The organism is Marinobacter sp. KMM 10035 (assembly GCF_046537445.1).
In the GTDB taxonomy this organism is placed as follows: domain Bacteria; phylum Pseudomonadota; class Gammaproteobacteria; order Pseudomonadales; family Oleiphilaceae; genus Marinobacter; species Marinobacter sediminicola.
On record NZ_JBBVMG010000004.1, the window covers coordinates 1 to 174,956 of the forward strand.

At 53.4% G+C, this 174,956-nt stretch carries 161 protein-coding genes, 5 tRNA genes and 1 riboswitch; of the genes, 34 read left to right on the plus strand and 132 right to left on the minus strand.

Features of this window, described 5'->3' with window-relative positions:
- Positions 1 to 152 precede the first annotated feature (152 nt).
- From pssA to AADB16_RS16985, 4 genes are all read right to left on the minus strand, one after another.
- Positions 153 to 1,004 (minus strand): CDP-diacylglycerol--serine O-phosphatidyltransferase, encoded by an 852-nt coding sequence (gene pssA, locus AADB16_RS16970; protein ID WP_410804996.1) that lies wholly within the window; start codon positions 1,002 to 1,004, stop codon positions 153 to 155.
- A gap of 89 nt (positions 1,005 to 1,093) precedes the next feature.
- Entirely contained in the window at positions 1,094 to 2,110 is a 1,017-nt protein-coding gene (gene ilvC / locus AADB16_RS16975) for a ketol-acid reductoisomerase (RefSeq protein WP_200204793.1), read from the minus strand.
- Between the two features lie 65 nt (positions 2,111 to 2,175).
- A complete protein-coding gene (gene ilvN / locus AADB16_RS16980) occupies positions 2,176 to 2,667 on the minus strand; it encodes an acetolactate synthase small subunit (RefSeq protein WP_410804998.1) in 492 nt (163 codons plus the stop codon).
- A gap of 2 nt (positions 2,668 to 2,669) precedes the next feature.
- Complete coding sequence (locus AADB16_RS16985; RefSeq protein ID WP_410805000.1) at positions 2,670 to 4,388, minus strand: acetolactate synthase 3 large subunit; 1,719 nt, start codon at positions 4,386 to 4,388, stop codon at positions 2,670 to 2,672.
- A gap of 462 nt (positions 4,389 to 4,850) precedes the next feature.
- Here AADB16_RS16985 and AADB16_RS16990 point away from each other — a divergent pair, with 462 nt between their 5' ends.
- Positions 4,851 to 5,315, plus strand: a complete 465-nt coding sequence (locus AADB16_RS16990) for a DUF4124 domain-containing protein (RefSeq protein WP_309045729.1) — start codon at positions 4,851 to 4,853, stop codon at positions 5,313 to 5,315.
- Positions 5,316 to 5,395: 80 nt separating this feature from the next.
- Here the strand turns inward: AADB16_RS16990 and clpB are convergent, their stop codons facing one another.
- The 3 genes from clpB to rluD form a co-directional block, all read right to left on the minus strand.
- On the minus strand, positions 5,396 to 7,972 hold the full coding sequence (gene clpB / locus AADB16_RS16995; protein WP_410805002.1) for an ATP-dependent chaperone ClpB: 2,577 nt from the start codon (positions 7,970 to 7,972) through the stop codon (positions 5,396 to 5,398).
- Between the two features lie 134 nt (positions 7,973 to 8,106).
- A complete protein-coding gene (gene pgeF / locus AADB16_RS17000; RefSeq protein WP_410805004.1) occupies positions 8,107 to 8,874 on the minus strand; it encodes a peptidoglycan editing factor PgeF in 768 nt (255 codons plus the stop codon).
- Positions 8,864 to 9,841: a 23S rRNA pseudouridine(1911/1915/1917) synthase RluD gene (gene rluD, locus AADB16_RS17005; protein WP_410805006.1), complete on the minus strand. Its 978-nt coding sequence runs from the start codon at positions 9,839 to 9,841 to the stop codon at positions 8,864 to 8,866. Before rluD ends, pgeF begins: the two co-directional genes overlap by 11 nt.
- 155 nt (positions 9,842 to 9,996) lie before the next feature.
- Between rluD and AADB16_RS17010 the strand changes: the two genes are divergently transcribed.
- Positions 9,997 to 10,830 (plus strand): outer membrane protein assembly factor BamD, encoded by an 834-nt coding sequence (locus AADB16_RS17010; protein WP_298453517.1) that lies wholly within the window; start codon positions 9,997 to 9,999, stop codon positions 10,828 to 10,830.
- 12 nt (positions 10,831 to 10,842) lie between these two features.
- Here the strand turns inward: AADB16_RS17010 and AADB16_RS17015 are convergent, their stop codons facing one another.
- Positions 10,843 to 12,507 (minus strand): NAD+ synthase, encoded by a 1,665-nt coding sequence (locus AADB16_RS17015; protein WP_410805008.1) that lies wholly within the window; start codon positions 12,505 to 12,507, stop codon positions 10,843 to 10,845.
- A 93-nt stretch (positions 12,508 to 12,600) separates the two neighbouring features.
- On the opposite strand from AADB16_RS17015, the gene AADB16_RS17020 reads away from it, so the two are divergent.
- The 3 genes from AADB16_RS17020 to AADB16_RS17030 all read left to right on the plus strand — a co-directional run bounded on the left by AADB16_RS17020 (position 12,601) and on the right by AADB16_RS17030 (position 16,285).
- Entirely contained in the window at positions 12,601 to 14,241 is a 1,641-nt protein-coding gene (locus tag AADB16_RS17020; protein ID WP_410805010.1) for a sensor histidine kinase, read from the plus strand.
- A 20-nt stretch (positions 14,242 to 14,261) separates the two neighbouring features.
- Positions 14,262 to 15,644: a sigma-54-dependent transcriptional regulator gene (locus AADB16_RS17025; protein WP_410805012.1), complete on the plus strand. Its 1,383-nt coding sequence runs from the start codon at positions 14,262 to 14,264 to the stop codon at positions 15,642 to 15,644.
- A gap of 83 nt (positions 15,645 to 15,727) precedes the next feature.
- On the plus strand, positions 15,728 to 16,285 hold the full coding sequence (locus AADB16_RS17030; protein ID WP_410805014.1) for a GspH/FimT family pseudopilin: 558 nt from the start codon (positions 15,728 to 15,730) through the stop codon (positions 16,283 to 16,285).
- Between the two features lies 1 nt (position 16,286).
- Here AADB16_RS17030 and AADB16_RS17035 read toward each other — a convergent pair whose 3' ends face one another.
- The 13 genes from AADB16_RS17035 to murJ form a co-directional block, all read right to left on the minus strand.
- Positions 16,287 to 16,709, minus strand: a complete 423-nt coding sequence (locus tag AADB16_RS17035; protein WP_410805016.1) for a type IV pilin protein — start codon at positions 16,707 to 16,709, stop codon at positions 16,287 to 16,289.
- A 2-nt stretch (positions 16,710 to 16,711) separates the two neighbouring features.
- Positions 16,712 to 17,056: a hypothetical protein gene (locus AADB16_RS17040; RefSeq protein ID WP_410805018.1), complete on the minus strand. Its 345-nt coding sequence runs from the start codon at positions 17,054 to 17,056 to the stop codon at positions 16,712 to 16,714.
- 44 nt (positions 17,057 to 17,100) lie between these two features.
- Positions 17,101 to 20,508, minus strand: coding sequence for a pilus assembly protein (locus AADB16_RS17045; protein WP_410805020.1), 3,408 nt, complete (start codon positions 20,506 to 20,508; stop codon positions 17,101 to 17,103).
- Positions 20,505 to 21,074, minus strand: a complete 570-nt coding sequence (locus AADB16_RS17050; protein WP_410805022.1) for a PilX N-terminal domain-containing pilus assembly protein — start codon at positions 21,072 to 21,074, stop codon at positions 20,505 to 20,507. Before AADB16_RS17050 ends, AADB16_RS17045 begins: the two co-directional genes overlap by 4 nt.
- Before the next feature lie 15 nt (positions 21,075 to 21,089).
- On the minus strand, positions 21,090 to 22,163 hold the full coding sequence (locus AADB16_RS17055) for a PilW family protein (protein WP_410805024.1): 1,074 nt from the start codon (positions 22,161 to 22,163) through the stop codon (positions 21,090 to 21,092).
- Complete coding sequence (gene pilV / locus AADB16_RS17060) at positions 22,164 to 22,568, minus strand: type IV pilus modification protein PilV (RefSeq protein WP_410805026.1); 405 nt, start codon at positions 22,566 to 22,568, stop codon at positions 22,164 to 22,166.
- Positions 22,569 to 22,581: 13 nt separating this feature from the next.
- Positions 22,582 to 23,040, minus strand: a complete 459-nt coding sequence (locus tag AADB16_RS17065; protein ID WP_410805028.1) for a GspH/FimT family pseudopilin — start codon at positions 23,038 to 23,040, stop codon at positions 22,582 to 22,584.
- Positions 23,041 to 23,223: 183 nt separating this feature from the next.
- Entirely contained in the window at positions 23,224 to 24,177 is a 954-nt protein-coding gene (ispH, locus tag AADB16_RS17070) for a 4-hydroxy-3-methylbut-2-enyl diphosphate reductase (RefSeq protein WP_410805030.1), read from the minus strand.
- Between the two features lie 2 nt (positions 24,178 to 24,179).
- Positions 24,180 to 24,632: an FKBP-type peptidyl-prolyl cis-trans isomerase gene (gene fkpB / locus AADB16_RS17075; protein ID WP_410805032.1), complete on the minus strand. Its 453-nt coding sequence runs from the start codon at positions 24,630 to 24,632 to the stop codon at positions 24,180 to 24,182.
- A gap of 5 nt (positions 24,633 to 24,637) precedes the next feature.
- Entirely contained in the window at positions 24,638 to 25,162 is a 525-nt protein-coding gene (gene lspA, locus AADB16_RS17080) for a signal peptidase II (protein WP_309045746.1), read from the minus strand.
- Positions 25,162 to 27,981 carry an isoleucine--tRNA ligase gene (gene ileS / locus AADB16_RS17085; RefSeq protein WP_410805035.1) on the minus strand — a complete coding sequence of 940 codons (2,820 nt, stop codon included), beginning with the start codon at positions 27,979 to 27,981 and terminating at the stop codon, positions 25,162 to 25,164. The genes lspA and ileS overlap by 1 nt, the downstream gene beginning before the upstream one ends.
- Complete coding sequence (gene ribF / locus AADB16_RS17090) at positions 27,968 to 28,957, minus strand: bifunctional riboflavin kinase/FAD synthetase (protein WP_410805037.1); 990 nt, start codon at positions 28,955 to 28,957, stop codon at positions 27,968 to 27,970. Before ribF ends, ileS begins: the two co-directional genes overlap by 14 nt.
- A gap of 83 nt (positions 28,958 to 29,040) precedes the next feature.
- The gene (gene murJ, locus AADB16_RS17095; protein ID WP_309045785.1) at positions 29,041 to 30,621 is read right to left on the minus strand and encodes a murein biosynthesis integral membrane protein MurJ; all 1,581 of its coding nucleotides are present in this window, start codon (positions 30,619 to 30,621) and stop codon (positions 29,041 to 29,043) included.
- Positions 30,622 to 30,931: 310 nt separating this feature from the next.
- Between murJ and rpsT the strand changes: the two genes are divergently transcribed.
- Positions 30,932 to 31,201 carry a 30S ribosomal protein S20 gene (rpsT, locus tag AADB16_RS17100; RefSeq protein ID WP_298453565.1) on the plus strand — a complete coding sequence of 90 codons (270 nt, stop codon included), beginning with the start codon at positions 30,932 to 30,934 and terminating at the stop codon, positions 31,199 to 31,201.
- A gap of 82 nt (positions 31,202 to 31,283) precedes the next feature.
- Here the strand turns inward: rpsT and proB are convergent, their stop codons facing one another.
- The 4 genes from proB to rplU all read right to left on the minus strand — a co-directional run bounded on the left by proB (position 31,284) and on the right by rplU (position 34,425).
- Complete coding sequence (gene proB / locus AADB16_RS17105; protein ID WP_309045749.1) at positions 31,284 to 32,408, minus strand: glutamate 5-kinase; 1,125 nt, start codon at positions 32,406 to 32,408, stop codon at positions 31,284 to 31,286.
- Positions 32,409 to 32,466: 58 nt separating this feature from the next.
- A complete protein-coding gene (cgtA, locus tag AADB16_RS17110; protein WP_410805040.1) occupies positions 32,467 to 33,669 on the minus strand; it encodes an Obg family GTPase CgtA in 1,203 nt (400 codons plus the stop codon).
- A gap of 145 nt (positions 33,670 to 33,814) precedes the next feature.
- On the minus strand, positions 33,815 to 34,078 hold the full coding sequence (gene rpmA, locus AADB16_RS17115) for a 50S ribosomal protein L27 (RefSeq protein WP_216007976.1): 264 nt from the start codon (positions 34,076 to 34,078) through the stop codon (positions 33,815 to 33,817).
- A 35-nt stretch (positions 34,079 to 34,113) separates the two neighbouring features.
- Positions 34,114 to 34,425, minus strand: coding sequence for a 50S ribosomal protein L21 (gene rplU / locus AADB16_RS17120; RefSeq protein WP_071265462.1), 312 nt, complete (start codon positions 34,423 to 34,425; stop codon positions 34,114 to 34,116).
- 250 nt (positions 34,426 to 34,675) lie between these two features.
- On the opposite strand from rplU, the gene ispB reads away from it, so the two are divergent.
- A complete protein-coding gene (gene ispB / locus AADB16_RS17125) occupies positions 34,676 to 35,644 on the plus strand; it encodes an octaprenyl diphosphate synthase (protein ID WP_410805042.1) in 969 nt (322 codons plus the stop codon).
- A 9-nt stretch (positions 35,645 to 35,653) separates the two neighbouring features.
- Here the strand turns inward: ispB and AADB16_RS17130 are convergent, their stop codons facing one another.
- Complete coding sequence (locus AADB16_RS17130; RefSeq protein ID WP_410805044.1) at positions 35,654 to 36,637, minus strand: glutathione S-transferase family protein; 984 nt, start codon at positions 36,635 to 36,637, stop codon at positions 35,654 to 35,656.
- A gap of 165 nt (positions 36,638 to 36,802) precedes the next feature.
- Here AADB16_RS17130 and AADB16_RS17135 point away from each other — a divergent pair, with 165 nt between their 5' ends.
- On the plus strand, positions 36,803 to 37,714 hold the full coding sequence (locus AADB16_RS17135; RefSeq protein ID WP_410805046.1) for a LysR substrate-binding domain-containing protein: 912 nt from the start codon (positions 36,803 to 36,805) through the stop codon (positions 37,712 to 37,714).
- Between the two features lie 126 nt (positions 37,715 to 37,840).
- Positions 37,841 to 39,370 (plus strand): WS/DGAT/MGAT family O-acyltransferase, encoded by a 1,530-nt coding sequence (locus AADB16_RS17140; RefSeq protein ID WP_410805048.1) that lies wholly within the window; start codon positions 37,841 to 37,843, stop codon positions 39,368 to 39,370.
- A gap of 23 nt (positions 39,371 to 39,393) precedes the next feature.
- Here the strand turns inward: AADB16_RS17140 and AADB16_RS17145 are convergent, their stop codons facing one another.
- Positions 39,394 to 40,086: a DUF2057 family protein gene (locus tag AADB16_RS17145; RefSeq protein ID WP_410805050.1), complete on the minus strand. Its 693-nt coding sequence runs from the start codon at positions 40,084 to 40,086 to the stop codon at positions 39,394 to 39,396.
- Positions 40,087 to 40,335: 249 nt separating this feature from the next.
- Here AADB16_RS17145 and AADB16_RS17150 point away from each other — a divergent pair, with 249 nt between their 5' ends.
- Complete coding sequence (locus AADB16_RS17150) at positions 40,336 to 40,539, plus strand: DUF6316 family protein (protein ID WP_298453591.1); 204 nt, start codon at positions 40,336 to 40,338, stop codon at positions 40,537 to 40,539.
- 54 nt (positions 40,540 to 40,593) lie between these two features.
- Here the strand turns inward: AADB16_RS17150 and AADB16_RS17155 are convergent, their stop codons facing one another.
- The 8 genes from AADB16_RS17155 to glyA form a co-directional block, all read right to left on the minus strand.
- Complete coding sequence (locus AADB16_RS17155) at positions 40,594 to 41,121, minus strand: phosphatidylglycerophosphatase A (protein ID WP_309045755.1); 528 nt, start codon at positions 41,119 to 41,121, stop codon at positions 40,594 to 40,596.
- Entirely contained in the window at positions 41,118 to 42,074 is a 957-nt protein-coding gene (thiL, locus tag AADB16_RS17160; RefSeq protein WP_410805053.1) for a thiamine-phosphate kinase, read from the minus strand. The genes AADB16_RS17155 and thiL overlap by 4 nt, the downstream gene beginning before the upstream one ends.
- Positions 42,075 to 42,077: 3 nt before the next feature.
- Positions 42,078 to 42,554 (minus strand): transcription antitermination factor NusB, encoded by a 477-nt coding sequence (gene nusB, locus AADB16_RS17165; RefSeq protein WP_298453598.1) that lies wholly within the window; start codon positions 42,552 to 42,554, stop codon positions 42,078 to 42,080.
- Positions 42,554 to 43,030: a 6,7-dimethyl-8-ribityllumazine synthase gene (ribE, locus tag AADB16_RS17170; protein ID WP_309045758.1), complete on the minus strand. Its 477-nt coding sequence runs from the start codon at positions 43,028 to 43,030 to the stop codon at positions 42,554 to 42,556. Before ribE ends, nusB begins: the two co-directional genes overlap by 1 nt.
- 46 nt (positions 43,031 to 43,076) lie before the next feature.
- The gene (ribBA, locus tag AADB16_RS17175) at positions 43,077 to 44,192 is read right to left on the minus strand and encodes a bifunctional 3,4-dihydroxy-2-butanone-4-phosphate synthase/GTP cyclohydrolase II (protein WP_309045759.1); all 1,116 of its coding nucleotides are present in this window, start codon (positions 44,190 to 44,192) and stop codon (positions 43,077 to 43,079) included.
- A gap of 76 nt (positions 44,193 to 44,268) precedes the next feature.
- Entirely contained in the window at positions 44,269 to 45,384 is a 1,116-nt protein-coding gene (ribD, locus tag AADB16_RS17180) for a bifunctional diaminohydroxyphosphoribosylaminopyrimidine deaminase/5-amino-6-(5-phosphoribosylamino)uracil reductase RibD (protein ID WP_309045760.1), read from the minus strand.
- On the minus strand, positions 45,381 to 45,899 hold the full coding sequence (nrdR, locus tag AADB16_RS17185) for a transcriptional regulator NrdR (RefSeq protein ID WP_410805056.1): 519 nt from the start codon (positions 45,897 to 45,899) through the stop codon (positions 45,381 to 45,383). Before nrdR ends, ribD begins: the two co-directional genes overlap by 4 nt.
- A 71-nt stretch (positions 45,900 to 45,970) precedes the next feature.
- Positions 45,971 to 47,224 carry a serine hydroxymethyltransferase gene (glyA, locus tag AADB16_RS17190; RefSeq protein ID WP_309045762.1) on the minus strand — a complete coding sequence of 418 codons (1,254 nt, stop codon included), beginning with the start codon at positions 47,222 to 47,224 and terminating at the stop codon, positions 45,971 to 45,973.
- A 304-nt stretch (positions 47,225 to 47,528) separates the two neighbouring features.
- Here glyA and ettA point away from each other — a divergent pair, with 304 nt between their 5' ends.
- Both ettA and radA read left to right on the plus strand, forming a co-directional pair.
- The gene (ettA, locus tag AADB16_RS17195) at positions 47,529 to 49,190 is read left to right on the plus strand and encodes an energy-dependent translational throttle protein EttA (protein ID WP_410805059.1); all 1,662 of its coding nucleotides are present in this window, start codon (positions 47,529 to 47,531) and stop codon (positions 49,188 to 49,190) included.
- Positions 49,190 to 50,566, plus strand: coding sequence for a DNA repair protein RadA (gene radA / locus AADB16_RS17200; protein ID WP_410805061.1), 1,377 nt, complete (start codon positions 49,190 to 49,192; stop codon positions 50,564 to 50,566). Before ettA ends, radA begins: the two co-directional genes overlap by 1 nt.
- Before the next feature lie 105 nt (positions 50,567 to 50,671).
- Here the strand turns inward: radA and AADB16_RS17205 are convergent, their stop codons facing one another.
- The 13 genes from AADB16_RS17205 to AADB16_RS17265 form a co-directional block, all read right to left on the minus strand.
- Positions 50,672 to 51,040, minus strand: coding sequence for a PilZ domain-containing protein (locus AADB16_RS17205; RefSeq protein WP_410805063.1), 369 nt, complete (start codon positions 51,038 to 51,040; stop codon positions 50,672 to 50,674).
- A 111-nt stretch (positions 51,041 to 51,151) separates the two neighbouring features.
- Positions 51,152 to 52,432, minus strand: coding sequence for an MFS transporter (locus tag AADB16_RS17210; RefSeq protein WP_410805065.1), 1,281 nt, complete (start codon positions 52,430 to 52,432; stop codon positions 51,152 to 51,154).
- Positions 52,433 to 52,446: 14 nt separating this feature from the next.
- Positions 52,447 to 53,511 (minus strand): uroporphyrinogen decarboxylase, encoded by a 1,065-nt coding sequence (gene hemE, locus AADB16_RS17215; protein ID WP_410805067.1) that lies wholly within the window; start codon positions 53,509 to 53,511, stop codon positions 52,447 to 52,449.
- 128 nt (positions 53,512 to 53,639) lie between these two features.
- Positions 53,640 to 55,058, minus strand: a complete 1,419-nt coding sequence (locus tag AADB16_RS17220; RefSeq protein WP_309045768.1) for an FAD-dependent oxidoreductase — start codon at positions 55,056 to 55,058, stop codon at positions 53,640 to 53,642.
- 90 nt (positions 55,059 to 55,148) lie between these two features.
- Positions 55,149 to 59,597: a glutamate synthase large subunit gene (gene gltB, locus AADB16_RS17225; protein ID WP_410805070.1), complete on the minus strand. Its 4,449-nt coding sequence runs from the start codon at positions 59,595 to 59,597 to the stop codon at positions 55,149 to 55,151.
- Positions 59,598 to 59,807: 210 nt separating this feature from the next.
- Entirely contained in the window at positions 59,808 to 61,196 is a 1,389-nt protein-coding gene (locus AADB16_RS17230; protein WP_410805072.1) for an AAA family ATPase, read from the minus strand.
- A 35-nt stretch (positions 61,197 to 61,231) separates the two neighbouring features.
- On the minus strand, positions 61,232 to 62,329 hold the full coding sequence (gene aroB, locus AADB16_RS17235) for a 3-dehydroquinate synthase (protein ID WP_410805074.1): 1,098 nt from the start codon (positions 62,327 to 62,329) through the stop codon (positions 61,232 to 61,234).
- A complete protein-coding gene (gene aroK / locus AADB16_RS17240; RefSeq protein WP_309045772.1) occupies positions 62,322 to 62,888 on the minus strand; it encodes a shikimate kinase AroK in 567 nt (188 codons plus the stop codon). The genes aroB and aroK overlap by 8 nt, the downstream gene beginning before the upstream one ends.
- 137 nt (positions 62,889 to 63,025) lie before the next feature.
- Positions 63,026 to 65,080, minus strand: coding sequence for a type IV pilus secretin PilQ (pilQ, locus tag AADB16_RS17245; protein ID WP_410805188.1), 2,055 nt, complete (start codon positions 65,078 to 65,080; stop codon positions 63,026 to 63,028).
- Positions 65,081 to 65,145: 65 nt separating this feature from the next.
- Positions 65,146 to 65,694, minus strand: a complete 549-nt coding sequence (locus tag AADB16_RS17250; RefSeq protein ID WP_298453209.1) for a pilus assembly protein PilP — start codon at positions 65,692 to 65,694, stop codon at positions 65,146 to 65,148.
- A 2-nt stretch (positions 65,695 to 65,696) separates the two neighbouring features.
- Positions 65,697 to 66,308, minus strand: a complete 612-nt coding sequence (locus AADB16_RS17255) for a type 4a pilus biogenesis protein PilO (RefSeq protein ID WP_410805077.1) — start codon at positions 66,306 to 66,308, stop codon at positions 65,697 to 65,699.
- Entirely contained in the window at positions 66,308 to 66,871 is a 564-nt protein-coding gene (locus AADB16_RS17260) for a PilN domain-containing protein (RefSeq protein ID WP_410805079.1), read from the minus strand. The genes AADB16_RS17255 and AADB16_RS17260 overlap by 1 nt, the downstream gene beginning before the upstream one ends.
- The gene (locus AADB16_RS17265) at positions 66,871 to 67,935 is read right to left on the minus strand and encodes a pilus assembly protein PilM (protein WP_309045774.1); all 1,065 of its coding nucleotides are present in this window, start codon (positions 67,933 to 67,935) and stop codon (positions 66,871 to 66,873) included. Before AADB16_RS17265 ends, AADB16_RS17260 begins: the two co-directional genes overlap by 1 nt.
- A 195-nt stretch (positions 67,936 to 68,130) precedes the next feature.
- Here AADB16_RS17265 and AADB16_RS17270 point away from each other — a divergent pair, with 195 nt between their 5' ends.
- On the plus strand, positions 68,131 to 70,647 hold the full coding sequence (locus AADB16_RS17270) for a penicillin-binding protein 1A (RefSeq protein WP_410805081.1): 2,517 nt from the start codon (positions 68,131 to 68,133) through the stop codon (positions 70,645 to 70,647).
- 84 nt (positions 70,648 to 70,731) lie between these two features.
- Here AADB16_RS17270 and AADB16_RS17275 read toward each other — a convergent pair whose 3' ends face one another.
- Both AADB16_RS17275 and rpmE read right to left on the minus strand, forming a co-directional pair.
- A complete protein-coding gene (locus AADB16_RS17275; protein ID WP_298453225.1) occupies positions 70,732 to 71,997 on the minus strand; it encodes a malic enzyme-like NAD(P)-binding protein in 1,266 nt (421 codons plus the stop codon).
- A 229-nt stretch (positions 71,998 to 72,226) separates the two neighbouring features.
- Positions 72,227 to 72,451 carry a 50S ribosomal protein L31 gene (gene rpmE, locus AADB16_RS17280; RefSeq protein ID WP_298453228.1) on the minus strand — a complete coding sequence of 75 codons (225 nt, stop codon included), beginning with the start codon at positions 72,449 to 72,451 and terminating at the stop codon, positions 72,227 to 72,229.
- A 215-nt stretch (positions 72,452 to 72,666) separates the two neighbouring features.
- Between rpmE and AADB16_RS17285 the strand changes: the two genes are divergently transcribed.
- The 5 genes from AADB16_RS17285 to hslU all read left to right on the plus strand — a co-directional run bounded on the left by AADB16_RS17285 (position 72,667) and on the right by hslU (position 79,395).
- On the plus strand, positions 72,667 to 74,841 hold the full coding sequence (locus AADB16_RS17285; protein ID WP_410805084.1) for a primosomal protein N': 2,175 nt from the start codon (positions 72,667 to 72,669) through the stop codon (positions 74,839 to 74,841).
- A 113-nt stretch (positions 74,842 to 74,954) separates the two neighbouring features.
- The gene (gene argS / locus AADB16_RS17290; protein ID WP_410805086.1) at positions 74,955 to 76,640 is read left to right on the plus strand and encodes an arginine--tRNA ligase; all 1,686 of its coding nucleotides are present in this window, start codon (positions 74,955 to 74,957) and stop codon (positions 76,638 to 76,640) included.
- A gap of 150 nt (positions 76,641 to 76,790) precedes the next feature.
- Positions 76,791 to 77,282, plus strand: a complete 492-nt coding sequence (locus tag AADB16_RS17295) for an SPOR domain-containing protein (RefSeq protein WP_227715399.1) — start codon at positions 76,791 to 76,793, stop codon at positions 77,280 to 77,282.
- A 209-nt stretch (positions 77,283 to 77,491) separates the two neighbouring features.
- A complete protein-coding gene (hslV, locus tag AADB16_RS17300) occupies positions 77,492 to 78,061 on the plus strand; it encodes an ATP-dependent protease subunit HslV (protein ID WP_309045778.1) in 570 nt (189 codons plus the stop codon).
- A 2-nt stretch (positions 78,062 to 78,063) separates the two neighbouring features.
- The gene (gene hslU / locus AADB16_RS17305; protein WP_309045779.1) at positions 78,064 to 79,395 is read left to right on the plus strand and encodes an HslU--HslV peptidase ATPase subunit; all 1,332 of its coding nucleotides are present in this window, start codon (positions 78,064 to 78,066) and stop codon (positions 79,393 to 79,395) included.
- A 50-nt stretch (positions 79,396 to 79,445) separates the two neighbouring features.
- Here the strand turns inward: hslU and AADB16_RS17310 are convergent, their stop codons facing one another.
- From AADB16_RS17310 to AADB16_RS17320, 3 genes are all read right to left on the minus strand, one after another.
- The gene (locus AADB16_RS17310) at positions 79,446 to 80,690 is read right to left on the minus strand and encodes a patatin-like phospholipase family protein (protein WP_410805089.1); all 1,245 of its coding nucleotides are present in this window, start codon (positions 80,688 to 80,690) and stop codon (positions 79,446 to 79,448) included.
- 119 nt (positions 80,691 to 80,809) lie between these two features.
- A complete protein-coding gene (gene ptsP / locus AADB16_RS17315; protein WP_309045781.1) occupies positions 80,810 to 83,116 on the minus strand; it encodes a phosphoenolpyruvate--protein phosphotransferase in 2,307 nt (768 codons plus the stop codon).
- Between the two features lie 15 nt (positions 83,117 to 83,131).
- A complete protein-coding gene (locus AADB16_RS17320) occupies positions 83,132 to 83,662 on the minus strand; it encodes an RNA pyrophosphohydrolase (protein WP_298453252.1) in 531 nt (176 codons plus the stop codon).
- A 172-nt stretch (positions 83,663 to 83,834) separates the two neighbouring features.
- On the opposite strand from AADB16_RS17320, the gene AADB16_RS17325 reads away from it, so the two are divergent.
- A complete protein-coding gene (locus AADB16_RS17325) occupies positions 83,835 to 84,491 on the plus strand; it encodes an HAD family hydrolase (RefSeq protein ID WP_410805092.1) in 657 nt (218 codons plus the stop codon).
- Between the two features lie 64 nt (positions 84,492 to 84,555).
- Here the strand turns inward: AADB16_RS17325 and AADB16_RS17330 are convergent, their stop codons facing one another.
- The 3 genes from AADB16_RS17330 to AADB16_RS17340 all read right to left on the minus strand — a co-directional run bounded on the left by AADB16_RS17330 (position 84,556) and on the right by AADB16_RS17340 (position 87,306).
- Positions 84,556 to 85,752 carry a class I SAM-dependent rRNA methyltransferase gene (locus AADB16_RS17330; protein ID WP_309045784.1) on the minus strand — a complete coding sequence of 399 codons (1,197 nt, stop codon included), beginning with the start codon at positions 85,750 to 85,752 and terminating at the stop codon, positions 84,556 to 84,558.
- A 226-nt stretch (positions 85,753 to 85,978) separates the two neighbouring features.
- The gene (gene gcvH, locus AADB16_RS17335) at positions 85,979 to 86,371 is read right to left on the minus strand and encodes a glycine cleavage system protein GcvH (protein WP_298453262.1); all 393 of its coding nucleotides are present in this window, start codon (positions 86,369 to 86,371) and stop codon (positions 85,979 to 85,981) included.
- Between the two features lie 44 nt (positions 86,372 to 86,415).
- Positions 86,416 to 87,306 (minus strand): LysR family transcriptional regulator, encoded by an 891-nt coding sequence (locus tag AADB16_RS17340; RefSeq protein WP_309045787.1) that lies wholly within the window; start codon positions 87,304 to 87,306, stop codon positions 86,416 to 86,418.
- A 122-nt stretch (positions 87,307 to 87,428) separates the two neighbouring features.
- On the opposite strand from AADB16_RS17340, the gene metE reads away from it, so the two are divergent.
- Positions 87,429 to 89,750, plus strand: a complete 2,322-nt coding sequence (gene metE, locus AADB16_RS17345) for a 5-methyltetrahydropteroyltriglutamate--homocysteine S-methyltransferase (protein WP_410805095.1) — start codon at positions 87,429 to 87,431, stop codon at positions 89,748 to 89,750.
- Here metE and cpdA read toward each other — a convergent pair.
- The 4 genes from cpdA to thiC all read right to left on the minus strand — a co-directional run bounded on the left by cpdA (position 89,744) and on the right by thiC (position 94,075).
- The gene (cpdA, locus tag AADB16_RS17350) at positions 89,744 to 90,550 is read right to left on the minus strand and encodes a 3',5'-cyclic-AMP phosphodiesterase (RefSeq protein WP_309045789.1); all 807 of its coding nucleotides are present in this window, start codon (positions 90,548 to 90,550) and stop codon (positions 89,744 to 89,746) included. The two genes, metE and cpdA, sit on opposite strands and share 7 nt — an antisense overlap.
- A gap of 232 nt (positions 90,551 to 90,782) precedes the next feature.
- Positions 90,783 to 91,268: a DUF1249 domain-containing protein gene (locus AADB16_RS17355; protein ID WP_309045790.1), complete on the minus strand. Its 486-nt coding sequence runs from the start codon at positions 91,266 to 91,268 to the stop codon at positions 90,783 to 90,785.
- 2 nt (positions 91,269 to 91,270) lie between these two features.
- Positions 91,271 to 91,885, minus strand: a complete 615-nt coding sequence (locus AADB16_RS17360; RefSeq protein WP_309045791.1) for an NUDIX domain-containing protein — start codon at positions 91,883 to 91,885, stop codon at positions 91,271 to 91,273.
- A 312-nt stretch (positions 91,886 to 92,197) separates the two neighbouring features.
- Positions 92,198 to 94,075, minus strand: coding sequence for a phosphomethylpyrimidine synthase ThiC (gene thiC / locus AADB16_RS17365; protein WP_410805098.1), 1,878 nt, complete (start codon positions 94,073 to 94,075; stop codon positions 92,198 to 92,200).
- Positions 94,076 to 94,163: 88 nt separating this feature from the next.
- Positions 94,164 to 94,280: riboswitch (TPP riboswitch) on the minus strand.
- Between the two features lie 206 nt (positions 94,281 to 94,486).
- Between thiC and AADB16_RS17370 the strand changes: the two genes are divergently transcribed.
- The gene (locus AADB16_RS17370; protein ID WP_309045793.1) at positions 94,487 to 95,848 is read left to right on the plus strand and encodes a TolC family outer membrane protein; all 1,362 of its coding nucleotides are present in this window, start codon (positions 94,487 to 94,489) and stop codon (positions 95,846 to 95,848) included.
- Positions 95,849 to 95,933: 85 nt separating this feature from the next.
- On the opposite strand, the gene waaA is transcribed toward AADB16_RS17370, so the two are convergent.
- Positions 95,934 to 97,187 (minus strand): lipid IV(A) 3-deoxy-D-manno-octulosonic acid transferase, encoded by a 1,254-nt coding sequence (gene waaA, locus AADB16_RS17375; RefSeq protein WP_410805101.1) that lies wholly within the window; start codon positions 97,185 to 97,187, stop codon positions 95,934 to 95,936.
- Positions 97,188 to 97,310: 123 nt separating this feature from the next.
- Here waaA and lpxL point away from each other — a divergent pair, with 123 nt between their 5' ends.
- From lpxL to AADB16_RS17390, 3 genes are read left to right on the plus strand one after another with little or no spacing between them, the layout of a single operon-like run.
- Positions 97,311 to 98,258, plus strand: coding sequence for an LpxL/LpxP family Kdo(2)-lipid IV(A) lauroyl/palmitoleoyl acyltransferase (gene lpxL / locus AADB16_RS17380; RefSeq protein ID WP_410805103.1), 948 nt, complete (start codon positions 97,311 to 97,313; stop codon positions 98,256 to 98,258).
- A complete protein-coding gene (locus AADB16_RS17385) occupies positions 98,245 to 99,222 on the plus strand; it encodes a mitochondrial fission ELM1 family protein (protein WP_410805105.1) in 978 nt (325 codons plus the stop codon). The genes lpxL and AADB16_RS17385 overlap by 14 nt, the downstream gene beginning before the upstream one ends.
- Positions 99,219 to 100,340, plus strand: coding sequence for a glycosyltransferase family 4 protein (locus AADB16_RS17390; RefSeq protein ID WP_410805107.1), 1,122 nt, complete (start codon positions 99,219 to 99,221; stop codon positions 100,338 to 100,340). The genes AADB16_RS17385 and AADB16_RS17390 overlap by 4 nt, the downstream gene beginning before the upstream one ends.
- Position 100,341: 1 nt before the next feature.
- Here the strand turns inward: AADB16_RS17390 and AADB16_RS17395 are convergent, their stop codons facing one another.
- Both AADB16_RS17395 and AADB16_RS17400 read right to left on the minus strand, forming a co-directional pair.
- The gene (locus AADB16_RS17395; RefSeq protein WP_410805190.1) at positions 100,342 to 101,385 is read right to left on the minus strand and encodes an ELM1/GtrOC1 family putative glycosyltransferase; all 1,044 of its coding nucleotides are present in this window, start codon (positions 101,383 to 101,385) and stop codon (positions 100,342 to 100,344) included.
- A 2-nt stretch (positions 101,386 to 101,387) separates the two neighbouring features.
- Positions 101,388 to 102,410, minus strand: coding sequence for a glycosyltransferase (locus AADB16_RS17400; protein ID WP_410805109.1), 1,023 nt, complete (start codon positions 102,408 to 102,410; stop codon positions 101,388 to 101,390).
- Positions 102,411 to 102,521: 111 nt separating this feature from the next.
- On the opposite strand from AADB16_RS17400, the gene AADB16_RS17405 reads away from it, so the two are divergent.
- Together AADB16_RS17405 and AADB16_RS17410 are read left to right on the plus strand one after the other, a co-directional pair.
- Positions 102,522 to 103,376, plus strand: a complete 855-nt coding sequence (locus tag AADB16_RS17405) for a glycosyltransferase family 2 protein (protein WP_410805111.1) — start codon at positions 102,522 to 102,524, stop codon at positions 103,374 to 103,376.
- Complete coding sequence (locus tag AADB16_RS17410; protein WP_410805113.1) at positions 103,373 to 104,701, plus strand: O-antigen ligase family protein; 1,329 nt, start codon at positions 103,373 to 103,375, stop codon at positions 104,699 to 104,701. Before AADB16_RS17405 ends, AADB16_RS17410 begins: the two co-directional genes overlap by 4 nt.
- Here the strand turns inward: AADB16_RS17410 and AADB16_RS17415 are convergent.
- The 6 genes from AADB16_RS17415 to AADB16_RS17440 all read right to left on the minus strand — a co-directional run bounded on the left by AADB16_RS17415 (position 104,690) and on the right by AADB16_RS17440 (position 109,891).
- Positions 104,690 to 105,403, minus strand: coding sequence for a glycosyltransferase family 32 protein (locus AADB16_RS17415; RefSeq protein WP_410805115.1), 714 nt, complete (start codon positions 105,401 to 105,403; stop codon positions 104,690 to 104,692). The genes AADB16_RS17410 and AADB16_RS17415 overlap by 12 nt on opposite strands.
- A gap of 5 nt (positions 105,404 to 105,408) precedes the next feature.
- Positions 105,409 to 106,149 carry a glycosyltransferase family 25 protein gene (locus AADB16_RS17420; RefSeq protein WP_410805117.1) on the minus strand — a complete coding sequence of 247 codons (741 nt, stop codon included), beginning with the start codon at positions 106,147 to 106,149 and terminating at the stop codon, positions 105,409 to 105,411.
- Positions 106,150 to 106,215: 66 nt separating this feature from the next.
- The gene (locus AADB16_RS17425) at positions 106,216 to 107,139 is read right to left on the minus strand and encodes a hypothetical protein (RefSeq protein ID WP_410805119.1); all 924 of its coding nucleotides are present in this window, start codon (positions 107,137 to 107,139) and stop codon (positions 106,216 to 106,218) included.
- Positions 107,140 to 107,212: 73 nt separating this feature from the next.
- A complete protein-coding gene (locus AADB16_RS17430) occupies positions 107,213 to 108,034 on the minus strand; it encodes a glycosyltransferase family 25 protein (protein WP_410805121.1) in 822 nt (273 codons plus the stop codon).
- On the minus strand, positions 108,027 to 109,004 hold the full coding sequence (locus AADB16_RS17435; RefSeq protein WP_410805123.1) for a DUF6492 family protein: 978 nt from the start codon (positions 109,002 to 109,004) through the stop codon (positions 108,027 to 108,029). The genes AADB16_RS17430 and AADB16_RS17435 overlap by 8 nt, the downstream gene beginning before the upstream one ends.
- Positions 109,001 to 109,891, minus strand: a complete 891-nt coding sequence (locus AADB16_RS17440; protein WP_410805125.1) for a glycosyltransferase family 2 protein — start codon at positions 109,889 to 109,891, stop codon at positions 109,001 to 109,003. The genes AADB16_RS17435 and AADB16_RS17440 overlap by 4 nt, the downstream gene beginning before the upstream one ends.
- 206 nt (positions 109,892 to 110,097) lie before the next feature.
- On the opposite strand from AADB16_RS17440, the gene AADB16_RS17445 reads away from it, so the two are divergent.
- Positions 110,098 to 110,976 (plus strand): lysophospholipid acyltransferase family protein, encoded by an 879-nt coding sequence (locus AADB16_RS17445; protein WP_410805127.1) that lies wholly within the window; start codon positions 110,098 to 110,100, stop codon positions 110,974 to 110,976.
- Here the strand turns inward: AADB16_RS17445 and AADB16_RS17450 are convergent, their stop codons facing one another.
- From AADB16_RS17450 to glnE, 3 genes are all read right to left on the minus strand, one after another.
- Positions 110,977 to 111,642, minus strand: a complete 666-nt coding sequence (locus tag AADB16_RS17450) for a 3-deoxy-D-manno-octulosonic acid kinase (protein ID WP_309045808.1) — start codon at positions 111,640 to 111,642, stop codon at positions 110,977 to 110,979. It abuts the gene before it with no gap.
- A gap of 55 nt (positions 111,643 to 111,697) precedes the next feature.
- Complete coding sequence (locus AADB16_RS17455) at positions 111,698 to 112,621, minus strand: branched-chain amino acid transaminase (protein WP_309045809.1); 924 nt, start codon at positions 112,619 to 112,621, stop codon at positions 111,698 to 111,700.
- A gap of 80 nt (positions 112,622 to 112,701) precedes the next feature.
- Positions 112,702 to 115,614 carry a bifunctional [glutamate--ammonia ligase]-adenylyl-L-tyrosine phosphorylase/[glutamate--ammonia-ligase] adenylyltransferase gene (glnE, locus tag AADB16_RS17460; RefSeq protein WP_410805130.1) on the minus strand — a complete coding sequence of 971 codons (2,913 nt, stop codon included), beginning with the start codon at positions 115,612 to 115,614 and terminating at the stop codon, positions 112,702 to 112,704.
- A 78-nt stretch (positions 115,615 to 115,692) separates the two neighbouring features.
- Between glnE and AADB16_RS17465 the strand changes: the two genes are divergently transcribed.
- Both AADB16_RS17465 and mgtE read left to right on the plus strand, forming a co-directional pair.
- Positions 115,693 to 116,862 (plus strand): potassium channel family protein, encoded by a 1,170-nt coding sequence (locus AADB16_RS17465; protein ID WP_410805132.1) that lies wholly within the window; start codon positions 115,693 to 115,695, stop codon positions 116,860 to 116,862.
- Between the two features lie 22 nt (positions 116,863 to 116,884).
- Entirely contained in the window at positions 116,885 to 118,228 is a 1,344-nt protein-coding gene (mgtE, locus tag AADB16_RS17470) for a magnesium transporter (RefSeq protein WP_410805134.1), read from the plus strand.
- Here mgtE and AADB16_RS17475 read toward each other — a convergent pair.
- The 5 genes from AADB16_RS17475 to typA form a co-directional block, all read right to left on the minus strand.
- Complete coding sequence (locus AADB16_RS17475) at positions 118,217 to 119,104, minus strand: CYTH domain-containing protein (protein WP_410805136.1); 888 nt, start codon at positions 119,102 to 119,104, stop codon at positions 118,217 to 118,219. The genes mgtE and AADB16_RS17475 overlap by 12 nt on opposite strands.
- A 98-nt stretch (positions 119,105 to 119,202) precedes the next feature.
- A complete protein-coding gene (locus tag AADB16_RS17480; RefSeq protein ID WP_410805138.1) occupies positions 119,203 to 120,201 on the minus strand; it encodes a porin in 999 nt (332 codons plus the stop codon).
- Between the two features lie 383 nt (positions 120,202 to 120,584).
- A complete protein-coding gene (gene dtd, locus AADB16_RS17485; RefSeq protein ID WP_410805140.1) occupies positions 120,585 to 121,031 on the minus strand; it encodes a D-aminoacyl-tRNA deacylase in 447 nt (148 codons plus the stop codon).
- 94 nt (positions 121,032 to 121,125) lie between these two features.
- Entirely contained in the window at positions 121,126 to 122,088 is a 963-nt protein-coding gene (gene pip / locus AADB16_RS17490; protein WP_410805142.1) for a prolyl aminopeptidase, read from the minus strand.
- A gap of 138 nt (positions 122,089 to 122,226) precedes the next feature.
- A complete protein-coding gene (gene typA / locus AADB16_RS17495; RefSeq protein WP_309045817.1) occupies positions 122,227 to 124,038 on the minus strand; it encodes a translational GTPase TypA in 1,812 nt (603 codons plus the stop codon).
- 605 nt (positions 124,039 to 124,643) lie between these two features.
- On the opposite strand from typA, the gene glnA reads away from it, so the two are divergent.
- The 4 genes from glnA to glnG all read left to right on the plus strand — a co-directional run bounded on the left by glnA (position 124,644) and on the right by glnG (position 129,589).
- The gene (gene glnA / locus AADB16_RS17500) at positions 124,644 to 126,047 is read left to right on the plus strand and encodes a glutamate--ammonia ligase (protein WP_410805145.1); all 1,404 of its coding nucleotides are present in this window, start codon (positions 124,644 to 124,646) and stop codon (positions 126,045 to 126,047) included.
- Between the two features lie 217 nt (positions 126,048 to 126,264).
- Positions 126,265 to 126,789 (plus strand): DUF4124 domain-containing protein, encoded by a 525-nt coding sequence (locus AADB16_RS17505; protein ID WP_410805147.1) that lies wholly within the window; start codon positions 126,265 to 126,267, stop codon positions 126,787 to 126,789.
- 281 nt (positions 126,790 to 127,070) lie between these two features.
- Complete coding sequence (gene glnL / locus AADB16_RS17510) at positions 127,071 to 128,168, plus strand: nitrogen regulation protein NR(II) (RefSeq protein ID WP_410805149.1); 1,098 nt, start codon at positions 127,071 to 127,073, stop codon at positions 128,166 to 128,168.
- The gene (gene glnG / locus AADB16_RS17515) at positions 128,165 to 129,589 is read left to right on the plus strand and encodes a nitrogen regulation protein NR(I) (RefSeq protein WP_410805151.1); all 1,425 of its coding nucleotides are present in this window, start codon (positions 128,165 to 128,167) and stop codon (positions 129,587 to 129,589) included. The genes glnL and glnG overlap by 4 nt, the downstream gene beginning before the upstream one ends.
- 66 nt (positions 129,590 to 129,655) lie before the next feature.
- On the opposite strand, the gene ssb is transcribed toward glnG, so the two are convergent.
- Together ssb and AADB16_RS17525 are read right to left on the minus strand one after the other, a co-directional pair.
- Positions 129,656 to 130,207, minus strand: coding sequence for a single-stranded DNA-binding protein (gene ssb / locus AADB16_RS17520; RefSeq protein WP_410805153.1), 552 nt, complete (start codon positions 130,205 to 130,207; stop codon positions 129,656 to 129,658).
- A 57-nt stretch (positions 130,208 to 130,264) separates the two neighbouring features.
- Positions 130,265 to 131,635 carry an MFS transporter gene (locus AADB16_RS17525; protein ID WP_309045823.1) on the minus strand — a complete coding sequence of 457 codons (1,371 nt, stop codon included), beginning with the start codon at positions 131,633 to 131,635 and terminating at the stop codon, positions 130,265 to 130,267.
- Between the two features lie 176 nt (positions 131,636 to 131,811).
- Between AADB16_RS17525 and uvrA the strand changes: the two genes are divergently transcribed.
- The gene (gene uvrA, locus AADB16_RS17530) at positions 131,812 to 134,655 is read left to right on the plus strand and encodes an excinuclease ABC subunit UvrA (protein ID WP_410805155.1); all 2,844 of its coding nucleotides are present in this window, start codon (positions 131,812 to 131,814) and stop codon (positions 134,653 to 134,655) included.
- A 211-nt stretch (positions 134,656 to 134,866) separates the two neighbouring features.
- Here uvrA and rplQ read toward each other — a convergent pair whose 3' ends face one another.
- The 53 genes from rplQ to AADB16_RS17795 form a co-directional block, all read right to left on the minus strand.
- Positions 134,867 to 135,265: a 50S ribosomal protein L17 gene (rplQ, locus tag AADB16_RS17535; protein ID WP_200204912.1), complete on the minus strand. Its 399-nt coding sequence runs from the start codon at positions 135,263 to 135,265 to the stop codon at positions 134,867 to 134,869.
- A gap of 33 nt (positions 135,266 to 135,298) precedes the next feature.
- A complete protein-coding gene (locus AADB16_RS17540) occupies positions 135,299 to 136,303 on the minus strand; it encodes a DNA-directed RNA polymerase subunit alpha (protein WP_200204913.1) in 1,005 nt (334 codons plus the stop codon).
- Positions 136,304 to 136,338: 35 nt separating this feature from the next.
- On the minus strand, positions 136,339 to 136,959 hold the full coding sequence (rpsD, locus tag AADB16_RS17545; protein ID WP_298453361.1) for a 30S ribosomal protein S4: 621 nt from the start codon (positions 136,957 to 136,959) through the stop codon (positions 136,339 to 136,341).
- 18 nt (positions 136,960 to 136,977) lie between these two features.
- Positions 136,978 to 137,367 (minus strand): 30S ribosomal protein S11, encoded by a 390-nt coding sequence (gene rpsK, locus AADB16_RS17550; RefSeq protein ID WP_044387623.1) that lies wholly within the window; start codon positions 137,365 to 137,367, stop codon positions 136,978 to 136,980.
- A 13-nt stretch (positions 137,368 to 137,380) separates the two neighbouring features.
- On the minus strand, positions 137,381 to 137,737 hold the full coding sequence (gene rpsM, locus AADB16_RS17555; RefSeq protein ID WP_200204915.1) for a 30S ribosomal protein S13: 357 nt from the start codon (positions 137,735 to 137,737) through the stop codon (positions 137,381 to 137,383).
- A gap of 142 nt (positions 137,738 to 137,879) precedes the next feature.
- Complete coding sequence (gene rpmJ, locus AADB16_RS17560; protein WP_008174902.1) at positions 137,880 to 137,993, minus strand: 50S ribosomal protein L36; 114 nt, start codon at positions 137,991 to 137,993, stop codon at positions 137,880 to 137,882.
- A gap of 31 nt (positions 137,994 to 138,024) precedes the next feature.
- Complete coding sequence (gene secY / locus AADB16_RS17565) at positions 138,025 to 139,347, minus strand: preprotein translocase subunit SecY (RefSeq protein ID WP_100641179.1); 1,323 nt, start codon at positions 139,345 to 139,347, stop codon at positions 138,025 to 138,027.
- A 17-nt stretch (positions 139,348 to 139,364) separates the two neighbouring features.
- The gene (gene rplO, locus AADB16_RS17570; RefSeq protein WP_410805160.1) at positions 139,365 to 139,799 is read right to left on the minus strand and encodes a 50S ribosomal protein L15; all 435 of its coding nucleotides are present in this window, start codon (positions 139,797 to 139,799) and stop codon (positions 139,365 to 139,367) included.
- Between the two features lies 1 nt (position 139,800).
- On the minus strand, positions 139,801 to 139,989 hold the full coding sequence (gene rpmD, locus AADB16_RS17575; protein ID WP_298453377.1) for a 50S ribosomal protein L30: 189 nt from the start codon (positions 139,987 to 139,989) through the stop codon (positions 139,801 to 139,803).
- Positions 139,990 to 139,993: 4 nt separating this feature from the next.
- Positions 139,994 to 140,494 (minus strand): 30S ribosomal protein S5, encoded by a 501-nt coding sequence (gene rpsE / locus AADB16_RS17580; RefSeq protein ID WP_144780214.1) that lies wholly within the window; start codon positions 140,492 to 140,494, stop codon positions 139,994 to 139,996.
- A gap of 12 nt (positions 140,495 to 140,506) precedes the next feature.
- The gene (gene rplR / locus AADB16_RS17585; protein WP_410805163.1) at positions 140,507 to 140,854 is read right to left on the minus strand and encodes a 50S ribosomal protein L18; all 348 of its coding nucleotides are present in this window, start codon (positions 140,852 to 140,854) and stop codon (positions 140,507 to 140,509) included.
- Positions 140,855 to 140,863: 9 nt separating this feature from the next.
- Entirely contained in the window at positions 140,864 to 141,397 is a 534-nt protein-coding gene (gene rplF / locus AADB16_RS17590) for a 50S ribosomal protein L6 (protein WP_200204919.1), read from the minus strand.
- A 9-nt stretch (positions 141,398 to 141,406) separates the two neighbouring features.
- Positions 141,407 to 141,799 carry a 30S ribosomal protein S8 gene (rpsH, locus tag AADB16_RS17595; protein WP_200204920.1) on the minus strand — a complete coding sequence of 131 codons (393 nt, stop codon included), beginning with the start codon at positions 141,797 to 141,799 and terminating at the stop codon, positions 141,407 to 141,409.
- Between the two features lie 89 nt (positions 141,800 to 141,888).
- Positions 141,889 to 142,194, minus strand: a complete 306-nt coding sequence (rpsN, locus tag AADB16_RS17600) for a 30S ribosomal protein S14 (RefSeq protein WP_041341451.1) — start codon at positions 142,192 to 142,194, stop codon at positions 141,889 to 141,891.
- A 13-nt stretch (positions 142,195 to 142,207) separates the two neighbouring features.
- Positions 142,208 to 142,738 carry a 50S ribosomal protein L5 gene (gene rplE, locus AADB16_RS17605; protein ID WP_410805192.1) on the minus strand — a complete coding sequence of 177 codons (531 nt, stop codon included), beginning with the start codon at positions 142,736 to 142,738 and terminating at the stop codon, positions 142,208 to 142,210.
- Positions 142,739 to 142,762: 24 nt separating this feature from the next.
- Positions 142,763 to 143,083 carry a 50S ribosomal protein L24 gene (gene rplX / locus AADB16_RS17610; RefSeq protein ID WP_298453387.1) on the minus strand — a complete coding sequence of 107 codons (321 nt, stop codon included), beginning with the start codon at positions 143,081 to 143,083 and terminating at the stop codon, positions 142,763 to 142,765.
- A gap of 17 nt (positions 143,084 to 143,100) precedes the next feature.
- Positions 143,101 to 143,469: a 50S ribosomal protein L14 gene (rplN, locus tag AADB16_RS17615; RefSeq protein ID WP_200204921.1), complete on the minus strand. Its 369-nt coding sequence runs from the start codon at positions 143,467 to 143,469 to the stop codon at positions 143,101 to 143,103.
- 18 nt (positions 143,470 to 143,487) lie between these two features.
- On the minus strand, positions 143,488 to 143,754 hold the full coding sequence (rpsQ, locus tag AADB16_RS17620; RefSeq protein WP_071267344.1) for a 30S ribosomal protein S17: 267 nt from the start codon (positions 143,752 to 143,754) through the stop codon (positions 143,488 to 143,490).
- A gap of 1 nt (position 143,755) precedes the next feature.
- Complete coding sequence (gene rpmC / locus AADB16_RS17625; protein ID WP_298453395.1) at positions 143,756 to 143,947, minus strand: 50S ribosomal protein L29; 192 nt, start codon at positions 143,945 to 143,947, stop codon at positions 143,756 to 143,758.
- Positions 143,947 to 144,360, minus strand: coding sequence for a 50S ribosomal protein L16 (gene rplP, locus AADB16_RS17630; RefSeq protein WP_100641166.1), 414 nt, complete (start codon positions 144,358 to 144,360; stop codon positions 143,947 to 143,949). The genes rpmC and rplP overlap by 1 nt, the downstream gene beginning before the upstream one ends.
- Positions 144,361 to 144,372: 12 nt before the next feature.
- The gene (rpsC, locus tag AADB16_RS17635) at positions 144,373 to 145,056 is read right to left on the minus strand and encodes a 30S ribosomal protein S3 (protein WP_200204922.1); all 684 of its coding nucleotides are present in this window, start codon (positions 145,054 to 145,056) and stop codon (positions 144,373 to 144,375) included.
- Between the two features lie 11 nt (positions 145,057 to 145,067).
- Entirely contained in the window at positions 145,068 to 145,400 is a 333-nt protein-coding gene (rplV, locus tag AADB16_RS17640) for a 50S ribosomal protein L22 (protein ID WP_100641162.1), read from the minus strand.
- A gap of 17 nt (positions 145,401 to 145,417) precedes the next feature.
- Complete coding sequence (rpsS, locus tag AADB16_RS17645; RefSeq protein WP_298453407.1) at positions 145,418 to 145,693, minus strand: 30S ribosomal protein S19; 276 nt, start codon at positions 145,691 to 145,693, stop codon at positions 145,418 to 145,420.
- Between the two features lie 23 nt (positions 145,694 to 145,716).
- On the minus strand, positions 145,717 to 146,544 hold the full coding sequence (gene rplB / locus AADB16_RS17650) for a 50S ribosomal protein L2 (RefSeq protein ID WP_200366507.1): 828 nt from the start codon (positions 146,542 to 146,544) through the stop codon (positions 145,717 to 145,719).
- Between the two features lie 17 nt (positions 146,545 to 146,561).
- A complete protein-coding gene (rplW, locus tag AADB16_RS17655) occupies positions 146,562 to 146,855 on the minus strand; it encodes a 50S ribosomal protein L23 (protein WP_200204925.1) in 294 nt (97 codons plus the stop codon).
- Positions 146,852 to 147,457 (minus strand): 50S ribosomal protein L4, encoded by a 606-nt coding sequence (rplD, locus tag AADB16_RS17660; RefSeq protein WP_298453418.1) that lies wholly within the window; start codon positions 147,455 to 147,457, stop codon positions 146,852 to 146,854. Before rplD ends, rplW begins: the two co-directional genes overlap by 4 nt.
- Positions 147,458 to 147,468: 11 nt before the next feature.
- A complete protein-coding gene (gene rplC / locus AADB16_RS17665) occupies positions 147,469 to 148,107 on the minus strand; it encodes a 50S ribosomal protein L3 (protein WP_410805170.1) in 639 nt (212 codons plus the stop codon).
- A 75-nt stretch (positions 148,108 to 148,182) separates the two neighbouring features.
- Positions 148,183 to 148,494: a 30S ribosomal protein S10 gene (gene rpsJ, locus AADB16_RS17670; RefSeq protein WP_041341420.1), complete on the minus strand. Its 312-nt coding sequence runs from the start codon at positions 148,492 to 148,494 to the stop codon at positions 148,183 to 148,185.
- Positions 148,495 to 148,686: 192 nt separating this feature from the next.
- Positions 148,687 to 149,883, minus strand: a complete 1,197-nt coding sequence (gene tuf / locus AADB16_RS17675) for an elongation factor Tu (RefSeq protein WP_298453426.1) — start codon at positions 149,881 to 149,883, stop codon at positions 148,687 to 148,689.
- A gap of 35 nt (positions 149,884 to 149,918) precedes the next feature.
- Positions 149,919 to 152,021 (minus strand): elongation factor G, encoded by a 2,103-nt coding sequence (gene fusA, locus AADB16_RS17680; RefSeq protein WP_309046018.1) that lies wholly within the window; start codon positions 152,019 to 152,021, stop codon positions 149,919 to 149,921.
- A gap of 18 nt (positions 152,022 to 152,039) precedes the next feature.
- Complete coding sequence (gene rpsG, locus AADB16_RS17685) at positions 152,040 to 152,510, minus strand: 30S ribosomal protein S7 (protein ID WP_200205292.1); 471 nt, start codon at positions 152,508 to 152,510, stop codon at positions 152,040 to 152,042.
- A 115-nt stretch (positions 152,511 to 152,625) separates the two neighbouring features.
- Positions 152,626 to 153,000 carry a 30S ribosomal protein S12 gene (gene rpsL / locus AADB16_RS17690; RefSeq protein ID WP_012139854.1) on the minus strand — a complete coding sequence of 125 codons (375 nt, stop codon included), beginning with the start codon at positions 152,998 to 153,000 and terminating at the stop codon, positions 152,626 to 152,628.
- A 162-nt stretch (positions 153,001 to 153,162) separates the two neighbouring features.
- Positions 153,163 to 157,377: a DNA-directed RNA polymerase subunit beta' gene (gene rpoC / locus AADB16_RS17695; RefSeq protein ID WP_298453435.1), complete on the minus strand. Its 4,215-nt coding sequence runs from the start codon at positions 157,375 to 157,377 to the stop codon at positions 153,163 to 153,165.
- A 76-nt stretch (positions 157,378 to 157,453) separates the two neighbouring features.
- Entirely contained in the window at positions 157,454 to 161,530 is a 4,077-nt protein-coding gene (gene rpoB / locus AADB16_RS17700; RefSeq protein ID WP_298453437.1) for a DNA-directed RNA polymerase subunit beta, read from the minus strand.
- A gap of 241 nt (positions 161,531 to 161,771) precedes the next feature.
- Positions 161,772 to 162,149 (minus strand): 50S ribosomal protein L7/L12, encoded by a 378-nt coding sequence (gene rplL, locus AADB16_RS17705; protein ID WP_298453441.1) that lies wholly within the window; start codon positions 162,147 to 162,149, stop codon positions 161,772 to 161,774.
- Positions 162,150 to 162,188: 39 nt separating this feature from the next.
- Positions 162,189 to 162,719, minus strand: coding sequence for a 50S ribosomal protein L10 (gene rplJ / locus AADB16_RS17710; protein WP_200205301.1), 531 nt, complete (start codon positions 162,717 to 162,719; stop codon positions 162,189 to 162,191).
- A 235-nt stretch (positions 162,720 to 162,954) separates the two neighbouring features.
- On the minus strand, positions 162,955 to 163,653 hold the full coding sequence (rplA, locus tag AADB16_RS17715) for a 50S ribosomal protein L1 (RefSeq protein ID WP_309046020.1): 699 nt from the start codon (positions 163,651 to 163,653) through the stop codon (positions 162,955 to 162,957).
- 1 nt (position 163,654) lies between these two features.
- A complete protein-coding gene (gene rplK, locus AADB16_RS17720; protein WP_298453449.1) occupies positions 163,655 to 164,086 on the minus strand; it encodes a 50S ribosomal protein L11 in 432 nt (143 codons plus the stop codon).
- Between the two features lie 102 nt (positions 164,087 to 164,188).
- Positions 164,189 to 164,722: a transcription termination/antitermination protein NusG gene (gene nusG, locus AADB16_RS17725; protein WP_298453452.1), complete on the minus strand. Its 534-nt coding sequence runs from the start codon at positions 164,720 to 164,722 to the stop codon at positions 164,189 to 164,191.
- Between the two features lie 12 nt (positions 164,723 to 164,734).
- The gene (gene secE / locus AADB16_RS17730; RefSeq protein WP_309046021.1) at positions 164,735 to 165,103 is read right to left on the minus strand and encodes a preprotein translocase subunit SecE; all 369 of its coding nucleotides are present in this window, start codon (positions 165,101 to 165,103) and stop codon (positions 164,735 to 164,737) included.
- Positions 165,104 to 165,137: 34 nt separating this feature from the next.
- Positions 165,138 to 165,213: transfer RNA gene (locus AADB16_RS17735), tRNA-Trp, on the minus strand.
- 70 nt (positions 165,214 to 165,283) lie between these two features.
- Positions 165,284 to 166,480, minus strand: a complete 1,197-nt coding sequence (gene tuf / locus AADB16_RS17740) for an elongation factor Tu (protein ID WP_298453426.1) — start codon at positions 166,478 to 166,480, stop codon at positions 165,284 to 165,286.
- Positions 166,481 to 166,531: 51 nt separating this feature from the next.
- Positions 166,532 to 166,607, minus strand: a tRNA-Thr gene (locus AADB16_RS17745).
- A 14-nt stretch (positions 166,608 to 166,621) separates the two neighbouring features.
- Positions 166,622 to 166,696 (minus strand) — tRNA-Gly (locus tag AADB16_RS17750).
- 11 nt (positions 166,697 to 166,707) lie between these two features.
- Positions 166,708 to 166,791, minus strand: a tRNA-Tyr gene (locus AADB16_RS17755).
- 39 nt (positions 166,792 to 166,830) lie between these two features.
- Positions 166,831 to 166,906: transfer RNA gene (locus AADB16_RS17760), tRNA-Thr, on the minus strand.
- A 31-nt stretch (positions 166,907 to 166,937) separates the two neighbouring features.
- The gene (locus tag AADB16_RS17765) at positions 166,938 to 167,600 is read right to left on the minus strand and encodes a hypothetical protein (RefSeq protein WP_410805176.1); all 663 of its coding nucleotides are present in this window, start codon (positions 167,598 to 167,600) and stop codon (positions 166,938 to 166,940) included.
- Entirely contained in the window at positions 167,597 to 168,331 is a 735-nt protein-coding gene (locus tag AADB16_RS17770) for a type III pantothenate kinase (RefSeq protein WP_410805178.1), read from the minus strand. Before AADB16_RS17770 ends, AADB16_RS17765 begins: the two co-directional genes overlap by 4 nt.
- Positions 168,328 to 169,299, minus strand: coding sequence for a biotin--[acetyl-CoA-carboxylase] ligase (locus AADB16_RS17775; protein ID WP_410805180.1), 972 nt, complete (start codon positions 169,297 to 169,299; stop codon positions 168,328 to 168,330). Before AADB16_RS17775 ends, AADB16_RS17770 begins: the two co-directional genes overlap by 4 nt.
- 107 nt (positions 169,300 to 169,406) lie before the next feature.
- The gene (locus AADB16_RS17780; protein ID WP_410805182.1) at positions 169,407 to 171,806 is read right to left on the minus strand and encodes a DUF6160 family protein; all 2,400 of its coding nucleotides are present in this window, start codon (positions 171,804 to 171,806) and stop codon (positions 169,407 to 169,409) included.
- 16 nt (positions 171,807 to 171,822) lie between these two features.
- Entirely contained in the window at positions 171,823 to 172,299 is a 477-nt protein-coding gene (locus AADB16_RS17785; RefSeq protein WP_410805194.1) for a hypothetical protein, read from the minus strand.
- 83 nt (positions 172,300 to 172,382) lie between these two features.
- Positions 172,383 to 173,453, minus strand: coding sequence for a hypothetical protein (locus AADB16_RS17790; protein WP_410805184.1), 1,071 nt, complete (start codon positions 173,451 to 173,453; stop codon positions 172,383 to 172,385).
- A gap of 9 nt (positions 173,454 to 173,462) precedes the next feature.
- A complete protein-coding gene (locus AADB16_RS17795; RefSeq protein WP_410805186.1) occupies positions 173,463 to 174,653 on the minus strand; it encodes a DUF6160 family protein in 1,191 nt (396 codons plus the stop codon).
- Between the last annotated feature and the right edge of the window lie 303 nt (positions 174,654 to 174,956).

Sequence of the window (174,956 nt, forward strand, 5' to 3'; positions counted from 1 at the left end):
CCTCGAAGGAGATGCGCATTCTACAGACACACGCAGATCTGTCAACGGCCATTTTCATTTAATTTCAGAGAACCTCGGTTTCCACCTATAAACAGGCCAAAAAAGGTGGAAACCGATCAAAAATCACACAAACCCTGGGACACCTCAGAGCTTCACTTGCCAACCTTAGCCGATCTACGCGACTTTCCCCGAAACAAAGCACGAACGGGCCCAGACAATGCATAGACCAGAAACCCGCTAAACAATACAGTAGCCGGATCCAGTGCGATCACCACAAGAATCAGAACCACAAGAAGTATGGCAGCAAAAGGCACACGACCACGAAGATCGAGATCCTTGAAGCTGTGATACAGCACATTACTGACCATCAGCACGCCTGAGCCACCCACAACAACTATGGTCAAGAAGGTGAGCCATGCCGCAGGCTCGAATGCATGGAAGCACCAAACGAGACCAGCAACACACGCAGCAGCCGCAGGACTGGGCAACCCAACAAAATACTTTTTGTCCACGGAACCAATCTGAGTATTAAACCGTGCAAGGCGTAAAGCTGTTCCGGCCACATAGATAAAGGTAATAGCCCAGCCAATTTTATCCAGCCCATTCAAAGACCAGAAAAAAGCAACAAACCCGGGAGCAACACCAAAAGCAACCATATCAGCGAGACTGTCATACTCCTCACCAAATTTGCTTTGCGTATTGGTCATCCGGGCTACACGACCATCAAGACCATCGAGAATCATGGAGATGAATATCGCAATGGCCGCATTATCGAAAACACCACCTGCAGCAGACACAATGGCGTAAAAGCCAGAGAACAATGAAGCTGTCGTGAGCGCATTAGGAAGCAGGTATATCCCCTTCTTTCGCACCGGCGCCCCCTCAACCAACTCTTCTTCCACTACCTCGCCAGGCTCGATGTCGCACTCGCCCGCTGAACGGGTAGAAATCTCCGGCTCGGCGGCCGAAGAGCCCACTTCTGTATCTTTTCTTTCGTCAGTCATTCCCACTACTCCGGAAAGCATTTGGGTGAAGTATATACGAAAAACGCGGCCACCCGGGCCGCGCTTTATTAATCTAAGCAGAACTTCGCTTAGTTTTTGTCTTTATCTACGATCTTGTTGGCAGAGATCCATGGCATCATTCCGCGCAGCTTCTCACCCGTCACTTCAATCTGGTGCTCGGCATTCTGACGACGACGCGCTGTCATTGAAGGATAGTTGAGAGCGCCTTCAGAGATGAACATCTTCGCGTACTCACCACTCTGGATACGCTTCAGCGCGTTGCGCATGGCTTCACGGGACTGCTCGTTGATAATCTCCGGGCCAGTCACATACTCACCATACTCTGCGTTGTTAGAGATGGAGTAGTTCATGTTGGCGATACCGCCTTCGTACATCAGATCTACAATCAGCTTCAGCTCGTGCAGACACTCAAAGTACGCCATTTCCGGTGCATAACCTGCTTCAGTCAGGGTCTCGAAACCTGCCTTAACCAGCTCAACTGCACCACCACAAAGCACAGCCTGCTCACCGAACAGGTCAGTTTCAGTCTCGTCCTTGAAAGTAGTTTCGATGATACCGGTACGACCGCCACCGATGCCACTCGCATAAGAAAGAGCAACGTTCTTGGCATTGCCAGATGCGTCCTGGAAGATAGCAATCAGATCAGGAATACCGCCGCCGTTAGCAAATTCGGTGCGAACAGTGTGACCTGGCGCCTTAGGGGCAACCATGATTACGTCCAGATCTTTGCGTGGAACGATCTGGTTGTAGTGAACAGCGAAGCCGTGAGCAAATGCCAGAGTAGCGCCCTGCTTCAGGTTCGGCTCGATTTCGGCTGCGTACAACTGGGACTGGAACTCATCTGGAGTCAGAATCATTACAACGTCAGCAGCAGCAACTGCAGACGGTACGTCACTGGTCTTCAGGCCATAGGCTTCTGCCTTGGCAATGGATGAGGATCCCGGACGCAGACCAACAGTTACATCAACACCGGACTCTTTCAGGTTGCACGCATGAGCGTGACCCTGTGAGCCAAAACCGATGATGGCAACTTTCTTGCCCTGGATGATGGAAAGATCACAATCCTTATCGTAATAAACCTGCATGACTAACCTCTATGATTTGTGATGGCCTTTCAGAAGACCAAATCGTTCGTGATATACAAAACAGCTTAAAGACTCAAAACCTTTTCGCCTCTGGCGATCCCGGAAACCCCCGAACGCACCACCTCAAGCACACCCGACGCTCCAATTGCCTGGACGAAACCGTCCAATTTGTCGCTGGCGCCCGCAAGCTGAACGGTGTAGACGGAGCTGGTGACATCAACTATCTGTCCCCGGAAAATATCCACCGTGCGCTTTATTTCGGCACGCTGAGAGCCGGTCGCCTTCAGTTTGATCAGCATCAGCTCCCGCTCGATGTGGGGGCCCTCAGTCAAGTCCACCAATTTAACCACCTCAACCAGCTTATTGAGCTGCTTGGTGATCTGCTCGATAACACGATCCGGGCCTGTCGTTGTCACTGTCAGGCGAGACAGGGTCTCATCCTCGGTGGGCGCCACTGTCAAAGTCTCGATATTGTAGTTCCGCTGCGAAAACAGCCCAACGACTCGGGACAGCGCCCCCGGTTCGTTCTCAAGCAACACAGAAATGATTCGACGCATGATCACACTCTCTCCGTCTTGCTGAGCCACATATCTTTCATGCAGCCGCGAGCCACTTGCATCGGATATACATGCTCAAAGCGGTCAACCTGGATATCCACAAAAACCAGCCTGTCCTTCATGGCCAAAGCTTCTTTTAACTTCGGCTCCAGATCTTCTTTCTTATCAATCCGGATGCCCACATGGCCATAAGCCTCTGCCAACTTAATAAAATCTGGTAGCGACTCCATGTACGAATGGGAGTGACGGGACTCGTAATTCATGTCCTGCCACTGCCTCACCATGCCCAACGACTGATTATTCAAGTTGATGATCTTTACCGGCAGCTTGTACTGATTACAAGTCGACAGCTCCTGGATATTCATCTGGATACTGCCCTCTCCGGTAATACAGAGGACCTCTTCATCCGGATGCGTGAGCTTTATGCCCATTGCGGCTGGCAAGCCGAAGCCCATGGTGCCGAGGCCACCTGAGTTAATCCAACGGTTAGGCTTGTCAAATTTGTAGTACTGAGCCGCAAACATCTGGTGCTGCCCCACATCGGAGGTTACAAATGCATCCCCATTAGTGAGACGATGAAGCATTTCGACCACTTCTTGCGGCTTGATTACATCCGGACTGGTCTCATAGCGCATACCATGAAACGCGCGCCATTCATCGATCTGCCTCCACCAGGCTGCGAGAGCCTCTGCATCGGGCTTTTCCTTACTTTCTTTGACAAGAGCAAGCATTTCCTTGAGAACCGCATCCACCGGACCAACAATTGGCACGTCGGCGTCTATAGTTTTGGAAATGGACGCAGGGTCAATATCAATATGAATAATGCGCGCACCGGGGCAGAACTTTTCCGTTGCGTTGGTTACGCGGTCATCGAAACGCGCACCGACCGCCAGAATAAGGTCTGAGTGGTGCATCGCCATATTGGCTTCGTAGGTTCCGTGCATACCTAACCAGCCAAGATGCAGCTTATCACTGGCCGGATAACAACCAATTCCCATCAGAGTGTTGGTAATCGGATACCCCAATTTGCGCACCAACTCTGTCAGCTGCCCAGAGGCCTTACCCAGAATAACACCACCACCGGCATATATTATCGGCCGGCGCGCCGCCAACATCATATCAACCGCTTTCTTGATCTGGCCTGCATGGCCTCGTATGGCCGGGTTGTAGGAGCGCAGCTTAACCTTTTTCGGATAGGCATATTCGAAGCGCTCATTGGGGGCTGTCATATCTTTCGGGATATCCACAACAACCGGGCCGGGTCGACCGGTCGAGGCAATGTAATACGCTTTGCGGATAATCTCCGGGATCTCGGATGGATGACGCACACTGAGGTTGTGCTTAACGACCGGCCGGGAAACGCCCATCATATCGGTTTCCTGGAAGGCATCTTCGCCAATCAAGGTGGACGCAACCTGCCCACACAGAACCACCATAGGGATGGAGTCCATGAATGCAGTTGCAATACCGGTAATGGTGTTGGTAGCTCCAGGACCTGAAGTCACAAGCACAGTCCCTGGCAGACCCGTTGCACGCGCATAGCCATCAGCCATGTGAACTGCGGCCTGCTCATGTCTCACCAGTATATGTTTGACTTCGTCCTGCCTGAACAGTGCATCATAAATATGAAGGGCTGCACCACCCGGATAGCCATAGATGTACTCGATTCCCTGATCCTGCAAAGAGCGGATCAGCATATCGGCACCAGACAATAACTCCACGATTTTCTACCCTCTTCTTACGAGTGAATAAGCCGGGCACACGCCCGATTGCCTGGATTCACGGTTACCCTGCTTCTTTTGAAAGCGGAACCGGCTGCTCCACACCTTGTTAAGAGGTTGTCTCCTGGCCAGCCGCCCTCCTGAGGGTTGCGGAGAACGGCCAATCAACGGGTTGCACGTAAGCAACAACCATTCCGCGACAGGTGCGCGGCACGCTCAGTGTGGTAAATAACGGGGGATACTTGCACGGGATTGCCTGCCGTTAGCCCCAGTCTTCAGGCAATCTGTAATTCTGACAGCGCTAAACTCCCTGTCAATAGCCACAGTTGCATTCTGTACCCATTGTGTTGGATGCTCTGCTTTAAATATTCAGAACTCAGGTGCGGAGTTTTGAACCAGGCGGAAGAAAATTCCTCCCACAGGTGGCATGATAGGCGCACGTAAAACACAACGAGTAGAGCCATGAACAGAAAAACCCTGATGCTGACATTATTAATCGCCGTAGCACCCAGCATGGCAATGAGTGCCTCTGTGTATAAATGGACGGACGACAATGGCGTTACCCATTATGGTGATCGTCAGCCGGTAGGAGCCAACTCTGAGACTGTCAATGTTCGTTCTGGCACTTCCTCTGGATCCGACAGCGGCCGGAGCAGCCCGCAGCAACGCCTGGACGAACTGCAAGAGCAACAACAGAAGAAGACCGACCGGGAAAATGAGACCGCGGTTGAAGCGGCTCGCCGCAAACAGCGCGAGGCAAATTGCGAAACTGCCCGCGCAAATCTCAAAGTCATTGAAAGTAACGCGCGCATTCGGGTCGAAGAAGATGGCGAGCAGCGCTACCTCGCACCTGAAGAAATCGCTGAACAAAAAGTGAAGTTCGAAGAAGTTGTCGCCGAGAGCTGCGGCCCTGAGACTCAACAATAAGCCTCAAGTACGAAAGCAATCCCAAGAAAGCAAAAAGTGGGCAAAGCCCAAGCCACGCCCACTTTTTCTCCAGCCTTTGATCAAGCCTTTTCGAACACCAACACACTGCCATCCGCCGTGGCACGAATGGTGTCACCAGAAACAAAATCTCCCCGCAAAAGTCTTTGTGCCAACGGGTTTTCGATCATCCTCTGAACCGCTCTTTTTAGTGGCCGCGCTCCGTATACCGGGTCGTATCCGACCTCACCCAGAAGATTCATCGCAACGTCGTCCAACTCCAACTTCACGCCCTGCTCCTGCAGGCGCCTGTTGAGAATCTCAACCTGGATTTTGGCAATTCCGTGAATCTGTTCTCCAGCAAGAGGATGGAATACAACCACTTCATCCACACGATTTATAAACTCAGGCCGGAAGTGAGTGCCCACTTCATCCATAACTGCAGCCTTCATGGCGTCGTAATTCTCAGCTCCCGCTTTTTGCTGAATAATGTCCGAGCCCAGATTAGACGTCATCACAATAACCGTATTGCTGAAATCCACCGTTCTACCTTGGCCGTCAGTAAGTCGGCCATCATCGAGCACTTGGAGCAGTATGTTGAATACATCCGGATGCGCCTTCTCAACCTCATCCAATAGAAGTACGGAATACGGGCGGCGACGAACGGCTTCGGTAAGGTAGCCGCCCTCCTCATAACCCACATATCCCGGGGGCGCGCCAATCAGCCGGGCAACGGAATGCTTCTCCATAAACTCCGACATATCGATCCGCACCATAGCGTCGTCAGTATCGAACAGGAATGAAGCGAGCGCCTTACAGAGCTCGGTTTTGCCAACCCCAGTCGGCCCAAGGAACAGGAAGGAGCCATTAGGCCGCTGCGGATCTGCCAAGCCAGCCCGAGAGCGGCGCACTGCATTCGATACCGCCTCTACAGCTTCACTTTGACCAATCACCCGCTTGTGCAGGGCCTCTTCCATTCGCATCAACTTATCGCGCTCACCTTCCAGCATTCTGGAGACCGGAATACCTGTCCACTTGGAGACCACTTCCGCAACCTCCTCGTCGGTAACACGGTTCCGCAGTAGTTTCATCTCCATCATTTCTGCTTGGCTTGCCATATCCAGCTGACGCTCCAGCTCAGGAATGCGTCCATACTGAAGCTCAGACATCCTGCCAAGATCACCGGCTCGTCGAGCGGTTTCCAAATCAATACGGGCCTGTTCGAGCTGACTCTTTATTTTCTGGGAGCCATGCAATGCAGCCTTTTCCGTGTTCCAGATTTCTTCAAGATCCGCGTACTCACGCTCCACTCCTCCAATAACACTGGAAAGCTCTTCTAGGCGCTTTTTTGACGCCGCATCGGTCTCGTTTTTTAGCGCCTCGCGCTCGATTTTGAGCTGGATAAGCCTGCGCTCCAAGCGATCCAGGGGTTCTGGTTTCGAATCCATTTCCATACGAATCTGGCTAGCCGCCTCATCAATCAGATCGATGGCTTTGTCCGGCAGCTGACGATCAGTGATGTAGCGCTGAGACAGTTTGGCGGCTGCAATAATCGCCCCATCCGTCACTTCGACGCCATGGTGCACCTCGTAGCGCTCTTTCAGTCCGCGGAGGATGGCGATGGTGTCTTCTTCATTCGGCTCTTTCACCAGCACTTTTTGAAAGCGGCGCTCAAGGGCCGCGTCTTTTTCAATGTTCTCACGGTATTCATTCAGCGTAGTGGCTCCCACGCAATGCAGTTCCCCCCGCGCCAACGCCGGCTTAAGCATGTTGCCCGCGTCCATGGAGCCTTCGGCTTTACCTGCACCCACCACCGTGTGGATTTCATCAATGAACAGAATGATCTGACCTTCCTGCTTGGCGAGTTCATTGAGCACCGCTTTCAAACGCTCCTCAAACTCACCCCGGAACTTGGCGCCAGCTATGAGCGATCCCATATCCAGAGAGAGCACTCGCTTGTTTTTCAAACCCTCGGGTACTTCGCCGTTTACGATCCGTTGCGCCAAGCCTTCGGCAATGGCGGTTTTACCAACACCCGGCTCTCCGATAAGTACCGGGTTGTTTTTACGGCGGCGCTGCAGTACCTGGATAGTGCGACGTATTTCGTCGTCACGACCAATTACCGGGTCAAGTTTGCCGGCTTCGGCCCGCTCGGTCAGATCAATCGTATATTTGGAGAGCGCCTGACGGCTTTCCTCTGCACCTGCATCATCCACAGTTTCACCACCTCGAACGGCATTAATAGCTTTTTCCAGCGCGGTCTTATCTACACCCTGCTCACGCAAAACACGACCAAGCGTGCCACGATCTTCCAGCGCGGCCAAAAGCATCAATTCACTGGAGATAAACTGGTCTTTCCGCTGCTGCGCCAATTTATCGGCAATATTGAACAGGCGCCCCATATCGTTAGACATAGCGACATCGCCTGCACTGCCGCTCACTTCAGGCAGGTTCTCTATTTCCTGTGCGACAACCATACGCACACGACCAGGTTCAGCGCCCGCCTGCTTCAGAAGCGGCTTTATGGAACTGCCTTGCTGATCCAGCATGGCCTGCATCAGATGCAAAGGTTCAATAAAGTTATGATCTTTGCCAACAGCTAGTGACTGCGCGTCAGCCAGTGCGGCCTGTAAAAGACTGGTGAGTTTGTCGATTCTCATGAATTCGTTTCCCCGACTTGTTCAGCGAATGCGATCAGTAATTGCACATTCGGTTAGCATTGAAAACTAATGTAGGGACTATCAGGGGAAGTTCAAGGCCATTACAAACCAAATCGTCAGAAAATTGACGGGGCTCAGGTTTTCCAAATAGCGGTGGCCATACGGCCGGTCTTGCCATCGCGGCGATAGGAATAAAAACGCTGTTTATCGGTAGCCGTGCAAAAGCCACCGCCATATAGCTTTGTGACACCCATATTTTGTAGGCGCTGCCGGGCAAGCAAATATATATCGGCCATGTAATGGCCCTTTCGAGCACCCACGGAACTGAACGCAATCTCGGCTTCTAGGTCATGAGCCATAAACGCTGCTTTCACTTCCGGGCCTATTTCAAATGCCTCTGGGCCTATCGCTGGCCCCAGCCAAGCCATCAAGGTATTGCTGGGCGCGCCCATTTCAGACACCAGTTTTTCCAGAACACCACTACACAAACTACGCCAGCCTGCATGGGCAGCTGCAATTGTGATTCCATTCTGGTCACAGAGAATGACGGGCAAACAATCCGCCGTCAGAATTGTGCAAGCGCTTCTGGCAGCATCGGTATAACTTGCATCTGCGCCTGGAGCAAGAACACCCTCTTCTAATGGCAGCCGGACAACGTCAGTACCATGGACCTGGTTCAGCCACCCGAAAGCGCCCGTTGGAAGACCACAACCCTGGGCCAATTGCAGGCGATTCTCCAACACATGGGTGGGCTCGTCGCCCACATGGTCACCAAGGTTCATGCTATCCCAAGGCGGCATGCTAACGCCGCCCACACGGGTAGTGCACACCGCATGGATATTCGAGGGCGCTGGCCAATCCGGGCGAATCAGCGGCAGCGCCGAACGCTCATCAGAACTCATCGCTCTCCAGATCCTTAACATGCTTGCGCAACGCTGCTAACAAGTTTACGAAATCTTCTGGCAAGGGCACTTCCCAGCTCAGGATCTCTCCAGTTTCGGGATGCTCCAGCGTGAGCTGTCGCGCATGCAGTGCCTGCCGATGAAATGCGGAGAGCACTTGGCGCAGTTCTTCGGTTGTGCCCTTTGGCAGTCGCAAACGGCCGCCATAGAGAGGGTCACCCACCAGCGGGTGCTTCACATGAGCCATGTGCACTCGAATCTGATGTGTGCGACCGCTTTCAAGCTTGCAGCGCACATGAGTATGGGCCGCAAAACGCTCAATCAGACGATAATGGGTTACCGCTGCCTTACCGCTTTTGACGACCCCCATTTTCTTTCGCTCATGTGGGTGACGACCAATGGGCGCATCCACTGTGGCGCCACCGGTGAGGGTACCAACAACTACCGCCTCGTACTCCCGCCCCATGCTGCGGGTTTGCAGCTGATCAACCAGCGATGTATGGGCGATCAGGCTGCGGGCAACAACCATAACTCCTGATGTGTCTTTATCAAGACGATGGACGATGCCGGCTCTGGGAAGATTTTCCACCTCCGGGGCATAGTTCAGAAGCGCATTTACCAAGGTGCCATCGGCGTGCCCAGCTGCAGGGTGCACCACCAGACCAGCAGGCTTGTTAATCACAAGCAAGTGCTCGTCTTCATAGACAATATCCAGGCTGATGGCTTCCGCCTGCCAGGTAACCTGGGCTTCAGGCTCGGCGTCCAGCTCTATCCGGTCGCTGAGCATCACTTTGTCTTTCGGCCTGCGAACTTCTCCATTTACTGTTAACGCACCGCTGCGAATCCACGATTGCAGGCGCGAGCGTGAGTGTTCAGGCATGAGTTCTGCCACTGCCTGGTCCAGGCGCCGATCACTCAGCGCGGACGGCACAGCAAAACTGGCAACAATTCGATTTTCAGATGACATTCAGCCCCCAGGGCCTGTGAGTGTTATGTTTTGATCAGTATATTGGAAATAGTCGGGGCGCGCGCTCTACATGTATTCACATGAGGCTGCACATAAGGCGAGATCCCCGCTACAATGGCGCCCTTGAATTTATCGACATTATACGGGATTCCGGCATGAGATCAGGTGTTCGTTTACTGCTACTTTCTACACTGGTTGTTTTAATCAGTGCCTGCGCCTCCAAGGGGCCAGAGGAAGTGCTTCCGGAAAAAACCTATTACGACAATGCCCGCCAAGCAATGAACTCTGGCAACTTCAACGAAGCCGAGCAAAATCTTGACTCCCTGGAGACCTACTACCCTTTCGGCCGATACGCCGAACAGGCCCAGCTTGACCTTATATATGCCCGCTACCAAAACCTTGATCTTGAAGGTTCCCGCGCCGCAGCAGATCGCTTCCTGCGCCTGAACCCTCAAAGTGACCACGCAGATTATGCTCTGTACATGCGCGGGCTCGCTTCTTATAACCTGGATATCGGCCTGGCCGCACGTTATTTCTCGATTGATGTTGCAGCTCGGGATGCTGGGGAGCAACTACAGTCCTTCCGTGATTTCAGTGAGCTGTTAAACCGTTACCCGGAAAGCGAATACGCGGCAGACGCAAGGCAACGCATGATCGCCGTTCGCAACCGCATGGCGGAGCTGGAGCTGCACGCAGCACGCTATTACATCAAGCGGGAAGCTTATGTGGCAGCTAACAACAGGGCACGCTACATCGTAGAGAACTACCCTACATCACCTGCAGTTGAAGATGCTTTGATAGTCCTGGCAGAAACCTTTGACTTCCTTAAGTTCAAAAAAGGCTCTCAAGATGCTGTAGCACTGCTTCGCCAGAACTTCCCGGAAAGCGACGCCTTCAACAGCGATGGCGAGTTTGAAGCCAACCTGCTGAAGCGAGAAAACCGCTCACTCTCCAGTGTGGTTACCTTCGGAATCCTGGGCGACGAATAACAATCCACTCTTTCAATTGCCGCTTTTCCACCCACTGGTGATGGGATAGCGGCGATCCTTGCCAAACCCGCGCTCAGTAATACGAATCCCAATAGGTGCCTGCCGGCGCTTGTATTCGTTAAGATCCACCAAGCGGATAACACGGGTAACATCCGCCGGATCAAAACCTTCTGCAACAATCGCATCTGCGCTGAAATCCCTCTCGACATACAGATTCAGAATCTGATCCAGCACATCGTACCCCGGAAGATTGTCTTCATCCTTCTGATCTGGAGCCAGCTCCGCAGAGGGTGGTCTCGTTATCACGCGTTCAGGAATCACCTGAGAAACAGAATTCCGATACCAGGCAAGACGAAAAACCAGCGTCTTGGGAACATCCTTGAGCACATCAAAGCCGCCAGCCATATCGCCGTAAAGGGTCGAGTAGCCTACCGCCAACTCGCTCTTGTTGCCGGTAGTAAGCACTAGCGACCCAAACTTGTTGGAAAGCGACATAAGCATAACGCCGCGAATACGCGCTTGCAGGTTTTGCTCGGTGGTGTCGATTGCTGTGCCCTCAAATGGCTCTGCCAGCGCCGCCATAAAAGATTCATACATCGGCTCTATTGAGTAAACATCGTACTGAACGCCCATGGCCAAAGCCTGAGCTTCTGCATCCTCCAGACTGATATCCGAGGTGTACCGGAACGGCATCATGACAGCGCGCACACGCTCCGGCCCCAGTGCATCCACCGCCACCGCCAGAGCTACAGCAGAATCTATACCACCGGAGAGACCAAGAACCACCGACTTGAACCCGTTCTTGTTGACGTAATCGCGAACGCCTGTCACCAATGCGCTGTATACATTCTCTTCCAGCGCCGGTTCTGCTGGAAGGGGCTGGGAGGCAGGCTGGCAGTGCCGCCCATATAGAAAATCTACCGGAAACAGGCCCTCGGTGAATTGAGGAGCTTCTACCGCGAGAGATCCAGAATGGTCGTAAACCATAGAGCCACCATCAAATACCAGCTCATCCTGAGCTCCCACCAGATTGGTGTAAACGATGCTCACCTGATTCTCCCGGGACTTGCGCTCAAGTAACGCCTTTCTGCGGGCCTGCTTGTCGATATCATAGGGGGATGCATTCAGGTTAATGATCAACCGCGCACCTGCAGCTGCAGCATCTTCAACAGGGCCATCTGCCCAAATGTCTTCACAAACCGTCAGGCCAACCGGTACGCCACAGATATTGACCACCACAGCCCCCACGCCCTCGGAAAAATAGCGCTTTTCATCAAACACCTGATAATTCGGTGGGAATCGCTTGAAATAACGCCCGGTTATTTCACCTCCTTCGATCACCACCGCCGCATTGAAGAGCAAACCACCACTTCGTATCGGTGCTCCGAAAACAATTGCCGCGCCAAGCTCCGCCGCTTGCAAGCGCTCCAGCGCCTCACCCACGCGCAACTCCATGCTAGGCCGCAGCAAGAGGTCTTCCGGTGGATACCCGGTAATACTGAGCTCAGGAAACACAACAATGTCGGCGTGTTCATCAGCGCGCGCGCGCTTAGTTGCATCGATAATCCGGCCGGTGTTACCGGGAATGTCCCCCACAAGAAAATCCAATTGCGCCATCACAACCCTCAGGCTGCGGGTTGATGCAGGGGAATACGGCGTGCTCCCGGAAACAGACATACTTTGGCTCCTGTAACTCATTGCCACGAAAAGGCTATTATACCCTCCCATAGACCCTGATTTCTTCCGCTCAACAACGGATTTCTGAAAACCATGGCGACAGACACGGTATCGGCAGTCAAAACCGGCAAACGCCCCGCCGGCATGCAGCAGACTAGACTGTTTCGCATCTACAACCATTACCGGCTTGTGATCAGCCTTATGCTGGCGGCTCTGCTATTCGTTGAACCGGTAAACCTTGATACCCAATTTCGATATCTCGAGTACTACCAGTTTGGTGTGGCGGGTTACTTTGCTTTAAACAGCTTTGTTGCGATGGTTATGCTCGCAGGGTTTCAGCCAACTCAACGGCACATTACCCTCTCCATACTCTTGGACATTCTGGTAATTCACGGGCTACTATTTGCCAGCACGGGCATAGCCAGTGGCTTGGCCAACCTTGTGATCATCTCAGTAGCAGCGGGCAATATTCTTACCCCCAGCCGAATGGGCACCTTCTACGCAGCCCTTGCCGCAATTTGCTCACTGGGCATTTCGGGCTGGGCGATTCTGACTGCTAATGGCAACGGCGATGACATCGTACGCGCTGGCTCCTTCGGCATTCTGTACTTTGCAGCCGCATTCATTCTACAAAATATATCGCGAAGAATGATGCGAAGCGAAGCGCTCGCCACCAGCCGGGCCAAGAGCATTGTTGAGCTGGAACAAATCAACCAGCAGATTATCCAGCGCATGCGCACCGGCATTCTTGTGCTCGACCGATATGGGCAGATAAGGCTGGCGAATGCTGCCGCCGAGGAGTTGCTCTTCGGGATTCCGACGGATCTCGCCCAACAGCCCGCGCGCTCCCGCACACTGCCCCAGGCCCTGAAATCCGGGCTAGACACTTGGCTGAAGCACCCCGAAATGCGGACAAAGCCGTTCCAACCCGCGCCTACCTCGCCACTTTTACAGGTTAGCTTCACCCAGCTTGACCCGGAACCTGGTGAACAGATTCTTGTATTTATTGAAGATATGAGCAAGGTGACCCAGCAGGCTCAGCAAATGAAACTGGCCTCTCTGGGACGCCTCACTGCCGGTATCGCCCACGAAATTCGCAACCCCCTCGGGGCCATAAGCCACGCAGCCCAACTAATGGAAGAGTCGCCTCATCTTGATGCCAGCGACCTGCAAATGCTGGACATCATTCGGCGGCACTCGCGCCGGGTAAATGGCATTATAGAAAACGTGCTCAGCCTTTCCCGTCGCAGACCTGCAAATGCAGATCTGGTTGATGTCGCAATCTGGCTGGCAGAATACAGAGCTGACTTCCTGCAAACTCAAAAAGAAACCGACCCTCCTGCTGATGTAATATTGAGCGTCGAGCCGCACATCCCCGACGCACGATTTGATAAAAGCCAGATTGAGCAGGTACTGGTAAACTTGTGTGACAACGGCCTGCGATACAGCCAGCAGCATTCAGGCGAACGGAAAATCGAACTGCGGGCGGGTGCCACAACAGATGGGGAGCGTACCTACTTGGATGTGAGGGACTTTGGCCCTGGCATTGCGCCGGAATTCCGCCATTCGGTTTTCGAACCGTTTTACACAACGGACAAAGGTGGCACTGGCCTCGGGCTTTATCTGGCCAGAGAACTGTGTGAGGCTAACCAGGCCCACTTGTCCTTGATCGAAGACGAGCAGCCAGGCTGCTGTTTTCGCATCACCTTTGCCCACCCTGGACGAATGATCTGACAAGGAACGAGCACGACAAGATGACCACTTATACCGCGCTGATTGTTGATGACGAACCGGATATCCGGGATCTTCTTGAGATTACCCTTACCCGCATGGGTATAGAAACACTGACTGCTCCCGATATTACCAGCGCACTCAAATTGCTGGAAACCCACAGTCCCCAGCTTTGCCTGACCGACATGAACCTGCCGGATGGCAACGGTATAGAACTGGTGCAATGGATCCAGAAGCATCGGCCAAGCACGCCTGTGGCGGTTATCACCGCGTATGGCAGCATGGACACTGCCATCGAGTCGCTGAAAGCGGGCGCATTCGATTTCGTTTCCAAGCCGGTGGAGCTGTCCAGACTTAGAGAGTTAGTTAACAGCGCGCTTAAACTGACCAAAACCGAATCAAGTGTTGACGACACCACGGATGAGCCAGGGCTTTTGCTTGGCAATTCCACGCAGATAAAGAAACTGCGCAACCAGACCCGCAAACTTGCCAGAAGCCAGGCCCCAGTGTTTATCAATGGCGAATCCGGCAGTGGTAAAGAACTGGTAGCTCGAATGATTCACCTGCAAGGCCCACGCTGTGACGGCCCCTTTATTGCCGTTAACTGTGGCGCCATTCCCTCCGAGCTGATGGAAAGTGAATTCTTTGGGCATAAAAAAGGCAGTTTTACAGGAGCCGTTGACAACAAGGATGGGCTCTTCCGCTCTGCAAACGGCGGCACTCTTTTTTTGGACGAAGTTGCTGACTTGCCGCTGGCCATGCAGGTAAAACTGCTGAGAGCCATTCAGGAAAAGGCTGTGCGGCCGGTAGGTGATACCAAAGAACTGCCCGTCGACATACGCTTGCTTAGCGCGACTCATCAAAACCTGGCGGAGCTGGTTCAGGAGGGAACCTTTCGACAGGATTTGTTTTACCGGATTAACGTGATTGAGCTGGGCGTACCTCCCCTACGGGATCGCAAAGATGATATTGAAATACTTGCAAACCACATTCTTGAGCGCATTGCGCGGGAATATGAATGTGATGCAGCAACCCTTACCCCAGACGCCATAAATCGGCTGAAGGAACATAATTTCCCAGGCAACGTGCGGGAACTGGAAAATATACTGGAGCGCGCTTTTACCTTGTGCGATGCAGATCGGATCAGTGCTTCTGACCTGCATCTGGGTGGTAACCGTGCCACAGGCGCACCTTCAAATGCTGCCGGTGACGCCACCTCCCAGGCTAACCCTTCGTTAATCCCGGATGGGAATATCGATTTGGAAGGGTATCTGGAGTCTATCGAGCGCCAGGCTATTGAGAAAGCACTGGAGGCGACTCGCTGGAATAAGACGGCGGCTGCAAAGAAGCTAGGAATCAGTTTTAGGGCGTTGAGGTATAGATTGAAAAAGTTGGGGATGGAGTGAGTTTCACGATATTATAAACGACTCAATACGGCGACTCGCAGGATGCGAGCGCTATTAAACCGTTTAAACATGGACGTTGAAAAATGCTTACACGTAAATCTCGTGGATTTTCTCTTTTGGAATTAATGATTGTGGTGGTTATCGCTGCAATTCTTATAAATATAGTAATCCCCTCGTTAACAACTCTTATTAACAGTCAGGAGCGAAAAGGTGCATTAAATGACCTCATGGGCGTGTTTGCTTTTGCCCGTCAACATGCGGTGATGAATGGAGCGATTATCACTGTTTGCCCCCTTGATGCGGCCAATTCCTGTGGCAGAGACTGGAACAGTGATATTCATGCCTTTCTGGACCCCGACAACACCAGAGCACTTAGCGCAAACGAAAATCTCCTACGCACCATCTCGCCTAGTGGCGGGGGGCGCCTAGTGGCCCGCTCGCTTAACCGAAGTTTCTTTCAATTTAGACCAACCGGGTTTATCCACAGCGATTTGGGCAATATTACCTGGTGCCCCGAATCCGGAGAGAACAAGCTGGCAGGTCAAATTATTATCAGCAGGGGTGGTCGCGTAAGAATTGCCAAGGATACCGATAGCGATGGTATCCCTGAGGATTCACGAGGACGCCCGATACGTTGCTAATCTACCAACAGCCTGGAGCAGCAGCCGTTTTGGCTCCGGTCTGAGTTAACCCCATTGTGCCGCAACGGTCATTAGTCTGATCTCCCGTCGGAACTGCCTGCAGCGTGTAGGTATTCTGTGCTACGCCTGCGCCAGAAAAGCTCAGGTTATAAAATGCAGTTCCGTTCCGGGGAGACCGTGTAAACGGCAAAATCGGTGCCGCGCCCCCCTCAAGATAAGAGAAGTCAGCTGCATACTGTCTTTCCATCCACTGCGCCAACTCCATTAGATCGGCCTGGCTCGTAGCCCTTCGAGCCTGCCGGACGTTTTCAACGTATGATGGATAAGCAATAGCAGCGATGATGCCTATGATCGCAACAACAATCATCAGTTCGATCAACGTAAAACCTGCCTCGCGACGAGAGCGCACTGCATTTAGGTACATGTTCAAAGCGTATCCACTCCCTTCAGCACCAAACGCCCATTCATATCTTTGCGCTCAGCCACAACATTCCGCAAGCGCTGCCCTTCTCGCAAAACAGCGGTTGCTCCATCCGCCGATATTTTTTGTCCATTAATGGTAATTGAGCTTTCCAGGAAGTACTCCAGATCATCAATCACCACTCTCCTCTGCTCAGGGTAAACCGCATCAAGCACAGGGCGCGGTTGCAATCCTTCGCCATCAGAGTCGTTATATGATTGAGCTACTTTCCCCGCTCCTTCCTGCGCCATGGAGGTTAGACTCCAAGCACTCAGTGAAATAGCCACTATGGCCAAAAGCATTGTTCTCATACTGCTACCCTCTGTTCCTTGGACGACGACGCTTTCAATCAGCCCTATTCATTAATCAGCTCATTCCAGCCGCGACGGCCAGCATTAACTACGGCTCCGCTAAGAGGAGGAATTTCTACAACATCTACCGGATCCTTACTGTTACTACCCGGCGTAAAGCGGAAGTTACCCAAAATCGTGGACTGATTTGGCAGTCCGCTGCTTTGATAACCTGCAACCTTAGCTCCAAACTTGAGGAAGGCACGCTTTTCAGGCGTCAATCCATCAAGACCAAGCGCCATCAGCCACCCACTGCCTCCACCCAAACAAGGGTTTCGATCTGGAATCATGGTATTCAAGTACAAAAACTCTCCTCGAACCTGAGGGCTAACGACAGCCCTTTCCCCACTGGCAGGCAAATCAACATACCATCCTTTGGCTGTTGTGAAATCCATCTTTCCGCCGGTCGAATATCGCACCTTAGCTGTAGTAGAACCAGACACGGTCAATGTGCCCTCTGCGATGCTACGGGATTCCAGTGTGCCACGTGTTAACCCGGAGGTTCCTCTATCCCATACGCCATACACGGCCTGGGTTTTATTCGACGTAACGTCATTCGACTCCAGATACTGACCAGTTCCAAAATAAACCATCAAGTTAGGTATATTACCTGCCCTAGACGTGGTCTTGTTCGCCGACACAGCTGGCGCCGCGGTAATCGCTTGACTCGCCTGCGCGGTAAACAAGGGCTGGGCTGCTGCGCCCGCCTTATACGATGAAGCCCATGAGCCAGAACTGTTCAGATTAGCAACCCACAGATTACCATCCAAATCGCCTGCATAAACACGGTCTACAAGGTAGTCTCCCGTTGTATCCAAAGCGGTCAGTGGTGACAAGCCTCCAGGGCTACTAGTTGCAGACTCAAACTCAACATAACGAACGTCAGAAGAGTTCCAGGTCCCATCCATTCCACCTTCAATATCAAGCATGAAGAACCCGGTACTGGCGGTAGCTGAGTTGTATCCGTTAGACACAAAAGCCGTCCAGCGGGTATCTGTGCCCCACTTAGTCAAACCAATCACCGGAGCCTGGGTCACGTACCCCATCCGTGCATCGTTGGTACCTGCAAACTCCCAGAGAATTATCTTCTCAGCATTTGCTTCGGTGAAGCCCGCAGGATCTGTTACATCCAGAGCAAAAATGCCCTTTGCCCCAGCTCGACCGCCGCCAACGATGATACTTCTCCAGTCCTCGCCCGAGGTTAAGGATCCGTCGACCTTCTTACCCTTGGTGAAGATATCCTGTTGCCGTATTTCCAAGTCCACATAATAGCGGTGCTGGTACGCTGGATCAGTCAGGAAGTGCAAGCCCGCGTTACTATCTGTTGCGTTGTATACAAACCCAGGAACGTATGCAAGCACCTCGTCCCCACCACTTACTGTTCCATTAAAACCATGAAGCATGCCATCGTTCGAACCGGTATATACAACTGGCGTACGGGACTTTTTACTGGCCGCAAAATCCGAGAAGCGTTTTGTCGTCGTCCCAAAGGGCGCTGCGTCTGGCCATATTGCTCGTGGCTCGCCAACAAATTCTGGTGAGGAGTTAACAATTGAACCCAAGCGACTGCCACGCTTGCGCCAGCCCGTAGTCCCATCGAGAGAAACATCTCCGCGAATGTAATCAAGGCGCTGCTCCGCCACTGCGTCCCCTACACCTCCAAACCTTAGATCATCCTTCTGGGCAGTAGACAGATTATTCCCCCAGCGGAAGCCCTTGGCTCCATTACCGTAAGTGATAATTACACGGTCATCGTTGGACAGGTCACGGTTATCCAGGATGGTTCGTGCCGACCAGCCATTACCGTTTTTTACCGCATCATTGATATCTGGCACGATTGGCGTGCCGGTACCGCCCAGCTTTGCCGCTTTTAGATCGCCCGTCCAGCCATTGGGATCAAACTGGGAGGCAAAGATCAATGCACCTTGCTGGAAAGAAGAAACGTCGAATTCAACAGCGGTTGACGATCCCGCTTCAGCAATAATGGCGTTTACGGTTCCCGAGAGTTCCTTTGCAAATTTTTCAGGATCGGCGGCGCTAAAAAAGCCTCCTCGGCCATTCACCGCAGCGTGGAGCATGTCATTAACTTTATCTTCTTCATTTGAACCGCCCCACCAATCAACATACGTACCGTCCTCAATGGCCTTAAATGCAGCGACTGGATCAACAGAACCCTCTACTCCCAAGCCTACCGTGTAGGTGACCATGTGCTGCCAGAATGCGGGGTTCTTGTTGGAAGTCGGAACGTAGTTGTTAATATCCGTCCTCAGATCGCGCTTCCAGAAATACATGGCCACGTCGGCAAGTGTACCCTCCCCTTTTCCTTCCCCATCCTTAAACGGATCAGCAGCTTTGTACTTAAAGGAATCACCTCTACTATTAGTGATTTCAGAGCCATCTTTATCATCTGCTTCGTAAGCGCTGGAACGCGGATCGCTACCGTTGTAATACCCATCTGACATCAAAATTGTATAGGCAAGACGGCATTCTCTAACTGGGTTGGTATTGCTTACAGTCTTCCCGGGGTCATCAGACCAGGCACGCTCACTGCGCTCGTAATACCTTCCCGCACCTTCCAAAGCACGCCTGAGCGGCGTCCCACCACTTGCGGGGGCAACATACAACCAGTCAAGAAACTCCTCTCTTCTCGTCGAGCTATACTCCCTTACTCCCTCTTCGACAGCACGGATGTATGTAGCATCATCAATTTTGTTCTCGTCTCCACCATCATAGTTGATGCGCCCCCAGCCAAGACGGAAGTTTGTAGGAAGGTTGAAGAATGCAGTGCTGATACCTGCTCTCGAAGCTTTTACACGGGTATTATAGTAAGAGTACCAGTTTGCAAAGTTCTGTTTTTCAGCAGCCGATAGGCCATTCACAGAGACATGGCTATAGCAATTACTATCGTAAGGGGTTGTATCACAGGATGTCGAACTGTTAAAAGTCCAATAAAACCCACCACCCTCGACGTAGTAGCTTCTGATGCGGAATCTATTGCTCAGATTATATTTAGTGCTGCTTGAGCTATAACCGTTTTCAGGTGCTGACGTATATGAAGAGTCAGGGAAAGCGCCTGTTCCATCTGCCTTAAGCGGTGGCTCATAGGTAACGCTTGGGTTGTACCACATTTTGTTCACATGGGACGAATAGTAGAACGGGTAAGATGCATCCTTCCCGTCCTGGTAGCTATTATTCCCTTTACTCGAGTTTATATTGTTATATCCACTGATTGCATCCGGCATATACTCCCAAGCCATAGATCCAGAGTCATCCAGAATAAACATTAGGTTGGGCCCTACAGCACTCCCAATAAACAGGGGCTCCTGCGCCAAGTCAGGCCGAGCTGAGTAGCCCGCGGTTGGGAGAACTAGTAAAGCTGCGGATATGATAACTTTGAAGTTAAGTGTGCTCATGGATTTGCTCCTGGCAACCCACCGGGCTGAAATACATAGAAACCCTCGAGTAAGCGCATGCTGGAGCCTGATGGCCCCGCTGTTCTTACAAGGATACGTGCATAATCAAATTCTGCAGGGCCGGCGCTGCCGTACTGGCTGAAATCTCGTGGCAACTGCCCTTGGGAATCCACAACAACTTTGCCTTTATATTCAAACATGAACTGCGGATCCACACCGTTCACGGCTGTTCCTTTGATTGCATTCAAGGGAACCCCTGAGCCATCCACCCCCCAGGTAGCAGCAACGAAGGGTGATGGAACAGTTGTACTCGCGAGAGTTCCGTCATAATAACCTGTTGTTGAACCAAAGCCGGATAAATCAGAAAGCCCATCCAAAGTAGCTTCAGCTTCGCGCATCGCAGTCTCTGCTATTTCCAAAGCAAACATCCCGTCTCTCTGAGCTGTCGACATTCGCTCCTGCATCGTACTGCCCTGCATCCCCGAAACTGCGAGAAGCGTCAGCGCCAGCAAAATAACCAAGGACACCAATAGCGCTGCGCCCTTTTGCTTAATCATCGTTTGCATTTGTATGCCACCCCGCTAAAACGGATTTCTGAGCGCATTGGTAAATGTATAGACTCTATACATTCGCTGGTCAGCAGCTGTGGTGAGTAGGCCCGGAGTGGCAATGCAGTCCTGCCAACCTGGAAAACAATATATTTGAGCGCTCTCCATTATGTCGTCGTTTGGCGACGCAACAAGAAGGCTCACCTCGACTGCAATTACATTATCCCAGTTGGTCCCTGCCGTAGCCGCACCCCAGTTTTGCACACCCGTCGCTGCCGTGCCTTCACCAAACCGGATCTGCATATCTTCAACACCCGCCACCAACTCAACGTTTGTTCCGTCCGCTTGCGTCATGAATAAAGAACGTCCACCTCCAGCAGCATTTCCAATAAAATAGATTTCGCTATAGGGCTGGAAAACCTCAGTGCCCCGCTGATAGTCTGCGCTCAGGCAGGAACCTGCTGTCGAGCAGGCTGGGGGAGCATTCCCACTGAAATCATTTCCGGGATTGCCACCGGCTCCGGCTGTCACGTCAGCGGTTATCTGAATGTTGCCACCAGGATTTGTCAGGCTTGATATCTGAAAAATATCGCCAAGCTCACAGTTCGATATAAAAGCCAGGTCGTTGGCTGTGAGATCACCTGCGTCTGTCAGTCTGATGTCACCGGCCGTCGTTACATCAGCGCTCAGTTGCACGATTGCCCCTGGGCGCCTTACCCCTGTGACACTAAAAAAATCTGTGTTAGCAATTGCATTGCCAGGCCGCTCTGCTCCGACTGCCGATACACCCAAGCTCGCAAAGCCATGCCGTGTTGCATCGTATAAGCCGTCAGAAGCATCGAGGTTGTTAGTAACGCCATTTAATGGAAAGCAGCCAAAGAAACCAGCGTTGCGTATCGCACGGGAAAGAATGTCGGTCGCAATCCGCCCGGATTCCAGTACTCGCGCCGAGGATTCGTTTTGGCGGAATGATTCACTATTAGAGTTAAAAACCTGAAAAAGTCCCACTAGCAAGAGCACTCCAATTAATAGTGCGATCATCAACTCGACTAGTGACAATCCTTTCTGCTTGCTGGAACTAACCTGAACACGATCGAAACGTTTCATTTACAGCCTCGCATCCAAAGTTAGCGTTTGGGAAGCTGAGCCATTGCTGGCTGCAGCTGGATCTCTTTCCGCCCAGGTTATTTGCACTTGAGCAACCGTTGAATTTCCATTCATAGTCACCGTGAGGTTCGCGCCTGCCCCCAAACTCGACTGCATTTGCGTTTTTAACGTGGCCAGCTGCCCAGCCGAGAGCACCACACCACCGTTGGCTCGCAATCTTTCGGCAACTGTTTGGGCATGCATGGTCGCTTCAGAACGCATAGCTGCATTCACGGTTTGCTGCATAGACACCAATTGAACACCCGCTACTCCCAGCAGGCCAATTGCGAGCACCAAGACAGCAACCATAACCTCTATCAGAGTAAACCCTCTCTGAGACTCTCCATACAAAAGGGGCTTAATCATTGTGTTAACCTCATCATGGACATGTGATTCGAGCCGATCGGATCTGGCCGCCCGCCGTTAAGGTAACTTCCGTACCTGCCTCTCCAGATGCCCTGCATATCTGAAACCTGGGCACACCTCCCAGCAACAACCCGGTGGCAGAGAATCTGGGGTTCCCAGAATCAAGCAACGTGATTGCAAACGTACCTGATGCCCCTTCAAAGTCATTGATTACAGCCCCAGCATCATTGGTGACTCTGTAGCGCGCAGTAAACGTCGGATTTGGCTCTAGCGTCATTGGAGTCCCCGATCGCACAGCCTCGGCCCGCGCCATATTCAGAGCTCCCACTAAGTCATTGTTAGTTGTCGTAAGCTGATTACTCTCTATCAGCCGCGAAAAGCTCGGTATTGCTATCGCGGCCGTAATTGACAACACTGCCACGAGCACAAGAAGCTCTATCAGCGTGAAACCGTTTCTGAACTTGCCAGACATAGAATCATCATCCTGTTCATTTATTCAAAGGATAGCTAGCCAGCCACAATCATGCTATTACGGCAGGACAGACGGACATTCGGAAGGGATAAACGGTCGTGGGACACCCGAAACCAGACTTGGGTCACAAAACCGGCTCGTATTGCAGAGTGTTCTTTCCAGGGAGCCTACCTGTTAACTTCCTCAGGAAATATTGACGACATCAATCCGCAACTCCTTAGGCATAGAGAAAACAATATTCTCCTCCCGCCCCGCAATCTCCTCAGGCACATCTCCACCAAGATCCCGCAAGCGGGCAATCACATCGTTTACCAACACTTCCGGGGCGGAAGCGCCAGCAGTTACGCCAATGGACTTCTTACCTTCAAGCCATTGCGGATCAATCTGGGAGGCTTCGTCGATTAAATAAGCGGGGGTGCCCATTCGTTCCGCCAGCTCACGCAGGCGGTTGGAGTTGGAACTGTTGGGAGAGCCAACCACCAACATCAAGTCGCAGTCGCCGGCCAATTGCTTTACCGCGTCTTGGCGGTTCTGGGTGGCGTAGCAGATGTCGTCTTTGCGCGGGCCTTCGATTAGCGGGAACCTTTCACGCAAGGCGTCGATCACGCGGGCCGTGTCGTCCATCGAAAGCGTGGTTTGGGTGACGTAGGATACGTGCGCCGGATCTTTTACCTCCAACGTCGATACGTCTTCTTCGTTCTCTACCAAGTAGATATCACCGCCGGTACCGTGATCGTACTGGCCCATGGTGCCTTCCACTTCCGGGTGGCCGTGGTGGCCGATAAGTACGCACTCGCGTCCGTCGCGGCTGTAGCGCATAACTTCCATGTGCACCTTGGTGACCAGTGGACAGGTGGCATCGAATACTTTGAGTCCACGGCGGGCGGCTTCGTTTTGCACCGCTTGAGATACGCCGTGGGCGCTGAAGATAACGAGCTTGTCGTCTGGCACTTCGTGCAGTTCGTCTACAAAAATGGCGCCGCGATTACGCAGGTTGTCGACCACAAACTTGTTATGAACTACCTCGTGGCGCACGTAAATGGGCGCACCGAATACATCCAACGCGCGATTTACGATTTCGATGGCGCGATCTACGCCTGCACAAAAGCCACGGGGGTTTGCCAATCTTATCTGCATAGTCAGTGCGTCTTTCCTGCCGGTTCTACGTCAATTACTTCTACATCGAAGGTCAGTGTACGCCCTGACAGCGGGTGATTGAAATCCACCTCCACTTCGTCGCCTTCCACACGGCTGACAACACCAGGCAGTTCTTGCTGACGTGCATCGGCAAAGGAGATCATCACGCCCGACTCCAGCACCATATCTGCGCTGAACTCATGTCGCTTGAAGGTTTGAACGTTGTTCGGATTGCGCTGACCAAATGCCTTTTCTGGTGGCACCTGGTAGCTGGCCTTGTCACCGGCCTTCATGCCGAGCAAATAGGCTTCAAAGTTTTCAGGCAGATTTTCGTCGCCGATTTCCAGCGTTGCCGCGTCTTTATCAAAGGTTGAGTCAATCACCTCGCCGCTCTCGAACTTGAGGGCGAAATGCAGGGTTACTCGTGTTCCCTTGTCTATGGGCAAATCTTTCATGGGCTTTATTCACTCCCGTTCGCAGCTTCGCCAGACTCAGCAGGTTTGCGAAACATATCAAGAATCATCATGGCAGCACCTAGTGTAATGGCGATGTCGGCCAGATTAAATGCGGGAAAGTGCCAGTCCTGCCAGTAAAAATGCAGGAAATCGACAACGTAACCGTGCACAACCCGGTCATATACATTACCAAGAGCACCCCCAAGAATCAGCACTATAGCAACGGCCATCCAGGTTTCATGGCGCTGCAGGTTTCTCAACCAACCTACCAACACCACACTGACAACCAGCGCCAGAGTCACAAAGAACCAGCGCTGCCAGCCAGCGGCACCTGCGAGAAAGCTGAACGCCGCTCCGGTGTTGTGCAGCAACGTCAGGTTGAACATGGGAACAACCGGTACCGGGTTGCCATAAGTCAGCATGGCCGTGGCCATGGCCTTGGTGCCGAGATCTAGAGCGATCACCAACACCGCAAGCCAGAGCCACTTGAGCTTTGTTCCGGTCACCTGCTCGCTCATTGCGGCATCCATCAAACAAACGAGCGGGTTTCGCCCGTTCCTTCCACGTTAGTGATGCAGCGACCACACAAGTCTTTGTGCTCAGCATGGCTGCCCACATCTTCACGGTGGTGCCAGCAGCGCTCACACTTGGCATGGGAAGCCGGGGTTACCTTTACACGCAGGCCTTCGTAGCTGGTCATTTCAGATCCCTCCGCTTCCGACACCGGTCTTACGGTGGCTTCAGAGGTAATCAGCACAAAGCGCAGTTCTTCGCCCAGGAACTCCAAATCAGCCGCCAGATCACCCTCACAATACAGCGCGACTTCAGCGCTCAGAGAGCCTTTGATTTCGCTCCGAGCCCGGGCTTCTTCCATGCACTTGTTTACGGCTTCCTTGATACCGAATATCCGGCGCCAATAATCACGGCCCAACTCGGCATTTTCAGGTAATGCTGTGAGGCCTTCATACCAGGTTTCGTAGAACACGGTATCGCCGCGTTCACCTGGCAGATGCTGCCAGATTTCATCGGCGGTGAAGCTGAGAATCGGCGCAATCCAGCGCACCAGCGCTTCAGCAACGTGATACAGCGCCGTCTGGCAGGAGCGCCGGGCCAAGCTGTCTGCCTGAGTGGTGTACTGGCGATCTTTAATGATATCCAGATAAAACCCACCCAATGTGGCTTCACAGAAGCTGTACACCTTCTGGTAGATCCGCAGGAAGGCGTAGTTCTGGTAGTCCTCATGCAGTTCGTTCTGCAGTTGCAGGGCCCGATCCACCATCCAGCGATCCAGAGCAATCATATCTTCCGGCGCAACCATGTGCTGTTTGGGATCAAAGCCGGTGAGGTTGCTCAGCAGGAAGCGTGACGTGTTGCGAATACGGCGATATCCATCTGCAGTCTGACGCAGGATATCCTTGGAAACCGTCATTTCGCCGCTGTAGTCGGTTGCTGAAACCCACAAGCGCAGGATGTCGGCACCCAACTCGTTCATGACTTCCTGAGGTGCGATCACGTTGCCCATTGACTTGGACATCTTCAGGCCTTTGCCATCCACCGTGAAACCGTGGGTCAGCACCTGCTTATAGGGCGCAACACCATTCATGGCGATGGAGGTCTTCAATGATGACTGGAACCATCCGCGGTGCTGATCGGAACCTTCCAGATACATATCGGCCGGGAACTGGCCCAGCTCGGGGCGCACGCGCAGAACGGAATCATGAGTCACACCTGAATCGAACCACACATCCAGCGTGTCCGTCACTTTCTCGTAGTTATCCGCCTCATCACCCAGCAGATCGCGGGCATCGATCTCATACCAGGCATCAATGCCGTCGGTTTCGATAGCCTGAGCTACTTTTTCGATCAGGTTTTGGGTGTCCGGGTGCAACTCCTGTGTTTCCTTATGGATAAACAGGGTGATCGGAACGCCCCAGGTGCGTTGACGCGAGATACACCAGTCAGGAGATTGCTGGAACATTCCCTCAATACGGTTTTGCCCCCAGGCCGGCACCCAGCGCACGCCCTTGATGGCTTCCAGTGCATCTGCGCGGAGGTTTTCTTTCTCCATACTGATAAACCACTGGGGTGTAGCACGGTAGATCAGTGGTGTTTTGGTGCGCCAGCAGTGGGGGAAGCTGTGACGGAACTTTTCCTTCCGCACCAACTTGCCTTCACGCGCAAGCGCGTCGCAGACGGGCTCGTCGGCCTTATAAACGTGGATCCCTGCAAACTCGCCGGTAGCACTGGTGTAGGTGCCGTCGGCCTGAACCATGCTCAGTGTGCCGATGCCATAGGTTTTGCCAACCACGAAGTCTTCCATGCCGTGATCAGGTGCCGTATGAACGGCCCCGGTACCGGCCTCGATCGAGACGTGGTCACCCAGAATCGCAGGCACTTGCTTATCGTAGATCGGGTGATGCAGAGCCAAGTGCTCAAGGTTCGTACCGAGGCAGTGGCCCAACACTTCGTATTTTTCGATTTCCCAGCGTGCCATGATGCCTTCGACCATGGCGGAAGCCAGAATCATCCGCTCGGGGCCGTTGCCTGCGTCAACCTGCACCAGTGCATAGTCCAGATCTGCATTGAGAGACACTGCCTGGTTAGCCGGGATGGTCCAGGGTGTGGTGGTCCAGATCACCACGGACACATCACCTTGGCCTTTGTCCGTTCCAAACAGCGACAGAGCTTTGGCCTGGTCGATGGCGGTAAAGCGCACATCAATCTGGGTTGAGGTTTTGTCCTGGTACTCCACTTCCGCCTCTGCGAGCGCGGACTGACCCACCACACTCCAGTAAACCGGCTTGAAGCCTCGAACCACATGCCCCTTGGCGACGATTTTGCCCAGCGCACGCACAATGCCCGCTTCTACTTTCGGATCCATAGTGAGGTAGGGCTTATCCCACTCACCCATGATGCCGAGGCGGATAAAGTCGGCTTTCTGGCCGGCAATCTGCTTGGTGGCGTAATCACGGCAAGCTTGGCGGAAGGTTTTGTAATCCACCTTAACGCCGGCCTTCCCGATTTCCTGCTCAACCTTGTGCTCAATCGGTAGCCCGTGGCAATCCCAGCCCGGCACGTAGGGCGCATCAAAGCCCATGAAGCCGCGGGATTTGACGATCATATCTTTCAGAATTTTATTGACCGCGTGACCAATGTGAATGCTGCCGTTGGCGTAGGGAGGGCCATCGTGAAGGATGAACTTCTCACGCCCGTCGCGCTGTTTGCGCAGGTTGGCGTATACGTTCAGATCCTGCCAACGCTTGAGCATTTCAGGCTCGCGATTGGCCAGGTTACCGCGCATGGGAAACGCAGTTTCCGGCAGATTCAGAGTGTGCTTATAGTCGCTCATGGTTTGTGTGCGTACTCTTCAGGTCAGTTGGTTTGGCCAGCCACGCTCTGGCAGCGTCGAAATCTCTGGCAATCTGCGCTTTGAGCGCATCTATCGAATCAAATTTTTCTTCATCCCGCAGTCCATGGCGGAAAACAACATCAATTCGCTGGCCGTAAAGTGTGCCAGTAAAGTCAAACAGGTGCACTTCCAGTGCCGGTTGCTTGCCATCCACTGTTGGACGCAGGCCGATGTTGGCAACGCCGTCCTGCTTCGCTCCGTTTCCAAGCGTAACGCCAACCACATACACACCGCGCAACGCAGGCATCTGGTGGAGCAGGATATTTGCCGTGGGCGAGCCAATTTGCCGGCCCAACTGCCGGCCATAAACCACCCTACCCCGAATGTGGTAAGGGCAGCCTAGCAAAGCCTCGGCTTTTTCCAGCTGGTTCGCCAGTAGCAGGTTACGGATTCGGGTGCTGCTTATGCGTTCGCCGGCAACGGTTACAGTACGGGTGTTCTCCACTGAAAATCCGGCAGTTTTACCCACCTTCTCCAGAAGTGCGAAATCCCCCGCCCTGTCACAACCAAAGCGGAAGTCATCGCCGACAACAAGGTGGCGTACCGCGAGGCCAGCAATAAGCACGTCGTCGATAAAGCCCATGCCGGAATAGCTGCGAAAGGTTCCATCAAACTTCAGGCAAAGCACGATATCTATGCCAGCTGCACGCAAGGCTTCAAATTTTTGCCGAAACCCCATTAACCGGGGGGGCGCCTTCATTCCCTGGAAGAACTCTCTAGGCTGCGGCTCAAATACCATCACGACCGAAGGCAGGCTCAAATCTTTCGCCTTGTTTTTCACCTGATCGATAATGGTTTGATGGCCCAGATGAACGCCATCAAAGTTGCCAATGGTGGCAACACAGCCTTGTGCCAGCGGAGAATCCGCTTGCCTTGAAAGCATTTTCAGGTTGGTCAGGCCCCGGATCAGACGCATGCAATGCGAACCTTCATTTGCCAAGTGGCTTTCCGCGCTCAATCAATGCACAAAGCGCTGGTGAGAAAACGCGCGATTATACCTTACCTCTGGCGAAAATGTCTTACCCGCACTCCGGTTAGCGCCAGAACAGCAAAGTAGACACTGGCGCTCGCAACAACTATTACACCCATATAGAGAGAACGCTCGATACCATCTGCCGACAGCCAGCGCATAACGGGGTAGTTCAGCAAGAGGATAACGGCGACCATGGCAGCATTTGCCAAGGATATCTGCAGGAAATATTTGCCCCAACCTGGCTGGCTTTTCCACGCACCTTGGCGCTTGAGGCCCCGCCAAAGCAAAATCGCATTGAGCCAGGCAGAAAGCGAGGTAGCAAGCGCCAAACCAGCATGGGCCAAAGGCACAATAAGGGCCAGATTGAAGACCATATTGGCAACCATGGCAATAATGCCAATCTTCACCGGCGTGCGAGTGTCCAGGCGCGCAAAAAAGCCCGGCGCAAGCACCTTAATTACCATAAAAGCCAGCAGTCCTGCGGAATAAGCTCTCAAGCTCTGGGCCGACATGGCGACATCTCTGTCGGTCACTTCACCGTAGTGGAATAACGTTGCAATAAGCGGCTCTGCCAGCAGCGCCAGCGCCAGCGCAGCAGGCACCCCGATAATCAGCACCGCGCGAACGGCCCAGTCTAAAGTGGCCGAAAACTGATCAGTTGACGCAGCAGCGTGCTTGCGGGACAAACTCGGTAAAATAACCGTTGCGATGGCAATACCAAACACACCCAAAGGCAACTCGGAAAGCCGATCTGAATAATACAGCCAGGACACACTCCCGGTTTGCAGAAAAGACGCCAGCACCGTGTCGAGCAGCAGGTTGATCTGGCTGACCGATACGCCAAACAGCGCCGGCACCATCAGCTTGAGAATGCGGCTGACACCTTCATGCTTGTAATCAACCCGCGGACGGGGCAGAAGCCCGAGGCGCATCAGAAATGGCAGCTGGAAAAACAGCTGCAAGGCGCCCGCAATGAACACCCCCCAAGCCAGAGCCATCACTGGTTCGCTCATCAAGGGAGTAAGATAAACAGCGGCACCAATCATCGCCAGATTAAGCAGCACTGGCGTAAATGCAGGCACCGCAAAGCGGTCGTAACTGTTGAGAATGCCACCAGCAAACGCAGTCAGTGAAATCAGCAACAAATAAGGGAAGGTAATGCGCAGCATGTCGCTGGTCAGCGCGAACTTTATGTCGTCGTCCAGAAACCCCGGGGCAAACACTGCAGTAAGCAGCGGAGCACCCAGCATGGCCGCCAGAGTAATGCCTAAAAGCACCAACCCCAATGATCCAGCAACCGCATCGACTAAACGCTTTACATCTGAGGAGCTCTTATTTTCACGGTAGGATGAGAGTACTGGCACAAACGCCTGAGAAAACGCGCCCTCAGCGAAAAGCCTGCGCAGAAAGTTAGGTATCTTGAAGGCTACAAAAAACGCATCTGCCCCGGCGCCAGCTCCAAAATAGCGTGCAATCACCATGTCCCGCACCAGCCCCAACACCCTTGAGAGCATGGTCATAATGCCCACCAGGCCAGACGAGCGCAGCAGCCCGGGGACTTTAACTGGAGGCTTGCTTTCAGGCGGGATTGAGGGTTGCGACGACATGCGGGTTCGTATCCGGGCTGTGCACTGTTTTCGGCCGGGTGTCTCGGGAATTACCTGCTTCCCTGCCACACCCGTATCCGGCGAGCCGCGAGTTTAACACAGGCCTTTAATACCGGGAGACTATCTGTCACCCCAGCGGGGTTTGGTATTGACATTTCCGGGATTGAGCGGCATAGTTCCGCGTCATTTATTTCGACGCGCTGGTTATGGGCGCGCCCGCGATTTCAGGGGCCCTCTGGTTGGCATTTTGCCCAGAGTTTCCCGTACGAATCATTCAGTAACGAATTTAAGTACTTTCAGGAGTTTTACGGTGGCAAATTCCCCGCAAGCCAAAAAGCGCGCACGTCAGAACGAGAAGAACCGCAAGCACAACGCTAGCCTACGTTCCATGACCCGCACTTACATGAAAAAAGTTCACGCCAAGATCGAAGCTGGCAACTATGAAGAAGCTCAGGCCGCTTTCCAGGCAGCCCAGCCAATCATGGACAGCATGATCAACAAGGGCATCTTTACAAAGAACAAAGTTGCTCGCCAAAAGAGCCGCATGGTCTCCAAGATCAAGGCCCTGAAGAGCGCCTGATAGCGTCCAACGCTTGAAAGCTCTTATTGCGAATCAAAAAAACCGGCCCATGAGCCGGTTTTTTTGATTCGAATTTTCCACTTCAGATAATGATCATGTTATCCCGGTGAATCATCTCCTCCTCTGAGATATACCCCAGAATATCGGAGATACTATTACTGGAACGGCCCGCAATTGCCACAGCCTCATCCGCGTCGTAATTTACCAAACCACGCGCAACCTCTGCACCATCTTCCGCGACACAGGACACCATTTCGCCACGCCGGAACCGCCCAACAACACCTTTTACCCCAACCGGTAGCAGGCTACGACCTCCCTGCCGAAGCACTCTTACCGCCCCATCATCCAGCGTAAGCTTTCCACGGGTTTGAAGGTGACTTGCCAGCCACTGCTTGCGCGCCGCGATACGACCCTGCTCCGGGAGCAACAAGGTACCGCATACATCACCTTGTCGAAGGCGGGTAAGCACGGACTCAATGCGACCGCCAACGATCACCGTGAAAGCCCCTGACCGCGCCGCCAAACGTGCAGCGCGCAACTTGGTCAACATACCCCCGCGGCCAAGCTCGCCAGCACCGCCGCCTGCCATGGCATCCAGGGTGCGATCACCCGCAAACCGCTCGGTTACCATAATGGCATCAGGATTCTTGCGCGGATCTTTATCGAACAACCCCAACTGATCGGTAAGAATGATCAGGCCATCAGCCTCAACCACGTTAGTGACCAGCGCACCCAAAGTGTCGTTATCGCCAAACCGGATTTCGTCGGTAACCACCGTATCGTTTTCGTTTACGATAGGCACAACACCAAAATCCAGCAAAGCTCTGAGCGTGCTGCGGCCATTCAAATAACGCTTACGATCGGAGAGGTCATCGTGGGTCAACAGTATCTGGGCAGTATGAATACCATGGCGCTTGAATTGCGCCTCCCAAGTTTGCACCAATCCCATCTGGCCCACAGCGGCAGCGGCCTGTAATTCATGCAGTTGTTCCGGGCGTTTTTTCCACCCCAGCCGACTCATTCCTTCCGCCACCGACCCGGAAGAAACCACCACTAATTCGACACCCTCGCGAACCAAGGCCGCCATCTGATCGACCCAAAGACCCAACGCCTCTACATCCAACCCCCTACCATCATTGGTCAGGAGGGCACTTCCAATTTTAACCACCAGGCGGCGGGCCTGCTGCAGCTGGGCGCGTTGCGTCATGATACGGGCTTGTCTCTCTCGGTCGAACGGGATAATTCAGACATAAAAAGGCCGAAATCTAATCCCTCACATACACCACTTCAACGTCGTAATCATCATCATCGTCGTCAAAGTCATCATCATCGCCAGCGGCCTCTCGAGCAGCCCGGCGAGCACGTCGCTCTTCCTCTACGCCAGCCCGTGCCTCTTCGTCCATCCTCCGACGCCTTGCCGCTTCCTGCTCAGCAACCTCAGGATTCTCCGCCTCTTCCTCGGCGCGTTCTTCAATCCAACGCATAACTGCCTGAGTCAGCGGCTTGGTGCCCTCACCACTTAACGCTGAAATACGGAACACCGGCCCCTGCCAGCCAAGCTCATCAACGATCGCCTGACAGTGAGCTTCCCGATCTTCTTCCGGCACCATATCGACCTTGTTCAACACCAGCCAGCGATCCCGGCTCGCCAGGGTTTCACTGAACTTCTCAAGTTCGTGGGCAATCACGTTTACCGCATGTGCCGGCGATGAACCGTCGTAAGGCGCCACATCCACCAGGTGCAACAACAAGCGAGTGCGCACCAGGTGTCTCAAAAACCGCACGCCGAGGCCCGCGCCTTCAGCAGCACCCTCAATCAAACCGGGGATATCGGCAATAACAAAACTCTGGTGCGCCTGCACGCTCACCACGCCCAGATTCGGCACCAGGGTGGTAAACGGATAATCTGCCACCTTGGGCGTTGCAGCAGATACCGACCGTATAAACGTCGACTTACCCGCATTGGGCAATCCGAGAAGCCCCACATCGGCCAGAACTTTCAGCTCCAGCCGCAGGTTCCTGAGCTCGCCTTCAGAACCTTTTGAGGTTTGACGGGGCGCACGGTTTATAGATGATTTGAACCGAGTGTTGCCGAGCCCATGAAAGCCACCCTGAGCCACCTTCAGGCGCTGACCTATGCGAGTCAGGTCGCCAAGCACCTCGTGGGTATCGACATCAACCACTGTGGTGCCAACAGGCACTGGCAGTATGAGATCCTCACCCTTGGTTCCGGTGCAATTTCGCCCCGAACCCTGCTCACCACCTGGAGCTTTGTGCTTGCGCTGAAACTGGTAATCAACCAACGTATTGAGCGAATCACTCGCCTCGAGATACACGGAGCCACCATCCCCGCCATCACCCCCGTCAGGGCCACCCTTTGGAACGTACTTTTCACGCCGGAAACTAAGGCAGCCGTTTCCGCCGTTACCAGCTTCAACGATGATTGTGGCTTCGTCTACGAATTTCATGAATCTACCCTTTGCGCGTAGCGCATAAACTAAAAAGCCCCGCAGCCTCAAGGAAGCTTTGCGGGGCTCCGGATGGCTCTGATTCTAACTATAACAGTAGAATATCAGAGCTATCCAAGGTTCGTCAGAACCGGATCGCCGCTGCTTAGGCAGCAGCTGGAACGATGCTTACGAACTTGCGGTTCTGTGGACCTTTCACTTCGAACACAACCTGACCGTCTGCTTTCGCAAACAGAGTGTGATCTTTGCCCAGGCCAACATTGGTGCCTGCGTGGAAACGGGTTCCGCGCTGACGCACGATAATGCTGCCCGCAGATACTGCTTCGCCGCCGTAGCGCTTGACACCAAGTCGTTTCGACTCGGAATCGCGACCGTTACGGGTACTACCTGCTGCTTTTTTGTGAGCCATGACAAGCCTCCTGATTAAGGGGTGTTTTCCGGGAATTAACCCTGAATACCCGTGATCTTGACTTCAGTAAACCACTGACGGTGGCCCTGACGCTTCATTGAGTGCTTACGACGACGGAATTTGATGATGTTAATCTTGTCGTGACGGCCGTGGCTAACCACTTCTGCAGTCACTTTGGCACCATCAACTACCGGCGCGCCAACTTTGAAGTTGTCGCCATCAGCGATCAGCAGAACGCGGTCAAACTCAATGTTGCCGCCTGTTTCCACTTCAAGCTTTTCCAGCTTCAGCGTTTCGCCTTCTTTAACACGGTGCTGTTTACCACCGCTAACAATAACTGCGTACATTAACTTTACTCCGCGATTGACCCATCCCTGCTCTTATCCACCTGGTTCTAAGGGAAGCGCTTCGGCAACCCTATAGCAGGGAGCGCAGGTTGGGATGAGTTGGGCGCGTGATTGTACGAAAAGGCGGCCAGCAATACAAGCCAAGTTGACACTAACCGCTGCAATACCTAGCATTGCCGCAACCTGCCTGTATTAACAGTACACTAGACAGCTATCTAACCACGACATCAGCAAGGGATCCACAAGCCGCATGACAGCCCAGCGCATTTACGACACCGTGGCAGACGACTTCAGCCGCGTTAATGACCTGATCATCCAGCGGCTTTCCTCCGATGTTCCCCTGGTGGAAAAAATAGCCCAACACATTATTGAAAGCGGCGGTAAGCGGCTGAGACCCTTACTGGTTTTACTTTCCAGCCGAGCTGCCGGTTATAGTAAAGACGAACACTTGAAGCTGGCTGTGGTGATTGAATTCCTGCACACCGCCACTCTGCTTCACGACGATGTGGTGGATACATCGGATATGCGCCGGGGCCGCAGCACGGCAAATGCCAACTGGGGGAATGCCCCAAGCGTATTAGTAGGCGATTTCCTCTACGCCCGCGCATTCGAGATGATGGTTGAGCTGACGAGCCTTCCCATTATGGAGATTCTGTCTCACGCCACTGCGGTGATCGCCCAAGGCGAAGTGATGCAGCTGATGAACGTGAAGAACCCGGATCTCACCGAAGATCAGTACATGACTGTGATTCACAACAAAACCGCCATGCTGTTCGAAGCGGCGTCACACTCCGGAGCCATACTCGCCAATGCAAGCGATGCTCAGGAACAGGCGCTGAAAAACTACGGCAAACACTTGGGGCTGGCTTTCCAATTGGTGGACGATGTTCTGGATTACCGCGGTGACGCCGAAACCATGGGCAAAAACGTGGGCGATGATCTGGCGGAAGGCAAGACTACCCTGCCGCTGATTCATGCCATGACGAATAGTAGCGAGGCGGACCGCCAACTCATACGCCAGGCTATCCGCAAAGGAGGACTGGGTAATTTGCCAAAGGTTCTCGAACTGGTAGAAGCATCTGGTGCACTGGAGTACACCATGGAGCGAGCCAGGGCCGAAGCCTCCAAAGCTTCTGACACCCTGAACGCACTCCCTGACTCGCCCCATAAAGAAGCTCTGGAACTGCTGACCCAAGTCGCCGTGGCGCGAGTCAGCTAAAATCCTGCTTTATAGACCATCACGCCCGTGGGGAGCGGAGAAGTCCAGCTGCGGTCCCACCGGCACAACCTGTGTTGGGTTGATAGTGCGCTGGCTAACATAGTAGTGCTGCTTGATCTGGTGAATATCCACAGTATCGGCCACACCCGGCACCTGATACAGCTCCCTCAGATAACCTGAAAGTGCCGGGAAATCGCTGATACGCTGGCGATTGCATTTGAAGTGGCTGTAATAAACCGCATCAAACCGAACCAGCGTTGTGAACAACCGCCAATCCGCTTCAGTGATGGTGCTCCCCGTCAGATACCGCTGCTTCGACAGCTTGGCTTCCAGCCAGTCCAACGACTCGAACAACTCGGCATAGGCCTTTTCATACTCATCTTGAGCCGTGGCAAACCCTGCCTTGTAAACACCGTTGTTAACCGTGTTGTAAACCCGCTCATTCACTGCATCAATATCTGCCTGCAACGCTTCCGGGTAAAAATCCAGATTGGTGTTTACACTCTCAAGGCCATCAAACGCCGAGTTGAACATGCGAATAATCTCCGCCGACTCGTTGCTGGCGATGGTGTTCTGGTGCTTGTCCCACAATGTAGGGACCGTCACTCGCCCGGTGTAATCAGGCGCAGCTTTGGTATACACCTGATGCATAAAACTGAAATTATGCAGATCATCTTTATGGGCGCTGTCATCCGGCCGGAATTCCCAACCATTCTCAACCATATCCGGATGCACTACCGACACGGAGATATGCTTCTCGAGACCTTTCAACTTCCGGAAAATCAACGTGCGATGGGCCCAGGGGCACGCCAGAGACACATACAAATGATAGCGCCCGGACTCCGCCTTGAAACCTCCTTCACCCGCAGGCCCGGCGGAACCATCCGTGGTTACCCAGTTGCGAAACCGCGCCGCTTCACGCTCGAATTTGCCACCGGTTTTGCTGGTGTCGTACCACTTGTCCTGCCATTTTCCGTTAACAAGAAGACCCATAACGAATACCTCTCAAAAGTTCTGAATTAACGTGCCAACCTCAATGAGGGCCAGCACCAGATACTGGCCCGACAGACGCGAACGCCATATGTAAAGAAGGATAGCGGCCATACTGCTACACTCTCAAGCAACCAATTCTGGCCAACAACTTCAGATAATTCGAACATGCACACAGCCATCACCATAGACGCTCTGCGAGTCCTCGACGCCATCAACCGCAAAGGCAGCTTCGCCGGCGCTGCCGGCGAGCTTTTCCGGGTGCCATCGGCGATCAGCTACACCGTGCAAAAACTCGAGGAAGACCTGAACGTAGCCTTATTCGACAGAAGTGGTCACCGCGCCGTGCTCACGCCCGCAGGTATTTACCTACTCGAAGAAGGTCGCATTTTGCTTGATGCCGCCGAGAATCTTGCCCATTCAACCCGGCAGGTTGCGCAAGGCTGGGAAACCAGGCTGCGGATTGGCTTTAACTCTCTGCTGCCTGCGGAATGTCTGTTTCCGGCCATCAAAGACTTCAGCGCCTTGGGCGTGCCGGTCGATGTCCAGATTGTCGAAGAAGTGTTTGCCGGCACCTGGGATGCACTCCAAAGCCGCAGGGTGGACCTTATTGTGGGAGCTGACGACATCAGCAAACCCGCCGGAAACTTTACGTGCCATAACCTTGGCGTAATGGATTTCATTTTTGTCGTTTCACCTGACCATCCTCTGGCGAGCTCAGAAGAACCCCTGAGCGAAGAAGACATCTTCCGCTTTCCAGCTGCCGTTGCCGCCGACTCGTCCCGATCCTTACCTGCTGGGCACGCAGGCATTTTCCACCGCCAACGCACTTTGACCGGCACCACCATGGCTCACAAAATTGCGTTACAAAAGGCGGGCCTTGGCGTGGGCTGGCTACCTCGCTCACGGGTAAAAGATCTTGTTGCTGCCGGCCAACTCATTGAAAAGCAGGTGAGCGAACCAAGACAGCCCGTGTCACTCCAGGCAGCCAGACACGCCGATGACAAAGGTAAGGCCCTGATGTGGTTTTGGAATAGACTGCTCGACGACCCGGCAATAGCACGCTGGCTAAAAGTTTAAGCGCCCCCGACAAGGCGCGGAGCATAATGACTCCGCAACAGAGCTCTTGCAGGCAAATGAGTCAACGGCACCAACAGTCTGTTCATTTATACTGGGGCAAATGTTATTAACGAACGGAGCTCATTGATGCGGCAGCTATCGGAACTGGACGCCTCCTTCCTGTATCTGGAATCAGATAATGCACCGATGCACATCGGCAGTATTTACCTATTTGATGCCAGCGAGCGGGAAACACCTCTGGCGTTCAGTACCTTTATTGCCTATTTGCGAAGCCGCCTTCACGTTGTCCCTGTATTCCGCCAACTGCTGAAAGAAATTCCTCTACGCATGGGCCGGCCCTACTGGATTGATGATCCTGATTTCAGCATTGAGCGGCATCTGGCGTATGTCAGCCTCGGCGAAAACAGCAGGGAATCACACCTGATGACCCTTGCATCCAAAATTCTGGAAGATCCGCTGAAGCGTGACCGCCCACTCTGGCATATTACCTTCGTGGACGGCTTCCGGCTGGGCGATGAGAATGAGGGCAAGGCAGGCTTCGCCCTCATTGTAAAACTGCACCATGCGGCTATCGATGCGTTCAGCGGCGCTGAAATCATGGGCAAGCTGCTGGAATACACGCCTGAGCCGCAACCCATCCGCGCGCCACGCCCCTGGCAACCGCGCCCGAAACCGTCAGAGGAGCGCGTCGTTCTACAGGCGGGGGTAAACATGCTGCGAACACCCTGGCGCGTGACCTCTCTGGCCGTTGGCGCGGCAGAGGCAACGGTGCGCGGGCTGGTTCAAAAGCAACTGCGGAAAATACCACTGCCATTCCCGATATTTTCAGCTCCGCACAGCCCATTCAACCGCCATATTACAGCCAATCGTCAATTAATCTCTGCAAAAGTCGATTTGTCGCGACTGAAAGCAATCAAAGCATCTCTGGTGGATGTAACGCTCAACGATGTGGTGCTGGGGCTATGTGCAGAAACACTGCGGCGATATTTGAATGATCAGGGTGCGAGCACTATCGAATCGTTAATTGCCATGACGCCCATCTCCGTGCGCTCACGCACGTTGAACAAAGCCACCGGCAGCCAGATGTCTGCCATGCTTCTGGACCTGGCAACCAATGAACGTAACCCGGCCCAGCGTATTCGTCGAATTCACTGGAACGCTGTCGCCTCCGAGCCATACCGTGAGGCCATAGCCGCAGATCGGCTAACTGAATTGCTGCCCTCAACGATGCTTGCGCTATCAGCACGGCTGTATTCGGAGCTGCAGATTGCGCAACGCTACCAACCGGTATTCAACCTACCCATTACCAACGTGCCCGGCCCACAGGTCCCTCTTTACTTACAGGGCGCCAGGCTGGTGCAACAGTACAATGCCGCCCCGCTGTTCGACAGTCTGGGCCTGGGCATTGTGGCTGTAAGCTATCAGGGCAGCCTCACCCTTAACTTCACCATCTGCCCGGATGTCGTCGCTCATGGAGATTCACTCCAACGCTATGTCTGCGACAGCCTTGTCGCCATCGAAGATGCTGCCATCGAGCTCCCGCCCGAGGAAATGCACACCCCGCTTGAAGAAACCCGGAGCCAGAGCCTGGCAGACGATGCCATGAACCTGCTTGAAGCCGCACTACAGAAACTGACGGCGCGCTTCAAGCGATAACGAGCCTTATGAACGCAGTGCGTTTACTCGAATGCCCAGCGCAGAAACGCCTTTTTGTCTTCGTCGCTCGCGGTTTCCCAGACGGATTTGAGACGACTCAGCGCATCCACGCCATCATTAGTTGCGGTGGCACTATCAGCGGATAAAGGTGTCCGCTCTGACCCTGCAGTGTCGGCCGGCAACCAATTTGTAGAGTGCGCAAGGGCCAGACCATCACCTCCCACAACAGCTGCGGAAAATTCAGGAATCTCTTCCTCGGCCAGTTTGCGGGATTCAGGCTTGGAGAACAGGAATCGGTAGGTAGCCTTGGGATTCGCGTCAAAGCGCACGACTTGCGGCTTACTCTCAATCACATGAACCTTTGACTCACCGTTTTCCACAACCCCGGATTTGGCCCAAATGGTTTTGTAGGTGAACACTACCTCGTTTTCACCCGGTAGAAGCGCATAATCCAACGCCAGGTCATCCATCAAATAGTTCTTCATTTTGCGGCCGTTAACCTGGCTCACATGAATAGCACCCGGTGCTTTCAATACTGCCGCGTTTTCGGCACCTGCCGGGTCACCCTCCCACGTCTCGAGCTTGGTTATTGCCGTTGAGCAGCCTGCCAGAGTTGTCAGCAACACCGCCGCAAGCGCCAACCGGCACGCCTGCCACCAACGGCTTAAATGGCTCATCTCCAGCCTTGCAACACGTAAAATGTACACCCTACTCATGTTATCTCCTTAAGGGTAAGGGGAAGCCCGGTGCGAGAATGCAGCCAGCTATTGCGCATTTTGAACACCGAAACCACTGAGGGCAACCGAATGAGCAAAAATGCGCTAAAGTCCGACCCGCCGTGGCAACATCTGTTTAATTGTTAATAATTGTTGAATTTGCCGGAAATTGGTTTAATTTTAAACAGGACCTTATCAATCACACTGCGCCCGACATACAAAATCAGAAGTCAGGCACCGGAGCCGGCCATGAACACCCAGGTCAGATCAGGAGAAGACAGACACATTCCCTTTCGTAGCAGTCGGTATTTTTGCGTCGGGAACAAATGGTATTTCACGACCAGAGAGGGCTTTGACAGCGGCCCCTTCGCATCAAGGGAGCGCGCTGAAATCGGGTTAAAGCGCTTCCTTCATGTCGTGAGGTTGCTCCCGGAAGAGATGCAGGTGCACTAAGGCCAGTCACACGCCGGCGCACCCATGCATACCGCAATTGCGTTTTCGGGAGACTTAAAGGATGAACGGCATCAGCCAAGTGTCAATCGCGAGTAGGCAAAGCAGTGCCATGGCGGCTGCGACGACGTCATCTACCATGATCCCCAGCCCGCCTGGCAATCGCTCATCCAGCCAGCTGATAGGCCATGGCTTCAGCACATCGAACAGCCTGAATACCAGAAACGCCAACAATACGCCGTAAATATTCTCTGGAAACAAGCCAAGGGCAATCCACATCCCCACAAACTCGTCCCACACGATACCGCCGTGGTCGTGCACTTTTAAATCGGCCGCGGTTTTTCCGCATAGCCAAATGCCCACCACGAAGGCCAATGCAACAACCAGCCAGTAAGCAGCAGGCGGCAACCAGGCAAAGCAGTACCACAGTGGAATAGCAGCCAGGCTCCCCCAAGTTCCCGGGGCCCGTGGCGCTGCGCCGCTACCAAAGCCGAAGGCTAACAGGTGCACGGGGTTTTTCAGAAATCCCGGCGGCAAAATGGCCTGTGGCAAATCCGGCTCTGGCCACTGATCTTCCTGGGTCATTTTTTTCTCCTGAAATGGTCAAAACCTGTCACCTCTGAGCCCGACACTACAGCAGTACCATCGAGGCGCAAACCAGAAGCAGGCTCAATCACACCGATAACGGTGAGTTGTTGCTTTAACGATTTGGGCACACTTGCCCAACTTGCTTCCGGAATGGTTGCGCACAGCTCGTAATCATCGCCAGAGTTCAGCGCATAACCCGTGGCTGAATCACCTTTCAAGCGAGCGAGTGCCTGCGATACCGGCACTTGGGTTTGGTCAATATTCGCGCCGACATTAGACGCTTCAAGAATATGATTAAGATCTGCCAGCAATCCGTCGGATACATCAATCGCCGCCGTCGCGAGGCCCCTCAAAGCCATGCCCAATTTCAGCCTCGGCTGCGGATAGTGATAGCGCTCCAATACCGACTGCTCGTCTTCTGAGGGACTGCGGGCATCAAGATAATCCAAGGCCGCCCCTGCATCACCCAAGGTGCCAGACACCACAATCAGATCGCCAGCACATGCTCCGGAGCGTCTGATGGCTCGCCCCTGCCCCACCAATCCATGCACCTGCAGGCTTAATGTAAGAGGGCCGCGAGTTGTATCGCCTCCGGCAAGCACCAGGCCAAAGGATTCCGCCGCACGACCCAGCCCACGGGCGAAATCCCGCAACCAGGCCTCTTCGGCTTCAGGGAGCGTCATCGCAAGGGTAAAACAGACAGGCTCGGCACCCATGGCCGCCAGATCACTCGCAGCCACTGCAAGAGCTCTCCAGCCAAGGTAGTCTGGGCGATACCCAGCGGGAAAGTGCACACCCTCAACCAGGGTGTCGATAGAAAAAACCAGATCAGAACCGGGGGGAATGCTTTGAATTGCACAGTCGTCGCCCGGTCCCAGCACAACAGAGCGGGAACCGTGCAGACGCGCCAACGGCATGAAATACTGCCGGATCAGCTCAAATTCACCCATCGGTTAGCGTGAGCGAGTCTCGGCAAGACGTAAACGACGGCCTAACTTATCGAGCACACTGTTAACAAACTTGTGCCCTTCTGTACCCCCGAATCGCTTTGCCAATTCGATGCCCTCATTGATAACAACTTTATACGGCACATCAACCCGGTGGCGCAGTTCGTATGCACCTACGCGCACGATGGCAAGCTCCACAGGATCCACCTCAAGTAGCGGGCGATCAAGAAAGGGCTCAATCAGCTTGTCCAACTCGGCCTGTTCACGGTGAACGCCTCGCAGAACATCACGGAAATACAAGGAATCAACCTTGGTCATGTCGTTGTCGACCATGAACTCAGCTTCGATATCCGAAATCGGACTCTTGGTAAAGTGGCGCTGGTAAAGCCCCTGCATTGCCAGAATCCGGGCACGGCGGCGATCGCCAGCTTTTGGCTGGCCTGCCGGCGCCGGTCCGGGTGTTGTACCTTCAGTGTCACTCATTACTCACCCAGCTTGTTAAACAGGCTAACCATTTCCAACGCTGTAATTGCAGCCTCGGCGCCTTTGTTGCCGGCCTTGGTGCCGGAGCGCTCAATGGCCTGCTCGATTGAATCAACGGTCAGTACACCAAAGGTTACTGGTACGTCGGTTTCCAGGCTTACTGCACCGATACCACTGGACGCTTCGCCAGCAACATACTCAAAGTGCGGGGTGCCGCCACGAATAACGGCGCCCAAGGCAATAATGGCGCTATAGCCACCGGTTTCTGCAACACGCTTTACAGCCAGGGGCATTTCGTAGGCTCCGGGCACGCGCACAACGGTTATATCGCTGTCGGGAATACCGTGGCGGCGCAAGGTGTCGATAGCACCCTCTACCAGGCTTTCCACAACGAAACTGTTAAAACGGCCAACCACCAGCGCATAGCGCCCGGTGCACTGGGTAAAATCACCTTCAATTACTTTGATATCCGCCATCGGTGGCTCCTTCACAGGCTCCAGCAAAGTGCTGCAGCCAGGTTAATCAGTCTGGGGTGTAGGGTATGTACTCAACCACTTCCAGATCAAATCCGGATATGGCCGAGTATTTTACGGGCGGGCTAAGCAAACGCATCTTGCTTACGCCAAGATCCCGCAGAATCTGGGAGCCGGTGCCCACGGTAAAATACACACCGGAGCTGCCTTTGCCAGAGGGGCCGTGCCCATGGTCAAAAAATTCCTGAATACGGTCTTCCAGGTTGTAGCTGTCCTCCGCACTATTGAGCAGAACCACAACACCGCTGCCTTCAGCGGCCACTTTTTCAAGCGCATGATGCAGCGGCCAGCTTCGGGAATCCTTGCGGCGAGCGCCCAGCAAGTCCCGCAAGGTATCGGTAATATGAACGCGCACGTGCACAGGCTCATCCGCCGGAATCTCACCGTAAACCATAGCCAAATGCGTAGAGCCCTGAATAATATCGCGGTAAGTGCGCAGTTTGAACACACCGTATTCCGTATCGAGCTGATTCTCTTCAACACACTCAACGGTGCGTTCGTGGGTGGTGCGGTAGTGAATCAGGTCGGCGATGGTGCCAATCTTCAGATTGTGCTCATCAGCAAATAGCTCCAGGTCCTCCCTGCGTGCCATGGAGCCATCATCATTCATGATTTCACAAATAACACCCGCCGGCTCACTTCCCGCAAGGGCGGCCAGATCACAGGAGGCTTCGGTATGGCCGGCACGGCTAAGCACGCCGCCCGGATCAGACATCAGCGGGAAAATATGCCCCGGCTGAACCAGATCCGACGCTTTTGCATTGCGAGCAACAGCAGCCTGCACCGTGCGTGCGCGATCCGCCGCTGAAATACCCGTGGTTACACCGGTAGCCGCTTCAATAGACAAGGTAAACTTGGTGCCGAAGCCCGACGCGTTCTGCTGAACCATCAACGGCAAGCCCAACTGTTCACAACGGTCCCGTGTCATAGGCATGCAGATGAGACCGCGACCAAAGCGGGCCATGAAGTTAATGTCTTCGGCGGTACAGTGTTCTGCCGCCATCACCAGATCGCCTTCGTTTTCCCGGTCTTCATCGTCCATCAGGATAACCATTTTGCCCTGACGGATGTCTTCTATGATTTCTTCAACGCTGTTCAGTGCCATACTATTTTGCACCCTTGCAATGCACCCGGTACCGCTTGTCAGAAGCAGCTCTAGTGCGCACTGTGAATTTAATCGCTTAACGGCGAACCAGGATCAAACGCTGGTCGTCTCCAATTTGTCGCCGATCTTGTACGGTCCATTCAATCTTGTCAGCCATCGTCTCCAGCGGAAGATGCGCCGTAGGCCGACCGTTGCTTCCTAAAAAAACTGGCGCCTGATATAGCCAGAGTTCATCTACCAATTGTTCATTGATAAATGTGCCTGCCAAGGTTGGTCCAGCTTCAACCAACAATTCATTAATGCCCATCTCCCCCAGCGAATCCAACAGCTCGGAGACATCAATGCCATTATCCTTCCATGAGACGCCCTTCAGGCGAATTCCCAGCGCCGCAAGATCCTGTGCTGGCGCAGTTGCCAGCGTGGACGATGCACAAAACACCTGAACCTTACCACCCCGCAAAATGGTCGCAGACGGCGGTGTTCTAGCATCCCTGTCTGCAATTACACGCAAGGGTTGCCGCGATGGCTCGGTGGCAGCGCCAATGTCCCCTAGCTCGTTGCGGCGAACCGTTAAAGACGGGTTGTCCGCAAGCACGGTACCAACACCGGTAAGTATCGCGTCGCTCTCGGCACGGAGCCGCTGAACATCACGACGGGATTCGCTGCCGGTGATCCACTGGCTCTCTCCGGATGCCATGGCCGTACGGCCATCGAGACTGGACGCCATTTTAAGCCGAACCCAGGGGCGGCCGGTATTCATGCGCTTCATGAAACCACGGTTCAGGCGCTCAGCTTCCTCAGCAAGCAACCCTACATGAACCCGGATGCCGGCTTCCCGGAGCATGTCGAGTCCCCTTCCGGAGACTGACGGATTCGGGTCTTGGGTGGCGGCAAAAACACGCGATATACCCGCATCAATTAGCGCTCGGGCACAGGGCGGTGTGCGACCAAAATGACTACAAGGCTCCAGCGTGACATAAGCCGTAGCACCACGGGCAGCCGTGCCTGCCTGGCTAAGCGCTCTGGTTTCTGCATGGGCTTCTCCGGCCCGCTCATGCCAGCTCTCGCCCAGAATCTTGTCGCCACGAGCTATTACACATCCAACCCGAGGGTTGGGGTGTGTGGAGTAGCGACCCCGCCACGCAAGTTGCACCGCTCGAGCCATCATGGACAGATCCCGAAGCTCAGTCATTTCTTTGAGTCCGGGGACTGTGTGTCCGCCAACACTTTTGCAACATCAACCGCCGTTTCGCCGTTAGTTGCCGAAAGCCGCTCAATTTCTTCTTTAAATTCGTTGATGTCCTGGAAGCTGCGATAGACAGAGGCAAACCTTACATAGGCCACCTTGTCGAGCTGGCGCAACTCTGTCATCACTTCCTCACCCAACTGCATCGACTTCACTTCACGCTCACCGGTCGCCCTCAGGCGATAACGGATGCGATTCAGCGCAGCATCAATTTGCTCGATGCTGACCGGGCGCTTTTCCAATGCTTTCATTATTCCGGAGCGGAGCTTCTCTTCATCGAAAGGCTGCCGAATGCCGTCCTGCTTAACCACCCGCGGCATGACCAACTCGGCGGATTCAAACGTGGTAAAGCGCTCATGGCAGGATAGACACTCTCTGCGGCGACGCACCTGATCACCCTCGGTCACAAGACGCGAGTCAATAACTTTGGTATCTGCTTCACCACAGAAAGGACAATGCATAACGGTACTCCGGAGAGGGAGCCGGGAGGTGCGATGAGTACGCACCCTGCCCGGCAGGTCTTACCAGACGCTTAGCTGTATACCGGGAAGCGCGCACACAGGGCTTCTACCTGTCCGCGAACACGGTTGCTGACGTCTTCGTCTTCCAGGTTATCAAGGATATCGCAAATCCATCCCGCCAGCTCACGGCATTCCGCCACACCAAAACCACGGGTAGTGATCGCAGGCGTACCCATGCGCAGGCCGGAGGTCACAAATGGCGACCGTGGATCGTTGGGAACGGCGTTCTTGTTCACGGTGATGTGTGCACGGCCCAGAGCCGCATCGGCATCTTTACCGGTGATGTCCTGTTTGATCAGGCTCACCAGAAACAAGTGGTTCATGGTGCCTCCCGAAACCACATCGTAGCCCCGATCAACAAACACGTTAGCCATAGCCGACGCATTCTTTACAACTTGCTTCTGATAGGTTTTGAACTCGTCGCTCATGGCTTCTTTGAAGCAAATTGCCTTGGCGGCAATCACGTGCATCAGCGGGCCACCCTGTCCGCCCGGGAACACAGCCGAGTTCAGCTTCTTGTGCAGAGCTTCATCGTCGCAAGCCAGAATCAGGCCGCCACGGGGGCCACGAAGGGTTTTGTGTGTTGTGGTGGTTACAACGTGGGCGTGGGGCATGGGGTCGGGATATACGCCCGCCGCAACCAGGCCGGCCACGTGAGCCATATCCACAAACAGGTATGCACCAACCTTGTCGGCAATGGCGCGGAAACGCGCAAAATCCAGTTCCTGGGAATAGGCGGAGAAGCCGGCAATGATCATTTTCGGCTTGTGCTCAACGGCCATCGCTTCCAGCTCGTCGTAATCGATCAAGCCAGTGTCTGTATCGATACCGTACTGCACCGCATTGTAGATCTTGCCGGAAAAGTTGACGCTGGCGCCGTGGGTAAGGTGGCCACCATGAGCAAGGCTCATACCCAGAACCGTATCACCCGGGTTAACCAAAGCCATGAAGACGGCGGAGTTGGCCTGGGAACCGGAGTGTGGCTGCACGTTGGCATAAGCGGCGCCGAACAGTTCTTTGGCACGATCAATCGCCAACTGCTCTGCAATATCAACAAACTCGCAACCACCGTAGTAGCGCTTGCCGGGATAACCCTCGGCATACTTGTTGGTCAGGTCACTACCCTGGGCTTCCATTACCCTTGGGCTAGTGTAGTTCTCTGATGCAATCAGCTCAATATGAGCCTCCTGACGCTTGCTTTCCGCCTGCATGGCGTTCCAGAGTTCGTCGTCGAAACCGGCGATCTTCATATCACGATTAAACATCGGTGCGCTGCCCCTGTGTGCTTGACTGGCCCGGAGGGTCTTGGGAATGCCTCCGGAATCCCTTAAAATTCGGGCCGCTATTCTAGCCCATTACCGGGTTGGAAATCATCCTTTATGCTGTGCGCAGATACCGTCATGCGGATATCGGCGGTTTTCCTGAAATTGCTATAGCCCCCTTGTTTCGATACCTTACAAACCCAACTATTTATTCCTGTTTGCAAGGTTCTACGAGGCTGTAGCGAAAAACAGCGAAAAGCGCCTCCGAAACCTGCCTCATCCTGTTTGAAAAGAGGGTAATGCCTTTATGGCTCAGTACGTATACAGCATGAACCGCGTGGGCAAGGTGGTTCCACCCAAACGCGAAATCCTCAAGGATATTTCCCTGAGCTTCTTCCCGGGAGCCAAAATTGGCGTACTCGGCCTGAACGGTTCTGGTAAATCCACCCTTCTACGCATCATGGCGGGTGTGGACCAGGATTACATCGGTGAAGCCCGCCCCCAGCCCGGCATCAAAGTGGGCTACCTGCCCCAGGAGCCGGAACTGGACGATACCAAAACCGTCAAAGAGATTGTCGACGAGGCAGTTTCTGAAGTTCATGACGCTCTGGCCGAACTGGACAAGGTTTATGCAGCCTATGCTGAGCCGGATGCAGATTTTGACGCACTGGCCAAAAAGCAGGGCCAACTGGAAGCACTGATTCAGGCCACCGACGGCCATGACATCGAACGCAAAATGGAAGTTGCGGCAGACGCCCTGCGTCTACCCGCCTGGGACCAGCCGGTAAAGAACCTTTCGGGTGGTGAGCGCCGCCGTGTAGCCCTATGCCGCCTGCTCCTCTCCGGCCCGGACATGCTGCTGCTCGACGAGCCCACCAACCACCTGGACGCAGAGTCCGTAGCCTGGCTGGAGCGCTTCCTGCACGACTATGAAGGCACTGTGGTTGCCATCACACACGACCGCTACTTCCTCGACAACGTCGCCGGCTGGATTCTGGAACTCGATCGGGGCCAGGGCATTCCGTTTGAAGGCAACTACAGTCAGTGGCTGGAGAACAAGCAACAGCGTTTGAGCACCGAAGCCAAACAAGAAGCCTCGCACCAGAAAGCCATGAAGCAGGAATTGGAGTGGGTGCGCAGCAATGCCAAAGGCCGCCAATCCAAGAGCAAGGCCCGTCTTGCCCGCTTTGAAGAGATGAGCTCCCAGGAGTTCCAGAAGCGCAACGAGACCAACGAGATCTATATCCCGCCCGGACCCCGCTTGGGTGACAAGGTCATCGAAGTGGAAGGCATCAGCAAAGCGTTTGGCGACCGCCTGCTTTATGAAGATGTGTCCTTCACTGTGCCACCTGGCGCTATCGTCGGGATCATCGGTGGCAACGGTGCGGGTAAATCCACACTGTTCCGCATGATCGCCGGTCAGGACGAGCCTACTTCGGGCACCATTACGGTGGGCGAGACGGTCAACCTGGCCTATGTGGACCAGAGCCGTGACTTGGACGGTTCCAAAACCGTGTGGGAACTGCTCAGTGATGGCCAGGACATCATCAAAGTCGGCAACTATGAAACCCCTTCACGTGCTTACGCCGGCCGCTTTAACTTCAAGGGCTCGGATCAGCAAAAGCGTGTAGGCGACTTGTCGGGTGGTGAACGTAACCGCCTGCACCTGGCCAAGCTGCTGAAAGAAGGCGGCAACGTGTTGCTGCTGGACGAACCGACCAACGACCTGGACGTAGAAACCCTGCGCGCGCTGGAAGAGGCTCTCCTGAACTTCCCGGGTGCTGCCATGGTTATCTCGCACGACCGCTGGTTCCTTGACCGCGTAGCCACGCACATTCTGGCGTTTGAGGATGACGGTGAGGTGGTGTACTTCGAGGGTAACTTCGCGGAATACGACGAAGACCACAAAAAGCGCAAAGGGGACTCCGCCATGGTGCCCCAGCGCATGAAGTACAAGAAGCTGGCCTGATGGCAAAAGCCAAAACCGCTTACGTCTGCACCGAGTGCGGTGCAGACTATTCCAAATGGCAGGGCCAGTGTACGGCCTGCCAAACCTGGAACACCGTCAGCGAAGTGCGCGGCATCAGTAGCAATACCAAAGGCGCCCGCGGTGTGCGCTTTGAAGGTTTCGCCGGCAGCTTGTCGACAGTCCAAAGCCTGAACGACGTAAGCCTCTCCGAGCAGGAGCGTATCAGCACCGGCATGCAGGAGTTCGACCGGGTTTTAGGCGGCGGGCTGGTGGAAGGCTCTGCCGTATTGATGGGCGGCCACCCGGGCGCAGGCAAGAGTACCCTGTTGCTTCAAGCTGTTTGCCATTTGGCTGCCAGTGTTCCTGCGATTTATGTCACTGGCGAGGAATCCCTGCAGCAGGTTGCCATGCGGGCAAGACGCCTCGGTTTGCCTACCAGTGACCTGAAAATGCTCTCCGAGACCAGTGTCGAACGGATCATCCAGGTAGCAGAGGCGGAAAAGCCACGAATTTTGGTTATAGACAGTATTCAGGTTATGCATGTGGCGGACACTGAATCCGCACCCGGCTCGGTTTCACAAGTGCGTGAGAGCGCAGCGTATCTGACCCGCTTTGCCAAACAAACAGGCACAATTTTGTTCCTCGTTGGCCATGTCACCAAGGACGGCAGCCTTGCTGGGCCCAAGGTGCTGGAGCACATGATTGACTGCTCCATTTTACTGGAAGGCTCAAGCGACAGCCGTTACCGCACGCTACGAGGCATCAAGAACCGCTTTGGCGCGGTGAACGAGCTGGGGGTCTTTGCGATGCTGGAGCAGGGTCTGAAGGAAGTTAAAAACCCAAGCGCAATTTTCCTGAACCGTGGTGAAGATGCAGCCCCCGGCAGTGTGGTTATGGTGGTTTGGGAAGGCACTCGGCCGATGCTGGTGGAGATTCAGGCGCTGGTGGACATGGCTCAGGGTGGATACCCGAGGCGTGTGGCGGTGGGTCTGGACCAGAATCGTTTGGCCATGCTTTTGGCGGTGCTGCACCGGCATGGCGGTTTGCATGTGTCGGATCAGGATGTGTTTGTAAACGTGGTGGGCGGCGTGAAGGTTAACGAGACCAGTGCGGATTTGGCATTGCTGGCTGCTGTTGTCTCTTCGTTTCGGGATCGGGCTTTGCCTCAGGATCTGGTGATTTTTGGGGAAGTCGGGTTGTCGGGGGAGATTCGGCCGGTGCCCAGTGGTCAGGAGCGGATTAATGAGGCCGCAAAGCATGGGTTTACCCGGGCTTTGGTGCCGAAGGCCAATGCGCCCCGCAAGGCTATTGCGGGTATGAAGGTGATTCCGGTGACCAAGCTTAGTGAGGCTATTACGGCATTAGAGGAACTTTGACCTTGACGCTCGGAGTTTACGGCAGGGTTAGACTTTTTTGGACGGTAAAGCCTAACCCCGCCTGCAGACGCAGATGCAAAACCTCCCACTTAGCCACTAATCAATCTAGTCGATTAAGTGAGCCAGTTCCCTCTCAAGAAGAACCTGATCTCCCAGATTTAATTCAACAAGACGCCTCAGATGAGTCGCGCTTTCCAAATCGATGTACTGACATTTGAAGCCTAGCCTATGGGATTCGATGTGTTTGAGCTCCACCGCCATAACAATTCCCACCTTCTCCCCATCAAGATGAATAACCACCTCGCAAGGTTGGTTCAATGGCACATCCCAGCTTTGCGGGCGTTTGACCAACACGCCTTTCAGTGAGATATCCAACACCTCGGTTGTCCACAGGCTTTCGAGGGCGTGAAGTTCGCACGGGGCATCGAAGCTTATGCGATGGAACTTCCGTTTTTCGGGCGCTTTGGCGGGCAAGGGACTGCTCCTTTTTATTATCGGGACATCTGATACGACTATAGCCGGTACGGGGTCACGCATCCATACAGGCTTTAGCCGCAGCAATCCGGGTCCAAGCGTGAGGGTGAATTAACAACCCTCCTCGTTCTCCTCTTGGCATCGTGGGTCTAGGTCTGTTGCCATGGGAGCGGCATCGGGAAGAGGAACAAATTTTTCCTTTTGCTCCGTGGGTGCGGCCGGCCTTTTGTAGACGCGCATCAGCACATACATGGCATATATCAGGGCCACTGCTGATTCAAACACGAAGAAGCTGAAGGGGCCGGAGGCTGCCATAAGTCCCGCTGCGAACAATGGCCCGAGGGTGGCGCCTATGGAGTGGATCATCAGCAGGCGTCCGGATGCAGCAACGTAGTATCTGCGCTCGAGGCGGTCAAAACTTTCTGCTACGCAGAGCGGATAGATGCTGCTCATTACGCCGCCAAAGAATAAAGCCAATATCAGTAGTGTGGCAAAGGGTACGCCTGAGGCGAGCAGGCTCAGCAATACTGCCCAGGAAGCGCCAACCAAAATAAGCGCAATCGACATAACTAGTCGCCGGTCAAGCCTGTCTGCCAGTGCACCTATGGGTAACTGGAACACCAGCCCTCCCAGGACGACCACGCTCATGAACATGGCGGATTCAGCCACGCTCAGGCCGATTCTACGGGCGAAGACTACGCCCAAGGCGTAAAAAGAGCCGATCATTATCCCCGACACCGCCGCCCCGATCATGCCAACGGGCGAGGCTGCGTAGAGTTTCTTCAGGTTGAGTGCGCGGCTTTCGCTGAGATTTGGCTCACCCAAACTCGTCATGGCAACGGGTATTAGCGACAAAACGATGAGAGCTGCCGCCAGCATGAAGAGGTCGGGAGCCTCAGGATCTGCGAGGTTTACCATTGTTTGGCCGGCAGCGATGGCCAGGTAATAGGCGAGCATGTAAAAACCGAGAACTCGCCCTCGGGTTTCGTTGCTGCTCTTGGTATTCAGCCAGCTCTCGATGGTGGCCGTTAAGCCGGCAATACAGAAACCGTTAATTATACGGAGAACTACCCATGCCGTTGGATGGGTAAAGGCTGTGTAAGCCAAGGTGACTGCGGCTGTTAATGCCGCAAAGGCTGCAAATGCGCGGATATGGCCGATGCGGAGGATTACCCGCTTTCCGCGCACCCCCCCAAGCCCGAGGCCAAAGTAGTAGGCCGCCATGATCGCCCCGATCAACGCTATCGGATAGCCCGCCGCTTCCATGCGGAGCGGCAGAACAACGCCAAGCAAGCTGTTGCCGGCAATCAGAGCGGCCGTACCACCCAACAGGGGACGTACCGAGACAAGAATCTCGCTTACGCTTCGAACCATTATCCGGTAGTCACCCATTGGCTCAGCTCTTTTTAGCTGTGGTATTCCGGGCTCAATTCAACAACGGCTTCAATGAAGGCTTTGGCATTCTCGGGTTTCACTTCGGGAGTGATACCGTGCCCGAGGTTGAAGATATGGCCTGGGCCAGAGCCATAACGGCGCAGGATGTCACCCACCTCTTCGCGGATTCGTGCCGGTGAGGCGTACAGCATAGTGGGATCCATGTTGCCCTGCAGAGCCACACGATCGCCAATACGAGCACGGGCATCGCCGATATCCGTGGTCCAATCCAGCCCAACAGCATCGGCGCCTGTATCTGCAATAGACTCCAGCCACTGGCCACCATTCTTGGTGAACAGAATCACCGGAACGCGGCGCCCATCGTTCTCACGGATAAGGTTATCTACAATTTTCTGCATGTAATTCAGCGAGAACTCTTTGTAAGCCCAAGTGCTCAAGAGCCCACCCCAAGTGTCAAATATCTGAACAGCCTGGGCGCCTGCCTTAATCTGGCCATTGAGGTAATCAATTACGATATCGGCAAGCATGTCCAGCAGGCGGTGCATAACCTCAGGCTCGCTGTACATCAGCTTTTTAGCTTCGCGGAAATCCTTCGAGGAGCCGCCTTCAACCATGTAGGTTGCCAGTGTCCAAGGACTTCCGGAGAAGCCAATCAAGGGAACACGGCCATTGAGCGCGCCACGGATAGTGGACACTGCGTTCATCACATAATCGAGGTCGGTTTCTGCCTTAATCGCCGGCAGGGCATCCAGGTCTGCTTTCGAGCGAATGGGGTGTTTGAACTTGGGGCCTTCACCCGTTTCAAAATACAACCCCAGGCCGAGCGCATCCGGAATAGTGAGAATATCTGAAAACAGAATCGCGGCATCCAGCGGAAAACGCTCAAGTGGCTGGAGGGTTACTTCGCAGGCCAGAGGCGTGTTCTTGCACAAGCTGAGGAAATCGCCAGCTTTCTCCCGGGTAGCGCGATACTCGGGTAGATAGCGTCCCGCCTGGCGCATCATCCATACCGGGGTACGATCAACAGGCTGGCGCATCAGGGCGCGTAGAAAGCGGTCATTCTTCAACTCGGTCATAGGGATCCCAACGTTGTCTCTTTCAGATGGTCTTTGTAGAACGAAAGCAATGATACCCCGTTTGTCATAATAAAAAAGGCCGGCTTACCCTTAGTCAGCCGGCCTGTCGAGTCATGATACAGCCTTAATCAAATATCGAGATAATCCATGATACCTTCGGCTGCCTGGCGACCTTCCCAGATTGCCGTTACCACCAGATCCGAACCCCGAACCATGTCACCACCGGCAAATATTTTTGGGTTGCTGGTCTGGAAGCCGTACTCTGCCTTTTCCGGGGCGGTTACTCGGCCAGAGTCGTCGGTATTGATTGCGTGCTTGCCAAACCAGTCCGCCGGGCTCGGCCGGAAGCCGAAGGCGACCAATACCGCATCTGCCGGTATCACTTCTTCGCTGCCGGGAACCACTTCCGGGCGACGACGGCCATTTTCGTCCGGCTCGCCGAGCTGCGTCGACACTACTTTTACGCCCTCAACCTGGCCCTCACCAACAATCGCAATGGGCTGGCGATTAAACAGGAATTTCACACCCTCTTCCTTGGCGTTGGACACTTCACGTCGCGAGCCCGGCATGTTGGCCTGATCGCGACGATAGGCACAGCTCACGCTTTCTGCCTGTTGACGAATGGAGGTCCGGTTACAATCCATTGCGGTATCACCGCCACCCAGAACCACCACTCGTTTGCCTTTCATATCAATGAACTCTGAAGCGTCTTTTTCAAACCCGAGGCGACGATTCACGTTGGACACGAGGAAGGGCAAGGCATCATAAACGCCCGGTAAGTCTTCGCCCGGGAATCCGCCCTTCATGTAGTTGTAGGTACCCATCCCCATGAACACGGCATCGTATTCATCAAGGATGTCCTGCATCTGAATATCCTTACCCACTTCAGTGGACAATCGGAACTCAACACCCATCTCCTCAAACACCTGGCGCCGGCGAGCCATAACGGACTTTTCCAGCTTGAATTCGGGGATGCCAAATGTGAGCAGGCCGCCGATTTCCGGATAGATATCAAACACCACCGGTTTAACACCATGGCGAACCAGCACATCGGCACAGCCAAGGCCTGCCGGGCCAGCGCCAATTACGGCCACTTTTTTATCCGTCCATTTGACAGCAGACATGTCCGGCTTCCAGCCCAAAGCAAAGGCCGTATCGGTGATGTATTTCTCAACCGAACCAATAGTCACAGCGCCGAAGCCATCATTCAACGTGCAAGCGCCTTCGCACAGGCGGTCCTGGGGGCAAACCCGGCCACAGACTTCTGGCAGCGAATTGGTTTGATGACATAACTCAACCGCCTTCATGATGTTGCCTTCCGCAACCAGCTTCAGCCAATTGGGAATGTAGTTGTGAACCGGGCACTTCCATTCACAATAGGGATTGCCACACTCCAGACACCGGTGAGACTGAGTCGCCGCACTATCTGCAGTGAACGGGTGGTAGATTTCACCAAATTCCTTTTTGCGTTTCTTCGCAGGAACCTTTTTCGGATCTGCCCGACCTACTTCCACAAACTGAAAATCGTTGTTTAGTCTTTCTTTCATATTGGCGTTCTCATCAACTCAATTTCGACAAGGGCTACCCCTATTGGCAACCCGGAACCCTCGCAAGTATCCATTCTCTATGCGAAGCGCTTATTCAGGCCGCGCACGGGTGCTTGCCAGCAGGCTGCGCAAACTTGCAGCCTTGGGTTTCACCAGCCAGAAGCGGCCGATGTAGTCGTCGAAATCTTCAAGAATATGCTCGGCCCAAACACTGCCGGTTTCCGATATGTGCTCACGAATCACGCTGCGCAGATGGTTGCGGTAGGCTTCCATTTCTTCACGGGAGATGCGCTGGATTTCCACCAATTCGTGGTTGTATTTGTCTACAAACGTATTGTCCATATCCAGCACATAGGCGAACCCGCCCGTCATACCGGCACCAAAGTTGGGGCCTGTAGAACCCAGCACAGTGACCAGCCCGCCGGTCATATATTCACAGCAATGATCACCCGCGCCTTCAACAACTGCTTGGGCGCCGGAGTTGCGCACAGCAAACCGCTCACCGGCGGTGCCAGCCGCAAACAGCTTGCCGCCGGTGGCTCCGTAGAGACAGGTGTTACCGATGATCGCGGTATTCTGGGACTCGAAAACACTGCCGCGGGGTGGTTTGACGACCAGCTTGCCGCCCGTCATGCCTTTACCGACATAATCGTTGGCATCGCCCTCAAGAATCAGATTAAGCCCGCCAACGTTCCAGACACCAAAGCTCTGGCCCGCAGTACCCACAAGACCCAAGGTTATTGGCGAGTCTGCCATTCCCTGGTTGCCGTGCTTTGCCGCAATCTCACCGGAAAGTCGCGCACCAATCGAACGGTCGCAGTTGGTTACGCGGAAATTCCAGGCTCCACCAGTTTTGCCTTCAATGGCCGGGGCAATGGCTTTGAGCATTTGTTCCGCCAGCAAGCCCTGGTCGAATGGCACATTGCGCTCGATCTGACAGGTTTGTGGCTTGTCCGCAGGAATGTGATCATTGGACAGCAACCTCGTGAGGTCTAGCTGTTTCTGGCGCTCGGTATCGCCTGGCAAGCGAACGAGAAGATCCGTTCGACCTACAAGCTCTTCCAGCGTACGCACGCCCAGCTTGGCCATCCACTCACGGGTTTCTTCCGCGACAAAGCGGAAGAAATTCATAGCCATTTCCACAGTGCCTTTGAAGTGTTCTTCCCGGAGGTGTTCGTTCTGGGTGGCAACACCGGTAGCACAATTATTCAGGTGGCAAATGCGCAAATATTTGCAGCCCAAAGCCACCATGGGGGTGGTGCCAAAGCCAAAACTCTCTGCGCCAAGAATCGCGGCCTTCACCACATCCAGGCCGGTTTTTATACCGCCGTCTGTTTGCAGCCTAATCTTTCCACGCAAATCATTGGCGCGAAGCGCTTGCTGGGTTTCGGTCAATCCGAGTTCCCAGGGCGAGCCCGCGTAACGTATGGACGCCAAGGGACTTGCCGCCGTACCACCGTCGTATCCGGAGACGGTGATCAGGTCGGCATACGCCTTTGCAACGCCAGCCGCAATCGTGCCAACACCTGGCTCTGAGACGAGTTTTACAGAGACCAGAGCTTGTGGATTAACCTGTTTGAGGTCAAAGATCAGCTGCGCCAGATCTTCAATGGAGTAGATATCGTGATGCGGCGGTGGCGATATCAAGGTAACGCCGGGCACAGAGTAGCGCAGACGGGCGATCAACTGGTTGACCTTGCCACCAGGTAGCTGTCCACCCTCGCCTGGCTTGGCTCCCTGAGCAACCTTGATCTGCATAACATCGGCGCTGCGCAGATACTCTGCGGTTACACCAAAGCGGCCGGAGGCCACCTGCTTGATCTTGGAGCGCTTTATGGTGCCGTGGCGAACCGGGTCTTCACCGCCCTCACCGGAATTGGAACGGCCGCCAAGCGTGTTCATAGCCACGGCTAACGCTTCATGAGCTTCTGGCGACAAGGCACCAAGGGACATGGCAGCCGAGTCGAACCGGGGAAAGATTTGCTCCACTGGCTCAACAGCTGAAAGCTCGATGGTTTCTATACCCTCACGAAACCCGAACAAATCCCTGATCGTCGCGACCGGGCGCTCATTGACCAGCGCCGCGTATTCTTTGTAATGCCCGTAGCTGCCGGTGGTCACTGCTTCCTGCAGTTTGGTGACTACGTCCGGGTTGAAGGCATGGTACTCCTGACCATGGATGTATTTCACCAAACCACCCGGGGTAATGGGCTTGCGCGGCTTCCAAGCTGTCGCGGCCAACTGCTCCTGGTCGTGCTGCAAATCGAAAAAGCTTGCACCCTGAATGCGGCACGGAACCCCTTTGAAGCACAGATCAGCAACGTCATCAGCCAGACCAATAGCCTCAAAAAGCTGGGCGCCCCGATAAGAGGCAATAGTGGAGATGCCCATTTTGGACAAGATCTTCAGCAGACCCTTGTTGATTCCTTTGCGATAGTTGTTCTTCGCCTCGATAGGATCCATTAACAACTCGCCGGTGCGGATCAAATCATTCAGAACCTGATATGCGAGGTAGGGATAGACCGCGGTGGCTCCAAAGCCCAACAGCACAGCAAAATGATGGGGATCCCGAGCCCAGCCTGTTTCCACGATGATATTGGAATCACAGCGCAGGCTTTTTCCGGACAGGTGGTGGTGAACTGCGCCTGTCGCCATCAATGAATTCACCGGCAGCTCGCCCTGCCTCAAATCCTTGTCTGAAAGAATAAGTAGTACGCTGCCACTGCGAACAGCTTGCTCAGCCTCATCACAAATGCGGCAAATTGCCTGCTCGAGCCCCTGCTCCGGCAGGTAGCTCAGGGAAATCCGCGCCACGGCGAACCCCGGGCGCTCATTATTGGCGATGCGAAGAAACTTGGCTGGCGAAAGAACCGGTGTCGTCAGGATAATTCTGTCTGCGTGCTCTGCTGTTTCCTCAAAGACATTACGCTCGGCACCCAGACAGGTTTCCAGCGACATCACAATGGCTTCGCGAAGTGGATCAATCGGCGGGTTGGTTACCTGAGCAAACTTCTGGCGAAAAAAGTCCGCAACGTGCCGAACCTTACTGGACAATACTGCCATAGGCGTGTCGTCCCCCATGGAGCCAACAGCTTCCTGGCCATTTTCCGCGAGCGGGCGCAGGATCTGATCGCGCTCCTCATAGGACACCATGAACATTTTCTGGTGTACCAGAAGGTCATCCGCATCCATCAGCCGGAATTCCGGCATTTCCTGACTCAGAGTTGCTTCCACTCGCAGCGCATTTTCGCGCAACCAGAGCCTGTAGGGCTGAGCCGTTTTGAGACGTTGATCGATATCCCGGGTGTGCAACACTTCACCGGTTTCCGTATCAATCGCCAACATTTGTCCCGGGCCTACCCGGCCTTTGGCAACCACATCCTCCGGCTGGTAACCATAGGTACCAATCTCTGATGCCAGGGTAATGAAATCATCCTTGGTAACCACCCAGCGCGCAGGACGCAAACCATTCCTGTCCAGCATGCACACAGCGTAACGGCCATCCGACATAACCAGTCCGGCAGGACCATCCCATGGCTCCATGTGCATCGAGTTGTATTCGTAAAACGCCCGCAACTCTGAATCCATGGTATCGACATTCTGCCAAGCCGGTGGAATCATCATGCGCGCAGCCCGGAACAGGTCCACGCCGCCCGCCAGCAGAATCTCAAGCATATTGTCCATGCTTGACGAATCAGAACCGGCAAGGTTCACAAGAGGCTGCAGTGTTTTCAGATCCGGCAGGTTTGGCGAACTGAACTTGGCAGCTCGGGCTATAGCCCAATTCCGGTTGCCGTCGATGGTGTTAATTTCGCCATTGTGTGCCAGAAAACGAAACGGCTGAGCCAAGGGCCAAAGCGGCATGGTATTGGTGGAAAAGCGCTGGTGAAACACGCAAATGGCAGTAGCGAAATCAGGATCACCCAGATCCTTATAGAAGTTCGCCAGATCCGCCGGCATCATCAGCCCTTTATAGGCAAGGGTGCGGTGGGACAGGCTGCAGATATAAAACTCGGAATCATCCGCCATATCCCGCTCGGCATGGCGACGCCCAACAAACAGGCTGATGGCAAATTCCTGCTCTGACTTGCCTGCAGGCGTTACGAAAACCTGCTCGATACGCGGCATACAATCCAGAGCCATAGGCCCCAAGCAGCTGGCATCAACCGGCACTTCACGCCAGCCCATAACTTCAAGACCTTGACCGGCGAGACACTTCTCTAGAACCAGTCGGCCTTTTGCAGCTTTATCGGATTCCTGACTCAGGAACACCTGACCTACAGCAAACAAGCCGTTGGGCTCTTGGCCGAACGCTTTTTTGGCAGCTTTCTTCAGAAAAGCTTGAGGGCTTTGTATTAGGAGACCGCAACCGTCACCGGTTTTGCCATCGGCGGCGATACCACCTCTGTGCGTCATGCAGGTAAGCGATTCAATGGCCGTTTGCAGCAGTTTGTGGCTGACCTCGCCTTTCATGTGGGCGATTAGTCCAAACCCGCAGTTATCTTTGAACTCGTCGGGGTGATACAGACCTGATTTCATAAGCGCCCTCTTGCATATCTATGCATCTTTGCCAGCGACTTTGCACCAAAAAAGTGCACAAAATCAGCCGACGCTAAAAAAATGGGGCAGCGATTATACGCACGTATAAATACGTACTCAAATACATTTTATTTTATCTTTTCTGGAAGGAAACAGGGGGAAATGATTTTCAACTTCAAAAACAGAGAGTTACCTCTCATTACCGGCAGATCACAAACCTTCAGTTGTTCGCACCCAAGGCGTGCCCGATATCAGTGCACGAGGCAAGGTGGTCGCAGCCTTCTGTGCCTCTTCCTTGGTTGCATAACTTCCGTGAAGAACCATGAACCAAGGCTCGCTCTTTCGCTCTCCCTTGGTATAAACCAGCTCAGGGAGAGAGGGGTAGCGGGAAATAACATTCAGTGCCGTTTGCTCCAGATTTCCAGCCACTAACTGAATAGTCCAACCTTTACTGCGGCTGCGCATCTGCTCAATGCTTACATATTTACCAGCATTTTTTGGAATGAAACGAGGCTCAGGCTCAGGCTCAGGCTCAGGCTCAGGCTCAGGCTCAGGCTCAGGCTCAGGAATAGGTTCTGCCGGCGCTACGGGCTCTGTCAACACCGGAACATCTTCCACTGCAGACATATCTTCCGGTGTTTCGGGGCCAATGGTAATACTTCTGCGAACACGATCAGGCACTGGAAGCACTTCACTATCCAAAGCTACCGTCTCATCATACTGCTGGGACACGAACCACCAGGAAGCTCCCAGGATCAAAAGCGCCAACGCGGGCAAGCGAAACTGCCGGAAATCGATACGCTTGACGTTTTTTTGCTTGGATACATCAGACACGATATCCAGCCAAATCCCTGGCGTAACCCTTTTCAGCCGGGAGAAGCTTCCTTGGCTCAAATCATGTATCCGCGAAAGACGAGCGGGACTGAGGAGTTCACTCACCTTACCCCCCGCGTTATGGACGCGGGGCTCAAGATAGGAGAACACTTCTTCTCGGGTTAGTGGTCGTAAATGGACCTGGTGAACTGTGACAGCGGAGTCGTCTATGCCTAGAAGCTTAACCAAGCGATCCTCCCCAGCGAAAACCGGGACTGCCGCCTTGGCTCGATCTGCCGCCAAAAACCCGTCAAGGATCAGCCTGAGTAGCTCTGTAGGAACCCGGTCAGCATCGTCGACAAGTAGCACCATGCGCTGCCCTTTGCCAACCCTGGTTTCTGACCATCGGAAAAAGCGATACACGGCCTCTCGCGGGTTATCATCCGGGCTAGCGCCAGAACGGGCAACCTGCCGAAGATCCTTTGCAAGAGCGCTCACACTGACCATGGCTGCAGAAGAAATGCGATGAAAACCCAATCGTGATGACTCACTGCGAACCAACTCTGCCAGCAACCGGCTTTTTCCAGACCCGGGGCCGCCGGTGAGTAGCAGAGCCATATCACCAAACCCGCACAGATGGCGCAATGCCTCCAGGGCGTGGTGACGCATACCATCCGGAAAGAAAGGGGTGTCCATCTCCAGCGGATTACCCCTAAGGCCATACCGCTGCTGCAAACGGGGGAACAGACCTCCACCGTCCAGACTGTTGAAAGTGTCTTCAGTCACTAAACATCCCTACGGTTCAAAATTACACGCCCTGCTCAATTTTCCTGATAACAGAAAGCGCTGAGCGTTGCCTTGAGATTTTCCGGAGATGCGCCGGATGTAACCTCTGCCTCACCCACAGCCTTGAGCAACACCAACCTTAATTTGCCATCGACATTCTTCTTATCGACGGCCATCAGGCTCATAAAGTCCGCAGGCGTCATTTGCTTGGGCGGCCGCGAAGGAAGACCAGCTTTGAGAACAATCTGCACAATCCGGTCATAATCAGCCGGGTTTATCGACCCCTCTCGTAACGACAGATCGGCAGCCATAATCATGCCAGTGCCTACAGCCTCTCCATGGAGCCAGTTGCCATAGCCGGCGAAGGTTTCGATCGCATGGCCAAATGTATGGCCAAGATTCAGAGTAGCTCGAATTCCACTTTCCCGTTCATCCTGAGCGACCACATCGGCCTTGCTCGCACATGAACGGAATATGGCTTCTCCCAACGCCTCGCTATCAAAAGCGACCAACTGACTCATCGTCTGTTCGAGCCAATCAAGAAAGGCCAGATCACGAATAAGTCCGTACTTAATGACCTCCGCAAGTCCGGCGGACACTTCCCTGGGCGGCAAGGTCTTAAGTGTATCTGTATCAATCAATACCACTTCTGGCTGATGAAAAGCACCAACCATGTTTTTTCCAAGCGGATGGTTAATTCCGGTTTTACCACCCACGGACGAATCCACCTGAGACAGTAGCGTGGTAGGAATTTGTATGAATGGAACGCCACGCTGGTAGCACGCAGCAGCAAACCCGGTCATATCCCCAACCACACCGCCACCAAGCGCTACCAGCGTCGTTTTCCGAGTGTGCTGCTTTTCCAGCAGGGCGTCGAAAATCAGATTCAGCGTTTCCCAGTCTTTGTGTTTTTCACCGTCCGGGAGCACCAGGGTATCAATAGTCTTCCCGGGAAAACTGGCTTTTGTTTTCTCCAGATATAAGGGCGCGACCACATCGTTGGTTACAATCAGTACCTGAGATCCGCCGACGTAATCTGAAAGGTCATATTCACCCAGAATGCCTTCACCGATCACAATCGGGTAACTACGCTCACCCAGCTCAACTTGAAGTTCGTGAAGCAACTTATACATGATTGCGTCCCTCCTTTCGCACCTGCCTTTGTTGCCGCGGTGTTTTTGGGTTTATGCGATTGACAAGTTGCCGCACCACAAGACGTGGACTTTTGCGATCAGTATGCATAATGATGTCTGCCAACTCTGTATATAGGGGGTCCCTAACGGCAAACAACTTCCGCAAAACACCTTCGGGGTCATCATTCTGTAGCAAAGGTCGATTCCGGTCTTTACGTGTGCGCTCCACCTGCTGCTCAATGGAGGTTCTCAAGTAGACAACCACCGAATGCATTTTCAGGAGCGCGTGATTTTCAGGGCGCATTACCGCGCCACCACCGGTAGCAAGCACAGTCCCTGCCTCAGCCGACAGCTCTTCCAACATAGCTGTTTCTCGTTGCCGAAAGCCCTCCTCCCCCTCAACATCGAATATCCAGGGAATGTTTGCTCCGCAGCGCTCCTCAATGATTCGGTCGGTATCAAGAAACCTGTATCCCAGCTCACGGGCAAGCATACGGCCGATGGTGCTTTTACCTGCGCCCATGGGGCCAACCAGGACTATGCGTTTGGGCAAAGACATAACTACCGCTCAATAATGTTCAGGCGGGTGAGAATATCACAGGGCTGAAGATTGCATAAGCTTCAGCGTGGGCACCACAAGCCTTCAGACAAAAAAAAGCCGCCGGTTTATCGCGGCGGCTTTTTTCCTGACCCCTGTTACTGAATCAGGTCATTCTTGATGATCTTCGGTGTGATGAAGATCAGGAGTTCGCTACGAAGCTCGGTTACTTCTGTTCGCTTGAAAAGACGACCCAGATAGGGGATGTCGCCCAGGAACGGTGTTTTGGTAACCGTGGTTGAATTGGTGGACTCGAAAATCCCACCGAGCACAATCGTTTCACCGTTACCCACAAGTACCTGCGTTGTAATGGAGTTTGTATTGATGGCCGGACCGGCATCAGTATCTTCACCTCGGGAGTCCTGATTGACCGCAAGATCCATAATTATCTTGTCATCCGGTGTAATCTGTGGCGTGACTTCAAGTGAAAGCACGGCTTCTTTAAATTCGATTGAAGTCGCTCCGCTACTAGAAGCCTCTTGGTACGGAATTTCCTGACCCGACTTAATGGAGGCAGTCTGCCGATCAGCAGTCACCACGCGCGGCTGTGACACAACCTCGGCCTGGCCGTCACTTTCAAATGCGGACAATTCCATGTCGATCAAAAAATCTGTGCCAATATAACCAAAAGCCAGTGACCCAGCAGGTGAAACCGTCGTTCCAAGGTTGACGTTCAGATCAGATGGAAACCCAAGAGCACCGCTGCCGGCAATCCCCGCCAAACCACCCTGGGAGCCACCGACCACGACATTATTGTTTCCATTATTCGCATCACCTCGGGCTGCTGCGCCCCAACGTACACCAAGCTCCTGCGCCACATTATTCTGGGCGCGCACAATACGAGCTTCAATAGAGACTTGGCGAACCGTTATATCCCAAGTGGAGACAAGACGACGGATCTCTTCCAACTTTTCAGTTGTCTCACGGATACTGATGGTATTGGTGCGAGCATCAGAGGACACAAAGCCCCTACTGGAAATAAGCTCTTTGTCCGCTTTGATTAAGTCGACGATATCGCCGGCTTTAGCGTAGTTCACCTGAACAATATCCAGACGAACCGGCGCAAGCTCTGCGATCTGCTTGGTCGTCTCGAGCTCAAGCTTCTCACGGGCCGCAATTTCTTCTGCGGGTGCAACCAGCAACACATTGCCGATCTGGCGCTTATCCAGCCCTTTGGTTTTCAGAATAAGATCCAGAGCCTGATCCCAAGGCACATTCTGCAAACGTAGAGTTATGCTGCCGCCGACCGTATCACTAGCAACCAGGTTCAAGCCGGTGAAATCTGCAATCAACTGAAGCACCGAGCGCACCTCAATGTCCTGAAAGTTCAGAGAGAGCTTCTCTCCGGAGTAAGGGAACTTCTCCTCACGGCGGGTTTCAGCTTCTTCTTCACTAAGTTTTTCAACGCTGACCGTAAACTGACTCCCAGATTGATAGGCAATGTAATCATAATTGCCTTCAGGGCGAATCTCGACCACCGCCTTGCCATCTTCGACAAACGTATCAATGCGACTAACAGGTGTTGCAAAGTCGGTCACATCGAGGCGACGGCGCAGATCCGCTGGCACCGCAGTTTCGTCCATCGTGAGGCGGATTTTCCCGCCCAACTCAGACAAATCAACAGGCGTACCCGGGCTTCCAAGATCAACAATGACACGACCTTCGCCATTTTTACCTCGACGGAAATCTACACCAGCTAATGCGCCCGGTGTAGAAGCGGGCCGCGACGCTGCAGTAGTGCTAGATGATCTATTGGTAGCTCTACCAGTTCCCGACTCGCCACCAATGGTCACTACCAACGAGCTGTTGTTCCGAACCGTCTCGTAAGGCGCAAGCTCAACCAGATTAAAGATCAAACGAGTGCGATCCTTTGTCTCCACAACAGTCATACTCTGGGCATTACCTGATCCAAGAGGAATGCTGCGAGTGTTAAGACCGCTGGTAGTATCGCGTAAATCCACTGCGATTCGCGCCGGACGCTCAATGGTGTAACCCGACGGTTCGGGCGGTTGGCCATCAAATTTAAGTGTCACTTCCAGGCGCTCTCCCGGTAGCGACGAAAACGACACGTCTTCCAGCGTGACCGCACTGGCCAGGCCGGATAACAACCCAAAAGCAATTACGCTGACGTATACATTGAGTTTTCTGAACATCGCTAGCCTCGACCCCGAACTTTTTTGTACATGCATTTTTCTTTCAGTTTTCATCAAGTCGCTCCTTAGCCTGCGTCTTCGTCCAGGGTCAGAGAGCGAGGACGCTCTACCCAGCCACCCCGGCCATTGGGAACGATTTCGATAAGCTCTATACGGGTTTCACTAACGCCAATAACCCGGCCGTAGTTCTGCCCCATGAAATTCCCGGTACGAACCCGGTGAATACCGCCCGCATTGTCCCGAATCAAAGCAAACAGGTTTCCTGTCACACCCTGAAGCGTGCCCACCATGCCAAGATCCTTGAGATCAAAATTCTCCAACACCTCTTTAGGACGATCCAGATTGGGTTCAACGTCACTGACCGGCTTTTCATCAACCATCGTCAGCTGCACATCCAGTGGCGGCTCAAACGGAGCTCGCCTGTCTGCTGCCGAGTAACTGAATGCCTCGTAAGCACTGAACTCAGGCAAGGGCTCGACGTGCCCCCGAGGTTTGGCTCGGGTGTCTGCCATGAATTTGTCCAGATCGGAAAAACCGCTGCCCTGGGAGCAAGCTGTCAACAGTGATACCAGACAAACACCCAGCCAGGCCTTTCCCGCATGCTTTGCTGCCATGCTTATTCTCCAGCCCGGTAGCGGTATGTGCGAGCAACTACTTGCATATCAAGTCGCTCACCGTCTCCGCCAGTTGGTTTAATGGTTAAATCGTGCAGTGTCACAATCCTGGGAAGACTGGCCACACTACTTACAAACGATGCAAGCTCGTGATATGAGCCTGAAACACGGATATTGATTGGCAGCTCTGAATAGAAGTCGCGCCTCTGCTCGGGCTGAAGCTTTACTTCTTGCAGCGCCAAGCCGCTACCCAATGCCGTGTTGGTAATATCCTCCAAAAGGCCGGGCACTTCTGTTTCGCTTGGAAGCTGCCGCACCAAGGCGCCAAATGTTTCTTCCATCTCAACCATTTGCGCTTTGAACACTTCCAGGTTTGCTACCTGATAAGCCTTCTCTTCATATTTTTTACGCAATTCCTGTTCGGTTTTCTCAACCTGGTCGAGCTGCACGTACTGATCCTTTACAAAAAACCAATAGCCGCCGCCCATAATCAGGCCAAAAACGATCAGAACTACGATAGCCTTGATAGGCGCAGGCCAAATGCCCGCATTATTTATATCAAGATCGTTAATATCAAATTCATTCAAGCTTTTAAGTGAGTCTGAGAGGCTCATTATTTACCCTCCCCTTCCGGCTGGGGTGTCTGCTGCTTTACAGTCATAGTAAATTGGCTGTAACCCGCTCGTGAACCATCTGCTGCCGAGACGTTAGATAGATTCGGACTGGTAAACCACTCAGACTCATCAAACTGGCGCATAAGTGCGGAAACACGACTGTTAGATTCAGCCATCCCTACAATGCTGACTTGATCACCCGCCCTATTCACGTCGGTATAAAAAAGACCATCAGGTAAGGTACGAACTAGCTCATCAAAGACACGCACGATGACAGGGCGCTTGCCTTGCAAATCCTGTATCACCTTCATGCGCGCCAAAAGCTCATTACGCTTACGCTTTAGGCTGTCAATCTCCTGAATCTGAACATCAAGTTTCTTGGCAGCTGACTCTATGTAAGCGTTACGTGATTGCTGGTACGCAATTCCGCTATCAAGATCGGAACTCCATAGGAACGTGAGACCGGCAGCAATAATAGCAGCCCCCACAACCATCACAACAAACTGCTTCTGTTTCTCTGCCCGGAGCTCTTCGCGCCAAGGCCTGAGGTTAATTCTTGCCATTAGTCGAAGCTCCTCATTGCCAGACCACACGCAATCATCAGCGAGGGAGCGTCGTTGCTCAGAGCAGATGCGTTAACCCGTGAACCGACCGCCATCTCCGCAAAGGGATTCGCGACCAGTGTCGGCGTACCTGTTTTCTCTTCCACCATTTCGGTCAGCCCCTGAATCGAAGCAGTACCACCAGCAAGAACCACATAGTCCACCGCATTGTACTGACTGGCACCGAAGAAGAACTGGAGGGCTCGCGCAACCTGCTGAACCACCGCCTCCCGGAACGGGGTTAGCACTTCGGATTCGTAATCGTCAGGCAGCCCACCCTGCTTCTTGGCAAGCCCGGCCTCCTCAACAGAAAGTCCATATCGACGCTGAATCTCTTCAGTCAGCTGCTTGCCGCCGAAAATCTGCTCGCGCGTATAGACAGTTTTGCCTTCAGCGAGAACGCTCAAGGTTGTCATGGTGGCACCAACATCAACGATAGCCACCACCAGATCTTCGCCCTGGGAGTCGAGCTGAGCTTCAATCAAACCGTATGCACGCTCCAGTGCGTAGGCCTCGACATCCACAATTTTCGTGTTGAGTGAGGCAATCTCAAGTGCATCCTGGCGAATATCCACGTTCTCTTTACGGCAGGCCGCCAAGAGCACATCCACCTGGTCCGGGTTCGTTTCCGAGGGACCCTGCACTTCGAAATCAATCGCAACCTCGTCAAGTGGGTATGGAATATACTGATCAGCCTCAAGGGCGATCTGATCTTCCATCTCAAATTCGTTGAGGCCACCATCCATCTGGATGAGCTTGGTAATGACCGCCGAGCCGGATACAGCCACAGCAACCTGCTTGACGCTGGTGCGCGATTTTGAGGCTACCCGTTTGAGAACCTCACCAACCGCCTCAACATCCGTGATATTTTTTTCCACGACCGCGTTAGCCGGCAGCGGCTCAACGGCGTAGCTCTCGACCTTGTAACGGTCGCCCTGCTTAGACAACTCTATGAGCTTGACGGAGCTGGAGCTCACATCAACGCCCAATACTGCACTGGATTTCTTTCCGAACAATCCGAACACGCGCTCACCCTATACCTGGCTAGTTGCACCCGGTTACATGTGTTATGTGTTTTTTATTTAAGAGAATTTCTTCATTGTTCCGTTTACAATGCCCACTCTCGTTCAGCTGGGAACATTTGCGACGGTGAAGCGACTCATCCTTCCTAAAGCAATTTCTCAAATGATAGACCTATATCCAACAGTTGTCAGAAAAAAATGTCTCATTTGTTGCGTACTTCTCGCCTTTTCGCCTGGTTATTTCTCACCGGACTGAGTGTTGCCGTTATCGTAGGCTCAGGCTTTTATCTCTATCTCCGCCCAGGCCTTCCACCCGTTGAACAGCTTCTGGACATAAAACTCCAGACGCCATTGCGCGTATATAGCAAAGACAACAGATTAATAGCAGAATTCGGTGAAAAGAGAAGGGCACCGATCACAATCGAACAGATCCCAACAATTCAGTTACAAGCCTTTTTGGCAGCTGAAGACTCGCGTTTTTATGAGCACTTCGGGGTCGACATCAAAGGACTGGCGCGGGCTGCCATCGAACTGGTCTCTACCGGCTCAATCCAATCTGGCGGCAGCACCATCACCATGCAGGTTGCAAAAAATTACTTTTTGTCACGCGACCGGACATTTATTCGCAAGTTCAACGAGATACTTCTGGCTGTTCAAATAGAACGTGAACTCGATAAAGATCGGATTCTTGAGCTATACCTGAACAAGATCTACCTCGGCAACCGGGCTTACGGTATTGCCGCTGCGGCGCGCGTTTATTACAACAAGCCTGTCAACGAGCTGTCGCTTGCCCAAATGGCCATGCTGGCAGGACTACCCAAAGCCCCCTCAGCGTACAACCCACTTGCCAACCCGCAGCGAGCGATGCAGCGCAGGGACTGGATCCTGGGCCGAATGAAAGACCTGGCTTACATCAGCCCAACAGCCTACGACCTGGCCATTCAGGCACCACTCACTGCAACTTACAACGCCACCGAAACCGAAGTGGACGCCGACTACGTTGCCGAAATGGCGCGAGCAGAGATGGTCCGGCGCTTCGGAGAAGAGGCTTATACAGACGGATACTCCGTAACACTGACGGTAGATAGCAAAGAACAGCAGACAGCAACAGACGCCCTCAGACGCGGGCTTGAAGCCTACGATCGTCGACACGGGTTCAGAGGCCCCATCGGCAGACTTGACGCCGAAACCCTTGCAGGGGGCGACCTTACCACCGCAATGCTGAACTACCCCAGAATAGAATCGCTGATGCCTGCGGTTATTACGGAAATCGATGACGACAAAGGCGAAGTCCAGGCCCACGTGCGCCGGTTTGGCCCAGCTACTATGCCGTTCGAGACCATGCAATGGGCCAGCCGCTATAAAACTGAAAACCTGACTGGCCCAAAGCCCGAGAAACCCTCAGATGTTGTGAGCGTGGGCGACGTTGTATACGTTCGGGTAAACGAACTGCCCAAAGTATCAGTCCCACCCGAAGTGACCGAGCAAGCAGCAGCTCAGGATTCGGGGCTCACTCAGCCAGTCCGAGTGTCACTTATGCAAGTTCCGAAAGTCGAAGGTGCGCTAATCTCTCTTGAGGCCAAAACTGGCGCCATCCAAGCTCTCGCAGGCGGCTACAGCTTCGGACAAAGCAAGTACAACCGCGCGATACAAGCGAGGCGCCAACCAGGCTCCACGTTCAAGCCATTCCTGTACCTTAGCGCTCTGGAGAGCGGCAGAACCCCTGCGACTATTTACAATGACGCTCCGATTGTTTTTGATGACTCAGAACTGGAATCCGCTTGGCGCCCACAGAATTCATCAGGGCAGTTTTATGGACCAACCCCTCTTCGCGAAGCCCTTTACCGCTCACGAAATCTTGTCTCTATTCGACTCCTAAGGGATCTCGGCATTCCTCAAATGCTGGACTACCTCGACCAACTCAAGGTTCCGACCGACAGCATGCCCAAAGACCTGTCGCTATCACTGGGCAGCGGACAACTCTCACCCATGGAGCTAGCCAGAGGCCTCGCGGTTATCGCCAACGGGGGTTACGACGTAGAGCCATTTCTCATCCAGAGCATCACTGATGTGAATGACAAGGACATATACCGGGCCCCTGAAGTCGTTCTGTGCGACCGCAACTGTGGCACTGACGACCCGAAACCCGACACCGTCACAGAAGACACACCCGTAAGCACGCTGACCATGACAGAAGAAACCGCTCCGAAGACGCGTGTTATGCGTCGCTTAGCAGATGAGCGCTCCGTGTATATATTGCACTCTATGCTCCGGGACGTAGTCAAGCGGGGAACCGGGCGCCGGGCATTGGCCCTCGGACGGGATGACATTGCAGGCAAGACTGGCACAACAAACGAACAGCGAGACACTTGGTTTGCAGGCTTCAACCACAACCTTGCTACTACGGTATGGGTAGGATTTGACCAACCCGCCCCATTGGGCCGCCGGGAGTTTGGTGCGAGCACAGCCCTGCCCATCTGGATAGATTACATGAAGGTAGCGCTTGATGGCGCGCCTTCGGCCTTCATGCCGCGACCTAACGGCATTGTGAACATTCGAATCAACCCCGAGACCGGAAAGCGCGCGAGACCGGGCGAGGACGGCAGCTTTGAGATCTTCAAGGAAGAGGATGCACCTGCACCTCTAACCGAAGAAGATGTGAGACCCGGAGGCACCCATGGCAACGGGGACGACCTTTCGCGCCAGATCTTCTGAGCAACCCACACCACAAAACAGACACCCACAAAAAAACCGGCGGGATCACCGCCGGTTATTTTTATAAGCTCACAACGTCATCAATCAGATGATGTCATCCATGCTCTTCAGCGGATAGTGCGCGGGGTAGCCTTTACCAGCAACTCCGGAATCCACTGCTGCACGGGCCACGGCAGCCGGAACAACTTCCAGCAACCGAACATCCATGGGCTTGGGAATGATGTACTCTTTACCAAACTCAAAGCTGTCCGCACCGTAGGCTTCACAGATTTCCTGCGGCACAGGCTCTTTCGCCAGCTCGCGGATCGCATTGACCGCAGCCACTTTCATCTCTTCGTTAATGCAACTCGCACGAACGTCGAGCGCACCACGGAAAATGAACGGAAAGCCAAGAACATTGTTAACCTGGTTCGGGTAGTCTGAACGGCCCGTCGCCATGATCAGATCATCACGGACAGAGTGCGCTACCGCAGGATCGATTTCAGGATCCGGGTTCGAGCATGCAAACACAACCGGGTTGGGCGCCATTTTCTTGAGCTGGTCAGCGCTCAGCAGGTCCGGGCCAGATAGACCCAGGAACACGTCGGCCCCATCAATTGCTTCGTCCAGCGTACGCTTATCGGTGTCGTTGGCAAACATCGCCTTGTACTGGTTAAGATCATCGCGACCAGAGTGGATCACACCCTTGCGGTCGAGCATGTAGATGTTATCAGAGCTGATACCGCAGCTGATCAACAACTTCATGCACGCGATTGCAGCAGCACCGGCACCCAGGCAAACCACTTTCGCTTCTTCAATTTTCTTGCCCTGCAATTCAAGGGCGTTGATCATGCCAGCTGCAGTAACAATCGCTGTACCGTGCTGGTCATCGTGGAAGATAGGCACGTTGCACTTTTCAATCAGTGCGCGCTCAATTTCGAAACACTCCGGCGCCTTGATATCTTCAAGGTTAATGCCACCGAAGGTGTCAGCAATACGCTCAACGGTTTCAATGAACGCCTGAGGACTTTCAGAATTGACTTCGATATCGAACACGTCAATTCCCGCAAAGCGCTTGAACAGTACGCCTTTGCCTTCCATTACCGGCTTGCTCGCCAGCGGGCCCAGGTTACCCAGACCGAGGATCGCAGTACCATCGGAGATAACGGCGACAAGGTTACCCTTGGCCGTGTACTTGTATGCGTTCTCCGGGTCCTTCGCAATCTCGCGAACCGGCTCTGCAACGCCTGGGCTATATGCCAAAGCGAGGTCGCGAGCGGTCGCTGTCGGCTTGGAGATTTCTACACTAATCTTTCCAGGCCGCGGCTTGGCGTGATATTCAAGGGCTGCTTCTTTCAGATCTTGAGACATTGCCACTGTTCCGTTTGTCACGTTAAAAGGTAATAAGCCTTCAGGCGGCAAGCGCCTACCTGAAGGAGCGCGACATTATGGCGCGCCCGCCCGGAAACGACAAGGGCAAAGCGAACAAACTATGAACAGTCAATACGGCGAATTGCGTATAATCAAACACTAAGCGGTTATTTTGCACTTCCCATAAAAAAAAGCGCCCTCAGGCGCTTTTTTCGACTCTACAACCGAATCAGTCTTCTTTCTTTCCGGCGATACGACCACCAAAACGCTTCTGGAACTTGTCGATACGGCCGCCGGTATCCATAACCTTCTGTTTGCCAGTGTAGAATGGGTGACACTGGGAACAAACATCCAGCTGCAGATCATGACCAATAGTAGAACGAGTCTTGATCACATTTCCGCAAGAACATGTTGCGGTGATGTCTTCATACTTGGGGTGAATACCTTCTTTCATGGCGAACCTCTGTGGGTCATGCCGCTACCTGATCACGGGGCGTTCGTTAAAGCCCAAGTGCCAGGCACCGCATGTTTGAATCAATGGAGAAGACGGGGCACAATCATGCCCTGCCGCAAACAGACCGCGAATCTTACTTGCAATTATCCTGGCAGGCAAGCCTTGCAGGTGCATGAACCCTGCCTCATACGCATAAACCATTAAAGGATTACCCGGTGCCATCAACAGCCCGCATTGCGCTGAATCGGCCACTAAGAAGGCTCTTTGACTACCTTGTGCCAGAGGGAATGGCTTTGGAGTCGGGCCAACGTGTAAAGATTCCTTTCGGGCGCCAGCAGGCAATCGGCCTGATTGTGGAAACAGACATTGAACCACCAGAGGGTATCATTCTGAAGCCGGTGCTAAATGCACTGGAAAATTGGCCTGCCCTGCCCAACGAAACCTTCCAATTGCTAAGCTGGGCCAGCGACTACTACCAGCACCCGCTGGGGGAATGTTTGTTCACTGCCCTCCCACCAGCACTGCGCCGGGGCCGGCCGGCCATACAAAAAACTGAAGACAGGTGGCAAGCCTGCGGCAGCAGCGCCGTCCTCCCAGTAAAAGCCCACAAACAGAAAGCCCTGCTGGAGTGGATTGCCCAACACGAGCAGGGCGTTAAAAACAACGAGATCTTAAAAGCGGGCTTCACTCGACCGCAACTAAAGTCTCTGCTTGAAAAAGAACTGGTTCGAGTTGCAGCGCCGAAGAGCGCAAGCCCCCAAAGCCAGCAATACAATGAGTCCATTGCAGCCCCAATGCTTTCCCCCGCACAGTTGGTTGCCGCCTCCCAGCTGCCGCCACCCGATGAAGGCTTCAGCGCCTCCCTTTTATATGGCATCACAGGCAGTGGCAAAACCGAGATTTACCTGCACTACCTGAAACAGAATCTTACCGCTGAGGATCAGGCGCTGGTGCTGGTTCCGGAAATCAACCTGACCCCCCAAACCGTTGCCCGCTTCAAACGCTATTTTGGCGAGCGCATAACGGTGTGGCACTCAGCCCTGAACGACACCGAGCGTTTGAATGCCTGGCTCAAAATTCGCAATGGTGAGCCCATCATCCTCATTGGCACCAGATCGGCGGTGCTACTCCCATTCACCGCGCTGAAAACACTGATTGTTGATGAGGAGCACGACAGCTCATACAAGCAAGGCGAAGGGTTTCGTTATTCCGGCAGGGATGTTGCTGTGTATCGTGCGCACCTGAATCGCTGCCCGATAATCCTTGGCTCCGCGACACCATCTCTGGAGTCTTATCACAACGCCTTGGCGGGCAAGTACAGACTTATAAAGCTGGAAGAGCGTGCCGGAGAGGCGCTACCGCCCTCGATTAGCCTCCTGGACATCCGCAGCCGACCCCTGGAAGGCGGCCTCTCCCGCCCTGTCCTGCAAGCACTTCAGAAAACACTGGAAAGCGGAAACCAGGCACTCGTGTTCGTAAACCGTCGCGGTTTTGCGCCGGTGATGATGTGTTTCGACTGCGGCCACATGGTCGAATGCCCACGCTGCGACACGCGCCTCACCTACCATCGCCGTGACCGCGCTATGCGCTGCCACCATTGTGACTTTCAGACAGCAGCAACCGAAACCTGCCCAAAATGCAAAAGTGACGCCTTCAAGCCCGTTGGCCAGGGCACAGAACAAACCGAAGACGTTCTCGCGAACAGCTTTCCCACCACACCCATAGTGCGCGTAGATCGCGACAGCACGCAGCGCAAAGGCAGTATCCAGACGATACTCGAACAGGTGAACACCGGTGAGCCCTGCATCCTTGTTGGGACACAGATGCTTGCAAAGGGGCACGATTTCCCCAATGTGACTCTGGTTGTTGTCATCAATGCAGACGGAGGCCTATTCAGCGTCGACTTCAGGGCCCCGGAGCAACTGATTCAAACCTTGCTCCAAGTCAGCGGAAGGGCTGGCCGCGGAACGAAAATCGGTAAAGTGATAGTGCAAACTTGCCACAGCGATCACCCGCTACTCAGAACGCTCTGCAATGGCCATTATCTCGAAATGGCAGACCAGCTTCTTGAAGAGCGCGAAACCGGCCAGTTCCCACCGTTTCGAGCTATGGCCATCTTCCGAGCCGAAGCGGACACCATGGAGCAAAGCTTGCAGATCCTCGACTGTATTAAACCGCTCGCAAACAAACCCGGTATCGAAGTTTGGGGCCCCCTGCCCGCTCTGATTGCTCGGCGAGCCGACCGACACCGGGCGCAACTTGTGCTTAACACTGACAACCGGCGACGCCTCAATAAACTACTGACAAGTGTTTGCCAGACGCTTGAACAGCAGAGATTTCAAAAGGGTTCGAAATGGATGATTGACGTGGACCCGCAAGAAACGGGCTAATCACCACAGGGCTTTTGCTTGCGGCCGGACTTTCCGCGATAATGTCCCTCTTCAATTATCACTGGGCGCTCTGCCCCAACCCAACTTTCCAGTAAACTGAGCTATCTCACAGCATGAAAGAGACCGTTTCTGATCTGCTCCAGTCCGCACTGGCCGCTCTTCAATCTGAAGGCACGCTGCCAGCTGACCAGACCTATACGCCACAAGTGGGCAACACCAAGGATAAATCCCACGGTGACTACGCCTGCAACATCGCATTGGTTGCGGCCAAAACAGCAGGCTGCGCACCGCGCAAGCTGGCCGAAATGCTGATTGAGAAGCTGCCCGAAAGCAGCGCAGTGGCGAAGGTGGAAATTGCAGGCCCGGGGTTTATTAACTTTTTCATGAGCACCGCAAGTGCATTTGAAATCGTAAATACCATTCTGGATGAGGCTGAGCAGTTTGGTCGCAACACCAGCGGTAAAGGCGAAAAAGTTCAGGTGGAATTTGTATCTGCCAACCCCACAGGTCCACTCCACGTAGGCCACGGCCGGGGCGCAGCCATTGGCGACTGCCTTTGCCGCCTCCTGGAAGCCAACGGTTATGAAGTTACCCGCGAGTTTTACTACAACGATGCCGGCGCCCAAATCAACAACCTTGGCCTGTCCGTACAGGCGCGCGTCAAGGGGCTGACACCCGAAGACGAAAGCTGGCCGGAAGACGGCTATCGTGGCGACTACATTGCTGATGTCGCAAAAGCCTATCTGGCCGGCGATACGGTTACGGCAGATGACCGGGAGGTGACTGCCAGCGCCAACCCTGATGACCTGGCTGCCATTCAGGAGTTTGCAGTGGCCTATCTGCGCCGGGAGCAGGATCTCGACCTGAAAGCCTTTGGCGTCGAGTTTGATGTGTACTTCCTGGAATCGTCCCTGTACGACGATGGAAAAGTGGAAGCTACCGTTAAACGCTTACAGGAAAACGGCTACACCTATGAAGACGGCGGCGCCATGTGGCTCAAAACCACAGAGTTCGGTGACGACAAAGACCGGGTTATGCGCAAGAAAGATGGCGGCTACACCTATTTCCTGCCAGATGTCGCCTACCACCTGGACAAATGGCAGCGTGGCTTTACCACGGTCATCAACGAACAGGGGGCCGACCACCACTCTACGGTAACTCGCGTTCGTGCTGGCTTGCAGGCTTTGAACGCAGGCATTCCCAAGGGCTGGCCGGATTACGTTCTGCACCAGATGGTGATGGTTACCCGTTCCGGACAGGAAGTGAAAATTTCCAAGCGCGCAGGCAGCTACGTCACCATTCGCGATTTGATAGACGAAGTCGGCCGCGACGCCACCCGTTTTTTCCTTGCAGCTCGGCGCGTTGACTCCCAGTTGACCTTCGATATCGATCTGGCCCGCTCCCAGACCAATGAAAACCCGGTGTACTACATTCAGTATGCCCACGCACGCATATGCAGCGTGTTACGGAAGCTGGCTGCCGAAGGCGTTGCGCGTGGACTGAATGAGTGTGTGGGCGATCTGTCTTTACTGACGCTGGATGAAGAAAAAGAGATAGCAAACCAGCTGGCGAAATATCCGGAGCTGATTGCCAGCTCTGCCTTACAGCGTGAACCACACACCCTCACCCATTATCTGAGGGAGCTGGCCGGCCAGTTTCACACTTATTACAACGCCCACAAGGTGCTGATAGAAGATACAGCACTACGAGATGCCCGCATCAGCCTCTACCTCGCCGTACGCCAGGTAATTGCCAATGGGCTGGACCTGCTGGGCGTTAGCGCACCGGAAGAGATGTAAGTAACAACAATGTCCCGAGACTATGCTCGTAAAAATCGCTCAGGTGCTTCTGCAGCCCCCAACAGGAAAAAGCCTGCCAAGCCTGCTAGCGCCCAGAAAAAACGCGCAAAGCCAGCTGCGCCTGCGCGCTCTCAGCGAGGAGGTTTATCCTTGAAGTGGATTTTTTCACTGGCAACGGTTGGTGGCTTTATCGGGTTTATTGTCTACCTCAATTCTGTGCCACCAAGCAGCGGGCCGCAGCAGCCGCCCACTGCCAAAGAGTCAGTACAAACTCCGGCAACGAAAACCGCCAAACCGGAGGAGAAAAAACCAGGTTTCCGGTTTTATGAGATGCTGCCGGAATCTGAGGTTATTCCGCCAAAGGTGGAGGAGTACACTCCGGGCCCAACCAAGCAGGACTTTGACTACCTGGTGCAGTCCGGTTCTTTCCGCAGCAAGGAAGATGCTGAGCGTCAGCGCGCACAGATTGCCTTTCAGGGGCTCAGAGCCGGCGTGCAGCGCATAGAACTCGATAGCGGCTCCGTTTGGTATAGAGTGAATGTCGGGCCCTTTAATACCCGCAGTCAGATGAGCTCAGCCATCGACAAGCTTGTTTCGATTAACATTCAGCCGCTTATTCGGAAGGTTCCCAAGCAAGGTTGAGGTTACCCGATAGCTACGGGAGTCTGCAGGGTGCGGCTTTTCAAAACCGTGCGGAGCCATGGATGGCGGAGCCGAGCGTACAGGGAGGTATTCACAGCGTGTTTTGAAAAGCCGCACCCTGCAGACTCCTACTCCAAACTACTTGAATTCTTCCATCCTGCCTCCATAACTGCCCAATACCGATTTTTAATCAGGCAATTGGAGCCCGAATGACTACCATACTTTCCGTCAGACGCGATGACGAAGTTGCCATGGGTGGCGACGGCCAGGTTTCTCTGGGAAATACCATGATGAAGGGTAATGCCCGCAAGGTACGCCGCCTCTATAACGGGCAGGTTATCGCGGGTTTTGCTGGCGGCACCGCAGATGCGTTTACTCTGTTTGAGCGCTTTGAGGCGCAGCTTGAAAAGCATAACGGCAATCTCACAAGAGCCGCCGTTGAACTTGCCAAAGACTGGCGGTCAGACAGAGCCTTACGCAAGCTGGAAGCGCTTTTGGCTGTGGCGGATAAAACAGCTTCCCTGATCATCACAGGTAATGGTGACGTGATAGAGCCAGAGCACGGGTTGATTGCCATCGGCTCCGGCGGCCCGTTTGCTCAAGCTTCCGCACGGGCTCTGCTTGAAAACACCGAGCTTTCTGCCCACGAGATTGTGGAGAAAGGCTTGGAAATAGCTGCAGATATCTGCATCTATACCAACCACAATCGCACCATTGAATTGCTCCCCAAAGACGCAGTTACCAAACCAGAACCCTCCAAAACGACTGATCCGGAGTAAACATGTCTGCAATGACTCCCCGTGAAATTGTTCACGAGCTCAATAAACACATCGTGGGTCAGCAAGAGGCCAAGCGGGCTGTGGCGATCGCCCTGAGAAACCGCTGGCGCCGGATGCAGCTGGACAGCACGCTTCGGGATGAAGTCACGCCCAAGAACATCCTGATGATCGGCCCCACCGGCGTGGGCAAAACTGAGATTGCCCGCCGTCTGGCGAAATTGGCAGATGCACCTTTCCTGAAAGTTGAAGCCACCAAATTTACCGAAGTAGGCTACGTTGGACGCGATGTGGAATCCATTATCCGCGATCTGGCAGATATGGCCGTGAAGATGCTGCGGGTTCAGGAAATGAAGCGTCACGAAGAGCAGGCTCTGGACGCAGCTGAAGACAGAATTCTGGACGCCCTGCTCCCGCCGGCAAGAAGCTTTGGCGAAGACAGCCAAAAGACCTCAGAAGACTCCTCCACACGCCAGATGTTCCGGAAAAAGCTGAGGGAAGGCGAACTCGACGATAAAGAAATCGAGATCAACCTTCGTAATTCAAGCGCCGGCGTAGAGATCATGGCACCTCCCGGCATGGAAGAGATGACCAACCAGCTGCAGAGCATGTTTTCCAACATGGCTGCTGATAAATCCAAGCCCCGGAAGATGAAGGTGGCAGATGCCCTGAAACGGGTGAAGGACGAGGAAGCCGGCAAGCTGGTCAATGAGGAGTCGATCAAACAGAAAGCCATCATCGCCGTTGAGCAGAACGGCATTGTGTTTCTCGATGAAATTGACAAGGTGGCCAAGCGGGCGGAGAACAGCTCGTCAGATGTATCTCGGGAAGGCGTTCAGAGGGATCTCTTGCCGCTGATTGAGGGCAGTACCGTGAGCACAAAATACGGTTCAGTTCGCACAGATCATATTCTGTTTATCGCTTCCGGCGCCTTTCACCTGTCCAAGCCGTCAGACCTGATTCCGGAATTACAGGGCCGCCTGCCAATACGTGTGGAGTTGCAAGCTCTAACCCCGGACGATTTCAAGCGCATTCTTACAGAGCCGGATGCCTCTCTGGTTCAGCAGTATGAAGCTCTGATGAATACCGAAGGCGTCAAGCTGACGTTCAGTGAAGACGCAATTGCGCGCATCGCCGAGATCGCATGGAAAGTAAATGAGACAACCGAAAACATCGGTGCTAGGCGCTTACACACGGTTTTGGAAAGGCTACTGGAAAGCCTGTCGTTTGATGCTGGTGATGGGGTAACCGAAGCGTTTGAAGTAACTGCAGATTACGTGAATGAGAAGCTTGGAGAACTGTCGGAAGACGAAGATCTGAGTCGTTATATTCTCTGATTTGAAACCATCGTTGAGCCAGGCGTGCTCTGCGCGCCTGGCCCGCACTCCTATTCTGCTTTTGAAAACAGGTGGGTGACTGTTCCCAGCCCTGTCGCCAGCTTGCTCTTTCCCGCTGCCTTCTTCTTTCTGCTCTTGGCCACATAAAGCGGCAGCATTTCGCCATAAAGGCTGGTACTAATGGTGCGCTGCTCATCTTCCAGACGATCCCGGCGCAGCTTGATACCGTATTTTGCCAACTTCGGCTCCAATTCATCAGCGCGATTCCGTAAATCCTGACGGGTCATCTGATAAGCGTGTTCACACACCATTCGGCGCGATTGAAAGCTGAACACGTTAGAGAAAAATAACTTGGCGTCATCCCGAGTCGGCTCAAACAGCAGGATATCCTTATCTGGATAGTCCGTCGCATAGTGAGCAATGCCTGACTGCATGCGGGAATACACCATGGTCCGGAACATCTGAGACAACAGGTTTGGCATCCCCGAACGAGTCAATTCTCCGGGCGCCATAGTGCCCGCCCGTACCGCTGCACTGGCATCAATGGGCACCAAGGGGTTCACTGCAAAAACCAGATCTGCACCATCTTCAAACGCGACCGATGCGTGCAAGCCTTTGCGCAGCGTTCCATCCACATAATACCGGCCATCAATATCAACGGGCACATACAGCCCCGGAGATGCCATGCTCGCCTGTATAGCTCTGGAGATAGGCACATGGTCAAACCCGGGAGCGCCAAAGCACACGGCGTCGCTGCTTTCCACGTCTGCCGCAACAATGTATAGGCTACGCTTTAGCTGCCGAAAGTCGTTAGAACGGCCCAACATGGAAAACGCACGCTTTAGATAATCATGGAGGCCTTCGTTATCGAAAAGCCCGGCAGGAGCCGCCTGAGACAGTATGGTGAGGGCTTCGAGCAAACTCTGATCGTAGGGGTTGGCAATAAAACGGCGCACGGCTGTGGCGACCAGTCCGGGCACAGCCAGCACCCGCCCCGCCATCTCCTTCAGTGCTGGCCTGAAGAACACATCGGGGTGAAAAGGGTGAACTTCAGCTTCATTGCGCACAAAAATTCGACACAATTGCGCCGTGGTCATCTGGTTCGCCAGATTGGCAGCTACGAATGAGCCCGAGTTAACACCGACATACACATCAAGGTTATTGAAATCCAAACCATCCAAGGCTTCATCCAGCGCCCGGAGTGCGCCAATCTCGTATATGCCGCCTAAAGGACCACCCCCGCCCAGTGCGAGCCCGATGCGTGGTGCTGGTTTCAGTTCGGTTGGCTTCTTCATGGCCTTTCCTTCTCTGGATGAATAGCCAGATTTGCATTCTGGCCTGCCTGATCTACAAGGTAACAACCCGATTTAGAGCACGCACCCTATATTTGAGCGACTGCCCGATATGACAAATTTCAGGAGGCGACCTGTTCCACCAGAGCGGCGCTCGAAGATATTCCTGGCCGGAGGTAACGGCCAAAGCCGGCATCGCGCAGCGCAAGATCCACACAACTCTTGATCACGTGAGGCGAATCCAGCAACAAGACGTCCTTCAAAAGCTTTACCGCCCACTCCCGACTCACGCTGCGAATCACGGACTTAACCTTTGGCAGGCTAGCGGCGTTCATGGAGAGAGAGTCGTAACCCATGGCCATCAGCAGCAATGCACCACCGGGATCCCCCGCCAGCTCGCCGCAGATTCCCACTGGTTTGCCGACCGCATGGGCATCCTGAGCAATCCGCACCAGGGCCTGTAAAACTGCAGGATGATACGAATGGTAGAGCTGGGCAACGCGAGGGTTATTGCGATCAACTGCCAGCAGGTACTGGGTCAGATCATTTGAGCCCACAGACAGGAAATCCACACGATCTGCAAGCTCACGAACCTGGTATACCGCGGCGGGTATTTCAACCATTACACCCACCTTGGGCATGTGGATGTCAAAACCTTCCTCTCGCACCTCATGGTATACCCGGTAAATCAGGTGCAGGGATTCTTCTACCTCAGAGATATTGCTGATCATCGGCAGCATGATTTGTAGATTATTCAGGCCTTCGCTTGCTTTTAGCATGGCCCGCACTTGAACCAAAAATATTTCCGGGTGATCCAGAGTCACCCGAATACCCCGCCAACCCAGGAACGGGTTCTCTTCCTCGATCGGGAAGTAGGTCAGCGCCTTGTCACCACCGATATCCAGAGTGCGCATGGTTACCGGGTTGGGTGCAAAGGCCTCCAACTGCTCCCGATAATAGTGCCGCTGCTCCTGCTCCGATGGAAAGCGATCTTTAATCATGAAGGGCACTTCGGTGCGATAGAGCCCTATGCCCTCGGCTCCGTGTGACAGGGAGCGAACGACATCTGTCATCAAACCCGTATTCACCAGCAGCGGCACCCGATGGCCATCAGTGGTTATGCAGGGCTTGTCGCGAAGTGCTTCCAGCCCGCGGTCGAGTTCGGCCTCTTCTTCGCAGATGGTTTGAAAAAACGCCCTGAGATCTGACGAAGGGGAAGCGAAAATCTGCCCCTCAAAGCCATCAACAATCAACTCACGGCCGTCGAGCTGATTCACCGGGATATCCACCAACCCCATAACCGTGGGGACACCCATCGCTCGGGCAAGAATGGCCACATGGGAGTTGCTGGAGCCTTTGACTGAAACAAGGCCCACCAACTGGTCCCGGGGCACCTCTCCCAGCATGGCAGGTGTCAACTCTTCACTGACCAGAACCGTGCGCTCTGGGTAAATCAGGTCCTTTTGATCACCCTCTTGCAGATAGGAAAGCAGGCGGCGGCCAAGGTCGCGGACATCGACTGCCCTTTCTTGAAGATAGTGGTCGTCCATCATTTCAAAATGACGAACGTAGTGCTGAACCACCTGTTTGAGGGCCCCTTGAGCCCAGTTTCCTTCCCGGATACGATTATTGACTTCTCCGGGCAATGCCTCATCACCCAGCATGCGGAGATACACATCAAACAATGCCAACTCTTCCGGACGAAGCCGTGAGGTGAGCCGCTTGGCAACCTGACCAATGTCTTCACACACCGATCGAACTGCCGACCGGAATAGCTCCAGTTCTTGGTCAATATCTTCTGCTGGCTTATCGGGAACCACGTCCAGATCGGCTGCCGGGTAGACCACCACACCATGACCAATAGCCACCCCGGGCGCGCCCGGCACACCGTTGAAGCTGACGTCACGGGTCTCTTCCCCGGTTAGCGAAAGGCCGCTGATGGCGCCAGTCGCCTCACTGTGGGCTATAACACCTGCAAGCTGAGCGGAAACCGTGACCAGGAATGCTTCTTCACCTTCATCGAAGCACCGGGAACTCTCGCGCTGCTGAACAACGAGAACACCAAGTACTCGGCGATGGTGAATAATGGGAACACCCAGAAACGAACGAAAGCGCTCCTCGCCAGTTTCAGGGAAATATCGATAACGGGGGTGGGAAGGTGCATCTTCCAAGTTGATTGGCTCTTCCCGGGAGCCGACAAGACCCACCAGACCCTCTGAGTGCGCAAGGCTCACTTTGCCCACGGCTTTCAGATACAGGCCCTCGGTGGCCATCAGAATGTAACGATTGGACACCGGATCCAGCAAGTAGACAGAACAGACTTCCGTGTTCATGGCTTTCTGCACCCGTGACACGATAATACCCAGCGCTTCCGAGAGATCCCGGGCGCTGTTTACCTCTTGTACAAGACTTCGCAGAATGCTCAGCATGGGTGTGTCAGTCCGTCATTTCGCCTGTTCCTTTAAACGCCGGTTGTGCTCGCTCCGGTGCCACTGCTCCATGTTGTAGAACAGTCTTGGCGCAAGTTCTCTCAGCGCACGTCGGTACACTTCACGCTTGAAGGACACCACCTGACCCAACGGATACCAGTAGCTTACCCACTGCCAGCCATCAAATTCCGGTGAATCAGTACCATCAACGCGCACTTGTGCATCGGGTGATAACATCCTCAGCAGGAACCATTTCTGTTTTTGACCCACGCAGACGGGGTGCGAGTTGTGCCGCACCATCCTTCGGGGAAGGCGGTACCTCAGCCAGCCCCGGGTGCAACTGATGATTTCGACATCACTGGCACCCAGGCCAACCTCCTCTCCGAGCTCCCGATACAGTGCATCTTCCGGCGATTCTTCGTGATTAATTCCGCCTTGAGGAAACTGCCAGGAGTCTTGCCCTATTCGCCTCGCCCAGAGAACCTCTCCCCGGTGGTTGGCCAGAATGATTCCGACATTGGGTCTGAAACCGTCTGAATCGATCACGGTACAGTCCTCTTTATAAAGTCGGCAGGCCGGTTAGATATGTACCGGCCGGATTTTTTCCAAGTTGCGCTCATTCTTACAGAATCCCAAGACTTCGGCAAACGCAGCCGCACTCAGGTACCCGTGGTAACATACCGGCTTTCGCAAGCCCTATGCCTCTGGAGGTAATCGTTTGACGCTCGCAATTTTTGATCTCGACAACACACTGCTCGCTGGCGACAGCGACCACGCCTGGGGCGAGTTTCTTGTAGAAGAAGGCATCGTTGATGCCGAGACCTATCGCCAAGCGAACGACCGCTTTTATCAGGAATACCTGAATGGCGAAATGGACATCCTGAATTACCTCAGGTTTGCGCTTCAACCTTTGTCGGTACACAACATGGATGAGCTACTGGCGTGGCGAGCTGCGTTCATGGACAAGAAGGTGCGACCAATGCTGCAGAAAAAGGCCAGCGAACTGTTGAGCAGCCACCGGGAGCAAGGTCATACGCTGATGATTATCACAGCCACCAACCGGTTTGTGACCGAGCCTATTGCAGACGTACTGGGTATTGAGCACCTGATCGCCACCGAACCTGAGTTGGTCAATGGACGTTACACCGGTGAAATTGCAGGCGTCCCCAGCTTTCAGGGAGGCAAGGTCACTCGTCTAAACGACTGGCTGAACGCTCACAACAGAAACCTGGACGGCGCCTGGTTCTACAGCGACTCACACAACGATTTGCCACTGCTGGAAAAGGTGGACAATCCGGTTGCCGTTGATCCGGATCCAAAGCTAGAAGAATTTGCGAGGAACAAAGGCTGGAGTGTTATGACGCTTCGCGACTGAGCCCCGCTAACTGCGCGCTGAGCCCGCCTCCTTGCTTTATTGGAGGGCGGGCTCGACCAGGGGGTCACATAAAACCGGTAAGGGATCGTACGAAGCAGGACTTGATGTAGTCGGTTTCTGGAATGCCTGGAATAATCGGGTGGTCCGGCGCCTGATGCCCCTGCTCCAGCAACTGCACGAAGCGATCGATCTTTCGGCCACTGCCGCGAATGATATCTACCAGCTTTTCCTGCGAGAGATGCATGGAACACGAAGCAGAAACAAGAATTCCGTCCCGCTCCAGCAGCCTCAGCCCAAGCTGATTCAGCCGCGCATAGGCCTGTTCGCCAGCCTTCTGATCCCGACGGCGGGGAATAAGTGCGGGCGGATCCAGTACAACGATATCGTACTTTTCCTTCTCTTCCGCCAGCGCTTTCAACGCATCGAACGCATCGCCTTCGATGGTTTCAACATTATCGAGGCCATTCAGCTTGGCGTTGTGATGCACCGAATCAATGGCACCAGAAGAACTGTCCACACAGGTAACCTGGGCGGCACCGGCGCATGCCGCCTGAATACCCCAACCGCCTACATAACTGAACACATCCAGCACCCGTTTACCCGGCGCGTAGGCCTGCAGGCGCTGACGATTCATACGGTGATCGTAAAACCAACCGGTTTTTTGACCGCCCTCCAGGGGCACTTCGAAGCGCACGCCGTTTTCTTCCACTTCAAGCAGTGTCGCTTCCGGGCCATGGGCCTGCTCAACGTATGAGCTCAGCCCTTCAACGCTGCGCATCTTGCCATCGTTTTTCAGGATGATGGCTTGCGGGTGCGCCAACCGCTGAACCGCACGGACGATGGATTCTTTCATCAGCTCCATGCCGGCGGTGGATATCTGGACGACGACTGTGTCGCCAAAGCGGTCTATAACCAGCCCGGACAGGCCGTCGCTGTCGCCAAATACCCAGCGGTAGAAGGGCTTATCAAACAACCTGTCCCGTAATGCCAGCGCCGTTTCCATGCGCTGAGTCAATCGGTTCGGGGTCATGCCCTGTGCCGCGTCCCGGCTTATGAGTCGGCCGCAAATAAGAGCATGGGGGTTGACGAAAATCACACCGAGAGGTTTGTCGTTAGAAGCACGCAGCTCAGCTTGGGTGCCGGCTTCAAACTGTGTCAGTGGTGATCTCTGGATGTCGACTTCGTTGCTGTAAACCCACAGGTGGCCAGCCCGAAGCCTGCGCTCCGCGCCTTTGCGTAGATATAAAACCGGGAAATTCATTGCTGCCACCTAGGGTAGAGAAAAATAGGGCGGGAATTATACATTAACTTACGACACCCACACACGGGCTGGGAACGCAGTCGGGGCGCACCTCCCAAAACACGCTGTGAATACGTCCATGTACGCTTGGCTCCGCCATCCATGGCTCCGCACAGTTTTGGGAGGTGCGCCCCGACTGCTTCGACACTGGAGGTGCCTATAACTGCTTTCGAACCAGTGCCAATAATTACTCGGCGGCCGCTACATGCTCGGCGTAGGCATCTGCATCCATCAGTCCATCAAGCTCACCTTTATCAGCAAGCTTTACCTTGAACATCCAGCCATCGCCGTACGGATCTTCGTTGACCTTCTCTGGCTCGTCTTCGAGGCTTTCGTTAACTTCAAGAACCTCACCGGTTACCGGGCTGAACACATCGGATGCGGACTTCACAGATTCGGCCACGCCAGCTTCTTCGCCGCCGGTGACTGTTTCGCCAACTTCCGGAACACCGATATAAACCACGTCACCCAGTTGCTCCTGGGCGAAGTCGGTTATGCCAACGGTTGCAGTGCCGTCAGCGTGTACGCGCACCCACTGGTGGGTGTCGATGTATTTGAGATCAGAAGGTGTTTCACTCATAAGGGTAATTCCTGACAAAAATTTTGGGCAGTGTAACCGAAACCTTAGCGCCAGCGAACCTCTCGTGCCAGCTTCATGAAGGAATCGAGATACTGCACACCCACATCTCGCTCGCGGCAGCCCAGGAATATCTGTTTGGATATGCCTTCTTTGCCCAGTTTTACCGGAACAATGCGCAGCCGGTCGCTGTATTCCGTGACCAGCCATCGGGGTAGCGCCGCTACGCCACGGCCGGCGGCGACCATTTGCAGCATGATGTCTGTGGTCTCAATGGTTTTGTGGCGTGCGGGGCGCATGTTTGCGGGCACCAGTATGTGGTTGAACACATCCAGCCGTTCGATCGCCACGGGATAGGTAATCAGGGTTTCCGTTTCCAGATCCGCCGCATCTGCCCAGGGTTTGCCTGCGAGGCGGTGGGACGCAGCAACCACCAGCACCTGCTCGTAATCAAACACTGGCTCAAACACCAATCCGGGCCTGTGCAAGGGGTCAGGCGTAACCAGCATGTCGATATCGTGACCAAACAGCGCGCCGATGCCACCGAACTGGAACTTTTGTTTTACATCTACATCCACCGATGGCCACTGCTCAAGGTAGGGGCCAACAACTTTTAACAGCCACTGATAGCAAGGGTGGCATTCCATCCCGATACGCAGGGTGCCTGCCTGCCCTCTGGCGAACTGGCCGATGAGCATTTCGGCATGTTCGAACTGGGGCAACAGGCGATTAGCCAGTGCCAGCAGGTGGCTACCGGCCTGAGTCAGCCTGAGCTGCCGGCCTTCTCGCAACCAAAGCGGGGTTCCCAGCTGCTGCTCCAGTTTGCGAACGGAGTGGCTAAGCGCGGACTGGGTAAGGTGAAGGCGGCTTGCGGCTGCCGTCAGGGAGCCTTCAGCGTCAACAGCCCGGAGAACTTCCAGATGGTTACGTTCAATCATTCAGCGACCCATGAATAGAATTAATGGAACCCTGAAATAATACCATTATTTTTCATTGACCCGGAACGCTAATCTGGCAACTCCTATCAACAACCCAACAAACACGTATTCAGGAGTTCCGGATGACCACTACACACAACCTCGGCTACCCGCGCATCGGCGCTCGCCGGGAACTGAAATTTGCGTTGGAAGCACTTTGGAACGGCCAGTCCAGCGAACAAGCGCTGCAGGAAACCGCCGCAGAGTTACGTGCGCAAAACTGGCAAGAGCAGGCAGGCCTTGCTTTGGCACCGGTAGGCGATTTTTCGCTTTACGACCAAGTGCTGGACATGAGCGCGACACTTGGCAATTTGCCTGAGCGTGCCAGCGTCCATGCAGGCTCGCAACTGGACGAGTACTTCCGTGTAGCCCGGGGCCGCTCCCCTAGCGACAGCGCCTGCTGCAGCGTCCATGCGGGCGAAATGACCAAGTGGTTTGATACCAACTATCACTACATAGTGCCGGAGTTCAGTGCCGATACCAGTTTCAGCCTGAACGCTGATCGCATTCTGGTGCAACTGGCAGAAGCCCGTGCTCAGGGTGTAAACACCAAGCCTGTCATCATCGGCCCGGTTACCTATCTATGGCTGGGAAAAGCCAAAGACGAATCTGACCGCTTGAAGCTGCTCGACAAGCTGCTGCCGGTCTACACCGAGTTACTGGCGAAGCTCGCGGATGCGGGTGCTGAATGGGTGCAGATTGATGAGCCGGCACTGGTTACCGAGCTAGATGCGGACTGGAAGCATGCTTTCATTCTCGCCTACCACGAACTGAAAACCGCTCCGGTAAAACTGCTGTTGACCACTTACTTTGGCGAGCTAAGGGAAAACCTGCAACTTGCCTGCGAACTGCCTGTGGCGGGCATTCACCTGGATGCTATCAACGCAGCGAATGAGGTGTCCCAACTGGCCGACTGGCTTCCAGCTCACAAGGTGCTGTCACTCGGTGTTATCAACGGCCGAAACATCTGGAAAACCGACCTGAATGCCACTCTGGATCTTCTGGAGCCATTAAAAGAAAAACTGGGCGAGCGTCTTTGGCTGGCACCTTCATGCTCCCTTCTGCATGTACCGGTTGATCTGGAAAGTGAAACCACGCTGGATGACGAAGTGCGCAACTGGCTGGCTTTTGCCCGGCAGAAACTGCAGGAGTTAAACACTCTGGCGAAAGCACTTGATGAAGGTCGAGGAGCCGTAGCCAAAGAGCTGGCCGCCAATCAGAACGCCATCGAGAGTCGACGCCAGTCCTCAAGAGTACACAACCCCGCGGTTGCGGAAGCCCTGTCGGCCATCACGCCGGAGCATGGCCAGCGCAAGAGCCCGTTCAGCACGCGGTCCAAGCTGCAGCAGGAACGATTCAAGCTACCCGCTTATCCGACGACTACTATTGGCTCCTTCCCGCAAACGCCGGAAATACGCGCGGTTCGCAAGGAGTTCCGCCAAGGCAACCTGAGCCAGCAGGACTACACCGCGCGGATCCATGAAGAAATTGCTTACTGTGTTGAGCAACAGGAAGCGCTGGGCCTGGACGTGCTGGTGCACGGCGAGGCAGAGCGTAACGACATGGTGGAGTATTTTGGCGAACAGCTGGAAGGCTACGTGTTCAGCCGGTTTGGCTGGGTGCAGTCCTATGGCTCACGGTGCGTGAAACCACCCATTCTGTTTGGCGACATCACCCGCCCCAACGCCATGACGGTAGACTGGACCAAATACGCCCAGTCCCTGACCGACAAGCCCATGAAAGGCATGCTCACCGGCCCTGTCACCATTTTGAACTGGTCGTTCGTGCGGGATGATCAGCCACGCAAAGACACCTGCCTGCAGCTGGCACTGGCCGTACGTGAAGAAGTACAGGATCTGGAAAAGGCCGGAGTAGGGATTATCCAGATTGATGAAGCCGCATTGCGCGAAGGTTTACCACTGCGCCAATCCGACTGGAACAACTATCTGGAGTGGGCCATCGAAGCCTTCCGCATCAGTGCAAATGGCGTGCAGGATGACACCCAGATTCACACCCACATGTGCTATTCGGAGTTCAACGATATCATCGGGGCCATTGCCCGCATGGATGCAGATGTGATCACCATAGAAACATCACGCTCTGCCATGGAGCTGCTGGATGCATTCAAGGGTTTTGAGTACCCCAACGATATAGGCCCAGGGGTTTATGACATCCACTCGCCGAATATTCCGCGCGTGGCGCAAGTAACCGACTTGATGAGCAAGGCAGCGGAGAGGATTCCGGCAGAGCGTTTGTGGGTCAACCCGGATTGCGGCCTGAAAACCCGGCGCTGGGAAGAAGTAAAACCCGCTCTTGAAGCAATGGTAGCGGCAGCCCGTGAGCTGAGAGAGCAAATTGAGGGAGTTAATGTAGCAGAGAATGAGCTGACAGAAGCGGCTCAGTAACCGGTGCTGTTCTGATCCAGCTCAAACTCGAAACTCCGGGCCCGGCAAACTTCCGTAGTGAAGTCGCCGGAAGCCTGGAGCTCAAACCAACGATACCCGGGCGCCAGATCATCTACAGAGAACTTGCGTGATCCGGAGGTAAACTGAATACATGTGGATGGCGTAGCCAACAAGTGCACGCCGTTTCTTTGCTGCTCAAAGGTCTGGTGAATGTGGCCCCACAACACGATCTTTACTTGAGGAAACCGATCAATCAGTTGCCAAAACTCGTCACGATTCTGCAGGCCAATGTCTGTCATCCAGTCCGTTTCAATATCAACGGGGTGGTGGTGCAGAGATACGAGCGCAGGTACATCCGGATGCTGTTCTAGCATGTCTTCAAGGAACCCCAGCTCAGATTCAGAAAGCTCTCCGTGAACTTTTCCTGGCACCGATGAGTCCAGAAGAATGAATTGCCAGCCACCCTGCATTACATGCCGACGGTCTGCACCGTAACCTGCAGCAACGGTTTTCAAACTGGCTACCTGGTCATGATTACCCGCAATCCAGGCTGACCCGCAGTTAAACGCACCAAGGCGCTCCCCAAGAACGCGATAGGCTTCTTCCGAGCCGTCCTGAGCAAGGTCGCCGGTCACAAGGACCAGGTCTGGCTGACCGTGGGTCTTGAGTACCTCAGCTATGACTGCTTCGAGGCTGTCGCGGGTATTTACACCAAGCAACGCGCCATCGGCGGCGGCCATCAAGTGCGGATCCGTTAACTGCAGTACCCGAAGTGTCGGGGAGGCTTCCGTTGAGGTCATGATGCTTATGGTCTGCTTACAGCCATCGATTAAGGAATAGGTTCAATGGCAGCTGATTTTTATTAGCTCCCACGTCATCACAATGAGTGTACGTTGTCAGCCACTGGATTGATTACTCATGACTGGAACCCGCGTCACATTCTGACTCAACGTTGACAAAATTTTGCATAATTTGCCAACCACATTCGCCCTTTCAATGCTCAGCGTGTCATCGAATGAATGAGAAACGAGCTCAACGGGTACCTTCACCTGACGTCCAGGTGGCGTGCTCCAAGGGCAAGTGTCCAAATCTCAAACAGTACTCAAGCCAATCTGCGAGAAAACCATTGACCTGAACCTTCTCATCGGGATGGTGCATGAACCGGTTTGGGTAGTCGTTAACCGGCGCGATCTGCGTGTCACGATAGCAACTGATAACTTCTGCCATAGTGGCGTCATGGTATATCCGAACCGTCATCTTCGGGTTGTTGAGCCAGCGCCCACTGTTATGGATCTGCTCCAGCAGGAGGGTTTCAGTGTATCGGGCTGTTTGCAGAACCTGGATTCGAACGCGGCCCAAATATTCATTTTCCCGATGTAACTCGATGTCGGATATAGGCTTTTCGTCTACTCTCAGTTGGCGCAGCCTGCAAAGACGCTGGTAATTGCCATCACACAAGGCACCGAGCTGGCGCAGATCCGGCACGTAACGTTTGGGTTTCATTGCCCACTCACTCATGGCTACCACCCTGCCCGCAGCCTGGCACGGTTGATCTGCAGCCACTGCATGGCGATGATTGCCGCTGCGTTATTGATGCGGCCATCACTGATCATTGCTATGGCTTCATCTGCTGAAACCACATGGGCACGAATGTCTTCACTTTCCTCTTCGAGGCCGAACAGGCCTCCCGCGGATTCGGTGCTGACTTTGCCACAGTAGAGGTAAACCATTTCTGTAGTGCCGCCTGGGGACACCAGGTAATCGCAGATCTTTTCGAGTTTGCTGAAGCTGAGGCCAGCTTCTTCTTCAGCTTCTCTTTGAGCAACCTCTTCGCTGCTTTCGCCCTCTTCGTTCATTCCGGCGATCAGCTCCAACAACCAGGGGGACTGATCGCGCCCTATTGCGCCCAGGCGGAATTGTTCAAGCAGTACAACTTCGTCTCTTTCTGGATCATAGGGGAGTACGCAGGTGGCGTCGCCGCGGATAAAGAGTTCGCGGGTAAACTCTGGCATGTTTCGGCCATCAAAGCGCGGGTGTGTCAGCCATAGTTTGTCCATGCGGAAGAAGCCCTGGAAGACGGTTTCGCGCTTTTCGACTTTGACATCGCTGGCTTTGAACTGGAACGGCTTGGTCATGCTTTACTCTGTTTTGAAATCGGTTTTGCACGATAGCCGGTTGGTGTTGTTTATTGCAAGCCTGCTTTGGGTGGGGCTGGTTGTGGCAAGGACGGCTTTCCAAAACACGCTGTAGATACATCCATGTACGCTTGGCTCCGCCATCCATGGCTCCGCACAGTTTTGGAAAGCCGTCCTTGCCACAACCGATTCAACTTTGTGCTGTCCGCTTTTAAACACAAAACGGGATCAACATCCGTAAGTTATTTTACGCTCTATTCTCCTTAGCAAATTCTGCGTTTACTCCGAACTCACATGCCTGAAAAACTATGCTCAGACTTTGTCGTAAAGCTTACTCCCGGATTCCACGAACTCCCGAGACTTCTCTTTCATTCCCGCATCCACTGCTGAAATCTCGTCAATACCATGCTCAGCCGCATAATCGCGAACTTCCTGGGAGATTTTCATGGAGCAGAATTTCGGGCCGCACATGGAGCAGAAGTGGGCTACTTTCGCGGATTCCTTGGGTAAGGTTTCGTCGTGGAAGGCTCGGGCGGTGTCTGGGTCGAGGCCGAGGTTGAACTGGTCTTCCCAGCGGAACTCAAAACGGGCTTTTGAAAGCGCGTTGTCGCGAATTTGGGCACCGGGGTGGCCTTTCGCCAGGTCGGCTGCGTGGGCGGCGATTTTGTAGGTGATGATGCCGGTTTTTACGTCGTCTTTATTTGGCAACCCCAAGTGCTCTTTCGGGGTGACGTAGCAAAGCATCGCGCAGCCAAACCAGCCGATCATGGCAGCGCCTATGCCAGAGGTTATGTGGTCGTAGCCGGGAGCAATGTCGGTGACCAATGGGCCGAGGGTGTAGAAGGGTGCTTCGTCGCAGCACTCCAACTGCTTGTCCATGTTCTCTTTTACCAAGTGCATGGGCACGTGGCCGGGGCCTTCGATCATGCATTGTACGTCGTGCTTCCAGGCAATTTTGGTGAGTTCGCCCAGGGTTTCCAGTTCGCCGAACTGGGCTGCATCGTTTGCATCGGCTATGGAGCCGGGGCGCAGGCCGTCGCCTAGGCTGAAGGAGACGTCGTAGGCTTTCATGATTTCGCAGATATCTTCGAAGTGCTCGTACAAAAAGCTTTCTTTGTGGTGAGCCAGACACCATTTCGCCATGATGGAGCCGCCACGGGAGACGATGCCTGTGGTGCGTTTTGCCGTCATGGGCACATGGTGCAAGCGCACTCCGGCGTGGATGGTGAAGTAGTCTACGCCCTGCTCTGCTTGCTCAATCAATGTATCCCGGAAGATTTCCCACGTGAGGTCTTCTGCTACACCGCCTACTTTTTCCAAAGCTTGATAGATAGGCACTGTGCCAACGGGAACCGGTGAGTTGCGGATCAGCCATTCGCGGGTTTCGTGAATGTTCTTGCCGGTGGAGAGATCCATGATGGTATCGGAACCCCAGCGGATGCCCCAGGTGAGTTTCTCCACTTCTTCTTCAATTGAAGAGGTAACCGCTGAGTTACCGATGTTGCCGTTGATCTTCACCAAAAAGTTGCGGCCGATGATCATCGGTTCGGATTCCGGGTGATTGATGTTGGCAGGGATAATTGCCCTGCCCCGGGCCACTTCGCTGCGCACGAACTCGGGGGTAATTTCTGCTGGAATACTGGCTCCGAAAGATTGGCCAGGGTGCTGATCATCCGCCAAGCCTTGCTCTCGAGCTTCCTGCAGCTTCATGTTTTCCCGTATGGCGATGTATTCCATCTCCGGCGTAATGATGCCTTTGCGGGCGTAGTGCATCTGGGTAACGTTTTTATCTGCCAGCGCCCTGAGAGGCTTGCGTTCGTCCATAAAACGAAGCGGGTCAAGCTGAGGGTCTTTCATTCTGCGGCGGGTGTATTCCGAGGTGTAACCTGGCAAGGGAGCCGTATCTTCACGCTCCGATATCCAGGCAGCGCGGATGGCGGGAAGGCCTTTGCGCAGATCAATGGTGGCGTCAGGGTCTGTGTATATGCCGGAGGTGTCATACACCACCACCGGTGGGTTTTTCTCGCCACCCATTTCTGTGGGCGTATCCTGCACGGATATTTCACGCATAGGCACCCGCAGGTCAGAACGACTACCCTGTACGTATATCTTGCGTGAGCCCGGTAAGGGTTGAATCGCAGCAGAATCTACGCGCGCGGAATCACTGAGGTAAGTTGGCAGATCGGTCATCAATTGCTCCCGGAATTTTATTGGATATTCGGGTCGCGCATGACGGAGGGAGCCGACACCATAGAGTTTGCAGGTGTTTCTGGCTCTTCGATAGCTTGGTCTCAATCCCTACGCCGGTATTATCCGGATCAGGTCGCGGGTTCTGCGATGCAATCTCAGCCGGCTATCTGAACAAGTCAAACAGCCAGCACCCCGTCAAGACGCGAGTCTGTAATCTATAGCGCTCAAAGTGAGTGCTGTATGCAAGTGTAGAGCTGAGCGTAATTATTGTCCATAATGGTCAAATTGTTTCAGCCGGCTTGTTTAACCATGCCATTACCGATGTTGCTCCCATGTCACCGTGGGACAATCTGGCATTCCTTTTCAGCGCCCCAGGTGGGCGTAGGCGCGCACACATACTCAGGAGTAATAATGAAGAAACGATTGCTTTCCGGACTTATCGGCCTATTGGCGGCTCAGCCGGCCCTTTCCCTAGATCTGGTTGAGACCTATGAGAAAGCACTCTCTTACGACTCCGGCATCGCGGCAGCCCAGGCCAGATTTGAATCCCAGCAGGCAGGCAGCGACATCAGCAAAAGTACTCTGCTGCCCCAAATTGGCGCCTACGCAAATGCAAACCACACGGATTTCGATGCCAAGAATGGCCAGGGAGACAGCTATAAAGCATTCAACTACGGCGTGCGCCTGACTCAGCCCGTTTTCCGTGCGGACAACTGGTTTCGGTATGACTCCAGCAAATTCCAGACGGAAGCCGCGCAAGCTCAATACAACCTGGCGCAGCAGCAACTGATTCTTGATGTCGCCACGGCGTATTTCAACGTGTTGCGGGCGCAAGACACGGTAACAACTGCCAGGGCTGGCGAGGCAGCAATTCGCCGCCAATACGAACAGGCACAAGAGCGTTTTGATGTTGGCCTGATCGCCATCACAGAAGTTTATGAAGCCCGCGCCAGCTATGACGATGCCAGAAGCATAAGGATAGCGGCGGAAAACCAGACGAATATCGCTCGGGAGCAACTGGCTCGTTTCACAGGCGAATACTCCGAAGACTTGCAGAACTTGCGTCAGAACTTTCCCTTGGGGCAGCCAGAGCCCATGGACCCGTCCGCGTGGGAAATGACGGCTCTTGAACAGAACTGGGCGATACAAGCTGCGATGTCAGTGCTGGATTCAAGCGAAGCTAATCTGGATGTCGCAAAATCCGGTCATATGCCGACGCTCGACCTGGTCGCCTCCTATGGACAAACTGAACTTGATGGCGCCAAGCAAACTCAACAGGAAGGAACCCAGGGCGTTATCGGCCTTGAGCTTAACGTACCGCTGTATATGGGTGGCGGTACTCAAGCTGGCGTTCGGCAGCAGCGTTCGCTGGTAACGGTAGCTCAGGAAGATCTGAATACAACACGCCGCGACGTAAGAGTGAGCACTCGCAGCCTGTACTTGACCGTAAACAACAACGTAGAGACCGCATCTGCGTTGAAGCAAACCATCATTTCCCGTCGCAGCGCATTGGACGCGACCCGTGCGGGGTATGACGTGGGCACCCGCAACATCGTCGAGGTACTGGATTCAGAGCGCGCCTACTACGTGGCATTGAATGATTATGCCAATGCTCGCTACGATTATGTAACAAATACCCTTCGGCTAAAGCAGGCTGCCGGCACGCTTAGCCCGAGGGATCTTATTGAGCTGAACGAGTGGCTGAGCGCTACGGCCCCCGGGATTGAGGCTCTGGCTAACGACAAAGAAACTCTGCAAGACCCGACTCGCTAAGTTACGCAGCCAGAACGAAGATCAAGACAGGGTGGGGAGTACGCCTCCCCACCCACAACGCGCAGGCTCTCCACGCCAATCCGATTCAAACCCGCTCGATAATCCCATCAACGACCCGATCCAATGCGCCCCTATTCTTGTTGACCACCGACAATGCGCGCTGGCCACTGGCTAGACGCTCGTCAGCATTACTGAACAGTGCGCGCAGGTGGCAAAACAGCTCATCAGCATCGCTAACCATGGTTACCCCACCATCATCAAGAAGCCGTTCGTAGATGGTTTCAAAATTGAACACGTTATGTCCGGAAACAACGGGAATTCCCCAGCCCGCCGGCTCCAAAGGATTGTGTCCGCCACGCTCAATCAATGAGCCGCCCACAAATGCCACATCACTGGCGCCATAGAGCATCATCAGCTCACCCATGGTGTCGCCCAGATATACCTGAGCACTCGAGGGCTCATCCCCCAAAGATCGACGCGCCAGAGAGAACCCCTGCTTGCTGATCAGCTCTGCCACAGACTCAAAGCGCTCAGGGTGGCGAGGCACGACAATCAATAGTGCATCGGTCCTATGGTGCAGAAGTTGCTTGTGTGCCGCCAGCAACTGGGCATCCTCACCTTCATGGGTGCTACCGGCAATCCATACAGGACGAACAGATAGACTGCTCTTTAGTACCCGCGATTCTGCCCGCACTGAGTCAGGAATATCCACATCAAATTTTACACTGCCAGTAACAGCTACTTTGGATGACGCAACTCCTATTCGTCGAAAACGCTCCGCATCCTTTTCAGCCTGCGCAGCCACCCAACTAATACTGCGCATGATCGGCGCAACCAGGCGTTTGACGCGCTCATAACCCAGCGCAGAGCGCTCGGAAAGCCGGGCGTTGATAAGGAAGACAGGAACCCCACGGGACCGGCTCTGGCGAATCATGTTCGGCCATATCTCCGTTTCCATAATAACCAGTATTCTGGGATTAACCCGGTTCAGGAAGCGCCGAATCGCGCCGGGTGTATCATAGGGGGCATAGGCATATTGCACCTGATCGCCAAACATTTTCATGGCCTGTGCTTGGCCGGTGTCGGTCATGGCAGTCATCAGGATAGTAATATTGGGATTGCGAGCGAGCAGTCTTCGCACCATGGGCGCAGCGGCAATGGTTTCGCCTACCGACACGGCATGCACCCAAACAACCGTGCCGCTGGCTCGGGGCACAAACCCCAAGCGCTGCTGCCAATTAATGCGGAGTTCGGGTGCTTGGCGGCCCTGCCACCACAGACGCAGAAGAATAAACGGCAACGCCAGGCGTATAAGTTGTGAATAGATAAGTTGAAGCACGCAGTACCCCCTGCAAATCAGTGCGGTATCATAGCGCAAACCCTGATAATTTGCTTCCGACTGACCATGCTGGGCAACATAGCCAAAGCAGCAACTCACTGAGCTAGCAGGACAGGTTTTCAAGTGAAGAAAAAACACCGCAACCAGGCGCGAAATACAGATTACTCAGCCTATCGCCACCCCCGCTGGTGGCCGACCTGGATCGGAATTGCCGTTATGTGGTGCGCGGCCCAGCTTCCCATTCGCTTCCAGTGGTGGCTTGGCAAGTGCATAGGGCTTCTCGCATGGCGTTTTGCCAAGCGGCGGCGCCGTATTGCCGAGGTCAATATACGACTGTGCTTTCCTGAGCTCACGCAGGCACAACAAGGTGCACTGGTTCGTAATAGTTTTATCGCAAACGGAATCGGCCTGATGGAGCTGGGCATAGCTTGGTTTCGGAACCCGGCAAAGCTTATGGGGATAACGGAAGTTCACGGAAAGGAATATTTGGACAAAGCTTTGGCCAAAGGCAACGGTGTGCTCCTGCTTGGCGGCCATTACAGCACCCTGGACCTTGGAGGCAGCCTGGTTACCGAGTACATTGAAGCAGACGTAATGCAGCGAGACCACAACAACCCACTGATGAATGCCATCATGACCCGCGCAAGGGAGCGCCGGTATGGAACAGCTCTGGGTGCACGGGATCTTCGCGGCCTGTTCCGCAGCCTTAAAAAAAACAGGACCGTATGGTACGCAACAGACCAGGACTATGGCCGCAAAGATATTGTTTTCGCGCCATTCTTCGGCATACCGACTGGCACCATCACGGCCACATCTCGTATTGCTGCGCGCAGCCACTGTATGGTGGTTCCATTCAGCCACTTCCGGCGGCAGGATAAACCCGGTTACGACATTTACTTTCACCCCCCGCTGGAGCCTTTTCCGGGCGGCGATGACATGCAGGATGCGACCGAGATCAACCAGATTCTTGAGCGCGAGATTCGGCGAGCGCCCGACCAGTACCTCTGGATGCACCGCCGCTTCAAAACGCGGCCAGATATAAACGACCCAGGTTTTTATGGCGACAAATAGCACGTCAGCAGCACCGGTAATATGGTTGCTCACAGACAACAAACCCGGGCACCGGAATCAGTTAAAGGGCCTTGGCAATCGGCTACGGGTAAAAGTTGGCGCAAGCCTGTTCTGGTTATCAGCGCCAGATATCCGTATTCCATTGTGGCGCGCACTTTTGGCGATGCCGCCTGCGTTGGACAAGTCCCTCCCCCACCCTGACTTGATCATCGCAGCCGGCACAGGCACTCACAAACTGCTGCTGTCCTTGCGGCGGCTCAGGAACACCAAAACTCTGGTCATCATGAAACCCGGGTTCCCGCGCAGCTGGATCGACGGAACCATCATTCCTGCCCATGATGGCATTGCACCTAACGGAGACACACTGATCACAGAAGGTGTCATTAACACAGTCACTCCCCTTGCCCGAATTACCGAAAAGCCCGAAGCCTTGTTGTTACTCGGCGGCCCATCACCCCATTACAACTGGGACGATGACATTGTTTTCGGGCAAGTTATAAATCTGATCGGAGAATACCCCCAATGGCGCTGGACGATCAGCGGCTCAAGAAGAACACCGCAAGCTCTCAGGGAGAGAGTGAGCGAGCTTGCCAGCCTCAAAATTACCGTAGCAGACCCTGACAAAACCCATGAAGACTGGCTAAACCACAACATTGCGGCATCCCGGGCCATCTGGGTAACACCTGACAGCATGTCCATGGCGTGTGAGGCTGCCACATCCGGCGTGCCAACCGGGTTGTTCCAGCTACCTGAGCGTTCCGAAAGCCGTGTGGTCAAAGGCGTGCAACAATTGGTTGAAGCGGGCCATGTAGCACGCTGGAGCGATCATGCAACAGTGATGGGGGGCAAAACTGGCCGGGAAGAGACTTTCTGGGAAGCAGACCGAGCGGCTCAATGGGTGATTGAGCGCTGGCTTACCCCACGCACTGAAAAGCAGAAAAGATCAAAGAGGACGTCTCCTTGAGGATTCTCCAAGCATTACCGGCGCTCTACAGCGGCGGAGTAGAACGGGGAACTGTAGAGTTTGCGGCTGACCTTGTGCGGCACGGCCACGAATCCTATGTTGTATCAAGTGGCGGCCCTCTGGTGGAGCGCCTTGAGGAACAGGGCTCAACCCACGTCAAAATGCCCATTCATCGCAAATCACCTGCGTCTTTTGGGCAAATTCGCCCCATGCGAAACCTGATACGGGAGTTGCAACCAGACATTATCCACGTGCGCTCGCGCATGCCGGCCTGGATCGTGCGTTTGGCATGTAAAGGGTTGCCGGCGCGCCAGCAGCCACTGATTATTTCAACCTTCCACGGCATGTACTCCGTGAATCCCTACAGCGCCATCATGGCAAAATCCGACCATGTGATCGCAGTATCAAACTGTGTGCGCAGCTACATTACCGAAAACTATAAGGTGCCAGAGCAACAGTTGACCGTGATACAGCGCGGCGTGGATGTGGATTACTTTCAACAACGAGAGCTGAACGACGCATGGCGACAAGCACTGTTTACACAATTCCCACACCTTGAGAACAAACGGATTCTCATGATGCCGGGGCGGATTTCCCGCTGGAAGGGCCAGCTGCAGTTTCTTGAAGCCATGGCAGAAATCACCCGCGAACAGGCAGACTGCCACGGCATTATTGTTGGCGGTGCAGAGCCCGGCAAAGAGCGCTTCATGCAGGAACTCGAACAGCACCGCACGAAGCTCGGGCTTACCGACAAGGTAACCTTCCTTGGGCAGCGGGACGATATGGCGGAACTCTATCTGTTCGCCGACCTGGTGTGCCACATGTCGACAAAGCCCGAGCCCTTCGGCCGCACAGTCACCGAAGCGCTATCCTCCGGCACGCCGGTAGTTGCGTTTAACCGTGGCGGTGCCGCAGAAACACTGCAGGCGTGTTTTCGGGATGGGCTTGTGACACCTGATGACACCCATGAGTTTGCCAGGGTGGCAGTAAGGCTGCTAAACAGCGAAACATCAGATATCGAAATTCCTTATCGGTTTCGGCTGCAAGCGCAGACGGAGGCGACACTGGAGGTTTACCAGAATCTCCTTAAAGCAAAAGCCAGAATCAGCTCACTCTAAATTAACGCGCACTAGATGCCAAAGAGTGTCGAAGTAAGCTGGGGATCTGCTGTTCCAGTCGTGAGAGCAAAAGATCTCGAGCATGATTATCGATATTGGCGTTGGCTGGCAAACTGGGCATGGCCGCCCCTAACGTCCACAGCTTGCAATATCCTGCCAACTCAAACCGCTCAAGCGCTTTATGATAACGCTCAGGCGGCTTTCCATCCGCAGGCTTCAGAACAGTTGTCGGCTTTTGGCTCGCGATGGCTTCACTGATCATTGTCATACTATCCGCAGTAACAAACACCGCATCTGACGCGTCCAAATAGCTATTCATTACCTTTCTCGGCGATTCACTCCACCAAACCGAATCCGCCAACAGTGAAACCGGCAGAGCCTTCTTTAGTAAATGCTCACCAGCGCAGCCAGTGCGCCGGGAAGTCGTCACAAGCCACCGGCAATTATCGCGCCTGGACAAACCTTCAACCAAGCCACCAATCTGGCTCCATGTGGTTTCATCAAAAGAATAACCGGCACCATCACCACCGACAACAAGACTATAAAGTGGCTGCCTATTCTTCAGTTGCAGCCTATCTCTTAGCGCACCCCCATTCTCTGCCGGCTCGCTCGGATTCGTTGCTGTTGGAACCAGATCCATAACGATGTTGTGCGACTGCCCCGTTGGCTCGAGCGTCAGATGCGCCGAAAACTCACTCGAATGCAGCCTGCGGCCGGAGCCCAGAAAGATATTGGGCACAGACCACTTTCGAGCCAGTGCTACATTCAAAAACGACGTATTACCACCCGCGGACACAATCAGATCCGGGCGCGTAGTCTCAGAGCCGAGCATGCCAGAGTCATAGAAAACTGTACCAATGTGCGGGCCGGCACGGTTGATTCTGAGCACATAGGGCAACAAAAGCCGAGATAGTGATCTGACACGCAATGCCACTGTTTGCTCGACGCAAACAAGCTCATAGCGCGTCGAAAGCCAATCCACCAGACCCCGCGCTTGGCTCACATGGCCAGGGACACCGTCCGATAGAATCAAAACCTTGAGCATAGTCACGTTGTGCCCATCACTTCTCTGTAAATACCAAAAGTTTCCGCAACCATGCTGTCAAACGTAAGCGCTTGCTGAGCCCATAGAAAAACCGGACGCTGGCTCTGTCTGGCAACGTCAGGGTTCTCTGCCAGCCAGGTTAATTTGCAACTAAGTGCATCGATATTATTGCATTCAACCAGATAGTCTTGGGGTAGCACTTCTTCTGCACCCGGCACCCTGGTAGACAGCACAGGCAGGCCACTTAATAAAGCTTCAGCCAGAACATAGCTGAAGCCCTCCCGGTGAGAGGCGAACACAAGAAGGTCCGCCGCTTGCATCATTCCGCGAACATCTGCCCGAAAACCAGCCAGCTTCACACATTGCTCAAGCCCCTGCCGACGAATAGTTGCCTCAAGCCTGGTTCGCTCGGGACCCTCCCCTACAATAACCAGCTGCCCATGACTGGGCCGCCATGCCAGAATCAGGTTATCAAATGCCTTGACTGGCACCAGCCTGCCAACCGCCAGCGAAATTCGCATATCCGGGTCTAAACCGAAGGTTTGCGCGAGAGTTGTTCGGTCCATTGAGGGACTGAAATAAGGCGTCATCCCATTGTAAACAACCCGCAGATCAGGATGATCAACGTTCGAAACGACACCTTTGCTTACTCCAATGACCGTGTTCATATGGGAGAACATTCTGGTGGAACGCTTGCGGCTATGAATGGAACCAATCCGATACCCTGGCACCACCGCTCGGACACGTGCCAGCATCTCAACCGCTTTGTTTGCTTGGGCATGGATAATGTCCGGTGCCTCCCGTCGCAAGATCAGAGCAAGCCGGGCCAACAAAACAGGATTGCGTCGCCCACCGCTAAGGTTGAGGGAAATAAACCTTACTGATGGCTCAAAACGGCCGCTGTATTTTTCATGGGCAATGGCAACAACCTCACAACCCTGCATCGCCAAACCATTGCAGAGTTCTGCAAAATGATTTTCCAGCCCGCCGTCGCCATCGCCGGCCATCACCTGACATATTTTCATCTGACAACCTCGTGTGTGTTTTGACGCACTTCAGTTATACAACGGCACGCGATACACTTGCCCGGGATTTCCTGGGGCATCTTATACGCATTTCGATGTGAGACAATTTACATGAAGCTATCTGTCATCATAAGCACTTACAACTCCCCCCGTTGGCTGGAAAAAGTGCTTTGGGGCTACAGCGTACAGTCTCACAAAGACTTCGAAATCATTATGGCAGACGATGGTTCGGGCGATGACACCCGCGCACTGATTGACAAGATGCGCACAGAAACCGGCATGACCATCAAGCATGTCTGGCAAACCGACAACGGTTTCCGCAAATGCCGAATTCTCAACAAAGCGGTTCTGGAAGCCAGCGCTGATTATCTGGTATTCACGGACGGTGACTGCATCCCCAGAAATGACTTTCTTGAAGTGCACGCCAGCGAAGCGGCTCCTGGCCGGTTTCTCTCGGGCGGCTACCACAAGTTGCCAATGGGCACGAGCGACGCCATTTCGAAAGATGACATTCTAACTGGCCGCTGTTTCGATCTGGCATGGCTAAAACAGCATGGCCTTAAAACAAGCTACAAAAACAGCAAACTGACTGCTAACCGCTGGCAGGCAAAAATGTACAACACTCTGACACCAACCCGGTGCCGATTTAAAGGCTCCAATGGCTCCGTCTGGAAGGCAGATGTTCTTGCAGTAAATGGCTTTGATGAGACCATGGCTTATGGCGGTGAAGACAGGGAGTTTGGTGTGAGACTGATCAACAACGGCATCAAACCGAAGCACGTTCGCTATAACGCGATCGTGATTCATCTGGATCATAAGAGGGGGTATGTTGATCCCGTTTTAGTAAAAAAGAACAAAGATTTTCGACGTGGCGTTGAAGCAAATAAGATATTGACGACCCAAAATGGCATAGAACAGCTGCCCCCTTCTGCGAATATAGTAACCGATAAAGCATCCCAACAGTGACAGCCATCCAAACCTCCCCCAAAAACATCATTCAAAAGCTTGAAGCCCCAAAGCCGTATCTTGAGCTCTTGATGCTCGCTTGCGTCGTATTGTTTATTCTTTTCAAACGATCCTATCGCGATATCGGCGATGTTGCGCTGGGGCTCCTTGTTTTGGGTACTCTGTATCACGCGTTTAAAGCCGGTCACCACATGAAAACCGATGCTTATCCGCGCCTCTTTCTGATCTCGCTGATCGTGCCAACCGCGTCGTGGCTGAACAGCACCCTGTTTATTCCTGAGCTCGCCCTGCCGACTCCCTCTCCTTTCAGCCTCTATACCTTTTTCATATTCTGGTTCCTGGCATACTGGATACAGGGCAATGAGCAGCGCATAGCATTGGTTCTGCTCGCCTACTGCTGTGGCGCTCTACTTTTATTCATAACAGCTCCCGCAGAGCTCACAGAAGAACTCAATCGTGCTGCTTCCGGTGTGAGGGTAAGTTTTGGACTACGAAACGCCCAGCACACCTCATTGATAGCGGCGTTCGGTCTTCTCGCATCCATTTTCTTGATGTTTTCAAACACTCATTTAAGCCGAAGACTGGAAATCATTAAAAAGCTGGTGTCTCTGCTATTTATAGCCATATTCATAGCGATAACAATAGCTGCACAGTCTCGCCAAGCATGGCTACCTATTGCTATATGCGTAGGGCTTGCACCTGCACTATTGAAAGCGACCGGAACTCTCCAGATTCGGATAGCCCCGATGGTTATCCTGTATGCATTAATCGGTATCATCGGAGCACTTGCTACGAACCTCGACGTAGTGCAAAACCGCGCCAGTGCAGAGAGCTCAACTCTTAGTAAAATTACGCACGGCGACATCTCAGAAATACCCAATGACACAAGCATCGGGATACGAATTCATTCGTGGTTCGAAGCGAGTCACTGGATTGCAGAACGTCCAGTTTTTGGCAACGGAGAAGACATAAAGGAAGATGTAATCGTAGCGGCTGAAAGTCTTCCCGGGTGGGTCAGGTCAGAATTCAAACACCTTCACAGCTCACACATTGAGACTCTTCTAAGCTATGGCATAGTGGGTGCGACATTAATCTATTTTATTATTATCTTCCCTGTCGCCAGGATCATCAGAGAAAAGAAAGGGGCAGAAGGGGCTAAATGGGTAATATTTTCCATCTTCACCCTTATCATCTGGCTCACTATCAATACTTTCGAGTCATTTTTCTATATGTGGGATGGGATATACGTCTTTACAGTTTTTTACGGGGTCATCTACAGCTTTTCTTTCAGCTCTGAGAAACACGAGCACTTTTCATCCTCGTAGCCTCACCTGGAAAAAATACTTTTGCCATGTATAAAACCTCCCCCAGAACCCAAGGTGCTTGGCCTTCAAGAAAACCATTTTTCGAGACCTTTTCCAGCTGTGCTGATACCAATGCACGAGATAAGCATCAGCGGTGCACTCGAAAAAGATATCCTCACCTTGGTAAGGGTTAAAATAGTGCCGAGGGAAGATCTTCGAAGGTTCCAAATCACAAACGCTGTTGTCGATCAAAATCTCCGTGAAAATATGTGGGCCAATATATAAAGGGGACGTCCATATTCCAGCCTCGTAGAAGGAGATTAATTCCGCCAGAATTTTCGAGTTTTTCTGTGCGAAAATAGCACATGTACCAATCCTCGAATCGGCCTCATACCCCACCGCGAACATCAAATCCTGAAAAAGGGGAAAAGGATTCCTGCGTATTGTCACGTCTAGATCGAGATACAGCCCACCAAACTTTTGAAGGATTTTTAGTCGCAAATAGTCAGTAACAAACGCATACAGGCCTCGGCGAAAACACTCGCGTGCAAACCGGCACCCCTCTATCCATTGAAGAATTTCCGTGTCCGATTCGGTCCACAACCTGTAATTGAAACCCTGTTTTCTCCAGTCATCTACGCAAGCATGGCCAAGCGGCGACATCTTCTTACCCAGCCAAATTCCATGAATTATCTCGCTGGTGTTTTTTGCCTCTTGCTGCATTGATATCACCGCAACCGGAACTTCAGGTTATGAACCGTGCGTGCAACGGCTTCATTCAGATGCTTCGCCTTCCTATAAAGCGTTACACTGAGATCACGTTTCGATTTCTGTTTGGCGTAACCAATCATGGAGTCAAATTCTTGATCATTAGTCAGGCATGCCGGGTGCACACCATAGTTCTCCACACCATGCTTCCAGAACTCATCCATCTCCAAATCCACTGGCTGAGTCCATTCTCTTGCGTGCCGGAGAAACTTTTCAGCCCCGGTTGGGGTTAGATAATAACCTGTGGTGCTTTTGTGTCCTTTGGAGTATTTGAACACCTCGATACTGCTGATCTCAAACACTCGCTTCAGAGGCGTACTCTTCTTTCTCAAAGGAGAAAACAGCCTGACACACTCGAGGTTTTCGGGCAGCTTTTCTGTGACATTTACAAAAGTGTCAAAGCGTTCCGGGAATAACAGTGCATCATCTTCAAGAACAATTATCGGACGCCCTGACTCTACGCACTGCTCCCAAATCAGATAGTGACTGGCATAGCACCCAAGCTGTCCCGGAGACATATCGTCAGGCTCTTCTCGCCGACGCTTTATTGAGTTGTAATGTCGAAAAAGGTCATGCCCCTTGCTTCCATTAACCGCATCAAAAAAAGAAAACTCGAGATCGAGGGATTGTAATTGCTGAGAGATTTTCTCTCGGCGCTCGAGAGCCGACGCTAGGCTTATGACGACAATTTTGGGGGGCATATTTAGTAAGAACCATTAGTTTGAATGTTTATCATCCCGTTTCTCGGGCGAACTCTGGCTGGCCGATCATTTCCGTATCATCGGCAGCCATCGTTTGAGAGCAACCTCAATATTATTGAGATGCTTGAGCATGCTCAAGCCCGTAAGAGGGTTATAGGTCCACGGCTTGGCAGGCGTCTCCCCCTCACAGTCCAGAAACTGCTCGGCGATGGGGGGCACCTTCTCACTGGACGCCGCCAGAAAACGTGAAGCCTGCTCCTCTGTCCACATACGAAAAGGGTAAAAACCACACCTCTTACGCTTCTCCGCAAGCTTCAAGCCCAACGTTTTACTTTTACCACGATAAGCCGGAACTTCAGGCAACCACATGGCAAATGGCGCCCAGAGATACAACATAGGGCCGAAAGACGCCTTGGCCTGACTATCGTTAGCTGGCTCAGACTGGCGAAATTCCCAACCAGCTGCGAGCAGGCGCGCGGGCTTAAACATAACCAGGTCGGAATAGTGAACCCCTGCACTTTGCCCCATATTCTTGCGCACGAAAACTGACGCATCAGGCCCCGGCTCGGGAATCAGTGGTCGCTTTAACTGATCGACACCCCGAATAAAGCATGGATGAATGAACGCAACGTCCGGGTTCGATTCAAACAGCCTATTGAGCTCTATCACCTCATGCCCCAGTATGGGTCTTACCAACTGAGTATCGTCTTGAAGATAACAAAGAAGGTTCCGGTCCTTCAGCTTAACCAAGGCATTCTGCATGTTGTGGTACAACCCGCCATGCTTGATGCTGCCCTTTTTTTCCGGGAACACAACCTGATGGCGGTCTTTAATACCAGCAAGGAACTCAAGAGTTTGCGGGTCGTTGCTATCGTCGTCGAATATAACAATTTCGGGCTGATCAATGGCAGCCTCAATGGAATCAATGCAGTTTTTCAGAAAGGCGCCGCGATTGAACGAGAAGATACAGAATGTGATGCTAGCTGACATAGTTATTCCTGTGAAATTCCAGTTCCCACTTTAAAAGGCAAAAACTACCTTCCAGAGGCAAGTCCGCTCGCAGTTAGCGGTCAAAGTCCTGGCGCCGTGCCTTTCCAGGCCTAACTCTCATTAGGTACCAAAGATTGTGAACGGCTCTGCCAACCTTTTGTCGAAGCATGTATGAACGCCACCTCAAGTAGCTTCGGAGCGTTCGCTTTGCCTTTTGCTCCTCACCCCAAGGCATAAACGACCCTTGCACAGGGTCGTGGGTAAGGCAGGGTGGATCGATGCCATAGCATTCAACCCCGTTGACCCAAAAATGATCCATTAAGCGGTCAACAGGCTCAGCCCAACTCTGGCAATAAGCAATAAACTTCCCAGCAGCAGCGGGCGTTAGATAGTAGCCTGTTGCACTTATATGACCCCTAAGATACTTCCCTAACTGAAGTGATCCGAACTCCATGACCGGGTAGTAGAGAGTGTTCCGTGCCTTATTCTCAAACAGCCGTACACATTCCACGCTATCTGGCAGCAGAGGTATCAACTGCAGGAACTCCGTGAACTGTGCCGGGAAAATTTGCGCATCGTCCTCAAGCACTATAACTGCCTGCCCAGATTCAACACACCGCTGCCAAATCAGAAAGTGACTGGCAAAGCAGCCCAACTGCCCATAGGTAAGCGGCTTACCACCGATTGACCTGACTCTCTCCGGATCATAGTGACTAAACAGTGCATGGCCGTCCTTTCCATCAACGGCATCAAAGAATTCAAATTCTGCGTCAAGTGAGGCGAATTGAGCTTCAATGGCCACTCGCCTTTCCAGCGCCCGCAGGAGGCTAACCACAAGAATCAAAGGATGACGTCCAGCAAACTCCGAGTGCTGGGAAGAATTAACGTCAGTCATTCAGCCCGTCCTGTTTAGTAATCAAATTCATAAGCTGGCCAGACCAATTCTCAACCGACCATAATTTCCGCCCCGTACTTTGGGAATGAATAGTCACGAATTTTATAGAGGGGTCCTTGAAGCACAAAGCCACTTCGCGAGAAAGACGCTCTGCATCGCTGGTATCGAAAATATATCGGATATGCCCTGTATCTGCCCAAACGACATTCTGGCCATATTCCGTCCGTCTACGAGCCAGGAATGCTTTGTAGGTTGCAAACTCAGACCACCTACGCGGAGGTTGCTTAAGCAAAACACTCCACCAAGGCTCACCATGTTCCGATTCAAGCCACTCAAACAAGGCTCTCAGGGTCGGCACATGGATTATAAAAGGAGTGTCAAAGTAATCATTGATGCGGCCATTATGTTCAGGCTTTGCATGGACCAAGAGACTCGCCTGATTCACCCAGTTCCGGACTTTTGAAATCAAACTTTCTGGCGAGCCCCATGTGGCATAACAGGCGATGGCACTCCCTGCAGGCAAGAGCTCCGCTGGCGTTGCATCCGGGCAGACAACCACATCAGAATCAATAACAACCGCATAGTCACATTCAGACTCCGCCGCCAGCTTGAGTTTACATATCTGCTGGGTGTGCCAGCCAGTGTAATGCGGCCAGGACGGCACACCGATTTTTCTGGACAAGCTTCCGGCAATACGGGTGACATGGCGCCCGAACAGCCGTTCATAAGCCCGCGCCTTCAGCCGCCTTTGCTCTAGTGCTACAGGTAGAACGTCGGCTGTACTGAGCATAGTAAGAGAACCGCCCTCAAAACCACTGAAGGCATGCCTATCCTCAGCCTGGACGACGGTTGCATGCGGAATATCCCGCAACCCAGAGCGCTCTATGGAGGCTCGTAACAGCCTGAAGTGCTCAAGATCGCCAGACCAAGTGGGCGTTATAAGGATGAATGACGGCGCTGCATCCATCATTTCGCGCTCCTGTCCCGCCGCCGTGACTGCCAAACCCGCAACCAGGTTCTGAGCCGACTGCGGGTTTCACTGCCGCTATACCGCCCTTTCGCAACGTGCCGAATCCGGAATACACCCGGAATCGAAATCGGCTCCCCGGGGCTGCGCAACAACCAGCGAAATGCTCGGTCTTCATGGCATTTTGCAAAGCTCTCTACCGGCTGCTGATACAACCCAATGTTCCGGCAATAGCCGACAGCTCTGCAAACGTCACCATGGGCGATCTGCAGTGGCCCAGTTGCCTTGGATATTTGCCGTGAGGTAAACGATGAGGTGTCAATATCGAGCACTTGTGGCTCAGACGAGCCCGCCTGAAGCATGGGGTTGTTCTCCGCCAGCAAGTCCGTTGTTCGTTCGATTTTCGGGAATAATAGTGCGTTCTGGCGCCCCTGCAACGCCTCTGCCAAGGCATCCAGACAGTTGTCACGAAACATCAGGTCGCAGTCAGTAAACCAGACCCAGTCTGCTTTTGTTGCCAGAGCGGCGCGGTTGCGACCAATGCCACGACGAAAAAGCTGCTGTTTTGGAATTGGTTGCCAGTTCCAGCTAACACCCGGAACCACCTGTTGACCAAAAAAATCTAACAGTGCTTTTGTTTTAGCATCTTCGGGGCTGTAAAAAACGGTCATCGTCACATCAAGCTTCTCAGGCGGGAAAAGCACCACAGAGCTAAGTTGATAAACAAGGAAATGTGAGTAGTTCCAGCAGTGGCTGACAACTTCAACACTCAGGTGCCCCGTGCGGGCAGCGCGATCCTTTTCTGGCGGTAGATTGGGTTCAAACCATGCGGCCGGTATCCAGCCACCCGCCGCAAACCGATAAAAAGCCAGTACGATCAAATTCCACATAATTGCTGCCCGAGTCGCGCCTGATTCTTGCGCCCGACTGAAGGGGGGGGATTTTCCTCCGGGCGTCATTCCTTAAAGCGGCAAATTCTAACATGGCGCGGTCTCAAATACAGGAAACCATCTGTTAACCAAACAGCCCCCAACTTGTACGGACCAGATGACAGTGGTACTTTTCTGATCTGCATCCCGCTGATTGGATTTTTCTTGTGTCCGGCAAACTCATCGCTCTGGCTTTTCGCTTACTTTCCTTACTCAGCCTCCGCTGGGCTCAAAACATTGGCCATTTTCTGGGCGGCCTGGTTTGGAGATTGGGCGGTCGTTCTGTAGAAACCACCCGCAAAAACTTGCTTGCCTGTTATCCAAATCTTACAGATGCGGAACGGGAACTCCTGGGCCGCCAGAGCCTTCGCGAAACCGGTGCCACAGCAATGGAGATTCCTTTAATGTGGGAGTGGCCGGTCGAACGCTGCCTGGGCCTGATAAAGGAAATTGAAGGCGAAGAGCTGCTTGATAGCTATAAAGCAGATGGCAAAGGCCTGCTTCTACTTGCTCCACACCTGGGCAACTGGGAACTTGCCGGACTGTTCTTTGCGTCCCGCTATAAAATGGCAGCCCTTTACAGCCCACCTAACCGGCTGGAATTTGAAACTTATATTAAAAATGTCAGAAGCCGCAGCGGTTCTGAGCTGGTTGCAACGGATCGGCGCGGCATCATTCGCCTCTTCTCAATTTTGCGGGAAGGTGGTGTCGTAGGCATATTGCCCGATCAAACCCCAAGACTGGAAGGCGGTGAGTTCGCACCATTTTATGGCATCCCTACAGCCACAATGACACTCTCCTCAAAACTGCTTCATAAAACGGGTGCACAGCCGCTGATCACCTTTGCCCAGAGACTACCCAACGGCGAAGGATTCAAGATTGTCATCAAGAAAGCGGACAAAGGTATGACGTCGAAAGATATGCCCGAATCGCTTGCCGCGCTGAACCGTTCAGTGGAGCAATGTATTGAAATGGCGCCGGAACAGTATCAGTGGGAGTACAAGCGCTTTCGCCGAACGGCCCCAGGAGAAACGCCGGTTTACTGATCAGCCCTCCCGGTAACCCCTCATAAATCTCTGCCAGAACTGCTCTCGCAGTTTGTCATCGAGTTGCCCGAGGCACTTCTTTGTAGACCGCTCAAGGCGACTGATGTTGCTTTCTTTCCACCCATCTCCAGCCTGTTCTGGCATGATGCGCCCCCGGTCAAAATCAATCAGGTAGACTTGATCCGCAACCAGAATGTTCATGCAGTTCAAATCCGCATGGTTCACGCTGGCGTTGTGAAACCGGCGCACACAGGCACCTGCCGCCTGCCAGATTTCTCCGCTCGACGAGTCAATATACTCAGAGATTGGCTTTGCACCGGGAATCCGACGAATAATCAGTGATGCACTATAGAATAGAGGCCCATGCAACCGGTAGCCTGCAGCAATAGGCTCAGGTACGGGCAAACCTTCATCGAGAAGCTGATTCAACAAGCGGAATTCGGCGAACGATCGAACGGCATCTTCGCTGGTGAATACATAACTTCGTCGAATAAAACGACCCGGCAAGCCTCCGCGACAAAAGTGTCGCAATACACCCTCGCCAAACGGCCCTTCAACAAACCAGGCAGCGCCTCGGCCACCTTGGGTGATCAAAACTGCGTTCCCACCCCAGAAATCCGGGTCGAACCACTCTTCCCGGAAACTCTCTTTAACGGCTGAAGACACCAGATAACCTCCAGTGCCTCCAATATGCTTGACGCAGCTCGCCCCCACAGGGGAATTACCCTGCGTGCGTCAGCCAGTCGCTATGCTGCGGCAGTTTTCCTTTCACCGCATCAAAATACATAGCCTGCAATTTCTCGGTTACCGGTCCGCGCTTGCCAGCGCCAATAGCACGACCGTCCAGCTCACGAATTGGCAGCACTTCAGCTGCGGTACCAGTAAAGAACGCTTCGTCGGCAACATACACTTCATCGCGAGTAATACGACGCTCTTTCACCGGAATGTTCAACTCGGCGGCAAAATCCAGAATGGTTTGGCGGGTAATGCCTTCCAGGCAAGAAGTCAGCTCTGGTGTGTGCAGAATCCCATTGCGCATGATAAAGATGTTTTCGCCCGAACCCTCAGCCACATAACCTTCGTTATCGAGCAGCAGCGCTTCTTCACAGCCACTGGCAATAGCTTCGTTCAACGCCAGCATGGAGTTGATGTAGTTGCCGTTTGCCTTCGCCTTACACATGGTGATGTTAACGTGGTGGCGAGTGTATGAAGAGGTGCGCACCTTGATGCCAACTTCCTTGGCTTCTGGCGACATGTACGAAGGCCAACTCCAGGCCGCAACCATTACATGAACCTTCAGGTTATCCGCACGCAGACCCATGCCTTCAGAGCCCAAAAACACCATCGGGCGCAGGTAGGCTTCATCAAGGTTATTCTCACGAACCGCTGCAAGTTGAGCTGCGTTCAGCTCTTCTTTGCTGAACGGCATCTTCATGTTCAGAATATGGGCAGAGCGGAATAGACGATCGGTATGGTCCTGCAGGCGAAAAATAGCCGGGCCATTCGCAGTGTTGTAAGCGCGCACCCCTTCAAAACAGCCCAGGCCGTAGTGCAGAGTGTGGGTCAGGACGTGGGTTTTGGCTTCACGCCAGGGGACCATTTCACCATCCAGCCAGATAACGCCATCGCGATCAGCCATCGTCATGCTTCGTTGCTCCTAAAAAAGCGGTTTTTGGAAACCTAGTGTAGTCTGGCATTCTATCAGGAAATTTTGGCGGAACGACACTAGGCTGGCGACACCAACATGATTTTCTTCCAGACGGACTGAATGTATCGCCGCTCGCCTGTGAACGCATCACTCGCCACCTGGCTATTAAGATTTTGCAGGGCTCGTCGGTGAATGCTGGACCGTAAGGCGATATAAGCCTCACGCAGCTTCTCCGCATCGCCCACAGGCAACACCCCAGCCCGACCCAACTCCTCCATTTGCCGGATGTTGTCAGACCACTGGGTCAGCTCCGGGTGCGCCTCACTCCAGGCCAGCATCAGGTACTGCACCATGAATTCCATATCCACAATGCCGCCCGCATCGTGCTTTATGTGAAAGGTCTCTTCCCGCTGGCTTTCAGGCGTACCCAGATTGCTGCGCATTTTCTCGCGCATCTCCAGCACTTCCTGCCGCAGGGAATCCTTGTCACGTTTCTGGCAAAGTATGTCGTGTCGAACCGTCTCAAACGCTGCAATTGTTTGCTTGCTCCCTGCAACGCCTCGGGCCCGAGCCAAGGCTTGATGTTCCCACGTCCAGGCGTCGTTGCGCTGGTACTTTTCAAATGCACTCAGGGTACTCACCAACAACCCCGAATTACCCGATGGTCGCAGCCGCATATCGACCTCATACAACTGGCCGGAAGGGGTTTGCGCATTCAGGATATGAACAATGCGCTGGCCAAGGCGCGTATAGAACACCACGTTATCAATGGGTTTATCACCATCCGTTGTTAACTCTGGGTCTGCAGTGTGAACAAACACCAAGTCAAGATCCGAAGTGTAGCCCAGCTCGATGCCACCGAGTTTTCCGTAGCCAATCACCGCAAAGTCCGTGCCGCCGCTCGCCCCTTCAGCTTGCCCGGGATACCCATGGCGGGCGACCAGATTGGCGAAAGCAACGTCGACCACATGATCAAGCACCACCTCTGCAATCCAGGTGAGATAGTCACTTACCTTCATGAGAGGCAAGGTGCCCTTTAGCTCGGAGGCCGCAACGCGGAGGGTGTGGGCCTTTTTAAAGTGGCGCAGCGACTCCATCTGGTTTTCCAGATCATCATATGAAATCCGCAGCATTTGCTGACGCAGGTCATCCTGCAACTCTTCTCGCGCCGGCGGGCTGTATAGGCTTTCAGCGTTAAGCAACTCATCCAACAGCAAAGGGGTTTCAGCCAACTGCCGGGCAATCCAGGGGCTGTCGCTACACAGGCTTACCAGTTGCGCGCGGGCTCCGGGGTTTTCCAGCAATAAAACCATGTAGGCCGTTCGGCGCAAAATCGCTTCAACCAAAAGCAAAACACGGGACAAGGTTTCTGATGGTTTCTCCACTTCCGATAACGCTTCCAGAAGCACCGGCATAAACTGGTTCAGTCGCTTACGCCCCTGCGTCTGCATAGTCTGAACGGTGCGACTGTCACGCAAACTGGCGAGTAGACCAAGACTTCCCGCCGGGTCTTCATAGCCGTGTTCTTCCAGCCACTCGGTATCTGAAGCCTCATCAACTTCCGCCAGCCAAAGCTCACACCAGCCTTCATCCAAGGTTGTCTGGGCACTGTCTTCGCCTTCCTCTGTGGCAATAATGTTAGCAAAATGGGTTGCTACATTTTCTCGGTGCAGTGCCAAAGCATGCTGGCAGCATGGCCAATCGTCGAAGCCCATAATCACTGCGATGCGCGCTCTTGAAATCTCATCCTCGGGCAGCAGCTGGGTTTGTTTGTCCTCCATGCCCTGCAGGGCATGCTCAAGGTTGCGAAGAAAAACATAGGCTTCGCGAAGCTCGTTGACTACCCGCGAAGGCAAGAGCTCCAACTCCTCCAGCTCTTTCAGAATAACCAACAATTCACGCTGTTGAAGCTCTCTGTCGCGGCCGCCACGGATGAGCTGGAAGGCCTGAACCACAAATTCGATTTCACGAATACCGCCACTGCCAAGCTTGATATTATTCTCAAGGCCTTGCCTGCGGACTTCGCGACCAATCATCGCCTTCATACTGCGCAGTGACTCAAACGCGCTGAAATCGATGTAACGGCGATACACAAAGGGCCGGAGGCTTTCCATCAGAACTTCCCCAGCCTTTCGATCACCCGCTACCACACGTGACTTGACCATGGCGTAACGCTCCCAGTCTCGCCCCTGATCCTGATAGTAGGTTTCCAGTGCGGCGAAACTCAGTGCAAGCGCACCACTTTGCCCATAAGGGCGCAGGCGCATATCCACACGGAACACAAAGCCATCAGCGGTGATCTGGTCCAGCGCCTGAATCAAACGCTGGCCAAGCCGGATGAAAAACTGCTGGTTGTCCAGTGAACGCCGACCACCTCGGGTTTCGCCTTTGCTGGGAAACGCAAAAATCAGATCAATATCCGAAGACACATTCAACTCACGTCCGCCCAGCTTTCCCATGCCGATAACAATCAAGGATTGGGGCGCCTCTGCACCTGTCACCGGGTCCAAACCCCAGGGGGTGCCATACTGCTCACAGGCGGCTTCGTTCAGCCAGTCCAGCGCACCCTGAATGCACACCTCAGCAAATGCACTGGTCGCCGCCATGGTTTCCGCCAGATCAGCCCAGCGCAGCAAATCCCGCCAGATAATTCGGAACTGCGCCTCCCGGCGGAAACGACGCAAAGCCACATGCAGGCCGGGTTCATCCGTTACTTCCGAAAGATACTCACTACAACGTACCTGAAGATACTCTGGCGTGGTGGGCTCGCTCAGCAATCGCGACTCCAAAAGAGTGCGCACCTGCTTTGGATGCCGCTCAAGGGTTTGCCGCAAAAACAGACTCCGCGCCATGGCTTGGGCAACGATATCTTCCGACACGTTGGCATCCGCCAGCAGCCAGCCTGGCAAACCTCCCGGAAAAACCGATGCCCAACTGGCAGAAACATCATCCGCCAACGGCAAAGGAAGGCTATTCCATGGCTCGGACATAATGCAAACCCCTGTCTCTCTGTTATATTTCCGTTACTGTATAACGAACTTACCCGAGACTGAACAGGCCAACACCGGATGCTGAGAAACCGCTTCCCCCTCAACGCGGAACATGAAAAAAGCAAGATACCTATGGGCGGGCTCATCCGGAGGCGGGCAAAAAACCTGTTCATGGTACTGATCACGCTACTGTCCACCCACATATTGATTATATGGGCGGTGGAGGATCTGACGCTGTTCGAGTCGCTTTGGATGACCATGACCACCATCGCGACTGTAGGCTATGGCGACTTCGCACCCGTCACCTACATTGGCAGGATCAGCACCATTTTATTCATATTCGTGGGCGCTATTACATTAATGACGCTGATTGTCAGCGATTTTATCGAGTACCGGTTCTACCGCCGGGAACGCATTCTCACCGGACGCTGGATCTATAAAATGAACAACCACATTGTTATTATCAATACCCCGAGACACGGCGGCACCACGTACTTCATGCGCTTTGCAACGCAAATCCGGGCCGTGCAGGGCTATGAGAGCATTCCCATCATGCTACTTACCCGGGAATTCCCCAGCGGTTTGCCAGCCGAGCTGTCCGATTTGGGGATCGTTCACTACCATGGCTCCGGGTTCGATCCCGAAGCATTGAAGGCCGTACACGCGGGCAGCGCCAAACACATTGTTGTATTGGCTGCTGACGAATCCGACCCACATTCAGACAGCCTCACCTTCGACATATCCCACCGCCTTGGCGAGCTCAATCTGGGCCAGAAAACAACCGTAGAGTGCGTTACAGACGCCAACCGCAGCCGCTACAAAGAACTTGGCGTTCGGGCCGTTATTCGCCCGGTTCGCACCTACCCTGAGATCATGGTGCGCTCTGTAGTGGCTCCGGGATCAGAAAAAGTTCTGGAGGACATGTTCAACTACGAGCAGGACCACCCACACCGCTACGACCTGGAACTGGATGATCTTAACTGGGCTGATATTGTCAGCGCATTGATTCGCCATGGCATTGGTACCGCACTGGCCTATATTAATCATGACGACGAGGTTATTTGCCACCCGGCCATAACCGAAGAGATTGAGGGCAAAGGCCTTATCGTGCTGGTCAAATCCAGCGACACGCCAGATCTGGAGGTGGTTAAAGAGGCTCTGGAGCGCTATCGCAAGTTTATGGAAAAATGGAGAAACATGCAGGAAGATGCGACCATAACCAATACTTCAAACCCTACTACTCACTGAGCAATTTTCCCAGGCATCGTCTATGGAGTCCGTCCTTTTCCAGCCGCTGGTAGATGCGCTTGCATCCGGTCAGCCTACGGCCGTTGTTGACGCCGCGAATCTATTCAACGCTGCCGACCTTGCCGAATTTATCGAGCAAAATATTGAGGGAGAAACAGGCCGCGCTCTGTTTAAGGGCCTCCCTATTGCTCTACGAGCGAAAGTTCTGGGCTATACCAACCCGGACACCCAGCTGCTACTAACCGAAACAACACCTCTGGCTGAACTGGCATTACTTACCACAGAAATGCCATCGGACGACCGGGTTGATTTTTTCAACCTGCTTGAAGAGCCTCGTCAGAAACAGCTAATCAAAAAGCTTGACCAGGAAGATCAGGAAGACCTTACCGCGCTTTTGGCATACCCAGAGGGCACGGCTGGCGCTTTGATGAGCACGGATTACGCAGTGTTTGAGTCCGGCATCACCGCGAGTAAAGCCATAGATATCCTGCGCAAAACAGCAGAAAACAAAGAAACCATCTACCAATCCTACGTGATTGATGAAGACCAGGTGCTGATCGGCGTAGTGTCCTTGCGCCGACTGATTATTGCCAAGCCCGACACCGTTATCGACTCCCTGCTCGCCACGGGCCTGGTGACTACGCACACGAACACGTCGCAGGACGATGTAGCCAGGCTGATTGCCAAGTACGACCTCCTGGCACTACCCGTTGTAGACGACCACAACCGCCTTGCCGGCATCATCACCTACGATGACGCCATGGACGTTATCGAGGCAGAGGCAACGGAAGACATTCACAAAGGCGGTACGGTCAGCAATCTCGATTCAGGCATTACTCTGGCCTCACCTTTTTCACTCTACCGATCCCGTATCCAGTGGTTAGTTATTCTGGTGTTTGCCAACATCTTCACTGGTGCCGGTATCGCGCATTTTGAAGAGATCATAGGCGCTCATCTGGCTTTGCTGTTCTTCATGCCACTCCTGGTTGCCAGCGCTGGCAACGCAGGGGCACAATCCGCCACACTGGTTGTAAGGGGCATCGCAACGGGAGATGTGGTAAACCGCGATTGGCTTCGCCTGTTTAATAAAGAGCTACTCGTGGCAACCGCCCTCGGCCTGAGCATGGCGCTGACGGTGTGGGTTGTAGGCATATTTCGCACGGAGATGGTTATAGCCACAATTGTAGCCATCACCATGATTGCGGTTGTGCTTGCCGGCGGGCTAATAGGCATCCTGCTGCCACTGCTGCTCAATCGAATGGGCATTGACCCTGCTGCAGCCAGCATTCCCCTTATCACAACCATTGCCGACGTAAGCGGTGTACTGATCTATTTCAGTATCGCCACATTGATTTTAGGGGCCTAGCGAGCGCCTTGCTCGATTCGCCAGCAAGCCAAGCTGACATTGACCAAGTTCTGGCTTGTCCAGCAAATCCTCCAAAGACTGACCCTTGGCCAAGGCCTCAACTACTGTGGCAAAGGACTGCCCCAGCCCGGAAGCTTCCGCCTGCACAGCCAGCGCCTGAACATCCAGTCCATCAAGCGATACGCTCCCCTGCACAAGCCAGGCATAACTAAGTCGGTGTAAAAGGCGATCAAGGTCATCATGCGTGTCGACCTGTACGTCGTTATCTTCGGCCGTAACATGTATTCCTGCAAGGTAGTAACCCTGCTCAGCCTTACTGATCAGATTCAGAAACACCGGGCATTGCCGGGCGAGCGTTTCTGCCCATACAAGCAGCCTGGATGGATCGCCTGAGACAAGCTCAAACTCCACTTCGTGCAGCGGCTTTTCCTGTCCGCCAGCGGCGATGACGCCCTCATCTACAGCACATTCAATCACCGCCTTACCATCGTCCAGCATAATCACTTGGCGGGTAAAATTGGTTTCAAACACCGGCGCTAGCCGCGCCAAATCCCCATAATCGCCCAACGAGGTCTCCGCCAGCAGCCCCAACGAAAGAGAAGGGCCCGAAACTGGCCACTCCCATTCATCGCGGCGGTGCGCGCCGTTCACGAACTCGCCGCGGGTTTTTAGTGTCTGTATGTACTGACTACCCGCTTGGCGCACACGAAGGGCTGCCTGTTGATTATTCAGCTCCGCATCGGGGGTGTCATAGTAACAGTTCACCAAAGATTTCTTGCTGCCTACTTGAGCTTCTGGCTGAGCCAACAACCAACCCATAGCCGCTAAGAGGCTGGCGGTGTTTAGGCTCAGTTTTATTTCCAACTCTTCCGCCATACTTGTCGCACCTTCAATTTCTGCGAACCATAAACGCAAAAACCGGTGACCCTAAGGTCACCGGTTTTCAATACTAAACTAAGTGATTAGCTGTCTAATCAGAAGTAGTAAGTGCCACCAACCGAGACAGAAGAAGCCTGACTCTCGTTAGCAATACCGTAAACTCCGTCATCACCGCCACCCAGGTAGCCTTCAACGTAGACATACATGTTGTCTGACAAGTTATGAAGCGCCTGCAGGGTAATGGTGTCATTTTTCGCATCGCCGCTGATGCCATCAGCCTCGGCCATTTCATAAGAGAGTGCGAAAACGTTCTTGCCCAAAGAGTAGGTTCCCATCAGACCGATAACACTGTAGGCATCTTTACGGGTCTGATACTCAAGAGAAACACCCAGCGCATCCATGCTATAAGCTGCACGCACACCGTAGGTATTTTCGTTGCTCAGGGGAGCTTCTGGCGCTGCCGAGGAATACCCTGTGGCTCCATCGTTAGAATCCATAGCAAAGGCAAGGGTCAGCGCATCTACGGAGTAGATTGCAGCCAACTGGTACGGATAGCTCTTCTTGCCACCTGACTGTGCATCACCATCACCATTGACCTGCACAGCAGCACCCAGTTTCAATCCACCGAAAGATGGTGTCATGTACTGGATCAGGTCGCCTTCACCAGTAGTGTAGTTGCCACCAATGTTGTAGGTACCAACTTCGTAGTAGTTAGCAATCTTGTCAATTGCACTTTCGTACAACGAGTCATCAGAGCCAACCCACAACTGACCGAAGTTATCACCTTTAACACCGATGTATGCTTCATCCAGTTTGATACGGCCACGGCCTTTAGACTTATCGTCTGCATCAATGCCATCAAGCTCAATCTTCATAAAACCAGTAAGACCTGGCGAAATCTCATGACTATGGGTCAAACCAATTGTAGAGCCATTGTCATTGTGGGCAAGGTTGCTGTTGCCACCGTCAACACTGGTATGCGTCAGCGCATACTGGATATTGCCGTAAAAGGTCGGCAGGTTGCTTTCCTGAGCCATAGCGGTGCCGGAAAAAGCGACGGCAGCAATAGCTGATGCAATGAGAGTCTTCTTCATGTTGTATGTCCTTTTGCGAGTTATTTCAGGTTTTAACAACGGGTTAATCCCGATTTCTATAAGCTGCCCCAGAAAACCGGATGGCTCTTATTTTAGGTTTGCAACATGTCAAATCTATGACAAAGAAGCAACTTTTCTTATCATAAAGATCTACGACCAGTCAGCTCTTTATGCTTCAGTCACTTATGGCACACTCTTAATGCGCCGCATGATGACTCACTTTTAATACATGAACGCTTACTTTGCAAACATTTCATGTCATTTTTTTAACTCATTTAATGCCAAAAATGCAAATCCTTATTCCATTACAACTTTGGCCTGGGCTCTTCTGCGCTTCGCGTGAGGGTAAATCAACGTTTGCCTGAATAAGTTTGCAACAACACTCAGCGGGTTGAAAGCATAAAAGTTACCGGCCCGTCATTAACCAGGCTTACCTTCATATCTGCGCCGAACAAACCTTCTCCAACCCTTGCTGCGCCAAGCTCCGCCCGTGCCAGATCAAGGAAACTGGCGTACTGAATTTCTGCCAAATCCGGAGCAGCAGCACATGAAAATCCAGGACGTGTACCTGAAGAGGTATCAGCAGCAAGTGTAAACTGGGGTACGACAAGCAAGGCGCCACCTGCATCTAACACACTAAGGTTCATGCGCCCCGCTTCATCAGGAAAGATGCGATAGGTAAGTATTTTCCGAAGCAACTGTTTTGTTTCATTCTGTCCATCTCCCCGCTCCACACCCAGCAACACTAAAATACCGGTATCTATGCGCGAAATTTCACGACCGTTAACGTCGACACTGGCTTTTGACACCCGCTGGATAAGTCCTTTCATCCGTTTTTTTGTTAACTCCGGTCAATGAGAATTACAAACAGGCAAGAGTGTAGCCATGCTCGCAGATTCTCGCAACCCCGACTAACGGCTAGCGTCAGCCAGCATTTTTATCCGCTCTCGCAATCACCTCATCAACACTTCTCAGCAGCGCATCCACAATGGCAGGCTCAGATGCTGAATGCCCGGCTTCGCGGATGATTCGCAGCTCCGCTTCGGGCCACGCATTGCTGAGGGCAAGCGCATTATCCAACGGACACACCATGTCGTAGCGACCATGAACAATAATGGCGGGTATATCCCGAAGCTTGTGTGCATTCCTTACAATCTGATTATCTTCGAGAAACGCAGCATTCATGAAATAGTGGCACTCGATTCGCGCCAGTGCGATGGCAACATGCGGATGGCCAAAATGCTCAACAACTCGCGGATTCGGGTGCAACGTAGCGCAGCGGCCTTCCCACAAAGACCAAGCCTTCGCAGCCTGCATCTGTTCCAATTCGTTACTGCTGGTCAGCCTACGGTAGTAAGCGCTGACCATATCGCTGCGCTCACCCTCAGGTATCGGGGCCTCAAATTCCTGCCAGTAGTCTGGAAATACACGGCTTGCACCGTCCTGATAGAACCAGGAAATATCCCGTGGGCGGCACAGAAAAACACCCCGGAGCACAAGCCCTATAACCCGATCAGCATGGGCTTGGGCGTACACAAGGCTGAGAGTCGAACCCCAACTCCCTCCAAACAACAGCCAGCGCTCAATCCCCAGGAATTCGCGAATGGTTTCCATATCTTGAACCAGCTTGTCGGTGCTGTTCCCCTCAAGTTCCGCCAGGGGTGTGGAGTGACCAGCTCCGCGCTGATCCACAAGAATGACCCGAAAACGCTCTGCATCAAAGAATCTGCGGTGGTAATCCTCGCACCCTCCTCCAGGGCCGCCATGAACAAAGAGAACGGGAATCCCCTCCGGATTGCCACTTTCCTCAACATACAGCTCATGGGGCTCTTCCACCGCCAGCCGGTGCTTCGCGTATGGTTTGATGTCCGGGTACAGGGTAAGCATGGGGAGCTCCGCTGATCAGTTTAGGGTCGAAGATAGTGTAGCCGAGATAAGCGGGCACCGGTTGACTTTGCATATACCGGAGGCCAAAAAAAGGCCGGGGCTGTGTTACCAGCGCCGGCCTGATTCAGAACGTAAGCCTTACTTTTTATTCGCGCGCTTGCGCTCGTTTTCGGTAAGGTGCTTCTTACGCAGACGAATAGATTTTGGCGTTACTTCAACCAACTCATCGTCATCAATAAATTCCAGCGCCTGTTCGAGGGTAAACTTGATCGGCGGCACCAAGCCAATGACTTCGTCCTTGCCGGAGGCACGCATGTTGTCCAGCTTCTTACCCTTGGTGGGGTTAATCACCAAGTCGTTTTCACGGCTATGTATCCCGCAAAGCTGTCCTTCATAGATATCCTGACCCGGGTCGAGGAAAAGCTTGCCACGGCTCTGGAGAGTCTCCAGCGAGTAGGTCAACGCTGTACCTGTAGCCATAGACACCAACACACCGTTCTGGCGGCTTGTAACGTCACCGCTCTTGATCGGCCCGTAATGGCTGAAGGTTGAGGTAAGAATACCTGTACCGGAGGTCATGGTCAGAAAACTGTTACGGAAGCCGATAAGCCCACGTGCAGGAATGGTGTACTCAAGGCGCATACGGCCCTTGCCATCCGGCACCATATTGGTGAGATCGCCCTTACGCAGACCCATTTGCTCCATCAAAGAGCCCTGGTGCTGCTCTTCGATATCAACAATAACATTCTCGTACGGCTCTTGCTTCTCGCCATCCACTTCCTTGATGACCACTTCCGGGCGACCCACGGCCAGCTCAAAGTTTTCGCGGCGCATGTTTTCAATCAGAACCGAAAGATGCAGTTCACCACGCCCGGATACCTTGAACTTATCTGCCGAGTCGCCTTCTTCTACACGCAGGGCAACGTTGTGCAGCAATTCCTTCTCAAGGCGATCCTTGATGTTCCGACTGGTCACAAACTTGCCTTCCTTGCCGCAGAAGGGCGAGTCGTTAACCTGGAAGGTCATGGATACAGTAGGCTCATCTACTGTCAACGGAGGCAACGCCTCAACGTTGTTCATGTCACACAAGGTGTCTGAGATGTAAAGCTGATCCAGGCCACTTACGCACACAATGTCGCCAGCCTGGGCTTCTTGTACTTCCACCCGTTGCAAACCGGAATGCCCCATAATCTTGAGGATGCGGCCCTGGCGCTTTTTGCCGTCAGCACCAATCGCAACAACTGGCGAGTTGGTTGTAATCTTTCCGCGTGCAATACGACCAATACCGATCACACCAAGAAAGCTGCTGTAATCGAGCTGGGATATCTGCATCTGGAAGGGACCTTCCGGATCAACAGACGGCGCGGGCACGTGATCAACGATTGCCTGGAATACGGCATCCATGTTGTCTGCCAGATCCTCATGGTCCAGGCCGGCTACACCGTTCAGGGCGCTGGCATAAACAATCGGGAAATCCAGCTGCTCATCGGTTGCACCGAGGCTGTCAAACAGATCGAAAACCTGGTCTACAACCCAATCCGGGCGCGCGCCCGGGCGGTCAACCTTGTTCACAACCACAATTGGGCGAAGCCCGGCTGCAAAAGCCTTTTGGGTTACAAAGCGGGTCTGGGGCATGGGGCCGTCGATGGAATCTACCACCAGCAGCACGCAATCAACCATGCTCATCACTCGTTCCACTTCGCCGCCAAAATCCGCGTGCCCAGGGGTGTCTACAATATTGATGTCGTAGCCATTCCACTTAAGGGCGGTGTTTTTGGCAAGAATAGTAATGCCCCGCTCTTTTTCCTGGTCGTTGGAATCCATGACGCGCTCGTTCTCGAGCTCTTTGCGATCCAGGGTGCCGGACAGACGCAGCAGTTTGTCTACAAGCGTGGTCTTACCATGGTCAACGTGGGCGATAATGGCGATATTACGAAGTTTTTCAATCACAAATTTATTCCTGAGAAATGCACTCAATGATCCAAGAAAGCCATTCAGGGACAACCCCGCACACGCCATCTCAAATCTGTAAAATGGATTCATCCACTGGAACCTGGCGGCCCAGCGCCCTGCATGTCGCGCCCAGGCTAATAGCCTGAGCCCATGCAGAGAAAATGAAGCGGCGCGCAGTATATCGAAAACACTGCACCGTTAATATGCAGAAGAACGCCTATTTCTTAATCAATTTCACGAAGCGATCTCATCGCACCAACTTGGTGCAGAATGTCGAGCCAGCCTCGCCTCTCGCACCATTATGGCGCACATCGTGCCCGTTAAGCCAATCACTCCCGTCGCCGCCAGCTCCGAGTACCGCCCAAAGACGCCATAAATGTTCAGATCCTGGGCAACCATTCAAAACTGGCAAGCGCCTTGCTTTAATCCACCTATCAGGTTTTTTAAACCTTCTGCTCAGCGCAAATGTGAAGGTAAGAACCAACAGCTTTTGTTAAGCTGCGCAGACCTGTATACCAGACCGGAGTTAAGCCCCCACAGAGCGATCCGGAACAAAGATCACGAATACGCCCGCGGTGCGGGAATACATACGGAGCATGCACATGTCCAAGACAGTTGATTTGATTAAAGAGCACGAAGTGAAGTGGGTTGATATGCGCTTCACCGACAGCCGCGGTAAAGAGCAGCACGTCACCATACCTGCAACTGAAGTCAACGAAGACTTCTTCGCCGAAGGCAAGATGTTTGACGGCTCCTCCATTGCCGGCTGGAAAGGCATCAACGAATCCGACATGATCCTGATGCCGGATGACAGCAGCTCCGTACTTGACCCCTTCACCGAAGAAAGCACCGTCAACATCACCTGCGACATTGTTGAGCCTTCTACCATGCAAGGCTATGAGCGGGACCCACGCTCTGTTGCCCGCCGGGCAGAGGAATACCTGAAATCCACAGGCATCGCAGACGGCGCGCTGTTTGGCCCGGAGCCGGAATTTTTCGTTTTCGATTCGGCCAAGTGGAAAACCGATATGCAGGGCTCCATGTATTCGCTTCACTCTGAAGAAGCGGCCTGGGTTTCCGGCGACGACTTTAATGGCAACAACATCGGCCACCGCCCTGGTGTGAAAGGCGGTTATTTCCCCGTACCACCCGTCGACAGTCTGCACGACCTGCGGGGCGCAATGTGCGCAGCTATGGAATCCATGGGCCTGGTTATTGAAGTACACCACCATGAAGTGGGAACAGCTGGCCAGTGTGAAATCGGTGTTGGCCCAAACACACTGACCAAAAAAGCAGACGAAGTTCAAATTCTTAAGTACTGCGTACACAACGTTGCCCACGCCTACGGCAAAACTGCGACCTTCATGCCCAAGCCGGTAGTCGGTGATAACGGCTCAGGCATGCACGTCCACATGAGCTTGAACAAAGACGGCAAAAACCTGTTTGCAGGCGACAGCTATGCGGGCCTGAGTGAAATGGCGCTGTTCTACGTTGGCGGGATCATCAAACACGCCAAAGCCTTGAACGCGTTCACCAACCCGGCCACAAACAGCTATAAGCGCCTGGTTCCCCATTACGAAGCGCCAGTCATGCTGGCTTATTCTGCGCGCAACCGCTCTGCATCCATCCGTATTCCGTATGTCACTAGCCCGAAAGCACGCCGTGTGGAAGTGCGCTTCCCTGATCCGGCTGCCAACCCATACCTGGCGTTTGCTGCGCTGATGATGGCCGGCCTTGATGGTATCCAGAACAAGATTCACCCTGGCGACGCCATGGACAAGGATCTGTACGACCTGCCGAAAGAAGAAGCGCTAAGCATCCCCAAGGTGGCAGAGACACTGCAGGAAGCCCTGGACGCCTTGAAAGCAGACCATGAGTTCCTGACCCGTGGTGGAGTATTTACAGAAGATATGATTCAGGGCTACATTGACCTGAAGCGCGGTGAAGTTGAGCGTATCAACATGACTACTCACCCGGTTGAGTTCGAACTCTACTATTCGTGCTAAAAGTCTTGCCGCAGCCCACTAAAAGCTGCACTGGCACTGAATAGTCCTAGCAAAAGCCCCGCTCTCACAAGCGGGGCTTTTTTGTAGCGAGATTTTGTGATCCTCGACACAACACCGCAGCTCTTAACGATATGTAATCATCATCTCCCCACCACCGCATTGAAAAGGCCCGCCCGGCCATTGATAATCAGACTACATATTACTGTAGGCTGCACTTATGAAATCAACGCTTGGAATCACCGCGGGGCTGATGCTCCTGATCTCAGGGCAGGTCACCGCAGAGGTGTACCGCAACGTGGATGCGCAAGGCAATGTCACTTTCTCCGATGAGCCCTCGAAAGGTGCTGAAAAGGTCAAGGTGAAGCCAGTGACAACCATTACTCTCCCAAAACCGCAGAATGTTCAGGAAACCGACAAGCTGCGAGAAGAAGTGAAGCGGGAAGGCTCCATATACGAGAGCGTTTCTTTCACATACCCTGAAAACGACCAGGCATTCCACTCTGGCAACGGCGACGTGCAGTTCAAAATGAGCAGCTCACCCGGGCTTGCATCTGGCCACAAATATGAAGTAACTCTGGATGGTCAGCCCGTTGGCCAGAGCGCGTCTGGCTCTGTCACCGTTCGCAACGTGTTTCGCGGCACACATGAGGCCGGGATTCATATTGTGGACAGAAACGGCGTTCAGATTAAAACCGGCAGCCCTATACGCTTTACCATTCACCGCCCCTCTCTTCAGAACTGACGCGAACGCACCATTTTGGTGCGCCCGCGCAGCAATAGTGCAACAATAACGCGGATAGCAGAGACGTAATACGTCGACCTGTCCGCTCCTCTGTTGCTTTGGCCGCCCCCACTCACAGGCCGCCACAGCGCCCAGGGCGGCAGGTTTAAACACCCAGTCATCAACTTATCGAAATTGGTTCGATTTTTGCTGCACTCTGTTATTGCGGCCAGAAAGGGCCCAGGGAGTTACTGGCCAAGCGCCACCCCAACCTATCTTGCCTTAGCCAACAGGACGCACCCATGGAACACCTCCCAGCATCTGCAAACCAATTCAAAAACATGCTGGACAACCTCTCCACAGCAGTCATTGTGCTGGAGCGCAATCTGACAATACGCTACCTGAACCCTGCCGCCGAAAATCTGTTTGAAACCAGCTTGACTCGTAGCGCGGGCCTTGCACTCAGTGACATCCTGCTGGGTTCGGATGAGGCCTTTAAGACCCTGCGCAAAGCAGCGATGACCAACCAATCTTACACTCGCCGGGAAACCGAATTCCTTATGGCCAGCGGCTCTCTGCGAATGGTGGACTACTCTGTATCGCCTCTGGAGCAAACACCCGCAGTATTACTGGTAGAAATTCAGCCCAGGGATCGCCTGCTGCGTATAAGTCGAGAAGAAGATCTAATCGCCCAGCAGGAAACCACTCGCATCCTGGTGCGGGGCATGGCCCATGAAATAAAGAACCCTCTTGGAGGGATTCGCGGCGCTGCACAACTTCTTGACCGGGAACTGGGCAGCGAAGACCTCCGGGAATATACCCGGGTAATCATTGATGAGGCCGACCGCTTACGCAGCTTGGTTGATCGCATGCTGGGCCCCAACAAAGCCCTGAAACTGGCACCAATCAACATTCACGAAATCCTTGAGCGCGTGCGCACTCTGCTGGAAGCTGAAAGCAAAGGAAAAGTGGTATTCCAGCGAGATTACGACCCCAGCCTGCCCGAGCTTTCCGGGGACAAAGAGCTGTTGATTCAGGCGTTTCTCAACATTGCCCGCAATGCCATGGAAGCGGTATTTGAAAGTCCTGCCAAACACTTTGGCGATGACAAAACTCCCACCATTACGTTTCGCACGCGCGCCCTTAGACAGGTGTCCATTGGCCCCAACCGCCACCGCCTTGCGTGCCGGGTAGACATCATCGACAACGGACCGGGGATTGCGCCCGAGCTGCGCCAGAATATTTTCTATCCGATGATCAGCGGTCGCGCCAATGGCACTGGGCTCGGGCTATCCATTACACAAAGCATTATCGGCCAACACCATGGGCTGGTTGAGTGCGAGAGTGAGCCGGGCCAGACTGACTTCATTATCTTCCTGCCTCTGGAGAGCACCACATGAACCAGGAATCCGCCAAGGTCTGGATCGTCGATGACGATCGGAGCATTCGCTGGGTGCTGGAGCGCGCCCTCGTCCAGGCTGGATTGCAGCCCACCGTTTTCGAGAGCGGCGATACCATCATGAAGCGGCTGGAGCAGGAGCAGCCCGACGCCATTATCAGCGACATCCGCATGCCCGGCATAGACGGCATCGCGTTGCTGTTACGAATTACGGAAGCTTATCCGGACATACCCGTTATCATCATGACGGCTCACTCTGACCTGGAAAGCGCGGTCACCAGCTATCAGACCGGGGCTTTCGAGTACCTCCCAAAGCCCTTTGACGTGGACGATGCCGTTGCACTGGCAATGCGAGCTGTGGCTCACAGCCATGAACGGCGAGCGGACTCAAAACCAAAAACAGAAGCCCTTCAACACAGCACAGAAATCATCGGTGAAGCCCCTGCCATGCAGGAAGTTTTTCGTGCTATAGGTCGGCTCTCACACTCCAACATCACTGTTCTGATCAATGGTGAAAGCGGAACAGGCAAAGAGCTGGTTGCTCAAGCCCTGCACAACCACAGCCCAAGGGCACAGCTTCCTTTCATTGCCCTGAATATGGCGGCGATTCCCAGAGACCTTATAGAATCTGAACTCTTCGGCCATGAGAAAGGTGCCTTCACCGGCGCCTCGGCTATACGTCAAGGGCGATTCGAGCAGGCTAACGGCGGCACACTGTTTCTTGATGAAATTGGCGATATGCCTGGCGACACGCAAACCCGCCTACTACGAGTTCTGGCTGACGGCGAGTTTTATCGGGTTGGGGGTACCACACCCGTCAAGGTAGATGTGCGCATCATCGCCGCCACCCACCAGAATCTGGAGAAACTCGTAGAGTCGGGGGAATTCCGGGAAGACCTCTTCCATCGCCTGAACGTTATTCGCGTGCACCTACCGAAACTGGCCGAGCGCCGCGAAGATATCCATCGGCTTATGCAGCATTTTTTGCAGCGGGCCGCTAATGAACTGAAGGTTGAACCAAAAATTCTGCGGCCAGAAACACAGAGTTACCTCACCACCTTGCCTTGGCCCGGTAACGTACGACAGCTTGAGAATGTTTGCCGGTGGCTAACGGTGATGGCCAGTGGGCGCGAGGTGCATATCAATGACCTGCCTCCCGAACTGCGCCACCAGGGCGAGCAGCCCATGGCTGGTGCTACTTGGCAGGAAGGACTAAAGAACTGGGCTCATCAGGAACTGAGACGAGGAGAAACAGCCATTCTCGAATCCGCCATGCCGGAATTTGAAAAAATCATGATCGAGACAGCACTGGAATACACAGGTGGAAAGCGTCGGGACGCCTCGGTTCTCCTTGGCTGGGGACGAAATACCCTGACTCGTAAAATCAATGAGCTGGGCATGGATCGCACCGAAGAAGACTAGACTTACAAAAACTAAAAACGACTACCTGAGTAGCCGTTTTTCTTTACAAAATGAAATCACCAGAGCCTAGAACGGGATATCATCATCAAAATCATCTACCGGCTCTGGCATACTGCTGCCCTGTGCTGGCTGGCCCTGGTTTTGACCCTGATTATAACCTTGGTTATAGGCACCGGACTGCGGGGGGTTATTCTGGGCCTGCGCAGCAGGTACTGATTGCTGCTGAGGGCGCCCGGCAGGTGCCCCTTGGCTCATACCACCTTCGCCACCACTACGACTATCCAGCATCTGCATCTGACCATTAATGTCGACGACCACCTCAGTGGTGTAAACATCCTGGCCTTCCTTGTTCTGCCATTTGCGCGTCTGCAGCTTGCCTTCGATATAGACTTTAGAGCCTTTCCGCAGGTACTGCCCGGCAATTTCGGCAATTTTTCCAAACATGACAATGCGGTGCCATTCGGTTTTTGGGACCATCTGACCTGTCTGGCGATCCTTGTAGCTCTCATCCGTCGCAAGAGTCAGGTTCACCACGGCGTTGCCGTTCGGGGTGTAACGAGTATCCGGATCCTGCCCGAGATTCCCGATAAGAATAACTTTGTTTACGCCTCTTGCCATGTTCTGCTCCTGATTCTGTTTTCAGCGACACTCGCACTCCTTGCGAGCCTCCGGATTTCAAGAATTATTACCCTGCCGGACGAATGGAAAATCCGCAAGTAATGTCTCATCAAAGTGCTGTCGGTCCACCTTAAGATAGGCCGTGGCAGCATTCTCAATAATGACCACATCCTGCACACCGGGTAGGCGGCGCAGACTGCCATCAACAACGTCGTACTGGTCGCCGACCATATCCCGCAACTGTACCACGAAACCTGAGGTGTGACCCGGCGCAGGCATGGTCAAAGCGACCAGTAACCATAGCCCCAAAATGGCCACCATAAACCAGACAACCCCTTCAATTCCAACCTGCTGCAGCAGGTAGCCACCAAAGGCTCCACCCATGAAGGCGCCCAAAAACTGAGAGGTAGAATACACTCCCATAGCCGTTCCCTTGCTGGCCGCCGGCGCTTCTTTACTGATCAGCGAAGGTAGGCTTGCCTCCAGCAAATTAAAGGCCATAAAAAAGAAAAACATCACAACCCAGGCGAAGACAAGGCCAGCAGACACTTTGGAAAGCCCTGCCGTCGCCACGACAAGGAGCGCAATAGCGCCACAGAGCACAGGCTTCATCATGCGCTTTTTCTCGCCAATAATGATAAAGGGCACCATGGCAAAAAATGAGGTGATCATCACACTCAGGTAAAACCACCAATGTGAGCCGCTGGCAAGCCCAAGCTGATTCTGCAACACCGAAGGAAAAACCAAAAACAACGAAGTAAGCACAAGATGCAGAGCGAAAATACCGAAATCGAGCCGTAGAAGGCGTTTATCAGACAAAACCCGCCCCAACATGGCTTTAGCGGGATGAGTATCAGCACTGACCTTGTGTTGATGGGGTGTAGGCACCACGCGACTCACAATGAGCAGAGCTACCATGGCCAACGCAGCGGTGGCGTAGAAAATTCCCGACAGCCCCCAAACGGAACCCAGCAAGGGGCCAACTACTAGAGAAACAGAAAATGACAGGCCAATTGAGATGCCAACCGTGGCCATGGCTTTGGTTCGTTGCTCTTCTCGGGTAAGGTCACTGAGCAGTGCCATGAGAACACTGGCAATAGCCCCGGCGCCCTGAAGAATCCGCCCAGCAATAACAACGTATATCGAATCTGCGGAACCTGCCAGTATGCTGCCAGCCGCGAACAGAAGCAGTCCGATATAGATCATGCGCTTGCGGCCCACACGATCTGAAAGCAGACCAAATGGAATCTGCAGCAGGGCCTGGCTCAGTCCATAAGCGCCGATGGCAAAGCCTAACAGTGCAGGAGTGGCGCCCTCCAGGCCGTCACCCAGCAACATAAACACGGGCATGATCATGAACAACCCGAGCATGCGCACGGCATACACTGACGCCAGCGCAAATACGGAGCGTTTTTCCAGCGAATTCATGGCAGTAGGCTCCTCCCTCTGGGCTTCAAGCATAATCATGCAAAAGAACATATTTTTCGCAGGCGGCGCATTGTAACAGAAGGTTCCCCAGCGAGGCACAGCTACCACTTACCGACACTTTCGCCGCAGCCGGCGTAACACGGTATAATTCCCGTTTTTTCTCTACGAGAGGTGTTATGGATCATATCCAGATCAAAGGGGCACGTACCCACAACCTGAAGAACATCGACCTGGATATCCCGAGGGACAAACTGATCGTCATCACCGGGCTGTCAGGCTCAGGCAAGTCGTCCCTGGCATTCGATACGCTGTACGCTGAAGGGCAGCGACGCTATGTGGAATCCTTGTCCACCTACGCTCGCCAATTTTTGTCGATGATGGAGAAACCCGATGTAGACCACATCGAAGGGCTTTCCCCTGCCATCTCTATCGAGCAGAAGTCCACATCCCACAACCCTCGCTCGACAGTCGGCACAATTACTGAAATCTACGACTACCTGCGGCTGATGTTCGCCCGCGCGGGCGAACCCCGATGCCCGGAGCACGGGCAAGCCCTCGAAGCCCAGACCGTCAGCCAGATGGTGGATCAAGTGCTGGCGATGCCCGAGGACAGCAAGCTCATGATCCTTGCGCCGGTGATCCGCGATCGTAAAGGTGAACACCTGCAGATTGTTGAGACCATGCGCAGCCAGGGATTTATCCGATTGCGAGTCGATGGAATCGTTTACGACATTGATGATGTGCCGGCACTCGACAAAAAACGTAAACACCAGATTGACGTGGTAGTCGACCGCTTCAAGGTAAAGCCCGGACAGGAACAGCGACTGGCTGAGAGTTTTGAGACGGCGCTGGGGCTTGCCGATGGCATCGCGTTGGTTGCACCAATGGATGCCGACACAGGCAGCGAAGGAGAGGAACAGACCTTTTCAGCGAAATACGCCTGCACACAGTGCGGTTACGCGCTAAGCGAACTTGAACCCAAGTTGTTTTCCTTCAACAACCCGGCGGGAGCTTGCCCTACCTGCGACGGACTGGGCGTTAAACAGTTTTTTGATGCCGAAAAAATCGTACAGCACCCGGAATCCACGCTTGCAGCCGGCGCTATCAAAGGCTGGGATCGACGGGCGGTCTATTACTTCCAGATGCTGGGTAACATAGCAGAGCACTACAGGATCGATCTTGAAACACCCTGGGAGGAACTCCCTGAAGACTTCAGAACGATGCTTTTGTTTGGATCAGGCACCGACGAAATTCCATTTCGTTATGTAAATTCCCGCGGCCAGATCATGGAGCGCTCCCATTCCTTCGAGGGCATTATTCCAAACCTCGAACGCCGTTACCGGGAAACGGATTCCCAAAGTGTGCGCGAGGAACTGGCAAGGCACCTCAGCACCCAGCCTTGCAAGGAATGCGGCGGCTCACGACTTAGGCGCAGCGCTCGCCACGTATTTATTGAAGATCACAACATATCCGACCTCACACGCCTTCCTATCGGCGAAGCCTATACCTATTTCGACGGGCTCGCCCTACCCGGCCGCAAAGGCGAGATCGCCGAAAAAATTACCAAGGAAGTACGCCAGCGCCTGCAGTTTTTGGTAAACGTGGGACTTGAATATCTGACACTGGAGCGCAGCGCAGACACCCTGTCTGGCGGCGAGGCCCAACGAATCAGGCTCGCGAGCCAGATCGGCGCCGGCCTCGTAGGGGTCATGTACATATTGGATGAACCCTCCATCGGGCTTCATCAGCGGGACAATGATCGGCTGTTGAGCACCCTTACCCACCTTCGCGACCTGGGCAACACCGTCATCGTTGTCGAACATGATGAAGACGCCATACGAGCGGCCGACCATGTTATCGACATCGGGCCTGGCGCCGGAGTTCATGGGGGCCAGATAATCGCCCAAGGCACCCCTGCTGACATTCTTGCCAATCCGGACTCGCTGACCGGCCAATACCTCAGCGGAGTCAAAGAAATAGCCATACCGGCTATCCGACACAGGGGTAATGGTGAAACTCTCACACTGGCAGGCGCCACTGGCAACAACCTGCAAGATGTCACGCTGGCACTACCCTTGGGCATCATGACCTGTATAACCGGCGTCTCAGGCTCCGGCAAATCAACTTTGATAAACAGCACGCTCTACCCGGTCGCCGCCGCCAAGCTGAACAAAGCAACCAGCCTGAGCGCCGCGCCATACAGAGGGCTAACCGGCCTCGACCAGTTGGACAAAGTGATCGACATAGATCAAAGCCCAATCGGCCGAACGCCTCGCTCCAACCCGGCTACCTACACGGGCCTGTTCACCCCAATCCGCGAACTCTTCGCTGGAACCCAGGAAGCTCGTTCACGGGGCTACAAACCGGGGCGTTTCTCGTTCAACGTCAAAGGTGGCCGCTGCGAAGCTTGCCAAGGCGACGGCATGATCAAGGTAGAAATGCACTTCCTGCCAGACGTGTACGTTCCCTGCGACGTATGCAAAGCCAAACGCTATAACCGAGAGACTCTCGAAGTTCGCTACAAAGGCAAGAACATCAATGAAGTGTTAAGCATGACGGTAGAAGAAGGACGGGAGTTTTTCGATGCCGTACCTTTCCTGGCCAGAAAGCTGCAAACGCTCATCGATGTAGGCCTCTCTTACATCCGCCTTGGGCAGAGCGCAGTCACCCTATCTGGCGGCGAGGCCCAACGCGTAAAGCTTGCCAAAGAGCTCTCAAAGCGTGACACAGGCAAAACCCTGTACATACTCGACGAACCAACTACGGGATTGCATTTCTACGACATCCAGCAACTGCTAAACGTACTCCAGCGCCTGCGTGATCACGGCAACACCATAGTGGTTATCGAGCACAACCTGGATGTAATAAAAACCGCAGACTGGGTTATCGACCTGGGCCCGGAAGGCGGTTCCGGAGGCGGTCAAATCATTGCAGAAGGTACGCCTGAGGAGGTTGCGGAAAACCCTGCGTCCCATACCGGTCGCTACCTGAAACCAATGCTGGGCCAAAAAGGAAACTAGCACAAAGTATGTTCGGCCTGGGGTGGCGGGTTCATTTTCTGCCGGAAAAAGATGTCTGAGCGAGGCGAGTTATTTTTCCAAAGAAAATGAACCCACCACCCCGGGCCAGCCCTCTACGCAGGAAACACCGAATCAACCACCAAATTTTAGACACAAAAAAAACCGGGAACCTTACGGCACCCGGCTTTTTTTCGTGGGCTAGCGAACGATATTACTCGTCGCCTTCGTCCACTTCTTCTGCTTCGATGTCCAACGGACGACCTACCAGCTCAACGAATGCCATAGGGGCATTGTCGCCAGCACGGAAGCCACACTTCAGAATACGAAGGTAACCACCCGGACGCTCGTTGTAACGGGGACCAAGCTCATTAAACAGCTTGGCTACCGCCGCGTCGTCGCGCAGGCGAGAAAACGCCAGACGACGATTCGCTACCGAATCTACTTTGGCGAGCGTGATCAAAGGCTCGGCTACACGACGAAGCTCTTTGGCTTTCGGCAGCGTTGTTTTAATCAGCTCATGACCAACCAGTGACGCAGTCATGTTACGAAACATGGCCTTGCGATGCGCACTGGTCCTGCTGAACTTACGACCACTCTTACGATGACGCATTGCTCTGATTCCTTACCTTAAACTAATCGGCAATCAACCGCCCAGAACCCGGTCGTCGCCACGAAGGCTAGCCGGTGGCCAGTTATCAAGACGCATTCCCAGAGACAAACCACGGGACGCCAAAACGTCCTTGATCTCGGTGAGCGACTTCTTACCAAGGTTAGGCGTCTTCAACAGCTCAACTTCTGTGCGCTGGATCAGATCACCGATGTAGTAAATATTTTCAGCCTTCAAGCAGTTAGCCGAACGTACCGTCAATTCAAGATCATCAACCGGACGCAGCAGAATCGGATCAATTTCTTCCTCTTCCTCTACACGCTCAGGCTCTTTTTCATGATCAAAATCGACAAATACTGCCAGTTGCTGCTGGAGAATGGTCGCTGCCCGGCGAATTGCTTCTTCCGGATCGATGGTTCCATTGGTCTCCAAATCAATAACCAGCTTGTCCAGATCGGTACGCTGCTCTACCCGTGCACTTTCCACTGAGTAGGCTACACGGCGAACCGGACTGAAGGTTGCATCCAGCTGCAGACGGCCGATGGCGCGGGTTTCATCTTCGTCGAGACCACGCTGATCAGCCGGCTCATAGCCGCGACCGCGAGCAACACGCAGACGCATGTTCACTTCACCCTTTTCACTCAGGTGACAGATCACATGATCCGGGTTGGAAATCTCAACGTCGTGATCCAGCTTGATATCACCAGCTGTAACGACGCCCGGGCCTTTCTTGCTGAGGGTTAGCTCAGTGTCGTCCCGACCGTTCATTTTGACAGCAACGCCTTTGAGATTCAGAAGAATCTCAATGACGTCTTCCTGGACACCTTCAATCGCGCTGTACTCGTGCAAGACACCGTCGATCTGCGCTTCAGTAACAGCGCAGCCCGGCATCGAAGACAAGAGAATGCGGCGCAGCGCACTTCCCAAAGTATGTCCAAAGCCTCTTTCCAGAGGCTCCAGAGTAACTTTAGCGCGCATCGCACTGGATTCTTTCACGTCAATGGTACGAGGTGTCAATAACTCTTGTACTGAACGCTGCATAGACGCCCCTATCTACTATCGTTGCTTATCAGGCTTTACTTGGAGTAAAGCTCGACGATGAGGTTCTCGTTGATGTCGGCCGGCAATTCAGTACGCTCAGGCACTGACTTGTAAACGCCGGACATCTTAGTGGCGTCGACCTCTACCCAGCTCACCGGTGCACGGCTTGCAGAAAGTTCCAGAGCGCCTTTAACACGCAACTGGTTTCTGGCTTTCTCACGCACGCTCACAACATCGCCTGGCTTGACTTTGTAGGAAGGAATATTCACTACCTTGTCGTTAACCAGAATCGCCTTGTGAGAGACGAGCTGTCGGGATTCAGCACGGGTAGAACCAAAACCCATGCGGTATGCAACGTTGTCAAGACGCGTCTCAAGAAGTTGCAGCAGGTTCTCACCCGTTGCACCCTTCAAACGAGCCGCCTCTTTGTAATAGTTGCGGAATTGCTTTTCCAGTACACCGTAAATACGACGAACCTTCTGCTTTTCACGAAGCTGAACGCCATATTCAGACAGACGGCTGCGACGTGCGCCGTGCATACCTGGTGGAGTCTCGATGTTGCACTTGGAATCCAGCGCGCGAACACCGCTCTTCAGAAAAAGATCTGTCCCTTCACGACGAGACAGTTTGCACTTCGGGCCTATATAACGAGCCATAATTCACTGTCTCCTGTGTTAGACGCGGCGCTTTTTAGGCGGACGACAGCCGTTATGGGGAATCGGCGTCACATCTGTGATGTTAGTGATCTTGTAGCCGCACGAATTCAATGCACGAACTGCAGACTCACGTCCGGGCCCGGGACCCTTAACCTCTACGTCCAGGTTTTTAAGGCCGTATTCAGCAGCCGCGTTACCGGCTCTTTCAGCTGCTACCTGCGCAGCAAAAGGTGTGCTCTTACGTGACCCACGAAAACCAGAACCACCAGAGGTGGCCCAGGACAGGACGTTGCCCTGACGGTCAGAAATGGTCACGATCGTGTTGTTGAAGGACGCGTGTATGTGCGCGACGCCATCAACAACGGTCTTTTTCACCTTTTTACGGGTACGTGTACCTGGCTTTGCCATGTTTGCCTACCTGTTACTTACGAATAGGTTTGCGAGGACCTTTACGGGTGCGTGCGTTGGTCTTGGTGCGCTGACCACGGACTGGAAGTCCATGACGGTGGCGCAGACCACGGTGACATCCGAGATCCTTCAAACGCTTAATGTTCATCTGTACTTCACGACGCAGATCGCCTTCAACGATTACCTTACCCACTTCAGTACGAAGTGTCTCAAGTTGCTCGTCGGACAGGTCTTTGACCTTGACGTCCGGCTTAACACCGGTTGCATCGCAAAGCTTCTGGGCTGTTGTCTTGCCAACACCAAAGATGTAAGTCAGCGAGATAACAGCATGTTTGTGATCGGGTATATTGACACCGGCTATACGTGCCATCCAAATTACTCCGCGTTCAAAGCTTTGCTGTGTGAATTTTCCGCCACAAAAATGGGGCGCGAAATAATAGCGCCTGACTCGGCATCGAGTCAAGCGCCATCATTACGAACCTCTTTTGCAACCAGGTTAGTTCCCGAAGGAATTAGCCCTGACGCTGCTTGTGGCGAGGCTCCGAGCAAATGACTCTTACTGAGCCATTGCGACGAATTACTTTGCAGTTACGGCAAATTTTCTTTACCGAAGCGCGTACTTTCATTGTCGACTCCAGTTTTCAAGGGGAACGGGTGTTACCCGTTCCGTCCATAGCCCTTGAGATTGGACTTCTTCATCAGCGATTCATACTGATGCGACATCAGGTGCGACTGAACCTGCGCCATGAAATCCATCACCACGACTACAACAATCAGCAGTGAGGTGCCGCCCAGATAGAACGGAACATTCCCGGCCACCATCAGAAACTGAGGGAACAGAGAAACTGCTGCAATGTACATTGCACCGAACAGGGTCAGACGAGTCAGAACGCCATCAATATATTTGGCTGTCTGATCGCCCGGACGAATGCCCGGTATAAATGCGCCAGAGCGCTTGAGATTATCCGCAACTTCTTTCGGGTTATACATCAAGGCTGTATAGAAGAAGCAGAAGAATACCACCGCTGCTGCAAACAGAATAATGTATAACGGTTGGCTTGGCGCCAATGCCTGGGAAATATCACTGAGCCACTCCATGCCTTCGCCCTGACCAAACCACTGCCCGAGGGAAGCCGGGAACAGCAGAATGGACGAAGCAAAGATGGGCGGGATAACCCCGGCCATATTCACTTTCAAAGGCAAATGACTGGATTGCTGGGCAAATACCCGGCGGCCTTGCTGCCGTTTTGCATAGTTGATAGTCAAACGCCGCTGACCACGCTCCATGAAGACCACGAAGCCCACTACTGCAATAGCAAGAATGCCGATACCCAGAACCACCAACAGGCTCATTTCACCGTTACGAGCCTGCTCCAGAGTCTGGCCTATTGCGCCGGGAAGCCCAGCAACAATACCTGCAAAAATCAGCAGGGAGATGCCGTTACCGACACCACGCTCAGTAATCTGCTCACCTAGCCACATCATGAAGACTGCACCACTGACAAAAGACACAACCGCCACAAAGTGAAAGCTGAAACTATCGTTAAAGGTGACGCCTTGAGAGGCAAGACCAACAGAAATACCAAAACCCTGAACCAGAGCCAGGAGAACCGTACCGTACCGCGTATACTGGCTTATCTTACGACGTCCAGCCTCACCCTCTTTTTTCAGCTGCTCAAGCTGCGGACTTACCGCAGTCATGAGCTGCATGATAATCGAGGCGGAGATATACGGCATGATACCGAGAGCGAAGATACTCATGCGCTCGAGCGCACCACCTGAGAACATGTTGAACATACTCAGGATCGTGCCCTGATTCTGTTCGAACAGTGCCGCCAAACGGTCGGGGTTTATTCCTGGCACCGGGATGTGGGCACCGATCCGGTACACCAGCAATGCCAGGAAGACAAACCAGAGCCTGGATTTCAGCTCAGCAAGTCCTTTTCCCGCGCCCGCAGGCAATGATGCGTTCTTCGCCATTTAGTCCTCGACTCGCCTTAGTCTTCGACTTTGCCACCCGCGGCAGAAATTGCCTCGCGCGCGCCTTTGGTTACACGAAGTCCCTTTACAGTTACTGCGCGGTCAAGTTCGCCGGACAGAATAACCTTAGCTTCGCGAATTTCTTCGCGGATGATGTCAGCCTTCTTAAGCGCTGCAAGATCCACAATATCGCCTTCAACCTTGGCCAACTCGTTCAATCGAATCTCGGCAACATAGCGCTGTTGACGCGATGTAAAGCCAAACTTCGGCAGACGACGAGCCAAAGGCTGCTGACCACCCTCGAAACCAGGGGCAACACTGCCACCGGAACGGGATTTCAGACCCTTGTGACCGCGACCGCCAGTTTTACCGAGGCCGCTACCGATACCACGACCAACACGCTTGGCGGCGGGACGTGAACCGGGTTCTGGACTAAGCTCGTTCAGACGCATCTTAGTTCTCCTCAACCCGAACCAGGTAATCTACCCGGTTGATCATGCCGCGAATAGAAGGAGTATCTTCTACTTCAACGGTGTGACCGATTTTACGAAGACCCAGGCCCTTCACACAAAGCTTGTGCTTAGGCTGGCAGCCGATTGGGCTGCGGGTCAGAGTTACTTTGATCGTATTTGCGTTCGCCATGACTTCAACCCAGAATTTCTTCGACGGATTTACCGCGCTTGGCTGCAATATCCTCAGGCGCTTGTGTCGCCTGAAGACCCTTGATGGTGGAACGTACCACGTTCACCGGGTTGGTAGACCCGTAACACTTGGACAGTACGTTCTGAACCCCTGCAACCTCCAACACAGCACGCATTGCACCACCGGCAATGATTCCTGTACCTTCAGACGCTGGCTGCATGTACACCTTGGAGCCACCATGCTGGGCCCGAACTGCGTACTGCAGGGTAGTACCGTCAAGCGGAATATCTACCATGTTCTTACGTGCAGCTTCCATCGCCTTCTGAATCGCCACAGGCACTTCACGTGCCTTACCGCGACCAAAGCCAACGCGTCCTTTTCCGTCACCGACAACGCTCAGCGCGGTGAACGCAAAAACGCGACCGCCCTTGACCACTTTAGCAACGCGATTCACCTGAACCAGCTTTTCCTGGAGCTCAGGCGCCTTCTGATCGTTAACGCTCATCTTCTCCACCTCTTAGAATTGCAAGCCAGCTTCACGGGCTGCATCGGCCAAAGCCTGTACGCGTCCGTGATAACGGTAACCGGAGCGGTCAAATGCTACCTGCTCCACACCTGCCGCCCTGGCACGCTCAGCGATAAGCTGACCAACCTTCTTGGCGGCATCCACGTTACCGGTTGCACCCTGGCGCAATTCCTTATCCAACGTGGAGGCAGTGGCTAAAACCTGACTGCCATCTGCTGTCGTAACCTGGGCGTACATGTGACGCGGAGTGCGGTGAACGCACAAACGTGTCGTACCCAGCTCACGGATCTTCATGCGCACTTTGCGTGCGCGACGCAATCTTTCGTTATTCGCGCTCATAGTCCCGCCTTATTTCTTCTTGGCTTCTTTGCGTCTTACCTGCTCATCCGCATACCGAACACCTTTGCCCTTATAAGGCTCGGGCGGACGGAACGCGCGGATTTCCGCAGCGACGTGGCCAACCTGTTGCTTGTCGATACCGCGAATAACTACTTCCGTATTGGACGGAGTTTCAACGGTAATCCCCTCGGGCAGCTCATAGGAAACCGGGTGAGAAAAACCCAGAGTCAAATTGAGCTTCGTACCTTGCGCTTGGGCCCGATAACCAACACCGACGAGCTGGAGCTTACGCTCGAAGCCTGCGGATACACCGGTCACCATATTGTTGACCAGCGCGCGGGTTGTACCAGCAAGAGCGCGGGACTTTTGGGCACCATCGCGAGCAGCAAAACGCAGAAGATTCTCTTCCTGTTTTACTTCAACCGCTTGGTGAATCGAAAATTCAAGAGCTCCTTTGGAGCCCTTAACACTAATTTCCTGGCCGTTCAGCTTAACCTCAACACCGGAAGGCAGCACGACAGGATTATTGGCAACCCTGGACATGTGATTCTCCTAGAATACGGTGCAGATGACTTCGCCACCCACGCCAGCAGCTCGTGCGGCGCGGTCAGTCATAACGCCCTTGGACGTAGAGACTATCGCGACTCCTAAACCACCGGATACCTTCGGCAGTTCCCCAGCGCCTTTGTACTGACGCAGACTTGGGCGGCTAACCCGCTTAATCTGTTCAATAACCGGCTTACCACCGAAATACTTGAGCGTGATAGTCAACTCAGGCTTAACATCGGCTGTAACGGAAAAATCTGCAACATAGCCTTCGTCTTTGAGAACCTGGGCTACTGAGATCTTCATCTTTGAAGACGGCATCGTAACGTCTGCTTTCGATGCCATCTGTGCGTTGCGAATACGGGTTACCATATCCGCAAGCGTGTCTTGCATGCTCATTGGTATGAGGCTCCTGATCTTTTTAGTTGTGCAGCGGCGCGCCGCACCGCTTACCAACAGACATCCCGACCTAAGCCAGGATACCTATCTTACCAGCTTGCCTTGGTCAGGCCCGGAACGTCGCCACGCATGCCGTACTCACGGAGTTTAATCCGTGAAAGTTCGAACTTGCGCAGAACGCCATGGGGACGACCAGTCACCTGGCAACGATTACGAAGACGCGATGGAGAAGCATCACGAGGAAGCTGCTGGAGCTTCATCTGTGCATCCCAACGGTCATCATCGCTGGTATTTGGGTTCTTGATAATCGCCTTGAGCTCAGCGCGCTTCGCTGCAAACTTCGCAACAGTTTGTTCGCGCTTCAGCTCACGGTTTTTCATTGAAACCTTAGCCATTACTCTCGTTCCTTTATTTCTTGAACGGAAAGCCGAAAGCTTTCAGCAGCTCGCGACCTTCGTCGTCGGTACGGGCACTGGTGGTAATGGTGATATCCAGCCCGCGGATCTTGTCGACTTTGTCGTACTCGATCTCTGGGAAGATGATCTGCTCACGCACACCCATGCTGTAGTTACCGCGCCCGTCAAAGGACTTGGGATTAAGACCACGGAAGTCACGAATACGGGGAACCGCAATGTGAACCAGGCGATCAAAGAAATCCCACATACGCTCACCGCGCAGGGTAACTTTACAACCGATCGGCCATCCTTCACGGATTTTGAAACCCGCAACGGACTTACGCGCTGTAGTAACAACAACTTTTTGACCTGCCAGGCGCTCTAGATCTGCCACAGCATTCTCAATCAGCTTTTTATCACCAACCGCTTCGCCGACACCCATATTCAGGGTAATTTTCTCGATACGCGGCACCTGCATGACGTTCTTGAAACCGAACTCTTTCTGCAGGGCAGGTACCACTTCCTTGCTGTACTGCTCTTTCATGTTAAGCATCGTAACCACCACCGCTTACTGGTTATCGACAGCTTCTTTCGTAGCTTTGAAGATCCGCGTCTTCGTCCCGTCTTCCTTAATCTGGAAGCCAACACGATCGGCTTTGCCGGTCTGCGGATTAAAAACAGCTACGTTGGAAGCCTGGATAGGCGCTTCTTTTTCGACGATGCCACCGGGGGTGCCCAACATCGGGTTTGGTTTAGTGTGTTTCTTCATCATATTGATGCCGGAAACAATCACCTTGCCATCGTCCTGAACTTTCAGAACTTTACCACGTTTGCCTTTGTCTTTCCCCGTAGTGACGATTACTTCGTCATCTCGTTTAATCTTTTTCATAACCGGCCTCTGGTCCTTTAAAGTACTTCGGGTGCCAGTGAGATAATTTTCATGAACTTTTCGTTTCGCAGCTCACGGGTAACCGGTCCGAAGATACGGGTACCAATGGGTGCGTCCTGATTGTTCAGAAGTACAGCCGCGTTGCCGTCGAAACGGATAAGCGACCCATCGGGACGGCGAACACCCTTACGGGTGCGCACTACTACAGCCTTCAAGACCTGGCCTTTCTTCACTTTTCCGCGGGGGATGGCTTCCTTAACGGTCACCTTAATGATATCCCCAATGGCGGCATAGCGCCGGTGTGAACCGCCCAGGACCTTGATGCACATCACCTGACGCGCACCACTGTTATCCGCGACTTCAAGCATTGTCTGAGTCTGAATCATGGTTGTTCTCCGGGCGAATTACACCTTGGATGCATGTTCAGTGACTTCCACCAGGGCCCAGCTTTTGGTCTTGGAGACCGGGCGGGTTTCCTGAATGGTCACAGTGTCACCGATATTGCACTGGTTGCTCTCATCGTGAGCATGGATCTTGGTTGAACGCTTCATGTACTTACCGTACAGAGGGTGCTTCACCTGACGCTCGACCAACACCACGATGGACTTCTCCATCTTGTTGCTTACGACCTTGCCGCTAAGAGTTCTGGCAGTTTGGGTAGCTTCGGTCATGTCACTGTCCTGCCTTTTCGTTCAATACTGTTTTCACACGAGCAATGTCGCGCTTCACCCCGGCGAGAAGGTGAGACTGATTGAGCTGACCAGTAGCCTTGCGCATGCGCAGGTTGAACTGCTCCTTCAGGAGATCGATCAGCTCCTTATTCAGCTCCGCGGCTGATTTTTCACGCAGCTCTGTTGCTTTCATCACATCACCGTCCTCGTTACGAAGGTGGTCTGTACCGGCAACTTTGCCGCTGCGAGTGTGAAGGCTTCGCGTGCGATATCTTCAGAAACACCTTCCATCTCGTAGAGCATACGGCCTGGCTGAATTTCAGCCACCCAGTACTCGACAGAACCCTTACCTTTACCCATACGTACTTCAAGCGGCTTACCGGTGATCGGCTTATCCGGGAACACCCGAATCCAGATCTTTCCGCCACGCTTGATCTTACGCGTCATGGTACGACGTGCCGCTTCAATCTGGCGCGCAGTTATACGCCCGCGAGTCGTCGCTTTCAATCCGTATTCACCGAAGCTCACCTTGTTGGCGCGGTGAGCAAGACCGGTATTACGGCCCTTCATTACCTTGCGAAATTTGGTGCGTTTTGGTTGCAGCATAAGATTGCCCCTTTACTTAGAACCTTTCTTCCCAGAGGCTTTCTTGTCAGCACGGACCTGTTCCATACCACCAAGAATCTCACCTTTGAAGATCCATACCTTGACGCCGATTATGCCGTAAGTGGTATGCGCTTCGTAGGTTGCGTAATCAATATCTGCACGCAATGTGTGCAGCGGAACACGACCTTCACGATACCACTCGGAACGCGCAATTTCGGCACCCCCGAGACGACCACCAACCTGAATCTTGATGCCTTTGGCTCCCTGACGCATTGCGTTTTGTACCGCACGCTTCATAGCGCGACGGAACATCACACGACGCTCCAGCTGTCCGGCAACGTTTTGCGCTACCAGGCGAGCATCCAGATCCGGCTTGCGGACTTCTTCGATGTTGATGTGCACAGGCACACCCATCATCTCGCCAACTTCACGACGCAGACGATCAACATCTTCACCCTTCTTACCGATAACAATACCGGGGCGGGCAGTATGGATCGTGATACGGGCGTTCTGAGCAGGGCGCTCGATCACAATCTTGCTAACAGACGCCTTAACCAGACGCTTGTCGAGGAATTCGCGAACCTGAATATCGTTCAACAGGTTCTTTGCGTATTCCTTTTTATCGGCATACCAAACTGAGTTGTGCTCTTTAATCACACCCAGGCGGAAGCCGATTGGATTTACTTTATGACCCATCTGAGCATCTCCTACTTGTCGGCGACCTTGACGGTGATATGACAGGTGCGCTTCATGATTCTGTCAGCGCGCCCCTTGGCTCTAGCCTTGATCCGCTTGAGCGTCGGGCCTTCATCCACCATAACGGTGGAAACCCGCAATTCGTCAACGTCCAGACCTTCGTTGTGCTCAGCGTTAGCGATGGCGGATTCAAGAGCTTTCTTGATAATCACCGCCGCCTTCTTAGGGCTGAAAGTCAGAATGTTCAGGGCGTCCTCAACCGGCTTGCCGCGGACCTGGTCGGCGACAAGACGTGCTTTCTGAGCTGAGAGGCGAGCGCCCTTGTACTTGGCTGCTACTTCCATTTCTATTCCCCTCACAATCAGCGTTTAGCTTTCTTGTCGGCCGAGTGGCCACGATAAGTACGCGTTGCCGCGAACTCTCCCAGTTTATGCCCGACCATATCTTCGGTGACAAAAACCGGCACGTGTTGCCTGCCGTTGTGGACTGCAATGGTCAAGCCAACGAACTCTGGAAAAATCGTGGAACGACGCGACCAGGTCTTAATTGGTCGTTTGTCGTTCGCTTCCAGAGCTGCCTCGACCTTCTTCAACAGATGCAGGTCTATGAATGGACCTTTCTTTAAAGAACGTGGCACAGCATTTACCTCTATGTGGTCGTTTACTTGGCTGAACGACGACGTACTATCATTTTGTCAGTACGCTTGTTCTTACGAGTCTTATGCCCTTTGGTCGGAACACCCCAAGGAGTAACTGGGTGACGTCCGCCAGAGGTACGCCCTTCACCACCACCATGTGGGTGGTCAACTGGGTTCATAGCCACACCACGAACCGTTGGACGCTTTCCGCGCCAACGTGATGCACCCGCTTTACCAAGCCGCTTGAGACTGTGCTCACTGTTGGACACTTCACCCAACGTGGCACGGCAATCTACAAGCACCTTTCGCATTTCACCTGAGCGCAGACGGATGGTCGCGTAAGCGCCTTCCCGAGCTACAAGTTGCACGGATGCGCCCGCAGAGCGAGCCAACTGTGCACCTTTACCAGGCTTGAGCTCAACGCAATGGATCACAGAACCAACCGGCATATTCCGCAGCGGCAATGTGCTTCCAACCTTGATAGGCGCGTCGATTCCTGAGCGCACAGGCTCTCCGATCTGCATACCTTTGGGAGCGATAATGTAACGACGCTCACCGTCGGCATACTTGATCAGCGCGATGTGCGCAGAGCGGTTAGGATCGTATTCAATGCGTTCAATTGTCGCAGGAATACCATCTTTGGTCCGCTTGAAATCTATTATACGGTAGTGCTGTTTATGGCCACCACCAATATGACGGGTAGTGATACGGCCGTTGTTATTACGACCACCCGACTTGCTTTGAGATTCGACCAACGGTTCGTAAGGACGCCCTTTGTGTAAATCCGGGTTGTACAGTTTTACAACGTGACGGCGTCCGGCTGATGTTGGCTTGGTTTTGACGATCGGCATATTACGACCCCTTTACCTTATTCCACATCCAGAAAATCGATGTCCTGACCTTCAGCCAGCTTTACATAAGCCTTACGAATGTCATTACGCTTGCCGAACCCGCGGGCTGTGCGCTTGAGCTTGCCCTTACGATTCAGAACTTGAACACCTTCTACGGTGACGTTGAACAGTTGCTCAACAGCCTTCCTGATCTCCGGCTTGGTGGCGTCCGGGGCGACCCGGAAAACAACCTGACCATGCTCGGCAACCATTGAGGCTTTCTCCGATACGTGAGGCCCTAAAAGGACCTTATAAATACGTTCCTGATTCATCCCAGCATCTCCTCGATCTTCTTCAGAGCGGGAACAGTTACCACGACTTTCTCGTAAGCAACCAGGCTAACCGGATCCAGACCCGCAACATCACGCACATCGACGTGAGGCACGTTGCGAGAAGCCAGGTGCAGATTATGCTCAAGGCTTTCTGTCAGGATCAGGGCATTGGAAAGGCCCAGATCTGCCAGCTTGGACGTGAAGTCTTTGGTCTTTGGCGCATCGACTGCAAAGTCGTCAACCAGAACCAGACGCTCCTGACGAACCAACTCGGAGAAAATAGAGCACATCGCGGCACGATACATCTTACGGTTAACTTTTTGCTCAAAGCCGCGAGGCTTGGCAGCAAAAGTCACACCACCGGAGCGCCAGATAGGGCTACGGATTGTACCGGCACGAGCGCGGCCAGTACCCTTCTGACGCCAGGGCTTCTTACCACCACCACTGACTTCTGAGCGGGTTTTTTGAGCTTTGGTTCCCTGACGGCCAGCTGCCATATAAGCAGTAACCACCTGGTGAACCAGAGCCTCATTAAAATCTTTGGCAAATGCAGCATCGGAAACAGAAATTCCCTTGCCACTACCTGTAATAGTCAATTCCATCGAACCGCTCCTCAGGCTTTAAGTGCAGGCTTGATGACAACATCACTGCCAGTTGCGCCGGGGACGGCACCACTAATCAGCAGGAGGTTGCGCTCGGCGTCGACACGGACAACTCTAAGGTTCTGCACAGTTACTTGCGCATTACCCATTTGGCCCGCCATCTTTTTGCCCTTGAATACCTTGCCCGGAGTCTGGTTCTGACCAATAGAACCCGGAGCACGATGCGATAGGGAGTTACCATGCGTTGCATCCTGCATGGAGAAGTTCCAGCGTTTAACGCCACCCTGGAAACCCTTACCCTTGGACTGACCGGTAGCATCTACAAGCTGACCATCTTCAAAGACAGTTGCAGCAATTTCGCCGCCTGCAGCCAGGTCTTCACCTTCGCCGTCAGCCAGCCGAAATTCCCAAACTCCCCGACCAGCTTCTACGCCGGCTTTAGCAAAATGACCTGCCTCGCCCTTGGTAACACGTGACGCACGACGAGTGCCCACAGTTACCTGAACAGCACGATAGCCGTCATTCTCAAGAGTTTTGAGTTGAGTAATGCGGTTAGGATCAACCTCAATTACCGTAACAGGCAGAGCCTGCCCGTCTTCCGTAAATATACGGGTCATACCAGCCTTACGGCCGACAACACCAATTGCCATGTTTCACCTCTAAGTGTACGGGGCTCTCACCCTCTATGGCCTTAGGACAGTTACACAGATCAATACCAGGTGGTATTAACCGAGGCTAATCTGAACGTCTACACCTGCTGCCAGGTCCAACTTCATCAAAGCATCTACTGTCTTTTCCGTTGGCTCAACAATGTCGAGCAAACGCTTATGAGTACGAATTTCATACTGGTCGCGCGCGTCTTTGTTAACGTGCGGGGAAACCAGAATAGTGTACTTTTCCTTCCGCGTCGGCAGAGGGATAGGCCCACGCACTTGAGCGCCGGTCCGCTTAGCGGTATCGACAATCTCCTGCGTCGACTGGTCGATAAGGCGATAATCAAACGCCTTCAACCGGATTCGAATCTTTTGGCTTTGCATGTTGCACCAAACTCCACTCGTAGCAGCTACTAGACTAGTTAGCCGACCTTCAAAAAAAGGAGCCGCATTGTATGCATAATACCCAACCCTGTCAACAGAGATGACTGCTGGCCAGATCGGGTCAAGCGGTTGCGACAGAAATCGAAAAAGGGGCTGACCAAGTCAGCCCCCCTTCCTGATGCAACGAGCGTCTTACTCGATGATCTTGGCGACTACGCCAGCACCAACGGTACGACCGCCTTCGCGAATCGCGAAGCGCAGGCCATCTTCCATGGCGATCGGAGCAATCAACGTCACTTCCATCTGTACGTTATCACCAGGCATAACCATTTCCACGCCTTCCGGCAATTCACAGGAACCAGTTACGTCGGTAGTACGGAAGTAAAACTGAGGACGGTAGCCCTTGAAGAATGGAGTGTGACGACCACCCTCATCCTTGCTCAGTACGTATACTTCACACTCAAACTTGGTGTGCGGCTTGATGCTACCTGGCTTACACAATACCTGACCACGCTCAACGTCGTCACGCTTGGTACCACGAAGCAGTACACCTACGTTCTCGCCAGCACGACCTTCGTCCAGCAGCTTACGGAACATCTCAACACCGGTGCAGACAGTCTTGACGGTATCCTTGATACCAACAATCTCAACTTCTTCACCAACCTTGACGATACCGCGCTCAACACGACCAGTCACAACCGTACCACGACCGGAGATAGAGAACACATCCTCAATCGGCAGCAGGAACGGCTGATCAATCGCACGCTCCGGCTCAGGGATGTAATCGTCCAGAGCCTCAACCAGCTTCTTCACAGCGGTTGTGCCCATTTCGTTGTCGTCTTTGCCCTGCAACGCCATCAGCGCTGAACCAGTGATGATTGGCGTATCGTCACCCGGGAAGTCGTACGCACTCAACAGCTCGCGCACTTCCATCTCTACCAGCTCAAGCAGCTCTTCATCATCTACCATGTCCGCTTTGTTCAGGAACACAACGATGTAAGGAACGCCAACCTGACGAGACAGCAGGATGTGCTCACGCGTCTGAGGCATCGGGCCGTCAGCTGCGGAACAAACCAGAATCGCGCCATCCATCTGAGCCGCACCGGTGATCATGTTCTTCACATAATCCGCGTGGCCCGGGCAGTCTACGTGTGCGTAGTGACGGCTAGGAGAATCGTACTCAACGTGAGAGGTCGCAATGGTAATACCACGCGCACGCTCTTCCGGTGCGTTATCGATCTGATCGAATGCACTCGCAGAACCAGTACCCCAAACTTCGTGACACACACGAGTCAGAGCAGCGGTCAGAGTCGTCTTACCATGGTCAACGTGACCAATAGTGCCCACGTTAAGGTGTGGCTTAATTCTTTCAAACTTGGATTTAGACACAGTTACACCTCTTCCTGTTACTTAATTCCTGGGTATCAACCCTTTTTAATGATTGCTTCGGCGATGTTGTTCGGGGCTTCCGCATACCGCGAAAACTCCATTGCGTAAGATGCGCGACCCTGAGTTGCAGAGCGCAGATCCGTGGCATAACCAAACATTTCCGACAACGGAACCTCGGCGCGAACAATCTTGCCAGCGACACCGTCATCCATACCCTGAATCAGGCCACGACGGCGGTTCAAATCACCCACCACGTCACCCATATAATCTTCAGGGGTTACAACCTCGACTTTCATCATCGGCTCAAGCAGAGCCGGGTTCGCTTCCAGAGCGCCCTTCTTCATCGCCATGGAACCCGCGATCTTGAACGCCATTTCGTTGGAGTCCACATCGTGGTAGGAACCATCGTACAAGGTTGCCTTGATACCCAGCAGCGGATAGCCGGCCAGACAGCCGTTTTGCATCTGCTCCGAGATACCCTGCTGAACCGCCGCTACATATTCCTTCGGAACTGCACCACCGACGACCTCGTTCACAAAGATAAAGTTCTCTGCACCTTCCTCCAGTGGAAGTGGGTCAATCTTGACCTTAACGTGACCATACTGACCACGACCACCCGACTGGCGAACGAACTTACCCTCTACATCTACCGACTTACGAATACACTCGCGGTACGCAACCTGCGGCTTACCGATGTTCGCTTCAACCTTAAACTCGCGACGCATACGGTCGACAAGGATATCGAGGTGAAGCTCACCCATACCAGAAATAATAGTCTGGCCAGATTCTTCATCAGTGCGCACACGGAACGATGGATCCTCCTGAGCCAACTTGCCCAGAGCCACACCCATCTTTTCCTGATCCGCCTTGGATTTTGGCTCCACTGCAACCGAAATAACCGGCTCAGGGAACTCCATCCGCTCAAGGATGATCTTGTGGTTTTCATCACACAAGGTATCACCAGTAGTGACGTTCTTCAGACCAATCGCTGCTGCAATATCGCCCGCCAGAACTTCCTTGATTTCTTCCCGATCGTTAGCGTGCATCTGAACCATACGGCCCACACGCTCTTTTTTACCCTTAACCGAGTTGAATACGGAGTTACCGGACTCAAGCCTGCCGGAATAAACTCGGAAGAAGGTCAGCGAACCAACAAATGGATCCGTCGCGATCTTGAACGCCAAAGCTGCAAACGGAGCATTGTCGTCAACTGGACGAGTATCTTCGGTGCCATCTTCATCAACTTCACCACGGATGGCTTTAACCTCATCCGGAGCTGGCAAATACTCGATAACAGCATCAAGAACTGCGGGAACGCCCTTGTTCTTGAACGCGGAGCCACAACAAGCCAGCACGATCTCGTTAGAAAGAGTACGCGCACGCAAGCCCGCCTTGATCTCTTCTACAGACAACTCGCCGCCTTCCAGGTACCGCTCCATAAACTCTTCATTGGCTTCGGCTGCTGCTTCAACCAGAGCTTCACGGTATTTTGCGACCTCGTCGACCATATCAGCGGGAACTTCTTCCTCACGATAGGTCATGCCCAAATCGGCATCATCCCAATAGATAGCCTTGCCGCGAAGCAGATCGACAACACCGGCAAACTGGTCTTCAGAGCCAATTGGCAACTGAAGGGCTACAGGTGTAGCGCCCAGACGGGTCTTAATCTGCTGAACCACTCGCAGGAAGTCTGCGCCGGCACGGTCCATCTTGTTGACGAACACCATGCGAGGAACTTCGTACTTGTTAGCCTGACGCCATACGGTCTCAGACTGAGGCTCAACACCGGAGGATCCGCAGAACACAACTACAGCGCCATCGAGAACCCGCAGGGAACGCTCAACTTCGATAGTGAAGTCTACGTGCCCCGGGGTATCAATAACGTTGATACGGTGTTCATCGAACTGCTTGTCCATACCCTGCCAAAATGTAGTAACAGCGGCAGAGGTGATGGTTATACCACGCTCCTGCTCTTGCTCCATCCAGTCAGTGGTGGACGCGCCATCATGGGTCTCGCCCATCTTGTGGCTACGACCCGTATAGTAAAGAATACGTTCGGTCGTTGTGGTTTTGCCCGCATCAACGTGCGCACAGATACCAATGTTTCTGTAACGTTTAATCGGAGTTTTGCGTGCCACTGTATAAACCTCGGCTGTTTAGAAACGGAAGTGAGAGAACGCTTTGTTAGCATCTGCCATGCGGTGTACATCTTCACGCTTCTTAACAGCAGCACCTTTGCTGTCAGCCGCATCAAGAATTTCACCAGCCAAACGCTGCGCCATGGACTTCTCGCCGCGCTTCCGTGAAAACTCTACGAGCCAGCGCATTGCCAGCGCGTTCTGACGGGAAGGCCGTACTTCTACAGGCACCTGGTAAGTAGCACCACCGACACGACGGGACTTAACCTCAACCATCGGCTGGATGTTTTCCAGGGCCTTCTCGAACATTTCGATCGGCTCTTCCTTGGACTTCTCGGCAACAATTGTCAGGGCGCCATAAACAATACGCTCTGCAACCGCTTTCTTACCGCTTTCCATCACGTGGTTGATGAACTTGGCAAGACGCGCACTACCGAATTTGGGATCCGGGATAATTTCCCGCTTAGCTGCAACTCTTCTTCTAGGCATCGATAAGCCCTTATCTAATTAAAAGGTCTTCAGGAACCCCTGAGATAGCCGACGGCTACTCAGCCTTACTCTTACCGTTCTGACAAGCAACGATAAAAGACACTCTTTCGGAGCATTACGACTTCGGTCGTTTTGCACCGTACTTGGAGCGACCCTGCTTACGGTTCTGTACACCCTGGGTGTCCAGCGTTCCGCGAACAGTGTGATAGCGCACACCCGGAAGGTCTTTTACTCGACCGCCACGGATCAGCACAACACTGTGCTCCTGAAGGTTGTGACCTTCACCACCAATGTATGAGGAAACCTCGAAGCCGTTGGTCAGACGAACACGGCACACTTTACGCAGTGCTGAGTTCGGCTTCTTCGGCGTTGTGGTGTAAACACGAGTGCATACACCACGGCGCTGAGGACATGCCTGAAGAGCAGGAACATCGCTCTTGGCTACCTTGCGCTTACGAGGCTTACGCACCAACTGATTAATCGTTGCCATGTAAGCAAACTCCAAAAAACCATATCAATGAAACTTACCCCCAGTGAAGGGGGTAAAATTAAGGGTCGCAAGTTTAAGCCTGCGCCCCCGGACAGTCAAGACGACTGTACTCTTTTTAACCACCCCCCGCGTAAGTATCTACACGAAGGTGGCGCACCAAACTCAACCTCCGCGGTTGAGCTCTGCACTCAGAGCTTCTTCAACGTCTGCAGCTGTAACGCCCTGCTGTTCCAGTTCGCGCTTGCGGCGACGCTCTGCGTGATATGCCAAACCAGTTCCCGCAGGAATCAGTCGACCGACCACGACGTTTTCTTTCAGACCGCGCAAGAAGTCACGCTTGCCAGTGACTGCACCTTCGGTGAGCACCCGGGTTGTTTCCTGGAACGAGGCTGCAGAGATGAACGATTCAGTCGCCAATGACGCCTTGGTAATACCCAACAGCAACCGCTCAAATCTTGCCGGCTCTTTATCAGCCGCAACTGCTTTCTCGTTTTCTTCCAAGAGCCTCGTGATCTCGAGCTGATCACCGGACATCAGGGTGGTATCACCCGGATCGGTAATCTCAATCTTACGCAGCATCTGGCGAACGATAACCTCAATGTGTTTATCGTTTATGACAACACCTTGAAGGCGATAAACGTCCTGGATCTCGTTGGTAATGTACCTGGCCAACTCAACCACACCCAGCAGACGCAAAATGTCATGCGGGTTAGACGGCCCATCTGAAATCACCTCGCCTTTCTCAACGGTTTCGCCTTCGAAAACGTTCATTTGACGATGCTTCGGGATCAGAACCTCGTACGGATCTGCGTCTTTCGGGGTCAGCACCAGGCGCTTTTTGCCCTTGGTTTCCTTACCGAATGACACTACACCACTGATCTCGGCAAGAATGGACGATTCCTTCGGACGACGCGCCTCAAACAAATCAGCAACACGCGGCAGACCACCGGTAATGTCACGAGTTTTCGAGCTTGCCTGAGGTATACGGGCTACCACGTCACCAAGTTCGATACGCGCACCGTTCGCCATGGTTACCAGGGCATTCGCTGGCATAAAGAAGATGGCCGCTCCACCAGTTGGCAGATCCACATCGTTACCCGCCTCATCAACCATCTGGATGGCCGGACGGATATCTTTACCCGCAGCTGGACGCTCCTTCGGATCGATGACTTCCATCGTCGACAAGCCTGTGAGCTCGTCGGTCTGCGTGCGCACGGTAATGCCCTGGTCCATGTTGACGAACTTGGCAATACCTTCAGCTTCCGCGATGATGGGGTGAGTGTGTGGATCCCACTTGGCAACCACAACGCCCGCCTCAACTTCATCGCCACTTTTCACAGACAATACGGCGCCGTATGGAAGTTTGTACCACTCCCGCTCACGCCCCTGATCATCAGCAATTGCCAAAGCAGAAGAGCGAGAAATAACAACCAGTGAGCCATCCGTTCTCTGAAGAGACTTCAGGTTATGCAGGCGAACAGTACCACCGTGCTTGACTTGAACGTTATCTACCGCTGAAGCCCGACTGGCCGCACCACCGATGTGGAAGGTACGCATCGTAAGCTGGGTTCCAGGCTCACCGATGGACTGAGCAGCAATAACACCCACTGCCTCACCCACGTTAACGCGGTGACCACGCGCCAAATCGCGACCATAGCACTTCGAGCAGATGCCGTGGCGAGTTTCACAGGTAATCGCGGAGCGAACCCAAACCTCATCCACACCAGCGCCTTCAAGCTCTTCGATCGTTTTCTCGTCAAGCAGAGTGCCGGCAGCGACAACAGCATTGTCTTTATCCGTAGGAGTAAATGTATCCCGGGCAGTAACACGACCCAAAACACGATCCCCCAGAGGCACAACTACGTCACCGCCTTCAATATGCGGCGTCATCAACAGACCTTCTTCAGTACCGCAATCTTCTTCGGTAACGACCAGATCCTGTGAGACGTCGACCAGACGACGGGTCAGGTAACCGGAGTTGGCAGTTTTCAGTGCCGTATCCGCCAGACCCTTACGGGCACCGTGTGTCGAGATAAAGTACTGAAGTACGTTCAGGCCTTCACGGAAGTTCGCGGTGATTGGCGTTTCAATGATCGAGCCATCTGGCTTGGCCATCAAACCACGCATACCGGCGAGCTGACGAATCTGCGCAGCAGAACCCCGCGCACCAGAGTCAGCCATCATGTAGACGGAGTTGAACGACTCCTGCATCAGATCTTCGCCATCTTCACCTTTAACGGGCTTTCCGTCAGGACCAATGACTTTTTCCTTTGCCAGGCGCTGCATCATCGCCTTGGAGACCTTATCGTTTGCGCGCGACCAGATATCGATAACCTTGTTGTACTTTTCACCCTGCGTAAGCAGGCCTGACGCGTACTGGGATTCAATATCTTTTACTTCATCAGAAGCGGCATCTACCAGCTCATATTTCTCTGGCGGGATCTCGAAGTCATTGAAGCCAATCGAAATACCTGAAACCGTCGCATAGTGATAGCCCATGTACATGAGCTGATCCGCAAAGATAACCGTTTCTTTCAGGCCAGCATCACGATAGCAGGTGTTGATCAGATTCGAGATCGCCTTCTTGACCATTGGCTTGTTAACCAGGTCATAAGACAGCCCGTCTGGAACAATATCAAACAACAAAGCACGACCAACCGTGGTTTCCACGATCTTGTACTCTTCTGTGTTATCGCCCTCAGCCTGTATGGAGACCTCTTTGACGCGCACCTTAACCACAGCCTGAAGGTCGACCTTACCGGCACCGTAAGCGCGGTGCGCTTCTTTGATGTCAGCAAACACCATACCTTCACCAAGCGCACTCTTACGCTCGCGGGTCATGTAATAGAGGCCAAGTACAACGTCCTGGGACGGCACGATGATGGGCTCACCGTTCGCAGGCGACAGGATGTTGTTGGTAGACATCATCAGCGCACGGGCTTCCAACTGAGCTTCCAGCGTCAGCGGTACGTGTACCGCCATCTGGTCACCGTCGAAGTCGGCGTTATAGGCCGCACAAACCAGGGGGTGCAACTGAATTGCCTTACCTTCGATCAGCACTGGCTCAAATGCCTGGATACCCAAGCGGTGAAGCGTTGGCGCTCGGTTAAGCATGATCGGGTGCTGACGAATAACTTCGTCCAGGATATCCCAAACAACGCCTTCTTCGCGCTCAACCATCTTCTTGGCGGCTTTGATAGTCGTAGCAAGGCCACGGTGCTCAAGCTTTGAGAAAATAAACGGCTTGAACAGCTCCAGCGCCATTTTCTTGGGCAGACCGCACTGATGCAGACGCAAAGATGGCCCAACAACGATTACCGAACGACCGGAATAGTCAACCCGCTTACCCAACAGGTTCTGACGAAAACGACCTTGCTTACCCTTGATCATGTCGGCAAGAGATTTCAGCGGGCGCTTATTAGTGCCAGTGATAGCACGACCGCGACGGCCGTTATCCAGCAGCGCGTCGACAGCTTCCTGCAGCATGCGCTTTTCGTTACGCACGATGATGTCAGGAGCGTTCAGCTCAAGCAGACGCTTGAGACGGTTGTTCCTGTTGATCACCCGACGATAGAGATCGTTCAGGTCTGATGTCGCAAAACGGCCACCATCAAGTGGTACCAACGGACGCAGATCAGGCGGCAGAACCGGCAACACAGTCATAACCATGTCGCCCGGCTTGTTGCCGGAGTACAAGAAAGCCTCAAGAATTTTCAGGCGCTTATTGAACTTTTTGATCTTGGTTTCAGAGTTGGTCTGGGGAATTTCTTCCCGCAGCGAATCAACTTGCTCCTGAAGGTCAATCCCCTCAAGCAGCTCCTTGACGGCTTCAGCACCCATGCGGGCGTCAAACTCGTCACCAAACTCTTCCAGTGCTTCGTAGTACTGCTCGTCGTTCAGCAGCTGCCCGCGCTCAAGCGTGGTCATTCCCGGGTCGATTACTATAAACGACTCGAAATAAAGCACGCGCTCGATATCACGCAGCGTCATATCCAGCATCAAACCAATGCGGGATGGAAGAGACTTCAAGAACCAGATGTGAGCAACCGGGCTGGCCAGCTCGATATGAGCCATACGCTCACGACGAACGCTTGCCAGTGCTACTTCAACACCACACTTCTCGCAGATAACACCGCGATGTTTGAGGCGCTTGTACTTGCCGCAGAGGCACTCATAATCCTTGATCGGGCCGAAGATCTTGGCACAAAAAAGACCGTCACGCTCAGGCTTGAACGTACGGTAGTTAATGGTCTCAGGCTTCTTAACTTCACCAAAGGACCAGGACCGGATCATCTCCGGTGATGCCAATCCAATACGGATCGCATCAAATTCCTTGCTTTGGTTTTGGCTCTTGAGAAGATTCAGCAAATCTTTCATCAGTAAAAGCTCCGGATGGCGTTAATCTCGGGCGGGCACACCAAGTGCCCGCTCACGCTGCCAAAAACAATTCGGCTCACTCAGATTCCAGCTCGATGTCGATACCCAGCGAACGGATCTCCTTGACAAGAACGTTGAAGGATTCCGGCATGCCGGGCTCCATGCGATGATCACCATCGACAATGTTCTTGTACATCTTGGTCCGACCGTTCACGTCGTCAGACTTAACGGTGAGCATTTCCTGCAGCGTATACGCTGCACCGTAAGCCTCTAGGGCCCACACTTCCATCTCACCGAAACGCTGACCACCGAACTGCGCCTTACCACCCAGCGGCTGCTGAGTAACCAGGCTATAGGATCCAGTGGAACGGGCGTGCATCTTGTCATCGATCAAGTGGTTAAGCTTGAGGATATACATATACCCTACTGTTACCGGGCGATCGAAGGCATCACCTGTACGACCATCATACAGCTTGGTCTGTCCAGTTGTGCTAAGGCCTGCCAACTCAAGCATGTGCTTGACCTCGGATTCCTCGGCGCCATCAAACACAGGCGTGGCCATAGGAACACCACCGCGCAGGTTATGAGACATCTCGAGGATTTCCTTGTCACTCAAGGAATCCAAATCCACTTTGAAGACTTCATCAGAGTGGTTGTAGATCTCATCAAGCAGTTTGCGCAGGTCGGCCACCTTGCGCTGCTCATCCAGCATCTTGCTGATGCGCTCGCCGAGGCCCTTTGCTGCAGCTCCCAAGTGAGTCTCGAGAACCTGCCCAACGTTCATTCGCGAAGGAACACCCAGTGGGTTCAGAACGATATCAACAGTGTTACCGAACTCATCGTACGGCATATCTTCGATCGGCTTTACGGCCGAAATAACACCCTTGTTACCGTGACGACCCGCCATCTTGTCACCTGGCTGGATACGACGCTTGATCGCAAGGTAAACCTTGACGATTTTCAGCACGCCCGGAGCCAGATCATCGCCCTGCTGAAGCTTGCCTTTTTTGTCATCAAAGCGCGCTTCGTGCTCCTTAGTACGCTCTTCAAGGCCCTGCTCGGACTTCTCCAGAAGTTCATTCAGGCTCTCGTCCTGCATGCGCAGCTTGAACCAGTCTGAACGAGGCAGCTCGGTCAGGTAACCTTCGTCGAGGCTTGCGCCCTTCTTCAGGCCAGGCCCACTGATGACTTGCTGTCCTTTGAGTGCGTTCAGCAAACGCTCAAAGGTAGCGCCCTCAACGATGCGGTACTCGTCCTTCAGGTCTTTGCGGTACTGATTCAGCTGCTCTTTCTCAATTGACTGAGCGCGCTGATCCTTCTCGATGCCGTCACGGGTAAATACCTGAACATCGATTACGGTACCGCGAGTGCCCGTTGGCACACGTGATGAGGTGTCTTTTACATCAGACGCCTTCTCACCGAAGATAGCCCTCAACAGCTTCTCTTCCGGGGTCAACTGGGTCTCACCTTTCGGTGTTACCTTGCCCACCAGAATATCGCCAGCACCTACTTCAGCACCTATGTAAACAATACCGGACTCATCCAGCTTGGACAGTGCGCTCTCACCAACGTTTGGAATATCCGCGGTGATTTCTTCACTACCCAGCTTTGTATCACGAGCCACACAGGTCAACTCCTGAATGTGGATCGTGGTCAGGCGATCTTCCTGAACCACTTTCTCGGAAATAAGGATGGAGTCCTCAAAGTTGTAACCATTCCAAGGCATAAATGCGATACGCATGTTCTGCCCCAGAGCCAGCTCACCAAGATCAACCGATGGTCCATCTGCCAATACGTCACCGCGGGCAATCTCATCACCCTGGCGTACGATTGAGCGCTGGTTAATACAGGTGTTCTGGTTCGAGCGGGTGTACTTGGTGAGGTTATAAATATCCACACCAGCATCACCAGCTTCGGTCTCTTCGTTGTTCACACGTACCACGATACGGGCCGCATCAACACTCTCGATCACACCGCCACGTCGAGCCGTGACACAAACACCGGAGTCCTGAGCAACCGTACGCTCAACACCGGTACCTACCAATGGCACCTGTGAACGCAGTGTCGGAACAGCCTGACGTTGCATGTTCGCGCCCATCAAAGCACGGTTAGCATCGTCGTGCTCAAGGAACGGAATCAGCGAGGCAGCAACAGATACAACCTGGCGCGGCGATACGTCCATGAAGTTAACGCTTTCAGGAGGCATAACCGTGGTTTCGTTCTGGTGACGTACAGTTACCAGCTCGTCCTGCAGGCGTTTACCTTCATCCATAGCCGCACTGGCCTGGGCGATAACATAATTGCTTTCTTCAATTGCCGACAGGTAAACCAACTCATCGGTAACTACGCCGTCAATTACCTTCCTGTATGGGCTCTCAAGGAAACCATAGGAGTTGGCACGGGCATAAGTTGCCAGAGAGTTGATCAGGCCGATGTTTGGACCTTCCGGCGTCTCGATCGGACACACTCGGCCATAATGGGTCGGGTGTACGTCACGAACCTCAAAGCCAGCACGCTCACGGGTCAGGCCACCAGGCCCAAGAGCCGAGATACGACGCTTGTGAGTCACTTCAGACAACGGGTTGTTCTGGTCCATAAACTGGGACAGCTGGCTTGAGCCAAAGAATTCTTTAACCGCGGCAGCTACCGGCTTGGCGTTTATCAGATCCTGAGGCATGAGGCCTTCACTTTCCGCAAGACTCAGTCGCTCACGAACCGCACGCTCAACACGAACGAGACCAACTCGGAACTGGTTTTCAGCCATCTCACCAACGCAACGTACGCGGCGGTTACCCAGGTTATCAATATCGTCTACCGTGCCCTGACCGTTACGGATATCGATCAGAGTCTTGAGCACATCAATGATATCTTCGTGAGTCAGCGTACCTTCGCCAGTGCTCTCTTCGCGACGCAGGCGACGATTAAGCTTCATCCGGCCAACAGCAGACAAGTCATACCGCTCTTCAGAGAAGAACAGGTTATTGAACAGATTCTCTGCCGAATCCTTGGTAGGCGGCTCCCCGGGACGCATCATCCGGTAGATTTCCACCAACGCTTCGAGCGGACTGCGAGTCGGGTCGATACGCAAGGTATCAGACATGAACGGGCCACAGTCGAGGTCGTTGGTATAAAGAGTCTCGATCTCTGTAACGCCGGCATCAAGAATCTTGGTAACCACTTCTTCGCTGAGCTCGGTATTACACTCAACCAGCACTTCGCCACTAGCCTTGTCGATCATGTCCTTAGCCAGAACACGGCCGTACAGATACTCAGTGGGAACTTCAAGTTCGTTAATGCCTGCTTTTTCCAGCTGCTTGATGTGGCGTGCCGTAATCCGGCGACCCTCTTCTACAATCAGCTTGCCATCGTTATCTTTGATATCGAAGGTTGCAATATCGCCACGAAGGCGGCTTGGCACCAACTCCAGCTTGCACGTCTCAGCGCCCAGAGAGAACTTACTGGTCTCAAAGAACATCTCTAGCATTTGCTCAGAGGTATAACCAAGTGAGCGCAGGAGAATGGAGGCCGGCAACTTGCGTCGACGGTCAATCCGAACGAAAACAGCGTCCTTTGGATCGAATTCAAAATCGAGCCAGGAACCACGGTAAGGAATCACCCGAGCTGAATACAGCAGCTTGCCGGATGAGTGGGTTTTACCTTTATCATGGTCAAAGAACACACCGGGAGAGCGGTGGAGCTGGGAAACGATAACACGCTCGGTACCGTTGATAACGAAGGTACCATTCTCAGTCATCAGGGGCATTTCACCCATGTAGACTTCCTGTTCTTTGATGTCCTTAATCGCCTTGTTGGACGATTCCTTATCATAAATGATAAGGCGAACTTTCACTCTCAGCGGCGCCGCGTATGTTACGCCCCTAAGCTGGCATTCCTTAACATCGAATACAGGCTCACCAATTCGGTAGCTCACATATTCGAGTGCAGCATTGCCAGAGTAGCTGGCAATCGGGAATACGGATTTGAATGCTGCATGAAGACCGGTTTCCCGACGATCTCCAGGTGCGGCTTCCATTTGCAGGAAGTCCCGAAATGAATCCAGCTGAATAGACAGCAAATAGGGGACATCCATCACGGAAGGCAATTTACTAAAATCTTTGCGAATCCGCTTTTTTTCAGTGTAGGAGTAAGTCATCTGCATTCCCCAGCTTTAGACCTGATACCTGGTATCAAGAAGCAACCAATGTTCTGCTTCGGGGCCGAATTGCTCGGCTTATCGCGCCGTCTTGAACGAAGACCCTGACAAGCATTTGCAGAACTCAACAACCCTGCATCCGAATGCCAGACTCTATAGCATATACAACAGAAAAAGGCCGGTGGCACAAAGCCACCAGCCTGCCTGCGCTTACAGCGCAGCTTCAATCAACAGCCGACTCTTACTTAAGCTCAACAGAAGCGCCTGCTTCCTCAAGCTTCTTCTTGGCTTCTTCTGAGTCAGCCTTGCTCGCTGCTTCCTTGATAGTGGAAGGCGCGCCGTCAACCAGCTCTTTAGCTTCTTTCAGACCCAGGCCGGTCAATTCACGAACAGCCTTGATAACGTTAACTTTCTTCTCGCCAACGCCAGTCAGAATAACATCAAACTCGGTCTGCTCTTCAGCAGCGGCAGCATCGCCACCAGCAGCTGCAGGTGCGGCTGCAACAGCAGCAGCGGCAGATACGCCGAACTTCTCTTCCATTGCTTCAACCAGCGCAACAACATCCATTACGCTCATTTCAGCAATTGCATTCAAAATATCGTCTTTAGACAGAGCCATGACTTTCTCCCAAAAAAATAAATATGGTGTTCAACAGAATCAAGCAGCTTCTTGCTTCTGGTCTCGAACTGCCGCAACGGCGCGGGTCACTTTCGAAGGAACTTCGTTCAGTGTCCGTGCCAGCTTGGTGATTGGTGCCTGTGTTACCGCGGCCAGCATCGTCAACGCTTCGTGACGTGTTGGCAGCTTGGCAAGACGATCGATCTGGTCTGCGCCCATCAGCTCACCGCCGACTGCCAGTCCTTTAATCTCGAATGCGTCTTTCTCTTTCGCAAAATCCTTCAGCAGGCGCGCAGCCGCTCCCGGATCTTCCATTGAGAATGCCAGAATGGTTGGGCCGACCAGGGCCTCATCAATGCACTCAAACTCTGTACCACGAATAGCAATCTTAGCCAGGTTGTTACGAACAACCTTGAGACGCACATTTTCGGCACGAGCTTTGGCACGCAGAGCCGTCATATCACCAGAGGTGACACCACGGTAGTCAGCCAGAACCACAGACAGAGCACCACCGGCAGTCTCGTTGACTTCAGCGACGATCGCCTTCTTGTCTTCGAGTCTAATTGCCACTGGATTTCTCCTCGATTTCGCCAGGGGTATTCCCGGCAAACCCATCATTGCCCTGGAAGCCTGATACACAAGGCTTCCTATAGGCGCCTTAACGGTGTTTGGGTTCAGAGAGAACGTCTTCACACCGTCTGCGCAGGCGTTGCTTTAACCCTTCCAGTCGAAAGACTTCAGGGGCCTGCGGTCTTTGACAGCCTTGGCTTCCGCCCAGACTACAAAGTAACTACCGACCAGAGGGTCAGATATCAAGACCACCTTGATCGATAGTCAGGCCAGGACCCATCGTTGACGAAATGGTGATCTTTTTGAGATACACACCTTTCGCCGAGGACGGCTTGGCCTTTTTCAGATCTGCAACCAGCGACTCAAGGTTTTCCTTGATATTCTGAGCAGAGAATTCCACATTACCTAACGGCGAATGGATAATACCATTCTTATCCGTGCGGTAGCGTACCTGGCCTGCCTTGGCGTTTTTGACCGCAGTCTCAACGTCAGGGGTTACGGTACCTACTTTCGGGTTAGGCATCAGGCCGCGGGGACCCAGAATCTGACCCAGCTGACCGACAACACGCATGGCATCCGGGGTGGCAATTACCACGTCGAAATCCATGTTGCCTTTTTTAACTTCCTCAGCAAGATCGTCCATACCAACAATGTCGGCGCCCGCAGCAGTCGCTTTCTCAGCATTTGCACCCTGAGTAAACACGGCGACACGGACGGTTTTACCTGTACCGTGCGGCAATACAGTGCTGCTACGCACAACCTGGTCAGATTTACGCGCATCAACACCAAGATTGATTGCAACGTCTACTGACTCTTTAAACTTCACGCTTTGACCCAGTTCGACCAGCAGCGATACCGCTTCATCGACAGAGTAGGAACGCGTTGACTCAACCTTTGAGCGAATCAGCTTCTGGCGCTTGCTCATTTTAGACATGTTACACACCCTCCACGGTCAGGCCCATGCTGCGGGCAGTACCAGCAATGGTGCGAACCGCCGCATCCATATCGGCAGCAGTCAGATCCGGCTCTTTAGTCTTGGCAATTTCTTCAAGCTGTTCACGAGTCACCTTGCCAACCTTATCGGTATTCGGGCGACCAGATCCACTCTTGACACCGGCAGCCTTTTTGAGAAGCACAGGTGCAGGCGGAGTCTTGGTGATAAATGTGAAGCTACGGTCACTGTATACAGTAATGACAGTAGGAATCGGTAGACCGGCTTCCATATCCTGAGTCTTTGCGTTGAACGCCTTACAAAACTCCATGATATTGACGCCGCGCTGACCCAGCGCAGGGCCTACGGGGGGGCTCGGGTTGGCCTTACCGGCAGCAACCTGAAGCTTGATATATGCTTCTATCTTTTTAGCCATGATAGTACTCCTATGGGTTCAAACGCCTTTCGGCTCCCCGTTGCAGACACAAAAAGCCCGCGACGCCTTAGCGCGCGAGCCTTCCGGTTTAGAAGCTGCCGATCAGTCTTTCTCGACCTGCCCAAATTCCAACTCTACCGGAGTTGAGCGACCGAAGATCAGAACAGCAACCTTGACCCGACTCTTGCCGTAGTCAACTTCTTCCACAACGCCATTGAAGTCAGCAAACGGACCCTCAACAACGCGAACAACCTCGCCCGGCTCAAACAACGTCTTGGGCTTGGGCTTATCAGCACCACTTTCAACTCGGCGCAAAATTGCTTCAGCTTCACGCTCGGTAATCGGAGCCGGCTTATCCTTGGTACCACCGATAAAACCAAGCACCCGGGGCGTATTCTTCACAAGGTGCCAGGTACCGTCATCCATTTCCATTTGAACGAGAACGTATCCAGGATAAAATTTGCGCTCACTCTTACGCTTTTTCCCATCACGCATCTCAACAACTTCTTCGGTAGGAACAAGGATCTCACCGAACCTATCCTCCATACCTTCAAGCGCTATACGCTCGATGAGAGTGCGCATTACGTGCTTTTCGTAGCCAGAATATGCATGAACCACGTACCAGCGCTTAGCCATTGCCCACTCCTGTTAACCTATGAATCCGGCGACCAGCCAGCTGATTATGGAGTCCATGCCCCACAACAACAGAGACACAACCAGCACAAAAACCACAACAATAATCGTGGTCTGAACCAGTTCTGGCCTAGTGGGCCATACCACCTTCCGGATCTCAACACGAGCCTCTTTCAGAAGCGTCGCGAAGCGTCGGCCACGCACCGTCTGCAAAGCCACCAAGACCGCAACGATAGCAAGCACAACAAGAGCCAGAACCCGATACAGCAAAGACTCGGCGCTGAAATACTGATTACCAACAACACCAACGGCAATCAGAACGAACACAACTAACCACTTCACTACATCGAAGCGACTGTTTGATTGAACAGCTTTTGACTCCATGGGAATCAACTTATGTATCCGGATGTTAAAAAAATGGCAGGCCAGGAGGGAATCGAACCCCCAACCTGCGGTTTTGGAGACCGCTGCTCTGCCAATTGAGCTACTGGCCTGCACCGAAACTACTCAGTGCACTTTCTATCAAGCGCGCCACAAGGGCACGCTTGGTATTCGGGTAACTTATTACTCGATGATCTTGGCGACTACGCCAGCACCAACGGTACGACCGCCTTCGCGAATCGCGAAGCGCAGGCCATCTTCCATGGCGATCGGAGCAATCAACGTCACTTCCATCTGTACGTTATCACCAGGCATAACCATTTCCACGCCTTCCGGCAATTCACAGGAACCAGTTACGTCGGTAGTACGGAAGTAAAACTGAGGACGGTAGCCCTTGAAGAATGGAGTGTGACGACCACCCTCATCCTTGCTCAGTACGTATACTTCACACTCAAACTTGGTGTGCGGCTTGATGCTACCTGGCTTACACAATACCTGACCACGCTCAACGTCGTCACGCTTGGTACCACGAAGCAGTACACCTACGTTCTCGCCAGCACGACCTTCGTCCAGCAGCTTACGGAACATCTCAACACCGGTGCAGACAGTCTTGACGGTATCCTTGATACCAACAATCTCAACTTCTTCACCAACCTTGACGATACCGCGCTCAACACGACCAGTCACAACCGTACCACGACCGGAGATAGAGAACACATCCTCAATCGGCAGCAGGAACGGCTGATCAATCGCACGCTCCGGCTCAGGGATGTAATCGTCCAGAGCCTCAACCAGCTTCTTCACAGCGGTTGTGCCCATTTCGTTGTCGTCTTTGCCCTGCAACGCCATCAGCGCTGAACCAGTGATGATTGGCGTATCGTCACCCGGGAAGTCGTACGCACTCAACAGCTCGCGCACTTCCATCTCTACCAGCTCAAGCAGCTCTTCATCATCTACCATGTCCGCTTTGTTCAGGAACACAACGATGTAAGGAACGCCAACCTGACGAGACAGCAGGATGTGCTCACGCGTCTGAGGCATCGGGCCGTCAGCTGCGGAACAAACCAGAATCGCGCCATCCATCTGAGCCGCACCGGTGATCATGTTCTTCACATAATCCGCGTGGCCCGGGCAGTCTACGTGTGCGTAGTGACGGCTAGGAGAATCGTACTCAACGTGAGAGGTCGCAATGGTAATACCACGCGCACGCTCTTCCGGTGCGTTATCGATCTGATCGAATGCACTCGCAGAACCAGTACCCCAAACTTCGTGACACACACGAGTCAGAGCAGCGGTCAGAGTCGTCTTACCATGGTCAACGTGACCAATAGTGCCCACGTTAAGGTGTGGCTTAATTCTTTCAAACTTAGACTTAGACATTCGACCAATCCCCCTAATCAACCTGGATAGCAACGTTGACCGGATAAATAGTGGAGCTCATGACCGGAGTTGAACCGGTGACCTCATCCTTACCAAGGATGTGCTCTACCGACTGAGCTACATGAGCATTGCAAATCAAATTGGAGCGGGCAGCGGGAATCGAACCCGCGTCATCAGCTTGGAAGGCTGAGGTAATAGCCACTATACGATGCCCGCGAGCAATTAAGTGGTGGAGGGGGCTGGATTCGAACCAGCGAAGCTTTCGCGTCAGATTTACAGTCTGATCCCTTTGGCCACTCGGGAACCCCTCCGAGTCAGGCGCAATATCACGCACCTGTCACAACAAAAAGTGGAGCTGGCGGACGGAATCGAACCCCCGACCTGCTGATTACAAGTCAGCTGCTCTACCAACTGAGCTACGCCAGCTCACATTCGCTTGTTCAGCGAGGGCGGTATACTACGGATTATTTTCGGGAGTTGCAACACTCTCGCAGCGGTTAAACTCAACAAAGTCAAATTCCGCTCCATAACCCGCCTCCAGCGCCTGAACCATCTCTTCTGCAAGATTTGGCTCACTCTCAAAAGCGAGCGCGTAGCTTATCTGATTTCGATCGAAGTTGACTAGTACCACGTTAAAATTCTTGCTCTTTTTTTCTTCCAGCACGGATATTGCTGCTCTACGAGACTCAAATAAGCCGAGAGAAATCGCGTTTCTATTTGCACCCTCGGTTACCAGATAGGAATCTACGCCTCGCCTTTGCATTTCCCGGAACTGCTCCAACGCTGCTGAAGGGGGCTGAGGGGGAATAATAACCCAGTGCAACGAGGGTAAAGGCCGCTCAACCTCCTCCAAGAGCACACTTTCAGCTCTTGCAAGCGCTGAGTGTGACTTAAGAGCCTCTGCAACTTGCAAACTTGCAATCCAGCCCAGCCTGACACACTCCCGCGCACTGGACACAGGCGCCGTTGAGCCGGCACCACCATCCTGCACTTTGAGACTTGCTACTCGCGGCAGACTTCCGCCCGCAGTGGAGCCAAGCTTAACATCCACTGCGGTGTAATCGCTCAGTTGCCACACACAAAGATTTATGACAACCAGCACAAGCGCAAGCCATTTCATACTTCATGGGCCTCTGCGTCGATCAGACCAAGCCCGTCCATGACCAAAGATGGGCACATTTCTGCAACCAATCCAAGCTCCAGAAGCCTGTCTGCATCGCCCCCCGTAACCACAATATCGCTGATCCTGAAGGCTATAGAATCGCGCTTAATTCGCTCAACCAGCGCCTCGAACAACCACGCGATACCATGATTAACGCACTCGCTGGTACTTACCCCCGGGCTAACATTCAAGATCTGACTTGGATCAAAATCTATGCGAGCGGCATCCACCTGCAAACTGCGACGCATCATATTCAGGCCTGGCAAAATAAACCCCCCAAGGTGACGCCCGTGAGAGTCGACATAGTCAACGGTTATCGCGCTGCCAGCGTCAACCACCAAGAAAGCCTGCCTGTGCCGCTGCCAGGCTCCGTACATGGCGTGCCATCGATCTGCGCCCATTTGGCTGCAATCTTTATACGAACTTCTAAGCCCCCCCCTCGCAGCCTCCGCCCAGTAGAACCTGATCGGCGCGTCAAATCGACTGGACAGATGCGCCAAAAGGCTCGCCCTCTTTGTCTCCGAGGCAACAGTAGAGACCGCCACCCTGGAAACACGCCCCTCAATCACAGTCAACCCTTGTAAAGGATCGGCATCCGCAATAACACCCACACCCTGATCAACAGCCCGCCCCGACTCATCAAGACGCCACTTTAGCCTGGAATTCCCGGCATCAATCAACAGTCTCACAAAACCACCCGCAAGCTGATTTCCCCAGCACGAATTGGAACAATCCCTCCCTCCGGCGTGCCAAGCAAATAGTTCCCACTACCGTCAATGCCGTTACCGACCCCCTTCAACTCCCCATCCTTTGCCTGGATAAGGCGATTGCAGTATATATCGCGGTTCTGCCAAGGCTCGCGGAATACCCCGAACCCCTTACTTGAAAACGTGTCAGCAGCATCAGCCACTGCACCAATCACCGCCGCGGCGACCTGATTTCTGGACCATTCGGTATCCGGACAGGCACTTGCAAGACTGCTCCATGGCTGATCAACACCTTCAGCTTTATGCATGTGCACGTTAATTCCGATACCCACAACCACCCGCACAACACCTTCTTGCAATTCACCCTGCAATTCCACAAGGATGCCTCCCAGCTTGCCTGCTGGAAGAAATATATCATTGGGCCATTTCAACCCAACATCCGGAACACCCAAGGTCTCGAGCGCCTCCGCAACCGCTACCCCAAACACGAGGCTAAGTCCGTCCAGCACCGAAAAACCGCCATGAAAGACCAACCCCATGCTCAGGTACAGATTTTCTCCACGCGGACTTTGCCAACTTCGCCCTCTACGCCCACGACCAGCTGTCTGGGAGTCTGCAATGGATATCGGGAGCTTGCCGTCACAACCCTCAGCAACTTGCCTAAGGACCTCAGCGTTTGTTGAATCCACTTCATCCCGCACTCTCAAATCAACCCGCGTTGCCAATCCAGCATCAAGCTGTTTGATGATCAGAGCAGAATCCAGCAGATCAACCCGAGACACCAACTGGTAACCGCGACCACGAATGCTAGCCACTTCAAAGCCCTGATCCATTAGGCGCCTCATCTGCTTCCAGATCGCTGTACGGCTCACGCCCAACTGCAGAGCAAGGGATTCACCAGAGTGAACCTGTCCATCACTGAGAAGGGCAACAAGGGCTTTGAGTTTCATCAGATATTATCCGGCCGGAATGTTTGGTATCGGCGGATTAAACACCAGGAGGGAGCAAAAAAGCAAAACTGGCGGCCGGAGCAGTAGTTGCTCGACCGCCACAACGATCAGGGAATGGGTGTCGCTGTGAGGTTCGCTCTTATGTCGAAGTTCTGCATCATGACGCCGTATACGGCTGTTTGAGCACCACCGGTCGGGTGCACAAGGTCAATATTATTGATCGATAACTCTTTGAACTGACTCTGAGCTTTCACCGCAAACCCGAGGGGGCGATTATTCAGATCACTCTGGGTTGGGCTGCCTACGTAGCGGTATCCGTGGGCCGCGTTAGGATCCATAATTTTTTCATCGCCTTTTACACCCAGAACACCCAGGGAATCCGGCCCGCTCTGCTTCTTGATCACCTTGGTCTGATATACGTCCACAGCAAGATCGGTGCGAATCCCGAAGGTGTTGTCATCTACACCGTCACCGTCAAAGTCACCGCCGTCGCTGGTATAGATATCATTCAGAAGAACACGGGTACCCGTGCCGTTTACTGGATTACCATTGCCATCCAGTTGCCGATTGGTCTCCCATGTGAAGGCGTTCTTTTTATCACCTGAAGCTCTGGCAAGCACATTTTTCAGTCGAACCGTGATGCCCTCTTCGCCCCTCGTCTCCCAGATACCACCCGAAGCCTCGCAGACGATTTGCGTACCACCGGCACCACCGGCGCACACATCACCAGCACCACCCGGCACAATAGTCATGCTACTTCCAACTTCATAGTTTTGAAGAACAAACCGACCAAAGCTGTTGCCTGCCGACTTATCACCTACCCGCAGGTTGCCAACATCCATAGTGCCCCAGGACTCCCCTGTGACCATAGCCAAGCCTTCATCCGTTGCATCAATGGTCATATCCCGCACATGAGCGTCGTATTCAAGCTCGCTGATCCAGAGGCCCTTCTGGCTAACTTCGCCCGCACCCTTATCATAAGCATCGGCAATGATTGCAGCCTTGCCATTCCGGATACGCACATCAGAGTTGACCGTAATTCCTTCACCACTGGCCCCACCAGCACCCAAGGTTATCTGACCATCAAGCTCAAACTCGTAGGCGGGATAAAAGCCAAGAGCGAGCAACAATTCGGTGCCACCTTGCAGCTGCGCATCGTCACTTCCAACTTTCAGACCATTAATTCGATACCCTGCTTTAACATCCTCAAAACCGATTCGAAGCCCGTCAAAAAACTGGGTACCGCCCCGAACTTCTTCCCGAGTGACATTCACGGTAATGTCCCCACGCCCCCATGACTGCAGGCCACTGAAAATCATCCGATTACCATCTTCGGTGTAGGCTATATCTGCCCGGCGCAAGCTCCACTCGGCGGCCAGCCGCAAACCTTGCGGCCCGGCATCTGCATGCCCCCCGCCTTGCAAATACACAGCGTTGGTGTAGGTGCGGCCATTGTATGCGTGCTCTTCAAACAGGAAGCTTACATTCACCTCACCAATACTTTTAGAACCACTGCCCATCTCAATAGCACCAATATTAAATTCACCGGCCATTGAGCCCAATGTCAGCGCCAACGCAGGTCTATTCTGCCAATCTGGCGCAACGTCCAGCCGCAAATCCTGCACGTTCATATTGCCCGTGATATTCCTGAGGGCCAGAACATTACCATCATCGTGATACAGGAAAGAGGCACTGTGGATGGTTGTCTGGCTATCAAACCGCAGCCCTTCACCCTCACGACCTCCCGCCCGGATATCGGTACTGGAAGAGAGATCATACTGGCCACTCAACCCGCCATAGGAAGGCAACAGAGCGCCGGAGCCGACATCATTGCTAACACCGTGGTTCAATGGGTTGCCGCTATATCGGATAGCTTCAACCTGCCAGGAGCCTACCACCCTGGGAGCATCCAGTTTGAGCGTGTCGCCCACGACATCCAGCGTTATACCCAAGGCTTCAACATCCATGGTAATGCCGTCGAGAAACACTTCGTTGCCATTGGTCCGGTAGCCCAAGCGCCCCCCGGTCATGGTGTAGGCGGTATCGAATGTATAGCCTGAACCGCCCACGGCACCGCCCGGCTTTATGTTCAGATAACCCTGCAAGGAATGATCCAGAAAAACGCCACCCATGCTGAGACCCGGTGCTCCAGCAAGCCGAATATCGCTAAACTCAATTCGGCGATCTTCCACCAGGTAGTCGAGATTCAGGGATGCATCAGAGCCAATATCTACCTTTACTACATGGCGCGCCTGGCCAGAGGGATCAGAAGCGGAACCTACGCGAAACCCTTCAAGATGAATACCTTTGCCATCATCGTAATACGAAACCTTGTCTGCCGTGACTCCAAGCTCCATTTCAAGGGTAATACCGCTCTGCCCACTGACAGATGCCAACTCCGAGTCATCAAGGCTCCGCATGTCAGCGGAAGCTGCAGAGACCGCCCCCAAGATGAGAATCCCGGAATGAATGGCGAGAGTGTAGCTGCGACCTTTATCGATCTTCATGTTTGCTCCTCACCTACTAGGGACTACCCGCTGGGAAAACGAGCAAGTTGCCTTCCATGATTACGTCGCCCTGCATCTCTACCGTAAAGATATCAGCTTGCTGAAACCCAATGTCGGTCGGGCGCGGGGTGGTACTGGCAGCGATTTTGTAGCGAACATCATCGAAGCGAACGATATTCGGCAAGCCGATCTCCAATACATCCCCACTGAAAAGTGCTCCATCCCCTCCAAAGCCCGAATCGATAGTTCGAATGCCCAAAGTCAGCCCCTCAAATGCGAAGCTGCCTCGTAGTTCATCAAGAACCATCCACCCGCCCGTTTCCTTTAAGCGGTAAGCCAAACGAGCCCCACACTTTTTGGTCACATCATCACAGCGCCCAAAATAGCTGTTCTCAACTGGGCCACCCAACTCGTTGATACTGATATCTCCGGACAGGTAGATACCGCCTTGACCAGAGACATCTGACAGCGCGTCATCGCTGATCTGAGTCATTTCTGCTGCTGCAGGCCAAATCAATGAAAACAGACACAATCCGGCCAGAACCTTAACCATTGCGCTATCTGCTATGCTCATCGTTATAAGTCCTTGGTTCTTATGTTCAGGTGCTGAATCAGAACGCCTTGTATCCGGGCAGAACCGAAGTCTCTATTGCCTACACTAAAGTTACCAATGCTGAGATTGCTACGGTATTCAGGATCGGTGTAGTAAGCGTTATAAGAATCCCAGGCCTCTGGATTACTGCTCGCGCGAAGTCCGTTAGCGCCTATTTCGCCAGCCAATGGCTTACGGATGGAAGCAATATCAATGACAAAGTTACCGCCACCGTCTACATCAAGGAACAGGGGCTGCAATTGGTTGCCCAAGGCCAACTCCATGACAACATCAGACATATAGATTCTGGAACCGCAGGCGGTGCCATCCTGGGCACAGACATCAATAGCCAGCTCAGGTGAATAGAAGTTCAACTTGAACTGAGCAACCATCTGTTTACGGGCTTCATCTCCCCAAAGGCGCAGGTAACTCCCATCTACGACGGCACTTTTCGCATGAATATTCACGTTACCAGTGCGGTCTGCACCTATGCCCACATTCACTTGCATACCAATATCTGGCCGCTCTCCAACAAAGTCGGCAGTGGCTGGACGACTTGAACAGGTTCCGGTTCCAGCCACAGCACTTGAGCTCAGGCAGTCAAACCCTTCGGCAGCCGCCACCATCGCAGGCGCCGCAATCTCGAACACTGCTTTCTCTGCAATGCCTATGTTATTGCCGTCCACTACATCTATGCGCCAGGGGTTTATCAAGCGCCCGATATTAACCGGGGTGAGACTCTCCCCATAATTACTATTGGCACCAGAAACATAGAACCGATTTACGGTGATATCCACATCCCGGCCATCGGTGCTTTTAATGCCTGCAATGCGAAAGACGCGCGCCCGATCGCCATTGGCGTCCGGCTGATCTGTACCGTGGGAGAATTTGAAGTTTTCGAGAACCACCCCGATTCCTGCTCCATCGATTTCCGACATTTCGTTCTCGGAAAGCCCCTCAAGTTCCGCAAACCCGGCGCCAGCGAAACACAACCCAAACAAAGCGCCTAAAGCCTGCTTGGCAAACTGTCCTGAATATCTGCTTACAGACGTCATCATAGTCACCTAGAACAGCCCCAGACCGCGGTCGATATATTCAGTACGCAAGCGCGGGATGCCGTGCAGTGCCTGCTCGAGATTCACGACTGTTGCACCGTTTGGAATATTGAAGAATGCACCCTGGGTTGCGCGTATAAAATCCTCAGGGGAAAGGTTCTGCTTTTTTACATCCTTGAGCCACTCCAGATCTTTTGTCTGAAAGGACATGAACACACCATCGACTGGACCAGTCAGGTGAGGCTCCCCACCCACCTGACTAACCTCACCAATAGGAAAGCTGTTATACGAGTCAAGCCGGAAGCAAACGCCTATGCCAAGAGCCTTGCAGTCTTTGACCATCACCTCAACATCACCTTTCCCGCAGAAAAACCCACAGTTGGGGTTAACAAGATTAATGGTAGAGCTCGCGGTTCCGCCGACGATCCTTAGAAGCCCCCGCGTAATACCGGCCACATCTTTAATGACGATCTTTTCGCCATTTAGAATACCGGCGTACTCTGCACGTATCGGATCTGCCTCACCTATATTCGGACCCTCTCCGTGAACCAACTGCGCTTTCGCGTAGAGGGGGTCGCCGCTTGTCAGGTATGGGGCCAATGCGACTATAAGGGAGTCACCAAAACTGCCATCAGACTCTGCATTTTTGAGACCTTCCCCCCTGTCAAGAATCTCTATGTTCACGTTACCCGTCAGGTTTTTAATCGAGCCAGAGAGCACGCCCATCGCGTCGCCAAAACCCAGCCGAAAGCCGACAATCTCGTTGGAGATTTCATCCTGGGCAAACTCGAAAAATGGATTACTGATGGAGAAAGGTACGATCTCGCCCTGTGCATAGGCACCGCCATCAGGTTTATGCTGCCTTGGCATAGAAGGGTTGGCACTGTAGTAGGCTTGATTATTGATGTAGCCCAACGCGAAGTCTTCGATGTAAACATCGGACGTACCAGGCTTTTCTCCAGCACGTTCGTATCGCCCCATTTCGATAGCATCAACGTTGGTTTGAATCTCTATGTCCATCCCAAGGTTTACGCGCGTATAAGCTGTAGAGTCGTTTGCATCAGGATGATACTGGCGATCAACTGATACAAATGCCTGCCCGGTAACCTCTGACATTGCATGGTCAGTAATTGGACTTAGCTCCGCATTTACAACAACAGGCAGCGCTGGCAAGAGAATTACCGCAACTAATCTGATCATCATTACATCCCATTGCGACCGCTTTGTTATTTTGGCGGCTCATCACATGGTGAAGAGTGCGCGAGGTGCGCCGGCGCTGCTGGTAAGAGCGCCACTGGATTACATTTTTTTATAAGTTCTTCTCACTGAGCCTACCAGCATGCACGACATCTAACTGTGCGGCTTGTCATAAATCAGCATTCAAAATTGTCATAAATCATGAATCGAAATAGCCATATTTCAAGCATAAAAAAACCCCAGCTTCGCAAGAAGCTGGGGTTTGGTATTAAGAGTCTGACGATGACCTACTCTCACATGGGCAAA

Coding starts and splice junctions, on each gene's coding strand:
- pssA (WP_410804996.1), bottom strand. CDS start 1,004: ATGACTGACGAAAGAAAAGATACAGAAGTGGGCTCTTCGGCCGCCGAG.
- ilvC (WP_200204793.1), bottom strand. CDS start 2,110: ATGCAGGTTTATTACGATAAGGATTGTGATCTTTCCATCATCCAGGGC.
- ilvN (WP_410804998.1), bottom strand. CDS start 2,667: ATGCGTCGAATCATTTCTGTGTTGCTTGAGAACGAACCGGGGGCGCTG.
- AADB16_RS16990 (WP_309045729.1), top strand. CDS start 4,851: ATGAACAGAAAAACCCTGATGCTGACATTATTAATCGCCGTAGCACCC.
- clpB (WP_410805002.1), bottom strand. CDS start 7,972: ATGAGAATCGACAAACTCACCAGTCTTTTACAGGCCGCACTGGCTGAC.
- pgeF (WP_410805004.1), bottom strand. CDS start 8,874: ATGAGTTCTGATGAGCGTTCGGCGCTGCCGCTGATTCGCCCGGATTGG.
- rluD (WP_410805006.1), bottom strand. CDS start 9,841: ATGTCATCTGAAAATCGAATTGTTGCCAGTTTTGCTGTGCCGTCCGCG.
- AADB16_RS17010 (WP_298453517.1), top strand. CDS start 9,997: ATGAGATCAGGTGTTCGTTTACTGCTACTTTCTACACTGGTTGTTTTA.
- AADB16_RS17015 (WP_410805008.1), bottom strand. CDS start 12,507: ATGTCTGTTTCCGGGAGCACGCCGTATTCCCCTGCATCAACCCGCAGC.
- AADB16_RS17020 (WP_410805010.1), top strand. CDS start 12,601: ATGGCGACAGACACGGTATCGGCAGTCAAAACCGGCAAACGCCCCGCC.
- AADB16_RS17025 (WP_410805012.1), top strand. CDS start 14,262: ATGACCACTTATACCGCGCTGATTGTTGATGACGAACCGGATATCCGG.
- AADB16_RS17030 (WP_410805014.1), top strand. CDS start 15,728: ATGCTTACACGTAAATCTCGTGGATTTTCTCTTTTGGAATTAATGATT.
- AADB16_RS17035 (WP_410805016.1), bottom strand. CDS start 16,709: ATGTACCTAAATGCAGTGCGCTCTCGTCGCGAGGCAGGTTTTACGTTG.
- AADB16_RS17040 (WP_410805018.1), bottom strand. CDS start 17,056: ATGAGAACAATGCTTTTGGCCATAGTGGCTATTTCACTGAGTGCTTGG.
- AADB16_RS17045 (WP_410805020.1), bottom strand. CDS start 20,508: ATGAGCACACTTAACTTCAAAGTTATCATATCCGCAGCTTTACTAGTT.
- AADB16_RS17050 (WP_410805022.1), bottom strand. CDS start 21,074: ATGCAAACGATGATTAAGCAAAAGGGCGCAGCGCTATTGGTGTCCTTG.
- AADB16_RS17055 (WP_410805024.1), bottom strand. CDS start 22,163: ATGAAACGTTTCGATCGTGTTCAGGTTAGTTCCAGCAAGCAGAAAGGA.
- pilV (WP_410805026.1), bottom strand. CDS start 22,568: ATGATTAAGCCCCTTTTGTATGGAGAGTCTCAGAGAGGGTTTACTCTG.
- AADB16_RS17065 (WP_410805028.1), bottom strand. CDS start 23,040: ATGTCTGGCAAGTTCAGAAACGGTTTCACGCTGATAGAGCTTCTTGTG.
- ispH (WP_410805030.1), bottom strand. CDS start 24,177: ATGCAGATAAGATTGGCAAACCCCCGTGGCTTTTGTGCAGGCGTAGAT.
- fkpB (WP_410805032.1), bottom strand. CDS start 24,632: ATGAAAGATTTGCCCATAGACAAGGGAACACGAGTAACCCTGCATTTC.
- lspA (WP_309045746.1), bottom strand. CDS start 25,162: ATGGATGCCGCAATGAGCGAGCAGGTGACCGGAACAAAGCTCAAGTGG.
- ileS (WP_410805035.1), bottom strand. CDS start 27,981: ATGAGCGACTATAAGCACACTCTGAATCTGCCGGAAACTGCGTTTCCC.
- ribF (WP_410805037.1), bottom strand. CDS start 28,957: ATGCGTCTGATCCGGGGCCTGACCAACCTGAAAATGCTTTCAAGGCAA.
- murJ (WP_309045785.1), bottom strand. CDS start 30,621: ATGTCGTCGCAACCCTCAATCCCGCCTGAAAGCAAGCCTCCAGTTAAA.
- proB (WP_309045749.1), bottom strand. CDS start 32,408: ATGACGCAACGCGCCCAGCTGCAGCAGGCCCGCCGCCTGGTGGTTAAA.
- cgtA (WP_410805040.1), bottom strand. CDS start 33,669: ATGAAATTCGTAGACGAAGCCACAATCATCGTTGAAGCTGGTAACGGC.
- rpmA (WP_216007976.1), bottom strand. CDS start 34,078: ATGGCTCACAAAAAAGCAGCAGGTAGTACCCGTAACGGTCGCGATTCC.
- rplU (WP_071265462.1), bottom strand. CDS start 34,425: ATGTACGCAGTTATTGTTAGCGGTGGTAAACAGCACCGTGTTAAAGAA.
- ispB (WP_410805042.1), top strand. CDS start 34,676: ATGACAGCCCAGCGCATTTACGACACCGTGGCAGACGACTTCAGCCGC.
- AADB16_RS17130 (WP_410805044.1), bottom strand. CDS start 36,637: ATGGGTCTTCTTGTTAACGGAAAATGGCAGGACAAGTGGTACGACACC.
- AADB16_RS17135 (WP_410805046.1), top strand. CDS start 36,803: ATGCACACAGCCATCACCATAGACGCTCTGCGAGTCCTCGACGCCATC.
- AADB16_RS17140 (WP_410805048.1), top strand. CDS start 37,841: ATGCGGCAGCTATCGGAACTGGACGCCTCCTTCCTGTATCTGGAATCA.
- AADB16_RS17145 (WP_410805050.1), bottom strand. CDS start 40,086: ATGAGTAGGGTGTACATTTTACGTGTTGCAAGGCTGGAGATGAGCCAT.
- AADB16_RS17150 (WP_298453591.1), top strand. CDS start 40,336: ATGAACACCCAGGTCAGATCAGGAGAAGACAGACACATTCCCTTTCGT.
- AADB16_RS17155 (WP_309045755.1), bottom strand. CDS start 41,121: ATGACCCAGGAAGATCAGTGGCCAGAGCCGGATTTGCCACAGGCCATT.
- thiL (WP_410805053.1), bottom strand. CDS start 42,074: ATGGGTGAATTTGAGCTGATCCGGCAGTATTTCATGCCGTTGGCGCGT.
- nusB (WP_298453598.1), bottom strand. CDS start 42,554: ATGAGTGACACTGAAGGTACAACACCCGGACCGGCGCCGGCAGGCCAG.
- ribE (WP_309045758.1), bottom strand. CDS start 43,030: ATGGCGGATATCAAAGTAATTGAAGGTGATTTTACCCAGTGCACCGGG.
- ribBA (WP_309045759.1), bottom strand. CDS start 44,192: ATGGCACTGAACAGCGTTGAAGAAATCATAGAAGACATCCGTCAGGGC.
- ribD (WP_309045760.1), bottom strand. CDS start 45,384: ATGACTGAGCTTCGGGATCTGTCCATGATGGCTCGAGCGGTGCAACTT.
- nrdR (WP_410805056.1), bottom strand. CDS start 45,899: ATGCATTGTCCTTTCTGTGGTGAAGCAGATACCAAAGTTATTGACTCG.
- glyA (WP_309045762.1), bottom strand. CDS start 47,224: ATGTTTAATCGTGATATGAAGATCGCCGGTTTCGACGACGAACTCTGG.
- ettA (WP_410805059.1), top strand. CDS start 47,529: ATGGCTCAGTACGTATACAGCATGAACCGCGTGGGCAAGGTGGTTCCA.
- radA (WP_410805061.1), top strand. CDS start 49,190: ATGGCAAAAGCCAAAACCGCTTACGTCTGCACCGAGTGCGGTGCAGAC.
- AADB16_RS17210 (WP_410805065.1), bottom strand. CDS start 52,432: ATGGGTGACTACCGGATAATGGTTCGAAGCGTAAGCGAGATTCTTGTC.
- hemE (WP_410805067.1), bottom strand. CDS start 53,511: ATGACCGAGTTGAAGAATGACCGCTTTCTACGCGCCCTGATGCGCCAG.
- AADB16_RS17220 (WP_309045768.1), bottom strand. CDS start 55,058: ATGAAAGAAAGACTAAACAACGATTTTCAGTTTGTGGAAGTAGGTCGG.
- gltB (WP_410805070.1), bottom strand. CDS start 59,597: ATGAAATCAGGTCTGTATCACCCCGACGAGTTCAAAGATAACTGCGGG.
- aroB (WP_410805074.1), bottom strand. CDS start 62,329: ATGTATAAGTTGCTTCACGAACTTCAAGTTGAGCTGGGTGAGCGTAGT.
- aroK (WP_309045772.1), bottom strand. CDS start 62,888: ATGTCTTTGCCCAAACGCATAGTCCTGGTTGGCCCCATGGGCGCAGGT.
- pilQ (WP_410805188.1), bottom strand. CDS start 65,080: ATGTTCAGAAAACTCAATGTATACGTCAGCGTAATTGCTTTTGGGTTG.
- AADB16_RS17250 (WP_298453209.1), bottom strand. CDS start 65,694: ATGGCAGCAAAGCATGCGGGAAAGGCCTGGCTGGGTGTTTGTCTGGTA.
- AADB16_RS17255 (WP_410805077.1), bottom strand. CDS start 66,308: ATGAGCCTCTCAGACTCACTTAAAAGCTTGAATGAATTTGATATTAAC.
- AADB16_RS17260 (WP_410805079.1), bottom strand. CDS start 66,871: ATGGCAAGAATTAACCTCAGGCCTTGGCGCGAAGAGCTCCGGGCAGAG.
- AADB16_RS17270 (WP_410805081.1), top strand. CDS start 68,131: ATGTCTCATTTGTTGCGTACTTCTCGCCTTTTCGCCTGGTTATTTCTC.
- AADB16_RS17275 (WP_298453225.1), bottom strand. CDS start 71,997: ATGTCTCAAGATCTGAAAGAAGCAGCCCTTGAATATCACGCCAAGCCG.
- rpmE (WP_298453228.1), bottom strand. CDS start 72,451: ATGAAAGAAGGTATTCACCCCAAGTATGAAGACATCACCGCAACATGT.
- argS (WP_410805086.1), top strand. CDS start 74,955: ATGAAAGAGACCGTTTCTGATCTGCTCCAGTCCGCACTGGCCGCTCTT.
- hslV (WP_309045778.1), top strand. CDS start 77,492: ATGACTACCATACTTTCCGTCAGACGCGATGACGAAGTTGCCATGGGT.
- hslU (WP_309045779.1), top strand. CDS start 78,064: ATGTCTGCAATGACTCCCCGTGAAATTGTTCACGAGCTCAATAAACAC.
- AADB16_RS17310 (WP_410805089.1), bottom strand. CDS start 80,690: ATGAAGAAGCCAACCGAACTGAAACCAGCACCACGCATCGGGCTCGCA.
- ptsP (WP_309045781.1), bottom strand. CDS start 83,116: ATGCTGAGCATTCTGCGAAGTCTTGTACAAGAGGTAAACAGCGCCCGG.
- AADB16_RS17330 (WP_309045784.1), bottom strand. CDS start 85,752: ATGAATTTCCCGGTTTTATATCTACGCAAAGGCGCGGAGCGCAGGCTT.
- gcvH (WP_298453262.1), bottom strand. CDS start 86,371: ATGAGTGAAACACCTTCTGATCTCAAATACATCGACACCCACCAGTGG.
- AADB16_RS17340 (WP_309045787.1), bottom strand. CDS start 87,306: ATGATTGAACGTAACCATCTGGAAGTTCTCCGGGCTGTTGACGCTGAA.
- metE (WP_410805095.1), top strand. CDS start 87,429: ATGACCACTACACACAACCTCGGCTACCCGCGCATCGGCGCTCGCCGG.
- cpdA (WP_309045789.1), bottom strand. CDS start 90,550: ATGACCTCAACGGAAGCCTCCCCGACACTTCGGGTACTGCAGTTAACG.
- AADB16_RS17355 (WP_309045790.1), bottom strand. CDS start 91,268: ATGAGTGAGTGGGCAATGAAACCCAAACGTTACGTGCCGGATCTGCGC.
- AADB16_RS17360 (WP_309045791.1), bottom strand. CDS start 91,885: ATGACCAAGCCGTTCCAGTTCAAAGCCAGCGATGTCAAAGTCGAAAAG.
- thiC (WP_410805098.1), bottom strand. CDS start 94,075: ATGACCGATCTGCCAACTTACCTCAGTGATTCCGCGCGCGTAGATTCT.
- AADB16_RS17370 (WP_309045793.1), top strand. CDS start 94,487: ATGAAGAAACGATTGCTTTCCGGACTTATCGGCCTATTGGCGGCTCAG.
- AADB16_RS17385 (WP_410805105.1), top strand. CDS start 98,245: ATGGCGACAAATAGCACGTCAGCAGCACCGGTAATATGGTTGCTCACA.
- AADB16_RS17395 (WP_410805190.1), bottom strand. CDS start 101,385: ATGCTCAAGGTTTTGATTCTATCGGACGGTGTCCCTGGCCATGTGAGC.
- AADB16_RS17400 (WP_410805109.1), bottom strand. CDS start 102,410: ATGAAAATATGTCAGGTGATGGCCGGCGATGGCGACGGCGGGCTGGAA.
- AADB16_RS17405 (WP_410805111.1), top strand. CDS start 102,522: ATGAAGCTATCTGTCATCATAAGCACTTACAACTCCCCCCGTTGGCTG.
- AADB16_RS17415 (WP_410805115.1), bottom strand. CDS start 105,403: ATGCAGCAAGAGGCAAAAAACACCAGCGAGATAATTCATGGAATTTGG.
- AADB16_RS17420 (WP_410805117.1), bottom strand. CDS start 106,149: ATGCCCCCCAAAATTGTCGTCATAAGCCTAGCGTCGGCTCTCGAGCGC.
- AADB16_RS17425 (WP_410805119.1), bottom strand. CDS start 107,139: ATGTCAGCTAGCATCACATTCTGTATCTTCTCGTTCAATCGCGGCGCC.
- AADB16_RS17430 (WP_410805121.1), bottom strand. CDS start 108,034: ATGACTGACGTTAATTCTTCCCAGCACTCGGAGTTTGCTGGACGTCAT.
- AADB16_RS17435 (WP_410805123.1), bottom strand. CDS start 109,004: ATGATGGATGCAGCGCCGTCATTCATCCTTATAACGCCCACTTGGTCT.
- AADB16_RS17440 (WP_410805125.1), bottom strand. CDS start 109,891: ATGTGGAATTTGATCGTACTGGCTTTTTATCGGTTTGCGGCGGGTGGC.
- AADB16_RS17455 (WP_309045809.1), bottom strand. CDS start 112,621: ATGACGATGGCTGATCGCGATGGCGTTATCTGGCTGGATGGTGAAATG.
- glnE (WP_410805130.1), bottom strand. CDS start 115,614: ATGTCCGAGCCATGGAATAGCCTTCCTTTGCCGTTGGCGGATGATGTT.
- AADB16_RS17465 (WP_410805132.1), top strand. CDS start 115,693: ATGCTGAGAAACCGCTTCCCCCTCAACGCGGAACATGAAAAAAGCAAG.
- mgtE (WP_410805134.1), top strand. CDS start 116,885: ATGGAGTCCGTCCTTTTCCAGCCGCTGGTAGATGCGCTTGCATCCGGT.
- AADB16_RS17475 (WP_410805136.1), bottom strand. CDS start 119,104: ATGGCGGAAGAGTTGGAAATAAAACTGAGCCTAAACACCGCCAGCCTC.
- AADB16_RS17480 (WP_410805138.1), bottom strand. CDS start 120,201: ATGAAGAAGACTCTCATTGCATCAGCTATTGCTGCCGTCGCTTTTTCC.
- dtd (WP_410805140.1), bottom strand. CDS start 121,031: ATGAAAGGACTTATCCAGCGGGTGTCAAAAGCCAGTGTCGACGTTAAC.
- pip (WP_410805142.1), bottom strand. CDS start 122,088: ATGCTTACCCTGTACCCGGACATCAAACCATACGCGAAGCACCGGCTG.
- glnA (WP_410805145.1), top strand. CDS start 124,644: ATGTCCAAGACAGTTGATTTGATTAAAGAGCACGAAGTGAAGTGGGTT.
- AADB16_RS17505 (WP_410805147.1), top strand. CDS start 126,265: ATGAAATCAACGCTTGGAATCACCGCGGGGCTGATGCTCCTGATCTCA.
- glnL (WP_410805149.1), top strand. CDS start 127,071: ATGGAACACCTCCCAGCATCTGCAAACCAATTCAAAAACATGCTGGAC.
- glnG (WP_410805151.1), top strand. CDS start 128,165: ATGAACCAGGAATCCGCCAAGGTCTGGATCGTCGATGACGATCGGAGC.
- ssb (WP_410805153.1), bottom strand. CDS start 130,207: ATGGCAAGAGGCGTAAACAAAGTTATTCTTATCGGGAATCTCGGGCAG.
- AADB16_RS17525 (WP_309045823.1), bottom strand. CDS start 131,635: ATGAATTCGCTGGAAAAACGCTCCGTATTTGCGCTGGCGTCAGTGTAT.
- uvrA (WP_410805155.1), top strand. CDS start 131,812: ATGGATCATATCCAGATCAAAGGGGCACGTACCCACAACCTGAAGAAC.
- rplQ (WP_200204912.1), bottom strand. CDS start 135,265: ATGCGTCATCGTAAGAGTGGTCGTAAGTTCAGCAGGACCAGTGCGCAT.
- AADB16_RS17540 (WP_200204913.1), bottom strand. CDS start 136,303: ATGCAGCGTTCAGTACAAGAGTTATTGACACCTCGTACCATTGACGTG.
- rpsD (WP_298453361.1), bottom strand. CDS start 136,959: ATGGCTCGTTATATAGGCCCGAAGTGCAAACTGTCTCGTCGTGAAGGG.
- rpsK (WP_044387623.1), bottom strand. CDS start 137,367: ATGGCAAAGCCAGGTACACGTACCCGTAAAAAGGTGAAAAAGACCGTT.
- rpsM (WP_200204915.1), bottom strand. CDS start 137,737: ATGGCACGTATAGCCGGTGTCAATATACCCGATCACAAACATGCTGTT.
- rpmJ (WP_008174902.1), bottom strand. CDS start 137,993: ATGAAAGTACGCGCTTCGGTAAAGAAAATTTGCCGTAACTGCAAAGTA.
- secY (WP_100641179.1), bottom strand. CDS start 139,347: ATGGCGAAGAACGCATCATTGCCTGCGGGCGCGGGAAAAGGACTTGCT.
- rplO (WP_410805160.1), bottom strand. CDS start 139,799: ATGCGTCTGAACGAGCTTAGTCCAGAACCCGGTTCACGTCCCGCCGCC.
- rpmD (WP_298453377.1), bottom strand. CDS start 139,989: ATGGCGAACGCAAATACGATCAAAGTAACTCTGACCCGCAGCCCAATC.
- rpsE (WP_144780214.1), bottom strand. CDS start 140,494: ATGAGCGTTAACGATCAGAAGGCGCCTGAGCTCCAGGAAAAGCTGGTT.
- rplR (WP_410805163.1), bottom strand. CDS start 140,854: ATGAGCGCGAATAACGAAAGATTGCGTCGCGCACGCAAAGTGCGCATG.
- rplF (WP_200204919.1), bottom strand. CDS start 141,397: ATGTCCAGGGTTGCCAATAATCCTGTCGTGCTGCCTTCCGGTGTTGAG.
- rpsH (WP_200204920.1), bottom strand. CDS start 141,799: ATGAGCATGCAAGACACGCTTGCGGATATGGTAACCCGTATTCGCAAC.
- rpsN (WP_041341451.1), bottom strand. CDS start 142,194: ATGGCTAAGGTTTCAATGAAAAACCGTGAGCTGAAGCGCGAACAAACT.
- rplE (WP_410805192.1), bottom strand. CDS start 142,738: ATGAAAGAGCAGTACAGCAAGGAAGTGGTACCTGCCCTGCAGAAAGAG.
- rplX (WP_298453387.1), bottom strand. CDS start 143,083: ATGAAAAAGATTAAACGAGATGACGAAGTAATCGTCACTACGGGGAAA.
- rplN (WP_200204921.1), bottom strand. CDS start 143,469: ATGATTCAGACTCAGACAATGCTTGAAGTCGCGGATAACAGTGGTGCG.
- rpsQ (WP_071267344.1), bottom strand. CDS start 143,754: ATGACCGAAGCTACCCAAACTGCCAGAACTCTTAGCGGCAAGGTCGTA.
- rpmC (WP_298453395.1), bottom strand. CDS start 143,947: ATGAAAGCAACAGAGCTGCGTGAAAAATCAGCCGCGGAGCTGAATAAG.
- rplP (WP_100641166.1), bottom strand. CDS start 144,360: ATGCTGCAACCAAAACGCACCAAATTTCGCAAGGTAATGAAGGGCCGT.
- rpsC (WP_200204922.1), bottom strand. CDS start 145,056: ATGGGTCATAAAGTAAATCCAATCGGCTTCCGCCTGGGTGTGATTAAA.
- rplV (WP_100641162.1), bottom strand. CDS start 145,400: ATGGAAGTAGCAGCCAAGTACAAGGGCGCTCGCCTCTCAGCTCAGAAA.
- rplB (WP_200366507.1), bottom strand. CDS start 146,544: ATGCCGATCGTCAAAACCAAGCCAACATCAGCCGGACGCCGTCACGTT.
- rplW (WP_200204925.1), bottom strand. CDS start 146,855: ATGAATCAGGAACGTATTTATAAGGTCCTTTTAGGGCCTCACGTATCG.
- rplD (WP_298453418.1), bottom strand. CDS start 147,457: ATGGAATTGACTATTACAGGTAGTGGCAAGGGAATTTCTGTTTCCGAT.
- rplC (WP_410805170.1), bottom strand. CDS start 148,107: ATGGCAATTGGTGTTGTCGGCCGTAAGGCTGGTATGACCCGTATATTT.
- rpsJ (WP_041341420.1), bottom strand. CDS start 148,494: ATGCAAAGCCAAAAGATTCGAATCCGGTTGAAGGCGTTTGATTATCGC.
- rpsG (WP_200205292.1), bottom strand. CDS start 152,510: ATGCCTAGAAGAAGAGTTGCAGCTAAGCGGGAAATTATCCCGGATCCC.
- rpsL (WP_012139854.1), bottom strand. CDS start 153,000: ATGGCAACGATTAATCAGTTGGTGCGTAAGCCTCGTAAGCGCAAGGTA.
- rpoC (WP_298453435.1), bottom strand. CDS start 157,377: ATGAAAGATTTGCTGAATCTTCTCAAGAGCCAAAACCAAAGCAAGGAA.
- rpoB (WP_298453437.1), bottom strand. CDS start 161,530: ATGACTTACTCCTACACTGAAAAAAAGCGGATTCGCAAAGATTTTAGT.
- rplL (WP_298453441.1), bottom strand. CDS start 162,149: ATGGCTCTGTCTAAAGACGATATTTTGAATGCAATTGCTGAAATGAGC.
- rplA (WP_309046020.1), bottom strand. CDS start 163,653: ATGTCTAAAATGAGCAAGCGCCAGAAGCTGATTCGCTCAAAGGTTGAG.
- rplK (WP_298453449.1), bottom strand. CDS start 164,086: ATGGCTAAAAAGATAGAAGCATATATCAAGCTTCAGGTTGCTGCCGGT.
- nusG (WP_298453452.1), bottom strand. CDS start 164,722: ATGGCTAAGCGCTGGTACGTGGTTCATGCATATTCTGGCTACGAAAAG.
- secE (WP_309046021.1), bottom strand. CDS start 165,103: ATGGAGTCAAAAGCTGTTCAATCAAACAGTCGCTTCGATGTAGTGAAG.
- tuf (WP_298453426.1), bottom strand. CDS start 166,480: ATGTCTAAGTCTAAGTTTGAAAGAATTAAGCCACACCTTAACGTGGGC.
- AADB16_RS17765 (WP_410805176.1), bottom strand. CDS start 167,600: ATGAAATGGCTTGCGCTTGTGCTGGTTGTCATAAATCTTTGTGTGTGG.
- AADB16_RS17775 (WP_410805180.1), bottom strand. CDS start 169,299: ATGAAACTCAAAGCCCTTGTTGCCCTTCTCAGTGATGGACAGGTTCAC.
- AADB16_RS17780 (WP_410805182.1), bottom strand. CDS start 171,806: ATGAAGATCGATAAAGGTCGCAGCTACACTCTCGCCATTCATTCCGGG.
- AADB16_RS17785 (WP_410805194.1), bottom strand. CDS start 172,299: ATGACTCAGATCAGCGATGACGCGCTGTCAGATGTCTCTGGTCAAGGC.
- AADB16_RS17790 (WP_410805184.1), bottom strand. CDS start 173,453: ATGACGTCTGTAAGCAGATATTCAGGACAGTTTGCCAAGCAGGCTTTA.
- AADB16_RS17795 (WP_410805186.1), bottom strand. CDS start 174,653: ATGATCAGATTAGTTGCGGTAATTCTCTTGCCAGCGCTGCCTGTTGTT.